Genomic DNA, 230,686 nt, shown 5'->3' on the forward strand with positions numbered 1-230,686 from the left:
GGCGCCTCCACCGGCCGGGGTTCGCGCACCACGGTGCCGCGCCGCCGGCCCCGCCACCAGAGCACGGTGACCGGCGACTTGTCAGGTATCGACTAGGAGGAGAACTTGATTTCGAGTCCGATACCGAGGATCGAGATCAGCCAGATCACCCCGAGGAAGATGGTGATCCGATCCAGGTTCTTCTCGACGACGGTGGATCCCGACAGGCTGGACTGCACACCGCCACCGAACAGGCTCGACAGACCCCCGCCCTTGGCGCGGTGCAGCAGCACCAGCAGCACCAGCAGCACGCTGGTGATGATCAGGAGGATATCGAGGAACATGCGCATGCGGGCCATTGTATGCGGTCGTCAGAGGCATGATCGCATACACCCTGGTGCCGGCCGCGCCTTATCGGCAACGTCCTCGGCACACCTTCGTATCCTGCGATCTCCCGCGAAGAGTGGCACCAGGTTCGACACGGCAGAACCTCAATATTTCACAACCCCGATAATCGAACATATGTTCGACCCCTGCGGTATGCTGGCTCGCGTGACCATACATTCGACCGCGCTGGCGCCGAGCGCTCCAGCAGCAGAATGGCCGGAACTGGCCGATGTCGACTTGCTGCGCACCCTCGTAGAAACCGAACGCCGCCGGAGGCGACTCGACGCTGCCATGCGCGCGGCCGTCGCCGAAGCCGAGCGTCGCGGCCTCGCCGCAGACACCGGCTACCGGGACACCACCGAGCTATTGAGCGATCTGCTGCGAATCAGTACCCACGAAGCACGCCGGCGAATCGAATACGCAGCTCCGCAGCCCCGCTCACGCTCCAGAAAGGTATGGAGGGCACTGGCGGCAGCAAGCTGAGCCGAACCCAGCCGCCTCGACCGCCACCCGGAGCGCCGCGAGGACCGTCGGCCCGTTCACCGCGCAAGCGCCGGATCGATGGCAGCGTCTGCAGTTTTCAGAGCAGCGAGCACCACAGCACATCCGCACAAGCCGCATACCGCGCTGTTCGGAACTGCCAGCGCGGCACCTCGGAAGATCAACTGGCAGCATCCATCTGGGGCCGACCGAACGCACTGATCTGCTGAGTTCAGGATGTGCAAGCAGGCGTGGCTATCACGCTGCTTTGGCGATTTCAGGCCCTGCGCGGCGAATCGAAGTAGTCACGCAGCTTATCGGTGTAGACCCACCGCTGTTCGCCGGCCGCGTATTCCGACAACGGGTCAGAACCATACAGGTTGTCACCGTGATACCGCGGGAAGACATGTACGTGGTAGTGCCAAACATCCTGGCCACCAGCAGGTTCATTGTGCTGACGTGTGGACACTCCGTCGCAACCGTAGACGGCCCGCATCGCGATGGCGATCTCACGGACCACGTCGTGTACGGCGTGCCCGTACTCCGGCGGCAGGTCGTAGAGATTCTCGTGATGAGCGTTCGAAATGACCAGCACATGTCCGTGATTGTTCGGCCACCATCGCGATGCGGTGAACGCGGTGGCGTGGTCGGTGCGCAGCACGATGTCGCGCGGACTGTCGAGCGGAGTCTCACCGCCGATGAGGAGGAAGCAGAACGGACAGTCGTAGCTATTGGGTTCATGATTGTGCACGATTGTCCAAAGTTAGTGCATCACCAGCCTTTCGACGTCACTCCGACGCTAAACGCACTGCCTCGCGGAACATCCTGTTCTGCCGCGACCCGCGCGGTTCGACGCGGCACCGCCATGCGGAAGATCACTGCCCGAGGTGAACTCGGGCCGGTGCAGTGCGCGCTCATGGCTCGATCAATCTGCCGCGGTCGCCGTGCAGCACGGGCGATTCCGGCAAGTTACGCTCGCCGGGTGGTTCGGGATTTCGTGGTGTTGCCCAAGGGTGTGGCTCGGCGGCATGCCGAGGTGGTGGTCTACGTTCGCTCGCAATACTCCTGCCCACCGACCGAGGACAACCATGTGCTGTGCATGACGGGCATGGTCGAGGGCTGGCGCAATGGCGTGAACCGGGCGAACCGTCCCGAGCTGACCGCTCACGCTTTCTTTCATGGCGACATCGTGCAGGTTCGAGTGCCCGATGAGGCCGTCGCGGGGTTCCTGCCGATCATGGAGGAAGTCATCTCGCCGGGTGCCGAACTCTACGACGTGACGTTCGAAGTCTTCGTCCGCTCGAGTTCGCGCCGGACAGTCGATGTGGACATCGGCGGGGAACATTCATTCTCCTCCGTGAGTCTGCGCGAATTGCACTACTGGGTACCGAATTTGCACAAATACGCACGAACCCCTTTCGTGATCGTCACACGACCGAACGACGACACCTCTCTGATCCAGGCCTACCGAGGCGCGGTGTTCCACAACCCCGACGACCCGATCACCTACACCCTCGAGGTCGTCCGAGACTCCGGCGCCCGCCGCTACAACGCAGACCCCAAGCTCGATGACCCCGCCCTGGTCGCCGACCTCATCTGGGACTGGGCAGAGGAACGCTGGGATCGTCTGAATGAATTGCGCTGGAGCAAATCCGATTCGAGCGACCGTACCTCCCTGGTCCAATCCCTAGACGATTGACACTCGATTACCGGTGGGCTCGGTGGGCCATTTCGATGTGACCCTCGTGCCCAATGTACTGCCGCACAATACATCCCATTCCGGCTACCTCCGCGCTGTGCAAACCGGCCCACGCAGGGAATAGCAGCTGTCGCGGATCAGATCTCAGGGTTGCGATCGATACGGTGCGACAGGCGCTCGGTGAATGTTTCCGCCCACGCAGCCGACTCGGAGTCCTCGTCGATGTCCGCCGCGCGCTTCGCTGTTTTCGTCCGGCCGAGTTCGCCTGCCCGCTTGCCGCCACCCGGGCGGGCCTGCACTGCGAAGATCCGAATACACCATGAGGCATAGGCCTCCACCGACATGCCCGCAGCGTCGGCGGCATCGATCAGTGTGCGCCAGTCTTCCTCACCAACCGTCACCACAATCTCTTTGCTCCCCATGGGAAACAACGCTAGACCCTCCACGCCGCCTCGCCTCGCCACCCCGGTGTCGAGTCCGGCTCGACTGGTCCGCGAATGGCCGGCGGGCATTGCGCACAGACCATTCCGCTGCGCCGACCTGCCGACGTCAGCGGCGATCCGGGCTGGCCGAACGCACCATATTACCGATCAGGGGGATTTATCGCCGTGATCGTTGCTGCCTTTGTCGTTGCCCCGGCGCAGGTTTCGCATGTCGAACTGGGCCGCGGGTACGTCTGCTCGGAATATTCCCGAGGCGACCATGGCTACTGTTGCGCGGGTTCAAGCATCTGATCCGGTAACGCCTTGACCAGTAAGGAGCTTTGCCATGTCCGCCGAGCCATTCGAGGTCAGCATCACCGAAGCCGAGATCGCGGACCTGCGTGAACGATTGCGACGGACGCGGTGGCCCGAGCCCGAGCCGGTGGTCGACTGGTCACAGGGTGTGCCGCTGGCGTATGCGCAGGAGCTGTGCCACAGCTGGGCCGAGGACTACGACTTCGGGTTCGCCGCGCGGCTGAACGTGTTCCCGCAGTACCGCGACACGATCGACGGGCTGGGCATCCATTTCCTGCACGTCCGCTCGCCGGAGCCGGACGCGTTCCCGCTCGTGCTCACGCACGGGTGGCCGGGTTCGGTGCTCGAGTTCCTGGAGGTCCTCGGCCCGCTGACCGACCCCCGCGCGCACGGCGGTGACCCGGCGGACGCATTCCACGTGGTCGCGCCGTCGTTGCCCGGATACGGCTGGAGTGACAAGCCGCCGATGACCGGGTGGGGTGTCGCTCGCACCGCGCGCGCCTGGGACACGCTGATGGTCTCGCTGGGTTACGAACGATACGGCGCACAGGGCGGTGACTGGGGTTCGGCGGTGTCCGGCGCGCTGGGTGAGGTGGCGCCCGAGCGGGTCGCCGGCGTGCATTTGAATTTGGGGTCCGTGGCGGCGGGCACGTTCGACGACCCGACGCCCGCGGAGCTGGCGAACCTCCAGGCCGAGAAGGAGTTCCAGCGCACCGGCCGGGGGTACTCGGCAATTCAGGCGACTCGGCCGCAGACGCTCGGCTACGGCCTCACCGACTCCCCGGCGGGGCAGGCCGCCTGGATCGCCGAGAAGTTCTGGGCGTGGACGGACAATGACGGCCATCCCGAGGACGCATTGTCGCGGCAGCAGATCCTCGACGAGATCTCGGTCTACTGGTTCACCGCGTCGGCCACGTCGTCAGCGCGCCTGTACTGGGAGAGCTTCGCCCACTTCCGGGACAAGGTGACCGCGCCCTCCGGGCTGTCGATCTACCCGCGCGACATCACCCGCCCGTCGAGGCGGGAGGCCGAGCTGCGGTTCACTGACCTGCGCTGGTTCGAGGAGTTGCCGCATGGTGGCCACTTCGCCGCGCTCGAGCAGCCGAACTCGCTGGTCGAGCAGGTGCGCGGGTTCTTCCGCCTGTTCCGCTGACTGTCCGTGCCATCCTCTGGGAAGCCCGGCGCGGCAGAAGATCAACGGGCTGAGGGCATCTCGGTCATCGGGAACGGATTGACGCTCACCAGCCTCGGGGGCGATCGGCTCTTCCGTGTCCGCGTCTGTGAACCCGTAGGCGGAGGCGACAACTCGGAAGCTCGTCGCGAGAACCAGGAGCACCCGATTCCTGGACTGGTCACTGATCTCGAGCTGTGCCGACACGCTTGCCATTGTGAAACACCGCAACTCGCGTGGAGATCGAATCAGCGATACGCCCGGCGCGCTGCGGCATTACGCTCACCAGCCGAGAAGTCAACTGTCCGACACGAACGTAGTCAGTGGGTCATTGGACAAGCTCGGCAAGCACTTCGAGAATCAGACTTCGTGCATCGCGCCCGTAGACCGCCGACTTTTTCAGTACTTCGAACATGCGCGCGTACATCTCACATTCCGCCGGTTGTGTGACCTGGATACTCGCGGTGGGTGTTTCGAGCGCAACCAATTCGTTGTCGAAGATCCAGAACCCGGCGGAAGCGACGGCCTCACGTTCGGTCATGAGCGGGATGATGCCGACCGAGATATTGGGAAACGACATCAGCTCCAGGAGGTGCCCGAGCTGCCCTGACTGGATGCGCGCGTCACCGAACCAGGTTCGCAATGCCTGTTCTTCGAGCACAACCACGAACCGTTTCCCGCCACGCTCGAGGATGCGCTGACGTTCCATCCGGACGGCAACAGCCTCGTCCACGTCGTTCGGGGCGCCCAGGAAACGGATCCAAAACGACAGCATCGCAGCCGAATACTCCGCGGTTTGGAACAGACCGGGGATGACATTGTGCTCGTAGATCCGGAACACCCGAGTCTGCTCGTACTGCTGCTGCGTGTGTGCGCCGAGCACGCGCTTCAATCCGGCACGGCTTTGCCGCCGGAACTCGAGATATGCCGAATCAACAGCTCGCAGAGTCGCAATCAGGTCCGCGACCTGATGCTCCGCACCACAGACCCGGCACCACTCACGGATATCCTGATCGGTGGGTGACTGGGTACCGTTCTCGATCTTCGATACCCGCGTGTAGTGCTGCCCGGTCGCGGCGGCCATGTGACGTGCGGTCAGGCCGGCGTCTCGGCGTACATCACGCAGCCGGGACCCGAGTGCTCGTCGCGCTTCCCGCGCGGAACTAGACGGGCTTGTATTCACTGTGCGGAATCGCCAGCGCCCACACCGCCTCGAATGCGTTGCGGCACAGCTGAATATCACCAGGAATGGTCGATGTTGTCTTGCCGGTGCCCAACCCATCTCCAGCGTAGTGCAGGAACACGACCAGCTTGTCGTCGAGGAGGTAGAAGTCGTTGCCCGGCAAAGCAATCGATGACACCAGGCGCCTCGGAATCCACCGGATGTCTTCGCCCGCATCGACCATCGGCCCGGCGATGCTGTAGGACCAGCGCTGATAATCACTCAGCGGTTCGGAAACGACGCGAGCCCGCCGCACCGATCGTCCCGCCGCGGCATGTTCCCGCAATGTTACGCACCAGCCCTGCAACCATTCGAGGTCGTCCGGTTCACCGGCAGCCCACTGAGCCATGTGCGGCAGTTCGGTTGCCGTGCCGTACGCATCCCGAGTCTCCAAGTGGATCGCGGAATGTTCGAAATCGGTTAGCAGCTGGTCGAACTCACTGTCACTTATCTGAGCCACTGTCCCCCTGCTCAAAGAAAGGAACCAATCGGTCGGGGATCTCTACGCACGACTCGCCTTCAGGAATGTTCATCTGTGCGAGCGCTTCCGGATCGGTGACCAACCAGCCCTGGACTACCCATGAGCCTCGATCGGTGCGATACAGCGTCGGTGAACCCGTCGGGTTCGAACCCGGGTCTTTAGCAATGAACTTCAGGAGCATGTCATCCCCCTGGTGCAAAGTTGCGACTAGTTGCACCATCGTCTCCCCTGACCGATGAGACCGTCAAGAGCAGCCCACCTAAGGCATGAATTTCTATGCCTCGCAACAATTCGCAACAACCTTCCATCATCGTGGCACCCCTCCTTAACGTTCCTGACAGGCGCTCGGGACCGGTACACGCCGCCTCGGTAGCGAGTTGCCCGTCATCACGACGGCGAAGGCGGCGAGCACAGCGAGGGGCGACCATGGCATTGTCCGAACCACAGGCGAAAGTTCTTGGCGCACTGGCGAATCCTGATGTTTCTCGAACAATGACAGTGCATCAGCTGGCCGAGGCGACCACCCTCAGTGAGCAATGCGTTCGGCGGGCACTGTTGCGACTCAGTCGCTCCGGGCTGGCTGCCGGCACGAAACAGAGTCCGTCGCGTTGGCGGCGGACCGATCGCGGGCGACTGGCGGTCACCAAATCCGGATACAGCGACTACATCACGAGGGCTGCGGGATGAGCCGGCCGGACGCGATCGGAGACTTGCGCAGCGATCGCTATACCAACGGGCGTATCGGATATCGACACGACGCCACCGGTATTCACCCGATCGGCGAGGACGGGTGGCCTCTGACCGACGGAGAGATTCGGGAGTGCGACGGGGAGGTGTGGGGCGCACCGATGAATTTCGGGTGGATCGGCCGTCGATAACTCTGAACCGCTGCCCGGAACTGATGGAGGAAAACGAATGCGCAAGTTGATCTTGGGGTTCTATGTCTCGCTCGACGGTAAGAGCGCTGATGGGGACAACGGAATCCGCGACGTGATGATGAGCATCGACGACGCGGAGCAGGAGGAGTACTTCGTCAGTCGGCTGTGGGAAGCCGGGGCCTTCCTCATGGGCCGCAACTCCTACGAGATCATGGCCGGATTCTGGCCCGGCTCCGACCATCCGTCGGCGAAGGCGATGAACGAGATCCCCAAGGTCGTGTTCTCTCGCACGCTGAAATCGGCCGACAGCTGGCCCGAGACTCGGATCGCCAGTGGTGACACGGCGGAAGAGATCGCCAAGCTCAAGGCCGAGCCGGGCAAGGATCTCGTCGCCGCCGGCGGCACCGCCTTCATGCACTCGCTGATCAAACTCGGTGTGGTCGACGAGTACCGCCTGTGGGTGCTGCCCGCCGTCACCGGCAAGGGCGCACCCCTGTTCCCGGAGCTGGACCAGGCGCTGAACCTCCGCCTGGTGAAAAGCACCGCGTTTCCCTCCGGAATTCTCGAGCTGGTTTACGCGCCGGCCGACAAAGGCTGAGGCCCTGGGGCTTTGCCGCGGACGAAGAACACCGCGACGACGCCGAAGACGATCAGTAGCAAGGTCGCGAATGCCGCGATCACGGAGGCACTCCCACCGCCGGAGTCGCCGACCGCTTTGTCGAGTCCACCGGTGGACAGGAAGGTGGTCGGGTCGGTGCAGGCGTGCAGCGTGATCGCGGCCCAGATCGTGCCGGTCACCCGCATGGTCAGGTACATGCACATGCCGAAGCCGAAGGTGTAGACGACGGTCGCGGCCACCGTGCTCAGTTCCATTCCGGAGATGAGGTTCACGGTATGCATCAGCGCGAAAACCAGCGAAGAGACCACGGCAACGAACCGTTCGCCATGGCCGGCGTCGCGCAGAATCTGGACCGTCAGTCCTCGGGTGGCCAGCTCCTCCGCCACACCGACACAGAGGCCGAGCACCAGCATCGCCACGATCTGCGCAGCGGTCCAGGAACTCCACTCCGTGCCCGCCACATGCCCGATGATCGCGATCAGCACCAGCGCCGGGCCGATCCACATCCAGCCGCGACCGCGCACGGGCTGCGGTCCGAAGATCGCTGCGAGCTTGCCCAGTCGGGCGGTCACGGTCACCAGGGCAAGGGCGCCGATAGCGATCGGCAGGACGAGCCCGAACCAGATGCTGGGCGCGGTGGCCACCACATTGTCTTTGTCGATCCGGTCGCCGAAGAGCCACGACGTCAGTTGCCCCACCAGCAGGTAGAACACCAGGTACGCCACGATCAGCGCGAGGGCCATCCACACGGAGGGGCGTCTCCACCCCTTCGATTCTTTGCCTGTGCTTATCACCGACTGATCGTAAGCAACACACTCGCAACCTGCCTACAATCGCCGCGGGCCTGCCCGGATCGCTGGACGACCGAGCCGAGGGGTGGGGGTAGCACCACTGCGGGCCTACCTGGTCCCCGGTTGGAGTGCCGGGTAGTGGAACCAGGAGGGTAGTCCTCATGTTCGATATCGCACAGGCACGGCGGGATCTGGCCTACCTGCTTCCCGGCATCCTCGTCGGACTCGCCAGTTTCATCACGCTGATCTGCGGTTTCCTGTTCGGCACCGCGACACTGGTGGTGTGGGTGGGCGTGCCTGTGCTGATCGCCACGCTGGGAGCGGCCCGCATGTTCGCCGCACTCGAGCGACGGCGAGTGGCGGCGGTGCTCGGGCACGAACTGCCTGCGGCCTATTACGCCGTCGGCACCGGGAGCCGATCGCAGCGGATCTGGACGGTGCTGAAGGACCGGCAGTACTGGCGTGATCTCGCACACGGGATCCTCGCCATGCCGGTGTGGCTGTTCACCTGGGGCATCACCGTGATCTGGGTGTGTGCGGCGGTGGTGGGGACGCTGTATCCGCTCTTCGGCTGGCTGACTCCGGACTATCCGGACTCCCAGGGCCTGGCCGACCTGCTGGGCCTGCACGGTCTGGCTCCCAATATCATCGTGAATACGCTTCTGGGACTTGCATTTGCGGCCACGACTCCCCCGGTTCTGCGTGGTCTCGCGATTGTCCAGACGGGTGTGGCCCGCGCACTGCTGACCGATGAGAAGGCCGCACTGCGCGCCAGAACCGAGCAGCTCACCGTGAGCCGCAGCGCCGCGGTGCAGGCGGAGGCGCAGACGCTGCGCCGGGTGGAACGCGATATTCACGACGGACCGCAGCAGCGGCTGGTCCGGCTGACCATGGATCTCGAGGCGGCGCGCCGGCGCATGAACGACAATCCCGATGCCGCAAGGACATTGGTCGATGAAGCGCTCGAGCAGAGCCGCGAGGCCTTGAACGAATTGCGGGCGGTATCGCGCGGTATCGCACCGCCGATCCTGATCGATCGCGGTCTCCCCGCCGCACTCGCCGCCGCCGCGAGCCGCTGCCCGGTCGAGACCACGCTCGAATGCGATCTGCCCGAGGACCGGCGACTGGCCGAATCCGTCGAGAACGCAGCCTATTTCGTCGTCAGCGAAGCCCTGACCAATGTCGCCAAGCACTCTCGGGCCGGCAGCTGTGTGGTGACGGTGACCACCGATGCGACCAGCCTGTGGCTGCGGGTGACCGATGACGGAGTGGGCGGCGCGCATATCGGGAAGGGGCATGGGCTGGCCGGTCTGGCCGACCGGCTCGCCGGTGTGGACGGGCGGCTCGACGTGCACAGTCCGCCGGGTGGTCCGACCGTGCTGACCGCCGAGATACTGCTCCCCCGTTAGGCTCACCGCTCATGCGAGTAGTTCTGGCAGAGGATTCGGTACTGCTGCGAGAGGGTCTGGTGCGGCTGCTCGAGGAAGCGGGCGCGACCGTCCTGGCGGCGGTCGGCGATGGTGAGGCCCTGGTGCGGGCGGTGGTCGAGCACCGGCCCGATATCGCGGTCACCGATGTGCGCATGCCGCCGTCGTTCGGCACCGAGGGGCTGCGCGCGGCACTCGAGGCGCGGCGTCTGGTGCCGGGCACGGCGGTGCTGGTGCTGTCCCAGTACGTCGAGCAGAGCTATGCCTCCGATCTGCTCGCCGAGGCGGGACTCGGCGGTGTCGGCTATCTGCTCAAGGACCGAATCTCCAAGCTGGAGGAGCTGTCCGACGCCTTGCGCCGCGTGACCGAGGGCGGCACCGTGCTCGATCCCGAGGTGGTCGCCGGGCTGTTCGCGCGCAGGCGCAGCGGACCCCTCGACGAACTGACCCCGCGCGAACGGGAGGTGCTCGGGCTGATGGCTGAGGGGCGCACCAATCGGGCGATCAGCAAGCAGTTGGTCATTACCGAGGGAGCGGTGGAGAAGCACATCTCCTCGATCTTCGCCAAGCTGAACCTGCCGCCGTCCGACGATGATCACCGCCGCGTCCTGGCCGTGCTGACCTGGCTGCAGTCGTAACCGCCTGCTACCTCGGCTCGTCCACCGCGATCAGATGACTGATCTCCGGTTCACCGACGGTGTACTGGGCCATGTCCTGCTCATTGCGCTGATCCTGCGCGGTGAGCCGGACCTGATGCTGGTGCATGTGCTCGGCCCAGGACCGCACGACGAACGCCTCCACAAAGCGGTCGGCCACACCCACATCGCGGTAGACCCGCCACTCCATGGCGCCGGTGCGCTGGCGCGAGCGTCCCACCCGGGCCATGGCGGTGAGGAAGCGGTCGACCAATTCGTCCGGGACGGTATAGCTCTGGAGGATCAGCACCGGACCGTCGGCCGGATCGGGTTCGCAGAGGACGTAGGGCTCCGGCCAGAAGGCGGTCGGAGTCAGATCGAATCCGGTCGCATCCTGATTGACCGGCCACCACAGCGTGCTCACCGCGCACACCGCGAGCAGGACGGCCGACAGCAGCAGCGCGAACACCACACCCATCCCGCCGGCGATCGAACCCCACACCAGCGAACCGATCGCCTGCCCGCCCATGAACACCAGCGTGTAGACCGACATCCCGCGCGCCCGCACCCAGGCCGGAAACATCAGCAGCATGGTCGAATTCAGCGTCGACATGGCCAGCGGCCAGCCGATGCCGGCGATCAGCAGGGCGATCAGGACCAGGGGCAATTGCTGGACCAGTGTCGAAACCATGGTCGCGACACCGAACAGCACTGCGGAGAGTGTGAGCATGCGGGTGGCGGTGAGCCGGCGGCGCAGCGCGGCGAAGGAGAGCCCGCCGATCACGGCTCCCACGCCGAGCGCACCGAGCATCAGGCCGTATCCGGAGGACCCCAGCCCCAACCGCTCCCGCGCCACGATCGGCAGCAGCGCCCACAGCGCGCTGGCCGGAATGATGAACAGCACGGCCCGCAGGAGCACCCGGCGAATCGCGGGCCCCGACCGGACGTACCGCATCCCGGCCTGCAGTGCCGCCAGCGGACGCTCGAGCGGCAGTGCCGACTCCCGAATCGGCCGTCGCCACCAGATCAGCACCACGACAATGCCGATGAACGACACGGCATTGAACCCGAACACGAATGTCGGCCCCGCCAGCGAGACGAGCACACCGGCAATCGCGGGCCCGATCGCACGAGCACCGTTGACACTCAACCCATTCAGCGCCGATGCCGCCGGAATCTGTTCACGCGGAACCAGTTCCGGCTGAATCGCCTGCCAGGTCGGCATGGTCAGCGCCTGCCCGCACCCCATCGCGAACAGCAGCGCCAGCAGCACCGCCGGTGTCGTGTGCCCCACCGCCGTCGTCACCGCGAGCAGCAGCGCGATCAATGCCATCGCCGACTGCGCACCGATCAGCAACCGCCGCCGATCGATGAGATCCGCCAGCACCCCGGCCGGAATCACCAGCAAAACCACCGGCAAAGTGGTCGCGGTCTGCACCAGCGACACGAGCAGCGCCGCATGGGGCTGATCAACCAGCAGCCACTGCGCCCCCACCGTCTGCATCCAGGTGCCCAGATTCGACACCAACTGCGCCACCCACAGCGCCCGATACACCTTCGACGCAAACGGCGCCCACGCCGACACAGGCCCAGCCTCGATCCGGACATCACTCACATTCGCACCCTATGCGTGCCCACCCCTTCCACCCACAGGCCACGCGGTAGGTCTTCGCGCCTCAGGCGCCGTCGGATGCGGAGGGTGTGCGCGCCGCGTAGGTGGCCAGGAGGTCTTCGACCAGGGAGAGGATGGCGGTGTCCAGGTCGGGGCGGGGGTAGACGCCGCGGACTACGGCTTCGCCGGAGAAGAGGTGCAGCATCATAAAGAACAGGGGTTCGCGGATGTCGCTGGGGAAGGCGTCGAAGAGGCCGGTCTGGTTGAGGGTGGCGATCATTTCGCGGTAGTAGCGGTCGGCGATGGGGGCGATGCGTTCGCGGAGTTCGGCATCGGAGCGGGCGGCCAGGTAGATCTCGCGGAGGGCGTGGGTGAGGTTGGAGGATTGGGCGGCGCGCAGGAAGCGCAGCGCGGTGTCGAGGGCATTGTCTTGTGCGCCAAGGTGTTCCATGGTGGCGCGGTAGCCGTCGAGTTGGCGGGTGAAGGCCGCCTCGGCGGTGCGGACGATGACGTCGAGGCGGGTGTCGAACTGACGGAACATGGCGCCCGCGGAAAGTCCTGCACGACCGCAGATCTCCTGCACGGTGGCGCGCTGATACCCGACCTCGCCGATGGCGTCGATGGTGGCGTCGACCAGTTTGCTCACCGTGGCGGCCCGGCGCTCCTGTTGGGTGCGGCGCGGGCGCGAAACTTCACTCACGTCGCACCATCCTGCCGTGTCCGGCGGCCCTGACGAACCAGTCGGCCGACGTGACCGTTGACACATTCCATGCCTGCATCATAGGGTCGCGGTGCAACTTAGAAACCAAGCGCTCTCTAACTTTGCAGGGGAATGAGCGCTCCGCCGCCTCGGGCGGCACGGAGGAGTTCGATATGACAGCGGGGACCCGGACGATAACTCAGGCATGCCTGGCGGTGGCGGCGGGATTGACGGTGAGTATCTGCCCGGTGGTAACGAATACGGCTGTGGCGCAACCCGTTTCCGTGGAACCGGCGCTGCCGTTCCCGATTCCGCCCGCACCGCCGTACCTGGACGCCAACTTCTACCAACCGGATCCGGCCCGGGTAGCGGCCGCGCAACCCGGCGAGATTCTGTCGGCCCGGCAGGTGAATCTCGCCAATCTGTGGCTGATTCCGCTGAATGTGAATGCCTGGCAGCTGTCGTACCGCAGCACCAATACCCACGGCGAGGCGATCGCGGCCGTGGCGACCGTCATCGTCCCGCATGCCGCGCCGCCCAGCGGACAGCGCGGTCTGCTCTCCTTCCAGTTCGCCGAAGATTCGCTGTCCCAGAACTGCGCACCCTCCTACACGCTGCAGATGGGTTCGCTGCCCAATCCCCTGAACCCGGTCATCTCCGCGGAATTCGTGGAAGTGCAGGCAATGCTGCAGCGCGGCCACGCGGTGGTGATCCCGGACCATCAGGGCCCCAACGCGGCCTATGCGGTCGGACCGCTGGGCGGGCGCATCACCCTCGACGGCATTCGCGCCGCGGAGAACTTCGAGCCCGCCGGGCTGCCCGGCACGGACACCCGGGTCGCACTGTGGGGCTACTCCGGCGGCGCCATCCCCACCGCACATGCCGCTGAGCTGCAACAGGAGTACGCGCCAGAGCTCAATCTCGTCGGCTCGGCAACAGGTGGCCTGATGGCCGATATCCGCATGGCGGTCGACTACAACAATGGCACCTCCACCTTCGGCGGCGCGGTGCTCGGCGGATTGTTCGGCGTGGCACGGGAATACCCGCAGGTCGCGCAGTTCATCGATCAGCATATGAACCCACTGGGCAAAGCCGTCCGACTGATGCACGAAAACCAGTGCGTGGCACTGCAATTCGCAGGCTTCCCGTTTATCAATATCAAGGGCCTGTTCGACTATCCCGGCGATCCCATGCGCTCACCCGAAATGCAGCCAGTCCTGGACGAACTGAGCCTCGGCCGGCGTGGAACCCCGAGCACTCCCCTCTACATCTATGAGGCCCCGCTAGACGAGGTGATGCCGATCAATGCCGTGAACAATCTCTACGACACCTACTGCACCGATCCGAACGCCCGCGTCTCCTACACCCGGGATCTGCTCAGCGAGCACGGCGTCGCCGCCGTCGCCGGAACCGCGAGCGCCGTGCTGTGGCTCGACGACCGACTCAATGGCGTGCCCGCCGCGAACGGCTGCCATCAGCGCGATGTGCCGACCGAAATCCTGGACCCGGGCGCACTGTCCACCTTCGTCGGCGCCATCGGCGGGACGCTCGCGTCGGCGCTCGGCATGCCGGTGTGATCACCGTACGATCGGCTACATGTCAGCAACTCACAGAGGGTGTGGCGTGCTGCTCGCCGTGACGGTCACGGCCGTCGCCGGGTGCTCCACGCAGCAGACGGCGCCCGCGCCGCAGCCCCAGGTCACGCCCATGGGCCGGTCGTTCGTCTCCACGCAGGTCAAGGGCACGGCCATCCCGGGCGGCGGTCCGCTCACGCTGAAATTCGCGGACGGCCGGGTCAGCGCAGGCGCGGGCTGCAATACCGCCACCGGACCGGTCACCCTCGACGGCAATACGCTCGAGGTCGGCCAGATGGCGACCACGCTGATGGCCTGCCCCGGCGATACCGCCGGGGCGGACGGCTGGGTGGACGGGCTGCTGCGCTCGGCCCCGAGCTGGAAGCTCGCCGGACCCGATCTGACGATCACCGGCAATGGCATCACCGTGACGCTGCAGGACCGCAAGGTCGCCCAGCCCGGCAAACCGCTCACCGAAACCACCTGGATCGTCACCGAGCTGCTGCACACCGATGCGGTGGTGCGCTCCCAAACCCTCGACGAGGTACGCCCGGCGCTCACCATCGCCCCCGACGGCACCCTGACCGGCAGCGCCGGATGCAATCAGATGAACGGCCGCGCCGAGATCGACGGCAGCGATATCAGTTTCCATGTCGCCACCACCAGAATGCTCTGCGACCCGCAGGTCATGGATGTGGAGCGGGACGTGCTGGCCGTCCTCAACGGAAAAGCCACGGCCGCTATCGATTCCGACACTCTGACGCTGCGCAATGCGGGCAGCGGTACGGGTTTGACGCTGCACGCCGAATAGCCCCACAGCACGAAAATCGTTGTCGCCGGACGGTATCCGAGAGATACCGTCCGGCGCTGCGCATCAGCCATACCTGAATGTGGTGAATGTGGAAGCCGCCTGGGTGACAATGACATTTCGGCCCCCGGCCCGATCTGCCGGCGGCGCGACCAGCCGAGGAATTCGAAGGTCCGGAGGAGACGCCTATTTCACATCTACGCTGATAGCCCGGCGTACACGACATTTGGGACAAATGGGGAGAGGTGGGTCGTATCAACGAGCGGGAGGCAGAACTAGACCAGTGGTTTCGGGCGGAAGTCGCCGCCACGAGACCCGGTGCGTCTCGCTCACCACAGGACCCGCTCACCCCCGGCGGCCCCCTGACCGGCGCCCGCTGCCTCGAACTCTTCGAGGATCAGGCGACGGCGCGGCATCTCGATCTGACGGCCCGGCGATTGACCCGAGAAGGGCAGGGCTACTACAGCATCGGATCCTCCGGCCATGAGGGCAATGTGGCGGTGGCCGCGGCGCTGCGCACCACCGATCCGGCGCTGCTGCACTATCGATCGGCTGCCTTCTTCGTCCATCGCGCCCGGCAGGTGCCCGGACTCGATCCGATCCGCGATGTCCTGCTCGGCGTCGTCGCGGCCGCCTCGGATCCGATTTCCGGTGGGCGGCACAAGGTTTTCGGCAGTAAGCCCGCCCATGTGATCCCCCAGACCTCGACCATCGCCTCCCATCTGCCGCGCGCGACGGGGCTGGCCTTCGCGATCGAGCGTGCCGGCCAGCTGCGGGTGGCCTGCGAATGGCCCGCGGATGCGGTGGTGGTGTGCAGCTTCGGCGACGCGTCCGCCAATCACTCCACCGCCGCCGGTGCGATCAATACCGCCGTGCACACCACGCACCTCGGTGTCGGCATGCCGATTCTCTACGTCTGCGAGGACAACCGGCTCGGCATCAGCGTGCCGACCCCGCGCACCTGGATCGAGCAGGCCTACGGCTCCCGGCCCGGGCTGCGCTACTTCGACGCCGACGGCGCGGAACTGCTCGAGACCCTGGAAACCGCACAGGCGGCGGTGGATTGGGTACGCACCCATCGCAAACCGGCCTTCCTGCGACTGCGGACGGTACGCCTGCTCGGGCACGCGGGATCCGATGTGGAGGCGGCCTATCGCCGGCCGGCCGAGCTGGCCACCGATCTGCGCAGCGATCCGGTGACCAGGACCGCGCGCATCCTCGTCGCGGCGGGCGTCGCCACGCCCGGTGAAATCCTCAGGCGCTACAGCGATATCGGCGCGCAGGTCGCCGCGACCGCCGAATCCGTTCTGGGCGAAGCGAAACTCACCTCGGCCGAGGCGGTCATGGCCGCGCTCGCCCCCGCACGCCCGACCGTGGTGCGCACCGATGCGATGCGCACCGCGCCCCCGCCGCCGGATCCGGAGCAACCGTGGTCCGCGTGGACCGATGCCGTCGCCCCGCCGCCGGTGGACACCGGTGATCCGATGACCTTGGCGCAGGCCGTCAATCACACGCTCGGGCAACTGCTGGCCCGCGATACCGACGTGCTCGTCTTCGGCGAGGATGTCGGGCGCAAGGGCGGCGTCTACGGCGTGACCAAGGGGTTGCAGCAGGCCTTCGGTGTGCGCCGCGTTTTCGACACCCTGCTGGACGAGCAGAGCGTGCTCGGCACCGCGCTCGGTGCGGCGCTGGCCGGATTCGTGCCGATCCCGGAGATCCAGTACCTCGCCTATGTGCACAATGCCGAGGACCAGCTGCGCGGTGAGGCGGCCACGCTCTCGTTCTTCTCCAATGGCAGCTACCGCAATCCCATGGTGGTGCGCATCGCCGGCTATGCCTATCAAAAGGGTTTCGGCGGGCACTTCCACAATGACAATTCCATTGCGGCACTGCGGGATATCCCCGGCGTGGTGATCGCGTCCCCGTCCCGCGCCGATGATGCGGCCGCCATGCTGCGCACCTGCGTCTCGGCGGCGCGGATGGACGGGCGGGTGTGCGTCTTCCTCGAACCCATCGCGCTCTATCACACCCGCGATCTGTACCGCCCCGGCGACGGCGGCTGGCTCGCCCCGGTATCCGCCGTGCGACACGCCGACATCGGGCTGGCCCGGGTGCACGGCATCGGCACCCACCTCACCATTGTGAGCTTCGCGAACGGCGTGCCGATGAGTCTGCGGGTGGCGCGGCGGCTGAGCGAACGCGGTATTCACGCCCGGGTCCTGGACCTGCGCTGGCTGGCCCCGCTGCCCGTCGAGGATCTGCTGGACAATGCGCGCGCCACCGGACGGGTGCTCATCGTGGACGAAACCCGCCGCAGCGGAGGGGTTTCCGAGGGAGTCTTCGCGGCGCTGCTCGATGCCGGATTCGACGGCCGCATCGCCCGGGTCACGAGCGAGGACAGCTTCATTCCGCTGGGACCGGCGGCGGGCACGGTGCTGCTGGACGAGGCGCGCATCGAGGCAGCGGCGGACAAACTGCTCGCCGCACCCTGAGGACGGATGGCAACGAGCGGAACAGGCCCGATGAGGGGTGGTCCCCCGTTCCGCTCGTCACCGGCGCCGGTCCGGTCGGCGCCCCTGTGCCGATGAGGGGGCGGCACAAGCTTGATCTACTATCTCCGTACGTAGATAGTAATACCGGAAGATAGCCGGTCAGCGCAATACTCAATATGACCGCGGCGCCCGCACCGACAAAGTAAGGCTCCCCTCAGGTTCGCTTCGTACACTGAGCCGGATCAAACGGGAGGAGTCACATGCGGCCGGGTGGACGGCAGGTAGGGCAATGACCGTCGCCGCATGTCTGTTGCTCTACGGATTCGCGGTCGCCGTACTGGCGCCACGACTGCTGCTGCGAGTCAGCGACGGCAGCGCGGCTCCGCATGTCGCACTGGCAGCCTGGCTGACCTCGATTGCCTCGACCGTGCTGGCGTGGGCCGTGGCGCTGGTGATTCTCATTCTCGACCTGGTGACGCACCAGGTTCGGACGGTGCCACACCGATTCATGGACACCTGCCTCGTACACCTGCACGACGCCGTCGTGGGCGATTACGGCGCACCGATCCAGGTCGGGCTCCTGCTGCTCGCCGGTTTCTCGGCGCTGGCCGCGACCACGGTGGCGGTCCGGCTCGGCAGCTCCCTGCTGCGTTCCCGGCGCATCACCCTCGAACACGGCCGCATGGCCCGCCTGGCGGGGCGGCACCACAGCGGACTCGATGCCGTCATCCTCGAGGTCGACGAGCCTGCGGCGTATTGCGTTGCGGGAAAACCACATACGGTGGTGGTCAGTCGCGGTGTGCTCGACGCACTCGGCGACGAGCATGTGGCCGCGGTACTCAGCCACGAACGCGCCCATCTGACCGGACGCCACCATCTCCTGCTGGCGGTGACCCGCGGTCTCACGGCGGTGATGCCGCGCATCGATCTGTTCGCCGTCGGAGCCGTCGAGATCGCGCGACTGCTCGAAATGATCGCCGATGACGCGGCCGCGCGAATCCACGGCCGTGCCACGGTCTTTCAGGCACTGCTGGCCCTCTCCGGCCTGTCGACCGGTCCCGCCGGGGCCCTCAGGGTGGCGGAGGAAGGACTCGCGACACGTCTACAGCGCCTGTCCGAACCCAGCGCCTCGATCGTGCGGACGCGTGCACGGCTGGCACTGACAGCCGGTGCGGCGGCGGCGATCCTGGTTCCGCTCGCCTCTGTCGTCACGGCCATCATCGCCATCACCATCTGCTCACCACTGGAAAACTGAGCTCTGGATCGCCGCGCCGAATCCGTTCGGCAGCCTATGTTTTCGACATACAGTGCTCACCTTGCGGCCACCTGATCGACACCCTCCGGAAACAATCCACTATCTCCGTACGTACTTAGTTGGTACGCTGAAGAACGAGTACGGGTTTCAGGTGACGGCAGACCAATTCGGAAGGGGCGGCACCGGTCGGTGAATCGACTAGCGAGTCTTACCCCGGGCCAGCTTGCGCAGTGCGGCGCGCAGCCCCTCGGAATCCTCCGGGCTCATCTGCTGCACAAAATGCGCGAGCACCAGATCGGAGCGGCCACCGCTGCCCAGCGCCTCACTCATGAGCCGCGCGCTGTACTCCTCGCGGCTCAGAGTCGGCCAGTAGTGGTAGGCCTTGCCGACCCGCTCGCGTTCGAGCCAGCCCTTGCGGTGCAGATTGTCCATGGTGGACATGACTGTGGTGTAGGCGATTTCGCGTTCGGTGGCAAGACCGTCGAACACCTCGCGGACCGTCGTCTTGTCGCCGTGATCCCAAATCCGTTCGATCACGACCGCTTCCAGGTCGCCGAATCCTCGCGAAGCCATTACTGACGCCTCCTCACCGCACGGCAGGGCCGTTCGCATACGTTCTACGTACGTAGACAGTAGTATGGTGCACCCGCCGTCCGGTCCGCGCAACCGGGACCGGGTCTACTCGGCAATCCGATGTCCGGCCTCGCGCAGTACGTCCGTCGCCTCCTGCAGCCGATGATCGGGCACCAGCACCAGATCCGCGTGATAGGTCGAGGCGACGAATACCGGAATCGACGACTCCGCCAGCGGCCCGACCACTGCGGCGAGCATGCCCGGCTGGTCCAGGCCGTGGCTGTCGCCGTCGCTGTAGAAACCCTTCCACCGCTCACCGTCCACCCAGGCGGGGGCATCACGAAGGACGGTGAGCCCCTCGGGCGCCCGGACCAGCGCGATCCACTCGTCGTCCTCCGGAAAAGTGGAATTGGCCAGATGCTCGACCGCGAACTGCGACGGGACGATGCGCAAACGTTGACTGCGAGTCATCCGGACATCGTATGCCGGTGCGGCGACAGCATCAGCGGGCCAGACCCGCGCGATGCGCATACGCGATGGCCTGTCCGCGATCGCGGACGCCGAGCTTGGCGAAGAGCGAATTGATGTGACTCTTCACCGTGCTGACACCGATGAACAGCTCCTTGGCGATCTCGGTGTTGTTGCGGCCCTGGGACATCAGGCGCAGCACCTCGAGCTCCCGATCGGTGAGGTCCACGGCGGGCGTGGCCGGGGTGTCCAGCACGGCGACCAGGCGACGGCCGACATCGGCGGCCAGGGTGGTGTGCCCGCTGGCGACCGAGCGAATGGCGGCGGCGATCTCGGCGCGGCCCGCATCCTTGGTGAGATAGCCACGGGCGCCGGCCCGTAGCGCACCGGCGATCGAGGCGTCGTCGGCGTAGGTGGTGAGCACCAGAACCGCGGTGTCCGGATGGGAAGCCGTGATGGCCGCCGTGGCGGCCGCCCCGTCCACGCCGGGCATGCGCAGATCCATCAGCACCACACGGGGTTCCAGGCGGCGCACCAGCTCGACCGCCTCCGCACCGTCGCGGGCCTCCCCCACCACCTCGATATCGGGCAGCAGGGACAACACCGTAGTCAGCCCGTCCCGCACCGTGGTCTGATCATCGGCGACCACCACCGTGATCACCGGCGTGGCGCCCGGATTCGCACTGTCCATCGACCCTCCTCCCTACCCGCCTGCACCGTGCCGCCGATCGCGGCGATCCGTTCCCGCATACCCAGCAGTCCGGCTCCCGATCCGGAGTGCCGCAGCGAACCCCCTTGTGCCGAAAGCACATTCGAGATCACGAGCTCCACCTCGGTGGCGCTGCCCTGCGCGGTGAGCGTAACCGGCTGTGCGGGAGCGTGTTTGCGGGCATTGGTCAGCGCCTCCTGCACGACCCTGGAAACGGCCATCTCGACCTGCTCGCTCGCTCTGCCGGTCGCCGCATCGATCTCGACCTGCACCTCGCCACCGGTCGCGCGATGTTCCCCGGCCAGGCGCCGCAATTCGGTGGTGAGATCGGACCCCTCGGCCCGCAGGGCGCCGACCACCCTGCGGGCGTCGGCCAATCCGGACACCGCCAGCGTGTGCGAGGCTTTCACCCGTTCGGCCGCCTGTTCGACCGCACCGGCCTCGAGCAGGGCGTCCGCGGCGTCGAGTTGCATGACCAGCCCGCCGAGGGTGTGCGCGAGTACGTCGTGGATATCGCGGGCGATGCGACCGCGTTCGGCCATGGCGGCCGCGCGATCACGTTCGGCGCGAATCACGCGGTTCTGTTCGACCAGTAATCGATTCTGCTCGGCGGCAATGCGCGTCTGCCGGCGGGCCCAGCCCATCAGTGCCAGGACCACCACCCCGGTCAGCAGGCCCAGCAGCGAACGCGGCCGCTCGCCCGCCACCACCAGACTCGACACGAACATGAGGACCACGGTCAGCGCGGCCAAGCCGTAACCGAACCAGGCCGGCTTACTCAGCAGGGCGGTCGCCCCCAGCACCGTCGCCAGCGCCGTGATCATCGAGCCGTTCGACTGCGCGGCTGTCGCGCCGCCTCCGATAGCCATGGCGCACAGCGAGATTCGCTCGATACTCAGCGCCCTGTTCGAGGCGTCGGCGGGGGCCGTCACCCATCCCGCCCAGCCGATCCACGACAGTACGATGAGCACCGACACCCACAGCGGGTGCCACGACACCGCATCGACGGACCCCAGCACCACGGCAATGAGCCCGACCAGGCGGAACAGCCTGGTCAGGCCCGTGGTGGCTCCGGTGAACGTTGCGACGATCATCGATGTCAGTCTGCCGCAACCATCCGCGAGAGTCCGGCACGACGGGCCAGGACCACGCCGCGACCGGCACGGTTGAGCGCCAGCATGAGAAGAATGGCGCCGACCGAGGCGACCACCCCCGCGCCGACCGACCGCGCGCACACCTCGACCCCGATGCGCACCGCCAGCAGGACCAGCCACAGCGTCGAGCCGAGCCATCCCGTGCGTGCCTGCCACTGACCGTCGATCCAGCGCACCTGGGATACCGAACCCATGGCCAGGCCGACGCCCAGACTCAGCACCGCGGACACCGCCAGCAGCCCGACCGCCGCGCCGCCGAGGGTATTGCTGGCGAGCACCGTCTTCATCTGCAAGACGCCCACCACGCCGAGAATGATCGGGCCACGCCACATCCGCATGGGATCCAGCACCTGCCACTGGGTCTGCCGGTACACGATCCAGCCGACCACCAGCACCACGACGACGCCTTCGACCACCGCATTCTGCAAGTTCATGCCTCTAACAGTCGGCGATCCGGCGGCCCGGCCCCACCACCCGCGGGTGGAATCCGGGTGGATCCCCGGTTGCCCTACACCTCGATTCGGGAACCGATGAGCACCGTGCGTTCGCCGGGGAGGCCGAAGTATTCGTCGGCGGCCGCGGTGATGTGCGAGGTCGCGATGAACAGGCTCTTGCGCCAGGCCGCCATGGTCGGCGCGTCGCCCTTCTTCAGTTCGATCTTGGACAGGAAGTAGGAGGCGTCGTCGACGGAGATCGGGCCCTCGGTCTTCGCCGGATCGAGCGTGCGCAGCGTGCCGGGGATATTCGGCTTCTCCATATATCCGAAAGACGCTGTCACATGGATGATTCCGTCATCGGCGTAGACCAGCTCGTCGATCTGGGTGCGCTCGGAATCGGGAATGCGCGGGACCGGCAGCGTCACGATGGACACGATCACCACGTGTTCGGCCAGCACGCGATTGTGCTCGACAATGGCCCGCATCGCCAGGGGCGCGGTCTCATTGCTGCGGCTGAGGAATACCGCAGTGCCGGGGATCCGGATGACCGGCAATCGATTCTCGTGCAGTGCGTCGATGAACTCGGGCAGCGGGCCTTCCTTCTCCTCCCTTGCGCGAGTGACGATTTCGCGCCCGCGCCGCCAGGTGGTCATGGCGGTGAAGGTGGAGATGCCGATCAGCAGCGGCAGCCAGGCGCCGTGCACCAGCTTGGTCAGATTGGCCGCCAGGAACAGCAGATCGATCACCAGCAGCGGAACCGCGCCCAGGACGACCAGCCACAGCGGGGTGCCCCACCGGGTCCGGGCGATATAGAAGAACAGCAGCGTGGTGATGGTGATGGTGGCGGTCACCGCCATACCGAACGCGAAGGCGAGCGCCGCCGAACTGCGGAAGGCGAAGACCAGGGTGATCACCGAGACCATCAGCACCCAGTTGATCCACGGTACGTAGATCTGCCCGATGGTCGACTCCGAGGTGTGCTCCACTCGCAGTCGCGGCAGATAACCGAGGTGGGCCGCCTGTGCCGCAACCGAATACGCGCCGGTGATCACCGCCTGTGAGGCGATCACCGTGGCGGCCGTCGCGAGCAGCACCATCGGCAGGCGCGCCCAGCCGGGGGCGAGCAGGAAGAACGGGCTGCTCACCGCGGACTGATCACCGAGCAGCAGGGCGCCCTGTCCGAGATAGCTCAGGGTGCACGCGGGCAATACCAGCCCGAGCCAGCCGCGGGTGATCGCCCGGCGGCCGAAATGGCCCATATCGGCATACAGCGCCTCCGCGCCGGTGACCGACAGGACCACCGCCGCCAGGGCGAAGAAGGCAATGCCGAAGTGCCCGAACATGAATCCGAGCGCATAGGTCGGCGACAGCGCCTTCAGGATCTGCGGATGATCGACGATGCCGCCCACACCGCAGGCGCCGATCGCCGTGAACCAGGCGATCATCACCGGCCCGAACAGCTTGCCCACCGCCGCGGTGCCGAGGCGCTGCGCCATGAACAGCACCAGAATGATCACCACGGTCACCGGCACCACGAAGTCCGCCAGCCCGGGCCGCACCACCTTCATGCCCTCCACCGCGGACAGCACCGAGATGGCGGGGGTGATCATGCTGTCGCCGAAGAACAGTGCGGCGCCGAAGATTCCGAGCCCGGCCAGTAGCGCGGCGGTCCGTCCGCTGCCGCCGCCCGTGCGCCGCAGCAGCGTGATCAGCGCCATGATGCCGCCCTCGCCGTCATTGTCGGCGTGCATCACCAGCGTGACGTAGGTCAACGTCACGATCGCCATGACCGACCAGAAGATCAGCGACACCACGCCGTAGACATTGGCGGAATCGAGCGGGATCGGGTGCGGATCGCCGGGATTGAAGACGGTCTGAATGGTGTAGATCGGGCTGGTGCCGATATCGCCGAAGACGACGCCGAGCGCGCCGACGACAACCGCGGTCCGGACCGGCATCCGGCCGACCATCAGATGAGTCGAGGGCACGACCCGGGGTTCCGTGGTGTTCATGGCACACTCCTCCGTCTGCGGCCCCGAACCTATCGCGTCGCCACCCGTCATGCCCGGTAGCGACGCGGCAAGCGACCACAGCGGAGAGAGTATTCAGGCGCTCAGGTGCACCCAGCGGCCTGCCGACGGTATGCCGTTCATATCCACGACAACCACGAGATACCAGCCGGGCGGTGCGAGGGCGGGACCGGACGGCATGGTCAGGCTCAGCGTGCCGGGTGCGGTGACCGTGAACGGCAGATCGATCAGCCGCTGATTGTTATCGCAGGAGTGCGTGCACGAACTGGGATGCATGAGGCTCGCCTCGCGCGGCGTCCCGTTCGTGGTGGCGGTGAGGGTGCCGCCGTAGCCTGCGGTTCCGGTGGCCAGCTCCAGTTCGGGGCGCGGGCCGCGGAAAAGGTAGGGCGGCCAGAACATTTCGATGCGCAGCTCCTCGGTCTTGCGCAGCGGGTTCGAGCCGGCGGTGAGGACCTTGCCGTCGGGCATGAGCAGTGCCACCGAGTGATACAGCCGGGCAACACGTTCCGGTGCGGTGGGAGTGAAGGCGGTCGCGCCGGCGTCGAGGAGCTCGGCGTGCGGCGGCACCATATCGGCCATCTCCTCCATGCCGGAACCGCCCGCCACGAGCACGGTGCGGTCCGGCAGCAGTACCGCGCTCAGATGCATGCGGGCGAATTCCATGGCGGGTCCGGGCTTGTAGACGGGCGTCGCGGCGCGCAGATCCACGATCTGGGTATCCGCCGAAGCGGTACCGGGACCGTGCGGATCGACATTCCCGCCGCCCAGGAGCATGACCCGCTGCGCCTGCGCGGGCGGCAGCAGCACACTGGTGGACTGACTGCGCGACTCCGGATCGACCATGCCGTCGACCTGGGTCAGAGCGCCCGTCTCGGGGTTCCAGATCGAGGGGTGCATGCCGTTGTTGACACCGAATTGACCACCGGTATAGAAGAGCCGCCCGTCCGCGAGCAGGATCAGGTGACCGTAGGTGGGGATCGGCCCCGGAATCGGCAGCTGCGACCAGGTTTCGGTGCCGGGATCGAACAGTTCCGGTGTCTCCGAGAGATATCCGTCCGTGCCCAGACCGGACACCGCGACCACGGCACCGGTCGGCAAGGCCGCCAGGGTCGGGTACCAGCGGCCGAAAGTCATGTCCGGCATCGTGTTCCAGGTGAGCGTGGCCGGATCGAAGAGCAGCGAATCACGCAGGCCGTAGAAGGGGTCGTACTGTGCGGTGCCACCGGCGGCGAGCAGGCGGCCGTCGGGCAGGAAGGCCTGACCCGAGCAGAACATATCGATGGGCGTGACCGGCGCGTCGAGACCCGGATTCGGGTAATGCCATACGCGAGTGCGGAAGTCGTGCGCGTTCTCGCGATCCGGGTCGTTGCCCGAGCCCGCGAAGAACAGCACATCGCCGGTGTGCAGCAGGGCAGAATGCACCGGATTGATCTCGGTGCCGAAATCGAGGATTCGCCAGACACCGGCGGTCGGGGCCTGTGCCAGATCGGTTTGCAGGTCCAGCACGCGCAGATATCCGGCATTGCCGCCGTCCGGATGGTCGATGGTGCACACGACCAGCTGCGGGTCCGACCCGGTGGTGGGCAGCAAAGCTATTGCCGCGCCCTGGTTCTGGGAGAAGCGCCAGTCCGGAACGTGTGACCAGCTGCTCCAGCCGTCCACGCAGTGACCGGTGCCGTCCAGGCCCCAGCCGACGGTGTAGACGCCACCATTGCCATTGTCGGGATGGTCGACCGCGAAGACGATCAGCTCCGGGCGGCCGTCACCGTCGAGATCGGCGACGGTCATGCCCGCGCCCTGGTTCTCCCAGCCCCACCAGTCCGGAATCTCCAGCCACGGAGTCCATTCCGCGACCGCGGCATCGGCGGTGAGGCCCTTGGCCAGGCGGAATCGGCCGGAGTTCTGCCCGGGCGGGTTGTCGACCGTCATCATGACCATGACGTGCTGCCCGTCGATCCGGGTGAGGCAGATATCGGCGCCCTGGTTCTCCCAGCCGTACCAGTCCGGAACCTGTTGCCACGGCGTCCAACCGCCGGTGACCGTGCCATCGGCCGCGAGAGCTCGGCCGACGCGGTAGTAGCCCTGATTCTGGCCGACGGGATTGTCGACCAGGAACACCACCAGATCGAGGCGGCCGTCGCCGGTCAGGTCAGCGAGGGCGATGCCCGCGCCCTGATTCTCCCAGCCCCACCAGTCGGGCACCGAAAGCCAAGGGCCCCAGGCGGAGACCGTGCCATCGTCCCGCAGCGCGGTGCCCACCCGGTAGTTGCCCGTGTTCTGACCGGCCGGGTCGTCCACCATCAGCACGACGACATCCGAGGTTCCGTCACCGCTCAGATCGGCGACGGCGATCCCACAATCCTGATTCTGTTGCGAAAACCAATCCGGTATGGCTACGAAATCCCCTGTCACACCGGCAATCATGGCCCTCCGGACCGGTATCCGCCCGGCGATGTCCGGATTTTCGTACCGAATCGCTCCGGCGGCGTCTGCTACCCGCTACCCTGCGAAACACTTTCATTTCACATATTCGACGGGACCTGCATTCATGCGTAAGACCCTGTGGCTCAATGGCGTAGCGCTCACCGCTGTCGCCCTGCTGAGCGCGGCGGGACCCGCCTCCGCCACCGCTGCCGACAGTATGGGCTCGGATTCGACCTTCAAGGTCGGCATCGATATTCAGCCCGGCGTCTACACCACGACGACCGCGGCGAGCATCTGCGCCTGGGCGCGGTTATCGGCGATCACCGATGACCTCAGTGCGGTCCTGCAGAGTGGCGGCGCGATCAATGGCTATGTCAAGGTCGAGATCAAACCCGGCGATATCGCCTTCTACACCGCTGGCTGCGGCACCTGGACGCTGACAACCACCACCACGATCGGTACCGGCTCCGGCGGCACCGGCTCCCTGGGCAGCGGCTCCGGCGGCTCCGGGTCCAGCACCCTCTCCTCGTAACTCTGCAAGATCACCAGGACATGGTGGCGGCGTTGTGCGAGTGGTCGCCGCCATCAGTTCCTGGTCGCCGTTGTGTTCTGCGGGCCGGGCCGGGAATCCACCCACGGGTGGAGGCGGGTTGCGCCCGGGGTGGTGGTTCGGGCGGTAGTGCGGCGGCATGCTGGGTTCATGGTCGTTAGTGATTTCCTGCAGGCAGCCGCGGGCTGGAGTTTTTCGATCGTCGGACTGGTCTGGATCGGCACCGCGGTGTGGTTCGCGGCGGTACGGCAGACCGATCTGCGGGGGAAGATCTGGCATTTCCTGCGCACGCTGCTGCCCGAACCGTGGATGATCCTCGGTCTGGCGGTGCTGGTCGTGGTGCTGGATCTGCTCCCGCACACCATGTGGGACTCGGTCACCTGGAAGTCGGCGGCGCTGATCGATGTGGGCTCGATACTGGTGATCGCCGGTGCGGCCCTGATGGTGTGGGCGCGACTGGCGCTGGGCACCATGTGGGCGGGGCGGCCGATGATCCAGCGGGATCACGAGCTGCGCACCGGCGGGCCGTATCGGCTGGTGCGCCATCCGATCTACACCGGGATTCTCGGCGCGATCGCCGGTCTCACCCTGGTCGCCGGTTTCGGGTCCGAGACGGTGGTGCTGGTTTTCGTCGCCGCGTGGCTGGGGTGGCGGGTGCATGTCGAGGATCAGATGCTCGTCGCCACCTTCGGTGATCAGTACCGCGAGTATCAGAAGCAGGTGGGCGCGCTGATTCCGCTCCCCCGCACGCTGATTCGGGCGTGACGGCTCAGCAGTCGCAGCAGCTGTCGTCACAGCAGCAGCAACAGCAGTCGTCGGTGCAGTTGCAGCATTCGCAGCAGGCCACGCCCTCGCAGAAGGGGACGCAGAAGCCGCGGCGGCGCTGGGGCGGATAGTAGCCCTGCGGCGGATAGCCGGGAGGCGGGTAATAACCCTGCGGTGGTGGGTAGCCGCCGGGATTGCGGCGGCGCCAGCGACTTTCGACTGTGGACGGCGCACTGTCGACTGTGGGCGCCGCACTGTGGCTGGTGCAGCCCGACTCCGCGCCGAAGGTGCGGTGGACCGAGCGGCGTAGCTCATGGGTCAGCAGGCGATGGATCAGCCGGCCGTCGGCGAATTCCGCTTCCGCCAGTGCTAATTCGATGCCGAGCACGGCATCCGAGCACAGCCGGTACGCCTCCGCGACGTCGGTTCCGGTGGCGGCCAGCGGATTCCACTTACCGTGTTCGAGATCCTCGCCCAGATCCTCGACGGCGTCCACGAGATGCGCTATGCGGCCGAACATCCGGCCGACCTCGGCGAGCGGCTCCGCATTGGACGGGCGGCCCGCCAGCACCGCGGTATGGCCGAAGGCCGCGGCGGTCGCGGTCTCGGTCGGCTCGGTCACCTCGAGCAGCGAGGTGCCCGGACCGGCTGCCGCCTCGATCGCGGTCTGCCGGTCCACGGCTGTCAGCAGCACAGCGGTGTCGAAACCCAGGCCCGCACCGGAGGATTCACCCTGCCGGGCCCACCGCTGCGCGATGCGGCGGGCGGCGGGCCGCATACCGGCCGTGCCGGCGACCCCGTCGTGGTCGTCCGCGTGGTCGCGCACCTTGGCGGCGGCGAGCACCAGGGAGACCGTCGCGGCCAGCCGCACGCAGTCTCCGGTCGCCACATCGGCGCGCCGCATACCGCGCAGTGGACAGGGACCGGCCTCCCGGCGCGTGGGCGGGGTCGGCGATTGCGCCTCCACCAGGGCGGAGACGATCAAGCCGTCGTAATTTGTTGCTATTCGGGCACTCTGCCCGTGATCGTCGCGCAGCGCGAGACACAGTCCGCACAGCTGCGCCAGCCAAGCCCGTCCGAGTTCCTCACCCAGCCGGTGACGGCAGGGCCGAATAATGCCGAACATATAAAGACGGTAAGCCTTTTGCGGGCGGTGGGCCCATGGAATGGGCTGCGGGGTGATGTCAGCCGAACGGCGTCGGCGCGTCGCCGGACAGGAGCAGCTGCGGCACCTGGGTGAAGGCCCACCCATTGCCCGCGCGGGTGAAGACGTACACCATGTCGAAACGCGAACCGGGCCAGGAGGCAGGCGGATTCGGGCTGATCGGGCCCAGGTGCGCGATGATCTCGCCGATATTCTCATGCTCCCAGGAGAGGAGGACCGGGCCGGTCGCGTGTGCGAGTCCGGCGGCCAGCTGTGCCTCCTGGCCCTTCTTGAAACGCTGATCCACCGTCAGGCCGAGCGCCTCCGCCAGCGGGGTCACCGTCTCGACGGGCCGCTTGCTGCCGCCGGATCCCGGGTCGGCGCCGAATATTGTTGCGGGCCTGGACAATCCCGGTCGGAAGGCAGCCGGCTTGCCATCGGCGGTACGGGGATCGAACAGGCCGATCAGCGCACCCGCCCGGGTCCAGCCACGGACGGTCAGCGACTCCGCATCGTGGTCACCGTCGGCCGTGATTCCGTACGGACTCCCGGAACCCTCCGGCTTCTCACCGTGCCGGATGATCATGACGATATCCGCGCCGGGGCCGGTCAAGGGTGCGGGCGTCGTCGGCGCGACCGCCTTGGGGTGCTTGCCCTTTCCGCCGCACGCGTCGAGCACCGGTACCAGCCCGGCCAGTGCTCCCACCGCCAGCATCGACCGCCGATTCATCCGTCGTCCCATCAACATCCTTCCCGAGCACCGCGTCACTGGTCCCGAGTCTGGCAAACGACCCTGAGAATGCGCTGCGCGCAGCACTACCGCGTGGGCAGGACTTGCTCCGACGACGGTGAACGGGTCGATGACGCCAGGAGGCGAGTGGTGCCGCTGCGCGCCTCGCGGGAGTGTGCGCTGCCGGCAGCCCGGATCGGCGTGTCCGGCCCGCGCCCTTCCCAGGACGTGGCTAACGTTGCCCGAATGGCGTCCAGCGGTGGATCGGTCCGGGTGGATAGCGAGTTCGCGACCCTGCGGACTGTGGTCGTGGCGCAGTCGCAGGTGCGCGCGCCGGACGATGTGGCGGCCCTGGGGCATACGCCGCCGGTTCCCGCGAGCGCGCGGGGCGAGATCCGGTCCATAGCCGGGAAGGATTTCGGGGAGGTGTTCCCCCGAGAGCAGGCGGCGTGGGAGGCGGAGCGGGAGAATCTCGCTGCGGTGCTGGGCAGGTACGGGGTTGAAGTATTGCGGCCGCGACTGCTGACGGAGGCGGAGAAGGCGGCCGGCGGCAGCACCGGGTACGCGAACTTCTTTGTGCGCGATCCGTGGTTCACCGTCGGCGAGCATGTCATCGAGGGCGGGTTGCAGTTTCCGCATCGACGGCACGAAGTGTTGACCAGCCGCGAGCTACTGGTGGAGCGGGTAATGCCCAGTGCGGCCGCATATGTGGCGCTGCCGTCCCCCGCGGTGCCCGAGGCCGGCGAAAAGAACGGTGCCGGGCCTTTTTTGGAGGGCGGGGATGTGCTGGTGCTGGGCAAGCACGTGTTCGTGGGCGAATCGGGGATGGCCACCAATCCCGCAGGGCGCGAATGGCTCGCCAAATACCTTCGGCCCCAAGGTTTCACGGTGACGGTGGTGCCGATGCCACCGCACGTCCTGCATCTGGACTGCGCACTCGGCCTGGTCCGCGAAGGATTGCTCATCACCTGCCCGGACCGGCTGCCCGCGGGTCTGCCTGCGCCACTGCGGGATTGGGAACAGATCGAGGTCACCGAGGAGGAGGCCGCCGCCATGGCGACGAACGGCCTGCCCATCGACTCCTCCACCTACCTCACGGATCCCGAGTTCGAGCGGGTCGGCAGTGCGTTGCAGGCGCGTGGAATCACCGTCGAATACCTCGATTTCACGGTGTCACGGAGTTTTGGTGGTGCGTTTCGCTGCTCGACTCAACCGTTGCTTCGGGTGAACTGAGCTGCCGGGGAATCAGTGCGGTGGCCAGTAGTCCCAGCAGGACGAATGTCGCGGCCAGGTAGCCACCCAGAGTGATGCCGTTCGTCATGGCGGTGCGACCGGCCTCGGCAATGGCTTCGGTATGCGGTTGCGCGGCAAAGCCTTCGATCGCCGCACCTGCGGTATCGGTGATGGTGTGCGCGTACTCGCTGGCCTGGACCCGGGATACGCCGCTATCGGTGAGGTGATCGGTGACCTGGGAGCTCAGGGTGGTGAAGAAGACCGTGGTCAGCACGGCGATACCGAGAGCGGAACCCAGTTGGCGGAAGGCGCTTTGAATGCCCGAGGCCTGACCGCTGTCGCTTTCCGGGATATCGGCGAGCACCACATTGGTGACCTGGGCGGTCGCGAATCCCACACCGATGCCGTACACGCACAGGATGAGCGAGAGTGACCACCAGGAACTGCCGGTGGTGGCGAAGAATCCCAGCGCGGCCAGACCGACGACCTCGAGACCCAGTCCGAGCCGGACCATATTCAGCGGTGAGGCCTTACCGGCCATGCCGAAGCTGGCGCCGCTGGCGATGAAGCTGCCGATGGCGACGGGGACCAGGGCCAGGCCGGATTGCACGGCACTGTAGCCGAGGGTGAATTGCAGCCACAGCGGCAGTACGGCGACAATGCCGAATTCGCCGAGGCCGATGATCAGGGTGGCGATATTGCCATTGCGGAACGAAGGCAGGGCGAACAGGCTCAGGTCCATCAGAGCGCCGTCCGGGTGGCCGCCGCGGCGCAGCAGTACCTGCTGCCAGAGGAATCCGGCCAGGAAGGCCGCGCTCAGGATGAGTGCGACCAGAACCGGGGAAGGTCCACTCGCCCAGGTGAATCCGCCGATGCCCAGCGGATGGTTGGTGGCGATCCAGCCGTAGGTGCGGCCCTCCACCAATCCGAAGGCGAGTAGTCCCAGGCCGAGTACCGACAGGAGCGATCCGGGCACATCGATGCGACTGGGCACGCGCGGCGAGGGCGTGATGCAGGCCAGCACGCCGACCACGATCAGCACGGCCAGCGGCACATTGATGCCGAAGGCCCAGCGCCAGGAGACATGCTCGGCGAGCCAGCCGCCGAGCAGCGGGCCGAGTGCGGCGGCCGCGCCGATGGTGGAACCCCAGACCGCGAAGGCTTGACCACGGGCTTTGCCGGTGAAATTGGCATTCAGCAGGGCCAGCGAGGTCGGCAGGATCATGGCGGCGCCGGCGCCCTGCAGGAATCGGGCCAGCACGAGCAGGCCGCCGCCGGGCGCCAGGCCGGCCAGGATGCTGGTCACGCCGAAGACGACCACTCCGGCGACGAAGATTCGGCGCGCCCCGACGATATCGGCAATGCGGCCGACCACCAGCAGCAGTGCCGCGAAAACGATGGCGTAGGACTCCTGAATCCATTGCGCCTCAGTCGAACCCGTGTGCAGGTCCTCGATGATCGACGGGATGATCACATTCACGATCGTGGTGTCGACCACGATCAATGCCACGCCGAGGGCGATGGCGATCAAGCCGAGCCAACGGCGGACGGATGACGCCTCGCTCACTAATTCTCTCCAATATTTCCATGGTGGAACTATTCCATGAGCAAAGTAGATTGAAGGACGCTAGGTTGTCAAACAGAGCAGTCGGCGCCGGGCCGATCCAAGGAAGGCGGACAGAGGCGGATGGACCAGCCCGTATCAGATCCCCGCGCGCAGCAGCAGCGCCTACTGGACGGCCTGCGCGCCTACGGTGCGAACTACCGCGAATTCAGCCGCCGCTTCGCCGCCTGGCTGGGCCTGCACGCCACCGACGCCGAGGCCCTCATCGAAATCCTCACCGCCGAGGAACGCGGCACCACCCTGTCCCCCGCCCGGCTCAGCGAACGAATCGCCCTGTCCAACAGCGCAACCACCGCCCTGCTGAACCGCCTCGAACAGGCCGGTCACATCGTCCGCACCCGCGAACACGACGACCGCCGCATCATCACCCTCCGCAGCAGCTCCCACGTCCAAACCCTCGCCGACGAATTCTTCAGCCCCCTCGGCAAACGCGTGGAAGCCGCCATCGACAAGTACTCCCCCGACCAACTGCGCCAATTCGAAAACTTCGTCACCGACCTGCGCGCAGCCATGAACGCCCAGCTAGCGCAACCCGCCGACCCCCAGCCCTGATCGCGGCGGCCAAGCGAGCTGGGTCCGCACAGCCGCAGTGGCCTTCCAGCCGATATCGACAGGCACCCAGTTATACGTAATTGCCATCCGGCCGAACTTCACTGCTCGGTGCCGGGACCCGCCTCGTTCCCCCCGAGCCGCGCGGTCAACTCCCGTACCTGAGCAACCGCCCTGTCCCGCTCTGCCACCACAGACTCCAGCGCAGCCTGCACATCCCGCAGCCGCTCCGCCAAGCTCGTCACCTCCGCAGCCGCAGCATCACGATCTGCGGCCACAAACCGCAATTCCGCATTGCACCGATCGAAGTAATTCAGAACCTGATCCCGGTCATATCCCTCGCGCACGATCGCAAATGGCAACGAGACAAGCGGATTCCGGTCACTGGACACAGATTCGAAGGTACGCCGCCCGGCGGTGTTGCGCGGAACGATGCGAAAGGGCCGGGCATCCGAGTGGATGTCCGGCCCTTTCGAGGGTGGAGACGGTTACGGCAGGGGGCCGCCGGCGGCGATGGCTGAGAGGGTGGCGAATTCGTCGCCCTTCAGGGAGGCGCCGCCGACGAGGGCGCCGTCGATGTCGGTTTGGCCGACGAGTTCGCCGACGTTCTTGGCGTTGACGGAGCCGCCGTAGAGGACGCGGACGCCTGCTGCCACTTCGGGATTCGCCAGGTCGGCGAGTTCCTTGCGGATGGCGCCGCAGACTTCCTGGGCGTTGTCGGGGGTGGCGACCTTGCCGGTGCCGATGGCCCAGACGGGCTCGTAGGCGATGACGACCTTGGAGATTTCCTCGGCGGTCAGGCCCTTGAGGGAGCCGCGGAGCTGTTCGAGGTTGTAGGCGACGTGGGTCTTGGACTCACGGACGCCGAGACCCTCACCGATGCAGACGATCGGCGTAATGCCGAACTTCAACGCCTGCTTGGCTTTCGCCAGCACGGTGGCGTCGTCCTCCAGGTGGTACTGGCGACGCTCCGAGTGGCCGACCACCACATAGCTGCACCCCAGCTTGGCCAGCATGGAACCGCTGATCTCGCCGGTGTAGGCGCCCTCGTCGTGCGTCGAAACATCCTGCGCGCCATAGGTGAGCAGGAGACGATCGCCCTCGATGAGGGTCTGCACGCTGCGCAGATCGGTGAACGGCGGGATCACCGTGACATCGACCTTCGCGAAGTACTTCTCGGGCAGGGCGAACGCGATCTTCTGCACCAGGGAGATGGCCTCGAGGTGATTGAGGTTCATCTTCCAGTTGCCGGCGATCAAAGGCTTACGTGCCATGTTCAGTCCTCCAAGACGGAGATGCCCGGGAGTTCTTTGCCCTCCAGGTATTCCAGCGACGCGCCGCCACCGGTGGAGATGTGCGAGAACCCGTCGTCCGGCAGACCCAGCGAGCGCACGGCCGCGGCCGAATCGCCGCCGCCGACCACCGTGAACGCGCCCTTGCCGGTGGCGACCACGATCGCCTCGGCAACACCGCGGGTACCGGCGGCGAACTGCTCGAACTCGAACACGCCCATGGGCCCGTTCCAGAACACCGTCTTGGCCTCGGTCAGCAGCGCGCCGAAGCGAGCCGTCGACTCGGGGCCGATGTCCAGACCCATCCAGCCGTCCGGAATCTCGTTGGCGGGCACCACCTTCGACTCGGCATCCGCGGCGAACTTGTCCGCCACCACGATGTCGCGCGGCAGATGGATCACGTCGGCGTACTTGTCGAGCAGATCCTTGCAGGTATCGATCATCTCGGCCTGCAGCAGCGAGCCGCCAACCGAAAGACCCTGCGCCGCAAGGAAGGTGAAGCACATGCCGCCGCCGATGACCAGCGTGTCGACCTTCGGCGCGAGCGCCTCGATGACCGCCAGCTTGTCGGAGACCTTGGAACCGCCCAGCACCACCGCGTACGGCCGCTCGGACTGCTCGGTGAGCTTCTTCAGCACCTCGGTCTCGGCCGCGACGAGCCCACCCGCGTAGTGCGGCAGCAACTTCGCCACATCGAAGACCGACGCCTGCTTGCGGTGCACCACACCGAAACCGTCGGAGACGAACGCGCCGTCATCGCCGACCAGCTCGACCAGCGCGGCGGCCAGCTTGGCCCGCTGCGCATCGTCCTTGCTGGTCTCGCGCGGATCGAAGCGAATGTTCTCCAGCAGCAGCACATCACCGTCGGTGAGGCCCTCGGAACGCGCGAGCGCGTCCTGTCCGACCACATCACCGGCGAGCTGGACATTGCGGCCCAGTTCCTCGGCGAGACGCGCGGCTACGGGAGCGAGCGAAAGCTTCGGGTCCGGTTCGCCTTTGGGGCGACCCAGGTGCGCGGTGACAACCACCTTCGCGCCGGCCTCGGCCAGCGCCTTGATGGTCGGCGCCGACGCGATGATGCGGCCCGGATCGGTAATGGTGCCGTTGTCGAGGGGAACGTTCAGGTCGGAGCGCACAAGTACGCCCCGGCCCTCGACACCCTCGCTCAGGAGATCCTGGAGTGTCTTGATCGTCATCGCGCTTACAGGGACTTACCGACGAGACCGATGAGGTCGGCCAGGCGGTTGGAGTAGCCCCACTCGTTGTCGTACCACGAGGCGACCTTGACCTGGTTGTCGATGACAACGGTCAGCGGGGCGTCGTAGATCGAGGAGTGCGGGTCGGTCACGATGTCGGAAGAGACGATCGGATCGGTGTTGTACTTCAGGATGCCCTTCATCGGGCCGTCCGCGGCGGCCTTCATGGCGGCATTGATCTCATCGACCGACGCGGTCTTGGCCAGATCCACGGTGAGGTCGGTGAGCGAACCCGTCGGAACCGGCACGCGCAGCGCATAACCGTTCAGCTTGCCGAGCAGCTCCGGAAGCACCAGGCCGATGGCCTTGGCGGCACCGGTGCCGGTGGGCACGATGTTCAGCGCGGCGGCGCGGGCACGGCGCAGATCGGCGTGCGGCGCGTCCTGCAGGTTCTGGTCCTGGGTGTACGCGTGGATGGTGGTCATCAGACCACGCTCGATGCCGAAGGAGTCATTGAGCACCTTGGCAATCGGACCCAGGCAGTTCGTGGTGCACGAGGCGTTCGAGATGATGTTCTGCGAGCCGTCGTACTTGTCATCGTTGACACCCATCACAATGGTGATGTCCTCGCCCTTGGCGGGCGCGGAGATGATGACCTTCTTGGCGCCGGCCGCGATGTGGCCCTTCGCCTTGGTCGCATCGGTGAAGATGCCGGTCGACTCGACGACCACGTCGACGCCCAGCTCGCCCCACGGCAGCGCCGCCGGACCCTCGCGCAGCGCCAGCGCCTTGATGCGCTGCTCGCCCACCACGATGAAGTCACCGTCGACCGAGACGTCCTGCGGCAGTCGGCCGAGGATGGAGTCGTACTTCAGCAGGGTCGCCAACGTCTTCGTATCGGTGAGGTCGTTGACCGCGACGATTTCGATGTCGGTGGTGCCGAGCGCCTTCTGCGCTTCGACGGCCCGGAAGAAGTTGCGTCCGATACGACCGAAGCCGTTGATACCTACCCGGACAGTCACGTTATCGCTCCTCAGCTATCAAGCGGATCGTTTCCCTTGTTGTCTCACCCTAAACCCGTAACGGAAACGTCACAGACACACCCCTGCCCCATGTGGGGGCGGAGACGGTCGGTTTGCTTCCAGTTACACCAAGGCACCGCAACCCATGGGGGTTGCGGTGCCTTGGTTCGGGTCACGCCTCTTCGAGCAGCTCCGCGGTGACGGCGGATTCGGTGTCCGGTACGCCCAATTCCTTTGCGCGCCGGTCCGCCATCGAGAGCAGCCGTCGAATGCGGCCTGCCACAGCGTCTTTCGTCATGGGCGGATCGGCCAGCTGGCCGAGCTCCTCCAGTGACGCCTGACGGTGCAGGACGCGCAACTTGCCGGCGGCGGCCAAATGATCGGGCACATCGTCGGCCAGTATCTCCAGTGCGCGCTCCACACGGGCTGCGGCGGCTACCGCGGCCCGGGCCGAGCGACGCAGATTGGCGTCATCGAAATTCGCGAGACGGTTCGCGGTGGCGCGGACCTCGCGGCGCATGCGCCGCTCCTCCCACGTGAGCCTGGTGTCCTGCGCACCCATGCGAGTGAGCAGGGCGCCGATGGCCTCACCATCGCGCACGACCACGCGGTCTGTTCCGCGTACTTCGCGTGCTTTGGCCGAGATGCCCATGCGCCGGGCCGCGCCGACAAGCGCGAGCGCGGCTTCCGGACCGGGGCAACTCACCTCCAGCGCGGAAGACCGGCCCGGTTCGGTGAGCGAGCCGTGCGCGAGAAACGCTCCGCGCCAAGCGGCTTCGGCATCACCGATGCTGCCGCCGACCACCTGTGCGGGCAGACCCCGCACGGGACGACCGCGCACATCGAGCAAACCGGTCTGGCGCGCCAGCGCCTCGCCTTCCTTGGATACCCGTACGACGTACCGGGAGGTTTTCCGGAGCCCGCCGGCGCCTAGGACATGCACATCGGAGCCGTAGCCGTACAGCTCGAAGATCTCCCGACGCAGGCGCCGCGCAATGGAACCCATGTCCACTTCGGCTTCCACGATCACTCGACCACCGACGATGTGCAATCCACCGGCGAACCGCAGTAGCGCGGACAGTTCCGCCTTGCGCGAGCTCACCTGTGAAATGGTGAGCCGGCTCAGCTCGTCCTTCACTTCCGCTGTCATCGCCACGAGACGCGCTCCTTTCCACCCAACCCGGTGCGCACATGTTGGCCCATATGCCGTCCTTCGACTCGAAGACCTGCTGATTCCGGCCGAGGTTGCCGGATCACCTGATCCAGTGCGGCGGCAAGCTTTCCGGGGTGGTGCCGGTCTGTCCCGGCCTCGGCAACATCAGCGAAGGTTACTCGTGCTCGCAGCTGTTCGGCAGCTCTTGCTACATGTTCGCGTTCCCTACCCTCGGGTACGGATCCTGAATCGACCAAAACATGGTCCACCGTGAAATCCGGTGCGTGCTGGGACAATACATGCAGGTGCCGTTCCGCGGAGAATCCGGCCGTTTCGCCCGGTTCCGCAGCGAGGTTGAGCACCAGGACTTTTCGGGCACGGGTGTGCAACAGCGCTTCGTGCAAATCGGGCACGAGCACATGCGGGATGACGCTCGTGAACCAGCTGCCGGGGCCCAGCACCACCACGTCCGCATGCTCGATTGCCGAGGTAGCCTCCGTGCAAGCGGGCGGATCGGACGGAATCAGGCGCACCCGGCGGACCTTGCCCGGGGTGGTCGCGACCGCGACCTGACCGCGGATACAACGGCTCACGCGCGGGTCACCCTCGAGCCCCGCCACATCCGCTTCGATGGTCAGCGCGATGGGCGACATCGGCAGCACCCGGCCGGTGATGCGGAGGATCTTCCCGGCCTCGTCGAGCGCGGCCACCGGGTCGCCCAATTCCTCTGTCAAGCCCGCCAGAATCAGATTGCCGACCGAATGCCCGGCCAGTGCTCCGGTCCCGCCGAAGCGATGCTGCAGGGTGCGCGCCCAGATGCCGTCGGACTCCTCGGCCAGGGCGGCCAGCGCCATGCGCAGGTCGCCGGGCGGCAGCATGCCGAGTTCGGAACGCAGTCGCCCGGAGGAACCGCCGTCATCGGCGACCGTCACCACCGCCGTGATCTTGCGGGTCAGCCGGCGCACCGCCGTCAGCGTCGCGTACAGACCGTGTCCGCCGCCCAGCGCCACGATCGCGGGGTTGGCATGCCGATTCGTTTCGCGCGCAGTCATTCTCGCCCCAAATCCCGATGGACCACGCGGATCACGTCCCCCGATCCGGGGTTCGCGCCGGCACCGAGTAGCTCACCCAGTGCCTCCGCTATTGCCACACTGCGGTGTTTACCGCCCGTGCAGCCCACTGCCACGGTCATGTATCGCTTCCCCTCTTGGCGGTAGCCCTCGGTGGTGAGGTCGATGAGGTGGCGGCCGGTACCCAGATAGTCCTGGGCCCCCGGACGCGACAGCACATACTCACTGACCGCGGCATCCTGTCCGGTCTGTTCGCGGAGTTCCGGGACCCAATGCGGATTGGGCAGGAAACGCAAATCCAACACCATATCGGCGTCCAGTGGTACTCCATACTTAAAACCGAACGATTGGATTGTTAATTGCAAGGCGGTCTTGGCATCTCCGCCATACGCCTCTTCCAGCTTTCGGTGCAGTTGGTGAATCGATAGTGCGGTGGTGTCGATCACGAGATCGGCCGCGGTCTTCACCGAGTCCAGACGGCGGCGTTCCGCGGTGATACCCGCGGTCAGCGTGCCGTCGGCACTCTCGCTCTGCAGCGGATGCCGCCGCCGCGCGAACCCGTATCGACGAATCAGGACATCGTCGGAGGCCTCCAGGAAAAGAATGCGGGTGCGCACGCCCGCGGAGCGCAGTTGTTCGGTGACCGCCGAAAGATTTCCGGTGAAGAAGCGGCTGCGCACATCCATCACCATGGCGAGCTTGCGAATCGGCGGGTCGGCACTGTCCCCGAGTTCGACCATGCGGCCGATCAACTCGGGCGGCAGATTATCGGCGACGTAGTAGCCGAGATCTTCGAGCACCTTGGCAGCGGTACCACGACCCGCCCCGGACAAACCGGTGACGATGACCACCTCGACCTGTTGTGGCTGTCCGAGGTTCTTACTACTGGCTTCGACGCGCGTCATGTCCTACCGGGTTCGTGTCTGGGGTTCCCTCGATCATCCTGCACCGATAACCCAAAACATCGCAGGCGCACGCACGAGGAGAGACACAGCTGTAATTCTGTCGCTCCACCTGCACAGACGGCGTGTCGCGCAACATGCCATCGGCGTGTCGCGCGGGCGCCGAAGTATGACCTACTCCGTGCGCAAGGCGGCCAGCACCGCCTTCGCCGTGGCCACCCCGATGCCCGGGACCTCGGTGATCTGCTCCACCGTAGCCTCCTTCAGCTTCGCGACGGACCCGAAGTGCGTGACCAGAGCGGTCTTGCGGGCCGTGCCCAGCCCGGGAACGGCGTCCAGTGCCGAGGCGGTCATGCGGCGGGAGCGCTTGCTGCGATGGAAGGTGATGGCGAAGCGGTGCGCCTCGTCACGCACGCGCTGCAGCAGGTAGAGCGATTCGCTGGTGCGGGGCATGATCACCGGATCCGGCTCATTGGGCACCCAGACCTCCTCCAGACGCTTGGCCAGGCCGATGACCGCGACATCGGTGATACCGAGTTCGTCGAGGACCTCGGCGGCGGCATTCACCTGCGGTGCGCCGCCGTCGACCACGTAGAGGTTGGGCGGATAGGCGAAGCGGCGCGGTTTGCCCGTCTTCGGGTCTATGCCCGGAAGGCCCGATTCCATTGGGTCCGAACCGGATTCGAGCGCGGCCAGATCAGCGGCCTCGGCCGCGTCCAGATCGCGGCGCAATTTGCCGAAGCGCCGCCGGGTCACCTCGGCAATGCTGGCCACATCATCGGAGCGGCCGTCACCGGCGGCCTCCTTGATGGCGTAGTGCCGGTACTCGGACTTGCGCGCCAGACCGTCCTCGAACACCACCAGCGAGGCCACCACATCGGTGCCCTGCACATGGCTGATATCCACACATTCGATGCGCAGCGGCGCGCTGTCCAGATCGAGCGCGTCCTGAATACCCTGCAGCGCCGCCGAGCGGGCGGTGAGATCGCCTGCGCGCCTTAGCTTGTGCTGTTGCAGCGACTCCTGCGCATTGCGCTGGACAGTCTCGGCGAGGGCCTTCTTGTCACCACGCTGGGGCACCCGCAGCTGCACGGCGGAGCCGCGGATACCGGTCAGCCACTGCTGCACCTGCTCGGCATCGCGGGGCAGCGCCGGCACCAGCACCTCGCGCGGGACTACGGCGCCGGGCTGTTCGTCACCGGCCTGTGCCGCGAGGGTGGACTGCTCACCGTAGAACTGGGTGAGGAACTGCTCGACCAGGACCGGCAGCTCGCCGCCGGAGTCGATCTCGTCGATGGCGTCACCGGATTTGTCGACCACCCAGCCGCGCTGACCGCGCACCCGGCCGTCGCGGACGTGGAAGATCTGCACCGCGACCTCTAATTCGTCGATCGCGAACTCGACCACATCGGCATCGGTACCGGTGCCCAGCACCACCGCCTGCTTCTCCAGCGCCCGGCGCAGCGCCTGGACGTCATCGCGCAGCCGGGCGGCGGTCTCGAATTCGAGTTCCTCGGAGGCGGAATGCATCTTCCGCTCCAGCTCTTTGACCAACCGGTCGGTCTTACCGGAGAGGAAGTCGCAGAAGTCCTCGACAATCTGCCGATGCTCGTCGGCATTCACCCGGCCGACACACGGCGCGGAACATTTGTCGATGTACCCGAGCAGACAGGGGCGGCCGATCTGGTTGTGCCGCTTGAAGACTCCCGCGGAGCAGGTGCGCACCGGGAACACCCGCAGCAGCAGATCCAGCGTCTCGCGAATGGCCCAGGCATGCGCGTACGGCCCGAAGTACCGGACGCCCTTCTTGCGGGCGCCCCGGTAGACGAACACCCGCGGGTACTCCTCATTGAGGCTGACCGCCAGCACCGGATACGACTTGTCGTCGCGGTAGCGCACATTGAAGCGCGGATCGAACTCCTTGATCCAGTTGTACTCGAGCTGCAGCGCCTCCACCTCGGTGGACACCACGGTCCACTCCACGCTGGCCGCCGTGGTCACCATCTGGCGCGTGCGCGGATGCAGCGAGTACACATCCGCGAAATACGAGTTCAGCCTGCTGCGCAGACTTTTCGCCTTACCGACGTAGATGACCCGGCTGTGCACATCACGGAACTTGTACACACCGGGTTCAACGGGAATCGTCCCCGGCGCGGGCCGGTACGTCGCGGGATCTGCCACGCCCACAGGTTAACCAGCCCCTCCGACAGCCCGGCAGCACCGGCTCACTCCGACGGCGCGCGACGGGAATCTCCTTGCGACACGGCCGGGATCGACGGCGCGCCGGGGAGCGCATCCGGGAGGCGCGCGGTGACGAAGGTACCGACAAGATCAACCGACAGAGGGAGCACTGACATGATCCGCCTTCGCCTTCGCCGCCGGTGGCTTGCGATCGGAGCCGCAGTGACCATGGCGGCCGCCGCGCTGGTGGCCGTGTCCATGCCGGCCGCCGCGGAATCGGAGGATGCGTCGACCTTCGTCTCCGGGGACTACCTCGTGCACACATCGACCCCGCTGGTGTGCGCCGGGACCGCCGCCGCGCCGCGGCAGCTGCTCATTGCGTAGACACCGCGAGTCCGTGCCGCGTGTACTCCCACGTCGGAGCGGCGTATGAGGTCACTATGGGGGCCGCACTGTCATCGGACGATCTATCCACGAACAAGGAGAGAGTTGAAGATGAACCGTCCTTACCGCCGATCGCTCGCGGTCGGCTCGGCCCTGGGTCTCGGAGCCGCGGCCCTGGTCACCGTTGCCGCCCCGGCCTCGCAGGCCGAGGAGGCCTGCCGCATCGACCGCACGCTGGATACCGCGACCTACACCTGTCCCGCCGACGGCCACTGGTACGCCGCCGTGGTGCAGTGCCTGGGCACACGGCAGGTCGGCAACGGTCAGCAGGCCCCGACCTACATCGTGGGCGACTCGCCGCGCCCGCTCATGCCCATGACCATCGAGTGCACCGGCGACGGCCGCAAGGGCATTGTGCTCAACGCCTACACCGACGGCCCGTTCTGACGAAGCATCCCGGTTAGACGCGCAGGCGCGAGCTCAGCTCGCGCCTCAGCGCGGGGGCGAGATCGCCGCGCTCCCCCACCTCGAAGGTGTCCAGCGCGAGCCAATCGGCCATTTCCCGCAGCGCCCCAGCAAGTTCCGCCACCACCCGGGCATTGTTGTGGCCGGGTTCGGCGAAGGCGCCGGGCACCCGCAGCACCCCGGAATTGCGATCCGCGCGTAGGTCGACCCGGCCCACCAGCTCACCGTCGAGCAGGAACGGGAAGACGTAATAGCCGTGCACGCGTTTGTGTTCCGGCGTGTAGATCTCGATGCGGTAGTGGAAATCGAAGAGGCGCTCGGTGCGGGAGCGGAAGAAGATCAGCGGATCGAAGGGGCAGAGCAGAGCGGCACCGCTGATGCTGCGCGGGGTGCGCGCCTCGGTATGCAGATAGGCCGGTTTGTCCCAGCCCGCCACGGCGACCTGCGTGAGCTCACCCGCGTCGAGCAGATCCGCGATGGCGGGTTCGGTCTGGCGGCGGTTCAGCCGGTAGTAGTCGCGCAGATCGGTCTCGGTGCCGATGCCGTGCGCTGCCGCGGCCCGGCGGACCAGTTCCCGGACGGCGTCGGCCTCGTCGACCTCGCGGGCGTACACCGCGGGCGGAATGACACGCTCGGACAGGTCGTAATGCCGTTGGAAGCCAACCCGTTTGGGTGCGGAGACCTCCCCCGCCGCGAACAGCGCCTCGCACACCACCTTGGTATCGCTGTAGTTCCAGCCCCAATGATCCTTGGACCGCGGACGATCCAGCTCCAGATGGCGCTCGATCTCCCCGGCGGTGCTCGCGCCGAACTCCTTCAGCACACCCTTGACATCATCGGCCAGCCCCGGATTGCGTTGCGCCACTTGACGCATACCGTTCCAGCGACCGTGCCGGTACTCCACCATGCGCCAGCGCATGAGCGCCCAATCCTGCACCGGAATCAATGCCGCCTCGTGCGCCCAGTACTCGACCAGCTTGCGTGGACGGCGCGCGGTATCGCTCCAGGCCGCCTCGTCCAACAGCGCGGTGTCGTACGCGCCGATCCGGCTGAAGACCGGCGCGTAGTGCGCACGCACCACCGCCGACACCGAATCGAGCTGCAATAGCTTCGTGCTCTCCAGTGCCTTCCACACCGTCCGCCGCGTCGCCGGAGCGCTGGGCCGGGCCGCGGCGAACCCCTGGGCGGCCAGGGCGGTGCGACGCGCCGCAGCGACGGTCAGGGTCGGGATCCCGCTCGGAGAAATCGGCACACTCAGACCATGCCATGTCCGACCGACAGACAAGTTCGATACAGTCGTGTATCGAGTTTCTACAAACCTAGGGAATGGGCATGATCGAGAACCCGGATGTCATCGTCGTCGGCGCCGGTCTGGCCGGTCTCGTCGCCACGCACGAACTGGTCAAGGCGGGTCGCCGGGTGCTGGTGGTGGATCAGGAGAACCGGGCCAACCTGGGCGGGCAGGCGTTCTGGTCGCTGGGCGGCCTGTTCTTCGTGGACAGTCCCGAGCAGCGGCGGCTGGGGGTGAAGGACTCCCTGGAGCTGGCCATGCAGGACTGGCTCGGCTCGGCCGGCTTCGACCGCGAGGACGAGGACCACTGGGGGCGGCAGTGGGCCAAGGCCTATGTCGAATTCGCCGCCGGGGAGAAGCGGCAGTACCTGTACGATCTCGGGCTCCGGGTGACGCCGCTGGTCGGCTGGGCCGAACGCGGCGGTGAGTTCGCCGACGGCCACGGCAATTCGGTACCGCGCTTCCACCTCACCTGGGGCACCGGGCCGGAGGTGGTGCGGGTCTTCCTGGAGCCGGTGCTCGCCGCCGAGAAGCGCGGGCAGGTCGGATTCGCCTTCCGGCACCGCGTCGACGAACTCGTGGTCACCGATGAGGTCGTGACCGGCGTGCGCGGCAGCGTGCTCGAGCCCTCCGAAGCCGAACGCGGCGTGGCCTCGTCCCGGAATATCGTGAGCGAGTTCGAGATTGCCGCCCAGGCGGTCATCGTCACCTCCGGCGGCATCGGCCACAATCACGATCTGATCCGCGCCAACTGGCCGACGGATCGGCTGGGACCCTGCCCCGAGCACATGATTTCGGGTGTGCCCGCCCATGTGGACGGTCGCATGCTCGGCATCACCGAGGCCGCCGGCGGGCGCATCGTGAACCGAGATCGCATGTGGCACTACACCGAAGGCATCCACAACTGGAATCCGGTCTGGCCCGATCACGCCATCCGCATCATTCCGGGGCCGTCCTCACTGTGGTTCGACGCCAATGGAAAGCGCATGCCCGCACCGTGTTTCCCGGGTTTCGACACCAATGCGACGATGAAGCAGATCCTGTCCACCGGCTACGACTACTCGTGGTTCATTCTGGATCAGTCGATCATCGAGAAGGAGTTCGCGCTCTCCGGATCGGAGCAGAACCCCGATATCACCGGCAAGGACCTGAAACTCACGCTCAAGAGCCGGGTCGCCAAGGGCGCACCGGGCCCGGTGGAGGCGTTCAAGAAGCACGGCGTCGACTTCGTGGTCGCCGACACGCTCGCGGATCTTGTCGCGGGCATGAACAAGATCTCCCGCGGGCCGCATCTGGACTTCGCCGATATCGAGCGCCAGGTGGTCGCCCGCGATCGCGATACCGAGCACAAGTTCAGCAAGGACGGCCAGCTCATGGCCATCGGCAATGCGCGGCGCTACCTCGGTGACAAGCTGGGCCGCGTCGCGACCCCGCACAAGATCCTGGATCCTGCGCACGGCCCGCTCATCGCGGTCCGGCTCAATATCCTCACCCGAAAGACCCTGGGCGGCTTGCAGACCAACCTCGACTCGCAGGTGATGCGCCCGGACGGCACCGCCTTCGCGGGCCTGTACGCGGCCGGTGAGGTCGCCGGCTTCGGTGGCGGCGGTGTACACGGCTACAACGCCCTGGAGGGCACATTCCTGGGCGGCTGTATCTTCTCCGGCCGGGCCGCCGGCCGGGCGCTGGGCCGCACCCTGAAGTAGCGAGATCGGTTGCCGCCCAGGCTGTGCGCGGGCGGCAACCGACGCTCAGGCGGCGACAAACCAGTTGTAGCAGTCGCGACGCAGCAGCAGCGCGAGCACGATGCCCGAGGCCATGACGCCGATCAGCACACCGAACGGGCTTACCCCGGTGGGCATTTCAGCCGAGACCAGCGTGAACACACCGAAAAATGCCTGCAGGCTGGCCACTCCCAGCGCGGCCACCCATACCCACGATGCGCGCAGCCCGAAAAGCAGTGCCACGCCGCCGGTCAGCCAGGCGGCGAGGAAATGGCCGGTGCTCCCCAGCACACCGTCCAGGCCGTCCGGAATCGCCAGCAGGCCCTGCATGAACGCGAATCCCGTTGTGGCCAGCGCGGCGTACTGCGTTTCCCGCACCTTCACGGGCAGGGCGATCTCGGAACTATTACGACGAAAATTCCGGATCACACCGATAAATCGGTCGAAAAACGTGACAGGAACACCGTTCCCCGCATGGGCCGGCGAGATTTCCACCTCATCGACCACAGCCGAATGCGAACTCACAGCACTCCTCATCGAGTAACCCCTGGTTGTGCGCCCCCTGCGAACGCACAGAACCAGACGCTAACCAAATGTTTCAGTGCTGGACAATCGAGTTCACGAAGTTATGACTATGGCCACAGCGCATAGCACGCAGCGCAAACAGTGATATCGAACACATAACGGCCGCACACGATTTCCGTGTGCGGCCGCTGTAAGTGCAGGTGAGTCAGTAAATCTCAGTTTACCGCCGAAAGCCGGAAACTACTTGTCGTCCATCGGAATCGGCGGCAGCACCGGGAACTCGCCGGTGTATCCGGCCCGCTCCTCGGCGATGGCCAGTACCCGCGGCTTGGCGAACTTCCACCCGATCATCAAGGCGGGCACGAGGAGTACGAGGCTGCCCACGGTCCAGGTGCCGACCGGATGATCGAAGGCCATGAGCACCAGTACGGCGAACAGGAACACCAGGGTCGCAATGCCCGTATAGGGGGCTCCGAACATCCGGAACGCCGGACGCTCCGCGGTGCCCTGCTTCCACCACCACCACAGCTTCAGCTGGCAGGCCACAATGGTGGCCCACGAGGCCAGGATGCCCAGCGAGGCCACATTCAGCACGATTTCGAAGGCCTCGTCGGGGACGACGTAATTGAGCCCCACACCGCACAGCGCGATGGCACTGGTGAGCAGGATGCCGCCGTAGGGCACACCCGCGCCGGACATGCGTGCGGTGAACTTCGGCGCACTGCCGTTCATCGCCATCGACCGCAGAATGCGGCCGGTCGAGTAGAGACCGGCGTTCAGGCTGGAGAGCGCGGCGGTGAGCACCACGAAGTTCATGATCGAACCCATGTGCGCGACACCGAGTTTGCCGAAGAAGGTGACGAACGGGCTCTCCCCCGACTTGTACGCGGTGTAGGGCAGCAGCAGCGCCAGCAGGATCACCGAACCGCAGTAGAACAGCGCGATACGCACGATCACCGAATTGATGGCGCGCGGCATGATCTTCTCGGGGTTCTCCGTCTCACCCGCGGCGATGCCGACCATTTCGACTGCGGCATAGGCGAACACCACGCCCGAGGTGACCGTGATCAGCGGCAGGATGCCGGTGGGGAACCATCCGCCGGCATCGCTCACCATGCGCAAACCGGTGCTCTGGCCCTCGACCTGGAAGCGACCGGCCAGGAAGACGGTGCCCACCACCAGGAAGGTGACCAGCGCGAGCACCTTGATCATGGCGGCCCAGAATTCCATCTCGCCGAACCACTTCACCGACGCCAGGTTGATGCCCAGCACGATGATCAGCGCGCCCAGGGCCAGAATCCATTGCGCGACAGGCTGGAACGGTCCCCAGTAGTGCAGATACGTTGCGACAGCGGTGGTATCGACAATGCCGGTCATGGACCAGTTCAGGAAGTACATCCACCCCGCGACGAAAGCTGCTTTCTCCCCGAAGAACTCGCGCGCGTAGGAGACGAACGAGCCCGAGGACGGGCGATGCAGGACCAGTTCCCCCAGTGCCCGCAGAATGAAGAAGACGAAGACGCCACAGATCAGATAGACCAGGAACAGCGTCGGTCCCGCGGTGTGCAGGCGTCCGCCCGCACCGAGGAAAAGTCCGGTTCCGATGGCGCCACCGATGGCGATCATCTGCAACTGCCGTGGCTTGAGGGCCTTGTGATAGCCGCTGTCCTCGGCAGTGAGGTTTGTGGCCTGTGTCCGGATCTCGGTCATACGCCGGTTAACCCTCCGCAATCGTGTATTGGGCCGTCCGAGAGTACCTTGCGATCAGCTGCGAGCCACATCGCCGCTCCGAGCTGGGAAAGTTCCTGTTCACCCGACGGAGCATTCCCATTGCGGGGGGTTCAAACCCCGGCCCGGGCCGCGCCCCGGCGTTAAGGTCCGTCCATGAGGCGCATGCGAAGGCATATCTGGAACGGCGCCGGCGCCGCCCTGCTCCTGCTCGGGCTGACCACCGCCTGCGGGTCCGATTCGGGCACAGCGCAGGCGACCTGTGCCACCGCCCCCAACGGCACTCCCCTCAGCGCGGCCACGGGCAGTGGCCCCACCAGCACGAATCTGAGCCTGAACCCCGAGATAGCGACGGGCTATCGCACCGGGATGAAACCCGTACACACCAATACCTTCGCGGTCTCCACCGCCAATCCGGTGGCGACCGAGGCGGCCTGCACGGTCTTGCGCGACGGCGGCACAGCCGCGGACGCGCTCATCGTGGCGCAGACCGTGCTCGGTTTGGTGGAGCCGCAGGCCACCGGAATCGGCGGCGGCGCATTCCTGCTCTACTACGACGCGACGACCAAGCAGATCGATGCCTATGACGGCCGCGAAACCGCGCCGCAGGCCGCTACGCAGGACTATCTGCGCTGGATCAGCGATACCGACCACACCACACCGCAACCCACCGCGCGGGCCAGCGGGCGGTCCATCGGCACGCCGGGCGTGCTGCGACTGCTCGAACTCGAGCACAATGACCACGGCAGGCAACCCTGGCGCGACCTGTTCGCCCCGGCCATTTCCATGGCCGATCAGGGGTTCCGGATCGGGCCGCGCATGGCGAGTCAGATCGCCGACTCCGCTGCCGATCTCGCGCGGGACGAGAACTCGCGCAATTACTTCCTGCGGGCCGATGGGACCGCCAAGCCCGCCGGAACCACGCTGACCAACCCGGCCATCGGCAAGGTCCTCTCGGCAATAGCCACCGATGGCCCCGACGCCTTCTACAAGGGCGCGGTGGCCGCGGATATCGTCGATACCATCGCCACCGGCTCCGGCGGGCGCACGCCGGGATCGACCTCCCTCGCGGATCTTGCTGCGTACCAGGCGAAGAAGCGCACGGTGGTGTGCTCGCCGTATCGCACGCACGAGATCTGCGGTATGCCGAACCCGTCCTCGGGCGGCCTGACGGTCGAGGCCACCATGGGCATACTGTCCAACTTCGACCTGTCCGCAATGAAGCCGACCGACAGCACCGGCGACAGCGATGCCGCCCGCAATGGCGGTAAGCCGACCGCCCCGGCCGTGCACCTCATCTCCGAGGCCGAGCGGCTCGCCTACGCCGATCGCGACAAGTACATCGCCGACTCGGATTTCATTCCGCTGCCGGGCAATTCGCCGCAGGCACTGCTGAACCCGGACTATCTGAAGCAGCGCGCGAAGCTGATCGACCCGAATCACAGCATGGGCACCGCACAGCCCGGCGACTTCGGACCGGTGCCGCTCGGCACCGGCCCGCAGCAACCCGAGCACGGCACCAGCCATATCTCGATCGTCGACAAGTACGGCAATGCCGCATCCATGACGACCACGGTGGAGTCCGCGTTCGGCGCGTTCCACATGGTCGACGGCATCGTGCTGAACAATCAGCTGACCGACTTCTCGGCGGAACCGCTCGACAAAGCCGGTGTTCCCGTGGCCAATCGCATCGATCCGGGTAAGCGGCCGCGCAGCTCGATGGCCCCGACCCTGGTCTTCGATCGCGCCGCCGACGGTTCGCGCGGGCCGCTCACCTATGTCACCGGCTCGCCCGGCGGCGGGGTCATCATTCAGTTCGTGGTGAAAACCCTGGTGGCCCTGCTGGATTGGGGGTTGGATCCACAGCAGGCGGTGTCGATGGTGGACTTCGGGGCGGCCAACTCCCCGGTCACGGGTCTGGGCGGTGAGCATCCGGCGATCGATACCAGCGATCACGGCGATCACGACCCGCTCGTGCAGCAGTTACGCCAGCTGGGTCATCAGGTTTCGGTGGACCCGCAGTCCAGCGGGCTGTCCGCTCTGGTCCGGGATGGAAACGGCTGGACCGGCGGCGCGGATCCGCGCCGCGAGGGCGTTGTACTCGGCGATACGCACTAGAACAGGGATCCGCACCGGAGCCGGAAAACACTGCTGCCCATCACCTCTCAGGTGATGGGCAGCATGTTTTGCCAGCAGCAGTGTGATGCCGGAAGTTCAGGCCGGATTGCCCGCAGTATATTTGGCGCCCAGCTCGCGGAAGCGATCCATGGCGGCGGCCGCACGCAGCTTGTCATTGGTGCGGATGGCCATCATCGGCACGTATTCGTCGTGCACCAATTCCAGTCGCGCCCAGGACTTCTTATCCGCGAACGAAATGCCGCGAATATCCTGCCAGCCGAATTCATTGTCGCCGAGGATGTTCCGTACGACGACACCTTGCTTGCCGACCCGCACTCGGGGCCGCGTGAGCATCAGCACCGAACCCGCGAGCAGCAGGCCGAACAGGATGAGCGCGAGCTGATCGGCCAGCCGGAAATTCACGCCGGTCGAACCCGTCCGCATGAAGATCCCGCCCACGGCGAACGCGAGGAACAGCACCGCCGCAATAATCCGGGAGGTCATGATCGCGTGCTGCGGCCGCACCTCGAGATCCCACTGCGCACCGGATGGCGCGGGGCCGTCGGTCTCCTCGCCTTCGGGAGTCGACTTCGACTGCACCCCGGACACTTCGGTGCCAGACACTTCGGATTCACCGGCCTTCGATTGGGCGGACGCCGCGGACGTATCGGGCGTGCGGCGCGGTTCCTCCGCCCCGCCATCCCGTTTCCAGATCCGGACGACAGGCATGACTAGACGGTCTGACGCAGGTCGCGCAGGGTCAGCGCGGCATCCAGGGCAGCGGCGGACGCCTGCTCCCCCTTGTTCTCCACCGAACCGGGCAGACCCGCGCGGTCCAGGGCCTCCTGCTCGGTATTGACGGTGAGCACGCCATTGGTGACCGGGGTGCCCTCGTCCAGCGACACCCGGGTCAGACCAGCGGTGACCGAATCACACACGTACTCGAAATGCGGTGTGCCACCACGGATCACGACGCCCAGCGCGACCACCGCATCATGCGTGCGGGCCAGCGCCTGCGCCACCACCGGCAGCTCCATGGCGCCCGCCACGCGGACCACGGTGATATCGCCGACCCCGGCCTCGCGCGCCGTCTTCTCCGCGTTCGCCACCAGCGCGTCGCAGATGGTGGTGTGCCAGCGCGACGCGACAATGCCAAGTTTGAGGTCCTTGGCATCGGCGAGCTCGAACGTGGGTACGCCCGTGCCGCTCATCGGTTTCCGCCCTTCTCGTTATCCGTCGGTGCGATTCAGATCGCGGTGTCGCCGAGATCCAGATCGTCCAGGCCGACCAGATCGTGACCCATACGATCGCGCTTGGTGCGCAGGTAGTGCAGGTTGTGCGAATTGGCGCGAACCGGCATCTGCACGCGCTCGGTAATGCTCAGACCGTAGCCCTCGATGCCCGCGCGCTTATCCGGATTATTGGTCAGCAGCCGCATGGAGGTGATGCCCAGATCCACCAGAATCTGTGCGCCGGTGCCGTAGTCGCGGGCATCGGCGGGCTGACCGATGGCGATATTGGCGTCGTAGGTGTCGAGTTGCTGCTCGTCCTGCACCTGGTAGGCCTGCAGCTTGTGCATGAGGCCGATGCCGCGGCCCTCGTGGCCGCGCATGTAAAGCACCACGCCGCGGCCCTCATCGGAGACCAGCTTCAGCGCGGCGTTCAGCTGCGGACCGCAATCGCAGCGCAGTGAGCCGAACACATCACCGGTCAGGCATTCGGAGTGCACGCGCACCAGCACGTCCTCACCCTTGCCGTCGGCGCCGGCGATATCGCCCAGGACCAGCGCGACATGTTCGGAATCGTCGTATTCGCTCTCGTAGCCGATGGCCTTGAAGTCACCGAACGCGGTCGGGATGCGGGCCTCGGCGACACGGCGGACATGCTTTTCGTGCTTGCGCCGCCAGGAGATCATGTCGGCGATGCAGATAAGCGCCAGATCGTGCTCGTCGGCGAAAACGCGCAGCTCCTCGGTGCGCGCCATATCGCCTTCGTTCTTCTGGCTGACGATCTCGCAGATGACGCCGGCGGGGCTGAGCCCGGCCATGCGCGCCAGATCCACGGCGGCCTCGGTGTGCCCGGCGCGGCGCAGCACGCCACCGTCCTTGGCGCGCAACGGGACCACGTGACCCGGCCGGGTCAGATCATCGGACTTGGAGGCGCGATCGGCGAGTACCCGCATGGTGGTGGCGCGATCGGCGGCGGAGATACCGGTGGAAATGTTCTCGCGGGCATCCACGGAGACGGTGTAGGCGGTGCCGTGCTTGTCCTGATTGACCGCGTACATCGGCGGCAGGCCCAGGCGGTCGCAGTCCTCGCCGGTGAGCGGCACACAGATGTAGCCGGAGGTGTAGCGGATCATGAAGGCCACCAGCTCGGGTGTCGCCTTCTCCGCTGCGAAGATGAGGTCGCCCTCGTTCTCCCGGCTCTCGTCGTCGACGACGACAACGGCCTTACCGGCTGCGATGTCGGCGACTGCGCGCTCGATGGTGTCGAACCTGGTCACGTCTGTTGTGCTCCATCTCGAATTAGGTGCCTACCTACAGTAAGCCAGCGTCCAATTTGCGCCGCCTCCGGCGTCGCTGTGGTCATCCGCGCTGGACGAGTCGCTCGACGTACTTGGCGATCACATCCACCTCCAGGTTCACGGTGGTACCGGCGGGCGCGGACCCGAGCGTGGTGAGCGCACGCGTGGTGGGGATCAGCGAGACCTCGAACCAGTCCTTGCTGCCGTCGGCGGCCGCCTCCGCGGCGATGCCGAGGCCGGAGACGGTCAGCGAAATGCCGTCGACGGTGATGGAGCCCTTCTCGACGACGTAGCGGGCGACGCTGTCGGGCAGCGAGATTCGCACCACCTCCCAGTTCTCCGAGGGGGTGCGCGAGAGCACGGTGCCGGTGCCGTCCACGTGGCCCTGCACGATATGGCCGCCGAGCCGGCTGTTCACCGCGGCGGCGCGTTCCAGATTCACCCGGGAACCGACCGCGAGGCCGCCGATGCTGGAGCGGTCGAGCGTCTCGGCCATGACGTCCACAGTGAAGACGTCACCGGCGACCTGCTGGTCCACCACGGTCAGGCAGACGCCGTTCACCGCGATCGAATCACCGTGTCCGGCATCGGAGGTCACCAGCGGGCCGCGAATGGTGAGGCGGGCCGCATCGGCCAGTTGCTCGGTGGCGACGATCTCGCCCAGCTCCTCGACGATGCCTGTGAACATGCCCTGCCTCTCCCTGTCACCTAGGGCCACGTACCGGGCCCTCTGCTTGCGCCAACAGCCCGGACCACCGGCGGTATTCCCGATGGGCGCGGTCCGCCACCAGCCTAACGACGCCGGGTCGTAGACGACATGCGGCCTACTTCACTGGTGGGTTCGGTACCGCCGGACGCCACGAGAGGGTAGAAGCCGACCGGAAGTGGGCGAATTCGCCGAATTGCGCGGGATACCCAATTGAAAATTCGGAATTTCCCAGTTTTGCGAATTGTCCACCCGGGGGCAATCAATCCGCCCTACCCAATTCACGACTCGCTCACACCAGAATCTTGCGCATCGGCGGAAATGGACGCAATATTGTTATGCAGCTGATTCCTACCGTTCAACTTCTCCGCGAGCAGTCCCGCCCCCTCGCGGGTCGGATCCAGGTGGACTACAACACAATTGGGAGTGCAGCGTGACCACGCTTCTCGATACCACGCTCGAAGTTCGCTGCGTGCAGTACCGGCGCGAATTTCATCTGCCGGCATCGATCGATCCGACGTCACGACACATATTACTCGAGATAGGCAGCCGTTACGGAGCCATCACAATGCCCGCCGAACTAGGCGAAAGAGTGCAAAAGCGACTCGCGCAGGCCGATCTGGCCGGGCCGGTCGTGCATCACCCGCGCGCACGGCGCTGGACCTTCATCACCGGTCCGGTCCGGCCGGAGACCCTCGGCGCCTCGGTCGCCGCCGCACTGTTCCGGGCCTATGCCACCGTCGCCTGCGCGGGCGCTCAGGTCGTACTCCCGTCCGCCGATGACGAACGGACGGGATACCGCACCTGGATTCAGCCGCCGGAGACGGTCAGTTCGGTGCCGCCGCTGGAAACCGTGGTCGAGGCGCTACTTCGCCGCTGAGGCTTCCACCGCGATGACCCGCTGCCGCAGTGCTTCCACGGTGGCGGCGGGGTCGGCGGTGCCGTACACGGCGGAACCGGCGACAAAGCAATCGATTCCGGCCTCGGCGGCCTGCTCGATGGTGTTCATATTGATGCCGCCGTCGATCTCCACCACCAGGCGCAGCTCGCCGGCGTCGACCAGGCGGCGCACCGTGCGCGCCTTGTCCAGCACCTCGGCGATGAAGGACTGCCCGCCGAAGCCGGGCTCGACGCTCATGACCAGCAGGGTGTCGAACTCGCGCAGGATCTCCAGATACGGCTCGATCGGAGTGCCGGGCTTGACCGACAGCCCGGCCTTCGCACCCGCCGCGCGGATATCGCGCGCCACGGCGATCGGATTGTCGGTGGCCTCGGCGTGGAAGGTGACGTTGTACGCGCCCGCCTCCGCATAACCCGGCGCCCAGCGCTCCGGATTGTCGATCATGAGGTGGCAGTCCAGCGGAATGTCGGTGGCCCGCAACAGACTTTCCACCACCGGCAGCCCCAGGGTCAGGTTCGGGACGAAGTGGTTGTCCATGACATCCACGTGCACCCAGTCGGCGCCCTCGATGGCCTTCACCTCGTCACCGAGTCGCGCGAAATCGGCGGACAGGATGGACGGCGCGATCATGGGCGCGGGCCGCGCGAAGGGGGAGGAAGGAGTGCACACACGCGGCAGTCTAACGGGACCGCCGCCGTGGATCGACGAGACCGGTGATGCCCGGTCTCGGTACGGTCGCGAGCAACCCACGAGCCGGCGATCGCGGCGAATGCGCTGATTGCCGCGCGGTGGAATGGGTAGCCTAGTGCAGGTGATCAACATTTCGGCGGAGCAAGGGCTGCGGGCCACACCGGTCGAGATCGGTGTTGCCGCCTCCGTCTCCCAGTTGCCCATCGTGCGCGGACTCGCCGAAACCCTGGTGTTGCTCAGCGAATTCACCCTCGACGAAGTCGCCGATATTCGCCTCGCCGTCGACGAGGCGGCCTCCACCGTCATCGCGCTGGCCGCACCCGGTACGACGCTGCAGTGTGTGTTCACCGTGGGCGATACGGATTTGGTGGTGCGGGTCAGTGGTGTGGCCAAGACCGAGGGGATGCCGGATCAGCGCAGCTTCGGCTGGCATGTGCTGCGCACCCTCTCCGATGAGGTGACCGCCGCTCAGGGCGAGTTCGACCCCGCAATCTCCGGATACCCGACGACGGTTGAGTTCCGGCGGGTCCGGGGGAAGGCGTAGTGGCCGACGAGGACATCGTGTTCGTATCTCCTGAAGAAAAGCAGCCCGGCTCACCCGAAAACAGCACTGCCGCCGAGACAACCGAGAACGGCACAGTCGTCGAGACAACCGAGAACGGCACAGTCGTCGAGAACGAGACGGCTGCCGACACCGAGGACACCGCCGACGAAACGGTCGATGCCGAGGAAGCCGAAGAGCTCGCCGAGGAGGTCGCGCGCAGCGGCTCCGGATACGACGATGTGTCGGCACTGTTCGAACAGCTGGCGGCCACCGATCCGAAATCTCCGCGGCGCACCGCGCTGCGCGGTGAGCTGATCAACCGCTGTATCCCGCTGGCGGACCACATCGCTCGCAAATTCTCCGGACGCGGCGAGCCGTTCGACGATCTCACCCAGGTGGCGCGCGTCGGGCTGGTGCACGCGGTGGATCGGTTCGATGTCAGCCGCGGCTCCAACTTCCTGTCGTTCGCGGTGCCGACCATCATGGGTGAGGTCCGCCGGTACTTCCGTGACAACACCTGGGCCATGCGAGTTCCGCGACGGGTCAAGGAAACTCATCTACGCATCGGCGCGGCCATCGACGCGCTCTCGCAGCAGCTGGGCCGCTCCCCCACCGCCAAGGAGATCGCCGCCCAGCTGGGCATCGACGCGGACGAGGTGACCCAGGCCGTCATTGCCGGGAACGCCTACCAGCCCGCCTCGATCGACGCGGTGTCCGTGGGCCGCGATACCGAGGCCTCGCTACTGGACACCCTCGGTGAGGAGGAGTCGCAGTTCGATCGGGTCGAGGAGTACGTGGCGATCCGGCCGCTACTGGCGGGACTACCCGAGCGGGAGCGGCGCATTCTCACCATGCGGTTCTTCGAATCCATGACGCAGACGCAGATCGCTCAGCAGATGGGGATCTCGCAGATGCACGTCTCCCGGATTCTGGCGAAAACCCTTGCCCGCCTGCGGGAGCAGACGACACGCGAATAGTTCCGCCGCCCCGCCCGTTATGGGCTTGCCAGGCACTCGCACCGGTGCGACGATCAACGTCTCTCGGCACGTACCGCAATCGGGCGGGACACATGACGCAGCACCGCGATCAGCATATTGTGAATCAGATCGACCAGCTCGTCAGCGAGCAGCTGGCCGACGGGGAACCGCACACCGGTTACGACTACGGCGATCCGGATTTTCCGCGCTGCCCGCATCCCTGGTGCGATGAGGAGTGGCACGGACTGCCGATCACCACGCGGATGGCCGAAATGCGCTGGCGCGGTGAGGTGGATCCGGGTTACCGGTACCCGGACGATACTTCGGCGGTGCTGTGCCCGGGTTCCGAGGACGCCGGCGATTTCACGCCCGCCGACAAATTCCGGGCGCTGGCGCAGCTGCGGCAGTCGGTCTCGGTATCGCGCACGGTGCGGCGGATTCGGGCGGAGGCGCAGTGGTGGTGCTGTTTCCACATTGCCGATCTGTCGATCAGCTCCGTGGTGGTGCGCGGCGGTGGCTCGCCGCAGCGGTTTCTCCAGATCAATGGTGAGACAGTCGAATTGGTGCCCGATGTCGACGGCACCTGCATGCTCGGGCGCACCGATCGGGGACCGGACGCCGGTGCGCGACCGCAGTGGATGGCCATCCACTGCCGCCAGGTGCCGCGCGCGGGCGTGTGGGTGTCCTGGCGGCCGACACCCTGACAGATGAGGTCCGCACCGATCGGTGCGGACCTCATTCAGTCCTATGCCGCGTAACGCGAGCGCCTATACCGCGTTACGCGAGGGGCTTGCGCAGCGCGGCGACGAACATGGCGTCGGTGCCGTGGCGGTGCGGCCACAGCTGCGCAGCCGGACCGTCACCGAGATCCGGGACGCCGGGCAGCAACTCACGAGAATCGAGCTGCTCTGCACCTGTTCGGCGGACCATATCGGATACCACCGATACCGTCTCCGCCAGATGCGGGGAGCAGGTCGAGTACACGACCACGCCACCCGGACGCACCAAATCCCATGCGGCGGAAAGCAATTCGCGCTGCAATTTCACCAGATCGCCCACATCGGACGGCTGCCGGCGCCAGCGTGCCTCCGGGCGACGGCGCAGCGCGCCCAGGCCCGTGCAGGGGGCATCGACCAGAACGCGGTCGTACCCCGGAGTCAGACCGCTGTCGCGACCGTCGGCGACGTGAATATCGACCGGCATGCCGCGGGTCGACTGGCGGACCAGTTCGGCGCGATGCTCGGCGGGTTCCACCGCATCGATGCGGAAGCCGTCGATATCGGCGATCGCACCCAGCAGGGCGGCCTTACCACCCGGACCGGCGCACAGGTCCAGCCAGCGGCCGCCGTCCGGGCCTTCCAGGGGAGCGCGCGTAAGGGCCAGGGCAACAAGTTGACTGCCCTCGTCCTGCACTCCGGCCAGGCCGTCGCGGACCGGTTCCAGCTTGCCCGGATCACCACTGTCGAGGTAGACGGCGTACGGCGACCAGCGGCCTTCCTCGCCGCCGGTCACCAAAGCCAGCTCCTCCGCGCTCATTTCGCCCGGACGCGCCACCAGATGCACGATCGGACGGGCATCATCGGCCGCGAGCACCTCGCGCAGCTCACCGGCCCGCTCCCCCAGCGCATCCGCGAACGCCTGTGCGATCCACACCGGATGCGCGAACTCGAACGCCATATGCCCCAGCGGATCCTTGGGCGCCAGCGCCTCGACCCACTGCTCGGCCGACTTCTCCGCCACTCGCCGCAGCACCGCATTCACGAAACCGGCCCGCCCGATACCGAATTCGGCCCGCACCAGCGCCACCGAGGTATCCACCGCCGCATGCGCCCCGATTCGAGTCCGCAGCAGCTGATACGCGCCCAACCGCAGCGCATCCAGCAGCGGCCCGTCGATCTCGTCGACCGGACGCCCGGCCCCCGCCGCGATCACCGCATCGAGCAGCCCCAGCGACCGCGCCGACCCATAGGTCAACTCGGTGGCCAGCGCCGCATCCCGCCCACTGATCTTCCGCTCCCGAAGCAGTCCCGGCAGCACAAGATTCGCGTAAGCATCCCGCTCCCGTACCGCCCGCAACACATCCCGCGCAACCACCCGCACCGGATCCAACCCCTGCGCGGCCTCGGCCCCCCGATCCCCGCGATCCCCATGCTTACCGGCAGCAGTAGTCCGCTTCGAGTCACCCTTGGCCGCAACCCGCCCCCGAGTGCCCTTGCCGCGACTGACCACACCGGAGCTCCGGCCCCGATCCGCCTGCGCCCCAGCCGATTCCCGCTCACCGCCCCGGCGATCACTCCCACCCGACTGGACGCCGGCACCACCCGCACTCTGAGTTCCAGCGCCACGGGCAGCGTCGAACTGCTGCTGATTCCCTTGCACCGCAGCTGATTTGCGCTGGCCACCCGCCGCGGACCGTGGGCCACCCTTGCCTGCGGCGCGTGCCTCGCCGCTGCGAGCGGAGTCATTGTGAGCAGGCCCGGAACGGTCTCGATCAGAAGATCGCTGACCGGCAGCGGAAGTGCTCCGATCGGCGTGTGGCGCAGCGGAACCCGTCGGCTCCGTCCGGCGGTGCTGATCACCCTGCGTCGCAGAGCGTTCGCGGTCACCACGACTGTCGCCGGCGGCCCCGCGAACGGCGCTGGTCCGAGGTCCGCGCGCGGCGGCACTGCGGCCCGCGGCAGTGGACGCGCCGCTACCGCCGGTGTGGGCCGGGCGCGATTCGGAGTCGCTGCGGCCACGCTCGCCGGTGGTCTTGCGGGAGTCCGTGTTTGCCGTGCGGGCGGTGTCCGGCTTCGGGCGCCAGTCGCGGCGCGGCAGTTTGGCTGCGGGCTTGGCGTCGCGGCGGTCGCCGGTGGCGGGGCGCCCGGCGCTGGTGCGCGAGTCGCCGCTGTCCGCGCTCTTACGCGGGCGGCCGGAATCGGCGTCGCCGCGGCGGCGGTCGCCGGTGGCGGGACGGGCTCCGGTGTTGGTGCGGGAGCGGTCGTTCGCGGTGCGCGCGGTGTCTTTGCGCGGGCCGCGGGACTGCCCGGTGGCGGGCTTGTCGCGGCGGTCGTCGCCGGTGGCCTCTCCCCGATCGGGGCGGGTCATTCGACCACCGCGCCGGGCTGGAGGCGGGCGCCGCGGGCCCAGTCTAGGGCTGGCATCATGCGTTTTCCTTGGGGTTGCACCTCGATGAGGCGGACGGCTGTGGTGGCGGTGCCGATGAAGACGCCCGACTTGCGGACCTCGATCTCGCGTTCGGGGAGGGTCTCCTCCACCATCTCGATCGGGCCGAGCTTGAGACGTTTACCGTCGACCTCCGTCCACGCGCCCGGATTCGGGGTGACCGCGCGGATTCGGCGAGAAATGGCCAGGGCGGGCTCATCCCAGCGGATGTGGCCCGCTTCCGCCTCCACCTTGGAGGCGTACGACACGCCCTCCAGTGGCTGCGGAACCGCTTGCAGGGCACCGGCTTCCACCCCGTCGAGGGTGGATTCCAGCAGGTGCGCACCGCTTTCGGCAAGGCGCTCGAGCAGGATGCCGGAGGTATCGGTGGCGCGCACAGCCTCGGTGACGGTGCCGAAGACCGGACCGGTATCGAGACCCTTCTCGATAAGGAAGGTGGAGGCGCCGGTGATCTGGTCACCCGCGAGAACGGCCGCCTGCACCGGGGCTGCGCCACGCCAGGCGGGCAGCAGCGAGAAGTGCAGATTGATCCAGCCGTACCGCGGAATCTCGAGCACCCGCTCGGGCAGCAGCGCGCCGTAGGCGACCACCGGACAGCAGTCCGGCGCCAATTCGGTCAGCTGCTCGATGAATTCGGGCTCCGACGGCCGCTTCGGCGTGAACACCGGAATGCCGTGCTCGTCCGCGAGCAGCCCGATGGGTGAACGGGTGACCTTGCGCCCACGCCCGGCGACCGCATCGGGACGGGTCACCACGGCCACCACCTCGTGGTTCGCGGATTCGATGAGCCGGCGCAGCGACGGCACCGCCGGTTCGGGGGTGCCGGCAAAAACCAGGCGCATCAATTGCTCCGTTCCCGGGCGCGACGGCCCCCACCGATTTCCGACGCGGGCAGCACGGTGATCCCCTGGGAGAACCAGGACGATTCACGCAGCGTGCGCATCGCTTCCTTGCGAACCTCGGGCGCCAGCCGCTGCAGGAACAGCACACCGTCCAAGTGGTCGGTCTCATGCTGCACGCACCGGGCCAGCAGACCCTCGGCGCGGAATTCGACCGGGGTTCCGTCCATATCGACACCGCGCGCGATCAGCGTATGCGCGCGCACGACGTCCTCACGCACGCCGGGGATGGACAGGCAGCCTTCGGGCCCGATCTGCGTCTGCTCCCCGACCACCTCGAAAACCGGGTTGATCAAATGTCCCTGGGCATCACCGGTGTCGTAGACGAAGACACGTAATCCGACCCCGATCTGCGGGGCCGCCATACCGACGCCCCCGCTTTCGTACATGGTGTCGACGAGGTCGGTCACCAGCTGGCGCACCTGGGGATCGAACGTCTCGACCTCCGCCGCGCGAGCGCGCAGGATCGGATCGCCGAACAGGCGGACAGGCTGGATGGTCACGGGCAACTCCCGGTGCGAATGAATGCGGTCGTCTCATTTTACGGATAAGACGAAGCCGCCACGCCACGCACCGGGCTGAGGACGCTCACGAATGTGCGGCCAGCACCACATCGCTGATGCCGGTACCCAGCGCGACGGCGGTGCAGGTGGGCTGCACGGCATGCGCGGGATCGAGGACATTGAGCACCATCTGCTGCACATACGGGTCGTAGACCATGTGGAAGTGCCCGGTCAGATCGGTCGAGCACATATCCTGCAGCACCAGATTGGTGGCGCCCTCACCATGTAGCGCGATGTTCGCGAACGGCTGGATCATCTCGTCCACGCGGCTGCCGATTGTCGTATATCGCACACCGGGGACGGTGTCACCGCCGGCATTGAGGTCCTGAATGAACGGCGAGCCGGCCGCCTGCTGGATCGCGGCGAGCGAGGTGGCCTGCTGCACGACCTCGTAGAGCACCGGGGCTCTATCGGCCACCGGCACCAGCCCGTACATGACGCCGCCGTAACTGGGCGAGGCCATGCCGACCCACTGGCCGACCTTGGGCGCACCGCCCAGCTTGTTGATGTAGTAGCGAGTGACGCTGGCGCCCTGCGAGAATCCGACCATATCGACCTGTGCGGCGCCGGTCGCGGCGAGCACCTGATCGACGAAATCGCCGATCTGCGCGGAGCTCGCCCAGACATCCTCGGTGCCGAAGCTGTCCCCGCCGACCTTGCCGCCGTAGTTCACCGCAAAGACGCAGAAACCGGCCTGCGCGAGTACGGGACTCAGGGCCGACCAGTCGGAATAGGCCGAGGAGTCGGTGCCGTGCGCGAGCACGATCGGACGCGGATGGTCGGCAGTCGGCTTGCAGCCGAAGTCATTCGACCCGGCCGGCGCCGCGTCCGGATGTTCTTTGAGATACCGGGCCGCTGCCAGATGTTCGGTCTGCGGCGGCCCGGCTTCGCTGGGCACCTCGATCGGTCGTAGCGCGGGCGCGGCCGCGGCCACCCCGGTTTCCCACGGAGTCGCGCCGACACCCGCGATAATCCCCAGCAACATGACCCCGACCGGTGCGACGCTGCGCAGCAGCGGCTTTCGCATCCGACTCGACCGAATTCCCATACAGGAATGATCTCTTGTGAACAGTCACAATGCACACCAGTTCGAGGTGTTGCGCACCCACTACTTTTCGGGTGTGTCGTCTTCGGCGAGGATCCGGTACAAAGACCGGCGCGCCTCGGTGAGAATCTCCGCGGCCTTGGCCGCCTGCTCGGGCGTGCCGACCGAAGCGACCTGTGCGACCGCACCCATCAGCTGACCGATCAGCCCACGCAGATCGAGCGCCTGATCGCCGACGCCGTCCTTGACGTCCTGCCAGGGATCGCCCAGATCGGCGCGGTTCTCCTCGAGGTACGCGGTGCCGGCCTCGGTGAGCTTGGCGGTCTTACGACCCGCCACCTTCTCGATAATGACCAGACCCTCGTCCTCGAGCTGTGCCAGCGCGGGGTAGATGGAGCCCGGGCTGGGACGCCAGACGTCCTGGCTGCGCTCGCGGATCTGCTGGATCAGCTCGTAGCCGTGCATGGGCCGGTCCTCCAGTAGCAGGAGGATGGCCGCGCGCACATCGCCACGACGCCCGCGTCCACCGCGACCGCGACCACGGCCGAGGGGTCCGGCGCTGAAACCGCCCGGGCCGAAACCACCGGGACCGAAGTCCGGGCCGAAGCCACGACCGTGGCCGTGCCGGTGCGGGCCGCGCTCGCCGCGGGGACCACGTTCACCGAACGGGCCGCCACCACGTCGCATCCGCGGATGTTCGGGGCCCTGCTGCTCTTCCGCTCGCAGTCGCCGCCAGGGCCCGCGGCCCCTGTTGTCAAAGTTCTCCATGTTTTCCATGGTGTGCTCCTAAAGGTTCGTCGTTGTACTTGACGTTATCGACGATATATCGACAAACTATCGATAGCAAGTGTGTCGCGTGACACAAACCTGCCAGTCTGGATCTTTAGGAGGGTACGGAGATCAACCCGCGGTCGAGGAGAATATCGCGCAGGGCGGTCCGGCGATCCGCCGTCGAAATCGGCTCGACCAGGGCGAATTCACAGCCGAGAGCCGTCGAGCCGCCGTCCGCCTCAACACTGTCGCCGATCATCAGAGCGTTCTCGGCTGCCACCCCGAGCGCCGCGAGCGCGGATTCGAAGATGCGCGGATCGGGCTTCATGGCGCCGATTTCGAACGAGAGGGCGAAATCGCCGATATATCGATCCCAGCCGCGGCTGGCGAACGCCGGGCGGATGTCCCAGGCGATATTGCTGACCACGGCCACCGGCACACCGCGTTCGTGCAGCGCCTGGAAAACCTCGCCGGCATCGGGATAGGGCGACCACGCCTGCCAGTCGAGCATGCGCTCGTAGAGCTGTTTCGCCGGCACCTCGGGCACGCCGGAGCGCTCGAGCACCTGAAGATAGGCGATGCGGTGCAGGGCGGGGTCGAGATCCCTTCGGTCCCAGGCATATTGACCCGCCTCGTCGAAATCGACGAACTGCTCCACGGGTGCGGTCATGGCGCGCATGATGGCGGCGACCTCGTGCGCGTCCAGTGGCCTGCCGTCCGCATCGGTCAGATCTATCGCCCAGAGTTCCGAGTCCTCCAATCGGAAAACCGTGCCGGAGAAGTCGAAGAGAACCGCCTCGATCGCCATATCGCCAGACTACACAGCAGATTTACCGCTATTTTTGTGCCGAAAACCACTCCTCAACTTGTCTGAGGAGTTGCTATCGTGGGCGTATGAACGACTTCCCGGTGCTCCAGGTCGATGCGGTCGATGTCGTGCGGGATGGAAACCTTCTCCTGCAAGCGGTTTCGCTCACGGTGCGATCGGGCGAGCACTGGGCGCTGCTGGGGCCGAACGGTGCGGGCAAGACGACTCTGCTGCGCATGCTCGGGGCCTTCGAACATCCCACCCGCGGGACGGTCGAGGTGCTCGGCAAACGACTCGGCCGCGTCGATATGCGCGAATTGCGCACGGCCATCGGGCATGTCGACCCGCGCCATACGCCGCGCAGCCCGCTCACGGTGCACGAGGTCGTACTCACCGGCATCACCAATACCGCCGAGCTGGTGCCGCGCTGGCAACCGTCCGCCGAACAGCTCGCCGAGGCCGAGCGTTTGATCGAACTGCTCGGGCTGTCGCACCGCCACGATGCGCCCTGGCCGATCCTGTCGCAGGGGCAGCGCGGACGCGCGCTCATCGCCCGGGCGCTCATGCCCAATCCGCGCCTGCTGCTGCTCGACGAACCGGCGACCGGCCTGGATCTCGCTGGGCGCGAACAACTTCTGGAACGCCTCGACGCACTGCAGCGCGCACATCCGGACCTGGCCTCGGTGCTGGTGACACACCACCTCGAGGAGCTGCCCCCGGGCACCACGCACGCCATGCTGCTGCGCGACGGGCAGGCGCTGGTGAGCGGAACCGTCGGTGACGTGGTGACCAGCGAACACATCAGCGCCGCTTTCGATCACCCGGTGCGCATCGTGCGCGAGGACGGCCGCTGGAGTGTGCGCGCGGCCCAGCCGGCACACCACTGACCGGCACTCAGACCAGCGAGTCGATCCAGCGCTGTAGTCGCACGCCCTCTGCCGCCATCATGTCCGGATCACGGAAAGTATTGGTGAGCAGCGAGATTCCCTGATACGAGGCCAGCAGGGCGACCGCGAGCTCCCGGGCGTCCGCGCGCCCCATGGCCGCGAACTGCTGCTCGATCCAGGTCAGCAGCTCCCCCATCACCGCCGCCATTTCCCGGTCGAGCCCGTCGGTGCGCTTGTCCAGCTCGGTCGCGAGAGTGCCCGAGGGACAACCGAATCGGGCGGCGAGATCGCGCTGCCCCACCCAGCCCTCGACCAGCGCTTTGAGACGCTCGGCCGGTGCTTCCACCTGCTCGAGGACCGGGAGAATCTCGTGCAGGCTGCGCGCATGCGCACCGATCGCCGCCTGGACCAGCTGATCCTTGGTCTTGAAGTAGTAGTAGACGTTCCCCACGGGAACGTCCGCGACCCGGGCGATATCGGCGATGGTCGTCTTCTCCACGCCCTGCTCGTGGAACACCTTGGCGGCCGCATCGGCCAGGCGCTCCCGCTTCCCCGCTCCGCGAGCCACTGAGTTAGTCATACAACTAACTATAGACAACCGGCCGAAGGATGGTCTACGGTCTTTTTTAGTCAGCCAACTAACTCAGGAGTGAGACAGATGATCGCGGTAACCGGGGCAACGGGCAATGTCGGCAGTGTTGTGGTGCGACTGCTCACCGAAGCGGGCGAGAAGGTGATCGCCGTATCGCGGGGCGAGAAGCCGGTGGATCTGCCGGAGGGTGTCGAGCACCGTCGCGGCGATGTGGGCGATCTCGACAGCCTCGCGGCGGCGGTGACCGGGGCGGATACGCTGTTCCTGCTCATTACCGGCGAGCAGCTGGTGACCGGGCCGGATCCGAAGGAACTGCTCGACACCGTTGCCGCACAGGGCATTCGGCGGGTGGTGTTCCTCTCGTCGCAGGGCGCGGTGACGCGGCCCGAGAGTCCGGCGTACGCCAGGACGATCGCGTTCGAAAAGGCCCTGGCGGCTTCGGATCTGGAGTGGACAGCGGTGCGCCCCGGCGGGTTCGCCAGCAATACCTTCGCCTGGATCGAACCGGTGCGCACCGGCCGGATGATCCCGGCGCCGTTCGGCGATATCGGATTGCCGGTGGTGGCGCCGTTCGATATCGCCGCGGTGGTGGCGGCCGCGCTCCGGGAGGACGGGCACAACGGGCAGGTATACACACTGACCGGCCCGGCGGTCATCACGCCGCGCGAACAGGCCGAGGCGGTGGCCGCGGCATTCGGCGAGCCGCTGCGCTTTGTCGAACTGACATCGGACCAGGCCCGGTCCAACATGCTCCGGTTCATGCCGGAATCCGTTGTGGATCACACACTTCTGATCCTCGGCGAACCGACTCCGGAGGAGCAGACGGTGAGCCCTGATGTCGAACGCGTGCTCGGCCGGCCGGCGACCAGCTACGCCGACTGGGCGAAGTACGTCATCGGCGCTTTCCGCTGAAGCGGGAAATCGGCCATTGCAGATTTAGTACGCTTGAGCTTATCGTCTGTTCATGCGTATTAAATCTGCACCTTTCTCCGAAGGCACCGTACTGATGCCGTGGAATCCCGGGCCGCACCACGAGATCTCCGGGGAGGTCTTCGTCAGCGTGACGGACTTCCTGGCGGAATCGGACGACGAGGCCCGCACTATCTACGAAACCGGATTCGAACTGGGCCGCACCTGGCCGGTCATGCAGGGCGCGGTGGGGCTCTGGCTGTGGGGCAGGCCCGCCGAGCGGCGCGGCGGATCCATCTCGGTGTGGGAGTCGGAGCAGGATATGCGGCGTTTCGTGCGCTGGCCCGTGCACACCGAGATCGTGCGGGCCTGGCGCGGGCGGGTCGGCATCGGCGTCGACTCGTGGCGGGCAGAGCGCTTCGATCCGGACGAAGTTCTCACCCGCGCGGGCGACACCATCGAGCAACCACACCGGAGGGCCGCATAATCTTGTCCGCATGACGACACACCGCCCGGATCTGGCAGCGATGCTCGCGCCGCTCGCCCGTGCACTGATGGCGGCCGAGCAGCCGGTCCTCGACGCGCACGGTCTGAGCATGTGGGCGTATATCGTGCTGCTGCACCTGCACGAGGGACCCGCACGCGGGCAGGGTGTGCTCGCACAGGAGATCGGCGCGGACAAGACCCGCATCATCGCGGTGCTGGACGATCTACAGGAGCGCGGACTGATCGAACGCGATCCGGATCCCGCCGACCGCCGCGCCCGGGTGCTCACTCTGACTCCGGCGGGGCGGCGGCTGCGGGATGCCACTCAGGCCGATATCCAGGCTCGGGAGAACCGGCTGCTGGACAGACTGCCCGCCGCCGATCGGCAGGGATTTCTCAATGCCCTGGCCACGCTGGCCGCCCTGCCGCGCCAGGAGATTACGGGCGACTGATACGACCGGCAGGACTACTGCTGCGGCACAGCGGAATTCACAATGTCGTGAAGAATCACAATGGCCCCGCCGCAGTCGGCCGGTACCGACCCGCTCGATCAGCCGATATCGACGGGGTCGATCTGAACACGCAGCGGCGCATCCGACTTGTGGGTACTGCGCACCGCCAGCGCCGCGCTCAGCGCCCGTGCGAGCGCCGCGCCCGCCGCGCGATCGACCCGCAGGATCATGCGCTCCACTTCCGGGGGATTGTCGCCCGAGGAGAAGGGTTTACGCGCACCGGGGGGCAGCGGCACCGGGCCGAGTACCTCGACCGTATCGGGAAGCTTTGCCTCCGTGAGCAATTCGGCGATCGAATCGGTGGTGCCGTCCACCGCGGCCAGCCGCACCGACGGCGGGAACCGCACCTGCGTGCGCTCATCCAATTCGAATTGCGCGTGCCCCACCGGATCCCACCGCAGCAGCGCCTGCACCGTCGAGATGGCGGGATCGGCCATGACGAGCACCTGACCACCCGTTCGCACCAGCGCCGCCGCGGACATCCACCGCCGCAACGCATCCTCCGCCGCGCGGAGATCGGCCCGGCCCAGCAGGGCCCAGCCGTCCAACAGCAGCGCCACCGCGTATCCACCGGGCACCACCGGCTCGGCCCCGATCGTGGACACCACCACCTGCGGACCCTCGGGCACCGAATCCAGCACCGCCGTGCCACCGGAACCGCGCACCGGAACCCCCGGAAACGCACGCCCCAATTCCTCGGCCGTCCGGACCGCCCCGATCACCACGGCCCGCAATGCACGCGAACCACAAGCGCCACAGCGGAATGCCGCCTCGGTAATGCCGCACCACCGGCACGCCGGACTGTGCGCCATCTCCGCACCGCCACGCGGCACACTCACCCCCATCGCCACACCGCGATCCACGAAAGGGGGACGAGCCGCCCCTGCGACCGTAGGCCGACCGCGCGCCCCGTCAACCCCGGCGCTCTGCCGCGTAGAACCGTCGTACCCTGCTTGCCTCGCTTCCGCACCGTCGTACGCCGCTCGGCCCCGAGCACCCTCCGCTTCCGCGCCATTGTGCGGCGCTCGACCGGGTGCGTTCCCGGGCGTCGTGCCGGCACGCGCCACTCGGCCGGGGGTGCTCCCCGCTGTGGGGTTGGCGCGCGAGGCGTCGGATGTTGTGTCCGGCAATGCCAATGGGCCGTTGCAGTGCCGACAGCGGGCGGGGGTACGGCATTTCGCGCAGGCCAGGGCGGGAATGTAGCCGCGCCTGGGTACCTGGACCAGCACGGGCTCGCCCGCCGCGAGCGCCTTGCGGGCGGCGAGGAAGGCGACGCCGGGAATACGAATGGCTCGTGCGATGGGATCGCGCTCCAGTGCTGCATCGCTGTCGCCCGGGGCACTGATGTGCGGCATCACCTGGCGGAGGACGCCGCGATCGGCGAGAAGGTCGTGGGCCCAACCGGATTCGACGATGGCCTGGACCTCGGCGGTGCGCGCGAAACCACCGGCGACGAAGGCGGCGCCGGTCTCGTGCGCGCGCAGCATCGCCACCTCCCGCGCATGCGGATACGGTGAGCGAGGTTCGGCATAGGTGCCGTCACCGTCATCCCAGATGGCGATGAGACCCAGATCCTGCATAGGGGTGAAGACCGAGGCGCGGGTGCCGACCACGATGCGGGCAGTCCCCCGCAGCGCGGCCAGCCAGCGCCGGTACCGCGCCGACGGACCCAGTCCGGCAGCCAGGGCGACGGCCGAATCTCCCACCAGCTCAGTGCATTCGGCCAGCACCCGATCCAGATCCCGCTGATCGGGCACCATCAGCACCGCGCTGCGACCGCTGCTCACCACCACTGCCGCGAGTTCGGCCAGCCGCCGCGGCCAGTTCTCCCCCGGCAGGGCCTGCCATGCCGCGCGCGGGCCCTGACCCGCCGCAAGCGCACTCAGAAACGACCGGCCGTGCTCGTATCGGTGCCAGTCCGGAAATTCGGACGGGATCGCTTGCAGCGGAACAGCCTCCGCGCCATCCGGATCTCCCGATGAGCCGACCTCGGCGGACAGCGCCGGATCTACACCTTCGCCGGACCCACCCTCCGAAGACTCACCGTCACCGGACTCGCCTTCGCCAGACTCATCATCAACGGACCCACCTTCCGCGTCTTCGGCAGACTCGCCTACCGCAGACTCCCCGTCCGCGGACTCATCTTCGACGGACTCTCCTACCGCGGGCTCGTCTTCCGCGGACTCGCCTACCGCGGACTCGCCTACCGCGGACTCGCCTACCGCGGACTCGCCTACCGCGGACTCGCCTACCGCGGACTCGCCTACTGCGGACTCGGCTTCGACGGAACTGTCATCGCCCGAGTCAGTGACCTGTGCGGGCGCTGCGGCAGAAAGCCCGCCGATCGATGGAGCGTCGACCCGCTCGGATCGAGCACGCGGACCGTACGAATGGTGCGGAGCATCGACAACCGGTCCGTCCGAGACAAAATCGTCCGCGGTCCGTGGATGTGACGCATCCAACGTCGGCGAAACGTCCTCCGGGTCAGGCTCATCGAGCATGACGGGTTCATTGCTCGCCGCCGCCGGCGCCATATCCGATGCGCGTTTTCCGGCGGTCTTGCGCGCCTTGGCGGCCTTGGTGGCCTTCTTGGAGCCGTTCTCGCCCTCGGCTTCGATCTTCGCGTGGCGCGGCGGAATCGCCAGGCGCAGGACGTCTGCCCGGGTGCCCGCATAGCGGGCGGCGACAGCGGTGACCAGCCGCAGGATTTCCGGGGTGAGCACGCGTTCGCTGGACACGACGCGGTCCAGGCGCACGAGTCTGCCTGTGTGGTCGGACTTTTCGAGGCGTTCGAGGATATAGCCGTCGATGAGACGGCCGGAGAATCGCACTCGGACGCGAACGCCCGGCTGGGCGATCTCATCCAGCTCGGGGGGAACGAGGTAGTCGAAATCCCTGTCGAGATGGGCCGGTTCCAGCAGCGGGAGCACCCGCGCGATGGGGCGCCCCGCCGCTGGTCCGGTGTGTGTCAATTACAGCCCGGCGGCGGCGCGCAACTTCTCCGCGCGGTCGGTGCGCTCCCAGGGCAGGTCCACGTCGGTGCGGCCGAAGTGGCCGTACGCGGCGGTGGGTGCGTAGATCGGGCGCAGCAGGTCCAGATCACGAATGATGGCGCCCGGACGCAGGTCGAAGACCTCGGCGATGGCGGCGGAGATCTTCTCCGGGTCGATCTGCTCGGTGCCGAAGGTCTCGACGAACAGACCCACGGGGGCAGCCTTGCCGATGGCGTAGGCGACCTGTACCTCGACCCGCTCGGACAGACCGGCGGCGACGACATTCTTGGCGACCCAGCGCATGGCGTAGGCGGCCGAGCGGTCGACCTTCGACGGATCCTTACCGGAGAAGGCGCCGCCGCCGTGGCGGGCCATGCCGCCGTAGGTGTCGACGATGATCTTGCGACCGGTCAGGCCGGCATCACCCATGGGGCCACCGAGCACGAACTTGCCGGTCGGGTTGACCAGCAGGCGAATATTGGAGGTGTCCAACGGATTCGGCAGCTTCAGCTCGGCGAGCACCGAGTCGACGACCTTCTCGCGGATGTCCGGGGTGAGCAGATTGTCGAGATCGATATCGGCGGCGTGCTGGGTCGAGATGACGACCGTGTCCAGGCGCTTGGGGATATCACCCTCGTACTCGATGGTGACCTGGGTCTTGCCGTCCGGGCGCAGGTACGGCAGCACGCCGGACTTGCGGACCTCGGTCAGGCGACGCGAAAGCTTGTGCGCCAGCGAGATCGGCAGCGGCATGAGCTCGGGGGTCTCGACGGTGGCGTAGCCGAACATCAGACCCTGATCGCCCGCACCCTGGCGTGCGATGGCATCGTCCTCGCCGCCGGTACGAGCCTCGTGCGAGGTGTCCACGCCCTGCGCGATATCCGGCGACTGCGCACCGATGGCGACGTTCACGCCACAGGAGGAGCCGTCGAAACCCTTTGCGGAGGAGTCGTATCCGATCTCCAGGATCTTTTCGCGAACGATGGTCGGGATGTCCACATAGGCGGTGGTGCTGACCTCACCGGCCACGTGCACCTGACCGGTGGTCACCAAAGTCTCCACCGCCACGCGGCTGCGCGGATCGGCCGCGAGCAACGCGTCGAGGATGGAATCGCTGATGGCATCACAGATTTTGTCCGGGTGACCTTCCGTCACGGACTCACTGGTGAATAGGCGGCTGCCAGTCGTGCGCACAGTTGTTCCCTCTCCCTCAACGGGTTTCTCGTATCGGCCTGCGACAGTAGCGCGTCCCCGCTACCGCACAACCCTTTGTCTCAGGTTATTCCAAACCACCGACTGCGGGGGAACGACGTCCCCAGATGGCCAATATTGTGGCTCAGACAGTTGCCCATCCGAGCCAGCGGCCCGCCCTGTCGGTGTGTCGCCCTCGGCCGGGCATGGATCAGCGGTCAGCGCAGCAGCGGACCGAGCGAATCCAGCACCCGGCTCGCCAGCAATGCCTTGGATCCGTGGTCCAGCGCGATCTCGGTGCCGTCGGCGCCGAGTAGCCAGCCGTCGTTGTGGTCGACCTCGAAGGCCTTGCCCTCGCCGACCGCATTGACCACCAATAGGTCACAGCCCTTGCGAACCAGTTTGGCCCGGGCGTGGGTGAGCACATCGGCGTGCTCGTCACCGGTCTCGGCGGCGAAGCCGACGATCGCGGTGCCCGCCAGCAGCCCGTCGCGACGGGACTGCACCAGACCCGCGAGAATATCCGGGGTCTTGGTCAATTCGATCGAATTCGGTTCGTCCGCACCCTTTTTGATCTTCGCGGCGGCGACGTTCACGGGCCGGAAATCGGCCACCGCGGCAGCCATGATGACCGCGTCCGAGCCGATGGCGTGCTTGTCGACGGCCACCTTCAACTGCTCGGCGGTGGTCACATGCACGACCTCGACCGAAGCCGGGGGCTCCAGGCCGATGGTGTTGCCCGCAATGAGCGTCACATGCGCGCCGCGCTGCGCGGCAACCCGGGCAATGGCATAGCCCTGCTTGCCGGAACTGCGATTGCCCAGGAACCGCACCGGATCGAGCGGCTCACGCGTGCCGCCCGCCGAAACGATGATGCGCCGGCCTTCGAGATCCCGCGGCACCGCATCGGTGCGCTCGAGCAGCAGTGAGGCGAAGCTGAAGATCTCCTCCGGCTCCGGCAAACGGCCTGCGCCGGTATCGGATCCGGTGAGCCGCCCGTGCGCCGGCTCCATGACCATGGCGCCGCGGGCGCGCAGTGTCGCCACATTCGCGATCGTCGCGGGGTGCTCCCACATTTCTGTGTGCATCGCGGGCGCGAACAGGATGGGACATCGGGCGGTGAGAAGTGTGGCGGTCAGTAGATCGTCCGCGCGGCCGGCAGCGGCACGCGCCATGAGATCCGCCGTCGCGGGAGCGATGACCATCAGCTCGGCCTCCTGGCCGAGTCGCACATGCGGCACCTCGGGCACATCGGCGAAAACACCGGTGTGCACGGGATGACCGGACAGCGCCTCGAACGTGGCCTTGCCGATGAAGTTCAATGCCGACTCGGTGGGAATTACGCGAACCTCGTGCCCGGTTTCGGTGAACCGGCGCACGAGGGCGCAACTCTTGTATGCGGCGATACCGCCGCCGACACCGACGATGACCCGGGTCACCGCATGCCCCGGGTGAATTCTGTCGTCACTACGCCTCCAGCGCCGTAGTAGAGATGCCTGCTTGTTGCCGCAACGCCGGGGGCTTATTCGCCCTCGGTGTGCTCCAGCAGGTCGGCGTGGATCTCGCGCATGGCCACCGACAACGGCTTTTCCTGCAGACCCGGCTCGACCAGCGGGCCGACATATTCGAGAATGCCGTCACCGAGCTGGTTGTAGTAGTCGTTGATCTGCCGGGCCCGCTTGGCTGCGTAGATGACCAGCGCGTACTTCGACGAGGTCCGCTCCAGCAGTTCATCGATCGGCGGGTTGGTCAGGCCGATCGGAGTGTCGTAGATGGCCGCGGTCTTCATTTCAGTACTCACTAGGAAGGCTCCTGCGGGGTTGTTCGAGAGGTGGAGCCGGCCCACTTCGAAGATGGGCCGGTCGATATACGAGGACTACCTCGAAATTGTGCTAACGAACAAGGATACCAACTGCTCACAGGCACTGGTCACCTCGTCGTTCACTATGACGGTGTCGAACTCGTCACAGGCCGCCAATTCTGTCCTGGCGGTTTGCAGCCTTCGCGCTATGACCTCGGGCGATTCAGTGCCTCGCGAGGTGAGCCGGGATACCAGTTCGTCCCAGCTGGGCGGGGCCAGGAAGACCAACGTGGCCTCCGGCATGGTCTTGCGGATCGAGCGTGCCCCCTCGAGGTCCACCTCGATCAAGACCGAGTGTCCGGTCGCGAGCGCTTCGCGCACAGGTGCGGCCGGGGTTCCCGACCGCTGCAGTCCACCGTGGATATCGGCCCATTCGAGGAGTTCGTCCGTCGCGATCATGACGTCGAATTCTTCGCGGGAGACGAATCGGTAGTCGCGACCGTCGACCTCACCGGGCCGGGGGGCCCGGGTGGTGGCCGACACACTGAATACCAATTCGGGCAGTCGTTCGCGCACGCAGCGCACGACAGTGGACTTACCGACGGCCGAGGGGCCGACCAGGACTACCAGCCGGCCCTTCCGAGTGTGTTCGACCACCCTCGGATTATTCCGCGGTGAAGTCGAACCGGGCCAGCAGCGCCTTACGCTGCCGATCGCCCAGTCCGCGCAGTCGGCGGGTCGGTGCAATTTCCAGTTCGCTCATGATCTCGGCAGCCTTGACCTTGCCAACCTTCGGCAGGGCCTCGAGCAGCGCTGAAACCTTCATCTTGCCGAGAACTTCGTCCTTCTCGGCATCAGCAAGGACCGTCTTCAGATCGGTACCGCCACGCTTCAGGCGCTCCTTGAGCTCCGCCCGAATGCGCCGGGCGGCAGCCGCCTTCTCCAAAGCAGCGGCGCGCTGCTCGTCAGTCAGCTGGGGAAGGGCCACGGTTCCTCCGTCTCGTCGTTCATTGCTTGTACTCCCGCCGTTCGAACCGGCGGTCTCAGCGACCGTACCCACGACGCTTGGCGATTGCGAACCCACCCCCCAGGTCAGCGCGTGATTCCGGGCGCGACCGGGTGGAATGCACATCCGCGTCGGCCCTCGCGCACCGGCTGCCCCGCCCCTGCCGCCGGGATGGCGAATCCCCTTGTCATCAGCGGTTTTTCGGCCTCCGGAAAGGCCCGCGAACCCGGTACCGAATGTCCGATTCAGACCGTGACCGAGCTGTAATCATCCGACCTGGAACTTTCTGGATTTCCTCGGCGTGTCGCACGATTTCGCACCGCGTGTCGCGCATCACCCGACACATTCGAACACCGTTCGAAGACTCGATTCCGCCGCAGGTCCAGCCCCCGCGTGCCGCCCCGATGACATGTCCTGCCCCCTGGCGCGGCCACAGACGGGTTAAACCTCACCGATGCGACTTCCCGGGCGTTTCACCCAACGCGCCGGGCCAGGCGGGCGATCAGGCAAGCGCTCGGTCAGTCGTCGTACTGGCAGAGTTCGATCAACGTGCCCTCCGGGGCGCGCAGATGCGCCACGCGCGTGCCCCATGCGGGCTGGTCGACGGGCACGGTGGCGAGTTCCGCGCCACGCGCCTCGACGATCTTGGCGGCCGCATCGACATCGCTGACCCGCAGCACGACCACCACGGTGTCGACACCGTCCCGTGGCCGATGTTCGACACCGACCGCCGCGTCCATGTAGGCGCGAGTGAACAGAGCCACATCGGCATCACCTGCGACGAAGCAGGCGTAGGGACCGGCTTCGGGTTCCGGTTCGCCCGGCTCATGATGCTTGAGCGGCAGCCCGAGGATGTCGCGGTAGAAGCGATAGCTGTCCGCGAAATCGTCTACCAGCACACGGGTTTGACCGTAGGAGAGCAGGCCCAGGTCGGGACCGGACATGAAGAATCCACCTTTCACTTCGAGTGACTCTCGAAAAACTCTAGTGAAAGGTGGCGAATTCAGCGGGTCGGCCAGACCGCTTTCAAGCGCAGAGCAGCGTCGGAGGCTTGCCGGACGCCTGCTTCGTATGCGGGCACCAACGTCGAGATATCGAAAAGATCCTGGCCGAAGGCCGTGAGGGTGTCGGCGTCGGGAACGATGGACAATGTTGTGGCGCCGCCCAATTGGCTGTCGGACGGGGAATGCGGGAACAGGTGCGCGAGCGGTTCGATGATGACGATCAGATCTGCGCCGGCGGCCAGATCGGCATTGATGGGTGAGCGCAGGCCGCCGTCGATGTAGTGGTGGCCGCGGATCGGGATCGGCGGGAAGACACCGGGAACGGCGGTACTGGAGGCCAGTGCTTCGGGGAGCGAAGCCATTCCGGTGCGGGTCCAGGTCTGGAGCTCGCCGGTGGTGGTGTCGAGGGCCGTGACGATCAAATCTGCGTCGGGCCAGTCGGACACGCCCGCGAGGTCACTGATCCTGGCAATGTGGTCGGCCGGATCACCCACCTGCAACTCCAGCGCGCGGGCGCCGATCCGCTGCACCACCTCGGCCGGAGTGAGTCCGGGGGTCGCGGCGAGCGTCATGATCTCGGTGAAGCCGTTCAGATTCGGCTGCGCCTGTGTCGTATCGGGCGCCGGCCGGGTCTCCGGACTCGGCAGCTCACCGCCCCCTGCCAGCATCGCACCGACCACCGCACCGGCCGAGGTGCCGACAAAGCGATCGGCCAGCGCCAGATCTACGCCCGCCGCCCGCAAACCCGCTGCCAGCCCGACCATCCAGAAGATGCCGACAGCGCCGCCACCTCCGAGTACGAGCGCATGGCGAATTCCATTGGGCGACACCGCGTCAGACATGCCCCCACAGTACCGAAGCTGCCCGGCGCGGCACCGAGATCGACTGCAGGTCGACTCACTGCCGCGGATCGCGGTATGCACACCTGCGCCGTTGTAGCGCGGCTGATCGACTTCGCCGGGCGCCATTGGCTATGGGACCAGGGCAGGAGAGTTCACGCTCCCGCCCCGCGGGCCCGCCACCCGGCACGAGAAGGGTTTCGGCTGAGAACCTGGCGCGGGCAGCGAATTCAGCGGGTCGGCCAGACGGCCTTCAAGCGCGGGGCCGCCTCGGCGGCCTGGCGGTAGCCGGCGTCATAAGCAGGCTCCAGGGCAGCAGAACTGAAGACATCTGGGCCGATCGCGGCGATGGCGGCGGAGTCGGGGACGATGGACAGGGTTGCGGCGCCGCCTAATTCGCTGTCCCTGGGCGCGTGCGGGAACATGTGGGCCAGTGGCTCGATGATCACGATGAGCTCGGCGCCGGCCGCGAGATCGGCATTGATGGGCGAGCCGAGACCGCCGTCGATGTAGTAGCGTCCGTCGACGGTGATGGGTGGGAAGATGCCGGGAACCGCGGTGCTGGAGGCCAGTGCCTCGGGCAGGGTCGCGGCGCCCGCGCGGGTCCAGGCGTGGCGCTCACCGGTGGTGATATCGACGGCGGTGACGATGAAATCGGTCTCGGGCCAGTCGGAGACCGCGGCCAGACCGCCGATCCGGGCGACGTGATCGGCCGGATCGCCCACATTCATTTCCAGCGCACGAGCGCCCGCCAGTTTGCGTGCCTCGTTCGCGGGCAGGCCGGAGTTGAGCAGCAGATTCATGATCTCGCCGAAGCCCGACGGATCTATCGGCGGCCGTGCCGAATCCGGTTCCGGCCTGATGAGCAGGCGCTGCACATCGCCGTGGCCGGTGAGGACGGCGCCGACCACCGAGCCCGCGGAGGTGCCGACCACCCGGTCGGCGAGGGACAGGTCGATGCCCGCCTCCTGCAGCCCCTGGGCCAGGCCCGCCATCCAGCAGATGCCGACGGCGCCGCCACCGCCCAGGACGAGAGCATGGCGAATACCGTTGGGCGACACTGCGTCAGACATGGTCCCCACTGTACCGAAACGGCCCGCCACGGCACCGAGAGAATCGGCGTCGTCGCGGGCCTACCGGTTGATCAGTGCTGCAGGAAGGCGAATTCGTCGGCCAGTTCGGCCACGCGCGCCTGCAGCGCGGTGACGGACGGTCCGGACTTGAGAACCTCGCGGGAAACGTTCGGCAGTACCGCGCCGAGATCGCCCGCGGGGACCAGGTTGCGGATGGAGTCCGCTCCCCCGCCCTGCGCGCCCACACCCGGCATGAGGATGGGGCCGTTGAGGGCGGACAGGTCCGGCGCCTCGGTGAGCGTCGCACCGATGACCACACCGACGGAACCGAATTCCGCGCCCGCATTGGCGGCGGCCGCATCGTCGACCATGCGCTGGGCGATGGTGCGGCCGTCGGGACCGGTGATGCGCTGCAACTCCGCACCTTCCGGATTGGAGGTGGCGGCGAGTACGAACACACCGCGATCGTTCGCCTTCGCCAGCTCCAGCGCCGGTGCGAGGGAACCGAATCCGAGGTACGGCGACACCGTGACGGCATCGGTGCCGAGCGGGCCGTCACCGAGCCAGGCGTGCGCGTAGGCGTCCATCGTCGAGCCGATATCGCCGCGCTTGGCATCGGCGAGCACCAGGGTGCCCGCCGCGCGCAGTGCGGCAATCGCGTTCTCCAGCACCGCGATTCCACCGGAACCGTAGGTTTCGAAGAACGCCACCTGCGGTTTGACCAGGGCCACCCGGCCGGCGAAGGCCTCGACGCACGCGTCGGTGAACTTCGCCAGGCCGTCGGTGTCCTCGGTCAGGCCCCAGGCTCGCAGCAGCGGCGGGTGCGGGTCGATGCCCACACACACCGGTCCGTGCTTGTGCATCGCATCCCGCAGCCGCACACCGAAACTCGTCATCGGATCAGCCCCGGAGGGTGGCGTGGAGCTCCTGCAGGGACCGCACGCCGATGCCGCCGTTGATGGTGGCCTCGATGCCCTGCACTGCCGCGGCCGCACCCTGCACCGTGGTGATGCACGGGATATTCGCGCTCACCGCAGCGGTGCGGATCTCGTAACCGTCCACGCGCGGACCGTTATTGCCGTACGGGGTGTTGAAGACGATATCGACGTCCCCGTCCTTGATCATGTCCACGATGCTGGGCTGATCGGTCTTCTCGTCCGAGTGCTTGCGCACCTGCTCACACGGAATACCGTTGCGCCGCAGCATTTCCGCGGTGCCCTCGGTGGCCAGGATGCGGAATCCGAGATCGTGCAGGCGCTTGACCGGGAACACCATGGCCCGCTTGTCGCGGTTGGCGATCGAGACGAAGGCGGCGCCCTCGGTCGGCAGCGAACCGTAGGAAGCGGTCTGGGACTTGGCGAATGCCGTGCCGAAGTCGGCGTCGATGCCCATGACCTCGCCGGTGGACTTCATTTCCGGCGAGAGCAGCGAATCGATGCCGCTGCCGTCGGGCCGCTTGAAGCGGTGGAACGGCAGGACCGCCTCCTTGACCGCGACCGGGGCGTCCATCGGCACGGTGCCGCCGTCGCCCTCGGCCGGGAGCAGGCCCTCCTTGCGGAGTTCGGCGATGGTGGCGCCCAGCGCGATACGCGCCGCGGCCTTCGCCAGCGGTACCGCGGTGGCCTTGGAGACGAACGGCACGGTGCGGCTGGCGCGCGGATTGGCCTCGAGGACGTAGAGCACATCGTCCTTGAGCGCGTACTGCACATTCAGCAGGCCCTTGACGCCGATACCGTGCGCGAGCGCGGTGGTGGAGCGGCGCACCGCCTCGATATCGCTGCGGCCCAGGGTGATCGGGGGCAGGGCGCACGCCGAGTCACCGGAGTGGATGCCGGCCTCCTCGATGTGCTCCATGACGCCGCCCAGGTAGACCTCGTCGCCGTCGCACAGCGCGTCGACGTCGATTTCGATGGCGTCTTCCAGGAACCGGTCGATGAGCACCGGGCGATCCGGGCTGATATCGGTGGCGCGGGAGATGTAACCCTCGAGGGTCTGCTCGTCGTAGACGATCTCCATACCGCGTCCGCCCAGCACGTAGGACGGGCGCACCAGCACCGGGTAGCCGATCTCGGCGGCGATCTTCTTGGCGGCCGGGAAGGTGGTGGCGGTGCCGTACTTGGGCGCCGGAAGTCCCGCCGCGACAAGGACATCGCCGAATTCGGCGCGGTCCTCGGCCAGGTCGATGGCGGCCGCCGAAGTGCCGACCACGGGCACGCCCGCATCGGTCAGCTTCTGCGCCAGGCCCAGCGGGGTCTGGCCGCCGAGCTGGCAGATGACGCCCACGACGGTGCCGGATTCGCTTTCCGCGTGGTACACCTCGAACACGTCCTCGAACGTCAGGGGCTCGAAGTACAGGCGATCGGCGGTGTCGTAGTCGGTGGAGACGGTCTCCGGATTGCAGTTGACCATGACGGTCTCGTACCCGGCGGCCGACAGCGTCTGCGCGGCATGCACACAGCTGTAGTCGAATTCGATGCCCTGGCCGATGCGGTTCGGACCCGAACCGAGGATGAGCACCTTGCCGCGTTCACGCTGCGGCGCGACCTCGGACTCGGCGGCGGGATCGAGCTCGTAGGCCGAGTAGTGGTACGGCGTCTTGGCCTCGAACTCGGCGGCGCAGGTGTCGACGGTCTTGAACACCGGGCGAATGTGCAGGCGGTGACGCAGTGTGCGCACGCCGTCCTCACCCGCGAGTTCCGGTCGCAGAGCGGAGATCTGGCGATCGGACAGACCGTAGTGCTTGGCGCGGCGCAGCAGCGCCTCGTCGAGCACGGGTGCGTCGATGATCTCCTGGCGCAGCTCCACCAGTGCGGCGACCTCGGCCACGAACCACGGGTCGATGCCCGAGGCCTTGGCGGTGTCCTCGATGCTCGCGCCCAGGCGCAGTGCCCGCTCGACCTGGTAGATGCGCCCCTCGGTGGGGGTCCGCAGATCCTCGAGAATCGCCTCGGTGTCGGTCCACTCGCCGTCCGGCAGCGTCCAGAAGCCGGTGGCCTTGGTCTCGAGCGACCGCAGCACCTTGCCCAGGGCCTCGGAGAAGTTGCGGCCCAGCGACATTGCCTCGCCGACCGACTTCATGGTGGTGGTCAGCGTCGGGTCGGCGCCCGGGAACTTCTCGAAGGCGAAGCGCGGCGCCTTCACCACGACGTAGTCGAGCGTGGGCTCGAAGCAGGCCGGGGTTTCCTTGGTGATGTCGTTGACGATCTCGTCCAGGGTGTAGCCGATGGCCAGCTTGGCGGCGATCTTGGCAATGGGGAAACCCGTTGCCTTGGAAGCCAATGCGGACGAGCGCGACACCCGCGGGTTCATCTCGATGACGATGAGACGCCCGTCGGCCGGGTCCACCGCGAACTGGATATTGCAGCCGCCGGTGTCCACGCCGACCTCGCGCAGAATGTCGATGCCCAGATCGCGCATCTTCTGGTACTCGCGGTCGGTGAGGGTCATGGCCGGGGCGACGGTCATCGAATCACCGGTGTGCACGCCCATGGGGTCCACATTCTCGATCGAGCAGACGATCACCACATTGTCGCGGCGGTCGCGCATGAGCTCGAGCTCGAATTCCTTCCAGCCCAGGATGGATTCCTCGATGAGCACGTTCGCGGTCGGCGAGGCGGCGAGGCCGCCGCCGGCGATGCGATCGAGATCCTCGTGGTTGTAGGCCATACCGGAGCCCAGGCCGCCCATGGTGAAGGACGGGCGCACGACCACCGGGAAGCCCAGTTCCGCAACGGTTTCGCGGACTTCGTCCATGGTGTAGCAGACCTTGGAGCGGGCGCTCTCGCCGCCGACCTTGGCGACGATGTCCTTGAACTTCTGCCGGTCCTCACCGCGCTGGATGGCTTCGAAGTCCGCGCCGATCAGCTCGACGTTGTACTTCTCCAGAATGCCGTTCTCGTGCAGGTCGACAGCGCAATTGAGCGCGGTCTGGCCGCCCAGGGTCGCGAGGATGGCGTCGGGACGCTCCTTGGCGATGACCTTCTCGACGTACTCCCAGGTGATCGGCTCCACGTAGGTGGCGTCCGCGTACTCCGGGTCGGTCATGATGGTCGCCGGGTTCGAGTTCACCAGCGACACTCGCAGCCCCTCGGCCTTGAGCACGCGGCAGGCCTGGGTACCGGAGTAGTCGAACTCGCAAGCCTGGCCGATGACGATCGGGCCCGAGCCGATCACCAGGATGTGATTGAGGTCGGTGCGGCGAGGCATCAGGCTCCTTCCAGCAGCGTGGCAAAGCGATCGAACAGGTAGGCGGCGTCGTGCGGTCCGGCGGCGGCCTCGGGGTGGTACTGCACCGAGAAGGCGCGCCCGCTGACCAGCTGAACACCTTCGACAACACCGTCATTGGCGCAGATGTGGCTGACTTCGGCCTTGCCGAACGGGGTGTCGAAGACCTCGCCGCGCTCGCCCTCGAGGGCGAAGCCGTGGTTCTGCGCGGTGATCGAGATGCGGCCGGTGTGGTGTTCGATGACCGGGATATTGATGCCGCGGTGGCCGAACTTCATCTTGTAGGTATTGCGCCCGAGCGCGCGGCCCAGGATCTGGTTGCCGAAGCAGATGCCGAAGAGCGGCAGATTCTCCTGCAGCACAGCCTGAGTCAGCGCCACGGCGCCGTCGGCGGTGGCCGGGTCGCCGGGACCGTTCGACAGGAACACGCCGTTGGGGCTCAGTTCCTTGATCTGGTCCAGCGTGACATTGGAGGGCACCACGTGCACCCGGATACCGCGCTGGGCGAACATGCGCGGGGTGTTGGACTTGATGCCGAGATCGACCGCCACCACGGTGAAGCGGTGCTCGCCGTCGGGCTCGATGGTGTACATCTCGTCGGTCGAGACCTCACCGGCCAGGTCCGCGCCCAGCATGGAGGGCTGGTTGTTGACCCGCGCGACGAGTTCCTCGTAATCGGCGAGCGCCTCGCCGGAGAAGACGCCGGCCTTCATGGAACCGCGAGTGCGCAAGTGGCGCACCAAGGCTCGGGTGTCGATGCCCGCGATGCCGACGACGTTCTGGTTCTCCAGCTCCTGCTGCAGCGTGCGCTTGGAGCGCCAGTTGGAGGCGCGGCGCGAAGGATCGCGCACGGCGTAACCGGCGACCCAGATCTTGCCGGACTCGTCGTCCTCGTCGTTCCAGCCGGTATTGCCGATCTGCGGGGCCGTGGCCACCACGATCTGCCGGTCGTAGCTGGGGTCGGTGAGGGTCTCCTGGTACCCGGTCATCGCGGTGCAGAACACCGCCTCACCCAAAGTCTGTCCGACGGCGCCGAATGTCGTCCCGCGGAATACGCGGCCGTCCTCGAGCACCATCACTGCGGTATCGCCGCTGCTCATGCCTCGTCTCCCGTCTTCGTCGTCTGTTTCGTAGGTGCCGTCCCGGTCCACGCCGGGTACACCGTTTTGTCGTCTCCCCGGAATCCGGTATCCACCTCGGTTCCGGTCGGCAGCTTCCAGCGAATCACCAGCACACCGCCTTCCGTCATGACCTTGCCCGCATGCCCGCGCTCGGTGCGCACGGCGGTGATGGCCTCCTCCGGAATCCAGACCGTGCCCGCGCCGTCACGTTCGAGCAGGATGCCGCGTTCGAACCGAGTCAGCTCCGCTGTGGCCCGGAAGCCCAGGTCGCCCACCGTGATTCGCTGAATCCAGCTGGGCGCCAGGGTGCTGCCGAGATACATGCCCGTGGTCGGCTCCAGCAGTTGCGCACCGCAGTCGGCGGGCACCACCGGCAGCTCACCGATCGATGCCGCTTGCTTCTTCGCGCGGCCGGTCCAGGCCCGGTACATGCCCCACAGGCACAGCGCGAAAAGTGCGAGCAGCACGACAATCGTCAGCGTTCGCTCCATTACGGTCCTCCTCGGTTCCCCACCCGCCGGTCTCCGCCGGCGAAGACCTCATCGCCACCGCGCGCGGCGCTGGCGACCCCGTCCCGGGAGGTGATCCGGCCGCGCAGGAAGGTGGCGGTCACCTTCGCGGGCAGGGTCATCTCCTCGAACGGAGTGTTCTGAGCGATGCTGGCGAGTTCCTTCGCCCGCACCGTCCATTCGGTATTCGGATCGATCAGCGCCAGATTGGCCGGTTCGCCGACGGCGAGCGGGCGGCCCTGATCATCCAGACCCACAATGCGCGCGGGGTTTTCGCTCATCACCCGCGCGACGCCGCGCCAATCGAGCAGACCTGGGCGAACCATGGTCTGCACGATGATCGACAGCGCGGTTTCCAGGCCCAGCATGCCGGGACGGGCGGCCGCGAATTCGCAGCACTTGTCCTGTTCGGCGTGCGGGGCGTGATCGGTGGCGACACAGTCGATGACACCGTCGGCGAGGGCCTGCCGCAGCGCGGCCACATCGGAGGATTCGCGCAGCGGCGGGTTCACCCGGTTCACCGCGTCGTAGGTCTCCAGCCGCGAATCGTCGAGCAGCAGGTGATGCGGAGTGACCTCGGCGGTGATCGAAATGCCCTGGCTCTTCGCCCATTTCACCAGTTCGACGGTGCCGGCGGTGGAGGCGTGGCAGATGTGCACGCGCGCACCGGCATCGCGGGCCAGCAGGGCGTCGCGAGCCACGATGGACTCCTCGGCGGCGCGCGGCCACCCGGCCAGGCCCAGGCGGGCGGCATTCGGGCCCTCGTGGGCGACCGCGCCCTTGGTCAGGCGCGGCTCCTCCGCGTGCTGGGCGATGAGCACGCCCAGGGAGTTCGAGTATTCCAGCGCACGGCGCATGATCAGCGGGTCGTAGACGCAGTGGCCGTCGTCGGAGAACATGCGCACCGAGGCGAGACCGGCTGCCATGGTGCCCATTTCGGCGAGCTGCTTACCTTCGAGACCGACGGTCACCGCACCCACCGGGTGCACATCCACCAGGCCGACCTCCTGGCCGCGCCGCCACACATGGTCGGTGATGACCGAGGTATCGGCGACCGGGCTGGTGTTCGCCATGGCGAACACGGCCGTGTAACCGCCGAGCGCCGCTGCGGCAGAGCCGGTTTCGATGGTCTCGGTGTCCTCGCGACCCGGTTCCCGCAGATGCGTGTGCAGGTCGATGAAGCCCGGCAAGAGGAATTGCCCGGCGCCGTCGATGATTTCAGCCTCGCCGCCGTCCAGCTCCGCACCGATTTCACGGATCTCGCCGTCGGCCAGCAGGACGTCGACCGGGTCGCCTTCACCGTAAAGAAGAACGTTCTTGATCAGGATGCTCATGCCACCACCTCGTCGGTTCCGACCAGCAGGCGGAAGAGCACCGCCATGCGCATATGGACTCCGTTGTTGACCTGTTGCAGCACAGCCGCTTTGGGGGAATCGGCCACAGCCGAGGCGATTTCCATGCCGCGCAGCATGGGCCCGGGGTGCAGGACCACCGCATGCTCGGCGAGCATGCCGAGGCGGCGTTCGCTCAGGCCGTAGTTGATCGAGTACTCGCGCGCCGACGGGAAGAAGCCGCCGTTCATGCGCTCGGCCTGCACACGCAGCATCATGACCGCGTCCGCGCCCGGCAGTTCCGCGTCCAGGGAGCTCGCCACCCGGACCGGCCAGGCTTCGACGCCGACCGGCAGCAGCGTCTGCGGTGCGACCAGCACCACCTCCGCGCCGAGAATGCTGAGCAGGAAGGCGTTCGAGCGGGCGACCCGGCTGTGCAGAATGTCGCCGACCAGCACCACCCGCTTACCTTCCAGATCGCCGAGGCGCTGACGCAGGGTCAGCGCGTCCAGCAGCGCCTGGGTGGGGTGCTCGTGCGTGCCGTCACCGGCATTGATGATGGCCGGTCCGGGACCGACGAAGCCGCCGCTGGACTCCTGCATCTGGGAGAACCAGCGCGCGATCTGATGCGCCGCACCCGAAGCCGGATGCCGCACGATGAGCGCGTCCGCGCCTGCCGCGTGCAGGGTCAGCGCCGTATCGCGCAGCGATTCGCCCTTGGAGGCCGAGGAGCTCGAGGAGCTGACATTGATGACGTCGGCGCTCATCCACTTGCCCGCGACCTCGAAGGAAACCCGGGTGCGCGTGGAGTTCTCGAAGAACACCGTCATGACGGTGCGGCCGCGCAGGGTCGGCAGCTTCTTCACCTCACGGCCGAGCAGCGCCTGTTCGAACCGCTCGGCATCGTCGAGCAGTCCGGTGGCATTGGCGCGATCCAGATCGGTGACCGAAAGCAGGTGCTTCACTTCTCCCTCTCCTGACGCAGGTGCACACCGTCGCGACCGTCGTGCTCACGCAGCAGCACCGAGATGTCCTCGGTGCGGGAGGTGGGCACGTTCTTGCCGACGTAATCGGCGCGAATGGGCAGTTCGCGGTGGCCGCGGTCGATGAGCACGGCCAGCTGCACCGCGCGGGGGCGGCCCAGATCGCGCAGTCCGTCCAGCGCCGAGCGCACGGTGCGACCGGAGAAGAGCACATCGTCGACGAGGACCACCAGCACGTCTTCGATACCGCCCTCGGGCACCGAGGTGCGCTCGAGCGGGCGATGCGGCTTGCTGCGCAGATCGTCGCGATAGAGGGTGATGTCGAGGGAGCCGACGGCGGGGCGCACGCCGGAGAACTCTTCGATGCGGCTTGCCAGTCGAGTGGCGAGAGTCGTTCCGCGCGTGGGAATCCCGATGAGCACCACGCGGGGCGCGGTCGGGTCGCCGGAATCGAGAGCGGTCTTCTCGATGATCTGGTGCGCCATACGTGCGATGGTCCGGCCGACGTCCGAATCGGAGAGCAATTCGCGTCCGGCTTCCACCTGTGCGGGATCGTGCCGCTGCGAGTATTCGCCAGCGCTCGACTTGGCCGCCCGATCTTCGGGCACAGCCATGCCGACCTCCTTCCCCGCCTCACCGGACGGTCCGTTAAAGGATGTCTTTTCGGGTACGCAGCCTAGCAGCGGTACGGGGTCAGGCCGTCACCGCACCCCTGTGGCAACCGAGTGTTCGCGACCGGTTCGCGCGCTGTCCGGGATACACCTTTCGCGGAGTCGGCGATTTGCCGTGATCACCCCGCTATACGGCGCGCACCAGCAGGTTTCCACGGGCGAATCCTCGCAGGCGGGGCAGGGCAATAGCAATCCCGTAGTTAAGATTCAGACCGATTGGTCTGCGATGAATCCGCCCCCGGCACGTGATGCTGGGAGGAATCTCACATGTCTCGCGCGACGGTCACAAGACCTGGGACAGGAACTGCCGTAGTCGCGGAGTTTCCGCATTGTCGAAAAGCTGATCCGGCACACCCGACTCCACGACCTGCCCGCGATCCATGAAGACCAGGCGATCGGAAACCGAACGGGCGAAGCCCATCTCGTGGGTCACCACGATCATCGTCATCCCGCCGGAGGCCAGGTCGGCCATCAGCGAAAGCACGCCCTTGACGAGTTCCGGGTCCAGCGCGGAGGTGACCTCGTCGAACAGCATCAGCGCCGGCTTCATTGCCAGCGCCCGCGCGATCGCGACACGTTGCTGCTGACCACCGGACAGATTCGCCGGACGCGCATCGGCCCGGCCCGCCAGGCCCACGATCTCCAGCTGCTCCGCGGCCACCGCGCGGGCTTCCTCTTTCGACAGTCCCCGCAGCTTCCGCGGTCCCAGCGCCACATTGTCGGCGATGGTCATATGCGGAAACAGATTGAACTGCTGGAACACCATGCCGATGCGCTGGCGCAAGCGATCCGGATCCTCGCGCAGCACCGACTGCCCGTCGATCAGCACATCGCCGGAATCCGGCTCGTACAACCGATTCAGTACGCGCAGCAGGGTCGACTTACCCGAACCGGAAGGGCCGATGACGGTGGTGGTCTTGCCGGCGTCGACGTGAATGTCGATGCCACGCAGTACATGATTGTGAGCGAGCGTCAGATTCAGGCCGGTCCCGGTGAGGGATGCGCTGCGTGGCCGGTCCGGGGTCTGCGCCGCGTCTTCGGTCGGCTCGCTCATGCGCCGCGACCTTCCGTGATGGCGGCCTCCTCGACCGGTGCGGCGGGGGCTTCGGCCCGCCCGGTCCGAAGGCGCTGATCGATATAGTTCACCAGGTGCGTGAGCGGAACGGTCAGTAGGAGATAGACCAGACCGGCGGCGACCAGTGGCGAGAGATTCCCGGTCTCCGCGTTGAGATCTCGGCCGACCGCGAACAATTCACGTTGCGTCGAGAGCAAGCCGAGGAAGTAGATCAGGGAGGAGTCCTTGATGAGCGCGATGAACTGGTTCATCAGGGCGGGCAGCACCCGGCGCACACCCTGCGGAATCACCACCAGCGTCATCGACTGCCGATAGCCGAAGCCGATCGCCCGCGCGGCTTCCAGCTGCCCGGATTCGACCGACTGGATGCCCGACCGGAAGATCTCACCGATATACGCCGAGGCCAGCAGCGCCAGCGCCACCGCGCCCAGCCAGTAGGGATTGTTCCCGGTGATGCCCTTGAACACGGGGCCGAAGCCGAGCCCGATGATCAGGATCGTCACCACGGCGGGCAAGCCTCGGAAGATATCGGTGTAAACCCTTGCGGGCCAGCGCAACCAGCGCGTGCGGGAGATGCCCGCCACTGCTAGCAGCATCCCGAGGATGGTGCCGAGCACACCCGACACCACCGCCAGGATGAGGGTGTTCGGCAGACCGGTCTTGAACAGCGCCGGAAACGCCTTGCGGTAGAGCGACCAGTCGAGGAACGTGTCCTTCAATTGCGCCAGTGTCGATTTCGGTGCGGCCTGCGCGGTTTTGGCGCTCTGATGTTCGGCGGCGATCTCGGCGAAATCCGGCAGCGTCGGCATGGGTGCGGCCTTCGAACCCGGCTTCCAGCCCGGCGGGAACTGCCGCGGCTCCCATTGGGAGTAGATGCGGGCGTAGGTGCCGTCGGCGATGATCGCATCCAGTCCGGCATTGAGCGCCTCGGTCAACGGCTGATCGCCCTTGCGCACCGCGAAGCCGACATAGTTCTGCAGACTGAAGGTGTTCTGCACGACCGACGCCGGATCGCCGGGCTTGATCGCACCGGCCGCCTGCCCGGACGGCGCCACCCAGGCATCGAGCTGTCCGGATTTCAGATTCGCGTAGGCGGTGGTGAAGTCGGGGAAGGTCACCGGGTCCAGGTGCAGCGTGTTGACCACATACTCGTTCTGCACGGTGCCCTGCACAACACCGATGCGCAGCCCCTTCCGGAGATCCGGAAAGCCTTTGAGGGCACTGCCGGTGGGGACGACGAGCGAGAAATAGCCGAAGTCGTACCCGTTGGTGAAGTCGACGAGTTGTCTGCGCGCATCGGTGGCGGTGATGCTCGCGGCGCCGACGTCGAAGCGCCGATTGGCCACCTGCGCCAGCAGGCCCGCGAACTCGGTTCCCGAAAATTGCACTCGCAGACCGAGTTTCGCCGCGATGGCCTTCAGCAGCTCATTGTCGATGCCGGTGAAGACGCCCTGGGAATTCACGCAGACGCTCGGCGGCGCATCGGAGATCGTGCCGACGCTCAGTGTGCCGGGGTTGATCAACCCGAGTTTGCCGGCATCGATCTGCGAGAGCGGAACCGTGGCCGGGGTCGTGTACAGATCGACACCCGCGGTCGGGCCTGCCGCCAGGTTCGGCGGTGCGGCCGACGCGAAGTTCACTCCGGGCGGGGAACACAGATCGCGGGGCCCCGCGGAATTGCCGCCGGTCGAGCAGGCGGTGGTACACAGGATCAAGACTATCGACAATATCGCGAACACCGCACGCGATCGTGATCCGGCCATTCGAGCCATACCCGAAAACCATAGCGGCACTGCGGCCTTGCCGGTGGATATCCGCGCACCTCGACTCCGGAACCCGAATTCCCCGGCCGCGTGAACGGCGCGAATCCGCACCTGCGCGGCAGGTCTTCATACACCGTAAACCGCTGTGTGCGATGCTCGGTGTGTGAGCAATGAAGCCGACTTCACCGAACCTGCCCGCGTCACCTTCCGCGGCCAGGGCGGTATCGCACTCGCCGCGGACAGCTGGGGACCCCAGGACGGACCGCTCGTGGTGTTCCTACACGGGGGCGGCCAGACCCGGCACTCCTGGAAGGATTCCGGGCTGGCGCTGGCCAAGGCCGGCATGCACGCGGTCCTGCTCGATGCGCGCGGGCACGGTGACAGCGATTGGGCGCCGGACGGCAACTATTCGCGCAATGCCATGGTCGAGGACCTCATCGGCGTCCTCGAGCAGCTCGGCAAGCCCGCGTTTGTGGTCGGCGCCAGCATGGGCGGACTCACCGGTCTCATTGCCAGCGCGCACCCGCAGCGCGATCGCATGACCGGGCTGGTCCTGGTGGATGTGGTGCCGCGGCCCGAACGCGCCGGTGTGGAGCGCGTCATCAATTTCCTGGACAGCAATCGGGAGGGCTTCGCGAGTCTCGAAGAAGCCGCCGATGTGGTGTCCGCCTATCTCCCGCACCGCCGCAAGCCGCGTAATCCCGAAGGGCTGCAGCGCAATCTGCGGCAGCGTGACGACGGCCGCTGGTACTGGCACTGGGATCCGGCCATGCTGTCGGGGCGCGGTGAGGAGATCGATTTCCATACCGATCCGCTGGAGGACGCGGCACGGCAGCTGACCATGCCGGTCCTGCTGGTGCGCGGTGCGCTCTCCGATGTGGTGAGCGAGGAGGGCGTGCGCGCCTTCCGGGAGCTGGTCCCGCACGCGGATTACGCAGAGATCGGTACGGCCGCGCACACCGCCGCCAGTGATGCCAATGACGAGTTCACCGATGCGGTCGTCGATTTTGTGCGCGCACACGTGCGCACCGAATGAGCTGATCGAGAGCCGGTTCACCACTAATTAGCCAATCCAGATTGAACAATCTGGGTTGGCTATCTACAGTGGACGTATGACCGAATCCGCCCTCACCGTCTCCGCATCAGCCGCGCTCGCCGCGCGTGAGCTGCGAGTATTGGTCAGCCGCCTGCGACGGCGGTTCCAGGAGCAGTCCGACAGCCGCGAGCTCACACCGTCACAGCTGTCGGTGCTGAGCCGGCTGAGCCGGGGCGATACGACGGCGAGCGATATCGCCACCGCCGAGCGGGTGCGACCGCAGGCCATCGCGGCGACGCTGAACATTCTCGAGGAGCGCGGGCTGATCGAACGGCGGCCCGATCCGCTCGATCGGCGACGGCAGCTGGTGACCCTCAGCGGTGAAGGCCGCGAATTCTTCGACGGCCGGCGCCGCGCCGGGGAGGAATGGCTGACCACCTCGCTGCAGGACAGGTACACCGAGGCCGAGAGGCAGGTGCTGCTCGACGCCCTGGCGCTGCTGGAAAGACTCGGGCAGGAATGAGTTCGGTACTCACCCGCCGGTTCCGGGCGGAATCCGGCAGCGGGTTCGATCGCAAGCTGCTGGCCCCGATGCTGCTCGGGACGATTCTCAATCCGATCAATTCCTCGATCATCGCGGTATCTCTGGTGCCGATCGGCGTGGCCTTCGGCGCACCCGCGTCGTCCACCGCATGGCTGGTGTCGGCGCTGTATCTGGCCACCGCCATCGGGCAGCCGGTGGTCGGCCGGCTGGTCGATCTGTACGGCCCGCGACGGCTGTATCTCGCCGGTGCAACGCTCACCGGGATCGCCGGGATCATGGGCGTGCTCGCACCCGATCTGCTGGTGCTGGTACTTGCCCGCATCGTGCTCGGGTTCGGCACCTGCGCAGGCTATCCCGCGTCGATGTATCTGATCCGCAGCGAGTCCGAGCGCACCGGCAAGAACAGTCCCGCCGGGGTCCTGACCGCGCTCGCCGTGGCGGGGCAGACCATTGTGGTGATCGGGCCGACCCTGGGCGGGTTGCTGATTCACCTCGGCGGGTGGCGTACCACCTTCGCGATCAATATCCCCCTCGCCATCGCCTGCCTGATCGTGGGCGCACTGCGGATGCCGAAAACCCCTGCGCCGCAGCGCGGCAAGGGTTCCGGACTGGATCTGCCCGGTATCGCATTGTTCGCCGCACTGCTGGTCTCGCTGCTGCTGTTCCTGATGAAACCGCAAGTGGCGTACTGGTATCTGCCGGTGCTGGCGATCGCCGCCGGAGCGGCGCTGATCATCCGCGAATTGCGCACGCCGGAGCCGTTTCTCGATGTGCGGGTGCTGGGCGGCAATGTGCCGCTGCTCGCCACCTACGGGCGTGTCCTGCTGACCAGCATGGTCGGCTACTGCTTCCTGTACGGCTTCACCCAGTGGCTCGAGAGCGGTCGCGGACTGAATGCCACCGGCGCGGGACTCATCCTGCTGCCGCTGTCGATCACCGGTATCGCCGTATCCGCGATCACCGGACGCCGCACCGTGATCCGCGGCAAGCTCATCGTCGGCGGCATCGCCCAAATCCTGGGCTGCACAGCACTTTTCCTGATGCCGGGCGCCGCGGCGATCTGGCTGCTGCTGGGCGTCGCCGTCATCATGGGCATCCCGCAGGGCCTCAACAGCCTGGCCAATCAGAATGCCGTCTACTACCAGGCCGATCCGGAGCGCATCGCCTCCTCGGCCGGACTACTGCGAACGTTCACCTACGCCGGCGCGATGGGCGCCGCCGCCGCGGGCGGCGCCTTCCTCTCCGCCGGCAGCAGCGCGGCGGGGCTGCACCATCTCGCGCTCTTCATGCTCGTCGCCTCCGGATTGTTTCTGGCCCTCACACTGGCGGACCGCTCACTGCGGCTGACGGGCCGACCCGCCCGGGACGCCGCGTCGGCTTGATCATCCACCGAATAGAACGTATGTTCGATCTCATGTCGACGCCATTGCAGGGATCGCTGCTCGATGGATTCGGGGAGCTCGAGGTCGGTGCGCTGGACGGAATTCAGCGCACGGTCTTGAGCAACGGCGCGTGGGTGGATGTCCTGCCCGGCTGGTTGAGCGGGGCGGACCTGCTGTTCGAGCGGCTCGCGGCGGATGTGCCGTGGCGGGCGGATCGCCGGCCCATGTACGACCGGGTGGTGGATGTGCCCCGCCTGCAATGCTTCTACGACGAGGGGCAGCTACTACCGGATCCGGTGCTGAACGACGCGCGCGATGCCCTGAGCCGGCACTACCGGCAGGAGCTGGGCGAGCCGTTCACCTCGGCGGGCCTGTGCTACTACCGCGACGGTATGGACAGCGTTGCGTGGCACGGGGATACGTCCGGCCGGGGAGCCACGCACGACACCATGGTGGCCATCGTGTCGGTCGGCGCCGCGCGAGCGCTCATGCTGCGACCGCGCGGTGGTGGCGAGAGCCTCCGATATCCGCTCGGCCACGGCGACCTCATCGTCATGGGCGGCTCCTGCCAGCGCACCTGGGAACACGCGATTCCGAAGACGCGGCGACCGGTCGGCCCCCGCATCAGCATTCAGTTCCGCACCCGCGGCGTGCGCTAGCAACGACCCACAGCGGCAGGCTCGTTGGCAGCCTGAGCAGCAGGACCGGCCGACGAAGGTTGAACTCGCCGAATCGCTCGCGGACGAGCCGTCGAAGAACCGCTGGCGGTCGAGCCATCGAAGCTACCGAACGGACGAAGCTACCGAACAGGCGCGTGAGCCGACAAAGCTACCGAACCGGTGGGCGTCGGGCGAAGCTACCGAACCGGTGGGCGGCGGGCGAAATCTGGTGCGTGCTCGGGCAAAACGCCGCGGCTGACGAAGAGCGGTGGCAGGTCCCGCACGAGCGGGATGCGGCGGAACAGGCGCAGTGCGAGCGGTGCGCGCTGGGCATTCGACAGATTCCGCCGGCCCTCGACCGCCGGGCCGACGAGCAGCGCATGGATGATGCGCTGCACGGTCTGCGTGAGGACCGTGGGCAGGGCGCGACGGCGCTGCACACGTGCCAGTTCCGCGGCTGTGACGGTACGCGAGAGTAGTTTCGGCGCAAGAATTCTCGCGGCCGCCACCGCGTCCTGTACCGCCAGATTGATGCCGACGCCGCCGACCGGGGACATGGCGTGCGCCGCATCACCCAGGCACAGCAGTCCGTCGGTGTACCAGCGGTCGAGGCGGTCGAGCTGTACGTCGAGCAGCTGCACCTGATCCCAGTCGTGCAGAACGTCAGTCCGGTCCGCGAGCCACGGGACGGCGTCCGCCAGGCTCCGCATGATCACCTCGACCGATTGCTGCTGCCGCAGCGCCGGGTCACCGCCCTTCGCGAGCAGAGTCGCGCACTGCCAGTAATCACCCCGATCGAGCATGATGGCGAAGCGGTTCTGCGTCAGCACCGGAACCGCACCGGCCGGATCGGTGTCATGGCGCGGGATGCGGAACCACCACACATCGAACGGGGTGGCCCACCGATGCGAACCCAGACCCGCCGCGGCGCGCAGGATCGAGCCGCGCCCGTCGCACGCCACCGTGAGATCGGCGCGAATCGTGCCGGTGGCACCGTCTTCGGTGCGATAGCGCACGCCGACTACCCGGCCCGCCTCCCGCACCAGCTCCGTCACCTCGGTGTTCATCCGCAGCCGGAAGGTGGGTTCGATATCGGCGGCCCGCGCCAGCAGATCCAGCAGATCCCACTGCGGAACCATGGCGATGTACCTGTGCCGCCCCGGAATGTTCCCGAAGCTCGCCACGGTCACCATCGCGCCGCCGATCGGCAATTGCACCGAATTCATCCGCCGCTGCGGCAGTTTCGCGAATTCCTCGCCCAGCCCGAGCTCATCGAGCAGGTCGAGGGTGGTGGGATGCACGGTGTCGCCGCGGAAATCGCGCAGGAAGTCACCGTGCTTCTCCAGCACCGTCACCTCGACCCCGGCGCGGGCCAGCAGCAATCCCAGGATCATGCCCGCCGGTCCACCCCCGGCGACGAGACAGGTCGTGCGTTCCATCGGGTACCCCTCCCGAGCGACAACCATCAGCACTCTCGATGGTAGGTCGCAGGCGCACACCGGCCGCCCGCTTACCGCGAACGGCTACCGGTTGCGAAAGAGGATGAAGAAGTACGGATCTCGCATACCGCGCATATCCATGACGCCCAGCAGCGTGTTCTCATCGACCCTGCGGAAGACGTCGATGATCGGCAGGTGGTCGTAGATCATTGCGGCACTGGACTTTCCGCGGAATTCCAGATTGCGCAGCCGGGCGCGCGGGATGCGGGTGCTCAGTAGCGGGCGCAGTACGCCGAGCGAACGGCGCACCGGGCGCAGCGCTGCGACCGGCACTTTTCCGGCCAGGAAGAGCGGCACCCGGCGCGGGTCGACGGGGAACACCTCGCCATCGGGCCCGGCGAACAGCAGCGGTTGCACGGCGTCGGCGTCGTCGAACTGCTTTCCACACCAGCCGGATTCGACCAGTACGCCCTGCCACGGATGCCCGGTGTCGAGTTCGTCCCCGCCCCAGCGGCCGGTGGTGATCTCCTCCACCCGCACCGCCGGCAGCGCGTCGAACAGCGCCCACGCCTGCTCGGGGGTGCAACCACCGTTCCGCAGCGCGGCCAATCGCGCCCCGGCGTCCGATACCGATTCACCGACGACCATCCCAGACCTCCTCGTCGAGTGGATGAAAGATTCCGTGCCACATTATCTCAACACAGGAAATCGGTTCGCGCACATGGGCGTCTTTACCGAAGCCCAGACGGCAGCGACCTTCGACCGGCCGCAGGTGCATCACCAGCCAGTTCTAGTCTTCTCGACAATAAGTTTCCCGAATCGCTGGCGTTCGACGTTTTAGTCGACTAGCCTAAAACGCATGACGACGGTGCGAGACACGGTGCAGGCCATTCGGGCGGCGAAGCGACCCGAGGACCTCTTCGGCAGCGCCACAACCGATTCCGCCGCCCGCAAGGACGCACAGCGCCGGTATCACCGGCTGGCCGCGACCGTTCATCCCGATCGGGTGGCAGCCGGCGAATCCGATATGGCCAAGGCGGCATTCGTGCGACTGGCCGAGCTGTACAAGCAATGGCTGGACCTCGATGACGCGAGCCTGCACGTGACCGGGACGCACGGGACATATCCGGTCGGCAGACCGCTGGCGCGCGGATCGGTCACCGACCTGTATCGCAGCGGCAGCGATCGGGTCGTGAAAATCCCCCGGCGCTCCGCCGCCAACAAACTGCTCGCCGGTGAGCGAAACGCGCTGCGCGACCTCGCGATGACGGCCGAGGAGCACGACTGGCTGCGACCGTACTTTCCCGAACTGGTGGATACCGTCGATCATCTGGACGCGGGCGAAACCCGGACCGTGAACGTACTCAATGCGCTCACCGAGGGATTCGTGACGCTGGAACAGGTGCGCGCCGCCTACCCGGACGGGCTGGATGCGCGCGACTACGCCTGGATGCACCGGCGGCTGCTGCGCTGTCTGTCCGGGGCGGCGCTCGCCGGGTGGGTGCATACGGCCCTCACTCCGGCGAATGTGCTCATTCATCCACGACTGCACGGTGTGGTGCTGGTGGGCTGGTCGTTCGCGACCCGGCCGGGCACACCCGCGGCCGCGACCCTCGGCTCACTCGACTACCCGCCGGAGATCAACGATGCGGTCTCCCCCGCCACCGATGTGTATCTCGCGCATCAGCTGATGCGCACCATGCTCGGCGATCGCGCGCCCGCCGCCATGCGCACCTTCGCCGCCGGCTGTATGCAGCCCGATGCGCGGCTGCGCCCCGACGCCGCCGATCTGCTCGGCGAATTCGACGACCTGCTCGACCGGCTTTACGGACAGCGCCGCTTCCGGCCCTTCGAGCTCACGAAAGGACAGTGATAGCAATGGGTTACGGAAACTGGGACGACAGCGCCTACGACGCCGCCCGCACCTTCCGCGCCGCCCGCGGACTCGACGATTTCGGCTATACCGCCGATATGCGGTCGGTGCCCTGGGACCAGTGGAAGGCGCACAAGTCGCTCGACCCGAAGAATGTGGGGATGCGGGAGTCCCGCGATTCGGCTGATCACGGGAACTCACTGCCCATCGCGGTGCTGTTCGATGTGACCGGGTCGATGGGCGCGGTGCCGCGAATCATGCAGGAGAAGCTCGGCAAACTACACGGGCTGTTGCAGCGCAAGGGCTATGCGGATGATCCGCAGATCATGTTCGGCGGTATCGGCGATGCCGACACCGATCGGGTTCCGCTGCAGGTCGGGCAGTTCGAGTCCGACAATCGGATGGACGAGCAGTTGCGGCTCATCCTGCTGGAGGGCGGCGGTGGCGGGCAGAAGTCCGAAAGTTATGAACTGGCTGCCTATTTCATGGCCCGGCACACCGCCACCGACGCGTGGGACAAGCGCGGACAGAAGGGGTACCTGTTCATCGTCGGCGACGAGCTGAACAAGGATCGCCTGGCCTCGCGACACATTCGGAATGTCATCGGCGACAAGGTATCCCAGGATGTCTCGGTCGAATCGATCTATCGCGAGCTCGCCGATCGCTGGTACGTGCACTACATCCTGCCCAATCAGTCCAGCTACTACGGGGATCCGGAGATCGCCGAGCACTGGCGGGGACTGCTCGGCGAACGCTTCCTGCGCCTGGACGATCCGGCGGCGGTGTGCGAACTCATCGCGCTGACCATCGGCATCGGTGAGGACCGCATCGATCTCGGTGCGGGACTGGCGGATCTGCGGGATATCGGCTCGCTCGACGAGGCGGATGCGGTCGGCAAGGCGCTCGCACCCCTCGGCGCGGCGCGGCGCACCCGCAGTGTCGGCGCCCTGCCCGCCGGCACCGGCGACGACGACGTCGATTTCGGAAACTAGAGGGGAGAGAGCAGTGTTCGGCGATCGCCACCTGATCGTGGTGGACCTCGGGTTCGGCGACGCCGGCAAGGGGGCCACCGTGGACTGGCTCTGCGCACCGGAGACAGGCCTGGACGTGTCCGCCGTGGTGCGGTTCAACGGCGGTGCGCAGGCGGCCCACAATGTGGTCGCCGGCGGACGTCACCACACCTTCCGGCAGTTCGGGTCCGGCACCTTCTCGCGGGTGCCGACCCTGCTGTCGCGGCACATGCTGGTGGAACCCATCGCGCTGGCCGCCGAGGCCCGCGCGCTGGCGCTGCTCGGCATTCCCGATCCGCTCTCGCTGATGTCCGTGGACGAGCGGGCGCTGCTCACCACTCCGATCCACGGGGCCGCCAACCGTTGCCGGGAGGATGCGCGGGGTGCGTCCCGGCACGGTTCGTGCGGTATCGGCATCGGGGAGACGGCGAGCTACGCGCTCGCGCACGATGCGCCGCGGGTGGGTGATTGCCGGCGTCCGGATGTGCTGCGGCGCAAGCTGATCGCACTGGAGGAGCACTATCGGCCGCTCTTGGCGGGCAGTGGGCACCGCTACGACTCGATCGATGATCTCGTCGACGTGTACACCGAATTCGCTCGGGCCGTGGCGATTCTGCCCGGCGATCAGCTGGCCGTCTTCGCCGAGAGCGGACGGCTGGTGTTCGAGGGCGCGCAGGGGACGCTGCTCGACGAATGGCGGGGGCTGCACCCGTACACCACCTGGTCCACGGTGGAACCTCGGCATGCGCGGGCCATGCTCGCCCGGATCGATGCGCCCGGGTACGTCCTGGGCATCACCCGCGGCTACTTCACCCGGCACGGGGCGGGACCGTTCCCGACCGAGGCTGCGGAGCTGCGAATTCCCGAGCGGCACAATGGGACCGGCGCCTATCAGGGCGAATTTCGCACCGGGCACCTGGATCCGATCCTGCTGCGCTACGCGGTCGATGCCTGCGGTGGCATCGACGGACTCGTCGTGAATCATTTGGACGCGGTCGGCGATATCCGCACCGCCACCGGATATCTCACCGCCGACGGCTATGTCGACCGGCTCGACTGCGGCACATGGCAGGACCTCGACCACCAGCAGCGGCTGACGGACCTGCTGAACGGGGCGACACCGGTACTCGCGGACCTGCCCGCCGACGTGCCCGGCTACCTCGAAGCCGAACTGGGCGTGCCCGTGGTGCTGACCGCCCACGGGCCCGATCGCGCCGACCGCCGCGCCCGATCCGGGCAGGTCACACCGTCCGCGCCCGGCCGATCACCCAGCCCGCTGCGGGCCGATCACCCGACCGCTCCCCCGGCTACGGCATGATTGACCACTTGTGGAGCAACAATCCGCAGTATCCATCGATGTGATCGCCCTGCGCTACGGCCGCGACGACGCGACCGTCACCGTGGGCATCGCACCCCGGGAGTGGGAGCCGTTCGCCGGCGCCCTCGCCCTGCCCGGCGTCCTGCTCCACCGCGGCGAACGGCTCGAGGCCGCCGCTCGCCGCGCCGTGCACACCAAACTCGGTGTCCCCGAACAGGCCATCCTGGCGGTGGGCCAGCTCGCCACCTTCGACGAGCCCAATCGCGATCCGCGCGGGCCGACGCTGTCGATCGCCATGTGGTCGGTCATCGCCGACCACGACACCGACAGCGCCGAATGGCTTCCATTCGAACACATTCCGGCACTGGCCTTCGATCACAATCGAATCGTCGACACCGCACGCGGGATCTTCGCCGAAATGCTGTGGAAGCACCTCGAATTCACCCGCCCACTCGTCGGCGAGCAGTTCCCCGCCACCCGCGCAGTCGAACTCACCGCCGCACTCGAGGGCACCCGCCCCGACCCAGGCAACCTCAACCGCACCCTCGCCGCGCTCCCCGGTTTAACCCGCACCGGCGAGCGCGTTCGAGTGAAGGCAACCGGCAGACCAGCAGCCGTCTGGGCATTCGCCGCACAGTAGCTGACTCCCCACCATTCGCCCCCCAGCGGAATGTCGCCGAGAGGGCTCTGACTGTGGCTACACGCCGAGAAGAACCACAGCCAGAGCCCTCTCGCCGATGCTTCAGCTGTCGGGCCTCAGCGCGGGGCGGGGTGGATGCCGGTGGCTGCGGTTCGGCGGCGTTCGGCGCGGTGGGCGAGGGCCTCGAGGAGGCGCTGCCAGGCGGGTGAGGCTTCGGAGATGCGGGCGGAGATCAGGCGGTTGCCCGGGCCGCCGCCGTCTCGTTCGTATTTGATCTCCCAGGCGTCCATCTCGTCGATGAGCCGGTCCAGGCGCGGGTCCTGCGGGTCCCAGTCGACCGATTCATCACAGGCGAGATACAGGCGAATCGTCTCCGGGTCGTCGAAACCGGCGTTCTTGTCCCGGATGCGGTGCGGTAGGGAGGACGGGTCCATGGCCTGCAACAGAATCCACGAGTCGCGCTCGAGTCGCACCCGCTGTTCGCTGACCCCGAGACCGCGCATACGGTCCAGGATGGCGACCACCTCGGCTGGCAGGACGAGCCTTTCGCCACTTGCCAATTCGGTGATTCGGCTCCGATATTCGTTGAGCCGGTCGATCTTTCGCTGCAGTGCCGCGTCGATATCGGTGATCGCCGCGGCGAACTCGGCCGGCTGCGCGTGCAGCAGCGCGTCAATGCGGGCCAGGGGCACACCGGCATCGGCGAGAGTTCTGATCCGGATGAGATCCACCGCCGCCTGCGCGCTGTAGCGCCGGTAGCCGGAGGCATCACGCTCGGGCTCGGGCAGCAGGCCGACGTGGTGGTAGTGGCGGACAGTACGCACGGTCACCCCGGCGGTCGCCGCCAGCTGGCCGATCGTGAGCACCGTCCTCCTCTGGTCTACGTGATGGTGCCGATTCTAGGGGCGTGCGACCCGGTCTACGACGTCGCGGATCGCCTGAACCACCGCATCGGGGCGGTCGAAGCAGAGCCGGTGATGGAAGGTATCGGAGAGAATGCGCTGCTCCCCGCGCGAAACACCATTCACCAGTGCCGCATCCATTCTCATCCTGCCGTCGTGCATCCCGGCCGACGCCCGGGTGGGGTCGCCGCCCACCACGGAAAGAGCAACCACTGGAACGTCAGGAATGTCAGGCCCGGCCCGCAGTTCGGTAGCGAGTGCGGTCAACCCGCGCCGCTCGGCAATGCCTGCGCGCATCCACTCATCGCTCACACAGGCATCCACGAGTGCTCGCCGCACGTGCTCCGGGTAGTCCGCGTACAACTCGGCGTACATCTCACGCAGACCGGAACGCAGCTCATCAAGCGGCCCTTCCGGATCAGGCCCCATCAGCTCGGTCGCGGCCAAACTCGCTGCGGGCGGCATGAAGTCGTCCCAATCACGATGCAGGGCGTCCAACCAGACCAACCCAGCCACATCCCGCGGGTACAGCTGCGCGAACCGATGCGCGAAGAACCCGCCGAGCGAATGGGCAGCGAGAACGTATGGCGCAGCGATGTTCTGAGCGCGCAGCAACTCGTGCAGCTCCGTAGCGACCGCGGCGGCGGTACGCGGCAGCGGGAGCGGGAGCGGATCGCTGTAACCCGAGCCGCCACGGTCGTACACCACAGCAGTCGTGAACCGCGAAACCTGCTGCTGGACACCGAGATAATCCAACCCGACCGCACTGGCCCCCGGCAGGAACACCACCGCCGGTCCCCCACTACCCAGCCGATGCACAAAAACCCGCCGGCCATCGACGTCGTGAAATCCCCCGATCGGCGGCGCAAGCCGCGCAGAAGAAGCGCTGTTGTTCGTCATACGACAACCCTCCAACCCTGACGTGGCGTCAAGGTCAACCCACCTCTCCCGAAACAGCAGCGACCCCCGTGACCGTCCAGCCCGATCGGTGCCCGGATTCCCTCTCCCGCAACCGAAAACGCGCCGACCTGGAATTGGGTGCGGATTCGGCGAAGCTTGCGCCATCAGTCCTGGTAGGCGGTTATTCGGGTTGACGGAGCACGGATTCGACGAGGGCGCGGACTGCGCTGCGAAGGCGGCCGGTTTCGCCCGCGCGGGCCATAGCACGGGCCGCTTCGGAACCTACCGAACTGAAGAGCAGGCGGCCGGCCGCTTCGGCGTCCAGGTCGGGGCGGACTTCGTGGAGTAGTTCGGTGATGTGGCGGTCCCAGGTGCCATGGAATTCGGCGGTGCGGGGGTGCGGGGGGATGGATGCGCTGGTGTACGCGGACATGAGTTCTACGTTGTCGGCCATCATGACGGTCATGGCGTCGAAGAAGGCCAGGAGCCGGGCCGGCGCGGGGGCTCCGGGGCCCAGCGGGGGTGGGCCTTCGGATATGGCGGCCATGAGGGTTTCGGCGGGTTCGGCCACCAGGGCGTAGAGCAGGCCGGAGCGGCTGCCGAAGCGGTGGAAGATGGTGCCCTTGCCGACGCCGGCCGCGGCGGCGACCTTGTCCATGGTGATGGCATCGGCGCCGTGGTCGGCCAGCAGCGTGCGGGTGGCGGCCAGGATCGCAAGGCGATTGCGGGCGGCGTCGGCGCGTTCCCGCGGCTGCTCAGCAGGCATTTCCTCGACTCTCGTTGACAAGTTGACCGACGGTCCATATTGTCGTGACGCATAAGTGGACCGTAAGTCAAGTTATGAGGTATTTCAATGCAGGCAATCCTATTGACCGCGACCGGTGGGCCCGACGTCCTGGTGCCGGGCGAGGTACCGGCGCCGCGTCCGCAAGCCGGCGAGGTGCTCATTCGCACCGAGGCGATTCCGGTGCTGTACCCGGAGACCATGCTGCGGTCGGGGGCCTTTCCGATCCCGCTGGAGAAGCCGTTCGTCTTCGGTACGCAGGCGGTCGGCGTGGTCGTCGAGGTGGGCGCGGAGGCGGATGCGGGATTGGTCGGGCAGCGGGTCATGGTGGCCAGCAACGCCTTCGGCACTTACGCCGAATTCGTCTGCGCACCTGCGGAATCCGCGGTCCCGATTCCGGACGCCGTATCGTCCGTCGACGCTGCCGCGCTCTCTATGAGCGGATCGGTGACCATTCCGCTGCTGGAGACCGCCAAGCTGACCGGCGCCGAGACAGTACTGATCGAGGCGGCCGCAACGGGAATCGGCGGCTATCTCACGCAGCTGGCCAAGGAATACGGCGCGGCACGGGTCATCGCCACCGCGGGCGGGCCGGAAAAAGCCGAGCAGGCCAGAAAATTCGGCGCCGAAGTGGTGATCGACCACCTCGATCCGGACTGGCCGCAGCGACTGCGCGAAACTCTCGGCGGCGCAACGATCGACGTCGTCTTCGACTCCATCGGCGGCGAATCCGCGCTCGCCCTATTGGATCTCATGACCCCGCTGCGCGGCCGGATGCTCAGCTACGGCTTCCTCTCCGGTGCGCCCGCCCAGGTGACATCCATGGATTTGATCATGCGCGGACTGACCCTGGTCGGATGCTCCGGGCCGGATTGGCTGGCCTGGGTCGCGGGATCGCGCGGTGCCGCGCTGGACCGCGCCGCCGACGGCTCGCTCACCCCGCTGGTCGATCGGGTACTTCCGCTGGCGCAGGCGGCGCAGGCCCATCAACTCCTGGAAGATCGAGCAGCCAAGGGCACCATCGTCCTACGCCCCGGGCAATAGCCCCGCCTACGCCCCGTCGAAACCGCGGCGAGCGACGAGCAGCGGCCTCCACCGCACTCCCCGCTCGCCGTACCGACCTGGACAACGCAAAACGGGAGAATCCAGGCAGGAAACGGCCGGGCGGATAGAGTCGGTAATCGACAGCGATGTGGTGAATGACAAGCCCGGAAGCGAGGCTCCATGAGCTCCTCGAACACCGTTCTGATCACCGGCACCTCCTCCGGCATCGGCCTGGCCACCGCGGTGGCCTCGGCGCGGGCGGGCTGGCAGACCATTGCCACCATGCGAGATGTCGGCAGAGCGGGTGCGCTGCTGGACGCCGCGAACGAGGCCGGCGTCGCCGGGCTCATCCGCGTGGAGGCCTTGGACGTCACCGATCCCGGCTCGATCGCGCACTGCGTGCAGCAGGTCGTCGCCGATTACGGCCGGCTCGATGCCGTGATCAACAACGCGGGGGCGGGATACGTCGGCACCATCGAGCAGACCGGGCTGGCTCCGGTGCGAAATGTCATGGAGGTCAACTACTTCGGCGTTGTCGCGGTCACCCATGCCGCCATGCCGCAGCTGCGCGCCTCGGGCGGGCGGCTCATTACCGTCACCAGCGTCGGCGGCGTGATCGGCCAGCCGTTCAACGAGGCATACTGTGCGGCCAAATTCGCGGTCGAGGGCTTCATGGAGTCGCTCGCACCGGTCGCCGCCACCGTCGGCGTGCACGTCACGGTGGTCGAACCCGGCGCGGTGGCAAGCGAATTCGTGGCCAGCCAGCAGATCGACATCGCCGCACTGCTCGCCGCCGCCGGTCCCTACGCCCCCGCCCTGAAGTCCTATATCGAACGCACCCAGGGCGCGTTCCGCAATGCCCAGACCTCGGAGGGCGCAGCCGCGTCGATCATCGAGGCGCTCACGGCGGAGGAGCCACCCTTCCGGGTCCAAACCTCCTCCTGGGCCCGCGGATTCAGCTCCACCAAGCTCGCCGACCTGGACGGTTCCGCAGTTCAGATGGTCACCGCGAGCTGGGTGGCCCAGCCCGTTCACTGACCTCGCCGATCGCGTGGACCGGTCCGAGCACGAGTTGCTCGCGACCGGCCACCGCGAAATGCGCTCAGCCCTGGGGCTTGCCGAGGCAGAAGGTGGTCTGCGGATCGGACAGGGTGATCACATTGTCCGCATCCGCGCTGCACAGGTTCTCGTCCGCCTGCCCGTCGATGCGCTGCAGCACCCGGAAGCTGGCGTCGCTCGAGGCACAATCGGCATACTGGTAGCCGGTCATCGGCGCGTCGTGATAGCAGCTGGCCTGCTTGAAGTTCGGCGCCAGGCACAGGAATGCGGTGGTGGTCGCGTTGAGCGTCTCCTCGTAGGAGGTGTAGTCCGCGGCGCAGTCGGCCTTGGCGTCGAATACCTTGGCCACCTTGTAGACCGCCTTCTCCGAGGCGCAGTCCACCGGTTCGGTCTTGGAATCGATCATCGAACCCTTGATCACATTGATGCAGTCACCCACCTTGGCGCGCGCGGTATCGGATTTGCTCGAATCCTTGACCGCCTGCGTGCCCTTCTCCACCACGGAGCATCCGGCCAGCGCCAGCGCGAATACCGCCAGCACCACCGGTACGAGACGCCACAGCCGCCGCGTGCTCGTCGGATTCACCTGCATCGATGTCACATCCCTTTCAACACTTTTGTCCCGATTTGCCTGGCCCACCCAACCCGGTCGGCGCCGCGCGAGCATCCGGGAAACCACGGGTTCGGCCCGGACCCGTGACTGCACCCCACGCAAGTTAGGCTGCCAGGGGACCGTCCGACCGGGAGGAGCGCGCCATCAAGGCATTCGTCGGACGCGCCCACGAGCTCACCAGCTTGGACGCGGTCTACAGCGCAGCCGACGGTCCCTGGGTATTCCTCGTCGAAGGTCCCGCGGGCATCGGGAAGTCCCGGCTGCTCGGCGAGTTGTCGAAACAGGTCGGCGCGCGTGCGGTCCAGGTGGTGTCGGTGCCCGCCACCGAATTCGAGGAATCGACACCGCTGCAGCTGATCCGCGACATCCTCGAACAATTCCCCGACGCCGATACCGCGGCGCTGGATCGTGATCCGAGCGGCGCCGACGCCCGCGAACTGGCCCGGCTGCTGCGGCGGCGACTCGGCGCCGCACCGGCCATGCTCATCATCGACGACGCCCACTGGGCCGACGCCGCCTCACTTCGAGTGCTGGCCTTACTGATTCGCAGCCGCCCGGACGCATCCACCCGAGTGGTGCTGGCCTACCGCGAGGGGCAGTTTCCGGCGCTGCTGGGACACACCCTGCGGGCCATCGGCAGCGCGACCTTCCACCTGCTCATCCCACCACTGTCCCCTGCCGACGCCGCCGCGCTGCTGCCCGGCATTCCGTCCGGGCGACGGGATCGGCTGCTGACCGCCTCGCACGGCAACCCGCTGTATCTGCTGCTTCTCGCCCGGCTCACCCCCGCCGAATTCGACGCCGCCGTCCACGAGGACGATCCCGCCGCACCGACCGCCGACCATTCCGCGCTGGACCGGACCATCCGCGCCGAACTCGTGCACCTACCCCGGCGGGAACGACTTGTCGCGCAGGCCGCGGCGGTCTGCGGCCCGACCGCCGACGCCGAACTGCTCTGCGCCACAGCCGAACTGAACCGCACCGAATTGACCGCCGGAATCGACGAACTCGCGCGGCGCGGCTGGCTCACCGTCACCGGCGGCACCGTGACCTTCCGGCATCCACTCATCCGCACCGCCGCCTACCGGTTGGCAGGCCACGGCTGGCGAGCCGAGGCCCACGCCCGCGCAGCACGCACGCTGCGCGCCGCCGACGCACCCTTGCTCACGCGCGCAAGGCATCTCGAACACGCACTGTGCGGAGGCGACGAGGAGGCCGTCGCAGATCTACTGCGCGCCGCGGAACAGACCCTGGCCACCGCGCCCGCCACCAGCGCACGCTGGATCGCGGCCGCCCTGCAGGCCGCACCCCACCAGCGCGACAGTGCCGGGCTGCCGGTGCGACTACTGCTGGGCCGCGCGCTGCTGCTGTCGGGTACCGCGGAATCGGCTCGCGCCGTTCTCGAACCTCTTGCCGCACAACCGGGACCGCAGCAGACCGACGCACTGCTGCTGTACGCCCGCTGCGAACGCATTCTCGGCAATGTCGATACGGCCCGAAACCTCTTGGCCACGGCCGCCGATCGGCCCGGCGCCACCGGAAACGGGCCCGTACAGCTGGAATTGGCAATTCTCGAACTCCAGGACAACCGGGATGCCGAGGGTGCGGAACGAGTACGGGCGCTATTCGACTCCGACGCGGTGTCCGACCCCGCCATCCGGGCGGCCGCGCTGACCCTGCGCAGCATGGGCCAGCTCGCCGGTCTGGACATGACGGCGGCAACCACCAGTTACCGTGCCGCCGAACGAGAATTCGCCCAGCTCACCGACGCCCAGGTGCGCGACGGCGTGCACGCGGTATCCGCACTGGGCTGGATGGCGTACTTCCTCGACGACCATCGCACCGGAATCGCCCATATCGAACGGGCCATTCGTATCAGCCGTCGCTTCGGTCAGAGCTTCATCCTGCCCGAACTGCATACGGTGCAGGCGTATTCGCTGGCCAAGCTCGGACGGTTCGAGGAATCGCTCGCCGCCGCCGAGGACGCCGCCGAATCAGCGGAACTGTTCGGCTATCCCGATGTCCCGCCGCTGGCGGGCACGATCAAACTACGTGTCCTGGAGGCGACCTCACCGCGCGCGGAGGTGCTGCGCTGGTGGCGCATTGTCGACGCCATGCCGCGCCCGGTCATGCGCTGGTGGCGAGCCGTCGTCGATGCCGCGCTGAGCGAGACCGCGGCCCGGCTGGGCGCGGGGGACGCGAATATCACAGCACTGCAACCCGATCGAGCGCATCCCACTCAACCGACGGAACTCGCCGCACGAACGCAGGCGGCAATCGCACAGGGCGCCCTCGACACCGCGGCGACACTGGTCGCGCAGGCCGAAGCGGCGGCTCACAAATTGGGGCTGCCAGGACAATCGGCCGCCGCCGCGCAGGCGCGGGCCGAATATGCCTCCGCACGTGGGGATCTGGCGGCGGCGGGAACGGCTGTACAGATCGCGATCGAGGAGTTCGGCCGGGCCGCCATGCCGGTGCAGCGCGGGCAGGCACTCCTGCTGGCGGCCCAACTCGCCGGTCGCGGAGGCGACTTCACCCGCGCCACCGCCGCGATCGCCGCCGCGCGTGCGGATTTCACCGCGGCGGGCGCATTCGAATTGCTCGTCGAAGCGACAGCCGTGCAACGACGCCTGGCGGGGCATCAGACCGTCAGCGGGGCAGGGGAACTGACCGAGCGGGAACGTGAAGTCGCCGATCTCGCGGCCTGCGGTCGTACCAACAAGGAAATCGCCGCGCAGCTGTATCTGAGCCCGCGCACCGTCGAGGACCACCTCAGTCGCATCCTGCGCAAACTGGGTCTCACCAGCCGGGCGGGCATCGCCCACCGACTGGCCGAGCTGGATGCCGCGCCGGCGCGCTAGCCGGAGAGCTCGAAAACCGGCACTCAGCCGGTGATTTCCCACTCGTACACGGTGAGTTCCGATGCGCCGCTGGTGTGAATGGGATCGGTGAACACCAGATCCCGGGCGGCATCGAGGTTTTCGGCGAGGATGACGTAGGCGCCACCGCTGTTATCGGTGAACTTGCCCGTCTCGACCAATTGCCCGCGCGAGCGGACGCCGTCGAGCCACTCCCGATGAGGCTGTGCCACAGCCGGATCGAAGCGCGGGGTGCGCATTGCCAGCACCAAGTACTTGCGCACCCTGCGCCTCTCCCTAATTAATTCTGTTCGTCGTCGGTGCGCGGCGTGGCGCGGGTTGCGGCCGCCGCGGCCCGGACCTGCGGTGCGACCTGCACCACCTGACCGAGCACACCGTTGATGAACGAGGGCGAATCGTCGGTGGAGAGCTCCTTGGCCAGTTCCACCGCTTCATCGACCGCCACCACGGGCGGAACGTCATTGGCGTGGAACAACTCCCACACCGCCACCCGCAGAATGGCACGATCCACGGCGGGCAGCCGGGACAGGGCCCAATCCTGCAGGTAGGACTCGATGGTGCCGTCCACCCGGTCCAGATCGTCGGCAACGCCTTCGACCAGCACACGGGTGTAGGGGTTCACCGGGGCCACCGAATCGTCCCGCACGGAGAGCGAGACGCGTTCGGACAGCAGTTCCGCAGGGTCGATGTCACGGGCTTCTGCCTCGAAGAGCAGATCGACCGCACGTCGGCGCGCCTTGTGTCGCGCACCCAGCTTCTTGAAACTCGCGGACTTCTTGTCCTGGGGCTGATTGGCCACGGTCACCAGTATCCGCGCGTCAGGAGTTGACGCGGCTGATGTAGGAGCCGTCACGGGTATCGACGCGCAGCTTGTCACCCTGATTGATGAACAGCGGCACCTGGATTTCCGCGCCGGTCTCCACGGTGGCGGGCTTGGTGCCCGCGCTGGAGCGGTCGCCCTGCAGACCCGGCTCGGTGTGGGTGACCACGACATCGATGGCGACGGGGAGCTCGACGAAGAGCGCCTCACCCTCGTGCATCGCGATCTGGACCTGCATGTTCTCCAGCAGGAAGCCCGCGTTCTTGCCGAGGGTGCCCTCCTGCAGGTGAATCTGGTCGTACGTCTCGCCATCCATGAAGATGAAGTCCGAGCCGTCGTGGTACAGGTAGGTCATATCGCGACGATCGACCGTCGCGGTCTCCACCTTCACACCGGCGTTGAAGGTCTTGTCGACCACCTTGCCCGAGACCACGTTCTTCAGCTTGGTACGCACGAAGGCGGGACCCTTACCCGGCTTGACATGCTGGAACTCGACAATCTGCTGCAGATTGTTGTCGATCTTCAGCACGAGGCCGTTCTTGAAGTCGCTGGTATCCGCCACTGTCCTCGGATCTCCTGTTCTAGTTCCATTCGCGGCTCGCCGCGCTGGCAGACCGGCGTCATTCGACGACGGTCAGGTCTTTGCTGGTGCGGGTGAGCAGCTCCGGGCCCCCTTGGCGAACCACGAGCGTATCCTCGATCCGGACTCCGCCGCGGCCGGGGAAATACACACCTGGCTCGACGGTCACCGCCACGCCATCGAGAAGTGTACCCGTGCCCGTTTTGGCGATTCCGGGCGCTTCATGGATCTGCAGGCCGACACCGTGTCCGAGGCCGTGCACAAAGAGTTCGCCGTAGCCCGCCGCCTCGATGACGGAGCGGGCGGCAGCGTCGACCGCGCGGGTCGAGACGCCGGGGGCCAGGGCCTCGCGCCCCGCCTGCTGCGCCGCGCTGACCAGGTCGTAGATCTCACGCTGCCAGTCCGAGGGCTGGCCCAGGACGTAGGTGCGCGTCATATCCGAGTGATAGCCGCCGAGCATCGCACCGAAGTCCAGCTTCACGAAATCCCCCGTGGCCAGCACCGCCTCGGTCGGACGATGGTGCGGGACGGCCGAATTCGCGCCGGCGGCCACGATCGTCTCGAAGGCGATGGCATCGGCGCCGTGCTCGAACATCAGCCACTCCAGCTCACGAGCGACCTGGCGTTCGGTGCGACCGGGGCGCAGCCCACCGCGCTCGAGCAGGGTGGCCAGGGCGGTATCCGCGGCGGCGCAGGCGGCGGTGAGGAGGGCGACCTCGTGCGCGTCCTTCACCATGCGCAGCTGCTCCACCAGCCCCGAGACCGCGACCAGTTCGAGTCCGGTGACCAGGCCCTCGAAGCCGCGATGCTGTTCGACGGTGAGCACGTGACTCTCGAAACCGACTCTGCCGGTCTGCCACTCCCCCGCGATCTGCACCACGCGGCGCGCACTGGCCCGGTTGATCTCGGCCCGCAGATCGGGGACCTGCTCGCCGACCTGAGTGATGTAGCGGCCGTCGGTGCAGATGACGGTGCGGTCCTCGGAGCTGTCCCAGGAATCCACCAGCAGTGCGGCATTCGATCCGGTGAAACCGGTCAGATAGCGAATATTGATCAGATCCGTGACCAATAGCGCGTCGACGCGGTTTTCGACCAGCAGGTTCCGCAGGTTGGCCCGGCGCGCCGCGTAATCGGGCCGCCCGCCCGGATCGTGGTCAGCAGACATGCGTCCAAGCTACCGCCGACACGCCGCAACACCGACACCCAACACGTAGATGCCCGAATTGGGCGAAAGCCTGGTTGTTCACATGCCAAGTGGTTCTCCACAATTCGTGATTGCGCCGCCCACGGCGGCGTCCGGGGCGGCAGGCTCGATCTATGCGATTGCTGCCACTGCTCGTCCTCGCCGCCTGGTGCGCGGCACTCAGCTGTATCGATCTGCGCATGCGGCGACTGCCGAATTCGCTGACGCTGCCCGGTGCGGTCGCGGTGCTCTGCTACGGCTCGGCTATCGGTCGTCCGGCGGCCGCGGCGCTCGGTGCGCTCTTGCTCGCCGTGCCCTATCTACTCGTACATCTGTGTGCCCCGGCCGCACTCGGGGCCGGTGATGTGAAACTCGCGCTCGGGCTCGGGGCGGCGACCGCACTGGGCGGCGCGCACGCCTGGGTGTGGGCGGCGCTGGCCGCACCCGCGATCACCGCACTAGCCGGGGTCGGCTTGCTGCTCGCGCAGGCGGTACGACCCCGGGATTCGGCTGGCCCCGACCCGCCGATCGGTACCGTCGCACACGGTCCCGCCATGTGCGCCGCCAGTGTGCTTGCGCTCCTTGCCACGCCGTGACCGCACGGTCGGCCACGCCGTGACCGCCCTGTTTGCCGCACCATGACCCGGGTCACGCCGGACCGCGTGTCCGGGTAACCGTATTCACGTGGAAAGATGTAACCCGTGTTGCGCTGGATAACTGCCGGAGAATCCCATGGCCCTGCTCTCGTCACCATCCTCGAGGGGATGGTGGCCGGTGTCGAGGTGAGCTCTGCCGATGTCGGCGCACAGCTGGCCCGCCGGCGTCTGGGCTACGGCCGTGGCGCCCGGATGAAGTTCGAGGCCGATGTGGTCACCCTGGTCGGCGGCGTGCGCCACGGCCGCACCATGGGCGGGCCGGTCGCCATCGAGGTCGCCAATTCCGAATGGCCCAAGTGGACCCAGGTCATGTCCGCCGATCCGGTGGACGAGGCCGAGCTCGCCGAGCTGGCGCGCAATGCGCCGCTCACCCGGCCCCGGCCCGGGCACGCCGATTACTCGGGCATGCTCAAGTACGGCTTCGACGACGCCCGCAATGTGCTCGAGCGCGCCAGCGCCCGCGAGACCGCCGCGCGCGTCGCGGCCGGGACCGTGGCCAAGAACTTCCTGCGGCAGGCGCTCGGGGTCGAGGTGATCTCGCATGTGGTGTCCATCGGCACCGCGGCCGATACCACCGGCTTCGTGCCGACCGCCGCGGATCTCGACGCGATCGACGAGAGCCCGGTGCGGGCGTTCGACAAAGCGGCCGAGGCCGCCATGATCGTCGAGATCGAGGCCGCCAAGAAGGACGGCGACACCCTCGGTGGTGTGGTCGAGGTCGTGATCGAGGGGCTGCCCGTCGGACTGGGTTCGTTCACCAGCGGTGAGGCGCGGCTGGATTCGCGACTCGCGGGCGCGCTCATGGGAATTCAGGCCATCAAGGGTGTCGAGGTGGGTGACGGTTTCGAGACCGCGCGCCGCCGCGGCAGCCAGGCGCACGACGAGATGAAGCCCGGCCCCGACGGTGTGCTGCGCTCCACCAACCGCGCGGGTGGGCTCGAGGGCGGTATGACCAATGGCGAGCCGCTGCGGGTGCGCGCCGCCATGAAGCCCATTTCCACTGTGCCGCGCGCACTCTCGACGGTCGATATGTCCACCGGTGACGAGGCTGTCGCCATTCACCAGCGCTCCGATGTGTGCGCGGTGCCGGCGGCCGGTGTGGTCGCCGAGGCCATGGTCGCCCTGGTGGTGGCCCAGGCGGTGCTGGAGAAGTTCGGCGGCGACTCGCTGCCGGAAACCGTCGACAACATCAACGGCTACTTGAAGCGAATCAACGCGCGCCCGCACGTTCCCTCGGGCAACGCGCCACAGTGACCGGCGAAACCGATCAGCAGCCGCCGAGCGTGGTGCTGGTCGGTCCGCCCGGTGCGGGTAAGTCGACGATCGGCCGCAAACTCGCACGCGAACTCGGCGTGGACCTCTACGACACCGATGCCGGGATCGAGGAGCAGACCGGGCGCACCATTCCCGAAATCTTCGCCGAGGACGGGGAACCGGAGTTCCGGCGCATCGAGGAACAGGTGGTGCGCGACGCCGTCCTGGCCGGACACGGCATCATCTCCCTCGGCGGCGGCTCGGTGCTCTCGGCCACCACCCGGGAACTCCTCCGCGGCCGCACCGTGGTGTACCTGGAAATCAGTGTGGGCGAAGGACTTCGGCGCACCGGGGCCAGCACCAACCGCCCGCTGCTCAACGGCGCCGATCCGGGCGCCAAATACCGTGAGCTGATGAAGATCCGCCGCCCGCTCTACCGTGAGGTGGCGAGCGTGCGCGTGCGCACCGACGGCCGCAGCCCCGGCCGCGTGGTCAAAATGATCCTCGGCAAACTCGGCCTGGAATCGACTCTGCCGCAAGAGGATACGACCCCCGACCTGCCCCCCGTGCCTCTGGAACCGAACGACTCCAGCCGCTCCCGTTCACGCCGCCGCCGACGCCGCGGCCGTAGCCGCGCCGACAGCGCAGCCCCCACCCAGCCGAATCCCTCAGCACCCGAGGCAGTCCCCTCCGCCTCCGCACAGCCGAACCCCGCCGATCCGGACTCCGAGACCGGTCCCGACGACGCCACGACCAAACCCGCCCGCCGCAGCCGCCGGTCTCGCCGCCACAGCCGCCGCCCGGCGGGTCCCGCCACCGGCGCCACGACGGCCGATGCCACGGACGGCAGCGGCGCCGCGGCGATCGCGGAGGGCGGCGCCTCGGGAGCGGGCGAACCGCGGCCGGATTCCGGCTCCGCCACAAGAGGTTCCGCGGGCTCGGATGCCAACCCCGCCGCAGCAGCCCAGCCAACCGACTCCGACGCTTCCCCACGGGCCTCGACGCGTGGCGGTCGTCGCAGGGCTGCCGCCAATCGGCGATCCGCAGCCCGAAGCGCAGCGGCGGAGGGAACGCAAGCCACGACCGGGGGCGCTATTGCGAATCCGGCTGCTGAACAACAGGATTCGGGGACGCAGAGTGCGCCGGGGGCCGGGCGGTCGCGGCGGGCTCGGGCCCGCCGGGCGCGGGCGCGGGCTCAGACCGGACCCGAATACGGACCAGAACAATCCGCACGAGAAGAATCGGAGCAGCCCCTATGAGCGAGCCGACCCGCATCGAGGTCCGCACCGCCGACCCGTACCCGGTGATTATCGGGCGTGGTCTGCTGGGCGACCTGGTGGACGAGGTGACCCGCAGTTCCGCCGTGCGCACCGTCGCGATCTTCCATCAGCCGCCGCTGGCCGAGACCGCGGAGGTGGTGCGGAAGGCGCTGGCGGACAAGGGTATCGACGCGCACCGCATCGAGATTCCAGATGCCGAGGACGGTAAGGATCTGGCCGTCGCGGGCTTCTGCTGGGAGGTGCTCGGCCGCATCGGTCTCACCCGCAAGGATGTGATCATCAGCCTCGGCGGTGGCGCGGCGACCGACCTGTCCGGCTTCGTCGCCGCCACCTGGATGCGCGGTGTGAATATCGTGCACGTGCCGACCACCCTGCTGGCCATGGTGGATGCGGCCGTCGGCGGTAAGACCGGCATCAATACCGAGGCGGGCAAGAACCTCGTCGGTTCCTTCCACGAGCCGGCCGCGGTACTGGTCGACCTCGCCACGCTGGAAACGGTGCCGCGCAATGAGATCGTGGCGGGCATGGCCGAGATCATCAAGGCCGGTTTCATTGCCGACCCGGTCATTCTGGAGCTGATCGAACGCGATCCGCAGGCCGCGCTCGACCCGACCGGCGAGGTGCTGCCCGAGCTCATCCGCCGCGCCGTGCAGGTCAAGGCCGATGTGGTCGCCGCCGACCTCAAGGAATCGGATCTGCGCGAGATCCTCAACTACGGCCACACCCTCGGCCATGCCATCGAGCGCCGCGAGCGCTACCGCTGGCGTCACGGCGCGGCCGTCTCGGTCGGCCTGGTCTTCGCCGCCGAACTCGGCCGCCTCGCGGGTCGTCTCGACGATGCCACCGCCGAACGCCACCGCAGCGTGCTGGCCAGCGTCGGCCTGCCCACCAGCTACGACGCCGACGCGCTCCCCCAGCTGCTGGACACCATGCAGACCGATAAGAAGACCCGCTCCGGCGTGCTGCGCTTCGTGGTCCTGGACGGTCTGGCCAAGCCGGGCCGGCTGGAAGGCCCCGACCCGTCGCTGCTGGCCGCGGCCTACTCGGCGGTCGCCCGCGAGGGCAGCACCGGCGGCGGCGCGATCCTGCTGTAGTCGCAGCCGTCGTCCCGGCATGCTTTCGGCCGGGATCCACACTGACGACGCCCCAACGGGTTTCGGTGGATTCCGGCCGAAAGCGCGCCGGAATGACGGGGCCCGAATGACAACGCGCTGCTGCGGAATTCCGCAGCAGCGCGCATGTGTCGGGGTCCGGGCGTGTCAGACGCTCGCGTGCTCCTTGTTCAAGGAGACGGAGTCGTCCGCAGCGGTGCCCGAGCTCTTCTTGTGCTCACGGCCGACCAGGTAGCGGCCGATGGCCACACCGATCATGGCCGGGATGAAGATCAGCAGGATGATGAAGGACGCGCCCGAGGTCATCTCGAAGAGCAGCCCGTTGGAACCGAGATCGAACTTCGGCACGAAGCCCAGGATCCAGGCGACGAGGCCGCTGCCCAGTCCACCGGCCAGGCCCGCCTTCAGCCAGCGCATGGTGAGATCCGCGCCGTCCTCCGGTTCGACGTTCTTCCGCCGATCGGCGCGCCCGTCGAGAACGCCCCAGGCGACCACCGCGACCACCATGACCAACAGGCACAACATTCGCATCCACGCACCATTGGTCGGCCAGTACACCATCGCGAAGCCGAGCAGGGTACGCAGCACAACGGTCAGCGCTCCCAGTACAACGGCGCGCAACACCCACGCATTCATGATGATCACCTTAACCTGCGAACCGGCTCGTTCGAACTGAAACTCGTTCTAGAACTGTATCCCGTTCGTCCCGACACGGCCCCGACGGGCACCCGCGCCCCCGCAACACCTTCCGACACGCTGCTACAAAGGCACGGTGAGCACTGACGAAAGCTCCGCGAGCATCGAGGCCGTCGCCCTGCTGCAGGATCCGATCCGCAGGCGGCTCTACGAGCATGTCGCCGCGGCGGACCACGATGTGAGCCGGGACGAGGCCGCGGCGGCGGCCGAGATCAAGCGGCCGCTCGCCGCTTTTCATCTCGACAAACTCGCCGAGGCCGGCTTGCTCGACGCGGTGTTCCGGCGGCCCGAGGGTAAGACCGGCCCGGGCTCGGGACGTCCGGCGAAGTTCTACCGGCGCGCGGATGCCGAGTTCGCGATCAGCCTGCCGGCCCGCGACTATCGCACGCTCGCAACGGTTCTGGCCGAGGTGATCGAACATGTCGGACTCGAGGATGCCGTCGCGACGGCCGCCGCCCAGCACGGGCCGGCGGTGGCGGGCGGGGATCTGATGGCGGCGCTGCGCGAGCGCGGTTATGAGCCGTACCTCGACGGTGCGGTGATTCGCCTGCGCAACTGCCCTTTTCACCGGCTGGCCGTCGACTTCCCGCCACTGGTCTGCGGAATGAATCTCGCACTGCTCGAGGGCCCGGCCACCGAAGCCGGATGGACGGCCCGCATGGATCCGGCGCCGGGCAGGTGCTGCGTAAGCCTTTCTAAAACAAACAATGATTAGTTATAGTCGAGATATGCATCTCGCTCAGCTCAATATCGGGCGGCTCGTCGCACCCGAAGGCGACCCGCAGGTCGCGGAGTTCTACGCCGAACTCGACCGGATCAATGCCGTCGCCGAGGCCTCCCCCGGGTTCGTCTGGCGCCTGGTGGACGGCGAGTCGAACAATGCGACCTCGCTGCGGCCCTATGCGACCGACCCGGACATGCTCATCAATATCAGCACGTGGGAGTCGCGTCAGGCGCTCTTCGACTACGTGTATCGCAGTACGCACATGGAATTCCTGCGCCGCCGCCGCGAATGGTTCGTCCCGCTGGGCAAAACGGCCACCGTGCTGTGGTGGGTCCCGATCGGCCACACGCCGTCCATCGAGGAGTCCATCCAGCGGCTCGAGCACCTCGAAGCGCACGGCCCTACACCGCATGCGTTCACATTTCGCAGTGCGTTCGAGCCGCAGCCGGCCGGATAACGTCAATCCCGCAGTGCCGCAGCCATTTCGGCGCGAGGGGCGGGCTTGCCCGTGAACTGCTCGACCTGGTTGTATGCCTGGTTCAGCAGCATGTCGAGGCCGCTGATCACGGTGTGCCCCGCCCGGGTGACCGCCTCCGCGAGCGGAGTGGGCCACGGGTTGTAGATGGCGTCGAGCACTATCGGAGCCTGAGCCACCGCATCCGCGACGGCGGCGGCCGCGGACGCCGGGACGGTGCTCACCACGACATCGACATCCGAGCACACGAAACCCAGCGTGTCCGGGTCGAATCCGATCACCTCGGCCGACAGGCCCAGTCGCTCGGCCAGTTCCAGGGTGTCGGCAGCCCGGCCCGCATCACGGGCGACGATGGTGACCGTATGCGCGCCGAGTTCGGCCAGGGCCAGCAGCGCCGGGCGCGCGGTGCCGCCCGCCCCGAGCACCACGGCCTTCGAAATCTCTTCGACGCCCGCGCCTTCCAGCGCACCGCGCACCCCGTCCACATCGGTGCAGTCGGCGCGCCACCCGGTATCGGTGCGCACCAGCGTATTCGCCGACCCGACGAGCTCGGCCCGCTCGGTGCGCTCATCCGCGTAGGCGAGGGCGGCGACCTTGCCGGGCATGGTCACCGACAGCCCGACCCATTCCGGGCCGAGGCCGTCGACAAAGCCGGGCAGCTCGTCGCCGGTGCACTCGACCCGCTCATAGGTCCAGTCCAGGCCCAGCGCGCGGTAGGCCGCCAGATGCAGCTGCGGCGAGCGGGAATGCGCGATCGGGCTGCCCAGGACGGCCGCCCGGCGATTACCGTCCACTGTCGAGAATTCCACTCTGCCTGGCCTTTTCAATATTGCGCAGATGCTCGTTGTAGTTGTCGGTGAACAGGGTGGTGCCCTGCTTGTCGACGGTCACGAAGTACAGCCAGGTGCCGGGGGTCGGATTCTCCATGGCGCGCAGGGCATCCAGCGACGGCGCGGAGATGGGGCTGACCGGCAGGCCCGACATGGCGTACGTATTCCACGGCGTCTTGCGATTGCGGTCGGCGTCGGTGGTGGCGACCTCGGTGCTCGGCAGCGTGTAGTTGACGGTGGAGTCGAACTGCAGCGGCTGCTCGGCCTTGAGCCGGTTCAGGATGACGCGCGCGACCTTGGACATGTCCTGCGGCAGGGCTTCCCGCTCCACCAGCGACGCGCCGATCAGCGTGTCATAGGGCGAGAGACCGTTGGCGGCATTGGACTGCAGCAGACCGGTCGATTCGTAGCTGGCGGCGCTCGCGATCACCAGCTGCTTGAGAATCTGGTCGGGCGCGGCGCTGGGATCGAAATCCCAGGTGCCCGCGGCAATCAGGCCCTCCAGCTGGCGCGAGCGATCGGGCACCGCGCGCACCCGGTCCAGGGCCCAGGCGGGCACACCCAGCGCCGCCGGATCGGTATTGGTGCCCGCGGCCTCGAGCTGGTCGTAGGTCACGCATTTCGCGGTGCTGCCGTCACCGACACAGCTGGCGTCGGCGATCTTGCGGTAGATGCCGTCCTTGCGCGCATTGGTGGTCACATCGGTGGAGTCGTGCAGCTGCCGGCCCTCGGAGATCACCACATTGCCGACCCGGGAGCTGGGGGTCACCAGGGCGACCACGGCCTCCGACGCCTTGCTGTGCCCGGGTATGGCGTAGTAGCCGGGCTGCACCGCATTCATATTGTCATTGCGCACGGCCGCCTCGTAGAAGGCGGCGCTACTGGCGACAACACCCTTGGTGTGCATGGTTTCGGCGATCTGGGTGGCGGTATCGCCGGGCTTGACCTGCACCACCGCCAGCGGTCCCTGCGAACCGGAGGCGAAGTCCTCGGCCGGGGAGAAGCGGTTCATGAACTTCCACGACGCGAAACCGGCTGCGCCGACGAACAATACGGCGAGCACCGCGCCGATGACCCACATATTGCGACGGCGGCGCTTGCGTTCGGCGGCCTTGCGGGAGGCGACCCGGGAGCGCTTGGGGCGCTGCCCGCCCGAGCGCCCGCCGCCGCGTCCACCACTGCGCCCGGCCGATGCCCGGGACCCGCGTGGTTTCGCGGGGCGTCCGCGATCGGGCCGCTGCGGCGCCGGGCGGCGCGGCGGCTCGGGCTCGAGCAGGGGCTCCTCGTCCTCATCCTCGTAGCGCGGGATGATGGTGGTGTCGTCTTCGTAATCGTCGGCTTCCGACCATTCCAGATCGTCACGACGGTAGCGGTGTTCAGCGCTCTGCCGGTAGCGTTCCTCGGCTCGCGTCCAGCGGTCGGTCATGCAAGATCACCATCACCGCGCGGCTTCAATGCTGCACTCCGTTCGTCCAACCAACCCTGCAGGATCGACACGGCGGCCGCCTGATCGATGACCTGCCGCTGCCCGCGCGCGCGAACTCCACTGTCCCGCAACGCGCGTGCAGCAGACACCGTAGTCAAACGTTCGTCGGAAAGTCGCACCGGGATCGGCGCGACCAGGGTCCGCAAACGCCCCGCGAAGGTGGCCGCCAGCTTAGCCGACGAGCCGCTCTCCCCGCGCAAGGTGCGCGGCAGGCCGACGATCACTTCGACGGCCTCGTACTCCCGCACAATCTCGGCAATTCGCGCGAGATCGGGCGAGAGGGTGCCGGGCGCGACCTTTTTCGCCTTCGGCACCGTCTCCACCGGGGTGGCGAGAATACCGTCCGGGTCACTGGAGGCGACACCGATGCGGACGGTGCCGACATCGAGGCTGATACGCCGGCCGCGTCCCGGATCGTCCGCGAGGGTGGGCCGGTCCACGGGATACCCCGCGCTTTCGGCAGGGGTCCGGGCGTCGCCGCCCGGGCTGTCCGAGGGTTCGGAATGCGACATCAGCCGGCGAGCTCGGCCACCTGCGCCCGCACGGCCGCCAATCCGGCCTCGATACCGGACGGATCCGAGCCCGCGCCCTGCGCCATCTCCGCCTTACCGCCACCGCGGCCATTGATCTTGGGCCCGAAGCCGGCGACCAGGTCACCGGCCTTGATGCCGAGATCCTGCGCGGCCTTGGTCACCGCGACCACAAATGGCACCTTGCCCTCGTCATTGCCCAGCAGCACCACGATCGCGGGCTCGGAACCGAAGCGGCCCTTGATGTCCACGACCAGGGTGCGCAGATCACCGGCACCGACGCCCTTGGGCGCGGCGGCGGCCACCAGCAGCACCTTGCCGATGCGCTGCGCCTGCTCCACGAAGGTGCCCGCCTGAGACAGCACGGCCGCGACCTTGGTGCGCTCGAGCTCCTTCTCGGCAACCTTCAAGCGCTCCACCAGCTGCTCGACCCGCCCCGGGACCTCTTCCGAGGGCACCTTCAGCGAGGACGCCACACCGGCCAGCAGCGCGCGCTCCTTGGCGAGGTACTTGTAGGAGTCCAGGCCCACAAAGGCTTCCACGCGTCGCACACCCGAACCGACCGACGATTCACCCAGCAGGGTGATCGGCCCGATCTGCGAGGAGTGCTGCACATGGGTGCCACCGCACAGTTCCATGGAGAACGGTCCGCCGATCTCCACCACGCGCACCTCGTCGCCGTAGTTCTCGCCGAACAGCGCCATGGCGCCCATCTTCTTCGCCGACGGCAGATCGGTGACGAAGGTGTTCACCGTGAAGTCGTCAGCCACGGCATCATTGGAGATGGCCTCGATATCGGCCTTCTGCCCCTCCGACAGCGCGCCCTGCCAATTGAAGTCGAAACGCAGGTAGCCCGGCTTGTTGAGCGAACCGGCCTGAACGGCGTTGGGGCCCAGCACCTGTCGCAGCGCGGCATGCACCATATGCGTGCCGGAGTGACCCTGGGTCGCACCGCGCCGCCACGAGGGATCGACGGCGGCGAGCACGGTATCGCCCTCGGCGAGCTGACCGGCCTCGATCGTGGTCTTGTGCACCCACACCTTCTTGGCGATCTTCTGCACATCGTTGATGCGCGCCTTCATCGCATGCGAGGAGCTCAGGCTGCCGCGATCGGCGATCTGACCACCGGACTCGGCGTAGAGCGGCGAGCGGTTCAGAATGACCTCGACGTCCTGCCCGATCTCCGCGACCGGCACCCGCACGCCATCCTTGATGATCGCGAGAACCGTTGCCTCGGTGGACAGTTCATCGAAACCGGTGAACTCGGTGGCGCCGCGATCGACGAATTCCTTGTAGATCGTCAGATCCGCGTGCGCGTGCTTGCGGGACTGCGCGTCCTCCTTGGCGAGTTTGCGCTGCTCGGCCATGAGGGAGCGGAAACCCTCCTCATCCACCGAAAGCCCGGCCTCGGAAGCCATTTCCAGGGTCAGATCGATCGGGAAGCCGAAGGTGTCGTGCAGCAGGAACGCCTCGGTGCCGCTGATCGTCTTGCCGCCCTGGGCCTGCACCTCGCTGACGGCGTCGTCGAACAGCTTGGAACCGGTGGTGAGCGTGCGCAGGAACGCGCTCTCCTCGCCGACTGCGACGGTCTCGATGCGCTTGAAGTCGGTGGCCAGCTCCGGGTACGAGGGGGCCATGAGGTCGCTGACGACCTTCATGAACTCGCCCATGACCGGCTGGTCCGCGCCCAGCAGGCGGGCCGAGCGGACGATGCGCCGCAGCAGCCGGCGCAGCACATAGCCGCGGCCGTCATTGCCCGGGTTCACGCCGTCGGCAATGAGCATGGCGCCGGTGCGGGCGTGATCGGCGATGACGCGGAAGCGCACATCGTCGGCGTGCTCGACACCGTAGTTGCGGCCGGTCAGCTCCTCGGCCTTGGTGATGATCGGGCGCAGCAGGTCGGTCTCGTAGACATTGTCGACACCCTGCAGCAGGAATGCGACACGCTCGACGCCCATGCCGGTGTCGATGTTCTGCTTGGGCAGCGGGCCCAGGATCTCGAAGTCGTCCTTGCTCCGGCCCTCGCCACGCTCGTTCTGCATGAACACGAGGTTCCAGATTTCGAGGTAGCGATCCTCGTCGGCCTCCGGGCCGCCCTCGATACCGAATTCGGGGCCGCGGTCGAAATAGATCTCCGAGCACGGGCCGCACGGGCCGGGGATGCCCATGGACCAGTAGTTGTCGGCCATACCGCGGCGCTGGATGCGCTCGGACGGCATACCGAGCTCGAGCCAGATCTGCTCGGCCTCGTCATCATCGAGGTAGACGGTGGCCCACAGCTTTTCGGGGTCGAAGCCGTAGCCGCCGTCCTCGACGCTGTCGGTCAGCAGCGACCAGGCGAAGGCGATGGCCTCACGCTTGAAGTAGTCGCCGAAGCTGAAATTGCCGGCCATCTGGAAGAAGGTGTTGTGGCGGGTGGTGACGCCGACATTCTCGATATCGCCGGTGCGCACGCACTTCTGCACGCTGGTAGCTCGCGCCCAGGGCGGCGTCTGCTGACCGAGGAAATACGGGACGAACTGGACCATGCCTGCATTGACGAACAGCAGGTTGGGGTCGGCCAGGATCAGCGAGGCACTGGGAACCTCGGTGTGTCCGGCACGGACGAAATGCTCCAGGAAGCGTCGGCGAATCTCGTGGGTCTGCACAGATATCAAGCCTACCGGTCCCGGTCCAGCGGGTTTCCGCCGACCACCGGGCGATAGATACCATCGCGATGGTGACTGTGATCCCGGACCCATCGACCCCGTTCCCGCTGCCGCACACGGACCGGACGGTCTACCTGAAACCGCACATCACCTCGGCCAGTATCGAGGTCGGCGACTACAGCTATTTCGACGATCCCGTCGCGGCGACGGAGTTCGAGGCCAATAACGTCCTCTACGCCTTCGGCCCGGAAAAGCTGATCATCGGCAAGTTCTGCGCCCTGGCCACCGGCACCCGCTTCATTATGGCCGGCGCCAATCACGCCACCGCGGGCGTCTCGACGTTCCCGTTCACCATCTTCGGCGGGACCTGGGCCGAGCAGACCATGGACATCATCACGTCGATCCCGAGCAAGGGCGACACCGTGGTCGGCAATGACGTGTGGTTCGGCTACAACTCGCTGATCATGCCCGGCGTGCGCATCGGTGACGGCGCGATCATCGCCACCGGCTCGGTGGTCACGGCCGATGTGCCGCCGTACACGATCGTCGGCGGCAATCCGGCCAAGCCGGTCAAGCAGCGCTTCGACGATGCCGAGGTGGACCTGCTGCTGCGCGCGGCCTGGTGGAACTGGCCCATCGAACTGGTCACCGAGCACGTCCGCGTCATCATGGCCGGCACCCCGAAGGAGATCGGGCAGATCGCCCGCGAAAACGGGCTCCTCGCAAACTGAATCGAGACCGCCCGGTCGCGACGTGACTTCCGTCGATAACCGGACATGCGGGGTGGCGAGTTCTAGGCTCGCGGTGTCGGCTCAGTGGGCCGCGAGCCGGCACCTTCCGCCCCGAGAGGAGTCGGCCATGCCGAACATGAGCTCGTACGCACCGGGCGTGCCCAATTGGGTAGACCTGGCCACCACCGATATCGACGCAGCCAAGAATTTCTACGGCACCCTGTTCGGCTGGCAGGCCAATGTCTCGCCGGATCCGCAGTACGGCGGCTACACCATGTTCACCCTCCCCGGCGCTGCGGGCGGCGAGGTGGCCGCCGCCATGACGATCATGAATCCGGGACAGCCGCCCGCCTGGACCGCCTACGTCAATGTCCTGGACGCCGATGCCACGGCCAAAGCCGTACAAGCCGCCGGCGGTCAGCTGTTCATGGAACCCATGGATGTGCCCGAGCAGGGCCGGATGGTCGTCTTCGCCGATACCCAGGGCGCGGTCATCGCCGGCTGGCAACCGTACGGATTCGCGGGCGCGGGCGTGGTCAACGAACCGAACAGCTGGTGCTGGAGCGAGCTCAACTGCCGGAATATCGAGCCCGCCAAGGCTTTCTACGCCGAGGTCTTCGGCTGGGAGAGCTCGACCGCCGCATTCGGCAGCACCACCTACACCGAGTTCAAGGTCGGCGGAAGCTCCATCGCGGGCATGATGCAGATGGACGACAACTGGCCGCCGGATGTGCCCGCGCACTGGCTGAACTACTTCGCGGTGAGCGACGCCGACGCCATCGCGGCAAAGACCGCCGAGCTCGGTGGCACCGTCGCCGTACCTCCGACCGATATGACCATCGGCCGCTTCGCCATCCTCAGCGATCCCCAGGGCGCCCACTTCGCCATCATCCGCCTCGCCGGCTGAACGACCCGGCGGCCACTACCGGCCGCGGACGATGCGGCGGAGTTTGGTGACTCGGGGGCCTACTTCGCGTTCGTAGCCGTGGTCGGTGGGGTTGTAGTAGTCCGTACCGACCAGTTCGTCGGGCGGATACTGTTGTGCGAGAACGCCATCCGGGTGGTCGTGGGGGTACTTGTAGCCTTGGGCACTGCCCAGGGCCGCGGCTCCGGGGTAGTGGCCGTCACGCAGATGCGGCGGCACCGCACCGGCTTTGCCTGCGCGGATGTCGGACATGGCTGCGCCGATGCCCTTGACGACCGCACCGGATTTGGGGGCGGTCGCGATGTGGATGGTGGCGTGGGCGAGGGCCAGTTGAGCCTCCGGCATACCGACCAGTTGGACTACCTGGGCTGCTGCCACGGCGGTCTGCAGGGCGGTGGGGTCGGCCATGCCGACCTCTTCACTGGCCTGAATCATCAAGCGGCGGGCGATGAATCGCGGATCTTCGCCGGCGCTGATCATGCGGGCGAGGTAGTGCAGGGCGGCGTCGACATCGGAACCGCGCAGGGATTTGATGAAGGCGCTGATGACGTCGTAGTGCTGGTCACCGGCGCGGTCGTAGCGGACCGCCACCTTGTCGACGCTGGCCTCGACCAACTCGACGCCCACGGTGCCGTCGAGCGAGGATTCGGCGGACGCCTCCAGGGCCGTGAGCGAGCGCCGCGCATCACCGCCCGCAATGCGCACGATGTGATCGAGCGCGGCATCGGTCACCGTGTATTCGCCCGCGAGACCGCGCGGATCTTCGATGGCACGGGTGAGCACGGTGCGAATATCGTCCTCGGACAAGGACGTCAGCTGCAGTACCAGCGAGCGGGACAGCAGCGGGGATACCACCGAGAAGGACGGGTTCTCGGTGGTCGCGCCGACCAGCAGCACAATGCGGTTCTCGACCGCGGCCAGCAGCGCGTCCTGCTGGGTCTTCGAAAAGCGGTGCACCTCATCGATGAAGAGGACGGTCTGCTCCCCCACGGTGAGCCGGCGGCGCGCGAGATCGATGACCGCGCGCACCTCCTTCACACCGGCGGACAGCGCCGAGAGCGCCTCGAAGCGGCGGCCGGTGGATTGCGAGATGAGCGAGGCGAGCGTCGTCTTACCGGTTCCCGGCGGCCCGTAGAGCAGCACCGAAGCCGCACCGGAACCCTCGATGAGCCGGCGCAGCGGCGAGCCGGGGCCGAGCAGATGCTCCTGGCCCACCACCTCGTCCAGATTTCTCGGGCGCATGCGCACGGCCAGCGGCGCGAATCCCTCGCGGCCTGCCGGCGGCAACGCCTCGAACTCGTCGGACACGTCCTCCATCCCTGGCGCTTCGAACAATCCGTCACTCACCACGCGACCGTACCGCCCGCCCACGACAGGAACGGTGAAGGCCGGGGTCCACGTGGGATCCCGGCCTTCACCGTCGAATCGAATCTATTCTTCCCAGTGCTCTTCGAGCGTCGCCGAGACGTGCTCGGCGAAGTCACCGAGCGAATCGTCGCCCGTGCAGCGGGCGTCCTCGGCGAGTGCGGCCCAGCGGTTGATCAGCGCCGCCGACCGCGGAATCGACAGTCCGTGCTCACGAGCCGCCGCGATGCGGGTGTGGTCCGCGGGCAGGAACCAGTAGGTGGAGAGCCAGACCCAGATCAGCCGCGCCTCGAGAATGCGCTCGGCGAGCACATCATCGTCGGCGAGAGCCGGCCAGACCGCGACCACTTCCGAGCGCCAGGCCTCGACCATCTGCCGGGCACGTTCCCGGGAGAGTTCGAAGTCGCAGAGACAGCCGGGGAAAGAGACCAGGGCGTAGGCGATATCGAGGGTGGCATCACGGAATCCACCCCACTCGTAGTCCAGGAAACGCGCACCCTCGTCATTGAGGATGACATTGTCCGGACACAGATCGGACGGGCTGAAGGCGCGATAGCGCCCGGCGGAGAACAAGCGGTTACCACGAACGATGCGCTCGGCGATCTCGCCGGGGACCTCTATGCCGAGCTCGTGCTGCAGCATGACGGGGACATCGGAGACCGAGGATTCGGCCTGCTGGGCAATGCCGTCCACCCGATGCACCACGTCGACGCGGCGTAGCAGGGCGACAAAATCGGCCTCGCGGCCGACGGTGGCAGCGTGCATGCGACCCAATGCCTGCGCGAATGCCATGAGCGAATTGCGCCCGGCCGGCTCGGCTCCGGCCTGCAGTACGGCCGTGAGCGAGGTGTTCTCCCCGAGGTCGCTGAGGATGAGCAGCCGATCGGGCAGGCTGTAGCCGAGTAGGTAGGCCCCGGGTCTGTGGTCGCGCCCGAGCGCCGTGGTGAATTGGTAGGAAACCGCCTCACGCAGGAATGCGGAGTCGATGCTGGCCACACCGGGCGCCATACCCCCGGTGCGTCGTTCCTGCGCGCTGCCGCGTACCTGCTTCACTATGAGAGTGCGCGGAAGTGAGAAAGCGTTCTCCGCTACACGCACGCGTAGCACCGTCGTTCTACCACTGCCGCTGAGTTCAATTGGATCGCTCAGCTTTACCGCAGCACCCATTCGCTTTGTGAGCAACTGTTGTGCCGCGTACACGACTTCGGCGGCGCGTTCGGCCAATAGTGCGGTCATCGGTTCCCAAGTTACTCGCACCAGGTCACTTTCAGCGAGCGGTTGCGCAACCTTTCGCGCGTCGTCCGGCGTGTCTGGGTACCGGGTTTGCCCACACGGCGCTGGTTGCTTGACACAACCAGGACCGTCGAGTTGTCTCATGTTCAACTGCTGTGTGTCACACCGTAAACCGGGAAATGTGAAAGGCTCGCGACCATGACCGGCACGCCGCCCTCCGCACCGAACGCACCCTCCGGCGACAATCCGGGCGAGGAGGGCGGCGGGCAGTACACGGCCCGGCCCGGAGCCCATCAAAACCCCGAGCCGCCACCGCATTCCGGTGCGCCCGAACAGGGTCCGGGACACGGTCGCCACGAGTTGCCCGGGCTCGCCGGATACCCGCAATTCAGCGGGCCGGGCGCCGCGCAGTACGGCAGCGAGGCCGTGGAACCACCGCCTCCGCTGCCCCCGCAGTCGGGCGCGCCGGGATCGCAGCCGGGCTACGCCCAGTCCGGCGGTATACCGCAGCAGGGCGGGTACGCACCACAGCCCGGCGGGTACACACCACAGCAGGGTTCACCTCAGCAGGGCGGTTACGTACCCGGCCAGGGCGGACCTCAACAGGGCGGTTACTCACCCCAGGGCGGACCCCAGCAGGGCGGTTACACACCTCAGCAAGGTGGTTACGCACCGCAACAGGGTGCGCAGCAAGGCGATTACGGCCAGCCCCCGAGTGGTTACGGACAGCAGCCCGGTGCGGTGCCACCCGGCGGACAGCAGTCTTCGGAGCCGCAGTCCTCGACCTACGAGCATCCCCCGATCAGTCTCAATGTGGGTCGCGCCATCTCCTACGGCTGGGATCGCTTCCGCGCCAATCCGGTTCCGTGGATCGGCATGGTGCTGGTCGGATTGATCGCCTGGCTGGTGGTCACCCTGCTGGTGAATATCGTTGACGTGCAATCGCTCACGGGCGTGCTGCTGCTGTTCATCGTGGCGGCCCTGGTGATGTGGCTGCTGCAGGCGGCGATGATCCGCGGTGCGCTCTACGAAACCGACGGCACCCCACCGGATTTCTCGGGCTTCTTCGGATTCGTCAATGCCGGCAGTGTGCTGATCACGGCGCTCATCGTCTTCGTGGCCTGCCTGATCGCCTCGATGCTGTGCGTGTTCCCGGTGGTCATCGTCGGCGTGCTGTGCATGTTCGCACTGCATTTCGTGATCGATCAGGAGATGGATCCGCTGACCGCCATCAAATCCAGTGCCCAACTGGTGATCTCGAATGCCCTGCAGGTGATCCTGCTGGCCCTGGCCGTACTGGTGATCACCTTCGTCGGCGCGCTGCTGTGCGGTCTGGGCCTGCTGGTCGCCGGCCCGGTCACCGCCATCGCGATCACCTACGCCTATCGCACACTCACCGGCCGCCTGGTCGTGCAGTACTAGGTACAGACAGAAAAGCACCGGCCGGTATCGAGATACCGGCCGGTGCTTTGTGTTCGGACCGAGACTACTTGTCCTTCACCGGGTTACCGTCGGCGTCCAGCTTCACGTCCAGTCCCGCGTCGCGGCGCTGCACGGGCGTGATCGGGGTGGGCGCGTCGGTGAGCGGATCCACGCCGCCGCCCGACTTCGGGAAGGCGATGACATCGCGAATGGAATCCACACCGGCCAGCAGCGCGGTGATGCGGTCCCAGCCGAAGGCGATGCCGCCGTGCGGGGGCGCGCCGTAGGAGAAGGCGTCGAGCAGGAAGCCGAACTTGTCCTGCGCCTCCTCCTCGCTGATGCCCATCACCTTGAACACCCGCTCCTGCACGTCGCGGCGATGGATACGGATGGACCCGCCGCCGATCTCATTGCCGTTGCAGACGATGTCGTAGGCGTAGGCCAGCGCCGAACCGGGATCGGTGTCGAAGGTGGCGAGCGAATCGGGCTTGGGCGAGGTGAACGCGTGGTGCACCGCGGTCCAGGCCGAATGGCCGAGCGCCACATCGCCACTCGCGGTGGCGTCGGCGGCGGGCTCGAACATGGGGGCGTCGACGATCCAGACGAAGGCCCACTCGTTCTCGTCGATGAGCTCGCACTTGCGGGCGATCTCACCGCGCGCGGCACCGAGCAGCGCGCGGCTGGACTTGGCATCACCGGCACCGAAGAACACGCAGTCGCCGGGGTTGGCGCCGACAAACTTGGCCAGACCCTCGCGCTCGGCGTCGGTCAGGTTCTTGGCGACCGGACCACCGAGGGTGCCGTCCTCCTGAATGAGGATGTAGGCCAGACCCTTGGCGCCGCGCTGCTTGGCCCACTCCTGCCAGGCATCGAGCTGACGCCGCGGCTGCGACGCACCGCCCGGCATGACGACCGCACCGACGTACGGCGCCTGGAACACCCGGAACGGGGTGTCCTTGAAATACTCCGCCATCTCGGTGATCTCGATGCCGAAGCGCAGATCGGGCTTGTCGGAACCGTAGCGGCGCATGGCTTCCGCGTAGGTCATGTGCGGAATCGGCGTGCTGATCTCGTGGCCGATGAGCTTCCACAGCGCGACCAGGATGTCCTCGGCCAGGAGGATGACGTCCTCCTGGGTCACGAAGCTCATCTCGATATCGAGCTGGGTGAACTCGGGCTGGCGGTCGGCGCGGAAGTCCTCATCGCGGTAGCAGCGCGCGATCTGGTAGTACCGCTCGATGCCCGCGACCATGAGCAGCTGCTTGAACAGCTGCGGGGACTGCGGCAGCGCGTAGAACTTGCCGGGCTGCAGGCGGGCCGGAACCAGGAAGTCGCGCGCGCCCTCCGGGGTGGACCGGGTCATGGTCGGGGTCTCGACCTCGACGAAGGCGTGGTTGCCGAGCACCTCGCGGGCGGCGGCGCTGACCTTGGACCGCAGCCGCAGCGCATGCGCCGGGCCTTCGCGGCGCAGATCCAGGTAGCGGTACTTGAGACGGGCCTCTTCGCCGGGCTCGTCATCGAGCTGGAACGGCAGCGGCGCGGCCTCGTTGAGCACCTCGAGTTCGGTGACGTTCACCTCGATGGCGCCGGTCGGCAGATTCGGGTTCTCGCTGCCGGCCGGTCGATTCTCGACCACACCGGTGACCTTCACGCAGAACTCGTTGCGCAGCTTATGGGCCTGTTCGGCGGGGACGCCTTCACGGAAGACGGCCTGCGACACGCCCGAAGCATCACGCAGATCGATGAAGATCACGCCACCGTGGTCTCGCCGTCGGGCCACCCATCCGGTGAGGGTGACAGTCTGACCGGCGTGCTCGCTTCGCAGCGAACCAGCCAAGTGGGTGCGCAGCACTGGATTCCTTTCGACGGGCTCGAAGCACCGGCGGGGTGGGCCGGGTGCGCTCCCATCGTAGTGAGACACGTATTCCGAGAGGAAACCGATATCCGTGCGGCCGTGCCAAGCTATTGGTCATGACCTTCAACGAGGGCCTGCAGATCGACCCGAACCGGGTCTCGGGCGGCAGCGGCGGACCGGGTATGGGCGGCGGAATAGCCCTCGGGGGCGGCGCCCTGGGCATCGTGGTGCTCATTGCCACACTGCTGCTCGGGGGCGATCCCGGCAGTGTCCTCGGACAGTTCACCGGAGCCCAGAGTCAATCGCAGGGAGCGGCGCAGACGCCGGACCACTGCAAGACCGGTGCGGACGCGAACAAGTACGCGGACTGCCGCGTGATCGCGACGGTTCAGAGTCTGGACACGGTCTGGGGCACCGAACTGGCCAAGCAGACCAATAAGCAGTACACCGAACCGAAGGTGCGACTGTTCTCCGGCGCGGTGAACACCGGCTGCGGGCAGGCGTCCTCGGCGGTCGGCCCGTTCTACTGCCCCGCCGACCAGACCGCCTACTTCGATGTCAGCTTCTTCCAGGAGCTGAAGGATCGCTTCGGCGCGAGCGGCGGCCCGCTGGCGCAGGAGTACGTGGTGGCGCACGAGTTCGGGCACCACATTCAGAACCTGCTCGGCGATATCGGCCGCGCGCAACGTGATCCGCGCGGCCCGGAGTCCGGCGCGGTCCGCACCGAACTGCAGGCCGACTGCTACGCGGGGGTGTGGGCGTACTACGCCGATAAGCTACCCATGCCCGGCACCAACCAGACGTTCCTGAATCCGTTGACGGACAATGATATCCGTGACGGTCTCTCGGCAGCCTCGGCTGTCGGTGACGACCGCATCCAGAAGGCGTCGACCGGCAAGGTCAACCCCGAAGCCTGGACCCACGGCTCCTCCGACGAGCGGCAGAAGTGGTTCCTCTCCGGCTACAAGACCGGACAGGTCAAGATGTGCGACACCTACTCCGCCCGCGACCTCGGCAACCCGCCCGGCATCCGCTGATCGATCCTCGTCATCCCGGCATGTTTGCGGCCGGGATCCACACCCGAAGCACCCCAACACGTTTCGGCCCGCCTCCGCCGTGACACATCGGCCCTGCTCTTGACATGCTGTCGGTGACCGATGCCCGCACAGGGCAGAATCACGGACGGCGGGCGTACGCCCCGCGCGGGAGCTCGGAGGGGTGCTGATGCAAAGACTCGGCGAGACACGCGGATTCGGTCGAACAGCGTTCGGCACAGGACTGCGCGGCATGGTGACCGCGCTGGCGACAGCCGTATTACTCACCGGCACCATAGGTTTCGCGCAGGCCGACGATCCCGCTCCCCCACCACCGGCCGAACCCGCTGTCGCCGCGCCGCCGCTCACCAGCGCGCCCGCGCCCGGCCCGGCCCCGGCGGCCCCCTCGTCCGCACCGCCCGTTGCGCCCGTCACGCCGGTGGCCCCGGACCAGCCCGCGCCCGTGACCACTACGCCCAGCGCCGAACCGGCTCCGCCGGCGCCGGTTTCGCCCGCACCGTCTACCGCGCCCAACACCCAGAAGCCCTGGTCCACGGTGTTCCTGCTGACATCCATGCCGAACAGCTGGGAGAACATCGGCAATCCGCAACCGGCGCTGGAGATCTGGGCCGATGGCCGGGCGATCGAGCGGCGCAACGGCCAGGAGATCTATGGCAAGGTGGCGGCGGAGGTGACGACGGCCGCCGCGGCCGAGGTCCGGTCGCTGGCGCTGGCGGATATGGGTACGGCGACGCTGACCGATCAGGGTGCGGCGATCATCGATTTCATGCCGGCGCCGCCTGACCAGGATGTGCATCTGGTTGTCTACAGCCCGGGTGCCCTCGACGGGCTCACCGATGATCAGAAGGCGTGCCGCCAGCGCTTCACCGAGGTATTCCAGTGCCTGCTGAACGCCTTCGTCGTGTCAACATGACCGTGACCGCGCCACAAAAGCTCTGTACGCCGTCCAGATTCGGCGACCACTGCACTTCAGCTACAACGAGTACCACTGCTGCTACCCGAGATTCTCAGCCAAGCACTACGCCGGTTCGTGCAGAGCTGAACCAACACTGCAAGCGGCCTCGTTACGGGATAGCCCGAATACACTCCGCACCCGAATCGCACGTCTTGGTTGGGCGAAATAGTCTGGTGCACAGCAACAATGGCGAATACGATGGGCGGACGAGCACGCTGAAGTCGCATCTGGGGGAGCATTGACTGTCAAGGACGTCAAGGTCGAGTTGGGCTGGGGTCCAATAAAACTAGCAGGCACGTGGGTGCCCGACGCCGCTGAGCGCGCCGCGGCCTGGGAACTATATGTGGAATTGGTCACTCGGGTAGCCGTCGCCCCGTTGGCACCCGGCGAGGGAACCCTCAAAGAAGCATTGACATCTCTCCATCAACTATTCGCGGTCACGCGAGACATTCTTCGACGCCACGGACCTGCAGTAGCACGTAAGCCTCGGCGTGGCCGCTATAGATTCGGCTATCTGGCGGTCTGGATTCTCAACGCTGCGGTCCGACCAGTCCTGGCGTACTGGCATCCACAACTGCAACGTTGGGAAGATTCATGCCCCTCAGGCAGGTCGATTTCGGAGCACGAACTGGCCTGGCCCAAGGCACCCGAGCTGCGCGCAGAGCTTGAGAGCCTTCGAATCCTTCTGCTCGCGTACGCCCGGCTGCTTGCGGAGGCTTCCGAAGCACCTGCCCTTATCGACGCAACCGACGATATCTTCACTGCCCGACGTCAATAGCTATCAACCGGAATTCAACCGCACCAGTTAAATACTATATATTATCGTTTCTACGCCGGCCAGAGAGTCCGATGCCCCTTAAAACACGGTTAAACGGCTACTTCTATACTTTGATCGGACCAAAACGGACTCGCCCTGAAATTGGATATGGGCTATTCCTCTCCTATAGTGGTCAGCGAGATCGCGGAATCTTGCCATCCCTCCAACGAGCTATCGAGAAGCAGCCACGACCATGGTACAAGCCTCCCCTTCTACGGGTATTTCTCGACAAAAGCAGCATTCCTATCGGACCGCATCTATGGAGCAAAATCGAGTCCGGACTCTCTCGCTCAAATTGGCTCGTCGTGATCGCTTCACCCGAAGCCGCAGAATCAAAATGGGTGGACCGGGAAATAGCCTGGTGGCTCACAAATAGATCCTCTGATACTTTGCTTCTAGTACTAAGTTCAGGAGATCTAGTATGGGATGATGACCACGAGGACTGGAATCATTCGGTTTCAACTGCCCTGCCTCCGAGGCTACTGGGGGCATTCGAACACCAACCTGTATGGAAGGCGATAAAGTGGCATAAATCAAGTAACAGATCAATTGATCCCGATATCGACGGTGCCGCGCTGAGCATTTTATCAGTCATCCGCGGAATATCGGAAGATGATCTCCACTCCGAGAGCCTAAGAGAAACACAACGAAATCTCCGGTGGGCCCAGCTCACCGGACTGGTGTTGACGATACTAGTCATATTGGCAACCATTGTGGCCCGAGTCGCGGTGGTCCAAAAGGATCGCGCTGACAAGCAGGCAATGATCGCCGCAGCGCGGCTCGTGACCACCATCGCGGACAACAAAATGGATACCGATGTCCGTTCCGCCCTACTACTGGCGGTAGCAGCGTACAAGATCGATCCTTCAGACACGAATCTATCGACACTTCTTCGAGCGAACATTGCCAGTCCCAGTATCGTGCGATACCTCACAACAAGTTCACCCGTAACAGCCTTGGAAACCAGCGCAGATGGTTCAACCGTGGCAGCGGGAACAGCGGATGGTCAGGTTCTTCTATGGTCGCCGTCAAACCCCGAACTAACCCGGGTATTCAAATTGACATCATCGATTGCAAGCCTAGCTATAGACAGGTCCGGTGAAACAGTCCTCGCAACGGACGGCACCCAAGTAGCACTGTGGCAGAAAGCCTCCGGTACGCACCCTATAAAAATCGAAGGAGAAAATTCACCCGACTTAGTTGCCATATCGCCTTCAGGGAAATTGGCAGCCATACACAGCATAGCGCAAAATACAAGACTTATAAGCAATGCATTTGTAGGGGTCCTCGACCTTCAGTCAGGAGAAATAGACGAATCCCATCCTGATAATTGGAACGCAACAACAATGTCATTTATCTCCGATTCAGAATTAGCCCTGTTCACCGGGCAACGGGACACGCGAATAATTTCTTTAACCCACAACTGGGAGTTCGCTGAGTTCAGACACGGTGGATGCGGAGCATCACATCCAGTCGGGGATCCCTCGGTAAACGGAAGATATGTTGCATGTGGCCCATTGAAGGGTGAACCGATCCTAATTTTTCCATCCGACGGATCGGACGCTAATTCATTTCTCAATGCATATATTCCACAAGCCAGCACAGCGATACCCGCCACCCTTAGCCTGAGCGGCCATACCGTGGCAGTACCAGGACAGGACGGAGCCCTCTATGTCGCAGGCACATCCTCCGTCAAGGACAACACCCCCCCAGCGACACGCCTGACAGGCGCGACAGTGACGTCCGAAAAGCTTCTGAGATTCATGGGAGATTCGGAAAATAGACTTGTTTCTGCGCATCAAGATCAGATCACTTTCTGGGATATGCAGCAAACAGATAGAATTACCAGAACTTTGACCATTCCTTCTGTAATGGGGTGCAATGCCTGCCAGCCCAACATTTTCGTCTCGCCGAATTCCCAAGCCGCTATAGTATCAACGTCAGTCAATTACAATGATAGCGATGCAGATGCAACTCTGCTTCAGAATCTGGCACCAGACAATTCTCCACCATCGACGATTATCGCACCCTTCAGGGGAATTCCGATATGGCTTGACGAGAAGGGGAAATCTAGCCTTATCATCGTGGGCGAAAGCTATCCATGGGGAAGCGGGACCGAATGGGAAGAAGATTTGTCGATCCCTAAAAATGTAACTCTTTCACCTCCGGTCAGGAGTGCCGAACGAATCGTCGCCGCGTCCTCCGCACCCGGATCGAAAGTCATCATCAAGGTGGACAGCGAGGGAAATATCGCGCTGGAAGATACAAACGGAAGGGATCTAAAGTCCATCCCCAGCCCGGTCGCATCGACCGATGTGAATGGATCAATTTCACATGCCGCAATTAGCCATGACGGATCTCTGGTTGCCATCGCAAAGCGCGACGATACCGACAGCAAAGACAAAGTCACGATATTCGATCTTCACAGTCTGCGAACTGTCGGAACAGTTGACGGGCAAGACCTGACAGATATTGTGTACTCCGACTCAGAGTTGGTTATCGAACGCCGTGAAGCGATCGAGTACTGGAGCCTAGATGGACACTCGCTTCACCGCACAAACCGAGGTGAGAATCCCGCCGGCCTTCCATGGATAATTGCAATGGACCAAAAAGGATCCATGGTAGCAGAGGACACTACCAACGAGTATACCACGTTGATAAAAGATGGGCTCACTCTCGCTATTATTCCGCCGACAAGGGTCGACTGGTACGCCCATACAGGAATTGCCTTGTCCGCCGATGGAAAAATGTTCCTGAGAACGACAACCGGCTCAGACGGTGGGCCGGATGGAATACTTGAGGTACGTGACATATCTGCGGATGCACTCATCCGCTCCGCATGCCACTCTTCCGGATCAGACCTTTCTTCCGAAGAATGGCGCACCATTGTAGGTATCGCCCGTCCCAAGAATGCATATTGCATATAGTTGCAGAGGCTCACGTCGACGACAATACAATATGCGCGCATAAGAATCGGTCGAATCTCCGGACGTCTAATCCCCAGAGTGCTCGATTACGGTACCGAAAACTCTTACAGCCGGTCAGAAGTCGGCAGGCCCTTCAGGTATCAGAGCTTGCCGGATGCCTTTCTCGCTCTGGGCTGGCGCCGCAGCGCGAAAGGTCAGCCGACCGTCCAGGTTTCGCGGCCGGTGAGCAGCTGTTGCAGCGAATTCTCGTGTACCGGTTTGTGCTGCACCGCGGTCGCGAGCTGGGCGCGGACGCCGTCGTCGTAGGTGGATCGATTCACGCTGCGGAAGACGCCGGTCACCACGTGCGACAGGTCCTGATCCGAGAGCCGCGAGAGGGCGTAGGCGTATTCGGGATTGTCGGTGTAGGCATCGTGGACCACGATGTCGGCCTCGGCGACGGAGTCGGTGGGCGCGACGCGCAGCCCGAAACCATCTCGCACCACCGCGAATTCGCTCTCGGCCCCGAAGCGGATGGGCTCACCGTGCCGCAGCCGGATGAGATGCGATTCGGCATTGTCGCGGCGCAGGGCATCGAAGGAGCCGTCATTGAAGATCGGGCAGTCCTGCAGGATCTCCACGAACGAGGTCCCGCGATGCGCGGCGGCGGCGCGCAGCACCTCGTTGAGACCGGTACGGTCGGAGTCCAAAGCCCGTGCGGCGAAGGTGGCTTCGGCGCCGAGCGCGATCGAGAGCGTATTGAACGGGTGGTCCACCGACCCCATCGGCGTCGACTTGGTGACCTTCCCGGTCTCCGAGGTCGGCGAGTACTGCCCCTTGGTGAGTCCGTAGATCCGGTTGTTGAACAACAGGATCGTCATATTCACATTGCGCCGCAGCGCGTGAATGAGGTGGTTACCGCCGATGGACAGCGCATCACCGTCACCGGTCACCACCCACACCGACAGATCCGGCCGGGTCACGGCCAGTCCGGTGGCGATCGCGGGCGCACGACCGTGGATCGAGTGAATCCCGTACGCCTCCAGGTAATACGGGAACCGGCTGGAGCAGCCGATGCCGGAGACGAACATCAGGTTCTCGCGCTTGAGCCCCAGATCGGCGAGGAATCCGCGCACCGTGGCGAGAATGACGTAGTCACCACACCCGGGGCACCAGCGCACCTCCTGATCGGTGGTGTACTCCTTGGCCTTCTGCGGCCCGTCTGCGCGTGGCACACCCGACAGCCCGGTAAGCCCGAGATCGGCGCCGACAAGCGGGTTTTCAAGGATGGTCATCACTTACCCCCAGTTGTGCGGTAGGTCGCCCGCGCCCGGGCGGTGAAGGCCTTGTTCTGCTCCATCTCGGTGATGGAGCCGTCCAGAGCCGCGTCGATGACGCCGACGAGTTCCTGGGCGGAGAAGGCCAGACCGGCGATCTTGGTCCACGGCTGCACATCCACCAGGTAGCGGGCGCGCAGCAGCATGGCCAGCTGACCGCCGTTCATCTCCGGCGCGACCACGGTGCGATAGCGCTTCAGCACCGCACCGAGGTTGGCGGGGAACGGATTCAGATGCCGCAGATGCGCCTGCGCCACCGGTACGCCGCGGCGGCGGGCCCGCCGGCACGCCTCGCCGATCGGCCCGTAGGAGCTGCCCCAGCCCAGCAGCAGCAGTTCGGCCTTGCCGTCCGGATCGTCGACCTCGAGGTCGGGCACGGCGATGCCGTCGATCTTGGCCTGCCGCAGCCGGACCATGAGTTCGTGATTGGCCGGTTCGTAGGAGATATTGCCACTGCCGTCGGCCTTTTCGAGGCCGCCGATGCGATGTGCGCGACCGACAGTGCCGGGCACGGCGAGCGGCCGGGCCAGGGTCTCCGGATCGCGTGCGTAGGGCTCGAACGAATCATCTTCCGCACCAGCGGGTTCGAAGCCGGGATCGATGGGCGGCAACTCGGAGACCTGCGGAATCGACCACGGCTCGGACCCATTGGCAATCGCGCCGTCGGAGAGCACCAGCACCGGGGTGCGGTAGGTGAGCGCGATGCGCGCCGCCTCGACCGTGGTGTCGAAACAGTCCGCGGGCGAGCGCGGGGCCAGCACTGCCACCGGCGATTCACCATTGCGCCCGAACAGCGCCTGCAGCAGATCGGCCTGCTCCGTTTTGGTCGGCAGGCCGGTCGAGGGCCCACCGCGCTGCACATCGATGATGAGCAGCGGCAATTCGGTCATGACCGCGAGCCCGATGGTCTCGCTCTTGAGTGCGAGCCCGGGCCCGGAGGTGCTGGTGACGCCGAGCGCCCCGCCGAGCGAAGCGCCCAGTGCCGCACCGATTCCGGCGATCTCGTCCTCGGCCTGGAAGGTGGTGACGCCGAAGTTCTTGTGCTTGCTCAGTTCGTGCAGGATGTCCGAGGCCGGGGTGATCGGGTAGGTGCCCAGGAAGACCGGTATTCCGGCGAGTTGCCCAGCGGTGACGAGGCCGTAGGCGAGCGCGGTATTGCCGGTGATCTGCCGGTAGGTGCCGGCGGGCAGCGTCGCGGGCGCAATCTCGTAGGTGGTGGCGAAGGATTCGGTCGTCTCGCCATAATTCCAGCCTGCCCGAAATGCGAGGATATTCGCTTCGGCGACATCCGGTGTGGACGCGAATTTCTCCCGCATGAATGTTTCGGTGCCGCCCAGCGGCCGCCCGTACATCCAGGACAGCAATCCCAGCGCGAACATATTCTTCGCGCGCTGCCCGTCCTTTTTACCCACACCGGTCGGTTCGGTGGCGGCCAGCGTCAGTGAAGTCATGGGCACCCGGTGCACCACAAAATCGGACAAACTCTCATCGCCGAGCGGATCGGCGGCGTACCCGACCTTGGCGAGATTGCGTTTGGTGAATTCGTCGGTATTGAGGATGAGAGTCGCTCCCCGCGCCAGATCCTCCAGATTCGCCTTCAGCGCTGCGGGGTTCATCGCCACCAGTACATCGGGCTGGTCACCGGCAGTGAGGATGTCGTAGTCGGCGATCTGGATCTGGAACGAGGAGACACCCGGCAGCGTGCCCTGTGGTGCGCGGATCTCGGCGGGGAAGTTGGGCTGGGTGGCGAGGTCATTGCCGAATGCGGCGGCCTCGTGCGTGAATCGGTCACCGGTGAGTTGCATACCGTCACCGGAGTCACCCGCGAAGCGAATTACAACCTTTTCCAATTTCTCTGCGGCGCCACCGTTTCCGGATGTTGCCACCGAATCATCACGCTGCGAAACCATGCGCCTGCATCACTTCCTCGTCCGTGAGAGGTACCAACGCCAAACTACTCCGCTCTATTCGCGGCACGCCCGCGAAGTGAGCAGTGAGATATGCGGAGATTGCAGAGATCGGAGAGATTCGCAGCGAGCGTCAGGCGAACAGTGCCAGCTGCGGGTCGGGCGTCTGCGACAGCACGGCAGGCGCCTCGGGCTCGGCCTGCTGTGCGCGATTCAAACCATGTTTTTCCAGTAGCGGATCGATCCGGCCGCGTAGCCACGCGGAGTACTCCGGAGTCACCGAGGTTCCGCGACCATACAGCGTGCGATAGCGCCGCAGCAGCGCCGGGTGCTGTTCGGCGAGCCAGGTCAGGAACCAGCCACGGGTGCTGCCGCGCAGGTGCATCGGGAAGGCGACGGCACTCGCCGCGCCGGCGTCGGCGATGGCCTGGAAGATCTCTTCGAGGTGGGCGCGGCTGTCGGTGAGATACGGAATGATCGGCGCCACCATGACATTCACGTCGAATCCGGCATCGGTGCACGCGCGCACCAGCTCCAGCCGCGCCCGCGGCGACGGCGTGCCCGGCTCCAGACTGCGATGCAGTTCCGGATCCAGAATGGCGATGGAGACAGCAAGATGCACCGGCACCTGCCGCGCTGCCTGAGTCAGCAGCGGCAGATCCCGGCGCATGAGAGTGCCTTTGGTGAGAATGGAGAACCCGGTGCCCGATTCGGTGAGCGCGCCGATGATGCCCGGCATGAGCCGGTAGCGACCCTCGGCGCGCTGATACGGGTCCGTATTCGTGCCCAGCGCAACGGTTTCCCGATGCCAGGAGCGTTTGTGCACCTCGCGGCGCAACACGGCGGCGACATTGGTCTTGACCACGATCTGATTGTCGAAGTCGTCACCGGCATCCAGATCCAGATACTCGTGCGTGCCGCGCGCGAAGCAGTAGCGGCACGCATGCGAGCATCCGCGCATCGGGTTGATGGTCCAGCCGAAGGGCAGGGCGCCGCCGTCGGGCACCTTGTTCAGAGCGCTCTTGCAGAGCACCTCGTGGAACGTGATGCCCTCGAACTCCGGAGTCTGTACGCTCCGTACGAATCCCGCGCGTTCGAGTCCGGGCAGCGCGCCGTCATCGGCCTCGAGGGTCTGGCTTTGCCACCGCACCCCCCAAGTCGAACACTTGTTCTACCAGGTGTCAAGCGATCTTCTGCGTGTCGACCTTGACGGTCTGCCCGTTGTAGAAGGCGATCAGGTCGCGCACGGTCTCCGCGGCGGGCCGCGGCCGGTAGCCGAGTTCGGCTGTGGCCTTGGCGTGTTCGACGATCGGCGCCGCCAGCAGCGCGCCCATGGAAGCCTTCGAGATGCGGTCGCTGCCGAGCGCCTTCGCGACCGGTTCCATGACCGGCATCAGCGAGTTGATGAACTTGGCGGGAATGGCGAAGGCGGGCTTCATCCGGCCGTTGATCTCGGCCGCGAGCCGGGTGGCGTGCAGCATATTCGTGAAGTGGCCGCCGAGCAGGTAGTTCTCGCCGGTCTTGCCGCGCTCACCGGCCAGAATCAGGCCGCTGGCGACATCGCGCACGTCGACGAGGTCGAAGCCGCCGCTGATCATGACGGGCACCCGCCCGCGCGCGGCGTCCCACAGGGTGACATTGATACGGGAGCCGGTGTTGTCGACCGGACCGTACACACCGGTCGGGTTGCACACCACGGCATCCAGGCCCTTGTCGATGACCTTGCGCAGCTCGATCTCGCCCTGCCACTTGGACCGGTCGTAGACGGGCAGCTCGGGATCGATGGAGCGCGGCGAACGCTCGTTGATGTGACCGCCACAGGTGTACTGGTTGAACGCGTGAATCGAGCTGGTGTGCACCATGCGGCGCGCACCGACCGCGAGCGCGGCCTCGGCGACGGTGCGTACGCCCTCGGTATTGATCCGCCACGCCACATCGTTCTTGTGCGCGAGGGTGATGAGTGCGACCAGGTGGTACACGACCTCGGCGCCTTCGAGCGTGCTGCGCATCGAGGCGGGATCGAGCACATCGCCACTGACCCAGGTGACACCGGGGGTGTCCGTGGTGGGCCGGACGCGATCGATGGCAGTCACCTCGTGACCGCGATCCGTAAGCTGGCGAAGCAAGTTGGTGCCAAGGAACCCGGCAGCGCCGGTGACTGCGACCTTCATGAGTTGAAGAATATAGAACTTGTTCTAATTTGCAAGAACGGTCATGCCGCGAACCGGGAGCGCTTCCACCTGCGGCGTGGGGGCATACGGCACGCCGGAGTGGACGCTGAGTGCGTTATATTCGCAACCGCATGTTCACGACGATTGGGGGGCACTGATGGCCGATCTCTCGGTCGATACCGAAGCGGTACGCACCTTCGCCGCGACACAGGACGGCGTGGCCGGCGATATCGCCGCCACCGGCGGGCTGGACACCGCCTCCCACGTCGCCGCCATGACGCCCGTCTTCGGGCTCATCGGGGCGGATTTCCTGGCCAGTTTCGCGGTCGCCGAACTATTGCACGACAGGGACATCAACGCGCTCTCGGCGCGCTTCTCACACCTCGGGCAGGCCGCCTTCGGCTCGGCCGCCACCTTCGACGCCACCGACGGTTCCTTCGCGGACGGGCTGGGCGCGGTCGCGGGTCAGATCGGTAGCCAGGCATGAGGCCGCTCGATTCCGGGGTGATCAGCGCGCCCGCGCAGCCGATCGCCGCCGGACCGGATATGGCGCGCGCGGTACCTTCCGGCACCTTGCTCGATCTGCCGCTGGGCCAGCTCCCAGCCGATATTCCAGGGTTCGAGGCACCGGAATTCGCCTTGTCCCGCAAGGAATTCGAGCAGCATGGCACACCGCTGTCCGGTGGTTTGCCGGGCGGTGCGCACGGTGGCGACACCCGTGCGGCCTCGGTGCTGGAGGGCGCCCTGTCCCCCGCCCTCGATTCCGCGCACGGCGTGCTGTCGGGCGCACAGCGGACGCTGGCCGATGCCCAGGGTGTGCTCGGCAATGCTCAAGCCGCGCTGAGCAATGCGCCTGCCGCGCTCCATGCCGCGCAGGCCGCGTTCGCCCAGGGCTCGATCGCTCCGGTGCTGCCGCCGCTGTCCGCGGATCCGGTCGGCGATCTCATGAAGGGTTTGCCGGTTCCGGCCGTTCCGGGTCTCGACGCACTGTTCAAACCATTCCTGGATCTGATCAACAGTTTCGGCACCGGGGTGCTGGGCACCTTGAATCCCGCTTCGCTGCTAAGTCAGGGCTCGAAGTTCATCGAGAGCGCGGTCCAGGTCGGCGGTGGTGCGCTCAAGACGGTCGAGGGGCTCTGGCAGGGTCAGGCGTCGAGCACTGCGCAGGCAGCGGGCCAGCAGGCGCAGAACCACGGCCAGGAGACCAGCCAGCGCGGATTCGATCTCTCGGCGATCACCCAGCAGGCCGCAGCGGTGGTACAGCGCGGCAATATCCAGCTCACCGCCATCGCCCAGTCCTTCGCCGCCCAGGCGACCGCACTCGCCCCGGTGGCTCTGACGCCCCCGGGCCAGACCGCCCTGATCGCCGCTGCCACCGAACACCTCGGCTCCGCGATCACGGTAGTGAACGTCACCCACGGCGAATTGTCCGGCTACACAGCGCAACTCAATGGCATCATCGGCCAATTGGCCGGTCAGAACGGCGCACCCAACCCCGCCGAGGTCGCCCAGTCTCTCGCGCAGAATGTCGGCCAGCCGATTCTGGAGCAGGCCAAATCGCTCCTGGAAGGCGTGGCGAACCAGTCGTCCACCGACCCCGCGAAATTCGACCCGGCCGCCGACCTCGACACCAAGGCCGCCGGTCTCGGTGAAGGCGGCGGAGGCGGCGCAGGCGCGGGTGGCGGCGCAGGCACTGGCGGCGGTGGCGGCCTGGGCGGCGGCCTCCCGTCGGTGCCCGGCGGCCCCGGCTCCTCGGTCCCCGGCGGCCGAATTTCCGCACCGGCCAACCCCTTCGGCTCGGGCGCGCCCGGTATGGGAGGAGTCGGCGGGCCCGGCAGCCCCGGCTTCATGGGCTCCCCCGGCGGCGCGGGCGCCAAGGGCGGCGGCAGCGATCAGCAGCACTCCCGCACCGTCCAGCCCTACCAAAACGTCTCCGGCGAAAGCGAACTCACCAGCAACCTCGGCGCCTCCGGCCCCGGCGTCATCGGCCAGGCCGACGAGATCTCTGGCGACTTCGACAGCGATAACGCGTGATTCGATCCCCAAGCCGGGCGATGAACAAGCACTGACCGTGCAGTAGCGGAAAACTGTGGGCCGCCACCCGCTTCAGGCCCACCGGGAACGACCTTCTACCTGGCACTCGCGCCCAGGGTGACGGGCGGCGGCATGCCACTACCCGGGTTTTCACACGGCCCGGTGACTCCGGTAAGGGGTGATGCCGCGGCCATCGGAGTAGCTGCTCCGAGACCGCGGCATCGTTGGTGCCGAGCCGATCCGCAGTACACCCCGCGGGCTCAACCACCGTTCGTGGCGCCGGATCGCGTCCGGCGTGGGGATCAGACTGCCGTCGGACGGACCTGTGCGTCAATTCCGCCGTCGATGACGAACTGGGCGCCGTGGATGAAACCGGCGTTCGCGCCGAGCAGGTACTGGATCAGGGAGGCGATTTCCTGCGGAGTTCCGTTGCGGCCGATGGGGGCAACGAAGTTGCGGATGGCGTCGCCGTAGCGGGGGTCGTCGAGGCCGGCCTGCAGCAGCGGGGTTTCCACGCTACCGGGGGCGACGGTATTGAGGCGGACGCGGGCGGCGCCCCATTCGACGGCGCGCTGGCGGACGGCGACGGTGACGGCGTTCTTGGACGCCGAGTATGCGAACGAACCGGCGTAATCACCCGCCTGCGCGAAGGATTCGGCCTCGGTGCCCAGGTTGATCGGGTTGTCGGCCCACGCGAGGTGGGTGGAGGCGACGGAGGAAACCACCACTGCCGCAGGCGATTCGCCCTTCTGCAGCGCCGGGAACAGCGCGTCGAGGAAGGCGATGGTGGCGCGGTAGTTGATCTCGACCACGAAGTTCGGATCGGGGACCTGCGGTCCGACGCCGGCGCAGAGCACCAGCCCGTCCAGCACGCCGCCGGAACGTTCCAGCACCGTCTCGACAGCGGCCGCGCGGGCGACCGGATCGGTGAGATCGGCGGTGACGTCGGCATTGCGCAGGTCGATGCCGATGATGTCGTGTCCCGCCGCGGCGAGCGCGGCGGCGGTGGCCGCTCCGATGCCCGAGCCGGATCCGGTGATGGCAATGGTCATGTCTGCGATTAGAACAAGGTTCAGATTGCTGGGGCAACCCCTCGAGCCAGCGATCTCAGCTACCGAGACCCCGCAAGCCCGCTCGGCGAACGTCGCGCTACAACAGATGCTGCACCTCAGCGACTTCGAGACTGATACGCCGGTTTCACTCGGATCCATCGCCAATGCGCCCGTCGCGGGCTAACATCACGACAAGAACTAGAATCTGTTCTAGTTTTGGCAGACTTGCTCACCGTCGAGAGGACGACCCGATGCGCTACACCTACGCGGAGGCGATGACCAACCCGGATTACTACATCCCCTTGGCCCAAGCGGCCGAGGCGGCCGGGTTCCACAGCATCACCATCGCGGACAGCATCGCCTATCCCGCGGAGTCGGACTCGAAGTATCCGTACACCCCGGACGGGAACCGTGAGTTCCTGGAGGACAAGCCCTTCATCGAGACCTTCGTTCTGTCGGCGGCCATCGCCGCGGCCACCACCACGCTGCGCCTGACCCCGTTCGTGCTGAAGCTGCCGATCCGCCCGCCGGTGCTGGTCGCCAAGCAGGCCAGTTCGCTTGCGCGCCTGAGCAATAACCGTTTCGCACTGGGCGTGGGCATCAGCCCGTGGCCGGAGGACTTCGACATCATGGGCGTGCCGTTCGAGCGCCGCGGCAAGCGCCTGGACGAGTGCATCGAGATCGTGAAGGGCCTGTCCACCGGCGAGTACTTCGAGTACCACGGCGAGTTCTACGATATCCAGAAGATCAAGATGACCCCCGCGCCCACCAAGCCGCTGCCGATCCTGGTCGGCGGGCACAGTGACGCCGCCCTGCGCCGCGCGGTGCGGCTGACCGACGGCTGGATGCACGCCGGCGGCAATGCCGAGGATCTCGACAAGTACCTGGCGCGCATCAACGAATTGCGCAGTGAGCGTGACAATCCCGGCGAATTCGAGATTCACGCCGTGTCCTATGACGCCTACACCCCGGACGGTGTGAAGCGCGTCGAGGAGAAGGGCATCACCGATGTGATCGTGGGCTTCCGCAACTCCTACGCCAAGGAGCACGATACGGAGTCCCTCGAGGACAAGATCAAGAAGATCAACTGGTACGGCGAGAACGTCATCGCCAAGGTCAGCTGACCTCCCTGTCGAAGACCCCGCTCAGGAGCGTTTGGCGAAGCCGAGCTCGATGACCGCATCGCGCTCGGCCGCCAGCTCCTCGACACTGAGATCGATTCGGCTGCGCGAGAATTCGTCGATCTGCAGCCCCTGCACGATGCTGTACTCCCCTGCGGCGCAGGTGACCGGGAACGAGCTGATCAGCCCCTCCGGCACGCCGTAGGACCCGTCCGACGGCACCGCCATCGAGACCCATTCGCCCGGCGCGGTGCCCAGCGCCCAGTCGTGGATGTGGTCGATGGCGGCACTGGCCGCACTCGCCGCCGAGGAGGCCCCGCGCGCCTTGATGATCGCGGTGCCACGCTGCTGCACGGTGGGAATGAAATCGTGCTCCACCCACGGCTGATCATCGATCAGCTCGAGCGCGGGGCGGCCGCCGACGGTGGCATGACTCAGATCCGGGTACTGGGTCGCCGAGTGGTTGCCCCAGATGGCGACGCGGTGGATATCGGCCGCTGCCGCACCGGTTCGCTTGGCCACCTGCGCAATCGCCCGATTGTGGTCGAGGCGGGTGAGCGCGGTGAACCGCTCGGCGGGCACATCAGGCGCGTTGTTCATGGCGATGAAGGCATTGGTATTGGCCGGATTCCCGACCACCAGCACCTTGATATCCGCGGCGGCATTGGCATTGATGGCCGCGCCCTGATCGGTGAAGATCGGGCCGTTGGCGGCCAGCAGATCCGAGCGCTCCATATTCGCGGTACGCGGCCGGGCGCCGACCAGCAGCGCGATATTCGCGCCGTCGAATCCGACCCACGGATCATCGGAGATGTCGATGCCGGACAGCAGCGGGAAGGCGCCGTCCTCGAGTTCCATGGCCACACCCTCGAGCGAGGACACCGCGGCGGGAATCTCAAGCAGTCGCAACCGCACCGGGGTCTCGGGGCCGAGCAGCGCGCCGGAGGCGATGCGGAACAGCAACCCGTAGGCGATCTGTCCGGCGGCGCCGGTCACGGTGACGGTCACAGGTGTCGCCCGGGCGGCAGTGCTCACGACAAACTCCTAGCGGTAGTCGGAATAACCACTTCGACCCTAACCGCGCTCACGCCCGCCGGTACCTGCCGGTGAGGCCCTTCGTGAGGAAGTAGACACTCCGCCGGAAGCAATAGCACCGGACGGCACTGCACCCCGAAGCACTCGCTGCGCATTCGGGTGACGCTCGTCGTATGCTGCCCGAAAGGCGGGCCGGGTGTCCCGATGTGCCTGCGAGTCACGAGGATTGGGGACATCGATGTCACCGGATTACCGCCGGCCGGACGATTTGTGGTCACAGGACACCGAGGTGTTCGAGGTCATTCCGGATGACTACGAGCCGGGCCAGGGCGCGCCGCACGCCGGTTCCGGTGCATCGCGGACGAGCCGGTACCCGATCATCGGGCTGATAGCCGCTCTGACCTGCGGAGTGCTAGTGCTCGGAGCAATCCTGCTGCACGGAAAGTTCGCACCGAACAACTCCGGTGCGTCGGCCGCGCCGGTCCGCGTCACCCCGGTGGCGGCCGCCCCGACGACGGTGGCCCGAACGACCACGGCGGCGCGGACGACCACCGACGATCCGACCACCACGTCCTCCACCACCACGACCCCGACCACCACGAGCGTCGCGGATGTCGCCGTTCATCAGCAGTGCACGACACCCGGGCAGACCATTACCAAGGACAGCGGGGTCATTTTGACCTGCGATACCGCCGGGGACGGTGGTTATGTGTGGCTGCAGGAGAGCACTCCCGTCGTCGGATCGCTGTGCAATACCAATGAAGCGGGGACGTTCCGGGCCGCGAGCGACGGCTCGACGCTGCTGTGCGCTCCCGGTGGTGACGGGCGGCTCTACCAGTGGAGACGTCCGGGCGCCTTGCCCGCCGTCAGTCCCGCGCCCGGCGCGAGATGCAGTGCTCAGCGGGACCACTACGCCAGGTCCGCCAGCGGTACGGCGATGTGGTGCCAGCCGGACGGCCACAATTCCGCCAGCGCTACCGGGACGTGGCAGCCGGTGTCATGACCGCCGGTCCGCACTCGGGGACTAGCGAGCCAGCTGGGCGATATCCGCATCGGTGAGCACCACGGCGGAGACCTCGTCACGATCGCGGACCATGCGCACCGCCCGATAGAGCGGCCGCTCCTCGGCGACGGCGTCGCGCGCCTCGGCGCGTGATTGCAGCACCAGTATTTCCGAGACCGCCAGCGCGGCGGCCAGCGGGCAGTTGGCGAGAGCGTCGGCGAGCTTGCGCAGCCCGAGAGTGTGCAGTTCCCGGCCGTCGCCGGAATCGGTGTACATGGCCAGCGGCACAATCCGGATGTCACGGTCGGCGGTGGCGCGCAAGACGATTCGGCTGAGCCGGCCCGGGCGCACGAGTATCTCGACCCCGACGGCGTCCGCGAGATCGAGCCGCCGCTCACCCATCCACGTACGGGACCGAATCACGGTGCCGGACAATCTGATCCGGCGCCGCTGCACCGTAATGGCGTACAGCGCCGTCGGCGCGCCCAGCACCACACCGGTGGCGACGGCCAGCGGCCAGGTCACCATGAGCGCCAGCAGCAATCCCACCCCGACCCCGATCCCGATGGCGGAGAGGGCAAGTCGGCGCAACGAGGGCGCCAGCAGTTCCGGCGCGATGAGATCGAGCCCGATTTCGGCATCGGGCCCGGCGTTCGATTGTTCAGTCACGGTTGCGCATTCGTCCGGTCGGAGGGTGCGCCGGTCGCCACGAAGCACCGCTCCCGCACACCGCCGGGACGCTACCAGCACTTCCCGCCTCCCCGAACCTTTTGGACCCTTCCCGCCTCCCCGAACCTTTTGGCCAGACTTAGGATTCGATGCAGTCGCGTTGGCGACCGGCGGTCAGGCGGTGGTTCGGTCAGCCCGTACCCAGGGAGTTACCCCGACCGGAACTAGATCGGTTGTCGCCTGGAGCGACGGAACTAGGGCGATGGACTCGAAGCCACCGATTTCGCACGAGCCAGAAGGGTCCGGACGGCCGATCGGCACCGGCGTCCTGCGCACGATTTCCCCTGCCGCGCACGGAATCTCCGGACATTTGGTGCGCGGCGAGCTATTTGCGCCGGCAACCGCGACCTGGACAGCGGATTCGCTGCCGGGCCGCGGTTGGGTTCGTCAGGGCTGTTTGCCCGTGAGGGCGGCGGTCAGTTGGGCGACTGCTTCGTTCAGTGGGATTTGGCGTTGTTCGCCGGTGCTGAGGTCCTTCAGGCCGATTTCGCCGTCGGTGACCTCCCGGTCGCCCAGCACCAATGCGAAACGCGCACCGGACTTGTCGGCGGCCTTCATGGCCGACTTCATACCGCGACCGCCGTAGGCGAGATCGGTGCGAATGCCGGCGGCGCGCAGCTGTCCAGCGAGGGCCACCAGATGCTGCTTGGCGATATCGCCGAGCGGCACCCCGAAGACGTCGATGCGCGAGCCGTCGGTGGCGGACTTGCCCTCGGCGGCGAGCGCCAGCACGGTGCGGTCCACGCCGATGCCGAAGCCGATGCCCGAGAGCGCCTGCCCGCCGAGCTCGGCCATCAGCCCGTCGTAGCGGCCGCCGCCGCCGATGCCGGACTGCGCGCCCAGACCGTCGTGCACGAATTCGAAGGTGGTCTTCGTGTAGTAGTCCAGGCCGCGCACCATGCGCGGGTTGACCACGTACGGCACGCCGAGCGCGTCGAGGTAGCCGAGCACCAGGTCGAAGTGCGCCTTGGCCGATTCGGACAGGTGATCGATCATGAGCGGCGCGCCGGCCGTCATTTCCTTGACCTCGGGCCGCTTGTCGTCGAGCACACGCAGCGGGTTGATCTCGGCGCGGCGGCGGGTCTCCTCATCGAGCGGCAGCTTGAAGAGGAACTCCTGCAACAGTTCCCGGTACTGCGGGCGGCAGGTCTCGTCGCCGAGCGAGGTGAGCTCCAGCCGGAAACCGTCCAGGCCCAGCGATCGGAACCCGGTATCGGCGATCGCGATGACCTCGGCGTCCAGCGCCGGATCGTCCACGCCGATGGCTTCCACGCCGACCTGCTGCAGCTGCCGGTACCGGCCCTTCTGCGGCCGTTCGTAGCGGAAGAACGGACCCGCGTAGGCGAGCTTGACCGGCAGCGCCCCCCGGTCGAGACCGTGCTGAATGACCGCGCGCATGACGCCGGCGGTGCCTTCGGGTCGCAGCGTGAAGCTCTCACCATTGCGGTCGGCGAAGGTCCACATCTCCTTGCTGACCACGTCGGTCGACTCGCCGACACCCCGCGTGAACAGGGCGGTGTCTTCGAAGATCGGCAGCTCGATGTGCCCGTACCCGGCCAGTCGCGCGGTATGAATCAATCCGTCGCGCACGGCGACGAACTCCGCTGAGGTGGGCGGCAGGTAATCGGGGACCCCCTTCGGGGCACGGAAGCTGCTGGTCTCGGTCACGAGGTTCAGTTTTCCCCATCGTGCTCTCCCAAGTCCAACCGGTTAGTGTGCACCGGTTATAAGGGGTCGTCTCAGGAAGTGATGGCACACTCTTATGCCGGAAGCAACCGATACGGAGGGACTAGCTAGTGCCGAGCAATGAACAGCGACGCGCTGCAGCGAAACGGAAGCTGGAGCGTCAGGTCGCAAACCGGACCCAGCGGGCGCGCAAGCGCAAGCAACTGACCATCGCCGCCTCAGCGCTGGGCGTCGTGGTCGCGGTCGCGGCAGGTGTCGGCATCTACTTCCTGACGCGGGGTGATGACAGCACCAGCACCACCGCCGCCTCCGAAACCCCGGACGCCTCGCTGGCGTCGGCGGCGCCGCCCGCGGCGAAGGCCAAGCCCGCGACGGTGACCTGCGATTACCGTGTGGCACAGCAGCAGCCGTCGGATCGCCCGGTGACTAAGCCCGGCACCGACAATATCTCCACGGCCGGCACCCCGAAGGCCGATCTGCAGACCAGCCAGGGCCCGATCGGCATCGCCCTGAACCCGGGCGAATCCCCTTGCACCGTCAACTCTTTCGAGAGTCTGGCCAAGCAGAAGTTCTTCGACAACACCACGTGCCACCGGATGACCACCGGTAAGGGCCTGCAGGTGCTGCAGTGCGGCGATCCGACCGCCAGCGGTAAGGGCGGCCCCGGTTACGCGTTCGACAACGAGTACCCGACCGATCAGTACGACCCGAACGATCAGGCCGCTCAGACGCCGGTGAACTACAAGCGCGGCGTGATCGCCATGGCCAACGCCGGACCGGACCAGACCGGCCACGGCACCAATGGCAGCCAGTTCTTCCTGGTCTACGGCGACTCGCAGCTGCCGCCGCAGTACACCATCTTCGGCACCATCGACGACGCCGGACTGGCCACGCTCGACAAGGTCGCCAAGGCCGGTGTCACCGGCGGTGGCCAGGACGGCAAGCCCGCCACCGACGTAACCATCCAGTCGGTCCGAATCGACTGACCAACACGACATTTCGGGCCCGGCATCGCGATGATGCCGGGCCCGTTCAGTTTCCGGCGAAACGCCCGAGATTCGGCCACCGAACCTCCTGTGTAAGGCTTTCCTAACCAAAGAAAATCCTGAGTTTCCCGCACGCTGCCGGAATTGTGCGATATATGCTGTATCGCGACGCGCGCGTGCGGCGGTATCTGAGTTTTCGCTGGTAATCTCGTAGAACGGAGTACGAAGCGGCGTAGTAAGGCCTACCGGGCCAACCCCATCGGGCCGAACCCCCCAGCGCCACTCTCGCTCCCGGTGTCACGTTTGCAGGCGGGACTCAGCTATCCGAATCACCGTTCGTGTGGCGAGGATCGTGACGAAGCACCACAATCATCCATAGTGATCACTGCAGCATCGGGGAGCAGGCAATGGCCGAGGAACTCGACGACATCGGCCGCGAAACCGCGGCGATGATGAGGCAAATGTTGCAGCTCGCGACGCTTGTCGCGCTGCGCACCCGGGAACGTGGCCAGAAGGAAGCGGAAGCCCGCGTCAAGGTCACCGAAGCCCGGCAGAAGGAAGGCCGTGAACGTCAGCTGCGCGAAGCCGCTGATGCGAAGGCCAAGGATCCGCGCAATGTCGAACTTGCGCGCATGATCGAAAAACCGCCGCTGGACAAGGGCGTATCACTCGAGAAGGATCGTTTCGCCGCACAGGCAGAGGCCGGCCGCATGGCCGCGACCCAGGCCGCCGCCGCGAACAAATCCCTCACGCGATACGACTCCGTCGAGCGCCGAACCGCTCTGGCCCAACATCTTTCCCGCATGGGTATCGCGCCCGAGCTGGCCGCGGTGCGCATGCTGATGGAGGTCGGGCAGGCACAGTCGGCGCAGGAAGCCGTGCGGGCCAAGGACCAGGAGGCCGCGGTGGCACAGCGCCGGGCCCGTGAGATGGAAGCCCGTGGGCGCGAACGCGTCCGCTCCTGACTGTCAGACCCCCTCGACGCGAAGCGGCGGATCGCCCGAAAAACGATCCGCCACAACGCGATCCGACGCGCTCCGGCTCACATGTGGAAATCACCCATGTTCGGATCGCTGAACAGCCCCTGCTGCGGTGATTTCAGCGGTAGCGGCGTCAGCATGTCCTTGTGCCCATTGCGCACGCTGCAGTACTTGAACGGCCCCTTCGGGTCGAACAGCTTCGCCATATGCGGATCGGCGTGATCCAGGAACCACACGCTCAGACCGGTTTTGCCGTCCTTGCGGAAGTGCTCCCACGCCCGCCACATGGCATCGAGCCGCGCGACCGCCTCCGCGTGCTTCCACCATTCCGGGCACCACACGGTGTCGCTGATATCGGTGACCTGCCGCCGGTACACCAGGCTCAGATAGTTCTCCACGAACTCGACCACGCTCGCGTAGACCATGGGTGTTTCCTGCTGTTCGTTCACAGCGGCCGGACCTCCTCAATCTGCCCGGCGTCGTACGCCGGCTCGGCCTTGATAAGCGAGGGTCCGCCGATCAGATCAGCGATCTCGGTCTTGCGACGCGGTGACGGATCGTGGTGCGTAATGGATTTCTGCACCTCGTCGGAGTATTCGCCCTCCCACCACGGCACGGTGCGCACCAGCACCGCGGGTGCGCCGGAGGAGAAGACGATGGCACGGCCGCGCGGCAGGGTGGCCAGACCGTGCACATTGAAGGTGCGCGAGGAGCCGAGCGACCGCGAATAGCTCTTGCCGCCAGAGGATTCCGAGACCGACGAGGAAATGCTGTCGTAATCGCCGATGGCCTCGGAGCGCTCCTGCAGGAACTTGGTGTCGTCCACGCCGCTGCCGAGCACCTTGACATTGGCGGCGGCCCACAGCGCCTCCATACCGTCCACACCCCAGCAGCGGGCGCCCTGCGCCCAGGACTGCAGCACCGTCATGACCACGATGCCGCGCGAGCCGAAGTGGCTGTACTGCTTCGGAAGATCCTTCCAGCGCACCACATTCGCGGCCTCGTCGAGCACCGCGAGCAGCGGGATCTCCAGCCGGCCGCCGTGCGAGCGGGACGCCTCGCGCATGGCGATATCGATGACCGCCTCGGTGAGCGCGCTGACCAGCGGCGCCGCCGAACCGCGACCCTCCAGCGAGAGGCAGTACAGGGTGCCGTTGTCCCGAATGAAGGCCAGCTCGTCGAACTGCTGTCCACCGAATTCCCGGGAGATCCAGCGGTGCACATTGGACATGCGCAGACAGCCGACCATCTTCTTGGCGGTACCGAAAACACCACTGCGCGTGCGATCGTCGACGTTGTACTGCTGCGCGAGACCGGAGGCGACGAAGTGGAAGCGCCCGGAGCGGCGCAGCAGTTCGATCGGTTCGGTATCGAGCGGGTTGGTGACCCAGTCCCAGATCTGCGTGATCGGCCGTTCGTCCACCGCCGCCGCCAGGAACAGTCCGCCGAGCAGGTCCTCGGCTTCCTGATCGAAATAGCTGTCGGTGGAGGTGGTGACCGAGCCGGACATATCGGAGGCGTCGGCGAAGTGCCCGGCCAGTCGCGCGGCCCGCACCTCACAGCCGGGATTGTGCGCATCGACCCAGGCCAGCGGATCCCAGAACCAGTTGTGCGCCCGGTCATCGGAATTCATCGGATCGCCCGCGATGTCCTGCGGATCGAAGATGAAGATCGGGCTGCCCTTGCTGTCGCGCACATCGCGGGTGGCGTCCACGACATCGCGCTTGTTCGAGGTGACCACCACCGGCCCGATGGCCGCCAGGATCGCCGGGATCACGCGGGAGGTCGTCTTGCCCTGCCGCGGACCCCAGATATCGATGTGCAGATCCTCGTAGGAGCCGTACAGCATGCAGTTGTCGGCAACCGACATGCCGATGGGCACACCGGGAATATCGTTGCGGCCCAGGCGCATACCGAGCTGATCGGCCTTGGCGCGCACCCCGGCCTCGGTGAGCGCGCTGATGGCGCCGCCGTTGCCCATGTGCTCGGCCTTGTCGTCCACCGGTAGTCGCCCGACGGCCTTGCGCGTCTTGTGCCGCTTCTTCATGAAGACGTATGCGAGCGCCGCCACGATCACCAGCACCACGATGACGGTGGCGAACACCGGCCAGTGCAGAGTGCCCTTGCCCAGCGCGATGGCGAGAGCGATCGGATTGATCGGAATATTCTGTCTGGGAGAAGACAGCAGGTTACCCAGTTGCAATGACAGCCACAGCGTTCCGAGGATCGCGCCCGCCGCGTAGATCAATTGCAGGGTGGTGTCCGGCCCGGGATCGGCCGGGTCCTTCACCGGTTTCTTCGCCATCTCTAGCCTCCTGGATGACCTGTATCTCGTTGCTGCTCAGTGGAATTCATCGAGCAGCCAGCTGCTGCCGTTGCGTACTACGGTGGCGACGACCGTTATCGGCGGCCTCGGCTCGCGCCGGGAGTCCGGATAGACGACCGTCTGCTCTATACCGATCTTGTACTGCTGCCGATTCGGATCCGCGCCCGGCGGAGCCGTCTCACCCGAGGCGAATACGAATGCCTCGACGTGTGCTCCGGCCTTGCCCCAATCGGCCCACTGCAGCGTCGCCTTCGGCGTCTCGGCGCTCGTGGGTGGTGTGTCCAGTGTACGGATCAGCGTGGGACCCAGCCATTTCCGCGCCCGCATCAGCGCGGCCGATTGCGACTCGGTAGCCGGATACCAGGTGAATATCTCCCGCAGCGCTGCGACCGCTACCCCGTCGGGGGTGGTGGGGTCGGGTGTCGGAGCGCTCTGCAGTAGACGCGTGGTGGACGTGGGCGGCTGCAGCGGACTCGGACCCGAGCTGCTTCCGCCGCCACTGCCGCACGCGGACACCAGCATTGCGACGCCTAGCACCAGCATCACCACCCGGTTCGCGTGTTGGCCATTCCCGAGGACGGACCGCACCGACCTCCAGGCTAGTCGCTGCGATCGGCCGCCGGGCAATACCGGCGGGTTTGCCGAGTCGGCGTGTCCGCACTCGCGACACGCGGTCAGATGCCCGGTACGGCACGCGGTCATATGCCCCGCTTGGCATCGTGCAGGGTCTCCACCAGGCTGCGATTCATTTCCGCGGCGGCGGCCAGCTGCTGTTGCAGCAGTGCCACCTTGCGCCGCAGCGCGATCGCGTCCATGCGTTCCAGACCCGGGCTCTCCGCGGCGCGGACCCAGTTGCGCACCGAATTGGTGTGCACGCCGATCTGTTCGGCGACCGCCCGGCAAGCCTCGGACTCGGACCGCAATTTGCCGGTGAGCGCGATGACCGATTCGACCGCGGCCTGTCTGACCTCGGGCGAGACTCTGCGATAAGACCGATGCGGCATCATGCGGCACTCCCGTCGTCGGTGCCGCGGCGGGCGGTGGATTCGGTGAATTCGCTGAAACGCTGATTGGTGTCGTGGATTCCGCTCTCCTTCTCGGAGGGCGTGAACTCCATCTGGAACGGGATGCCGGGACGGCGGTCCTCACCGATCTTGAGCAGGAACTTGCCGGTACCCGGTGCGGGCGGCCGGTGCTGGCCCGGTTTGAGCGCCTCGCCGGTGAGGGCCTGCGGCGCAGACCAACTGGTCACCATGTCCTCCTCGGCGGAGGTGAACGGGACCGTGGAATCGAGGCGGGCGATCTCCTCGGCCGGCAGTGCGCCGAAGATCTTGGCGCGGGCGCGTTCCAGGAAGCCGAGCGCCTTGGAGATGGCGGCCTCCGAGCCGAGGGACTGCAGATCCTTGATGGTGTGGCTGATCATGATGAGCGAGGTGGCGATACCGCGCTGCAGACGGGTCAGCTCGTCCACCCGGTCGACCATGAAGTCGCCCAGGCCGAGCACCTGCCACAGCTCGTCCATGACCACCTGGAAGTAGCGCTGCGGGCCCAGATCCGCATCGGCGAGCACGTGCGCGGCCTCCACCGAGGCGAAACCGTCTGCCCAGCAGGCCAGCATGACGGCGGCCTTGAGCTTCTTGTCCCCGCTGGGGATGTGCGAGACGTCGATGCAGACCGCGGTGGCGGTGGTATCGATGGGAGTTGTGGTCTGCCCGTTGAAGACCGCGCCGAACGGGCCCTGGGTGAGCGCGCGCAATGATCGGCGCAGGCCCTTGATGGCGTTCTGGTATTCCTCGGCATTATCGGCGCCGGCGTCGAGTTGCATTTCCTCACCGCCCGTGATGATCACGGTGAGCAGGTCCTCGATGATGGGCGGCTGATCGGGGGTGAATTTGCTGCCCGTCCGGTACAGGATGGTCAGCGCGGTCGAGATGAGCGTTTCCTCGTAATCGCGTACGCGCGCACCGCGAACCAGCTCCACCAGACCGGCGACCAGGGTGGTCTGGCGGGCGCGCAGCTCCTGCATCACCTGGATCTGCAGTTCGGGCAGGTGATCGAGCTTCGGCACGATGGAGCCGAGTACACCGGCGGCGAGCGGATTGAGCTTGCCGTGGCCGTAACCCAGATCGATGACCTGGCCGTCGACCAGCTCCACCAGCTTGCGGTAGTCGGGCTTGACGTCGGCCAGGATGAGCGGGGTGATGCCCTGTGCCACACCGCCGAGCACAATGCGGCGCACCAGCGAGGATTTGCCGAAACCATTGAGGCCCAGCACGAAAAGGCTCGGCGCGGTGATGAAACTGCCGCGCATGAACCAGTTCATCGGGTCGAAGCAGACCGGCGCACCGGTGTGCAGATGGGAGCCCAGCGGGGTGCCGATGAGGGGCGCACCCGCGCCGACCGACCACGGCCACAGGCCCGCGACCTGCGCGGTGGTGGCGCGGTATTCGACCGGGCGGCCGATCACGTTCATCCGCCCGCCGCCCGCGCCGATATAGCCGCGGTCGGTCAGTTGCGCTGTGGTGCGGTCGAATTCGTCGACACTGCCGTACTCCATACGCTCCGCGCGGGCCGCGAAATTGCGCCGGCGCAGATCATCGGTATGCAGGCGGAAGGTGGCCCAGGCGGCGCGCAGGCCGTTCTGTTCGCGTGCCACCACCTCCAGCTTCGCGCGCGCGGCATCATCGAGCAGCTTGGGACCGGACTGCTTCTTCTTGGCCGCGGCCCGGCGCTTCGCGGCAGCGGATTTGGCGGCCTTGGACTGAGCCGCCTTATCGCTCTTGGTTTTCCGCGCGGCGGTGCGCTTCTGCTCCTCGGTGGCGGGCCGCTCCGGGCGGGTGCGCGCCTGCCGGCCGCGCTCCGGGCGATCGGCCGATTCACCCTCGGGGCGCGGTCGCCGGGGACGCGCGGGCGTCCCGGTGCGTCCGCCCAGATGCACACGATCGGCATCGGTGGGCCTGGGACGGCCCTCGGCGCCACTGGGGCGCTGCGCTTCCCGGGCTTCACCGCGTGCCGCATCCGGCGTCCGCGGCGTCTCCGGTCCGTCGGGGCGCCGCGGATCTCCCTCGGGGCGGCGCGGATCGCGGCCGGCGGCGCGCTCCCTGCCGTCGGCGCGCGGCGCATGTCTGCCGTCGGCACGCTCGCGTCCCTCGGTACGGGGCGCATGCCTGCCTTCGCCGTGCTGACCCTCACGTTCCGCGCCCGGCGCCCGGCGACGTTCCCGGCCCGGCGCGTCAGGGCCGCGTTCGCGCCCATGACCTTCGAGATCGGCGGTACGGCGGCCTTCGCGTTCGGAGCCGTGCTCACCACGCCGCTCACCCTCGGCGGCGCGGCGGCCTTCCGGTTCACCCGCCTGCCGTATCCGGCGCTCGCGCGCGGCCGGTTCCCCGACTCGCGCTGTGTCACTCCCCGGCGGCACCTCACCCGGGACGACCTCCGGACCGCGCGGACGCCGCGGCCTGGCCTCGGCGCCCGCCTCCGGCCGCTCCGCCACTCGATCCCGCACCGGCCCAGGCGATTCCAGCGCAGGCGGAACTACATCGGCTACGGCATCGACGCCGCGAGTACCTTCCCCATCCATGCGCTCCCCCTCGACTCGATCCGAATCACGCGGGCGCGCACCTTCGGTCACCACACGGCGCGCACGTTCCCGCACCGACTGTTCCGAGCCGCTGAGACCTTCTGCAATAACCGCCGAATCCCCCGCCACCGCAGCAGCTTCCGCTCCCACCGTGGCTGACGGCGCGCCCTCACCCGCACGCCTGGATCCCTCGCCGGCCGCCGCCCTCCGGGCCACCCGATCGACATCGGCAGTGCCGGCGCTGCCCGGGACGCCGATATCCGAGCCCGGAGCCCCTGTGCGCGGCGCCTTTTCGGACGTCGCGGCCCGAGAATCCGAACCCGCCAGGTCCGCCCGCGGTTCACGGCCGGAAGTCGCTGCTGCCGACCGCCGTTCACGGTCCACGCCAGCGCGGTCATCCCGATCCGGGGACTGCGTCAGAGCCTGCGTTTCCCTGCCGGGAGTCGCTGCTGCCGACCGTCGCTCACGGTCCACGCCAGCACGACCGTCCCGTTCCGGGGACTGCGTCAGAGCCTGCGTTTCCCTGCCGGGGGTCGCTGCTGCCGACCGTCGCTCACGGTCCACGCCAGCGCGATCGTCCCGTTCCGGGGACTGCGTCAGAGCCTGCGTTTCCCTGCCGGGAGTCGCTGCTGCCGGCCGTCGCTCACGGTCCGTGGCGGCGCGAGTATCCCGATCCGGGGACTGTGGGTCACGGCCCGAAATGTCTGCGGTGGACCGTGATTCACGCTTCGGCGGGGCCGCCGGGGCGTGGTCGGAACGCACCGGAGTCGCCTCGGACGTCTGGGGTGCGGAGGCGCGGAGGGCATCGTAGGAGGAGCGCTCGCGGTCCGGAGGGTCCAGTTCCAGGGGCGCGGCAGGGATCTGAGCAACCGAATCGGCGTCCTGCGGTTCTGGGGGCGGGCCGAGTTGGATGGGCGCGTCGGCGTCCGGGAGGGGGTCGCGGCGGAGCAGGCGGCGGTCGGGCAGGGTGCCGCGGCGCGGGCGGTGCTCGTCGCGGGCCACCCGGCTCGCCGGATAGGCCTGCTCCGGATCGCCGAGCGTGCGCTCGGGCTCATCCGGGACCGCCTCGCGACGGGCAGCACGACGGGCGGGAACGGCATCGCGTTCCCGCACCGGTGGTTCGAAGTCACGTGCCATGAACGGTCACCCCGCAAGTGCTTTCGGAATCGTCGCGTGTTCCGGCAGGATCACCCCGCAGCCGAGCGAGGCTGCGAAGGCGGCCGCCTGGTAGCGGTAGCACCGCCGGATTTTCAGCCGCGCCTGTGTGGACAGGTCGCGGGTGATGGCTTCGATGCGCGGCAGATCGCCGCGCAGGGGTTCGGTAATGGTCACCAATGCCCCGAAGCGGGTCACACCGTGACCCCTGGCCTGTTCTTCTCGGGCCTGCTGGGTGGCGCCGACCCGGATGGATGCGGCGGCCGAGACGACACCGCGCTCGCTCTGCTGAGCGACGAGCGCGTTCTTGAAGTCGTCATCGACGATCTGGGCGGCATCGCCGGCCGAATGCGGCCGGAAGACGATGGCGATACGTTTGCGCGGCACTTCGGGATTGGGCGCGAGCAGCCGCTGCAGCACACGCTCGTCGACCGCGCCCTCGGGAGCGGTGTCCATCTCCCAGGTGACCGAGCGACCGCCGTCGTGAATGAAGTGGTCCCAGCGCTCTTCGTGCGAGACCGGCCCGGCATCGGCCCAATCCAGGCCGTGCCCACCGGGTTCGCCCGAGGCGACCTCGAGGTCGGCCTGCGAGGCCGGATCGTAACTGCGCCGAATGTAGGAGATGACCTCATCGGCCGACATGGGCTGGCAGCGCACGCCCGCCTCCGACAGCGCCGCGCAGATGCCCGGCAGCCGGCGGCCGATCTCGACCGCCTCCTCCGCCGGGTTCTTCCGGCGTTCGGCGGTGGTGGCCTTGAAGGTGATGGCCACGCGCGGCAGCAATTGCACCCGCTCCTGCGGCAACTCGGTCGCCAATTCGTACATGACCTGCTGCGCCAGCTCCGGCGCCTCGGGCCGGGTGATGGCCGAAACCTCGGTGAGCAAACGGTTTCCGGTCTCGGGCACGGTATCGATCACCGGTACCACGGCCACGATGTCCGAGGTCTGCCCGAGCGAGGCCAGGAAGGTGCCCCAGGCCGACACCCAGCGATCGATCACCGGCTGGTCGACGGCCTCGTGGCCCTGCGGCCAGGCCCGCAGCACGACTGTGTACTGGCCGAACTGGGGTAGGTGGATCATGCCGAAGCTGTAACCGCCGGCGTCGATGCCCTCGTACAGGCGCGACGGAGCCATCAGGCCCGGCAGCCGGGTCACACCGCCCGGAATCCGGGAGAATCGGCCACCGCGGTAGACGTGTTCGCCTTTGCCGCGGCCCCGCAACCAATGGAACATCATCAATCCGTTCTCGTAGCCGGAGCGGCCCCCCGTCCGCCACACCAGTGGAGTCATCACGATCAGGCCGAGTCCGGCGACGAACAGCGCCGGTTTCGGGCCGGCGATCATCGCCGTCAGCAGACCGGTGATCACGACCGCGAACCCGACCACGGTCTCACCCCAGCGCAGGCCGAAAAGTCCTGCGCTGCGCGGCTTCTGCCACAGTCCGTACGAGCGACGCTCGTAGGTGTCGGTCATGGTCATCGCGGAATGGTGCTCCTGCCGAGATCGGGGGAACGGTTGGCCCAGCGGTCGCCGGCCAGATCACCCGCGGTCGCATCGGCCCGATTCAGGCCCGCGGTCGCCGCACGCACCTGAGCGACTCGATTCGCTGCTGCCCGTGTCGCGCCTGACGGTACTGCGGCCGATCCACCGGAAGCCGCAGGACTCGCGGCAGCACCACCGCCGCCACCGCCGCCCGGCGCCGGGGACGGACGCGGACCTCCGCCGCCTCCCCCGCCACCGCCGCCGCCCCGACCGGCGATACCGCCCGGTGGTCGCGGACCGCGGCCCGGACCGACAAATCCGGCGGAGCCCGGTCCGGCCATGGCACGCGCACCGACGGCCCGGCTGCCGACCGCACCGATGGCGGCCACGCCGACCAGGGTGCCGGTGGTCGCGGTCAGACCGGAACCACCGCTACCCACGATCGCCACGGCCGGGGTGGCCAGGCGCATGAGGGCGGGCAGGACGAACGCGGCACTGCACAGCAGCACGATCGCGACCAGCATGCGCTGGGCCTGATCGGAGTCCGGCAGCGTTGCGGCGGTGGACAGATCATCCACGTGCCCGGCGGTGGTGAACGCGATCATGTAGACGATCGCGGCCACCGGTTTGTACAGCATGAAGGCGATGATCCAGCTGATCAGCTTCGGATAGGACTGCCTGCCGGTCGAGGTGCCCGAGGCCGCCGCCGCCAGGGGCAGCACGCCCGCCGCGACCACCAGCAGACCCTGGCGCACGATCGCCAGAATGATCTGCGCGAGCGCGCCCAGCAGGCCCACGATCGCGATGATCAGCACCAGACCGGGCGAGAAGGCTTGCAGCTTCGAGGTTTTCACCATCAGCTCGGCAATGTTCTTGGCCTGGCCGTCGGTGGCGTCGTTGATCACCCACTCGGAGAACTTGTCCGAGGCCTGGGTGCCCGCGACGATGACCGCGCCCAGCATCCAGGAGCTGAACACCACGCGGGCGAACATTCTGAACGATTCCGCCGCCTCACTGACCGCGGCGCCGCGTCTGGCTTCGGCGAGTTTCATGCCGGACAGGATCACCGAAACCATGAGCAGCAGAATCTGTAGCTGATAGGTGTAGTCGTTGATCTTGGTGAATAGTGCGCCGGAATCACTGATCCGATCGTTGGGCACCTTCATCCAGAAGGTCAGCGCCAGGATCAGCGCCTCGCCCAGACCGTTCATCAGCGAGTCCACCACCTTGCCGAAGGTGGAATCCCACGCCTTGTCGCGCACGGCCGCGGCCGCGTCGGTCGGGTGGGTGGCGACATTGCCGGCCTTACAGGCGGCCGAGGCCGCGTCACCGAGGCTCACCCCGGGGATACCGAGACCGTCGAGCGAATCGTGTAAGTCGTTGCACGCCTGGTCGAACCCGTAGGTCTGTCCGTACGCCACCGTCGGCGTAGCGATCATGACGGTGAACACGACCGCGAAGATCGTGAGAATGCGCCTCACCATATGGTCCACCCCTCGAAGGGTCGCAGGGCCACTTCATTCACCATTCGTTCCGTTACCACCGGGTCCACCCCGCAAGGGAATCCACGTACTCGGTCTGCGAGGTCTTGGAGGTCGACGGCTTGAGCCGCCAATCCCCGGCATCCCACACCATGATCAGCCGTACGGCCGCCCACAGCTGTCTGTTGTCGACGACCGGCCCGCGCGCCGCGAGCCGCACGATCGCCATATCGTCGGCATAGTTCTCGACCTGGAAGGCGTCGGACGCCACCAGGTACCGGGTTACCTTCTCCGGCTGCTGTTTCGGCAGCCGCTGATCCGCCAGGGCCTGGTCGTAGGCGGTCACCTGCTGCGCCGAAACCCGCACCTGCCGCACATAGAGCTCACGATCGGCGGGGCGGGCATTGAGCCGGTAGGTGATCTGCGCGGCGGCCAGCACCGCTCCCTGCGGTGTGTGCGAATAGCCCACCGCCAGACCGTCTTCCAAACGCGACGGGCCATCGGAGGTGGAGAACGGCACCGAGGCGCCGTAGACCCGCTGCCAGCCGTCCGGATCGACGGTGCCCGCCGGGGCGGCGGTCAGCCAGTCCTGATCCGAAGGCTTGTGCTGTTTGCGCACATCCTGCGGAAGCGGCTGCCCGGCAACGTTGTTGGGAATATCGACACGGCGGCCGAACAGATCCACCTCGGGCGCCGCGAAACCTGTCGCGCCCGCATCGGAGACCGCCGGAGCCGTAACGTCGGGTTTGGTAGCGGAGGGGCTGTTGTCACGCCCGATGTAGACCACGACGCCCACGACGATGATCAGGATCACCACGGCTGCCGAGGCAATGACGCCGAACGAGATGCGGTCGCGCTCGGGCGACTCCTTCTCGTTCATGACGACGCCTCCGAAGTATGTATGTCACTTGACATTTCAGTGCTGGACAATGTGTGCGGACCGAACCCTCTATGCAGGCAGCAGGGCGAGAGCGATAGCGCTGGCCGAACTCGCCATGATGGCGCCCAACAGGCTCATCACCACCCCGTGCGTCGCTTCGTTGGCGGCCAGATCGCCGCGGAAGTGGTACCACAGCTTGCCGGCGGACAGGATCATCCAGGCCAGGCAGAACAGCAGCACGCACCACAGCAGCCAGTCGATCAGCTGCATCATCGGCCGAAGGACATCGGCCGGCATCTGCTTGTATGCCAGCACGGCAACTGTGGCGGACACTAGGTGATCACAGCGTTCATGATCGTGCCCGCACTGGTCGCGATGATTCCACCGATCATGGCTCCCGCCACCATCTTCGGCGACTCCAAACCGCCTCCTGACCACTTCTCCCAGGCGAATCTGCCGCCCGCGTAGGTGATTCCCATGATTCCCGACAACAGGACGAACCAGGTGAAGTAACGAACCAGCTTCAGCAATTTGTCCGACGCGGGCGGAGCCTCGGGGGTCGGATTGCCGACCTGGGCGAGGACCTGCGTGTACGCGTCGTGTACGACGAGGATCATGCTCATTGTCTGTCCTTTTCCAAATACGAACCGCTAGTGACAATCTCCCCTTGGATGAGGGAACCTCTTCGGGCACAACGCATTCCAACAGTCACAATGATCACTCGTCCGCTTCCGGGGCGTCCGGGCGGGGGGCGTCGAGCGCGTCCTGCGCCGCCGCCACGATGTCCGAGCCCAGCTCCCAGATGTCGGAGGTAATCTCCTGCAGCGCATCGGTTTTCCGCTTGCGCTGATTCGGCACCGGATCGGCGGGCGACCAGACCGGCAGCTGATCGGGCTCGACCAGCGTCCACTCCTCGTGCCACGGCACCTGCCACACCTGACCGGCCAGCGAACCGACCACATCGCGATAGCGGCGGATCTCCACCGGAATACGGCCCGGCCGCGCCGCCACCGTCACCAGGCCCAGCACCTCACACGGCCCGGCCAGGCCGGCGTGATGCTGGCGCAGCAGATCGTGGGCGCGGGTCAGGCCGGAGATGGTCTCGCGGGCGACCAGCACCACGAACGGGGATTCGCGATCGAAGACTCCGGGCCAGCGGCGATACGAATCCGCCGCCGGCGCAAGCAGATGCGCGAGAGTGCTGGCCCCGGCGCCGCCGTGCACACCGAGCAGCCACACCAGTGGCGCGCGGCCGCCGCCGGGTACGGGACGGTCCCAAATCGGTGCGCGGCGGGCTTCCGGGGGTGGCACCACACCTGCCGCCATTGCGGTTTCGGGGGAGGGTCGACGTTCCTTCATGGCTGCGGTCATGATGCCACCCCGGCAAGCAGGCGGCGATATGCCCGGCGTGTCTCGTTAGCCAGATCTCCGTGCCGCACAAGCTCTCCGCGGGCGAGGTGGGGGTCGTAGGGCACTTCGCGAATATCACCGACCCAGCCGTCGAGATGTTCCCGCAAATGGTCAGCGACTCGAGAATCACCACCCGGCAACTGATGTGAGACAACAATCGTGGTATCTCCGACGATTCCGTCACCCTGCCCCTCGCCGGGGCCGCCGAACTGATCGTCGAGCCACTCCAGCGTCACCCGCAACCGGTTGGCGGCATCGGCGCGGGCCGGAATCGACAGCACCAGAGCGATATCCCCGTCTTCGAGCAGCGGGCGCAGGTGCCGGCTGGCGATGGGGCTGCCGCCGTCGTAGACCGGCGCATAACCGGACTCGTCGATCGCGCGCGCCACCGTGAGATAGGTGGCGCGGCGGCGTAGCGGGGCCGGATCGCGCCACAACAGGCCGATGCCCGAGGTCGCCCGCGAGAGGCATTCCTTGAGCGGTGCGGCCTCGTCGTCACCGCGGCCGTAGAGCCACGCCTGCAGACTGATCGGGCTCAAATGCTCGTCAGCGCCCCGCAATGCGAGATCGCTGCCCGCGAAAGTGGCGTCCACGGCTACCGTTTGCGCACCGGCGGCGCCGATCTCGCCCGCGATGCCCAGAGCCGTCGTGGTGGCGCCCGCGCCACCGCAGCCACCCACCACCAGAATCGGGCGCTGCGCCGGACCGGCCTCGCCGGAATCGCCGCGGCGCTTACGCAAGCGCACTACCGGAGCCTTGGAACGCGCGGCACGGCCTGACGATTCGCCCTCTTCGGGCACCTCGTCGAGCCAGCGGCTCCAGTCCTGATCCATCGTTCTCAGCTCTCCCTCTTATCCAGCCGGAATGCCTGCGGCGGGGATATGGTCGCCGATCGCCACGGTCGCCGTCATTTCGTTGTACGCCGCCGGGAGGTCACTCGGACCGGAACGGGGGTCCGTTCCGAGTGTGCCGATGGATTGCGAAGTGCCACTGTGTGAGTTGAGCACATAGAGAGCAACTCCTCCGGCAGCAGCCAGCAACAGGATGGCAACAATCAGGAAAGCGAGCGCGAAAGCCCGTCGGCGCCTGTATCGATCGGGCGAGACGGGCACCGCGCGTGTCTTGGCGGCGGCGTCCGTGTCCACGGCGTCCAACAGTGCCGAGGCCACATCCGGTCGCGACCCATCATCCTCGCCATCGCCCGGAAATTCCACGACGGTGGAACCGCGATAACGCAGTTTCGGTGTGTAGGAAGCGGACTCGTGATCGGTCATCCAATCGGACCAGGCGCCGCTGAAGTGCGTGCGGCGCAAGACCGATTCCGGAACCGGGGGGAAATCGAGATCGGGCTCATCGTCCCGGATGTAGTGCGGAAAACGGGCCGGGCCGTCATCGCTCGTGAGCGGCTCACCGAAAGCCGTCTCGCCGTGCGCATCTGCGGACCCGGGCGCCGCGCCTACCGCGCCCTGCGGGGCGGGCTCCAGTGCGGGATACCAGCGCGAGAGTTTTTTGTACGACTTCAACATTGCTCGGTTATCCGTGGAGCCAGGCGCGTCGTGCTGCATCGTCGGACCCTCTCGGCGGTCGGTCGTGACGGACGGTCGGTGTCGCAGGACGGCCCGCCGTCACCGCGCCGCCGGTTGCGTCGCAGTCAAGACGGTCCCGATCAGAAATTATTTCGCATGTGCAGGATTCCAGCGACTCGACGCGCCGGAAGGCACTCCTTGTATTCCCCGCGCGTACGCGATAGCAGGCCCGTCAGCGGCCTGTGCACACCACGCCGGGGACCCGCTCTCACGTACCGCCACACAAGAATCTACATTCACAAGACAAGCTATTTGGAGGTTTTGTGAAGACAGCAGACATCGCCGCGATCGTTACCGGCGGCGCGTCCGGACTCGGCCTGGCCACTGTGCGCGAACTGCACTCGGCCGGAGTGAAGGTCGTGATCATCGACCTGCCCTCGTCCGACGGCAAGGCTGTGGCCGAGGAACTCGGTGAGCGCGTGGTGTTCTCGCCCGGCGACGTGACCAGCGAAGAGGATGTCACCGCCGCGCTGGACGCCGCCGAGGCACTCGGTACGCTGCGAATTGCCGTGAACTGCGCGGGAATCGGCAATGCCATCAAGACGGTCGGCAAGCAGGGCGCGTTCCCGCTGGACTCGTTCAAGAAGGTGGTGAACATCAACCTGATCGGTACGTTCAACGTCATCCGCCTGGCCGCCGAACGCATCTCGGCGACCGAGGAGGCCGACGGCGAACGTGGCGTCATCGTGAACACCGCCTCGGTGGCCGCGTACGACGGCCAGATCGGTCAAGCCGCCTACGCAGCCTCCAAGGGCGGCATTGTGGGCTTGACGCTTCCGGTCGCGCGCGATCTGGCGTCGTACAAGATTCGCGTCATGACGATCGCGCCGGGCCTGTTCCACACGCCCATTTTCGCCAATGTGCCCGAAACGATGATCGCCGCGCTCGGCGCGCAGGTGCCGCATCCGGCGCGCCTGGGCGACCCGGCCGAATACGCCGCACTGGTGCGCCACATCGTGGAGAACCCGATGCTGAACGGTGAGACCATTCGTCTCGACGGCGCGATCCGCATGGCGCCGCGCTAAAGAGCCGCCTGTGACAAAGGCAACAGCCGAAACCGGCCGAGAGTTGTTCGCTCTCGGCCGGTTTCGGCGAGTTGCAGTCAGGAATGCTTGCGGCACTGCCGCTTCGGCGGCTCAGGCCCCGAGGGAGAGGATGAGCTTGCCCGTCGAGGTGCGGCTCTCCATCAGGCGATGGGCCTCGGCGACCTCGCCGAGCGGGAATTCGGCGGTGATCGGCAGATCCACCTGACCACTGGTGACCAATTCGAAGGCGCGCGAAGCGATTTCGCGCAGCGCCTGCGGCTCGTTCGCGGTCAGGCTGAGGATCGAGAATCCGGCGACGGAGCGACCGCGCGGGTAGAGCTGCGGCGAGCCGACCTGCCAGGCGGGTTCCCCGCCCGCATTGCCGAACGAGACCAGGCGGCCGAACAGCGCCAGTGCGTCCAGCCCGCGCTGCAGGGTCTGCCCGCCCACCGGATCCAGCACCAGATCGACGCCGCGACCGCCGGTGGCGGCGCGGACCTCGTCGTCGAAGGTGTCGCTCAGGAACGCATCGTCGTAGCCGAGCTTGCGGGCGTAATCCGCCTTGGCCGCACTGGAAACCACGCCGTACACCGCACCGGCTCCGGCCAGCTTGGCCACCTGCCCGGCCACCGTGCCGACACCGCCGGCGGCGGCCTGCACCAGCACGGTCTCCCCCGGCTGCAACCGGCCGACCGTGTGTACGAGCGCATAGGCGGTCGGCAGCACCGTGGGAAGAGTGGCGGCAGTGCGCAAATCAACGCCCTCCGGCACCGGGAACACGGTCGCGGCCTTGGCGACGGCCACCTCCGCGTACGCGCCGCCCTCGGTGATGGCGGCGACCGGCTGACCGGCGGTCAGGCCCTCGACCCCCGCGCCGACGGCCCGCACGTGACCGGACAGCTCCAGCCCGGGCACGAACGGCAGGCCCGCCACCCGATAGCCGATGGACCTGGCCTGCAAGTCCGCGAAATTCACTCCGACATAGGCGACATCGATGGTCACCTCGCCCGCACCCGGCTCCGGCAGCTCGAGCTCCACCAGCCGCAAGACCTCCGGCCCGCCGAACTCATCGAAACGCACACCGCGCATACCGCGACCTCCACATCCTGAAAACAGCAACGTGGAAGCATAACGACGGCAGCCGTTCTGCATTCCCGGCTCTGGGCCTAGGCTGTCCGGCATGACGCCGCTGCAGCGCTATATCGCAGAGGAAATCGCCACCGACCACGTCGAGGGCCTGCTCAGTCGCCGTGAGGCGCTGCGCCGGCTGGGCATGCTCGGGCTGGGCGCACCGGCCGCTGTCACGCTGCTGGCCGCCTGCGCCGACAAGGCCGGCGATTCCCCCACTCCCCCAACCACATCGACGTCGGCAGCAGCAGTGCCGACCACACCTCCCGGATCGAGCACCGCACTACCGACCAGCCCGATCACCTTCCCCGGGCCGGACGGCCGCACCCTGCAGGCCGCCTGGGCGGCCGCGGCGCAACCGCGCGGCGGAGTGCTGGTCATCCACGAAAACCGCGGGCTCACCGACCACATTCGTTCCATCGCAGGCCGTTTCGCGGGAATCGGATACAACGCGCTGGCGGTCGACCTGCTCTCGGAGGAGGGCGGCACCACCAGCTTCAGCGAGGAGGCGGCGGCCACCGCGGCCCTGGGCAAACTTCCGCAGGAACGCTTCATCGCCGATCTGCAGGCGGGTGTCGCCGAACTCGCGCAGCGCACACCGGGAAAGAAGCTGGGCGCCACCGGTTTCTGCTTCGGCGGCGGTCTCACCTGGCTGCTCCTGACCACCGGCACCCCGCAGTTGGCGGCCGCCACCCCGTTCTACGGTCCCTTCCCCGATGGCGGCGAGATCGCCACCAAAGCCGCGGTCCTGGCCATCTACGGCGCCCTCGACAGCCGAGTCGACGCCTCCCGCCCCGCCGCGGAAGCGGCCTTGAACAAGATCGGCGCCGAGCACGACTTCTTCGTGGCGCCCAATGCCGACCACGCCTTCTTCAATGACACCGGACCGCGCTACGCCCCCGCCGCGGCCGCCGAAGCCTGGCAGCGCGTGACCGACTGGTACGCCCGCTACCTGATCTGAGCGAGACATCCCGGCACAAAACCGCCCGCGTGATCCGATCGGATCACGCGGGCGTTGTGCGCAGGCAGCTCAGCCGAAGTGGCAGACGTAATGCACCGGCTCGATGACCTCGATCTGGAACGAGCTGTCCCCCGGCACCGAGAACGTCTCGCCGCCGCGGTAGACCACGGTCTCCTCCGCACCGGCGAGCGTCACCTTGCACTCACCCTCCAGCAACTCCATGATCTCCGGCGCGCCGGTGGTGAACGTCAGCGTGGCCGGGAGAATGACGCCGACCGACTTGCTGGTGCCATCCGCCAACACAATGTTGTGGCTGACGCACTTGCCGTCGAAGTAGACATTCGCCTTCTTCGTGACACTGACATTCTCGAACGCGGTCATGAACTCTCCTGGTAGGTGGCGTGGAAGAGGTCAGCCTACTAGAGCGCGGCAGGGGTGCTGACCAGGCCGATACCCAACCGGTCACCGGCTCAGAGCGCCCGCGACACCGCCTGCTGCCGGCGCAGTGCCGCGTCGAGGGCGAGGGTGTCCTCCAGCACGAGGTCGTCGGTCAGGCGACCCCACCGCAGGGTGAGCCATTGGATCGCGGTGTTGCCGTACGGCGTTCCGTCGGCCAGCGTGGCGCTGACGCGCAATTGCGCCGCGACGGTGGTACGCCAGGGCCACCCGTTCGCGACCACGTCCACGAGTTCCAGCCGGACCCCGGGCAGTTCCCGCTCGAACCGGTCGAACCACTCCCGAAACGCCTGCCGCCCACGCACATCCGCACCCAGCGGCGTATCGCCGAGGAACCGGAACCGAACATCCGGCGCAGTCATCGCCACCGCCGCATCGAAATCACCCGCGCCGACGCGCCGCCACGTTCTCCGAACCAGGGCCCGCACAATTGCGTGATACATATAATGACGTTAACCTGCTGGCTTGCTTCTAGCAAGGGACTGATATGGCAAGAACGGACTTCAGCCGCATCGCATGCTCGATCGCCCGATCAGCCGCGATCGTCGGTGACGGCTGGGCACTGCTAGTAGTACGGGACATCACCCTGGGGCTGCACCGGTTCGACGAAATCCAGCGCGACCTCGGCGTGGCCACCAATGTGCTGAGCGACCGATTGCAACGGCTGACCGCATGCGGACTCCTGGAAAAGCACCGCTACGAACAACATCCGGACCGCTACGAATACCTGCTCACCGAAAAAGGCCGAGACCTCGTCCCCGCCCTGCTGGCCCTGATGGCGTGGGGCGACCGCTGGGAGGCCGGGCCGGACGGGCCGCCCCTGCTAATGCACCACCACGACTGCGATCACACCACGGAAGCCACGGTGACCTGCCGCCGATGCGGGCACGAATTGACCGCGGATACCGTGGACTACCGGCCCGGTCCCGGCGGTCGGACCGCTCCGGGAACCGCATTGATCGCCGGCCTGCTCTAACGGCGCTGCAGACACCAGACTTCCAGGTCACCACCGGATCGGTACTTGAAGGACATGCCGTCCCTGCCGTAGCACCTGTCGCCGAAGTCGACGGCCGCCGGCGCGGAGTCGGCATTCGGACCGGATCCGGTGAGCACGAGTTCGTCGAGAATCTTCCAGGTCGCCTCACCCGCGGCACAGGGCACCGCCTTGCGCGGCGGGTTCGCGCTGTCGGTCTGCCGCAGGCAGTGACCCGGTGAAATCGTCAGACCGTCAGTGAGATTCAGTGATTCGTCGGCGAACCTGGAGAACCAGACACTATTGCGGTAGAGCAGCACTGTCGCGAGGCAGCCCACCACGACCGCCGCGGCGATACCGATCGAGATGCGACCCCATCGCCGACGCCCGGCCGACCGCGGCGGTGCATCCAATTCGATCGGCGCCACCTCCTGATCAGGCTCGGCGGCAACGGTTTCCAGAATCCGCGGCGGAGCGCTCGCCAGGGCGACGGTGGCCCGAGGTGTTCGATCCGGCTTGCGGTGGAGCAGGTCCCGGGCGGCGCGAACGGACGGCCGCCGGGCGGGATCCTTCGCCAGCAGCGCGGTGATCATCGGCTCGAGCCGACCGGCCGCGGGTACAGCCGGAACCGGTTCGAACAGCAGCGCGCTCAGCGTGGCCGTCACATTGTCCCGGTGATAGAGCGAGGTGCCGGTCACCGCGTAGTACAGTGTCGCGCCGAGCGAGAAGAGATCACTCGACGGTGCCGTCACCCGCTCGCCGGTCCGCTCAGGCGCCAAATACTCCATTGAACCGATCAGCACCCCCGTCTTCGTGACCAGCGTGTCGGATTCGTGCACCGCAATACCGAAGTCGGTCAACAGGATCTTGCCGTTCGCGGCCAGCATGACATTCGAGGGCTTCACATCCCGATGCACGATGCCGGCATGGTGCGCGGCCTCCAGCGCATTCAGCATGGCCTCGGCGACCCACGCGGTCTCCTCGACCGTCAACGGTCCCGCCGATTGCACCCGCTGTTCCAACGACTGCCCGTTGACGATCTGCATGACCGTCCACGGAATGCCGCTTTCGATCACCACGTCGTAGACGCCGACGATATTCGGATGATCGCGCAGGCGGGCCGCATTGCGCGCTTCGTGTTTCGCGCGTAACAGCAGTTCCTGATGCTCCTGGTCGGGCAGAATCCGGGCAAAGGTCACTTCCTTCAGTGCCACTTCGACATTGAGCGCCTCATCGTGCGCCCGCCAAACCCGCCCGAAGCCGCCTGAGCCCAGCACCTCGACGAGGCGGTATCGGCCACATACCGAATGGGCTGGTTCGAACATTCCAGCCATAGAGACCCCCGATCACCCACACCCCCTCGCCGTGGTGTGCACGATGATCGTAGGCTGCTCACCCGATTGTGGCGTTGTCAGCAGCAGATCCGCTGCCACCGACTTCTACAGCGCCGCAAGCACTCCGGCAGAATCTGCGCGATCTAGGGGGTCCAGACGTATGGGGTTGTGGTGGTGATGGCGGTGAAGCCCCAGCGTTGGAGGATGGGGCGGCTGTTTTCGGTGGCGTCGACGTGGAGGTAGCGGATGCCTCGGGCTGTGGCGATGCGGGCGCGGTGGGCTACCAGGGCTCGGTAGATGCCGCGGCGGCGCCAGGCGGGGAGGGTGGCGCCGCCCCAGAGGCCTGCGAATTCGGTTTCGGGTTCGATTTCCAGGCGGGCTGCGGAGACCATTCGGCCGGCGGCTTCCGCGACCACTACGACGGTCCGGGCCGGATCACTGCGCAGTTGGTCGATCAGGGCGGTGGCCAGCCAGGTGCGGTCCTCTTGCCATATCTCCGAGGACAATTCGGCGAGGCGGTGCAGATCGGCATCGGTGTGGACCTCCCGGAGGGTGATGCCGTCGGGGGCTGGGGCATCCAGGATGGGCAGGTCGGAGGCGACGCCTATCAGGACAGTCTCGCGCTCCTCGGCGACGAAACCTGCGGACAGGAGTCGCTGTGGGATGTCGCCGGGCAGGTCGTGGGCGCGGGTCTTCCATTCGACGGCCTCGCCTCGGGCTGCGAAGAAGCGCCGCTGCCGGGCGATCACGGCGTCCAGGGCCCGGCCGCAGAGTCCGAGATCCCTTGGGCCGCTGATGAAACCGCGCTGCGCGAGTCCGGCCACCCGATAGACGGGCCCGTCCCGCTCGACCCGGGCGCCGGGTGGCAGATTCCTGATCTCCGCTGCTCGCAGCTGGTCGTCGTAGGCAGCAAGAAGCGATGCGATGTCGGCCACCGGGCCACGCTAGTGCGCACCCATCGCGGACGCAGCTGATTTTCGACCGCGCAGACAACTGCGCGGCGTCCTCCGGTAGGGAGAACGCCGCGCAGTGAGAACAGGTCAGGCGGCCGAGGTCACCCGATAGACGTCGTAGACGCCTTCCACGTTTCGGACCACGTTCAGGAGGTGGCCGAGGTGTTTCGGGTCGCCCATCTCGAAGGTGAACTTCGAAATGGCCACGCGGTCACCGGAAGTGGTGACTGCGGCGGAGAGGATATTGACCTTCTCGTCGGCCAGGACCTTGGTGACGTCCGAGAGCAGGCGGGTGCGGTCCAGGGCCTCGATCTGGATGGCTACCAGGAAGACCGAGGACGGGGACGGCGCCCATTTGACGTCGATGATCCGTTCCGGTTGCGCACGAAGGGAATCCGCGTTGGTGCAATCGGTGCGGTGCACGCTGACCGCGCCGCCGCGGGTCACGAAGCCCATGATCTCGTCGCCGGGCACCGGGGTGCAGCACTTGGCGAGCTTGGACACGGTGCCGGGCGCGCCCGGAATCTCCACACCCGCATCGCCGGTGAGCCGCTGCCGCGACGGCACCGTGGAGGGGGTGGAACGTTCGGCGAGCTCGTTCTCGACATCGCTGACCCCGCCGAGCTGCGCCATGAGCCGCTGCACGACGTGATGCGCCGACACCTGGTTCTCACCGACCGCGGTGTAGAGGGCCGAGATATCGGTGTAGTGCAGCTCGGCCGCGAGCGAGGTCATGGCATTGGCGCTCATGAGCCGCTGCAGCGGCAGCCCGGACCGGCGGACCTCCTTGGAGATCTGGTCCTTACCCGCCTCGAGGGCCTCCTCGCGGCGCTCCTTGGCGAACCACTGCCGGATCTTGGCCTTGGCGCGCGGGGACACGACGAAGTTCGCCCAGTCGCGGGAGGGTCCGGCATTCTGCGCCTTCGAGGTGAAGATCTCGATGACCTCACCGTTCTCCAGCTGCCGTTCCAGCGCGACCAGCCGCCCGTTGACGCGCGCACCGATGCAGCGGTGGCCGACCTCGGTGTGCACGGCATAGGCGAAGTCCACCGGGGTGGACTTCTGCGGAAGCGTGATGACCTCACCCTTGGGGGTGAAGACGAATATCTCCGGCGACTTCAGGTCGAAGCGCAGCGACTCCAGGAATTCGGCCGGATCCGCCGCCTCCCGCTGCCAGTCCAGCAGCTGCCGCATCCACGCCATATCGTCGACCTCGGTCGAGTCACTGGAGTGCTTGCCCTTGGTCTCCTTGTACCGCCAGTGCGCGGCAATGCCGAACTCGGCCGTGCGGTGCATGTCCTGGGTGCGGATCTGCACCTCCAGCGGCTTGCCGTCCGGACCGACCACGGTGGTGTGCAACGACTGGTAGACGCCGTAGCGCGGTTGCGCGATGTAGTCCTTGAAGCGCCCGGCCATGGGCTGCCACAGCGAATGCACCACGCCCACAGCGGCATAGCAGTCCCGCACCTCATCACAGAGGATGCGAATACCCACCAGGTCATGGATGTCGTCGAAGTCCTTACCCTTGACGATCATCTTCTGATAGATGGACCAGTAGTGCTTGGGGCGACCCTCGACGATCGCATTGATGCCGTTCCCGGTCAGGCTGCTCACGATCTCGGACCGCACCTTGGCCAGATACGTGTCACGTGAGGGCGCGCGGTCGGCGACCAGGCGCACGATCTCGTCGTACTTCTTGGGGTGCAGGATCGCGAAGGCGAGGTCCTCCAGCTCCCATTTGACCGTGGCCATACCGAGCCGGTGCGCCAGCGGGGCGATCACCTCGAGGGTTTCGCGCGCCTTCTTGGCCTGCTTCTCCGGCGGCAGGAAGCGCATGGTGCGCATATTGTGCAGCCGGTCGGCGACCTTGATCACCAGCACGCGCGGGTCCCGCGCCATGGCGATGATCATCTTGCGGATGGTCTCGGCCTCGGCGGCAGCGCCCAGATTGACCTTGTCCAGCTTGGTGACACCGTCGACCAGGTGCGCGACCTCGGTGCCGAACTCCTCGGTCAGATCCTCCAGCGCGTAGCCGGTGTCCTCGACCGTATCGTGCAGCAGCGCCGCCACCAGCGTGGTGGTGTCCATACCGAGCTCGGCCAGAATATTCGCGACAGCCAGCGGATGCGTGATGTACGGATCGCCGGACTTGCGGAACTGGTGCTGATGCTTCTCGTCGGCGACGTCGAAAGCCCGTTGCAGCAGAGCGAGATTCGCCTTCGGGTACAGCTCGCGATGCACGGTGGCCAAAGGCTCGAGCACCGGCTTGACGGCAGCGATGCCACGCTGCCCGGTCATGCGGCGAGCTAGGCGGGCACGGACGCGACGGGATGCGGAGGTGGGGACAGCGGCCGAGGCGGGACGCACGGGAGCGCCGGGCTGCGGAGCAGCGGCTGCGCCGTTCTCCTCCGATTGCCCGGCGTTCGCCTGCTCCAAATTCTGTGTCATGCCACCACCTCTCCCGGCCTCGATCGGAACACCGTATCGGACCGTCCAACCACGCAGACCACCTACTTTAGTCCTGGAAACGTTTCGAGACCGGAACGCCGAACGCCGCCCACCCGGACCTGGCCGGAGAGATCGACCCTACTCTCTCCCGCACCGTCTTCGACGCGGCATTGCGTCCGGATTGCTCCGATCTCGAAACGGCATCCCTCAGCTGACCTGGACATCCGCCAGGCCCTCCGCGGAGAGCTCCACGCGGCGCGTCACGCCGATCTCCGCGAGGAAGCGCGGATCGTGACTGACCACGATGAGCGCACCCTGGAATGCCGCCAGCGCCTCGGCGAGGTGGCGCAGGCTCGGCAGGTCCAGATTATTGGTCGGCTCATCGAGCAGCAGCAGTCGCGGCGCGGGCTCGGCCAGCAGGATCATGGCCAGGGCCGCCCGCAGACGCTCACCGCCGGACAGCGCGCCGGCGGGGATATCAGCATCGGACCCGCGGAACAGGAAGCGGGCCAGCTGGGCGCGAATCTGTTCCACCGAGGCGTGCGGTGCGGTGGCGGCGACATTCTCGAACACCGACAGTTCCTCATCGAAGACATCGAGGCGCTGCGGTAGCAACCGCCACGGCACCCTCGGCGATTCCGCGCAGATACGTTGCAGCAGAGTCGTTTTGCCGACACCATTGCGGCCGGTGAGGGCAATGCGCTCCGGGCCGGTGACCTTCAGCGTCACGGTCGGGCCGCAGGCCAGCACCACCTCGTCGAGCTCGATCACGTCCTGCCCCGGATAGAGCCGGGTGCCAGGCAGTTCGATGCGGATCTCCCGGTCGTCACGCAATTTCTCCTGCGCTTCGGTGAGCTGATCCTTCGCCTCCTCCAATTTGCCGATATGGGTATTGCGCAGTTTCCCGGCCGAGACCTGGGCCTCGCGCTTGCGGTTGCCCATGACGATCTTGGGTTCGCGCTTCTGCTCGAACATCTTCTGGCCGTAGCGCAGCCGGCGGTCGAGCTTGATGCGGGTCTCGGTCAATTCGCGCGCCTGCTTGCGCACATCACCGCGAGCATCCCGAATCGCGGCGCGCGCGGCTTCCTGCTCCGCCTCGACCATGCGCTCGTACTCACTGAAATTGCCGCCGAACACCCGGATTTCGCCCTGCCGCAGCTCGGCCACGGAGTCGACGCGCTCCAGCAGTTCGCGATCATGGCTGACGGTGAGCACGGTGCCGGAGAACTGGCCGACCACCTCGTAGAGCCGCTCGCGCGCCCGCTGATCGAGATTATTGGTCGGTTCGTCCAGCAGCAGCACGTCGGGTTCGCGCAGCAGTTCGGCCACGAGGCCGAGCAATACCGTCTCCCCACCGGAGAGTGTGTCCAAGCGCCGATCCAAATGCGCGATATCGCCTGCGACATAGTGCAATCCGAGCCTGCCCAGCAGCGCCACCGCACGCTCCTCGATATCCCATGCGGCACCCACGGTGTCGAAGTCGGTCTCGAGTCCCGCTCCGGTTTCGATGCGGTGCAAGGCTTTCCGGATATCGGCGATACCGAGCACCTCATCCACCCGCTGGCCGGTGGCCAGTCCGAGATCCTGCCGCAGATAGCCGAGCAGTCCGGGCACCGTGACCGAACCCCGCTGGGGGTGCAGCTCACCGGTGATCAGGCGGAAAAGAGTGGATTTACCAGCACCATTGCTGCCGACCAGGCCGATATGACCGGGTCCGAGCAGCGCGTCGAGACCGTCGAAGACAGGGGTGCCATCCGGCCACGCGAAGGTCAGATCGGACAGCGAAATAACGGGATATGACATACGGACTCCCAGCGGTAATCGCGAAAATGCGGCGCGCAAGAACTGCGGGCCACGCGGCGGCTACCTTCAGGAAATCAACGCAATGTCTCCGATCGGACGGGGCTGGGAACGGCTCCCACCGTATCCAAGGTCAACGAGGCCGTGCAAGTACATATTTCGTGACCCGACTCTCAGCGCCGGCGATCACCGGGCTTGGGCACTCTCCACCTGATTCTGCTTCCACCTGCCGAGCGCCCTGCGGAGCAGCCGAACGTACGGGGACCAGCGCGCGGGCCGCACCGGCGGATGACCGACCGCAACGGCCATGCGGTCCAGCAGGTCCTCGATCATCGCGTCGTGCGACCAGCGAATGATCAGACTCCACTGCAACCGGCCGCGCAGGTCACGCGGGGTCGCGATGACGGCATGCCGGAGTACGCAGGCATTCGAGCCGCTCTTCAGCACGTCGAAAGCGTGTGTGCCCACGAACGGCGATTCGGGTCCGAACGTGAATTCCACCCGCCGACCGGGTTGGTAGTTGGTGCAGGTGTATCGGTTACGGCCGTGGCCGCCGTCCGCACCGTCTGCCAGCGGACGATCCAGCACCAGCGCCGGCCAGTCCGGGGCCGGCCAGACGGGGTTTCCGGGTTCGGCCACGCGGTCGAGCAGTGCGCCCGCGACGTCGGCGGGCACCGGCAGGGTGCGCAGGTGGACATTGCAAATCATCAGATCCCCCATATTCATACGACGGCCGCAGGACGTCCCACGGCCTCACTGCCCGACGCGGCGGGCCTTCATGCCGTTCTGCAACGGCACTTCGGCGACCACACCGCCGGGTTCGGCGTGCAGCATGCGGCCGTCGCCGGTGTAGACACCGACGGTGGCGGGGCCGCGGATTCCGAAATTGCCGAAGACCAGGTCACCGGCCTGCGCCTTGATCAGCGGGATCTCTACGCCCTGCTCCCACTGCTGTTCGGCGGTGCCGGGCAGGGTGATGGCGCCGCCGCTCGCGGCGAAGACCGAGGCCGCGGTGAAACCGGGCTCGTCGAAACCGCCGTTGGACGGGCCCTGGGTGCCGCCGCCGCCGAAAACGTACCGGGTACCCAGCCATTGCTCACCGGCGGAGACGACCTGCGGGCCGAGGGCCGCGGAGGAATTGGGCTGGAATCGGCCCTCGCTACCCATACTGCGGAAATTCGCTTCGGCCGCAAGGATATTCGTCACGTAGGGACGGGTTTCGGTGAAGTGCGCGGCCACCTGATTGGGCATGCCGCCCGAGGCCAGCACCGCGCCTTCGCCCGCGTTGTAGGCGGCGAGGGACAGGGCGGCCACATCGCCGGTCACCTTGCCCTCGTTCTCCCAGCCCTGAATCTTCTGCGCGAGGGCGCACATATAGCGGCCCTGGCCGATGATGGCGTCACCGTCGTCCCAGAGGCTGGCGGTGCCGTTCCCGTCGGCGTCGATCACATACGGCTGTCCGTCGGGGGCCAGCGAGGCCGCCGTACCCGGCAGGAACTGCGCCAAGCCTTCCGCGCCGGCGGGCGAGGTGAGCCCGCGGTGGAAGCCGGATTCCTGCTGACCCTGCGCGGCCAGCAGTGAGGCGCTGATCTGCGGGCACAGCGATCCGGCACGCCGATACCAGATCTCGAGCTCGGGCGGGACCTTACCGGGAGCGAGATTGCCACCGGCAGTACCGAATCCGTTCTCACAGGTGGGTGTCGTACCGGCGGTGGGCAGTGCCGAACCGGCCAGCCACGGCATGGGGTCGACCTGTTTGCCACCGGTCAGCCGACCGCCGGGCACCACCTCGAAATGCAGATGGGGGCCGGTGGATTCACCATTCGAGCCGACATCGGCGATGTGCTGGCCCATGGTGACGATATCGCCGGTGTGGACGTGGATACCGGACTCGTACATATGCCCGTACACCGTGGAGTAGCGCTTACCGCTCTCGTCGATCGAGTCGATGACCACCCAGTCACCGAAACCCGAAGCCGGACCGGACGCGACGACCAAACCATCGGAGGCGGCGTAGATCGGGGTGCCGGCCGCCCCGGCCATATCGACGCCCATATGGGTGCCGCCGCGCGCGCCGAAGACATCGGAGATGGTGAAAGTGCCTGCCGCCATGGGGTATTGGCGCCGCCCCACACCGGTCAGCTTGCCCGCCTCATTGACCGCGCCCGGCATCGAGGCCAGCGAAACCTCCGGCGGCGCACTGACCGTCGAGGTGGCGACGACGGATTTGATGGTCACCTGAACCCGATCCATGTGATTGCGCACCGGATCGCCGCGATCCTCCATGGGCGTCCACTGGGTGCCGTTGGCCGCATCGGGAGTCCAGCTGCGCTGCTTCCACATCACGTAGTCGATGTGGAAGTTGGCCGCGCTCTGCTGCAGGAAGGCGACAATGGCATCACCCTTGGCCTGATCGTTGCCGACGATGAATTCGACGGCCCGGCCTTCCCGATGGTCCGGATAGGCGTCATCGGCCACCACCCCGCGCATATCCATCATGCCGAAACGTGCGACCACACAGCGCAGTGCGCGCAGCGCGCCGTCCTGCAAACCGGCCTCGGCGGCCGCTCCGGTGGCCGGGCAATTGGGTTCGGTGAGCGCCTGCGTGGTCGAAGGGACCACCGGTGTGCCCGCGCCGCAGGTCTCTTCGCTCGAGGGCAGAATAATGACCAGGAGCAGCAGCAGAACCATCCCGGCGAGGCCGACGGCGCCGACGATGAGGGCCTTGGCCTTCACCCTGGAATACTCACGGCCGCCGCAGAGGTCACGGAAACATCATGCCATGGCGTACACACGCTTTCGTGGAGCAAACACAGCCGGAGCACGACACTGTTTCGACACGCGCTGACGCCGTTTCGAGCGGCACACATCGGGCATTCCTCCCCAATGCCGTACGTCACGCGCAATGAGGCCACCGCCGCCCGAATCATCGGCGGGGTCGGAGCACTGTTCGCCCTCATCGAGGGCGTGTATATCTTGCTGCTGGTACTGGGGGCCGATCAGGCAAATCGGTTCTTCGTCTTCATCAAGTCATGGGCCGAGCCGCTGGCACTGTTCTTCCCGGGACTGTTCCACACCGGCAACGGCACGATCGACATCATCCTGAATTATGGTCTGGCGGCTATCTTCTGGCTCGTTGTCACCGGTTTCATCGCCCGCATGGTGGCCCGCTAGAGGTCGGCGGCGGCGAGGTCGAAGGCGGTGAGCGCCGCGGCGAACAGCGGCGCGTGCTCGGACCGGCCCGGGTCGTAGCCGGTCAGGGTGGCAATGCGGTTCAATCGGTAGTTCAGCGTATTACGGTGCACCACCAGGGACTCCGCGGCCGCGACCCGATTGTGGTCGTGCGTGAGATAGGCGCGCAGGGCCTGCATGAGATGCGGGTGCGCGGTCAGAGGATCGAGCAGGCCGAGTAGCCAGGCGCGGGCCGGACCCGGCCGCGCGAACTGGTACTGCAGCGCCAGATCCGCCATGCGATACACACCGGTCGGCCGGCCCAATCCGATGGCCAGGCGTGCGATCTCACCGGCCTCCTCGGCACGGGCTGGAATATCGGAAACCAGTGCGGCGGTGGCTGTTCCGGCGATCACCCGCACACCCGCGGCGGCGGCGATACCCGCGATCGCGGCATCCAGGCGCGCACCCGGTTCGGTCGCGGGCACCAGCGCCCAGCCGCCGGACCGATCCAGCACCGTCAGGGCTTGCGGGGACAGCGCGTCGATCTCGCCGTGAATGACCCGCATGGCGGGCCGGATTCCGTCCGTGGCGGGACCTTCGGAGGTGCGCAGCGCGAGTACGTGATAGCGGCCGAGCGTGATACCGAAGCGCTCGGCCAGCAGTTCCGCGGGCTTGCCCTGCAGGAGCGCCTGCGCCAGTGCGCGTTTCACCTCCCGCTGCTCCCAGTGCAGATCCTGGCGCTCGCGCAGATAGGACGCGGCGACGCCGGGCACCACCGCGCCCAGATAGCCGAGCAGCTGCGGCACGGCAGCGATCAGCGCATCCCGCTGCTCCGGTGTGCGCGCCCCGGCCGCCATGAAATTCCAGGCCGCCACCGCGCCCCGGTGGTACACCGCCAGCACCGCATCGAGCGGAATGCCCTCGCGCGCACGGCGTACCGCCGCCTCGATCATCTCGTCGAGGTCGGCCGCGCCCGGTTCCCGCTCCTCGCTCAGCAGGCGCACGAACAGGCGCAGATTGTCCTCGGAGCGCCGGATCAGGTCCTGTTCGACCCGCTCGGTGGGCAGCTGCTCATAGTCGGGCACCGCCCGCACCACGGCGGTCATCATCTCCCGCGCCACCTCTGGCAGGTGGGCGGTCAGGAATTCTGTGAACGGTGCTGCCGACTCCCCCGGTGCAGTACTCATCTCGATATTGTGAGCGCGAACGAATCCGCCTGCACGGCAAACGGACACAGCAGGGCAATCCGGATAGCAGGCTGCTCACATCCTGTCATCCGAACAAACTGCACGCCCGCATAGTTTTCCGCGACCGACCGGTTCGCCCGTACCGTTTCGAGCAACGCAGACAGGGCATTACCGCTCCATGCCCTATATGTACGACACTTACCGCGAGAGCGCCGCCGCCCGATTGATCGGCGGCCTCGGCGCTCTCTTCGCCATCATCCTGGTCGTCTATATTCTGCTGCTGGACTTCGGCGCGGATCAGACCAACCGGTTCTTCACCTTCATCAAGTCGGTGGCCGAACCACTCGCCCTGTTCTTCCCCGGCCTGTTCCACACCGGAACGCCCCATCTGGACATTGCCGTGAACTACGGTCTCGCCGCGCTCTTCTGGCTGGTCGTCACCGGGATCATCGCCCGCATCGTCGCCTGACCGGCGACGGCGCGGGCGCGGATCAGAGCTTGACGATCGAGGTCAGCGGGTAGTCGCCCTGCTTCGATCGGCCGCCGAGGAAGCCCAGTTCCAGCACCACGGCCGTGGCGATGACCTCGGCACCGGCCGCCTGGAACAGCGCCGCCGCGGCGGCGAGCGTGCCGCCGGTGGCGAGGACATCGTCGAGCAGCAGCACCCGGCGGCCCTTCAACTCGATGCCGTCGGCCGGGATTTCCAGTGCGGCCGAACCGTATTCGAGCGTGTACTCCCGGCTGATGACCGGCGGCGGCAGCTTGCCCGCCTTGCGCACCGCCACCACGCCCGTGCCCAGCACCGCGGCGACACCCGCGCCCAGCAGGAAGCCGCGCGCGTCGATGCCCGCCACCAGATCCGCGTCCGGTGCGCAGGCGGCGAAGCAGTCGAGCACCGTGCGGAAGCCCTCGGCATCGGCGAATACCGGCGTCAGGTCGGCGAAACGCACTCCGGGAGTCGGGAAGTCGTCGTGCCAGCGGGTCAGCCGCTGTACGGCTTCGGCCGCTCGGGCAGTGCGCTCACCGACGGTCTCGTCGGTGTCCACCATTCCATGCTTGCTCATCTACACCCGCTCCTCTTCACCACGCCACCGCGGTCTTTACCGCTCCAGCACCCAGCGATCCATATTCCAGCCCGCACCAGCCTTGGTGGGGCTGGCGACGCCGTTCCGCATGCCGTCACCGAACGCGATGGTGCGCGGGGTGGCGAACAGGGGAATCGACGGCATCTCGTTCCACAGCAGGTTTTCCTGCTCGTTCAGCAGGTTCAGCACGGTGGTCGAGTTGTCCTCCGCCGCAAGCTGATCCGCGATGGCATCGTAGCGACCGTTGCCGTACCTATTGAAATTCAGGCCCTGACCTGTGTGCAACGCCGCAATCGCGTCGGTGGCCGACAGCGATCCGGAAGGCCCCGGCATGGCCGCCGCACCACCCAGAATCGCATCCACCTTGCCGTCGGTGAGCTGCTGCGCCGAGAAGTCCGGCGTGCCGGCGTCGACCACGGTGATGCCCGCGCCCTTGCAGGAGTCGGCGATCATGGCGACGGTCTGCGCGCGCCGATCGTCCGGGCGCAGATAGCCGATGCGCACGGTCTGATTCTGCAGTCCGGCCCCGCCCGCGGCCTGGGTGGCCGCGGCGACATCGGCGTTCTTGTACTTGTCGGCGGCACCGGAGATCGCCCCGTAGTACAGCGAATCCTGCGGCACGGTACGGGAATTCAGCGGACCGGAGCCGAGGCCCGAATCCACCTTGAAACCCGGGTGGCCGAGCTTGTCGAACAGCGCCTGCCGCGGTACGCACAGGGCGAAGGCGCGCCGCGCCGCGGCATTGCCGAAGACGCCACCGGTGCTCAGCACCAGCTGCTCCACGCCGCGACCGGGGTAGTTCTCGCCCGAGAACCCGCTCGGAGTGCCGTCACCGAGCGCGCCCGTGCCCACATCGAGCACCCCGACGGCCTTGGCCGAGACCTTGGCCTTGAGATCGGTGTTCTTGTCCCACACCACAATGCGCGGTGTCTTGGCCGGATTACCCCACCAGTGCTCGTTCTTCACCAGCACCAGACCGTCCTTGTCATCGAAGGATTCGATCCGGTACGGGCCGGAGGACGGCAGCACCGTGACGTTCAGCTTGCCGGGGGTGAGCTTCCAGCCGTTGTTCCAGAAATCGGCAATGCGCTCGGCGGTCGCCTGATCACCCGATTGCAGGGGCGCCACCACATTCGGCGCCTGCACCGCCGTGGCCACGACATGCGCGGGCATCAGCTCGGAGGCATTGAACAGCGTCTTCCAGGCCGAATAGTGCCGGCCCGGCCGGAACACCACGGTGGCGTCCTTGGATCCGGGCGTGCAGTCCACCCGCTCGATATCGGCGTACCCGGCGGTACTCGCGGCATCGAACATCGGAATCGGGCCGCCCGGGCCGGCTTTGGTGAACCGGCCGCTGCGCGCGGCCCACGCCATCACCAGATCGTCACAGGACGTGGGCGTGCCGTCGGAGTACTTACCGTCCGGATTCAACCGGTACTGGATGGTCTGGGCATCGCCCGGGACCTCCTTGGCGGTACCGGTATCGGTGTCCGCCACCGGCTGCCCGTCCGGACCGGTATAGAAGAACCCGGTCAGGACGCGCGAGAACACCGCCGCCGCACCACTTTCGGCGCCAAGCGTGCTGCCGCCGTTGTAACTGGCGACCACGGTGTCCACGCCGTACCCGATGGACGGGACCTGATTCTTCCCGGCGCAGCCTGTCACCATGCCCGCGGCGACAGCACCCGCGAGCACGACCACAGCACCGCGGCGAGCCGCGAAATAACTACGGCGGCGGGCCCTCTTGTTGACCACCGACGGCAACCCCCTGCGCATGGTCAGTGCCTCTTCTTGGTTCGTTTCCCGCTCGGCCGAGTTCCAGGTCGCGGTCCCTCACCACCGCGCGGACGCGATGCGGAGGCTTCCCGCCCGGCACCGACGGTGACGGGACGGCTGGCCGCATCCGCGCGCTGCGCGGCCGCATCGGTCGCCCGTCCGGTCAGCGCACCGCTGCGGCGCGCGAGCACCTTCTTGGTGTGCGCGGCCACCGGGCCGAAGCGCTCCTTGATGGTCACCAGCAGCGGCACCGCGAAGAAGATCGACGAGTACGCACCGACGATCATGCCGACCAGCTGCACCAGCGCCAGATCCTTGAGCGTGCCCACGCCCAGCAGCCAGACCGCGATCACCAGCATGCCGATGATCGGCAGGATGCCGATGACGGTGGTGTTGATCGATCGCATGAGCGTCTGGTTGGCGGCGAGGTTCGCCTTCTCCGCGTAGGTGTGCTTGGTCAGGTTCAGCACGCCGTCGGTGTTCTCCTCGACCTTGTCGAAGACGACGACATTGTCGTAGAGCACATAACCGAGAATCGTCAGCAGGCCGATGACCGCCGCGGGCGTCACCTCGAAACCGACGAGCGAGTAGATGCCCGCTGTCACAACGAGGTTGAAGAACAGCGAGCCGATGGCCGCGATCGACATATCGCGTTCGAAGCGAATCGCGATGTAGATCATCGTCAGCAATACGAAGACGCCCAGCGCCAGCAAGGCCTTGTGGGTGACCTGGCCACCCCAGGTCTCACTGATCTCCGCCGTACTGATGGCGTTCATATTCGGCTGGCCGTTGGAATCCTTCGGCTTGAACGCGGTGAACAGCGCGTTCTGCAGCGTGTCGGTCTGCTCCCGGGACAGCGTGTCGGAGCGGATCTGAATGGTCGCCGCCGAACCCGAACCGACCTTCTGGACGGTCACGGCGTCATGGCCGAGGGCCTGGTTGTAGACCTTCTCCACCTGTGAGGTGGTGACACCGTCCGCGGGCAGCTGGATCCGGGAACCACCGGCGAAGTCGATGCCCAGGGTGAAACCGCGAATCGCGATGCTCAGGATGGCGATCAGCAGTAGCACCGCCGCCACACCGTAGAACAGCTTGCGCCGGCCGACGATCTCGAATCCGCCGGTGCCGGTGTAGAGCCGTTCGAACAGGCTGTGTTTCTTGGTGCTCTTGTCCGACTCGTAGTCGAGTTCGGAATCGGTATCGATTACGGAGCTGGTATCGCGCATGATCACGCCTCCTTCACCAGAACGCCGGACGCCACCTTGCGTTCACGGGCGAGTTCGGTCACCGCACCGAGACCGTTGACCGACGGCTTCGCCCAGAAGGCCGAGCGCGACGCCAGCATCAACAGCGGCGAGGTGACCAGGTACAGCACGATGATGTCGAGCACCGTGGTCAGACCCAGGGTGAAGGCGAAGCCCTTCACCTGGCCGGCGGCCAGCAGGTACAGCACCGCGGAGGCGATGAGGCTGACCGTCTTACCCGACAGGTTGGTGCGCTGCGCGCGCTTCCAGCCGCGCGGCACGGCGGATCGGAAGCTCCGGCCACCGCGCATCTGGTCCTTGATGCGTTCGAAGAACACCACGAACGAGTCGGCCGTCAAACCGATACCGATGATCAGACCAGCGATACCCGCCAGGTCCAGGGTGAATCCGATGCCCCGGCCCAGCAGCACGATCAGCAGATAGACAGCCACACCTGCCGCGACCAGTGAGAACCCGGCCAGGAAGCCGAGCATTCGGTAGTAGAGCAGGCAGTACAGCAGCACTGCGATCAGGCCGACGGCGCCGGCGATCAGGCCCGCGTGCAGGGACGACAAACCCAGTGTGGCCGAGACGGTTTCGGCCTCGGAGGTCGCGAAGGACAGCGGCAGCGACCCGTACTTGAGGGTATTGCCGAGCTCCTGCGCGGTGGACTTGTTGATGCCTGTACCGGAGATGGAGGTGCTACCGCCGTACTGGCCACCCTGCTGCACGACCGGCGCGCTGACGACCTTCGTATCGAGCACGAACGCCAGCTGCTTGTTGTAGAACTCGGTGGTCAGCTTGCCCCAGGTGTCGGCGCCGCCGGACTTGAAGTCCACATTGACGACCCACTTGGATTCCTTCTGCTCGAAGACTCCGGAGGCGTCCTTGATCTCCTGGCCGTCGAGACGGCTCTTGTCCAGCAGATAGACCTGGCTGCCGTCGGTGCCACAGGCGACCAGCGGCAGGTTCGGATCGTCGTTGCCCTGCAACGGATCCGGCTTGGTGCAGTCCATGGTCAGCATGGCTTCCTGCTGAACCGTCTGATCGGTGCTCTGCCGCAGGGCTTTTGCGGCGGCGATCTCCTGCTGGGTCTGCTGCGGTGACGCGGGCGTCGGCGCCGGCACGGGAGCCGAGGGGGTGGTCGGCGCCTGCGCCGGGAACACCCGGTTCTGCGCGGCCGGGGCCTCGGAGGTGGTCGGCGGCGTCTGCGAATCGCTCGGCGCCACGGTTTCCGCCGGCGGTGCGGCGGGCTGCTGCTGCCCGGCGGCCGGCGACTGCGGCGCGCCGGGCTGCTGCGCTGCGCCGGGCTGCTGGCCCACCGGCTTGCCGTCCTTCACCTGCGGGGCGATGGACTGGATCACGGGGCGGATGTACATCTTGGCGGTGGTGGCGAGGGCCTTGGCCTGCGCGCCGTTCTCACCCGGGACCGTGATCACCAGGTTGTCGCCATCGATCAGGACCTCGGAACCGGAGACACCCAGGCCGTTGACACGCTGCTCGATGATGCTCTGCGCCTGGCGCAGACTGTCCTGGCTCGGTTTCCCGCCGTCCGGGGTACGCGGCGTCAGGGTGACACGGGTGCCACCCTGTAGATCGATGCCGAGTTTGGGGCTGGCGGATTTGTCACCGGTGAAGAACACCAGGCCGAACATCACGGCCACCAGTGCGGCGTAGACGCCGAGCAGACGCAATGGATGCGCCGTTCCCTGGGAAGGTGGCACTGTACTTATCTCCTAGGCGGATTCGAGGTGGAACGAGCGGGCACACCGCAGCGCCGTCCGGCCACCGGATCGCGGAGGCCGACGGCGCGCGGGAATCTCAGTCCTTGGACAGCCGGGGGGCTTCGTCGGCGTTCTCGGTGGCAGCATCGGACGTGGCCCCGAGGGCGTTGCCGGACTGCGCCTCCAGAGCATGGTCGGACTCGGCTTCCGGAGCGGTGTCGGCCGACCCTTCGGTCGTGGCGTCGGCATCCTCATTGCGGATCTCGCGAATGCTGGCACGCAGCCAGGTGGTGACGACGTCCTCGGCGATCTCGAGATCCACGGAGGTGTCATCGGCCTCGACCACGGTGCCGAACAGGCCCGACGTGGTGACGACGCGGTCGCCGACCTTCAGGGTGTCCTGCATTTCGATCACCTTGGCCTGTTCCCGCTTCTGGCGGCGGACGCCCAGGAACATCGGGATGAGCAAGGCAACCAGCAGCAGCGGCAGCAGAAGGTCCATCGTCGAAGTCAGCCCTTAATTTGAGTGGTCGAGTGGTCGTTTCCCAGACAGTCTGCCAGCTGAAGCTGAGATAGGCCGCGCCGACCTGTACTGGATTCGCCCAGGGCGAAGGACACAGCAAGATCGGTCAAGCGCCGCGGCGGGCGGTCCGGCCAGACTGATCGGGTGCACATCGGACGGGATCGGCTCCGCGAACTGCTGGACGCGGTACTGGCAGAGGACAATTCGACGCTCGGCGATATGGCGGCAGGCGCCTATGCCTCGCCGTTCCACTTCTCCCGGCAGTTCGCCCGCGGCACCGGCGAATCCCCGGTGGCGTTGCGGCGGCGAGTGCTGCTGGAACGGGCGGCCTGGGAGCTGAGCCGGGGCGTGCGTGTCACAGACGTGGCATTCGCGGCCGGATACGAATCGGTGGAGGGGTTCAGCCGGGCATACAGCCGCGCCTACGGACATCCGCCGAGCAGCACCGGCCGCGAACGGGCAGCGAGATGGCTACCGGCGGTGAACGGCGTCCACTTCCATCCGCCCATGTCGCTGTGGGTGCAGAGCGAACCGAAAGGACGGGCCGATATGGATCCGACCGCGATCATGCTGCATCAGGATCTGGACGACACCCGGGAGCTGTTGACTCTCGCGGCCGGACTGAGTGCGGACCGATACCGCCACGTACGTGCACCGGGATTCACGGTGATCCCGTGGTCCGGCGCCGAGGAGTCACTCGCCGCGGTGCTGTTGCAGCTGGTGTGGACGAAACAGGTGTGGCTGGCGGCGGTCGAGGGCGCGGACAGTCCCGAGCAGCCGAGTGACGATCCGGTGGAGCTGCTCGCCTGCTTCGAGGAGATCGGTCCCCGGTGGCTGGCGACGGTGCGCGAGATCGATCGGCGCGGGGGCTGGAACGACACCCTCATCGACGCGCTCTGCGATCCGCCGGAGAGTTTTGTGCTCGGCAGCGTGATCGCGCACGTACTCACCTATTCCGCACACCGCCGACTGCTGGCACGGCAGTGGCTCGGGGCCGAATTACCGGATACCGCAAGAGAACTCGGCCACGGAGATCCCATCACGTGGCTACGACAGAGAGGCTGAGATGTCCTTCACCACCTATTACACCGCCAGCAGTCTCGACGGATTCATCGCCGACGCCGAGCATTCCCTGAGCTGGCTGCTCTCGCGCAAGAACGATAGCGATGGACCGATGGGTTACAACGGATTCATCGCCGAGATCGGCGCATTGGTCATGGGCGCCAATACTTATCAGTGGCTGCTCGACAACGAACCCGATACCTGGCCGTACGACATGCCGGCATGGGTGATCACCCATCGGGAGTTCCCGCCGCAGCCGGGCCGCGATATCCGCTTCACCAATGAATCCGTACCCGCCGTACACGCGCAGATGGCAGCGGCGGCCGGGGACAAGAAGCTGTGGGTGGCAGGCGGCGGCGATCTGGCGGGGCAGTTCGCCGATCACGGACTGCTCGACGAGATCGTGGTGTCCTTCGCACCCGTCACGCTGGGTTCGGGTGCACCGCTGCTGCCGCGGCGGCTCGAGCTCACGCCCATCGAGGTGGCATTGAACGGCGAACTCGCCTGCGCCCGTTATGCGGTCGTGCGCGACTGACAACGCGGCTCCGCGCCCGGCGGTGATCGCCGGGCGCGGAGTGCTCGGCTCAGGCCGACTGCGTGCCGTAGGTGTAATCGTCGAGCGGGAAGGTCACCGCTTCGCGATGCGCGTTCAGTGTGCTGGTGGGACGCAGCAGTGCCGCCTCACCGTGCTGGTTGTAGTAGTAGCTGCGCGCGGTGGAGCACTGGCCGCTGTAGAACACCGAGGAATCCAGCTTGTCGGTGACCCGGTCCAGGAATCCGGTGTTGGCCTGCTCGGTGACCTCGAAGACCTGCTCGCCACGACGGTTCATCTCACCGAAGAGCCGGCCCATATGCTTCATCTGGGCCTCGATGGTGGTGAAGTAGGACAGGCCGCTGTAGGAGTACGGGCTGTTGAGGCTGACGAAGTTCGGGAACTTCGGCACGGTGATGCCCTCATAGGCCTGGAAGCGGTTGTCGCGCCAGAACTTTCCGAGGTTGACGCCCTCGCGGCCGATGATCTCGATGGCCGGGAAGTTCACATCCCACAGGTTGAAGCCGGTGGCCAGGATCAGGGTGTCGATCTCGGTCTTGTTGCCGTCGGCGGTGACGATGCCGTCGGGCTCGATGTGGTCGATGGAGTTGGTCTCCAGGCGCACATGCGGTTCGTTGAAGGTCTTGAAGTACAGGTTCGAGAAGGTGGGGCGCTTGCAGCCGAAATCGTAATCCGGCGTGAGCTTCTTCCGAGTTTCCTTGTCCTTCACCGAGGTCCGCAGATGCGCCTTGGCCAGCGCGGCGGCGGCCTTGTTCAACGGCTTGGCCTGCTTGAAGTGCAGCACGCCGACGACCATGAGGGCCTCCAGCGCGGTGGTATTGGCCAGCCGGGCGGCCTTCTGCGTCAAAGGAACCCGCGCGAAGAGCGACTGCACCGACTTGGAGATGGCGACGTCGACCTTGGGCACCACCCAGATGGGGGTGCGCTGGAAGACGGTGAGCGCCTCGACCTTCTTGGCGACCTCCGGAATCAGCTGCACGGCAGTGGCTCCGGTGCCGATGATGGCGGCCTTGCGATCGGTGAGATCGAAGTCGTTCTCCCACCGGGTGGTGTGGATGATCTTGCCCTGGAAGGTGTCGATCCCCGGGAACGGCGGCGTGTACGGCTGCGACAGGAAGCCGGTGGCGGTCAGCAGGTAACGGCCGGTGAGGGATTCGCCGTTCTCGATGGCGACGACCCAGTGCTGCTGCTCCTCGTCCCAGCGCGCTCCCCCGACCACGGTGTCGAAGCGCATGCGTCGGCGCAGGTCGTACTTGTCGGCCACGTGCTCGGCGTACTTCTTGAGCTCGGCGCCCGGCGCGAACAGGCGCGACCAATTCGGGTTCGGCTCGAATGAATAGGAGTAGGTGACCGAGGCGATGTCCACGGCCAGGCCCGGATAGTGATTGACGTGCCAGGTGCCGCCGAGGTCGTCCTCGCGCTCCAGGATCACGAAATTGCTCAGACCGAGCCGATCCAATTCGATGCCCGCGCCCATGCCGCCGAAACCCGCACCGACCACGATGGCGTCGTACTGAGGTGCCACGCCGAACCTCCCTGAAAGCTGCGGCTCGCAAGAGCCCTGTGACTCAGTTGTCACGGAATGACATCTCATTCCGTTTGTGAACACCGTATCATCGGCCTGGTGACGAAGCCATCCTCCCGAGTCGAACGGCGTAAGGCCGAGCTCCGCCAGGAGATCATCGATACCGCGTTCGCATGCTTCGCCGAGCGGGGCTATCACGCCACCGGCATTGCCGATATCGCCAATGAGCTGGGCATCGGGCACGGGACCTTCTACCGGTACTTCGCCAATAAGCGCGACATCATCGATCACGTCATCGATGATCTGGCCGCCCGCATCGTGGAGGCGCTGGGCACCGAGAACGCACCCGACGCGGCCGAGAGCCTGGAGGCGTACCGGGGTCAGCTCGAGCGGATCGGGGTGGCGCTCAACAGCATCTTCCTCGAGGATCGCCGGGTGGCGCAGCTGCTGCTGTTCCAGGCCACGGGCATCGACGCCGAACTGACCATGCGGTTGTACGGATTGCTCGATACCGCGGACGCATTGACCACCGCCTATCTGGAACACGGTGTGGAACAGGGGTATCTGCGCGCCGATCTGGACACCGTCAATACCGCCAAGGCCGTCACCGGCATGCTGCTGGCGGCGATTCTGCACGGGCTGCGCAATCCCGATCTCGACCAGGCCGCGATCGACGGTCTCACCCAGGCCATTCGGCGGCTGCTCATCGACGGTGTGCGCAAGGACTGAATCCGCCACGCGCACACGGACTCACCCGACAAAGCGGATCCACCAGGGGCGGCGACGATTCGGACATGAGCACATTGGCACAATGACCGACGTGACCCCCGAGGACGTTCGCCGCAGGCACTTCGGCACAGCACCGTTCGGGCACCACGGCTACCATCCGGCCCAGGTGGATGCCTTCCGAACACGTATCGCCGACACCATGATCGGTCACGATCACCTCAGCACCGCCGATATCCGGCTGGTCGAATTCGACGACGCTCCGCGCGGGCATCGCGGCTATGACATCCAGCAGGTGGACGAATTCCTGGATCAGGCCTGTCTGGAATTGGAGTTCGTGCGCCGCGGCTGCCATCGGGTGCCGACGGGTCGCGACCGGGATCGCCTCACCGTCGATGATGTACTGCGCGTCCAGTTCTCCGCTCCCCCATTCGGCCTGACCGGTTATGCGGCCGAGGAGGTGGGCGCCTTCCTCGATCGCCTGGCGGCCACCCTCGCTCACGACGGGCCCAACGGTCTCACCGCGGAAGATGTGCGCGGCACGGCTTTTCACACCGCGCCCGGCGGTACGGCCGCCTACCACCGCGAGGAGGTCGACGCCTTCCTCGATCTGGTGGCGCATCAGCTGGAGAAGACTTCGCGCTGAATCCGGGGAGCATTTATCGTTGGCGCGACCATCAATCTCGGAGTAGCGTTGGTCTCACCAACGTTTCTTGGAGGTTCCCATGACCCAGAATTCCGCGCCGCGGCCAAGCCTCGGCCGCGCACTCGGCGAAACCGCGCACCGCATCAAAAAGCTGCACGACCGCGCCCTGGCCGACCAGCACACGGATTTCCCGACCTGGATGCTGTTCACGCTGCTGAGTGAACAGGGTCCCGTTCTGCCCCTCGCCGTGGTGGTGGCCGAGCTGGATCAGCGCATGGATCTGCCTCGGCCACAGGTCATCAGCCTGCTGGAGCGCATCGCGCCGACCGGCGACATCGTGTTCGACACGGCCGCCGCGACAGTGGAGCTCACGGCCGCGGGCGCGGCGCACTTCAAGCAGATGTACACCCACGCAAGGCAATTGACCGATGCCGCGCTCGCCGATATCGATCCGGACCTGGCCGAGGCCGCGATCACCATGCTGCTGCGGGCGGGTGAGCGCGCGAGCGCACTGCTCGACGCCTAGCGCTCGGCGCGGATCGCGGAAGGGGCGCTCATGTCCCTCTTCCGCGTTCCGCGCGTATAGATTTCATCAAGGTACGGCGGGGAGTGTGGCCGGCACGTCAACTCATCGATCCAGCTGGAGGCGCACCGTGCGCGGCATCAATCCCGAATGGGACCGGCGGCGGGATACGCTGCGAACGAATCTGTGGTTCGTGCCCACCATCGAAGTGCTGGGCGCGGTATTGATATTCGTCCTCACCTACGGCCTGGACCGGGCGACGTTCCGCGGTGAGTTCGGGATTCCGTCCTGGGTGATCGGCGGTACGCCCGATGCCGCGCGGCAGGTGCTCACCGCGATCGCGGCCGCCATCATCACGGTGGTCGGCGTGGTTTTCTCGATCACGATCGTCGCGCTGACGCTGGCCTCGACACAGTTCGGTCCGCGCATGCTGCGCAACTTCATTCGCGATCGCGGTACACAGCTGACGCTCGGCACCTTCGTGGCGACCTTCGTTTATACGGTCGCGACGCTGGTGGTGGTCGGGCCGGAGTTCGTACCGCACATCAGCACCACGGTGGCCATCGCCTCGCTGGTGCTCGATCTGGTGGTGCTGATCTACTTCATCAATCACATCGCGCAGGAGATCCAGCTGCCCAGGGTGATCGCCGGGATCGCGCGCGATGTCTCTCTCGCGACGGCGGCGTATACCGAGGGCATCGCCTCCAACACGGGGATCGAGACCGGGCCCTCGTCCGCCGAATTGCTGGCGCTGATGGGCGAATCCGGTGGTCCGGTGCGCACGGCCACCAGTGGATATCTGCAGTACATCCGCTATGAGAAGCTGGTTCAGATTGCCGAGAAGGCCGATGCGGTCATCCATTTGCCTTATCGCCCAGGGCATTTCCTCACCGAGGGACAGGTCATGGCAATGGTGTGGCCGGCCTCGGCGGCCGAGGTGGTGGCGGTCAAGCTCGATCGGGGTCATGTGGCCGGGCCGACACGCACTCTCACCCAGGACATTTCCTTCGGCATCGACCAGCTGGTCGAGATCGCGCTGCGCGCCCTGTCACTCGCGGTGAACGACACCTTCACCGTCATGACATGCATCGACTGGCTCGGTGACTGCCTGTCCCGGCTCGCGGTCTCCTGGGATCCCCTGCCGGTGCGGCGATCCCGTGACGGGCAGATCCGGGTGATCGCCGAGCAGGTCAGTTATGAACGCCTGGTGCAGCGTTCCTTCGAGAAGATTCGGCAGGCGGGAATCGGCATGCCCGCCATTATGATTCGCCAGCTCGACGCGCTCACCCAGATCATGGATCGGACGAGCGCGCCGGAGCGGCAGCGGGTACTGATGGATCAGGCGGAGATGATCGAACGGTCGGTGGCCGATTCGGTGCCGGAGCAATCCGATCGCGACGATATTCTGCGCCGCTGCCAGGCCTTGCGCGAGCTCATGACCGCCTGAGCGCTCAGCCCTGGGTCTTCAATCCCTTTGTGGGGTCGATGAATTCATTGGTGACCAGATCCTTGGCGGCGAGACCGTCGGGGACCTGCTGACCCTGGCTGTGCAGGATCGGGGTGACCGCCGCGATGACACGGTCGATGCGGGCGGTGTCGAAGTTGCCGAGGGTATTGCCGGGGCCATTGGCGATGATCTTGTCCGCCAACTGGACCTTGACCGAGTCGGTATTGGCCGCCGCGGTCATGGGCGGGCCGTCGGGGATGGCCTGCGAAATGTGCAGCAGGGCCTGGTTGGTGGGTTCGGGGTTGGCGGCGTAGTCGATCTGGGCCTGCTGCAGCATGGGGACGAGCTTCTGCAGGCAGGGGCGGAGCTTGTCGAGTTCCCCGGTGCGCACCGACCACTGATGCGGGTAGATCTCATAGCCGGACTGGGACACCAGCAGGCTGCCGGTGGGCTTCTGCCAGCCCTTCACATCGTGTTCCCAGCGGTAGGGCTCATTGGAGACGTAGCCCTGCTGCATGACTCGGCCCTTCTCTGCGACGAAGCGGCTGGGGGTGCCGTCGTAGGAGGCGTCGAGCTGCTCCTTCTTCACATCGCCGTTGGCTACGAGGTAGTCCATATAGGGCTTGCCCTCGGAGTACAGGATCGGCGCACCGCTGGCGGCCACGTCCTTCCACGAATTGATGTGGTAGGTCGCGGGATCCCACATGATGACCTGCGGATTGGTCTGCAGTGAGGCGAAGACGCCGGTGAGCGGGAGTTTGGCCTCGGCCCGGATCTGCTCGTCGGTGGGCACCAGGCCCAGGGTGATGCTGGTGTCCTGGTACATCTGGGCCGGCACCGGCTGACCACCGAGGAACGGACCGCCCAGGCGCACTTCGACATTCACGCCGGTATCACCGAGCGGGCCGACGTACGCGCCCTTCTTCGCGTCGACGGTGCCATTGGGACCGACGAGTTGATAGGCGGCGGCGCGCTCGGGGGTGGCGTACCAATCCGTCTGGATCACCACGGTGGCCGGGCATACCCCGGCGAGGACGCCTTGACCGGTCGGCTTGGGCGAGGAGGAGCTACCGCCGCAGGCCGCGAGCACAAGGCTGAGGCTGCCCGCGAGCGCGGCAGTGGCGAGGAGACGTTTCTTCACGAGCATTCCTAGGTTTGTCACAGAGGGGTGGAAATCAGGCGCGCTTACCGTGGGCGCGATCGACGCGGGCGGCGAGAAAATCGAAGGCCCAGAACAGGATCAGGCCGACGAGAGAGGACAGCAGCAGGGCGGTGAGCAGTTCTTCAGTGGCCAGGCGCTGCCGGTAGACATCGATCATGCGGCCGATGCCGGGATCACCCTGGCGGAAGAAGAAGTCGGCGACGATGGAGCCGATGATGGCCATACCGGCGGAGATCTTGAAGCCGGTGATCATGGCCGGAAGCGCCGCGGGCAGTTGCAGTTTCAGCAGCCGCTGCCACCGGTTCGCGCCGTGCAGGGTGAACAGGTCATGTTCGGCGGGCTGCACCGACTTCAGGCCGAACAGGGTATTGGTGATGACCGGGAACAGCGACACCATGACGCAGACGATGACCCGGCTGCTGAATTCGTAACCGAACCAGAAGCCGAAGAGCGGAACCACCGCCAGCACCGGAATCGTCTGCAGGATCACCGCATACGGGTAGAGGGAGTACTCGGCCCAGCGGGCCTGACTCATGAGCACCGCGAAGGCGACGCCCAGCACAATGGCGATGGCGAGGCCGGTGAGCGCGATCTGCACGGTGGCGCCCAGCGCCGTGAGGATCTCGGTGCGGGTCGCGGCATTCAGCAGGCCCTTGGACAACACCGATTCCGGCGGGGGCAGCAGGAATCGGGAGTCCGCGGCGAGCACGAAGTGACTGACCACGGTCCAGGCGGAGATGACGAGGACGAAGACGGTCACCGGGGCGATGATGCGAATGGGGGCGATCGCGAAGGGCCATCGAAGTTTTCGGCGATCGCCCGGCTCCGGAGTGCGCAGTCCCGCGTCGGCGACAGGCACGGGAGCTGCGGTCGCGCCGCTCAGGGGCGCGGCCTCGGCGGAGTTGTCGCCCGCCATGACCGCGGCGACAAGCGTTGCGGCGGTGGCGGAGCGGGCGGTGGCGGCGGTCATGCGGCCCTCCCGGTCGGTGTGATGTCGGTGCGTTCGGCGTCGTGCAGCGCCGCCGAGACGGTGGCGGCGATGGCCCCGAATTCGGGGGTGTAGCGCAGTTCCGGGGTGCGCGGGAAGTCCAGGGGCACCGGGATGTCCGCGGCGACCCGGCCGGGGCGACCGGTCAGCACCACCACCCGGGTGGACATGAACACCGCCTCGGCCACGGAGTGGGTGACGAACACGCCGGTGAAGCCCGAACGGCGGTACAGGCCGCTCACCTCTTCGTTCAGTCGCTGCCGGGTGATCTCGTCGAGGGCGCCGAAGGGTTCGTCGAAGAGGAACAGCTCCGGCGCCACGGTGAGTGCGCGGGCGATCGAGGTGCGCATGCGCATACCGCCGGAAAGCTGTGCGGGCTTGTGGTTCTCGAAGCCCGACAAGCCCACCCGCTCGATGGCGTCCCGGGCCGCGGCGCGGCGGGTGGCCTTGTCCACGCCCGAGAGTTCGGCGGGGAGTTCGACATTGCGCAGTACCGAGCGCCACGGCAGCAGGGTCGCCTCCTGGAAGACGTATCCCAGCTTGCTGGTGGCCGCCGCGACGGCGCCCGCGGTGGGCTTGTCGAATCCGGCGGCCAGGCGCAGCAGGGTCGATTTACCGCAGCCGGAGGGTCCGACCAGGGAGACGAATTCGCCTGGGCGAATGTCGATATCGATGCCGTCGAGCGCGTGTGTGCCGTTCTCGAAGACCAGCGAGACGTTCTGGAACGCCAGCGCCGGGGCGGTGGCGGCCGGGCGGGTGTATACGTTGCCGTCATCGGCGGCATCCGTCGCACCGGCCCGGCCCGGACCGGTAATGGCTTGTGAAGCGGTGGTGCTCATGCTTCACAGTTCTATCGGTGGCTCATTGCCGTTCGCGGTCTACATGATTACGCCGCTGTTTCGTATACGATCAGTTCTCGACGAGAACGCCATGGCGCGCCACCACCCGGCCACGCTTGAGCACCAGTGTGCGCGGCGCCACGGAAACCACAGCGGCGGCGGGCGTTTCGGCGCTGACGGTGAAGAGGTCGGCGGCCGCGCCCGCGGTCAGTCCGTAGTCGGTGAGACCGAGAACCTGTGCACCGCCGTAGGTTCCGGCGGCGAGCGCCAGTTCGATCTCCGGATCCGATACCAGGCGGTCACGGAAGGCGACGGTCATGATGCGGCGCAGCATGTCGCCGTCGCCGTACGGGGTCCACAGATCGCGAATGCCGTCGTTGCCGAGCGCCAGGGTCGCGCCCACCTCGTGCAGGAGCCGGACCGGTACCACCGGGGCGTCCCCGACCGCGCAGGTGACCATCGAAACTCCGGCCTCGGCAAGGCCTTCCGCAATGCGCCGCTGTTCGCCCGGGGCCAGCTCCCCCATGGCGTAGGCATGACTGATGGTGACGCGACCAGCCAGCCCGGTGGCCCGGGTGCGCTCGATGATCAGGTCGTACTGCCAGGCGCCCAGCGCGGCGCGGTCGTGCAGATGGATATCGATACGCGCGCCGTACTTCTCGGCAAGGCCGAAGATCAGATCGAGCTGGCCGTTGGCATTGCGGTCGTATCCGGCCGGGTCCAGGCCGCCGATCACCTCGACTCCGTCGGCCAGGGCGGCCTCCAGGAGTTTGTCGGTGCCGGGGCGGGTCAGCAGGCCACCCTGCGGGAAGGCGACCAGCTGGACGTCCACTCGATCCGAATACCGCGCGGCCGCGGCGCGCACGGCGTCCACCCCGCGCAATCCGACCTCCGGGTCGATATCGATATGACTGCGCACGTGGGCGGTGCCACCGGAGATCATGGCTCCCAGCAGATTCGCCGCGTAATCGGCACTGGGCAGGCCGAGTTCATCGCGGCGGCCTTCCCCGTTCGCGATGCGGCCCTGCAGGGTCAGGCCACCGCTATTGGGCACCCAGGGGCCGCCGTACATGGTCTTGTCGAGATGGCAGTGGGAGTCGACCAGGCCGGGCAGGACCAGCGCGCCCGCCAGATCGATGGTCTCCGTGGCGGTTCCGGTCAGATTCGGGCCGATCGCGGTGATCCGGCCGTCGCTGATCGCGATATCGGCGGTTTCCAGGAGCCGGCCGGGGGTCCAGGGGCGGCCGCCGCGGAGCAGTAGGTCGTGCATCGATGTACCTCTTTCGAAGGGGTGGGAGTGCCTCAGGCCAGCAGCATGGCGGTGCCCGCGCCGACGCCGAAGACGATGACGAGGGCGCGGAAGGCGCCCGGCTGCAGGCGGTCCGCGAGTTTCGCGCCCGCCACGCCGCCGAGCAGGCAGGCGGGTGCGAGCACCAGCACGGCCAGCCAGTGCACGGGGCCGAACAGTGCGACGGCGATCATGGCGGTGGTCGACACCGTCAGGGTGAGCAGGCTTTTCAGGCCGTTCAGCTGTGTGATCGAGGCGTCGATGCCGAGGGCCAGCGCCGTCAGCAGGACGATGCCCATACCGCCGTTGAAGTACGCGCCGTAGACGCCGCCGAGGAATACCCCGGCGAACAGCAGCAGCTGGGAATCGCCCTCGCCCCGGCGCGCGGCCAGCAGTTTGGACAGGAACGGCTGCGCCGCGAACAGGGCGGTGGCCGCGAGAATCAGATACGGAACCAGCGCGGCGAAGACCCTGGGCGGGGCCGCCAGCAGTGCGATGACCCCGCCGCCGGCGCCGACGGCACCGGTCAGTATCAGTCGCGGGACCAGTGCGCGGTGTTCGTCGAGCCGTTTGCGCAGTGCCGCCGCGCCGCCCAGGTAACCCGGCCAGACCGAGACCGAATTGGTGACGGTGGCCGCGACCGGCGGCAGGCCGGTGGCCAGCAGTGCGGGAAATGAGAGCAGGCTGCCGCCGCCGGCGATGGCATTGCAGACACCCGCCCCGAAACCGGCGACGAGCAGTAGAACCAGATGCGCGGGATCCATGAAATCCTTCCGGACAGATATGCAGCGCATCGTATACAAACTGCCTCATACCGGCGAGCCGAAAAACGCGGCGGGGCAATGCAGGTCACACAGTGTCGGCACAGCCCGCGGTCGCGCAGGCGGGCAACCGCTTTCATGCAGTACATTGGCGGCAATCGATCCGGCGCCAGCACGATGGATCGTATGCAAATGCCCGTTTCTCGTTTCGTCTGTGAGGCCGCAGTGCCGTTTGTGAGGCCATAGTGAGCAGCACCGTCCGGCGCATGACGCCGCAGCAGCTGTGCCGCGCGATTCGCGACGACATCATCAGTGGGGTGTTCGCCCCGGGCCAGCGGCTCACCGAGGAGTCGCTCGCCGAGAGCTACGGTGTCTCGCGAGTGCCGGTGCGGGAAGCGTTGCGCACCCTGGAGGCAGAGGGTTTCGCCTCGTCACGGCCCTATGCCGGAGTCTTCGTCGCGGAACTGACCGAGGAGGAGGCGGCGGATCTGCTGGAGATCCGCGCCCGCCTGGAACCGCTGTGCGCCTCGCGCGCGGCCGTGCGCCGCACGCCCGAACAGCTCGGGCGGCTCAAGGAACTCACGGTGCTGGGTCAGGATGCCGTGCACGCCGGTCGCCTGGAAGAGCTGACCCGCCTCAACAGCCGCTTCCACGAGGTGCTCGCCGAGGCGTCCGGCAGCACCCTGCTCGAACAGCTGATCACCCAGCTGAGCTGGAAGATCGCCTGGGTCTACGCCGTCGAGCTGCCGCGCCGGGCCAGCGACTCCTGGCATGAGCACGAGGAGATCTGCGCCGCGCTGGAGGCCGGGGATCCGGACCGCGCCGCGCAGGTGGTCGCCGACCATATCGCGCATGCGGCGTACGCCTATCGGCTGCGCCAGCTGCCCTAGCCCGCCGGAAGTCCTTGCCCGGCAAGGCGGCTCGTAACCTCAGCGCAGCAATTCTCGCCCTCGGACGAAACACGCCGGTCGTATACAAACGGTGACACTTTCGTTCAGGAGGCACCCATGGCGGATCTTGTGCTGCGTAATGCCCGCATCGACGATGACATCGATCCGGTGGATATCGTCATTGCCGACGGTCGCATCACCGATATCGGCCGCAGCCTGCCCGAACAGGGCCGTGACGAAATCGAGTGCGCCGGGCGCGTGGTCATTCCCGGGCTCGTCGAATCCCATGTGCACCTGGACAAGGCGCTGCTGGACGCCGAAAAGCCGAACCCCGACGGCACGCTGGCCGGAGCCATCGCGGTCACCGCCGAACTCAAGCGCGGGTTCACCGTGGACTCCGTTCGCGATCGTGCCCGACGTGTTCTGGATATGGCAATCACCCACGGCACCACGGTGATTCGCGCACATCCCGATGTCGATCCGATTGTCGGACTGCGCGGTGTGCAGGCGCTGCTCGAACTGCGCGAGGAATACCGCGACCGCATCGACCTGCAGATCGTGGCGTTTCCGCAGGAGGGCATCCTGCAAGCCCCCGGCACCCTCGATCTGCTCCGCGAGAGCCTCCGCCGCGGCGCCGATGTCATCGGCGGCTGCGCCTACAACGAACCCACCGTCGCCGAATGCCGCCGCCACATCGACCTGGTCTTCGACCTCGCCGCCGAATTCGATGTCCCCGTGGACATCCACGCCGATTTCGCCGACGATGCCACCGATCCGCGCTTCGCCATGGCCGACTACATCGCCGATGTCACCGACCGCACCGGCATGTCCGGCCGAGTCACCCTGGGCCACATGACCTCCCTGTCCGGCCAGGATCCCTCCCGCCGCCGCCATACCCTCACCCGCCTGGCCGCCGCCGGTGTCGCGGTGGTCCCCCTCCCCGCCACCGATATGCACCTCGGCGGCCGCACCGACACCACCAATATCCGCCGCGGCATCGCCCCCCTCCGCGAACTCTGGGCAGCAGGCATCACCACCGCATACTCCTCCAACAACATTCGCAATGCCTTCACCCCCTACGGCAACGCCGACCTCCTCGACATCGGCCTGTTCCTAGCCCAGACCTGCCACCTCTCCGGCCCCGCAGACCTGACCCGAGTCCTCGCCATGGCCACCACCGAGGCCGCCCGCGTCATCGGCATCGCCCACAACTACGGCCTACGCCCCGGCGCCCCAGCCGACCTCGTTGTGCTCTCCACCCACCGCGTAGCCGACGCCCTACTGGACCGCCCCGACCGCAACTACGTCCTCAAGGCGGGCCGAATAGTCGCCCGTACCAGTCGAATTCAGGAGAGAATCTTCACGCATTAGTCGTACCCGAGTCACCATGGGCACAGTTTTTACGGCTGGCCCTCACTCGTCGAGGCGGTCGGCAATGTGTCCATCCGGGCGCACCCACAGCGCGGTGGTCTCGGATAGGCCGCACTCCCGCCGAAGCTGTTCGGGCAGTTGATCTCCCGATAGACGGGTAGGGCCGGGACCGACCAGATCGAGGGTGGAACGGCCGTCGGCCAGCCAGGCGTGCGGTAGCCAATCAGCCAATCCGCCTGCACCACAGTCTTTTCGCCGGTGCCTGTATCGAGCAGCGTCGCGACGACAATATCCGCTTTCTGCCGACAGGACACCAGTCGCACGCCCCGGCGCACCGCTACTTCATAGACACCGGCCGCCGCCAACCCCAGAGGTACTGCACCCCCGATGCGCCACCCGCACCCGCGTAACCACTCACCGCCAGCGCAAATCCCGAAAATTCCTCCCGCCCAGCCCAACACAACGAAACCAAGCCCGCCGAGAGGGCTCTGGTGGTGGACAACTGCGGCGTGTCGCCACCATGAGAGCCCGCTCGGCGTCACAGGGGTGTGGGTGGCGAGATGTGTGGGGCTCGGGGCGGGATTTCGGAGGGTGCCGGGGCTGGTGGGTTTCGGTCGGCGGTGGTTGGTCAGCGTGGTTGAGGGAGGTGGGATAGGGCGATGAGGTGGGCCTGGCGGATGAGGGTGTGGTCGGTGTGGGGGGCGCCTAGGAGGCAGAGGCCTACGGGGAGGGTGTCGAGGGGGTGGGTGGGGAAGGTTACTGCGGGGAGGCCTGCGAGGGAGGCCAGGCAGGTCAGGTGGAGGGTGCGGGTGCGGCCTGCCTCCAAGGTGATGGCGGGGGCTGTGCGCGGGGGTGGGAGGGTTGCGGTGGTGGGGAGTAGGAGGGTTCGGCCGGTCAGGGCGGTTCGGAGGTGGGCGGCTGCGGCGGTCAGCACTGCGCGGGCGCGGTCGGCGGCGGGGTCGGAGATGGTGGCGGCGTAGGCGAAGCGTTGGGCCACTTCGGGTTCCAGGGCGCCGGGGTGGGCGGTGATCCAGGGGCCGTGGGTGGTCCAGGCTTCGTGTGCCTGGACGGTGCGGAAGGCGGTGAACCAGGCGTCGAGGTCGGCGTCGAGGTCCAGTTCGGCGGCGCCCAGGGCGTTGGCGGCGGTGAGTGCGCGGCTCGCGAGGTCTCCGTCGGCGACCACGCACAGCGCCGGATCAACGACGAGTTGCGGGGGATCCGCGACGAGGCGCGCGGGATCGGCGACGAGGTGCTGCGAGGTCGGGTTGGGGTTTGGCAGCAGGCAATCAGCCACAGCAGCAAGTGTTTCCGGGTCACGAGCCATCCAGCCGACGGTGTCGAAGGAAGGGGCCAGTGGGAGGAGACCCTCGGTGGAGATGCGGCCGTGGGTGGTGCGAATTCCCCAGAGGCCCTGATAGGCGGCAGGCACTCGGATGGAGCCCGCGGTGTCGGTGCCGAGGCCGAGGGTGGCCTCGCCGCGGGCCACGGCCACGGCGGAACCGCTGGAGGAACCACCCGGAATACGTTCGGGAGCTGCCGGATTCACCGGCATCCCGTACCGGCCGTTGGATCCGGTGATGCTGTAGGCGAATTCGTCGGTGTGCGCAATCCCGGTGAGATCGGCGCCGGCAGCCAGCAACTGCGAAACCGCGGCGGCGTGATCGGGCTGCGGCTCGCCGAGATAGTCGGGTACGCCTGCGCCGAGCGCGAATCCGGCTACGGCGTAGAGGTCCTTCACCGCTACGCCGTGACCGGACAGCGGGCCCGGCGCGGTGGCCGCTACCAGGGGCGCGCCCAGTACGCGCCAGACACCGTCACCACTCCCCCGTGGGTCCGCCTCCACTACGCACGCCCCAGAATGCGGCGCGCTAGGTCGGTGGTGGCATGGTGCGCGAAGTCGGCCACCCGGATCTCGCCGTGTACGCCACGCACCTGGTCCACGGCCTGCGAGATATTGAAATCCGTTGCGGCACTGAGATAGAGGTAGGCCTGCTGCGGGTCGGCATCGAACAGCGACACCACCATTTCGACGGCATTGCGAACGCAGACCTCGAGCGCCCGGTTCAGATCGGGATCCAGGCCGGTGGGTATGACAAACCCGTGGGCGGCCGCGAACGGGCCGATGGACCGGCCGAGTCCGGCCGTCACCTCGGCGCCCGGGACCAGATCGACGGTGAGGCGGGCGCGCAGCGGCGCTTCCAGCGCGGTGAGCGCGACCTCGCCATTGCCCTGCGCAAAATGCGGGTCGCCGATATAGAACAGCGCGTCCTCGACCTGCACTGGCAGGAACAGCGTCGCACCGGGCGTGAGACGCCGGATATCGATATTGCCGCCGTGCTGACCGGGCGGCACCGAGGAGATATGCGAATCGGTATCGGTGGCCACACCGATGAGCCCCAGGAACGGATTGATCGGGAACTCCGCCCGATGGGGCCGGTCGGGGTGAATCGGCATGCCACCGAACCACTCTCCGTCGCGCGATGCCACGCTGCAGAACTGACCGTAGTCGCCGTCGAAGCCGAGACGGTGCGCGAGCACACCGCGATTGTGCCGGGTGGACACGACGCCGTAGGGCGCACGCATGGCCAGATCGTCGATGCGAATGGCGAGCAGGTCTCCGGGCTGCGCACCGGTCACAGCGATCGGACCGGTGACGATATGCGGCCCGGCGAGGGAGTCACGCTTGCGGGCGGCGGCGACGTCGACCGTGTCGGTGAGGATATGACCGGCCTCGACGCCGTGCCTGCCGAAGTAGGCGACCGGGTCCGAACCCTGATCCTCGAGAATGCCCTCATGGCTGATGGTGTCGATGACCACCGTCTGCCCGGGGTCGACGGTGGCGATGGGCTTGTCGCCGATACAGGGGATGCGCCCCCACAACACCTTCGGCGGCTCGGCGGGGATGTAGCGGTCCGCACCGCCGATCCCCTCACCCTGCTGCAGCACCGGAAACGCGGGAACGAACTCCTGCACGATCGACGTCACGCCCATACCTTCCATACCCGACCGCAATTGGTCGGACCATCCGATATGCCGACCATAAGACAGGCGAACGACCGGGGGCGTACTTCGAAACCTAACGTAACCAACGGTTTACAGGCGCGAAATGGCAAGCATACGAACGGATTTAGAGTTGAGACGGTGACCACTTCGATACCACCGCTGAGCCGCCGCTCCCGCAGTGTGAGCGCGGAGGTCGCGGCGCACCTGGAGGGCCTGATCATCAGCGGTGAGCTGTGCGCGGGCGATAAACTCCCGCCCGAACGCGAACTCGCCGCCAGTATGAACATCTCCCGATCGTCCCTCCGGCAGGCCATGTTCGAACTGGAATCGAAAAAGCTCATCGAGCGCCGCCAGGGACGCGGCAGCACCGTCACCGAGATGGCACGCGGGGCAGCGCAATTGGCCGGCAGTCTCGCCGAGGCCGATATCGAACTCGGCTACGCCAGCGAGCTCCGGGATCTCGTCGAACCACGCATCGCCCATTTGGCCGCACTGCGCGCCGTGGAATCGAATCTGCTCTCGCTGGAGACCGTGCTCGGGCAGAGCCACGAAACCCTCTCCGCCACCGAATCACTGCGCCTGGACATCGAATTCCACACCCTGCTGGCGCACGCCGCGCAGAACCCGCTCCTGGTCACCCTGTGCACCATGACCACCGACTGGACCCGTCGCACCCGAACCCTCTCGCACCGCACCAAACTCGGCCGCCGCATCTCCCTGCGCGGCCACCACCTCATCTACGACGCCGTCGCCCGCCGCGACGGAATGGCCGCCGCCGCAGCTATGGAGCTGCATCTGCGCGAGGTACGCGACCTCAGCATCCCCCCGGCCCGGCGATAAGCGCTATAGCGCCGGTCTCCTCCGCGGCCGCGGCCGGTCGGTGTGGCCGCCACGCATGAGGCGGAATCGCCCCACTCGTACCATGGGCAACTCGTTGCCGAAACCTGGCACACCAGTGCATCGGGGCATGATGCGCAGCAGCTCCTGGTATCAGCGGTAGATCGAAACCGCCGCTTCGGTGCGAGTCGATGAGCACGGAAGACGATGACAATGACTGCGGGAACTCAGGATTCGGTGAGGGCGACGGCGCGGAAGGTGCGGCGGTAGGCGAGTGGGGCTACGCCGATGGCCTCGTGCAGGTGCTGGCGCAGGGAGGTTCCGGTGGCGAAACCTACTTCGGCGGCAATGCGATCCACGGGGAGCTCGGTGGTTTCGAGGAGTTCGCGGGCGCGGAATACGCGCTGTTGGATGAGCCAGCGGCCGGGGCTCATGCCGACCTCGTCGCGGAAGCGGCGGGCGAAGGTGCGGCCGCTCATGCGTGCGTGGCCCGCGAGATCCGCCATGGTGAGCGGTTCTTGCAGGTTCTCCAGCGCCCACCGGCGGGCCGAGGCGGTGCCCGGGGAGGCGAGCGGGGGCATGGGTTGTTCGATGAACTGGGCTTGACCGCCCTCCCGCCAGGGCGGCACCACGCACCGGCGGGCGACCATATTGGCGACCTCGCTGCCGTGATCGCGGCGAATGATGTGCAGGCACAGGTCCACTCCGGCGGAGGCGCCCGCGGAGGTGAGGACATTGCCGTCGTCGACATACAGGACGTTCGGGTCCACGCGGACGCGCGGGAACCGGCGCTGGAAGTCGTCGCTGAAGTTCCAGTGTGTGGTCGCGGGGCGATCGTCGAGCAGGCCGGCAGCGGCCACCACGATCGCGCCGGTGCAGATGGAAACGATCCGGGCCTGCGGTGGAATTCGGGCGAGGGCATCCGAAACCTGCTGTGACAAGCCGTCCTTCAGGATCGACAGCACATCGCACGGCGGTATGACCACGGTGTCGGCAGTCTCCAGAATGCTCGTGTCGTGGGCGACGGCAATATCGAAATCGGAATTGCTGCGCACCGGCCGGCCGTCGACCGAACAGGTCAGCACCTCATAGCGCCCGTCGGCGGTGCCGAACACGCGATAGGGGATGCCGAGCTCGAACGGATACACCCCGTCCAAGGCCAGCACAGCAACCCGGCGTGGCTCGATTGCCGATATCTGCATGGCACGATCCTATCGAATATTGGCGATCGTGCCATTTTCCGGGGCGGCCGACAGCGGCAAGCTGGGTGATATGAGCGAGAACAGCACCAGCATTCCCGAGACCATGCGCGCCATCAGCCAGGACGTTCTGGGCGGACCGGAGGTGCTGCACGAGGTACGACGCCCGGTTCCGCAGCCCGGACCCAGTGAAATCCTGGTGCGGGTGCACGCCACCGCGCTCAATCCCACCGACTGGGGTCACCGCCGCCGGACCGGGCTGTTCCTTCCGGAACCGCCGTTTGTGCTCGGCTGGGATGTCTCCGGCGAGGTGGTGGCGATCGGGGTCGGCGTCACCCTGTTCCAGCCGGGCGACGAGGTCTTCGGCATGCTCCCCTATCCGCACGGACACGGTGCCGCCGCCGAATACGTCACCGGACCCACCCGCGCATTCGCCCGGAAACCCGCTGGTCTCAGTCACATCGAGGCCGCCGCCATTCCACTGGCCGCGCTCACCGCCCGGCAGGCGCTGGTGGATACCGCCGATCTGCAAGCGGGACAGCGTGTCCTGATCCACGCGGCCGCCGGCGGCGTCGGCCACTTCGCCGTGCAGATCGCCAAGGCTCGCGGCGCGTACGTGATCGGGACCGCCAGTTCCGCCAATCACGACTTCCTGCGCAGTCTCGGTGCGGACGAGGTGGTCGACTATCGCACCACCGATGTGGCGGAGGCCGTTCGGAATGTCGATGTCATTCTCGATCCGATCGATGCCGCTCACGCCATCGCATCGCTGAAGTCCCTGAACCCCAATGGAATCCTGGTGTCCATTCGCGCTCTCGGCGCCGATGCGCTGATCACGGCAGCCCAGCAGCGCGGAGTACGCGCTGCCGTGCTGCTGGTCGAAGCCGACCACGCCGGCATGACCGCCCTGGCGGATCTCGCCACTTCGGGTGCCCTGCGCCCCACGATCGCCGGTGTCTTCCCGCTCGCCGATGCCGCCAAGGCACACGCCCTCGGCGAAACCGGGCGCACCGCAGGCAAACTCGTCCTCACCGTCGACTGAGTTCGCGTTGGGCAGTTGATCACCAGGAACTGGTGGCGGCATCGGCCGAGAACAGGCCGCCACCATGTCCTGGTGATCATGAAAGCTACGCGGAGTCGAACAGGCCCGGATGGGATTCGCGGGCGCGGACTTCGATCGAACCGAAGACCAGGTCCGGGGGTGGCACCAGGCCCAGGTGTTCCCACGCCGCGGCGGTGGCGACACGGCCGCGCGGAGTGCGAGCGACCAAACCCGCACGGACGAGGAAGGGTTCGCAGACCTCCTCGACAGTGGCGGACTCCTCCCCCACCGCGACGGCCAGGGTCGAGACGCCTACCGGGCCGCCATTGAAGCTGCGAATGAGAGCGGTGAGCACAGCGCGGTCGAGGCGGTCGAGACCGAGCACGTCCACGTCGTACACCGCGAGTGCGGCCTGCGCGAGCTGCCGGGTCACGATGCCGTCGAACTTCACCTCGGCGTAGTCGCGCACGCGGCGCAGCAGGCGGTTGGCAATACGCGGCGTGCCACGGGAGCGGCCAGCGATCTCGGCCGCGGCATCGGCCTCCAGCTGCACGCCGAGAATGCGCGCCGACCGGACCAGAATCTGTTGCAGCTCTGCGGGTTCGTAGAAATCCATATGGCCGGTGAAGCCGAAGCGGTCGCGCAGCGGGCCGGTCAGCGCACCGGAGCGGGTGGTCGCACCGACCAGGGTGAAGGGTGCAATATCCAGGGGAATCGAAGTGGCGCCCGGACCCTTGCCGACCACCACATCTACCCGGAAATCCTCCATGGCCAGGTACAGCATTTCCTCGGCGGGCCGGGCAATGCGGTGGATCTCGTCGATGAACAGCACATCGCCCTCGACCAGATTGCTGAGCATGGCGGCCAGATCACCGGCGCGCTCCAGCGCGGGGCCGGAGGTCAGGCGCAGGGCGGAACCGAGTTCGCCCGCGATGATCATGGCCATACTCGTCTTACCGAGTCCGGGCGGACCGGAGAGCAGCACGTGATCGGGGGTGCCGCCGCGCTGTTTCGCACCCCGCAGCACCAGCGCCAGCTGTTCGCGCACGCGCGGCTGGCCGATGAAATCGTCCAGGGATTTCGGGCGCAGGCTGGCCTCGATCTCCCCGTCGGAGGTGAGATAGCTTGCGCTGACCGCGGATTCGTCGGAATCGACCGAATCGGCGTCGAAGTCGGGTTCGTCGATCATGATCGCCTATCGGTTCTTGCCCAGCAGCCCCAGCGCCGCCCGCAGGGCCTGCGAGGTACCCAGGTCGGGATCATGAACCAGGACCGCCTCCACCGCGGGTTCGGCCTGCTTCACCGGGAAGCCGAGGCCGATCAGCGCCTCCACCACCTGCTCGCGCACGGGGGTGATGACGACCGTGGGGCCGGATCCGGGCGGACCGGACTGCACCGGAACAAGATCCACCTTGTCGCGCAATTCCACGACCATGCGCTCGGCGCCGCGCTTGCCGATACCGGGCACGCGGGTCAGGGCGGCAACATTGGATTCCGCGAGCGCCTTGCGCAGCGCTTCGGGCTCGAGCACCGCGAGGACCGCCATGGCGATCTTGGGCCCGACGCCGGACACGGTCAGCAGGAGCCCGAACAGCTCACGAGACTCGGTGTCGGAGAACCCGAACAGCGTCATGGAATCCTCGCGCACGATCATGGTCGTGTAGAGGCGCGCATCCTCGCCGCGAGTGAGCGTGGATAGTGTGACGGGGGTGGCATTGAGCCGATACCCGACGCCGGCGGCCTCCAGGACCACATGGTCGAGCCCGATCTCGAGCACCTCACCGCGTACCGACGCGATCACCCGGACACCGCCTTCCGTTGCTGGGCAAGCTTTTCCTCGTACATGCGCCGCTGTGCGGCCGCCATGGCCTCTGCCTTCGCCATGCGATCGATCATCGGCGCGCGCCAGCAGTGGCAGATGGCCAGTGCGAGCGCATCGGCGGCGTCGGCAGGTTTCGGCGCGACCGCCAGCCCGAGGATACGGGTCACCATGGCGGTTACTTGCGCCTTGTCCGCCGAGCCGTTTCCGGTGACGGCGGCCTTCACCTGACTGGGGGTGTGGAAGTGCACCGGGATGCCGCGGCGTGCGGCCGCGAGTGCGATGACGCCGCCCGCCTGCGCGGTGCCCATGGCGGTGCGGACATTGTTCTGTGAGAACACCCGCTCGATGGCGACGGCCTCGGGCTTGTACTTGTCCATCCACAGCTCGGCGGCATCGGCGACACCCATGAGCCGCTGCGCCAGATCCATCTCCGGCGGCGTGCGCACCACATCGACCTGAATGGCCTTGACCGACCGCCCCAAACCGCCCTCGACCATGCTGAGCCCGCACCGGGTAAGCCCGGGGTCGACGCCCATCACCCGCACGAAAACCCCTCTCACCGCAGACGAACAACTGTTCGAGAGTCTAACGGAACGGCGCGGATTCCCCGCCCACCGACACGAGCGCGCCGCTCACGGACAGGACGGCTGCACACCGAGCAGTGTCGGATCCGTCGCCCGCTTCGCCCACTCCTGTGCCGGGTTCGCCACCAATCGCCGAGTGCGTAGGTCCATCAGCCCGCTCACATGAGCCACGGTCGCCGAAAGTTCCCCATCAGCGCGAATCAGGTCGTGCTCAACGCGATACGTCTTCCCTTCGCCCCACACCCACGAGCAGGACACCTCCACCGCATCGCCCGCCCGCAACTCCCGGTGATACTTGATCACCGTCTCCAGATTCACCGGCCCCAACCCGCCTGCCAGCAGCTCCGCCACCGAAATCCCCGCCGCCTGAACACATTCGAACCGCGAGTGATCTGCAAACTGCTGATAGGCGGCACCCGTCACATGCAACTGCGGATCCAGATCGGACACCCTGACCTCGATCCGAATCCGGAACGGCTCATACGTATTCGTCACGGACCCACCCTTGCAGACCCCACCGACAAGAATGCGCTACTCGGCCAGGGCAGCGAGGTTGGGAAAGCCGGTGAGCTGCCAGCCGCCATCGATGATCAATGAGGTGCCGGTGATGTAGGACGCGTCGTCGCCGGCCAGGAACAGACAGGGACCGGCGATCTGGTCCGGGGTCGCGGGGGCACGCAGCGGGATGCGGTCGAGGAACATATCCAGCGCCGGCTGGTATCCGATGATCGGCGCGCCCATCGGTGTGTCGACCAGACCGGGTAGGACGCAGTTGACGCGAATACCGTACGGGGCCAGCTCTAGTGCGGCGTTCTTGCTGAACATCTCCACACCGGCCTTGCCCGTGGCGTACGGGCTGGCGCCGGGGACCGGGATGCGGGCATCCAGGGACGAGACATTGACGATCGCGCCGCCACCGGCCTCGCGCATGCGACGGGCCTCGTGTTTGGTGCACAGGAAAACGCTCTTCTGCACCAGGTCGATGGTGAAATCCCAGTCCTGCTCGGCCATTTCGGTCACCGCGCCGATCAGCGAGCCGCCCGCGACATTGAAGGCCAGGTCCAGACCGCCGAACTGGTCAACTGCCGTGGAAACGGCGGCCGCCACCTCCGATTCGATCGTCACATTCGAAGTCGCGGCCACGAACCGGTCACCGAATCGCTCGGCCAAGGCTTTCAACCCGGTCTCATTGATATCGACGCCGACAACCCGCGCCCCCTCGGCGATCAGTCGCGTCGCGATCGCAGCGCCGATACCGGAGGCCGCGCCGGTGACCAGGGCGGTTTTCGCAGCGAATCTGTTATTTGCCATCAGCACAACCACTTTCACGATGTTGAGCCCACCGTAGCAGTCGACTGACACAGAGTCTTGTAAATGACAAACCGTCTACCGACGACCTGAAACCACGCCCCGCTCAGACCCCCTGCGCGCAAAACGCCTGGTACGCCTCATCACTGAACAATACGAACCGCACCTCCCGCACCCCGGTCTCCGCCGCACGCACAGTCTCGACCGCAAGCCGAGCCCCATCCTCCATCGGCCACCGAAAGATCCCCGTGGAGATCGCCGGAAACGCCACCGTCCGCGCCCCCAATTCATCTGCCACCCGCAACGATTCCCGATAACAAGACACCAGCAACTCGAACCGATCCTCCTCCCCCGACCACACCGGCCCCACCGTATGAATCACCCACCGAGCAGGCAACCGCCCCGCCGTAGTAGCCACCGCCTGCCCCGTCCCCAACCCCCGCCCATAATGCGAGGCCCGCAACGCCCGGCAAGCAGCAAGAATCTCCGGCCCACCCTTCCGATGAATAGCCCCATCCACACCCCCACCCCCGAGCAACGACGAATTCGCCGCATTCACCACCGCATCCACATCCTGCTCAGTGATATCCCCTCGAACCGCCACCAATTCGACCATGCCGCAATTCTTTCATCGTGGCCGTTACGCCGGGCGCGGCGCTGCAAGCCGCGTGTGCCCGGACCGGCGCGATGGGGCAACGGTCCGGCGCACATCGGGTCAGTGGGTCAGCCGGCGGAGCCGGTGTGGGGGGCCAGTTTTTGGTCGTTGTCGACTGTGGCGGTTTGGTAGTCGATGGTGACCGGGTAGGTGTTGTTCCAGGTGCCGGGGTCTTGGACCTGGTTGGACTGGAAGGTGCCGTCGGGGTTCATGGTCGTTTCTGTGTGCCAGGAGCCGGGCTCGTAGTCGCTCGGGCACGAGATGGGGATTTGGTCGGTGGTGCGGCGGCCCGCGTAGCCCGAGAAGTCGTGGGCGCCACCGCCGAACGAGCAGGTGACGCGGCCGGTGACGTAGTAGATGTCGTCGGTGTCGTTGCGGCAGGTGTAGTCGCTGCAGGACAGGCCGGGGGCGAGATCTTTCGCGGCGGCCTGCGGGGCGAGGACCGCTACCGCGGCGGAGGTCAGGGCGGTAATGCCGAGGGCGACGGTCAACCGTTGCGGCATGAGTGTGTCTTCTCCTTTATCGGCCCCGACCTGAAATCCACTGTACCGATACGAAAATCGCAGGCCGCCCCCAAAAAATAGGGGCGGCCTGCGATTGCCGGGAGGGTGCGAACTCAGTCGTCGAGTTCGGCGAGGACCTCATCGGAGATGTCCACATTGGTGTAGACGTTCTGGACGTCGTCACTGTCTTCGAGCGCGTCGATCAGCTTGAAGACCTTGCGGGCGGTGTCGGCGTCGACCGAGACCGACATCGACGGCTGGAAGCCCGAGTCGGCGGAGTCGTAGTCGAAACCGGCCGCCTGCAGCGCGGTACGCACCGCGATCAGATCGCCGGGTTCGGAGATGACCTCGAAGGACTCGCCCAGATCGTTGACCTCTTCGGCGCCGGCATCGAGCACCGCCATGAGCACGTCGTCCTCGGAGTGATTGTGCTTCTCCAGGGTGACCAGGCCCTTGCGGTGGAACAGGTACGACACCGAACCCGGATCGGCCATATTGCCGCCGTTGCGGGTCATCGCAAGACGCACTTCACCGGCAGCGCGATTGCGATTATCGGTGAGGCACTCGATCAGCACGGCAACACCATTGGGGCCGTAGCCCTCATACATGATGGTCTGCCAGTCGGCGCCGCCGGCTTCTTCGCCACCGCCGCGTTTGCGAGCGCGCTCGATATTGTCGTTGGGCACCGACGACTTCTTCGCCTTCTGAATGGCGTCGTACAGCGTCGGGTTGCCGTCCGGGTCACTTCCACCGGTGCGGGCCGCCACCTCGATGTTCTTGATCAACTTGGCGAAGAGCTTGCCGCGCTTCGCGTCGATCCCGGCCTTCTTGTGCTTGGTGGTGGCCCATTTGGAGTGGCCGCTCATTCCCTACTTCCTCTTTTCAGGGGGCAGGAGCCCACAGATGGACAGCGCCCCAGTCTACTGATCTTGTGCAGCCGGGTCACACCCCGATGCGCGGGCGCACCACGGTGTCGACGAACAGCCGGTGCACCCGCAGGTCTCCGGTCACCTCCGGGTGGAAGGACGTGGCCAGCACATTGCCCTGCCGCACCGCGACGATGGTGCCCGCGGCGGGTCCGGAGGGCACGCGCGCCAGCACCTCGACATTGTCGCCCGCGCGCTCCACCCATGGGGCACGAATGAAAACCGCGCGTACCGGACCGTCGTCGAGACCGCGGAATTCCAGATCGGTTTCGAAGGAATCGACCTGCCGGCCGAAGGCATTGCGCCGCACCGTCATATCGATGCCGTTGAGCGTATGCATGTCCGGACGAGTGTCGAGCACCTCGGAGGCCAGCAGGATCATGCCCGCGCAGGACCCGAAGGCGGGCAGGCCGTCACGCAGTCGCTTGCGCAGCGGCTCGAGCAGGTCGAAGACCTCCAGCAGTTTGCTGATGGTGGTGGATTCGCCTCCCGGGAGCACCAATCCGTCGACGGCATCGAGTTCGGATTCGCGGCGCACGGCCACCGGCTCGGCGCCGCACGCTGCCAGCGCGTGCATATGCTCGCGCACGTCGCCCTGCAGGGCCAGCACGCCAATCGTCGGAGTCACGCCGTCGAGCATACGTTCGGGTGCTGATGTGGCCCTGCTCACCCAGGGTGTGAAGGTTTCGTTAGGACGGGTGTCCAGGTGTCGCCGGAGGTGAACACTCCGCGATGTGACTGATGTGTTACGAGAAACCACACCCGGCCCGCGCGGTGGGGTAGACGCTCCGCCGCCGAAGCACGGGCTGACTGTTTCGACCGGGTTGGCCGGGCTTTCGCTGGACGCCATGGCGTCGGTCGCCTACGGTCCCGAGGCGATCGTGCTGGTGCTGGCGGCCGCGGGCTCGGCCGGTCTGGGCTACACGCTGCCGGTGACCCTGGCCATCGTGGTGCTGCTGACCGTTCTCATCGCGTCCTACCGTCAGGTCATCGCGGCCTTCCCCAACGGCGGCGGCGCGTATGCGGTCGCCAAGGCGCGGCTCGGGCGGCGCACGAGTCTGGTCGCGGCGGCCTCGCTGATCGTCGACTACGTGCTGAATGTGGCCGTTTCCATCGCGGCCGGTGTGGCCGCACTGACCTCCGCGTTCCCGGAGCTGCTGCCGTACACGATGTGGGTCTGCCTGGCGGTGCTGGTGGGCATCACGGTGCTGAACCTGTACGGCATTCGGGAGAGCGCGCGGGCGTTCATGGCCCCGACCGCGGTCTTCGTCATCGGCATCTTCGCGGTGATCATCGCCGGATTGCTGCGCTCGGATCCGGCGAGCGTCTCGAGCGGCGCGGCCGTGGCGACCGATGCCAAGACCATCGGAATCCTGTTGCTGCTCAAGGCATTCTCCAGCGGATGCGCGGCGCTCACCGGCGTCGAGGCCATTGCGAATGCGGTGCCGAGCTTCCAGCAGCCCAAGGTGAAGCGGGCCCAGCGCGCCGAAGTCGCACTCGGCATCCTGCTCGGCCTCATGCTGATCGGCCTGGCCACCCTGATCGGCAAGTTCTCGATCCATCCGATCGACGGCACCACCGTGCTCTCACAGCTGACCGAAGCCGCACTCGGTCACGGAATCGCCTACTACGTCGTGCAATTCGCGACCGTACTGCTGCTGGCCCTGGCCGCCAACACCTCCTACGGCGGGTTGCCGACGCTCACCAAAATCCTCGCCGACGACAACTGCCTGCCGCATCGCTTCGCGGTGACCTCCCCGCGCCAGGTGTACCGATTCGGCGTACTGGCACTGGGCATTTCGTCCGCGGTGCTGCTGGTGGCGTCCGAGGGCAATATGAACGCGCTGGTGCCGCTGTTCGCCATCGGCGTCTTCGTCGGCTTCACCATCGCCCAGGTCGGTATGGTCCGGCACTGGCTCGCCACGCGCAGCGACGGCTGGTTATGGCGTACTGCGCTCAATGGTTTCGGCGCCGTGCTCACCTTCGTCGCCGCGATCGTGACCACCTCCATGAAGTTCACCGAGGGCGCGTGGCTGATCGTCCTGGTGCTACCGCTGCTGGTGCTGGTCATGGAGAAGATTCGCAAGATCTACGAGCGAATCGACGGCTGCCGCGGCGCGGACTGCGTCCCGGAAACACCCCGCCCGACCGAAACCGCCATCGTGGTCCCGGTCTCCGAGGTATCCGAGCTGAGCCGCGAAGCCCTCTCCGCCGCAATGTCATTGGGCCGCGATGTGATCGCCGTGCACGTCTGCATGCACGACGAGAACATCACCGTCTTCACCAAGGAGTGGGAGGCCTGGCATCCGGATGTCCGCCTGGTACTGCTCGAAGACGGCGACGCCACCGTCGGCGGACCGGTAGCCCGCTACGTCCGCGACCATTTCGACGGGCGCCGCAAAGTCGTGGTGATCGCCGAAGTCGAACCGCCCGCAGGCTGGAACCATGTACTGCCCAGCCACCGCAGCGACGAACTGGAGCGGGTCCTGCGCAAAATGCCCGACACCGTCGTCTGCCACCTGCGCGTGCAAACAGCCTGACCGACGAAGCGGCCCAGTCCTTCCGAAGGACCGGGCCGCCCCACGTTCCGGTACTAGGCCGAGCCGCAACCCGCCGGAGTCGTCGCCGGCGATTCCCAGCACAGCGGGTTGAAGCTGCCCGTCGATGCCACCGGGCTCAACAGTGCGGCAATCGCTGAAAGAAAGTTCATGGTGCGTATCCATTCCATCCGCCGGCGACAGTCCGCCGGTGACATCGCACAGTAGGCAGCAACATCAACATTGTCATGCCCATAGTTCCAGCGGGACCGCGTCGAGGGAATTCACGGACTCTGCTGCGGTGCAGACTCGACCATCTCGACAGCCTGATCCTGCACCGAATCACTTGGCCGGAGCCCGATTTCGACCCCTCCCCCGGAATTCGCGCCCTATTGTCAGGACTATTGAGCGACCACTGAGGCCGTGCACGCGTCATGGTGAGCGCGTTCGATCGTCGGCCACACCGGCCTGAGCGGTCAAAGATCGCACCTGGACAGCAAATTTTGCCGCCTGGCAGCGGTCTGTGACCGATTAGGCCGGACGCACACAGCGTCTCGGATGCATCCGAAAACGCCCGATCCCTCCGCGGCGGTTTCACACTCGAGTTCGGGCACCACATGACAGTGCGGCATGCCGTCGGAGCGGCCGCCCGTCCGAGACCTCTTGGCGCGCAGGGATCAATGGCGCGCCCGACGGTCAGTTCGTGCCCGAGGGGTAGGACTCCGTTTTCTTGTCGCGGAAGGTGCGGATCAGTCCCTCCTGGACTACGACGGCGACGAGTTCGCCCTGGCGGTTCCAGATGCGGCCTGCGGTGAGGGCGCGGCCGAAGCCGGCGGAGGGGGATTGCTGGTCGTAGAGGAGCCAGTCGTCGGCGCGGAAGGGGCGAAGGAACCACATGGCGTGGTCCAGGGAGGCGTTTTGGGTGGGCTCGTCGGGGTGCGGGACCTTCGAGGAGCCCAGGAGAGTCATATCGCTCATGTAGGCGAGGGTGCAGACGTGGAAGAGGGGGTCGTTGGGGAGGGGGTGGCGGTAGCGGAACCAGACCTGCTGCTGGGCGGCCAGGCCCTCGCGGCGGTCCACCGACTCCTGCGGGACCGTGCGGATGTCCCAGTGCTCCCATTCCCGCATGGCCCAGAGCCGTTCGGGGCTCATGGAGATAGCGGCATCGGGCAGGTCGTCCGGTGCGGGCACGGTCGGCATCTCGTCCTGGTGCTCGGGGCCTTCGTCACCGATGTGGAAGGACGCCGACATGGTGAAGATGGCGTCGCCGTTCTGCACGCCGGTCACGCGGCGGGTGCAGAAGGAACGGCCGTCGCGAATCCGATCCACCAGGAAGACAGTCGGTTCCAGGGGATTGCCGGGCCGCAGGAAGTAGCCGTGCAGCGAATGCACCTGGTAGGCGGGATCCACCGTCCGGGTCGCCGCGACCAGCGCCTGTCCGGCAACCTGACCGCCGAACGTGCGTGGCAGCTGCGTCTTGGTGGACGCGCCACGGAAGATGTCACGCTCGAGCCGCTCGATTTCGAGGGCCTCTTCGATCGTTGCCATGCACCGTTCCCTTCCGGATTGTCCGGTCAGGCTAACAACCGGGCACTACCGGGACCTGCGCGACCGGCCGAACACCGCACGCCGAAGTCCGGCAAATACTTACGATTTGCTTACGGGCACCGGTGGCAACATGAGCAGAGGGGGTTGACCCCATCAAGATCCAGCGCTTGCACGGGGGGCCAGTCAGTGTTGACACTTGCCGAGGCCGATACGGCCTTGGCCCGGCTCGATGCCGATCGCTCCGATATCTCTGCCAATCTGGTGGAGTTGGAGGGTCATCCGGGGGTTCGTTTTCTCGATGAGGTGCCACTGGCCGGCGCCAGTGCGCAGCGATGGGCGGCGGCGCGGGGCCGACTGGGCGTGGTGTGGTCGCAATTCACGCTGTTCGAGGGTGTGGTGGCGCGGGTGCACGAGGTGCGGGCGCGGCGGCTGCGGCCGGGTCCGGCCGAATTGAGCGATCTGACGGCGCTGCTGTGCGGGCCTTCGGTCGTGCTTGCGCCGCAGCCGATTCCGTTCGGCGAACGGCAGCTGACCGGGCCCGCGGTGGTCGGACGGGCGCTCACGCTGGCACAACTGGTGGGTGAGATGACGGCCGGCTACTCCGAGGTCGCGCGGATGGCCGCGGCCGCCGACACCGTGGCCTCGTCATTTCTGCCAGGGGTCGACCGGGCCGATGCCGGAGTGCGCGAGATCCGGCAGACGGCCGCAGACCTGGAACTCGCCGCGATCGACCATCCCCTGCTGACACATATCGCGACAGTCGAACAGCGGTTGAACACCGAACGGGCACTTGCCATGTCGGATCCGCTGACGGTCGCCGAACGGCACCCGGATCCCGCCGATCCGGTGGCCCTCAGCCGCGAAATAGCGGAACTGCGAGCGAAACTGGCGGAATTGCGGGCACGCCGTGAGAGCGTCGCGCAGCGGATCTCGGCCCTGGCCGAGGCAGTGGAAGCGACCGCGGTGCTGTACGACACCGCGCGGACCGCCGTGACCACCACTTCCGCGAAGATCCTCGGCGCCACTCCCCCGGCGCTGGAACCTCTTGCCCCGCTGCGAGATCGGCTGACTCTGCTGCAAACAGGCCGCACAACGCACTGGACCCGGCTCAATGACGAGGTGGTGGCGCTGACCCGCGACGTGGAGCGGGCACGCACCGCCGCCGATACCGCACGCGATCACGCGGTGGCGCTACTGGATCGACGGGACGAACTGCGCGGGCGACTGGACGCGTACCGCGCCAAGGGCGCACGCCTGCGCCTGAGCGAGGACACCACCGTCGACGCGCGATATCGCCGTTCCTACGAGCTACTGCATTGCACACCTTGCGATCTCGCTGCCGCGACCCGGGCGCTCACGGAATACCAGCGGTCCATCACCGAACGGACAACCACAGCATGACCTCATGTACCCGCCCCGGCTGCGGCGGCGCCATCGCGGATGGTTTCTGCGATGAGTGCGGAATGGCGCCTGCACCGCAACTCGTTTCGGCAGTGAACGGCGTCGCGATCACACCGTCCCTCGCCACGCCCGCCCACTCCCTGCGTACCCCCGGCCCCTCGACCCCGTTCACCTCGTCCTCGGGCAGGCAGAGCCGCCGCGGCTCGAGCCGATCCTCCTCGCGATCCAGTCGCTCCAACCGCACCGCCCGCTCGGCGCGCGGCCGCCTGGGCGCGGGCCTGGTCTCGATTCCGCAAGTGCCGTACCGGGATCCGTCGACGGCGGTGCTGTCCGATCCCCAGGTCCCCGAGCGGGAGCGCTTCTGCAGCAGCTGCGGCACACCGGTCGGCCGGGGCCGTGACACCACCCCCGGGCGCCCGGAGGGCTTCTGCCGCCAGTGCGGGTCCGCCTACTCCTTCACCCCCAAACTCACTGCCGGAGAACTCGTTTCGGGCCAGTACGAGGTACTGGGCTGCCTCGCGCACGGCGGCCTGGGCTGGGTCTACCTGGCTCGCGACCGCAATGTGAGCGACCGCTGGGTGGTGCTCAAGGGCCTGCTCGACACCGGCGACGCCGATGCCATGGCCGCCGCGGTGGCCGAGCGGCAGTTCCTGGCCACGGTGGAACACCCGAACATCGTGAAGATCTTCAATTTCGTGCGGCATCCCGATCCCCGGACCGGGGAGCAGGTCGGCTACATCGTCATGGAGTACGTCGGCGGGGCCTCGCTCAAGGAGTTGCGGTCCCAGCGCGATGCCGTCGGCAATCTGGCGCCGCTGCCGCTGGCGCAGGGTCTGGCCTACATTCTCGAGATCCTGCCCGCGCTCGGGCATCTGCACTCCCTCGGACTGCTGTACTGCGATTTCAAGCCCGACAATATGATTCAGACCGAAGAGCAGCTCAAGCTCATCGACCTGGGCGCGGTGCGGCGCATGGACGACGAGGAGAGCGCCGGCTTCAAAACCGACGGTTACTGCGCACCGGAGCTGGAAACCGAAGGCGCGTCGATCGAATCGGATCTGTTCACGGTCGCGCGCACCCTCGCCTTGCTGACCTTCAATTTCGATTACCGCTCGGCCTACCGCTACACCCTGCCGCCCGCCGCCGAGGTGCCGCTGCTGGCCGCGTACCCGTCCTTTCATCGGCTGCTGATCCGCGCCACCGCACCCGATGCCAATGATCGTTTCGCCTCCGCCGCGGAGATGATCGAACAGGTCACCGGGGTGCTGCGCGAGGTGGTCGCGGCGCAGGACGGGGTGCCCCGACCGGCATCATCGACCGTATTCAGCGGGGAGCGACGGACTTTCGGCACGGAGCCGGACCAATGGCCGACCCTCCCGGCGCCGGCGGTGATCGCGGCGGCGCTGCCGATTCCGCTCGTGGATCCGACCGATCCGGCTGCCGGGTTCCTCGCCACCAATGCCGGCGGTGACCCGACAATGGTGGTGGCCGCCCTGGAGGCCGCATCGGTCTCCTCCCCCGAAATGACCCTCGCCCTGGTGCGGGCCCGCATCGACGCCGGTGATCCGGCCGCCGCCCGGACGGAACTGGATGTGCTGGAGGCGTCCGAAGACGCCGACTGGCGGATCACCTGGTATCGAGGTCTGGCCGCCTTGGCTGCCGGTGAAACATCTTCGGCACGTGCCTTTTTCGATACCGTCTACGACCTTCTACCCGGCGAGGCAGCAGTCAAGCTGGCGTTCGCGGCGGCGGCCGAATGCGACGGCGACGCCACCACGGCGGCCGCGCTCTACGAACGGGTGTGGCGCACCGACAATGCCTATGCCAGCGCCGCCTTCGGTCTAGCGCGAACCCGCCTGCGGGACCGTGATATCGACGGGGCCATAGCGGCCGCGGAGTCGGTACCAGCGAGCTCGAGTCACCATGTGGCCGCGCAGCTTGCGGCCTTCGGCGCACAACTCGAGGGTGGCGCCCTGCAGCGGGCGCACAAATACCTGGCGGCGGCGGGTGACCGGCTCACCGGGCTCCCCCTCGATCCGGAGCACAAGGCTTGGAAGAGCATTGCCGTCCTCGACGCCGCGCGGGAACTGGCTGTGGGACAACCCATTCCACACAGCCTCACGGTGCTCGGCTGCCGATTCACCGATACCGAGCTGCGGCGCGCCCTCGAGGCGCAGTACCGGACCCTGGCCCGGCTGTCGCCGGACGGCACCGCCCGGCGCGATCTGGTGAACCGGGCCAATGCCGTTCGTCCCGTCAGCTGGGTGTGAGCGATGCGGTCGATGACGACCACGAAGGATGATGAATTGAGCGACGCCTGCCCGGTATGCGGCATCACGTTCGAGATCGGCGACCGGTTCTGTGAGGACTGCGGCTACGCGCTCACCGGAGAAGTCACCGTACTCGCGGCGGATCGCCGCGAAGTCGATCTCGGCAGCTGTGCGGCGGTGACCGATCGCGGAAAACGCCACGCGCACAACGAGGATGCGATGGCACTGCGCCTGCTCACCGAGTCGCAGACCCGGGTCTTGGTGGTGTCCGACGGCGTCTCCTCCTCCGATCGTGCCGACGAGGCCGCCGAACGCGCCGCCACCACCACCGCCGACCGGCTCACCGAGGAGCTGCGGGACGGCACCCATCCGGCCATCGCGATGGTCACCGCCATGGCGCAGGCCGCGGCGGCGGTCGCGGCGCTCGGCGATTCGGGTGACCGCAGCCCCGCGTGCACGCTGGTGTCTGCGGTGCTCACCGCCGAGGCCATCACCCTCGGCTGGGTCGGCGACAGTCGCGCCTACTGGCTCGACGCCGGCGATTCGGCACGCTGCCTGACCGACGACGATTCGGTCGCCGCCGGGCTCATCGCACACGGCGTCGATGCCGAGACCGCCATGGCGAGCCCCGAGGCGCATACGCTGACCGCCTGGCTCGGCGCCGACGCGGACGCCCTGGAACCGCATGTGCGCAGCTTCGTCCCGGACGGTCCGGGCCTGCTGCTGCTCTGCAGCGACGGGCTCTGGAACTACTTCCCGGCCGCCGACACCCTCTCCGATCTGGCCGCTCCGGCCGCCCGGACCGCACCGCTGACCACGGCACACAACCTGGCCGATCTGGCGCTGGCCGCCGGTGGCGGCGACAACATCACCGTCGCCGTGGCACCGTTTCCGTCGAACCCGAGGAACTGCTGATCATGAACGCCCCCATCGGCTTCCGCATCGATACCTTTCAGAACGAATTCCTGCCGGCCGGCGGAACCCGGGTGAATGCCGTGGTCACGGTGACAGCCACCGCGGGTGGCCCCGCCACGGTCGTGGACGGCGCGGCGGAAGTCATCATCGTCGACTGCTCCGGATCCATGGATCACACCTACGGCAAGCTCAGCGCCGCCAAAAACGCTACCGCCGCGGCGATTTCGGCGGTGCGGGACGGTGTGGCCTTCGCCGTTGTCGCCGGGACCGATACCGCCCGCATGGTGTATCCGGTGACACCGGCGCTCATCGAGGCCAATGCCAATCACAAGCAGAATGCCATCAAAGCCGTCCAGGGCTTGCGCGCCGGTGGCGGCACCGCCATCGGCACCTGGTTGCAGCTGGCGCGCAAGCTGTTCGGCGACCGGGCCGGACTGCGGCACGCCATTCTCCTCACCGACGGCCGCGACGAACACGAGTCCGCGAGCCAGCTCGATGCCGAGATCCGTTCGAGTACAGGAATTTTCGCCTGCGACTGCCGCGGTGTCGGCACCGATTGGGAGATCGCCGAATTGCGCAAGATCTCCACCGCACTGCTCGGCACGGTCGATATCGTCGCCGATCCGGCGGATCTGGCGGCCGACTTCCAGGCCATGACCGCCGCGGCCATGGGCAAGGAGGTCGCCGATGTGGCGCTGCGCCTGTGGACGCCGCGCGGGGCGACGGTGAAGTTCGTCAAGCAGGTGGCCCCCGAACTGGCCGATCTGACCGGTCGCCGCACCGAATCCGGCACGCAGACAGGCGATTACCCGACCGGTTCCTGGGGCGGCGCGGAGAGCCGCGACTATCACATCTGCATCGAGGTCGCCCCGGGCGGCGTGGGGGACGTCATGCTGGCGGGCCGGGTGAGCCTGGTGCGCACCAATGCCGCCGGGACCGAGGTGCTGGGGCAGGGTCTGGTCAAGGCCGTCTGGACCGATGATGTGGTGCAGTCCAGCAAGATCAGTCCCGAGGTGGCGCACTACACCGGCCAGGCCGAACTCGCCGGGGCCATTCAGGAGGGGCTCACGGCGCGGCGGCTCGGCGATCTGGACACTGCCACACAGCGATTGGGGCGAGCGGTGCAGCTGGCCGCCGAATCGGGGCATGAGGACACCGCGAAACTCCTTGCCGGAGTGGTCGATGTGCTCGACGCCCGGACCGGGACCGTGCGGCTGAAGTCGGCGGTGCGCAAGGCGGACGAGATGACCTTGGATACGCGGTCCACCAAGACCTCCCGTGTGCACAAGCGTTAGGGGCCGACCATGCTGACCTGTCCCGCCGGACACGACTCGGCGGCAACGGATTTCTGTGATGTGTGCGGGCTGCAGCTCGGTGCGCCCGAAGCCGCGATGCATACCGCCGAACGCACCACGCCCACCGCCGAACCGCTGGGTGAACCATGTCCGCAGTGCGGTGAACCGCGCTCCGGGCGGTTCTGCGAAGGGTGCAGTTACGACTTCGTCGCCGGATTCCCGGTTGCCACCGTCGCACCCCTCGTCACCATCGCACCCGTTGCTGCGCCCGCGACGCCACCACCTGCACCCGCACCGGACGAATCCGTCTGGACTGCAACCATTTCGGCCGACCGCGACTATTTCGACACGATGCGCAGCGAGGACGACGACATCGAGTTCCCCGCGCACTACCCCGAGCGCGCATTCGTCCTGCGCGGCACTCAGGTCCGGGTGGGCCGCCGCCGCGCATCCGGCGGCTCGGGCCCCGAAATCGACCTCACCGGGCGGCCCCAGGATCCCGGCATCTCCCATGTGCACGTGCTCCTCCTGGCACGGACCGAGAACACCTGGGCCCTCATCGATCTCGGTTCCACCAATGGCACGCGCGTCAATGACGGAATCGATCCGATCGAACAGGGCACGCCGATCGCCCTCACGTCCGGCGATCGCATTCACATCGGCGCGTGGACGACGCTCACCCTCACCTCCTCGAAGCAGAACCGGGACAACGCATCATGACCACGGTCACCACCCGCCCGGCGCGCCCGGCTCTCGACAGCGCCCGCCGACTGCTGCCGGCGCGCGCCGATACTCCGGGCTGGATTCGCTGGCTGGCGGTTCTCGCGGTATTGCTCACCGCGGGCACCGCACTGGTGATAGCGACCGGCGCGAGTTCCACCCGGCATGGCATCGACGTGATCGGTCACCGCACCGCACCCACCGTGGCCGCCACCGAGGATCTGTATTTCGCGCTGGCCGATATGGATGCGCAATTGGCGAATGTGCTTCTCGCAGGGGATGATTCCGCCCTCACCAAGGTACGTGACACCGCTCTCGCCGGTATGGAGCAGCGGCGTACGCAGGTCGACGCCGATCTGCAGCAGGCCATGACCATCGCCACCAATGACGATGCGGCCGCGCAGATTCGCGAACTGCTCGATCTGTTCGGCAAGTATCAGGGGCAGGCCGCCGACACTCTGCAATTGGCCGACCTCGACCACGGCGCGGCCGGGAAGCCTTCGGCGCGCACGCTGGACGCCTATCGCGCGGCCACCGGAATGGTTCCCGATCTGATGGCGCGGGCGCAGAAACTCGCCGACACCAATAGCGGGGTGCTGGAGAGCGCGTACAGCGACAGCGAGCACACCACGGCGGTGGCACGACTGCGGATCGCGGTGCTCGGCATTCTCGTCCTGGGCACACTGCTGGGCCTGCAGGTCCTGCTGCGCGTGACGCTGCGCCGCCGCATCAACCCCGCGCTGGTCCTGACCACGGTGCTCGCCGCCGCACTCGTGATCGGTGGATTCACCGCGAATTCCACTGCCGCGCAACAGCTCACCACCGCCAAGAAGGATGCGTTCGACTCCCTGCTGGCGCTGCGCCAGGCGCGCGCCCTGTCCTACGACGCCAATGCCGACGAGAGCCGCTTCCTGCTCGACCCGGAGCGCGCAGGCGCCTATCAGGATGCGTTCTACCGCAAGTCGCAGCGCCTGGCCGGGGTCGCCGCGAACACTCTGGACGATTACGTGCCCGCGCTCGACAAGGCGCTCAGCACGAACAGCGCGGGCTTGGAGACGGCGCTGGCCGCGGACTCGTTCCTCGGAAAAGAGCTGCGCAACATTACTTTCAGCGGTGAGCGCACGGCCGCTCAGAACACCTTGACCGCCTACCAGAGCTATCAGCACGACGATCGCACCCTGCGCGCGCAGGACCGCACCGATCTGCGGGCCGCCATCAGCCTCGACACCGGGCCGTCCAACGACCATTTCGCCGCCTACGATCAGGCGCTCGTCGCGACCATCGATATCAATCAGCGCGCATTCGACAGCGCCATCGCCGAGAGCGAATCCGCGCTGGCGGGCTGGAACAACTGGCTTCCCCTCGGCGGTGCGGTGCTGATCAGCGTCCTCGTGCTGGTCGGCGTCCGCCCGCGCCTCGCCGAGTACCGCTGACCCCATCGCGTCGGTGTCCGCCCGCGCCACACCGGGAACCGCTGACCCCTCCGCACCTGCCCCAGCCCGTCGATCATGATGGACGGGTGCCCCGGTTCACCGCCATCTCCCCCGACGCCCTGGCCGAGCTGGTCGCCGACCGCGCGATCAGCCTGCCCGGGCATGCGGTGATCGCTGTCGACGGCGCGGACGCCGCCGACCCGGTGACCTTCGCCCGCACCGTCGCCGACCTCCTGCGCGCCGGCGGCCGCCCCGCCGAGGTCGTCGCCCTGCACGATTTCGTCCGCCCCGCCTCGGTCCGCTTGGAGTACGACCGCTCGGGCGAATACACCTACCGCACCGCCTGGTTCGACTATGCCGCCCTGGATCGTGAAGTCCTGCAAGCCCTCCGGCAGCACGGCCGCTGGCTCCCCGCCCTCTGGAACGAACACACCGACCGCTCCGCCCGAGCCCGCATCCAGACCGCCGCCCTCGGCACCCTGCTCCTCATCGCGGGCCCCATGCTGCTCGGCCGCAACCTCGACTTCGATCTCACCCTCAGCCTGCACATGTCCGAGGCCGCTCTCCGCCGCCGCACCAGCCCCGACGCCGCCTTCACCATCGAAGCGCTCCGCGCGCACGAATCCGAAGACCCCGACATCCTGATCGCCTGGGACCACCCCGACCGCCCAGCCGTCCGCGACTCCACCGCACAGGGCCCTCACCGGGACCGATAGCGCCCACCCCGAAACAGGCGTATGCAGGCACTATGGGCCAGCATCCACAGCGAACACCGTTCTACGGCGTCCTGATGCTGCTCACAGTCATGATCAGCGGCCTCTGGGTCCGCGACCTCCCCTGGCTGGCCCTCCAGGTAATCGCCTGGATCGTCCTGTTCGTCATCGGCGTCGCAGGCTTCCTGATGACCTTCCGCGACTACTCCTGACACGCATGCGGCGGAACAGTGCGTTCAGTTCGCGCGGCCACTTCGAGTCGGCGGCGTGAGGACTGATCAAGGGTCGTTTCGCTGGGTTACTACCTCGGGTGGGCTGTTCGGGCCTCAGCGATGAGTGCCTGCGCCGAGCGGGCGGCCTGCTCCTCGGTGGCTTCCGGTGTATCGCGGCCGGGACGAACAAATCCCTGATCGGTCAGCAGCGCCAATCCGTGGGCGGCGGCGGCGATACGGACGAGAAGGTCGAACGCGGCGTTCTCGTCGGGAGCAATGGTGCGCGCGATCGGCATCAGCATGTCGAATAGCGCTGTGCCCGAATCCATCAGCTCGGGGTAGCGACTCTTGTCCAAGCCTGCGGTGAAAGCGAGCTCGAACAGGGTGCGCTCTTGCGCGGCGAAACGTACATACGCCACCGCGAAGGCGGCGAGCTGCTCGCCGGGCTCGGAACCGGTCGCGATGGCGGCCTCGTAGCGGCGATGCTGTTCGCGGAAGCTGTGCGCAGCCAGTGCCGCGAGAAGTGCCTCCCGGTCGGCGAAATGCTTGTACGGCGCGCCCACGCTGACACCGGCGCGGCGGCACACCTCGGCGAGGGCGAACCCGTGCACACCCCGTTCTGCGACGAGGTCCAGAGCGGTCTCCTCCAGTACTCGCCGGAGATCGCCGTGATGCTTCCCACTGGGCCTTCGCTCGATGCTCACCCCATTGAGGTTAACATCATTTACCATTGGTAAATGGCATTTACTATCGGTTCAGGAGGCATCATGCGGACATCGATCGACTATCTCGCCGAATCCGAGGTGGTCAACCTCGTAACGCGCACAAAGGACGGCCGCGAGATCACCACACCGGTCGGGGCGGTGGTGGTCGGCGGCGTCGGCTACGTCCGTAGCCAGCGCCGCGCCGAGGCGAAATGGTACAAGCGAGCCCTGCGCACACCGGAAGGTGCGCTGCTGGAAGGAAATACGCGCTACCGGGTGACGTTCGAGCACATCACCGACCCCGCGGTGATCCGGCACGTGGACCGGGCGATCTACGCCAAATACGGTGGCCCGCTGCGAAACCTCGCGTTGCGCCCGATGCTGTGGTGGACCAGGCGCTACGTCATCGGCGTGCACACCACGGACCGCTCGGCAGCAGCCCAGCCCTGATCGGCACCCAGAAAACGGCTGCGGAGTGGCTCGGCGTCTCGGCCCGAAGGGTTCCGGGCGGATTCCGAACGCTCTCCACGCCGGGACTTTGCCACGACCAGTCGGTCGCGGTAATGCGTTGTAGAGGGGTGGAGGTGTTCGGCTGGGTGGACCGCCGCACGTCTACTTGCCGGCGAGCTCGGCTACGACTGGAGCGAGGGTTTCTGCGAAGTCGGCGCCGAATACGAAGTAGGAGAAGCCGGTTTCCTCGCGGCGGCGGTGGATTTCTTCGATGGCGGCGGCGGGGTCGTCCGGGAGCATCGCGAACGAGTCTGGGGGGAGGGCGGCGGGGTTGGTGTCGGGGGACGCCATGAAGGGTGCGACCGTGTCGCCGATGATCGGGACGTGCAGGGCGAGTTCGACGTCTCCGAGGGCACGGACCTCGTGGGCCAGGCGGGTGACGTCGGCGCGGGTCTCGTGGGGTTGCAGGGCGAAGTTGACGGTGTCGGCGAGTTCGGCCGCCATTGCGCGGGCCTTGGGTCCGCGCACTGCCATCACCACGGGTGTGCGGAGGTCGGGGCCGTCGAGGTCTCGCAGCGTCGTGATGGTCTCGCGGACCTGGGTCAGCCGTTCGCCCGGAGGGACGACCGGTAGTCCCCGTTCGCGCAGTTCGTCCTCGATTCCGGGTCTGCCGGTGCCGATTCCGAACTCGAAACGACCGTCGGTCAGTAGCGAGAGCGAGTGCGCTTCCCACGCCGTCATCCACGCCGGGCGGAACGGGGAGGCATACACCCAGACGCCCACACGCAGGTCGGGTGCCAGGGCTGCGGCGGTCGCCAGCATGGGGGCGGGCGCCGGTTGCGCCTGCGGGAAGTCGGGCACGAGCAGCGTCGAGTAGCCGCTGTCTGCGATGCGGCGCACGCGATCTCGCCATGTCGGCACGTCGGTTCCAAGGGGGGCAACAACACCGAATCTGAAGGGCTTCGTCATGCCTGGACTCCTGTCTGTCGGTATATCCAGTGGTATCGACGACGGATCCAGCCGAAATTCATCGGTGCGTCCGAGACTATTGAACCAATCAGGCCGGGGTGACGATCTGGATGAGGTTTCCGCAGGTGTCGGCGAATACGGCGGTGGTCACCGGGCCTGCCGCGATCGGTTCCTGTGTGAAGGTGACTCCGCGATCAACCAGCCGGTCGTACTCGGCCCGCACATCTGCGACCTGGAATGACGCGGCCGGGATGCCGTCGGCGAGCAGGCCGGTCTTGTACGGCTTCACCGCGGGGTGGCCATCGGGCTCCAGCAGGAGTTCCGCGCCTTCGGGGTCTTCCGGTGAGACGACCGTCAACCACCGGGCTTCGCCCAGCGGGATGTCGTGCTTCGTGGTGAAACCCAGTACCCCGGTGTAGAAGTCGAGGGCTTTCTGCTGGTCATCGACGAAAACGCTGGTGATGTAGATCCTCACGATGCCGTCCCTTCCTGGCTACCGGCCACCACCGGACACGGTGGCCGAAGTGTGGTCTCGAGGCGGTGGAACTGTACCGCTTCACCTGGGCGCCCCCGCGTCGATAGCCTGACGGGAGGGCAGGACACCCCGACGGGAGCGCGTTGGTGCGGAATGGATCGGAAAGCGGTGGTAGCGGGTTCAACTACGGACCGGTGGGCTTGACGTGTCCGGGGGATGTCGACTGGGCTGGGGGCGGTTCCGGGTATCGCGGGTACGAGAGGACAGTTGTCGTCGGACATGGGGAGGTCGACTGGCGGCGAGCTTCCGAGGCGGTGATGAGCTGGGAGATCAAGCGGCGCAGCGGGTTTCGGGTAGATCCGCAATCAGCGGGTGAATTGCGCGTGACGGCCGGGGCAGAGTATCGGATCACTGCCGCGTTCGGGCCGTTCGCCATTCACGAGCCGGTGCGCGTTGTTGCCGTGGTGGACACCTTGATCCGCCGCGGGTTCGCCTACGGCACACTGCCGGGTCATCCGGTCTCGGGGGAAGAGGCGTTCATCGTCCACCGCAGCCCCGACGGGACGGTCGCACTCACCATTCGCTCGCTGACCCGGCCCTCCCCCACCGGTATCTGGCGGGCACTGTTCCCATTGCTTCTTGTTGCCCAGCGCCGCTACCGACACCGCTACCTCCGCGCCCTCATACCGCTGTAATCGGGCGAAATTGCTTCCGCACCAAGCTGTTCAGAACTCGCGATGGTGCGGTTTGAACGTCTCGGTAGGGAAGTCGTCAGGATCGAACTTCTGGTGCACGACATCCCTCTCGCTGGGCCAGAACCTGCTCGCGTACTGACCGCGGATGCGACTGAGATCGGGCTCGTCGATGTCAGTGATGCCGACCTGGAACAGCATGAGCATGGTGACCATGCTGACGCCGACGATGAGCGGGGTCAGCAGCTGGTTCGCCTGCGCCCCGGCCGGCGCCTGCATGTGCTCGGCGACATGGGCGTGCATGGCGAACATGCCGGTGTAATGCATGCCGCACACCGCGATTCCCATGATCAGCGCCGCACCGATGGTGGCGAGTATGCCGTGCACATGCAGCGCGAACCAGAGCGCCGCCGTCGCCGCGACAATGGCGATCACCAGCGACAGCAGCACCACCCATGGGTCGTACCGCACTGTCGCATCGGTTTTCATGGCGTACATACCGGCGTAGTGCATCCCCGCGACCCCGAGCCCGGTAATCGCCCCGCCGATGATCAACGCGAACAATTCCCCGCCGTGCCGGTGCACCACGATCGAAAGCCCCAGCCACACAACGCCCATCGCGATGAGGGCGCTGAACACGGTAATCGGCACGTTGTACCGAATCGTCGTGTCCTGCACCGAAAAGCCCAGCATCGCAATGAAATGCATGACCCAGATGCCGGTGCCGCCCAGCGCGATCGCCCCGGTCGCGACCCACCCATTGCCGCCACGCCCCGCCTGACCGCGCGCCCGCACCATGCAGCGCAGCGCCAGCAACGAGCCGAGGACGGACATGAGATAGGCGAGCACGGGGGTCAACCAACCATAGGTGAACTGGTCGATTTCCAGCATGCGGACTCCTTGCCAGAAGGCTTCGCGCCGACATTCAGATCGGCAACTGTGGCGAAGAGTATCGATAAATCAGCAGGTAGTAAATTTGCCGCAGTACAATCCTAGAAAAGTAGCCAGGGTTTGCTGGAGCACAAGTGCGCAGGCAAACGGCGGTGCGACCGCGCCCACGTCACCCCGGAGGCTCGCGTATTCGTCCCTTGACGGCGAGCGGTCACAGCAACTTCCCCGGAACACTGCTCTGATCTTCGACTTCGCCCCCGAGTCCTCCACGTGAAAAACGCCGCCGGAGAGCCCTTTTCAGGCTCTCCGGCGGCGCAAGTCTGCGGTATACCGCGAGACGATTACCAGCCGCGCTCGGCGAGGCGGTGCGGCTCGGGGATCTCTTCGACATTGATGCCGACCATGGCCTCACCCAGGCCACGCGAAACCTTCGCCAGCACATCCGGATCGTCGAAGAAGGTGGTGGCCTTCACGATGGCGGCGGCGCGCTGCGCCGGGTTGCCGGACTTGAAGATGCCGGAGCCGACGAAGACGCCCTCGGCGCCCAGCTGCATCATCATGGCGGCGTCGGCCGGGGTGGCAATGCCACCGGCGGTGAAGAGCACAACCGGCAGCTTGCCGGTCTCGGCGACCTCGCGGACCAGCTCGTACGGGGCCTGCAGCTCCTTGGCGGCGACGAACAGCTCGTCCTCGGCCAGGGTGCTCAGGCGGCGCAGCTCGCCGCGGATCTTGCGCATGTGGGTGGTGGCATTGGAGACGTCGCCGGTGCCGGCCTCACCCTTGGAGCGGATCATGGCCGCGCCCTCGGTGATACGACGCAGGGCCTCACCCAGGTTGGTGGCACCACAGACGAAGGGCGCGGTGAAGTTCCACTTGTCGATGTGGTTGGCGTAATCGGCGGGGGTCAGCACCTCGGACTCGTCGATGTAGTCGACGCCGAGGGACTGCAGGATCTGCGCCTCCACGAAGTGGCCGATGCGGGCCTTGGCCATGACCGGGATGGAGACGGCGGCGATGATGCCGTCGATCATGTCCGGATCGGACATGCGGGAAACGCCACCCTGGGCGCGAATGTCGGCGGGGACACGCTCGAGGGCCATGACGGCGACGGCGCCGGCATCTTCGGCGATCTTGGCCTGCTCCGCATTGACAACATCCATGATCACACCGCCCTTCAGCATCTCGGCCATGCCGCGCTTCACGCGGGCGGTGCCGATGGCGGGTGTGGTGTCGGGCGTGGTCACGGCAAACTCCTGTGTCATGTGGGCCAATCGATCGCTCGGACTCGAACCCCCTGAGTCTACGAGCACCGATCAGGCCACTTGATAGCCAGTCGGACACCACTGGACTGCACGCCCGTCCGGGCCGGTAAGCCAGATCACACCCGGCGGCTATCTCGCCGCAACGGGAGACAGCCGCAGCACCGTGCTCATCCGGCGGGTCAGCGCAGCTGGGCCCACGAATTCGAGTCGGCCGGCCCGCATGGCGTGCAGCA

Annotated in this window: 219 protein-coding genes and 1 pseudogene (1 of these 220 running past the window's edge); 81 read left to right on the top strand and 139 right to left on the bottom strand. The window is 66.8% G+C overall.

The window, feature by feature from the left end:
* Positions 1-92: 92 nt before the first annotated feature.
* The gene (gene secG / locus ABZX86_RS04880; protein ID WP_297626023.1) at positions 93-329 is read right to left on the bottom strand and encodes a preprotein translocase subunit SecG; all 237 of its coding nucleotides are present in this window, start codon (positions 327-329) and stop codon (positions 93-95) included.
* A gap of 202 nt (positions 330-531) precedes the next feature.
* On the opposite strand from secG, the gene ABZX86_RS04885 reads away from it, so the two are divergent.
* Entirely contained in the window at positions 532-849 is a 318-nt protein-coding gene (locus tag ABZX86_RS04885) for a DUF222 domain-containing protein (protein WP_355120125.1), read from the top strand.
* 274 nt (positions 850-1,123) lie between these two features.
* On the opposite strand, the gene ABZX86_RS04890 is transcribed toward ABZX86_RS04885, so the two are convergent.
* Complete coding sequence (locus ABZX86_RS04890; protein WP_355120127.1) at positions 1,124-1,597, bottom strand: HIT domain-containing protein; 474 nt, start codon at positions 1,595-1,597, stop codon at positions 1,124-1,126.
* 231 nt (positions 1,598-1,828) lie between these two features.
* Between ABZX86_RS04890 and ABZX86_RS04895 the strand changes: the two genes are divergently transcribed.
* The gene (locus ABZX86_RS04895; RefSeq protein ID WP_355120129.1) at positions 1,829-2,545 is read left to right on the top strand and encodes a hypothetical protein; all 717 of its coding nucleotides are present in this window, start codon (positions 1,829-1,831) and stop codon (positions 2,543-2,545) included.
* Between the two features lie 137 nt (positions 2,546-2,682).
* On the opposite strand, the gene ABZX86_RS04900 is transcribed toward ABZX86_RS04895, so the two are convergent.
* Positions 2,683-2,967, bottom strand: a complete 285-nt coding sequence (locus ABZX86_RS04900) for a hypothetical protein (protein ID WP_355120131.1) — start codon at positions 2,965-2,967, stop codon at positions 2,683-2,685.
* Between the two features lie 346 nt (positions 2,968-3,313).
* Between ABZX86_RS04900 and ABZX86_RS04905 the strand changes: the two genes are divergently transcribed.
* A complete protein-coding gene (locus tag ABZX86_RS04905) occupies positions 3,314-4,435 on the top strand; it encodes an epoxide hydrolase (protein WP_355120133.1) in 1,122 nt (373 codons plus the stop codon).
* A gap of 346 nt (positions 4,436-4,781) precedes the next feature.
* Here the strand turns inward: ABZX86_RS04905 and ABZX86_RS04910 are convergent, their stop codons facing one another.
* The gene (locus tag ABZX86_RS04910) at positions 4,782-5,735 is read right to left on the bottom strand and encodes a helix-turn-helix transcriptional regulator (protein ID WP_355121258.1); all 954 of its coding nucleotides are present in this window, start codon (positions 5,733-5,735) and stop codon (positions 4,782-4,784) included.
* Positions 5,617-6,150 (bottom strand): DUF6879 family protein, encoded by a 534-nt coding sequence (locus tag ABZX86_RS04915; RefSeq protein WP_355120135.1) that lies wholly within the window; start codon positions 6,148-6,150, stop codon positions 5,617-5,619. Before ABZX86_RS04915 ends, ABZX86_RS04910 begins: the two co-directional genes overlap by 119 nt.
* 921 nt (positions 6,151-7,071) lie before the next feature.
* Between ABZX86_RS04915 and ABZX86_RS04920 the strand changes: the two genes are divergently transcribed.
* Positions 7,072-7,632: a dihydrofolate reductase family protein gene (locus tag ABZX86_RS04920; RefSeq protein WP_355120137.1), complete on the top strand. Its 561-nt coding sequence runs from the start codon at positions 7,072-7,074 to the stop codon at positions 7,630-7,632.
* Here the strand turns inward: ABZX86_RS04920 and ABZX86_RS04925 are convergent.
* Positions 7,608-8,396, bottom strand: coding sequence for a CPBP family intramembrane glutamic endopeptidase (locus ABZX86_RS04925; RefSeq protein ID WP_355120139.1), 789 nt, complete (start codon positions 8,394-8,396; stop codon positions 7,608-7,610). The two genes, ABZX86_RS04920 and ABZX86_RS04925, sit on opposite strands and share 25 nt — an antisense overlap.
* 209 nt (positions 8,397-8,605) lie before the next feature.
* On the opposite strand from ABZX86_RS04925, the gene ABZX86_RS04930 reads away from it, so the two are divergent.
* Both ABZX86_RS04930 and ABZX86_RS04935 read left to right on the top strand, forming a co-directional pair.
* Positions 8,606-9,853, top strand: coding sequence for a sensor domain-containing protein (locus ABZX86_RS04930; RefSeq protein WP_355120141.1), 1,248 nt, complete (start codon positions 8,606-8,608; stop codon positions 9,851-9,853).
* A gap of 11 nt (positions 9,854-9,864) precedes the next feature.
* Positions 9,865-10,509, top strand: coding sequence for a response regulator transcription factor (locus ABZX86_RS04935; protein ID WP_355120143.1), 645 nt, complete (start codon positions 9,865-9,867; stop codon positions 10,507-10,509).
* Positions 10,510-10,516: 7 nt separating this feature from the next.
* On the opposite strand, the gene ABZX86_RS04940 is transcribed toward ABZX86_RS04935, so the two are convergent.
* Entirely contained in the window at positions 10,517-12,121 is a 1,605-nt protein-coding gene (locus tag ABZX86_RS04940; protein WP_355120145.1) for an MFS transporter, read from the bottom strand.
* Positions 12,122-12,182: 61 nt separating this feature from the next.
* A complete protein-coding gene (locus tag ABZX86_RS04945; protein WP_355120147.1) occupies positions 12,183-12,818 on the bottom strand; it encodes a TetR/AcrR family transcriptional regulator in 636 nt (211 codons plus the stop codon).
* 173 nt (positions 12,819-12,991) lie between these two features.
* Here ABZX86_RS04945 and ABZX86_RS04950 point away from each other — a divergent pair, with 173 nt between their 5' ends.
* The 4 genes from ABZX86_RS04950 to ABZX86_RS04965 all read left to right on the top strand — a co-directional run bounded on the left by ABZX86_RS04950 (position 12,992) and on the right by ABZX86_RS04965 (position 18,947).
* Positions 12,992-14,395, top strand: a complete 1,404-nt coding sequence (locus ABZX86_RS04950) for a lipase family protein (RefSeq protein WP_355120149.1) — start codon at positions 12,992-12,994, stop codon at positions 14,393-14,395.
* 19 nt (positions 14,396-14,414) lie between these two features.
* A complete protein-coding gene (locus ABZX86_RS04955) occupies positions 14,415-15,203 on the top strand; it encodes an META domain-containing protein (RefSeq protein WP_355120151.1) in 789 nt (262 codons plus the stop codon).
* 359 nt (positions 15,204-15,562) lie between these two features.
* Positions 15,563-17,692 (top strand): thiamine pyrophosphate-dependent enzyme, encoded by a 2,130-nt coding sequence (locus tag ABZX86_RS04960; protein WP_355121260.1) that lies wholly within the window; start codon positions 15,563-15,565, stop codon positions 17,690-17,692.
* Between the two features lie 289 nt (positions 17,693-17,981).
* Positions 17,982-18,947 carry a M56 family metallopeptidase gene (locus tag ABZX86_RS04965; protein ID WP_355120153.1) on the top strand — a complete coding sequence of 322 codons (966 nt, stop codon included), beginning with the start codon at positions 17,982-17,984 and terminating at the stop codon, positions 18,945-18,947.
* Positions 18,948-19,145: 198 nt separating this feature from the next.
* Here the strand turns inward: ABZX86_RS04965 and ABZX86_RS04970 are convergent, their stop codons facing one another.
* From ABZX86_RS04970 to ABZX86_RS05000, 7 genes are all read right to left on the bottom strand, one after another.
* Positions 19,146-19,520, bottom strand: a complete 375-nt coding sequence (locus ABZX86_RS04970; protein ID WP_355120155.1) for a BlaI/MecI/CopY family transcriptional regulator — start codon at positions 19,518-19,520, stop codon at positions 19,146-19,148.
* A 105-nt stretch (positions 19,521-19,625) separates the two neighbouring features.
* Complete coding sequence (locus tag ABZX86_RS04975; RefSeq protein WP_355120157.1) at positions 19,626-19,991, bottom strand: ACT domain-containing protein; 366 nt, start codon at positions 19,989-19,991, stop codon at positions 19,626-19,628.
* 31 nt (positions 19,992-20,022) lie between these two features.
* Complete coding sequence (locus tag ABZX86_RS04980) at positions 20,023-20,679, bottom strand: response regulator transcription factor (protein WP_355120159.1); 657 nt, start codon at positions 20,677-20,679, stop codon at positions 20,023-20,025.
* Positions 20,646-21,791, bottom strand: coding sequence for a histidine kinase (locus tag ABZX86_RS04985; protein WP_355120160.1), 1,146 nt, complete (start codon positions 21,789-21,791; stop codon positions 20,646-20,648). The genes ABZX86_RS04980 and ABZX86_RS04985 overlap by 34 nt, the downstream gene beginning before the upstream one ends.
* Before the next feature lie 5 nt (positions 21,792-21,796).
* Positions 21,797-22,285 carry a hypothetical protein gene (locus ABZX86_RS04990; protein WP_355120162.1) on the bottom strand — a complete coding sequence of 163 codons (489 nt, stop codon included), beginning with the start codon at positions 22,283-22,285 and terminating at the stop codon, positions 21,797-21,799.
* A 74-nt stretch (positions 22,286-22,359) separates the two neighbouring features.
* The gene (locus ABZX86_RS04995) at positions 22,360-24,258 is read right to left on the bottom strand and encodes a KUP/HAK/KT family potassium transporter (RefSeq protein WP_355121262.1); all 1,899 of its coding nucleotides are present in this window, start codon (positions 24,256-24,258) and stop codon (positions 22,360-22,362) included.
* Positions 24,259-24,393: 135 nt separating this feature from the next.
* Positions 24,394-26,730 carry a galactose oxidase-like domain-containing protein gene (locus tag ABZX86_RS05000; protein ID WP_355120164.1) on the bottom strand — a complete coding sequence of 779 codons (2,337 nt, stop codon included), beginning with the start codon at positions 26,728-26,730 and terminating at the stop codon, positions 24,394-24,396.
* Positions 26,731-26,866: 136 nt separating this feature from the next.
* On the opposite strand from ABZX86_RS05000, the gene ABZX86_RS05005 reads away from it, so the two are divergent.
* Positions 26,867-27,274, top strand: a complete 408-nt coding sequence (locus ABZX86_RS05005) for a hypothetical protein (protein WP_355120166.1) — start codon at positions 26,867-26,869, stop codon at positions 27,272-27,274.
* A 168-nt stretch (positions 27,275-27,442) separates the two neighbouring features.
* On the top strand, positions 27,443-28,057 hold the full coding sequence (locus ABZX86_RS05010) for an isoprenylcysteine carboxylmethyltransferase family protein (RefSeq protein ID WP_355120168.1): 615 nt from the start codon (positions 27,443-27,445) through the stop codon (positions 28,055-28,057).
* A 4-nt stretch (positions 28,058-28,061) separates the two neighbouring features.
* On the opposite strand, the gene ABZX86_RS05015 is transcribed toward ABZX86_RS05010, so the two are convergent.
* A complete protein-coding gene (locus ABZX86_RS05015) occupies positions 28,062-29,183 on the bottom strand; it encodes a DUF5685 family protein (protein ID WP_355120170.1) in 1,122 nt (373 codons plus the stop codon).
* A gap of 58 nt (positions 29,184-29,241) precedes the next feature.
* Complete coding sequence (locus tag ABZX86_RS05020; RefSeq protein WP_355120172.1) at positions 29,242-29,943, bottom strand: hypothetical protein; 702 nt, start codon at positions 29,941-29,943, stop codon at positions 29,242-29,244.
* 234 nt (positions 29,944-30,177) lie between these two features.
* Here ABZX86_RS05020 and ABZX86_RS05025 point away from each other — a divergent pair, with 234 nt between their 5' ends.
* On the top strand, positions 30,178-31,164 hold the full coding sequence (locus tag ABZX86_RS05025; RefSeq protein WP_355120174.1) for an amidinotransferase: 987 nt from the start codon (positions 30,178-30,180) through the stop codon (positions 31,162-31,164).
* Here ABZX86_RS05025 and ABZX86_RS05030 read toward each other — a convergent pair.
* Entirely contained in the window at positions 31,097-32,731 is a 1,635-nt protein-coding gene (locus ABZX86_RS05030; protein ID WP_355120176.1) for an MFS transporter, read from the bottom strand. The two genes, ABZX86_RS05025 and ABZX86_RS05030, sit on opposite strands and share 68 nt — an antisense overlap.
* A 120-nt stretch (positions 32,732-32,851) precedes the next feature.
* On the opposite strand from ABZX86_RS05030, the gene ABZX86_RS05035 reads away from it, so the two are divergent.
* The gene (locus ABZX86_RS05035; protein WP_355120178.1) at positions 32,852-33,340 is read left to right on the top strand and encodes a MarR family transcriptional regulator; all 489 of its coding nucleotides are present in this window, start codon (positions 32,852-32,854) and stop codon (positions 33,338-33,340) included.
* Between the two features lie 98 nt (positions 33,341-33,438).
* Here ABZX86_RS05035 and ABZX86_RS05040 read toward each other — a convergent pair whose 3' ends face one another.
* The 8 genes from ABZX86_RS05040 to uvrC form a co-directional block, all read right to left on the bottom strand.
* Positions 33,439-33,729 (bottom strand): hypothetical protein, encoded by a 291-nt coding sequence (locus ABZX86_RS05040; RefSeq protein WP_355120180.1) that lies wholly within the window; start codon positions 33,727-33,729, stop codon positions 33,439-33,441.
* 96 nt (positions 33,730-33,825) lie between these two features.
* Positions 33,826-34,611, bottom strand: coding sequence for a triose-phosphate isomerase (gene tpiA, locus ABZX86_RS05045; protein ID WP_355120182.1), 786 nt, complete (start codon positions 34,609-34,611; stop codon positions 33,826-33,828).
* Positions 34,612-34,613: 2 nt separating this feature from the next.
* Positions 34,614-35,825: a phosphoglycerate kinase gene (locus ABZX86_RS05050; RefSeq protein WP_355120184.1), complete on the bottom strand. Its 1,212-nt coding sequence runs from the start codon at positions 35,823-35,825 to the stop codon at positions 34,614-34,616.
* A gap of 5 nt (positions 35,826-35,830) precedes the next feature.
* On the bottom strand, positions 35,831-36,847 hold the full coding sequence (gap, locus tag ABZX86_RS05055; RefSeq protein ID WP_355120186.1) for a type I glyceraldehyde-3-phosphate dehydrogenase: 1,017 nt from the start codon (positions 36,845-36,847) through the stop codon (positions 35,831-35,833).
* A 172-nt stretch (positions 36,848-37,019) separates the two neighbouring features.
* The gene (whiA, locus tag ABZX86_RS05060; RefSeq protein WP_067564519.1) at positions 37,020-38,003 is read right to left on the bottom strand and encodes a DNA-binding protein WhiA; all 984 of its coding nucleotides are present in this window, start codon (positions 38,001-38,003) and stop codon (positions 37,020-37,022) included.
* Entirely contained in the window at positions 37,994-39,052 is a 1,059-nt protein-coding gene (gene yvcK, locus ABZX86_RS05065; protein WP_327145707.1) for a uridine diphosphate-N-acetylglucosamine-binding protein YvcK, read from the bottom strand. Before yvcK ends, whiA begins: the two co-directional genes overlap by 10 nt.
* A complete protein-coding gene (gene rapZ, locus ABZX86_RS05070; protein WP_327145706.1) occupies positions 39,049-39,975 on the bottom strand; it encodes an RNase adapter RapZ in 927 nt (308 codons plus the stop codon). Before rapZ ends, yvcK begins: the two co-directional genes overlap by 4 nt.
* Positions 39,976-40,146: 171 nt before the next feature.
* Positions 40,147-42,153, bottom strand: a complete 2,007-nt coding sequence (uvrC, locus tag ABZX86_RS05075; RefSeq protein WP_355120189.1) for an excinuclease ABC subunit UvrC — start codon at positions 42,151-42,153, stop codon at positions 40,147-40,149.
* 174 nt (positions 42,154-42,327) lie between these two features.
* On the opposite strand from uvrC, the gene ABZX86_RS05080 reads away from it, so the two are divergent.
* Positions 42,328-42,537, top strand: coding sequence for a hypothetical protein (locus tag ABZX86_RS05080; protein ID WP_355120191.1), 210 nt, complete (start codon positions 42,328-42,330; stop codon positions 42,535-42,537).
* A 111-nt stretch (positions 42,538-42,648) separates the two neighbouring features.
* Complete coding sequence (locus ABZX86_RS05085; RefSeq protein ID WP_355120193.1) at positions 42,649-42,984, top strand: hypothetical protein; 336 nt, start codon at positions 42,649-42,651, stop codon at positions 42,982-42,984.
* 13 nt (positions 42,985-42,997) lie between these two features.
* Here the strand turns inward: ABZX86_RS05085 and ABZX86_RS05090 are convergent, their stop codons facing one another.
* Positions 42,998-44,233, bottom strand: a complete 1,236-nt coding sequence (locus ABZX86_RS05090) for a crosslink repair DNA glycosylase YcaQ family protein (protein WP_355121264.1) — start codon at positions 44,231-44,233, stop codon at positions 42,998-43,000.
* Positions 44,234-44,334: 101 nt separating this feature from the next.
* Here ABZX86_RS05090 and ABZX86_RS05095 point away from each other — a divergent pair, with 101 nt between their 5' ends.
* Positions 44,335-45,999: an FAD-binding dehydrogenase gene (locus tag ABZX86_RS05095; RefSeq protein ID WP_355120195.1), complete on the top strand. Its 1,665-nt coding sequence runs from the start codon at positions 44,335-44,337 to the stop codon at positions 45,997-45,999.
* A gap of 45 nt (positions 46,000-46,044) precedes the next feature.
* Here the strand turns inward: ABZX86_RS05095 and ABZX86_RS05100 are convergent, their stop codons facing one another.
* Together ABZX86_RS05100 and ABZX86_RS05105 are read right to left on the bottom strand one after the other, a co-directional pair.
* Positions 46,045-46,542, bottom strand: coding sequence for a hypothetical protein (locus ABZX86_RS05100; RefSeq protein ID WP_355120196.1), 498 nt, complete (start codon positions 46,540-46,542; stop codon positions 46,045-46,047).
* A 240-nt stretch (positions 46,543-46,782) separates the two neighbouring features.
* The gene (locus ABZX86_RS05105; protein ID WP_355120198.1) at positions 46,783-48,252 is read right to left on the bottom strand and encodes an amino acid permease; all 1,470 of its coding nucleotides are present in this window, start codon (positions 48,250-48,252) and stop codon (positions 46,783-46,785) included.
* Positions 48,253-48,426: 174 nt separating this feature from the next.
* Here ABZX86_RS05105 and ABZX86_RS05110 point away from each other — a divergent pair, with 174 nt between their 5' ends.
* On the top strand, positions 48,427-50,388 hold the full coding sequence (locus tag ABZX86_RS05110) for a gamma-glutamyltransferase family protein (RefSeq protein WP_355120200.1): 1,962 nt from the start codon (positions 48,427-48,429) through the stop codon (positions 50,386-50,388).
* Between the two features lie 96 nt (positions 50,389-50,484).
* Here ABZX86_RS05110 and ABZX86_RS05115 read toward each other — a convergent pair whose 3' ends face one another.
* The 4 genes from ABZX86_RS05115 to ABZX86_RS05130 all read right to left on the bottom strand — a co-directional run bounded on the left by ABZX86_RS05115 (position 50,485) and on the right by ABZX86_RS05130 (position 53,603).
* Positions 50,485-51,117, bottom strand: a complete 633-nt coding sequence (locus ABZX86_RS05115) for a PH domain-containing protein (RefSeq protein WP_355120202.1) — start codon at positions 51,115-51,117, stop codon at positions 50,485-50,487.
* Between the two features lie 2 nt (positions 51,118-51,119).
* The gene (ribH, locus tag ABZX86_RS05120; RefSeq protein WP_327145697.1) at positions 51,120-51,599 is read right to left on the bottom strand and encodes a 6,7-dimethyl-8-ribityllumazine synthase; all 480 of its coding nucleotides are present in this window, start codon (positions 51,597-51,599) and stop codon (positions 51,120-51,122) included.
* A 35-nt stretch (positions 51,600-51,634) separates the two neighbouring features.
* The gene (locus ABZX86_RS05125) at positions 51,635-52,894 is read right to left on the bottom strand and encodes a bifunctional 3,4-dihydroxy-2-butanone-4-phosphate synthase/GTP cyclohydrolase II (protein WP_355120204.1); all 1,260 of its coding nucleotides are present in this window, start codon (positions 52,892-52,894) and stop codon (positions 51,635-51,637) included.
* Between the two features lie 82 nt (positions 52,895-52,976).
* Positions 52,977-53,603, bottom strand: a complete 627-nt coding sequence (locus ABZX86_RS05130) for a riboflavin synthase (protein ID WP_355120206.1) — start codon at positions 53,601-53,603, stop codon at positions 52,977-52,979.
* Positions 53,604-54,213: 610 nt separating this feature from the next.
* Here ABZX86_RS05130 and ABZX86_RS05135 point away from each other — a divergent pair.
* A complete protein-coding gene (locus tag ABZX86_RS05135; RefSeq protein WP_355120208.1) occupies positions 54,214-54,501 on the top strand; it encodes a hypothetical protein in 288 nt (95 codons plus the stop codon).
* Here the strand turns inward: ABZX86_RS05135 and rpe are convergent.
* On the bottom strand, positions 54,487-55,152 hold the full coding sequence (gene rpe, locus ABZX86_RS05140; RefSeq protein WP_355121266.1) for a ribulose-phosphate 3-epimerase: 666 nt from the start codon (positions 55,150-55,152) through the stop codon (positions 54,487-54,489). The genes ABZX86_RS05135 and rpe overlap by 15 nt on opposite strands.
* A gap of 181 nt (positions 55,153-55,333) precedes the next feature.
* Between rpe and ABZX86_RS05145 the strand changes: the two genes are divergently transcribed.
* From ABZX86_RS05145 to ABZX86_RS05155, 3 genes are all read left to right on the top strand, one after another.
* Positions 55,334-55,756 (top strand): anti-sigma factor, encoded by a 423-nt coding sequence (locus tag ABZX86_RS05145; RefSeq protein ID WP_355120210.1) that lies wholly within the window; start codon positions 55,334-55,336, stop codon positions 55,754-55,756.
* Entirely contained in the window at positions 55,756-56,733 is a 978-nt protein-coding gene (locus tag ABZX86_RS05150) for a SigB/SigF/SigG family RNA polymerase sigma factor (RefSeq protein WP_355120212.1), read from the top strand. The genes ABZX86_RS05145 and ABZX86_RS05150 overlap by 1 nt, the downstream gene beginning before the upstream one ends.
* Before the next feature lie 92 nt (positions 56,734-56,825).
* Positions 56,826-57,437, top strand: coding sequence for a hypothetical protein (locus tag ABZX86_RS05155; protein ID WP_355120214.1), 612 nt, complete (start codon positions 56,826-56,828; stop codon positions 57,435-57,437).
* 73 nt (positions 57,438-57,510) lie between these two features.
* On the opposite strand, the gene ABZX86_RS05160 is transcribed toward ABZX86_RS05155, so the two are convergent.
* From ABZX86_RS05160 to ABZX86_RS05185, 6 genes are all read right to left on the bottom strand, one after another.
* Positions 57,511-58,962: an RsmB/NOP family class I SAM-dependent RNA methyltransferase gene (locus ABZX86_RS05160; RefSeq protein ID WP_355121268.1), complete on the bottom strand. Its 1,452-nt coding sequence runs from the start codon at positions 58,960-58,962 to the stop codon at positions 57,511-57,513.
* 854 nt (positions 58,963-59,816) lie between these two features.
* A complete protein-coding gene (fmt, locus tag ABZX86_RS05165) occupies positions 59,817-60,740 on the bottom strand; it encodes a methionyl-tRNA formyltransferase (RefSeq protein WP_355120216.1) in 924 nt (307 codons plus the stop codon).
* Positions 60,740-61,300: a peptide deformylase gene (gene def / locus ABZX86_RS05170; RefSeq protein WP_355120218.1), complete on the bottom strand. Its 561-nt coding sequence runs from the start codon at positions 61,298-61,300 to the stop codon at positions 60,740-60,742. Before def ends, fmt begins: the two co-directional genes overlap by 1 nt.
* Positions 61,301-61,385: 85 nt before the next feature.
* Complete coding sequence (locus tag ABZX86_RS05175; protein WP_355121270.1) at positions 61,386-62,345, bottom strand: alpha/beta fold hydrolase; 960 nt, start codon at positions 62,343-62,345, stop codon at positions 61,386-61,388.
* A 123-nt stretch (positions 62,346-62,468) separates the two neighbouring features.
* The gene (locus ABZX86_RS05180) at positions 62,469-63,092 is read right to left on the bottom strand and encodes a PadR family transcriptional regulator (RefSeq protein ID WP_355121272.1); all 624 of its coding nucleotides are present in this window, start codon (positions 63,090-63,092) and stop codon (positions 62,469-62,471) included.
* A gap of 196 nt (positions 63,093-63,288) precedes the next feature.
* The gene (locus ABZX86_RS05185; protein WP_355120220.1) at positions 63,289-63,984 is read right to left on the bottom strand and encodes an HAD-IA family hydrolase; all 696 of its coding nucleotides are present in this window, start codon (positions 63,982-63,984) and stop codon (positions 63,289-63,291) included.
* Positions 63,985-64,070: 86 nt separating this feature from the next.
* Between ABZX86_RS05185 and ABZX86_RS05190 the strand changes: the two genes are divergently transcribed.
* Complete coding sequence (locus ABZX86_RS05190) at positions 64,071-64,871, top strand: ATP-binding cassette domain-containing protein (protein WP_355120224.1); 801 nt, start codon at positions 64,071-64,073, stop codon at positions 64,869-64,871.
* 7 nt (positions 64,872-64,878) lie between these two features.
* On the opposite strand, the gene ABZX86_RS05195 is transcribed toward ABZX86_RS05190, so the two are convergent.
* Positions 64,879-65,451, bottom strand: a complete 573-nt coding sequence (locus ABZX86_RS05195) for a TetR/AcrR family transcriptional regulator (RefSeq protein WP_355120226.1) — start codon at positions 65,449-65,451, stop codon at positions 64,879-64,881.
* Positions 65,452-65,529: 78 nt separating this feature from the next.
* Between ABZX86_RS05195 and ABZX86_RS05200 the strand changes: the two genes are divergently transcribed.
* From ABZX86_RS05200 to ABZX86_RS05210, 3 genes are read left to right on the top strand one after another with little or no spacing between them, the layout of a single operon-like run.
* Entirely contained in the window at positions 65,530-66,375 is an 846-nt protein-coding gene (locus ABZX86_RS05200; protein ID WP_355120228.1) for an NAD(P)H-binding protein, read from the top strand.
* Between the two features lie 52 nt (positions 66,376-66,427).
* The gene (locus ABZX86_RS05205; RefSeq protein ID WP_355120230.1) at positions 66,428-66,859 is read left to right on the top strand and encodes a hypothetical protein; all 432 of its coding nucleotides are present in this window, start codon (positions 66,428-66,430) and stop codon (positions 66,857-66,859) included.
* A 10-nt stretch (positions 66,860-66,869) separates the two neighbouring features.
* Positions 66,870-67,310, top strand: coding sequence for a MarR family winged helix-turn-helix transcriptional regulator (locus ABZX86_RS05210; RefSeq protein WP_355120232.1), 441 nt, complete (start codon positions 66,870-66,872; stop codon positions 67,308-67,310).
* A gap of 98 nt (positions 67,311-67,408) precedes the next feature.
* Here the strand turns inward: ABZX86_RS05210 and ABZX86_RS05215 are convergent, their stop codons facing one another.
* From ABZX86_RS05215 to ABZX86_RS05300, 18 genes are all read right to left on the bottom strand, one after another.
* Positions 67,409-70,342, bottom strand: coding sequence for a primosomal protein N' (locus ABZX86_RS05215; protein ID WP_355120233.1), 2,934 nt, complete (start codon positions 70,340-70,342; stop codon positions 67,409-67,411).
* Entirely contained in the window at positions 70,343-71,557 is a 1,215-nt protein-coding gene (gene metK, locus ABZX86_RS05220) for a methionine adenosyltransferase (protein ID WP_355120235.1), read from the bottom strand. It abuts the gene before it with no gap.
* Between the two features lie 215 nt (positions 71,558-71,772).
* A complete protein-coding gene (coaBC, locus tag ABZX86_RS05225) occupies positions 71,773-72,993 on the bottom strand; it encodes a bifunctional phosphopantothenoylcysteine decarboxylase/phosphopantothenate--cysteine ligase CoaBC (RefSeq protein WP_355120237.1) in 1,221 nt (406 codons plus the stop codon).
* Between the two features lie 83 nt (positions 72,994-73,076).
* Positions 73,077-73,343 carry a DNA-directed RNA polymerase subunit omega gene (gene rpoZ / locus ABZX86_RS05230; RefSeq protein ID WP_297624082.1) on the bottom strand — a complete coding sequence of 89 codons (267 nt, stop codon included), beginning with the start codon at positions 73,341-73,343 and terminating at the stop codon, positions 73,077-73,079.
* Positions 73,344-73,430: 87 nt separating this feature from the next.
* Positions 73,431-74,012 carry a guanylate kinase gene (gene gmk, locus ABZX86_RS05235; RefSeq protein WP_355120239.1) on the bottom strand — a complete coding sequence of 194 codons (582 nt, stop codon included), beginning with the start codon at positions 74,010-74,012 and terminating at the stop codon, positions 73,431-73,433.
* A gap of 7 nt (positions 74,013-74,019) precedes the next feature.
* Positions 74,020-74,343 carry an integration host factor, actinobacterial type gene (gene mihF, locus ABZX86_RS05240; RefSeq protein WP_297624062.1) on the bottom strand — a complete coding sequence of 108 codons (324 nt, stop codon included), beginning with the start codon at positions 74,341-74,343 and terminating at the stop codon, positions 74,020-74,022.
* Between the two features lie 536 nt (positions 74,344-74,879).
* Positions 74,880-75,305 (bottom strand): VOC family protein, encoded by a 426-nt coding sequence (locus tag ABZX86_RS05245; protein WP_355120241.1) that lies wholly within the window; start codon positions 75,303-75,305, stop codon positions 74,880-74,882.
* Between the two features lie 59 nt (positions 75,306-75,364).
* Entirely contained in the window at positions 75,365-76,207 is an 843-nt protein-coding gene (locus tag ABZX86_RS05250) for a patatin-like phospholipase family protein (RefSeq protein WP_355120243.1), read from the bottom strand.
* A 227-nt stretch (positions 76,208-76,434) separates the two neighbouring features.
* Positions 76,435-77,277, bottom strand: coding sequence for a patatin-like phospholipase family protein (locus ABZX86_RS05255; protein WP_355120245.1), 843 nt, complete (start codon positions 77,275-77,277; stop codon positions 76,435-76,437).
* 71 nt (positions 77,278-77,348) lie between these two features.
* Positions 77,349-78,173 (bottom strand): orotidine-5'-phosphate decarboxylase, encoded by an 825-nt coding sequence (pyrF, locus tag ABZX86_RS05260; RefSeq protein WP_355120247.1) that lies wholly within the window; start codon positions 78,171-78,173, stop codon positions 77,349-77,351.
* A 4-nt stretch (positions 78,174-78,177) separates the two neighbouring features.
* On the bottom strand, positions 78,178-81,483 hold the full coding sequence (carB, locus tag ABZX86_RS05265) for a carbamoyl-phosphate synthase large subunit (RefSeq protein ID WP_355120249.1): 3,306 nt from the start codon (positions 81,481-81,483) through the stop codon (positions 78,178-78,180).
* Entirely contained in the window at positions 81,483-82,601 is a 1,119-nt protein-coding gene (carA, locus tag ABZX86_RS05270; RefSeq protein ID WP_355120251.1) for a glutamine-hydrolyzing carbamoyl-phosphate synthase small subunit, read from the bottom strand. The genes carB and carA overlap by 1 nt, the downstream gene beginning before the upstream one ends.
* Positions 82,598-83,113, bottom strand: coding sequence for a transporter (locus ABZX86_RS05275; protein ID WP_355120253.1), 516 nt, complete (start codon positions 83,111-83,113; stop codon positions 82,598-82,600). The genes carA and ABZX86_RS05275 overlap by 4 nt, the downstream gene beginning before the upstream one ends.
* Positions 83,113-84,465 (bottom strand): dihydroorotase, encoded by a 1,353-nt coding sequence (locus ABZX86_RS05280; RefSeq protein WP_355120255.1) that lies wholly within the window; start codon positions 84,463-84,465, stop codon positions 83,113-83,115. Before ABZX86_RS05280 ends, ABZX86_RS05275 begins: the two co-directional genes overlap by 1 nt.
* Complete coding sequence (locus ABZX86_RS05285; protein ID WP_355120257.1) at positions 84,462-85,427, bottom strand: aspartate carbamoyltransferase catalytic subunit; 966 nt, start codon at positions 85,425-85,427, stop codon at positions 84,462-84,464. The genes ABZX86_RS05280 and ABZX86_RS05285 overlap by 4 nt, the downstream gene beginning before the upstream one ends.
* Entirely contained in the window at positions 85,424-86,059 is a 636-nt protein-coding gene (pyrR, locus tag ABZX86_RS05290; protein ID WP_297628930.1) for a bifunctional pyr operon transcriptional regulator/uracil phosphoribosyltransferase PyrR, read from the bottom strand. Before pyrR ends, ABZX86_RS05285 begins: the two co-directional genes overlap by 4 nt.
* Positions 86,060-86,399: 340 nt before the next feature.
* The gene (locus ABZX86_RS05295) at positions 86,400-87,170 is read right to left on the bottom strand and encodes an amino acid ABC transporter ATP-binding protein (RefSeq protein WP_355120259.1); all 771 of its coding nucleotides are present in this window, start codon (positions 87,168-87,170) and stop codon (positions 86,400-86,402) included.
* On the bottom strand, positions 87,167-88,963 hold the full coding sequence (locus tag ABZX86_RS05300) for an ABC transporter substrate-binding protein/permease (RefSeq protein WP_355120261.1): 1,797 nt from the start codon (positions 88,961-88,963) through the stop codon (positions 87,167-87,169). The genes ABZX86_RS05295 and ABZX86_RS05300 overlap by 4 nt, the downstream gene beginning before the upstream one ends.
* 154 nt (positions 88,964-89,117) lie before the next feature.
* On the opposite strand from ABZX86_RS05300, the gene ABZX86_RS05305 reads away from it, so the two are divergent.
* The 4 genes from ABZX86_RS05305 to ABZX86_RS05320 all read left to right on the top strand — a co-directional run bounded on the left by ABZX86_RS05305 (position 89,118) and on the right by ABZX86_RS05320 (position 92,575).
* On the top strand, positions 89,118-89,990 hold the full coding sequence (locus ABZX86_RS05305) for an alpha/beta hydrolase (protein ID WP_355120263.1): 873 nt from the start codon (positions 89,118-89,120) through the stop codon (positions 89,988-89,990).
* A gap of 76 nt (positions 89,991-90,066) precedes the next feature.
* The gene (locus ABZX86_RS05310; protein WP_355120265.1) at positions 90,067-90,513 is read left to right on the top strand and encodes a MarR family transcriptional regulator; all 447 of its coding nucleotides are present in this window, start codon (positions 90,067-90,069) and stop codon (positions 90,511-90,513) included.
* On the top strand, positions 90,510-91,916 hold the full coding sequence (locus ABZX86_RS05315) for an MFS transporter (RefSeq protein ID WP_355120267.1): 1,407 nt from the start codon (positions 90,510-90,512) through the stop codon (positions 91,914-91,916). Before ABZX86_RS05310 ends, ABZX86_RS05315 begins: the two co-directional genes overlap by 4 nt.
* Positions 91,917-91,948: 32 nt before the next feature.
* Positions 91,949-92,575 (top strand): alpha-ketoglutarate-dependent dioxygenase AlkB, encoded by a 627-nt coding sequence (locus ABZX86_RS05320; protein WP_355120269.1) that lies wholly within the window; start codon positions 91,949-91,951, stop codon positions 92,573-92,575.
* A 197-nt stretch (positions 92,576-92,772) separates the two neighbouring features.
* On the opposite strand, the gene ABZX86_RS05325 is transcribed toward ABZX86_RS05320, so the two are convergent.
* Both ABZX86_RS05325 and ABZX86_RS05330 read right to left on the bottom strand, forming a co-directional pair.
* Complete coding sequence (locus ABZX86_RS05325; RefSeq protein ID WP_355120271.1) at positions 92,773-94,014, bottom strand: FAD-dependent oxidoreductase; 1,242 nt, start codon at positions 94,012-94,014, stop codon at positions 92,773-92,775.
* Between the two features lie 84 nt (positions 94,015-94,098).
* Positions 94,099-94,662 carry a DUF4334 domain-containing protein gene (locus ABZX86_RS05330; RefSeq protein ID WP_355120273.1) on the bottom strand — a complete coding sequence of 188 codons (564 nt, stop codon included), beginning with the start codon at positions 94,660-94,662 and terminating at the stop codon, positions 94,099-94,101.
* A 211-nt stretch (positions 94,663-94,873) separates the two neighbouring features.
* On the opposite strand from ABZX86_RS05330, the gene ABZX86_RS05335 reads away from it, so the two are divergent.
* From ABZX86_RS05335 to ABZX86_RS05350, 4 genes are read left to right on the top strand one after another with little or no spacing between them, the layout of a single operon-like run.
* Positions 94,874-95,887: a hypothetical protein gene (locus ABZX86_RS05335; protein ID WP_355120275.1), complete on the top strand. Its 1,014-nt coding sequence runs from the start codon at positions 94,874-94,876 to the stop codon at positions 95,885-95,887.
* A 5-nt stretch (positions 95,888-95,892) separates the two neighbouring features.
* On the top strand, positions 95,893-96,879 hold the full coding sequence (locus tag ABZX86_RS05340) for a hypothetical protein (protein ID WP_355120277.1): 987 nt from the start codon (positions 95,893-95,895) through the stop codon (positions 96,877-96,879).
* A gap of 13 nt (positions 96,880-96,892) precedes the next feature.
* Entirely contained in the window at positions 96,893-98,215 is a 1,323-nt protein-coding gene (locus tag ABZX86_RS05345; RefSeq protein WP_355120279.1) for an adenylosuccinate synthetase, read from the top strand.
* A gap of 10 nt (positions 98,216-98,225) precedes the next feature.
* The gene (locus ABZX86_RS05350; protein ID WP_355120281.1) at positions 98,226-98,855 is read left to right on the top strand and encodes an NUDIX hydrolase; all 630 of its coding nucleotides are present in this window, start codon (positions 98,226-98,228) and stop codon (positions 98,853-98,855) included.
* A gap of 116 nt (positions 98,856-98,971) precedes the next feature.
* Here ABZX86_RS05350 and ABZX86_RS05355 read toward each other — a convergent pair whose 3' ends face one another.
* The 3 genes from ABZX86_RS05355 to ABZX86_RS05365 form a co-directional block, all read right to left on the bottom strand.
* On the bottom strand, positions 98,972-99,721 hold the full coding sequence (locus ABZX86_RS05355; RefSeq protein WP_355120283.1) for a MerR family transcriptional regulator: 750 nt from the start codon (positions 99,719-99,721) through the stop codon (positions 98,972-98,974).
* A 33-nt stretch (positions 99,722-99,754) separates the two neighbouring features.
* A complete protein-coding gene (locus ABZX86_RS05360) occupies positions 99,755-100,657 on the bottom strand; it encodes an alpha/beta hydrolase (protein WP_355120285.1) in 903 nt (300 codons plus the stop codon).
* A 181-nt stretch (positions 100,658-100,838) separates the two neighbouring features.
* Entirely contained in the window at positions 100,839-101,423 is a 585-nt protein-coding gene (locus ABZX86_RS05365) for a helix-turn-helix domain-containing protein (protein ID WP_355120287.1), read from the bottom strand.
* A gap of 87 nt (positions 101,424-101,510) precedes the next feature.
* Between ABZX86_RS05365 and ABZX86_RS05370 the strand changes: the two genes are divergently transcribed.
* Entirely contained in the window at positions 101,511-102,485 is a 975-nt protein-coding gene (locus tag ABZX86_RS05370) for a zinc-binding dehydrogenase (RefSeq protein ID WP_355120290.1), read from the top strand.
* A 180-nt stretch (positions 102,486-102,665) separates the two neighbouring features.
* Entirely contained in the window at positions 102,666-103,523 is an 858-nt protein-coding gene (locus ABZX86_RS05375; protein ID WP_355120292.1) for an SDR family oxidoreductase, read from the top strand.
* Positions 103,524-103,587: 64 nt separating this feature from the next.
* Here ABZX86_RS05375 and ABZX86_RS05380 read toward each other — a convergent pair whose 3' ends face one another.
* Entirely contained in the window at positions 103,588-104,136 is a 549-nt protein-coding gene (locus tag ABZX86_RS05380; RefSeq protein WP_355120294.1) for a hypothetical protein, read from the bottom strand.
* A 164-nt stretch (positions 104,137-104,300) separates the two neighbouring features.
* Here ABZX86_RS05380 and ABZX86_RS05385 point away from each other — a divergent pair, with 164 nt between their 5' ends.
* Positions 104,301-107,018 carry an AAA family ATPase gene (locus ABZX86_RS05385; protein ID WP_355121274.1) on the top strand — a complete coding sequence of 906 codons (2,718 nt, stop codon included), beginning with the start codon at positions 104,301-104,303 and terminating at the stop codon, positions 107,016-107,018.
* Positions 107,019-107,041: 23 nt separating this feature from the next.
* Here the strand turns inward: ABZX86_RS05385 and ABZX86_RS05390 are convergent, their stop codons facing one another.
* From ABZX86_RS05390 to ABZX86_RS05405, 4 genes are read right to left on the bottom strand one after another with little or no spacing between them, the layout of a single operon-like run.
* Positions 107,042-107,299 carry a YciI family protein gene (locus ABZX86_RS05390; RefSeq protein ID WP_355120296.1) on the bottom strand — a complete coding sequence of 86 codons (258 nt, stop codon included), beginning with the start codon at positions 107,297-107,299 and terminating at the stop codon, positions 107,042-107,044.
* A 17-nt stretch (positions 107,300-107,316) separates the two neighbouring features.
* Positions 107,317-107,835: a transcription antitermination factor NusB gene (gene nusB, locus ABZX86_RS05395; RefSeq protein ID WP_297628906.1), complete on the bottom strand. Its 519-nt coding sequence runs from the start codon at positions 107,833-107,835 to the stop codon at positions 107,317-107,319.
* 19 nt (positions 107,836-107,854) lie between these two features.
* Positions 107,855-108,418: an elongation factor P gene (efp, locus tag ABZX86_RS05400; protein WP_327145649.1), complete on the bottom strand. Its 564-nt coding sequence runs from the start codon at positions 108,416-108,418 to the stop codon at positions 107,855-107,857.
* Positions 108,419-108,476: 58 nt separating this feature from the next.
* On the bottom strand, positions 108,477-109,601 hold the full coding sequence (locus ABZX86_RS05405; RefSeq protein ID WP_355120299.1) for an aminopeptidase P family protein: 1,125 nt from the start codon (positions 109,599-109,601) through the stop codon (positions 108,477-108,479).
* A gap of 152 nt (positions 109,602-109,753) precedes the next feature.
* Between ABZX86_RS05405 and ABZX86_RS05410 the strand changes: the two genes are divergently transcribed.
* The 4 genes and pseudogenes from ABZX86_RS05410 (at position 109,754) to aroB (ending at position 113,903) form a co-directional block, all read left to right on the top strand.
* Positions 109,754-110,215, top strand: a complete 462-nt coding sequence (locus tag ABZX86_RS05410; RefSeq protein ID WP_355120301.1) for an A24 family peptidase — start codon at positions 109,754-109,756, stop codon at positions 110,213-110,215.
* A 105-nt stretch (positions 110,216-110,320) separates the two neighbouring features.
* Entirely contained in the window at positions 110,321-111,529 is a 1,209-nt protein-coding gene (gene aroC, locus ABZX86_RS05415; RefSeq protein WP_355120303.1) for a chorismate synthase, read from the top strand.
* Between the two features lie 29 nt (positions 111,530-111,558).
* Positions 111,559-112,044 (top strand): annotated as a pseudogene (locus ABZX86_RS05420) (shikimate kinase); the annotation flags it as partial.
* Positions 112,045-112,784: 740 nt separating this feature from the next.
* Positions 112,785-113,903, top strand: coding sequence for a 3-dehydroquinate synthase (aroB, locus tag ABZX86_RS05425; protein WP_355120305.1), 1,119 nt, complete (start codon positions 112,785-112,787; stop codon positions 113,901-113,903).
* A gap of 165 nt (positions 113,904-114,068) precedes the next feature.
* Here the strand turns inward: aroB and ABZX86_RS05430 are convergent, their stop codons facing one another.
* Complete coding sequence (locus tag ABZX86_RS05430; protein ID WP_355120307.1) at positions 114,069-114,557, bottom strand: B-4DMT family transporter; 489 nt, start codon at positions 114,555-114,557, stop codon at positions 114,069-114,071.
* Between the two features lie 136 nt (positions 114,558-114,693).
* Between ABZX86_RS05430 and ABZX86_RS05435 the strand changes: the two genes are divergently transcribed.
* Together ABZX86_RS05435 and ABZX86_RS05440 are read left to right on the top strand one after the other, a co-directional pair.
* Positions 114,694-115,332, top strand: a complete 639-nt coding sequence (locus ABZX86_RS05435) for a transcriptional regulator (protein ID WP_355120309.1) — start codon at positions 114,694-114,696, stop codon at positions 115,330-115,332.
* Positions 115,333-115,345: 13 nt separating this feature from the next.
* Positions 115,346-115,798, top strand: a complete 453-nt coding sequence (locus ABZX86_RS05440) for a DUF3291 domain-containing protein (protein WP_355120311.1) — start codon at positions 115,346-115,348, stop codon at positions 115,796-115,798.
* A gap of 2 nt (positions 115,799-115,800) precedes the next feature.
* Here ABZX86_RS05440 and ABZX86_RS05445 read toward each other — a convergent pair whose 3' ends face one another.
* The 4 genes from ABZX86_RS05445 to alaS all read right to left on the bottom strand — a co-directional run bounded on the left by ABZX86_RS05445 (position 115,801) and on the right by alaS (position 121,310).
* A complete protein-coding gene (locus ABZX86_RS05445; RefSeq protein ID WP_355120313.1) occupies positions 115,801-116,625 on the bottom strand; it encodes a shikimate dehydrogenase in 825 nt (274 codons plus the stop codon).
* The gene (locus ABZX86_RS05450) at positions 116,600-118,072 is read right to left on the bottom strand and encodes an endolytic transglycosylase MltG (RefSeq protein WP_355120315.1); all 1,473 of its coding nucleotides are present in this window, start codon (positions 118,070-118,072) and stop codon (positions 116,600-116,602) included. Before ABZX86_RS05450 ends, ABZX86_RS05445 begins: the two co-directional genes overlap by 26 nt.
* The gene (gene ruvX, locus ABZX86_RS05455; protein ID WP_355120317.1) at positions 118,069-118,572 is read right to left on the bottom strand and encodes a Holliday junction resolvase RuvX; all 504 of its coding nucleotides are present in this window, start codon (positions 118,570-118,572) and stop codon (positions 118,069-118,071) included. The genes ABZX86_RS05450 and ruvX overlap by 4 nt, the downstream gene beginning before the upstream one ends.
* Before the next feature lie 71 nt (positions 118,573-118,643).
* Positions 118,644-121,310, bottom strand: a complete 2,667-nt coding sequence (gene alaS / locus ABZX86_RS05460) for an alanine--tRNA ligase (RefSeq protein ID WP_355120319.1) — start codon at positions 121,308-121,310, stop codon at positions 118,644-118,646.
* Between the two features lie 71 nt (positions 121,311-121,381).
* Between alaS and ABZX86_RS05465 the strand changes: the two genes are divergently transcribed.
* Both ABZX86_RS05465 and ABZX86_RS05470 read left to right on the top strand, forming a co-directional pair.
* A complete protein-coding gene (locus ABZX86_RS05465) occupies positions 121,382-122,041 on the top strand; it encodes a CatB-related O-acetyltransferase (protein WP_355120321.1) in 660 nt (219 codons plus the stop codon).
* 127 nt (positions 122,042-122,168) lie between these two features.
* Positions 122,169-122,948: a VOC family protein gene (locus ABZX86_RS05470; RefSeq protein ID WP_355120323.1), complete on the top strand. Its 780-nt coding sequence runs from the start codon at positions 122,169-122,171 to the stop codon at positions 122,946-122,948.
* Between the two features lie 15 nt (positions 122,949-122,963).
* Here ABZX86_RS05470 and ABZX86_RS05475 read toward each other — a convergent pair whose 3' ends face one another.
* A complete protein-coding gene (locus tag ABZX86_RS05475; protein WP_355121276.1) occupies positions 122,964-124,283 on the bottom strand; it encodes a replication-associated recombination protein A in 1,320 nt (439 codons plus the stop codon).
* A 114-nt stretch (positions 124,284-124,397) separates the two neighbouring features.
* Entirely contained in the window at positions 124,398-125,567 is a 1,170-nt protein-coding gene (locus ABZX86_RS05480; RefSeq protein ID WP_327145635.1) for a kinase, read from the bottom strand.
* A gap of 195 nt (positions 125,568-125,762) precedes the next feature.
* Here ABZX86_RS05480 and ABZX86_RS05485 point away from each other — a divergent pair, with 195 nt between their 5' ends.
* Positions 125,763-126,986 carry a hypothetical protein gene (locus ABZX86_RS05485; protein ID WP_355120325.1) on the top strand — a complete coding sequence of 408 codons (1,224 nt, stop codon included), beginning with the start codon at positions 125,763-125,765 and terminating at the stop codon, positions 126,984-126,986.
* A 64-nt stretch (positions 126,987-127,050) separates the two neighbouring features.
* Here ABZX86_RS05485 and aspS read toward each other — a convergent pair whose 3' ends face one another.
* Complete coding sequence (gene aspS, locus ABZX86_RS05490) at positions 127,051-128,838, bottom strand: aspartate--tRNA ligase (protein WP_355120327.1); 1,788 nt, start codon at positions 128,836-128,838, stop codon at positions 127,051-127,053.
* A gap of 119 nt (positions 128,839-128,957) precedes the next feature.
* Here aspS and ABZX86_RS05495 point away from each other — a divergent pair, with 119 nt between their 5' ends.
* From ABZX86_RS05495 to ABZX86_RS05505, 3 genes are all read left to right on the top strand, one after another.
* Positions 128,958-129,878, top strand: a complete 921-nt coding sequence (locus tag ABZX86_RS05495; protein ID WP_355120329.1) for a neutral zinc metallopeptidase — start codon at positions 128,958-128,960, stop codon at positions 129,876-129,878.
* Between the two features lie 250 nt (positions 129,879-130,128).
* A complete protein-coding gene (locus ABZX86_RS05500; RefSeq protein WP_355120331.1) occupies positions 130,129-130,809 on the top strand; it encodes a hypothetical protein in 681 nt (226 codons plus the stop codon).
* An 891-nt stretch (positions 130,810-131,700) separates the two neighbouring features.
* Positions 131,701-134,595, top strand: coding sequence for a toll/interleukin-1 receptor domain-containing protein (locus ABZX86_RS05505; protein WP_355120333.1), 2,895 nt, complete (start codon positions 131,701-131,703; stop codon positions 134,593-134,595).
* 194 nt (positions 134,596-134,789) lie between these two features.
* Here the strand turns inward: ABZX86_RS05505 and ABZX86_RS05510 are convergent, their stop codons facing one another.
* The 4 genes from ABZX86_RS05510 to ABZX86_RS05525 all read right to left on the bottom strand — a co-directional run bounded on the left by ABZX86_RS05510 (position 134,790) and on the right by ABZX86_RS05525 (position 139,989).
* Positions 134,790-135,869, bottom strand: coding sequence for a 2-oxoacid:ferredoxin oxidoreductase subunit beta (locus tag ABZX86_RS05510; RefSeq protein WP_355120335.1), 1,080 nt, complete (start codon positions 135,867-135,869; stop codon positions 134,790-134,792).
* On the bottom strand, positions 135,869-137,821 hold the full coding sequence (locus tag ABZX86_RS05515) for a 2-oxoacid:acceptor oxidoreductase subunit alpha (RefSeq protein ID WP_355120337.1): 1,953 nt from the start codon (positions 137,819-137,821) through the stop codon (positions 135,869-135,871). Before ABZX86_RS05515 ends, ABZX86_RS05510 begins: the two co-directional genes overlap by 1 nt.
* A gap of 130 nt (positions 137,822-137,951) precedes the next feature.
* Positions 137,952-138,968 carry an Rv2578c family radical SAM protein gene (locus ABZX86_RS05520; RefSeq protein ID WP_355120339.1) on the bottom strand — a complete coding sequence of 339 codons (1,017 nt, stop codon included), beginning with the start codon at positions 138,966-138,968 and terminating at the stop codon, positions 137,952-137,954.
* Positions 138,969-138,999: 31 nt separating this feature from the next.
* Positions 139,000-139,989 carry an NAD-dependent epimerase/dehydratase family protein gene (locus ABZX86_RS05525; RefSeq protein ID WP_355120341.1) on the bottom strand — a complete coding sequence of 330 codons (990 nt, stop codon included), beginning with the start codon at positions 139,987-139,989 and terminating at the stop codon, positions 139,000-139,002.
* A 157-nt stretch (positions 139,990-140,146) separates the two neighbouring features.
* On the opposite strand from ABZX86_RS05525, the gene ABZX86_RS05530 reads away from it, so the two are divergent.
* Positions 140,147-140,476: a type VII secretion target gene (locus tag ABZX86_RS05530; protein WP_355120343.1), complete on the top strand. Its 330-nt coding sequence runs from the start codon at positions 140,147-140,149 to the stop codon at positions 140,474-140,476.
* Positions 140,473-142,023, top strand: coding sequence for a hypothetical protein (locus tag ABZX86_RS05535; protein WP_355120345.1), 1,551 nt, complete (start codon positions 140,473-140,475; stop codon positions 142,021-142,023). The genes ABZX86_RS05530 and ABZX86_RS05535 overlap by 4 nt, the downstream gene beginning before the upstream one ends.
* Before the next feature lie 302 nt (positions 142,024-142,325).
* Here ABZX86_RS05535 and ABZX86_RS05540 read toward each other — a convergent pair whose 3' ends face one another.
* Positions 142,326-143,075 (bottom strand): SDR family oxidoreductase, encoded by a 750-nt coding sequence (locus ABZX86_RS05540; protein ID WP_355120347.1) that lies wholly within the window; start codon positions 143,073-143,075, stop codon positions 142,326-142,328.
* A gap of 251 nt (positions 143,076-143,326) precedes the next feature.
* On the opposite strand from ABZX86_RS05540, the gene ABZX86_RS05545 reads away from it, so the two are divergent.
* Positions 143,327-144,199, top strand: coding sequence for a TIGR03619 family F420-dependent LLM class oxidoreductase (locus ABZX86_RS05545; RefSeq protein WP_355120349.1), 873 nt, complete (start codon positions 143,327-143,329; stop codon positions 144,197-144,199).
* A gap of 21 nt (positions 144,200-144,220) precedes the next feature.
* On the opposite strand, the gene ABZX86_RS05550 is transcribed toward ABZX86_RS05545, so the two are convergent.
* Positions 144,221-145,231, bottom strand: a complete 1,011-nt coding sequence (locus ABZX86_RS05550) for a malate dehydrogenase (protein WP_355120351.1) — start codon at positions 145,229-145,231, stop codon at positions 144,221-144,223.
* Positions 145,232-145,469: 238 nt separating this feature from the next.
* On the opposite strand from ABZX86_RS05550, the gene ABZX86_RS05555 reads away from it, so the two are divergent.
* Positions 145,470-146,234 carry a hypothetical protein gene (locus ABZX86_RS05555; protein ID WP_355120353.1) on the top strand — a complete coding sequence of 255 codons (765 nt, stop codon included), beginning with the start codon at positions 145,470-145,472 and terminating at the stop codon, positions 146,232-146,234.
* Between the two features lie 21 nt (positions 146,235-146,255).
* Here ABZX86_RS05555 and ABZX86_RS05560 read toward each other — a convergent pair whose 3' ends face one another.
* Both ABZX86_RS05560 and hisS read right to left on the bottom strand, forming a co-directional pair.
* Positions 146,256-146,903, bottom strand: a complete 648-nt coding sequence (locus tag ABZX86_RS05560; protein ID WP_355120355.1) for a hypothetical protein — start codon at positions 146,901-146,903, stop codon at positions 146,256-146,258.
* Positions 146,904-147,350: 447 nt separating this feature from the next.
* Positions 147,351-148,631, bottom strand: coding sequence for a histidine--tRNA ligase (gene hisS / locus ABZX86_RS05565; RefSeq protein WP_355120357.1), 1,281 nt, complete (start codon positions 148,629-148,631; stop codon positions 147,351-147,353).
* A gap of 128 nt (positions 148,632-148,759) precedes the next feature.
* Between hisS and ABZX86_RS05570 the strand changes: the two genes are divergently transcribed.
* Both ABZX86_RS05570 and ABZX86_RS05575 read left to right on the top strand, forming a co-directional pair.
* Positions 148,760-149,635, top strand: a complete 876-nt coding sequence (locus ABZX86_RS05570) for a peptidylprolyl isomerase (protein WP_355120359.1) — start codon at positions 148,760-148,762, stop codon at positions 149,633-149,635.
* A 407-nt stretch (positions 149,636-150,042) separates the two neighbouring features.
* Positions 150,043-150,600: a hypothetical protein gene (locus ABZX86_RS05575; RefSeq protein ID WP_327145618.1), complete on the top strand. Its 558-nt coding sequence runs from the start codon at positions 150,043-150,045 to the stop codon at positions 150,598-150,600.
* A gap of 77 nt (positions 150,601-150,677) precedes the next feature.
* Here ABZX86_RS05575 and ABZX86_RS05580 read toward each other — a convergent pair whose 3' ends face one another.
* The 13 genes from ABZX86_RS05580 to ABZX86_RS05640 form a co-directional block, all read right to left on the bottom strand.
* A complete protein-coding gene (locus tag ABZX86_RS05580) occupies positions 150,678-151,064 on the bottom strand; it encodes a DUF4913 domain-containing protein (protein WP_327145617.1) in 387 nt (128 codons plus the stop codon).
* A complete protein-coding gene (locus tag ABZX86_RS05585; protein ID WP_355120362.1) occupies positions 151,061-152,920 on the bottom strand; it encodes a TraM recognition domain-containing protein in 1,860 nt (619 codons plus the stop codon). The genes ABZX86_RS05580 and ABZX86_RS05585 overlap by 4 nt, the downstream gene beginning before the upstream one ends.
* Positions 152,921-152,956: 36 nt before the next feature.
* The gene (locus ABZX86_RS05590) at positions 152,957-153,463 is read right to left on the bottom strand and encodes a hypothetical protein (protein WP_355120364.1); all 507 of its coding nucleotides are present in this window, start codon (positions 153,461-153,463) and stop codon (positions 152,957-152,959) included.
* Between the two features lie 176 nt (positions 153,464-153,639).
* Positions 153,640-153,948: a transposase gene (locus ABZX86_RS05595; protein ID WP_327145615.1), complete on the bottom strand. Its 309-nt coding sequence runs from the start codon at positions 153,946-153,948 to the stop codon at positions 153,640-153,642.
* Complete coding sequence (locus ABZX86_RS05600) at positions 153,945-157,658, bottom strand: hypothetical protein (protein WP_355120366.1); 3,714 nt, start codon at positions 157,656-157,658, stop codon at positions 153,945-153,947. The genes ABZX86_RS05595 and ABZX86_RS05600 overlap by 4 nt, the downstream gene beginning before the upstream one ends.
* Before the next feature lie 6 nt (positions 157,659-157,664).
* Positions 157,665-159,155: an SCO6880 family protein gene (locus ABZX86_RS05605; RefSeq protein ID WP_327145613.1), complete on the bottom strand. Its 1,491-nt coding sequence runs from the start codon at positions 159,153-159,155 to the stop codon at positions 157,665-157,667.
* Complete coding sequence (locus tag ABZX86_RS05610) at positions 159,152-160,642, bottom strand: hypothetical protein (RefSeq protein ID WP_355120368.1); 1,491 nt, start codon at positions 160,640-160,642, stop codon at positions 159,152-159,154. Before ABZX86_RS05610 ends, ABZX86_RS05605 begins: the two co-directional genes overlap by 4 nt.
* Positions 160,643-160,694: 52 nt before the next feature.
* Positions 160,695-161,519: a hypothetical protein gene (locus ABZX86_RS05615; RefSeq protein ID WP_355120370.1), complete on the bottom strand. Its 825-nt coding sequence runs from the start codon at positions 161,517-161,519 to the stop codon at positions 160,695-160,697.
* 69 nt (positions 161,520-161,588) lie between these two features.
* Positions 161,589-161,852 carry a hypothetical protein gene (locus tag ABZX86_RS05620; protein WP_355120372.1) on the bottom strand — a complete coding sequence of 88 codons (264 nt, stop codon included), beginning with the start codon at positions 161,850-161,852 and terminating at the stop codon, positions 161,589-161,591.
* Positions 161,852-162,142: a hypothetical protein gene (locus ABZX86_RS05625; RefSeq protein ID WP_297614170.1), complete on the bottom strand. Its 291-nt coding sequence runs from the start codon at positions 162,140-162,142 to the stop codon at positions 161,852-161,854. Before ABZX86_RS05625 ends, ABZX86_RS05620 begins: the two co-directional genes overlap by 1 nt.
* Before the next feature lie 94 nt (positions 162,143-162,236).
* Complete coding sequence (locus ABZX86_RS05630; RefSeq protein WP_327145609.1) at positions 162,237-162,890, bottom strand: DUF6668 family protein; 654 nt, start codon at positions 162,888-162,890, stop codon at positions 162,237-162,239.
* Positions 162,887-163,762: a hypothetical protein gene (locus ABZX86_RS05635; RefSeq protein WP_355120374.1), complete on the bottom strand. Its 876-nt coding sequence runs from the start codon at positions 163,760-163,762 to the stop codon at positions 162,887-162,889. The genes ABZX86_RS05630 and ABZX86_RS05635 overlap by 4 nt, the downstream gene beginning before the upstream one ends.
* Positions 163,763-163,780: 18 nt before the next feature.
* Positions 163,781-164,455: a hypothetical protein gene (locus ABZX86_RS05640; RefSeq protein ID WP_355120376.1), complete on the bottom strand. Its 675-nt coding sequence runs from the start codon at positions 164,453-164,455 to the stop codon at positions 163,781-163,783.
* Positions 164,456-164,778: 323 nt separating this feature from the next.
* On the opposite strand from ABZX86_RS05640, the gene ABZX86_RS05645 reads away from it, so the two are divergent.
* Positions 164,779-165,540 (top strand): 3-hydroxyacyl-CoA dehydrogenase, encoded by a 762-nt coding sequence (locus tag ABZX86_RS05645; protein WP_355120378.1) that lies wholly within the window; start codon positions 164,779-164,781, stop codon positions 165,538-165,540.
* 111 nt (positions 165,541-165,651) lie between these two features.
* On the opposite strand, the gene ABZX86_RS05650 is transcribed toward ABZX86_RS05645, so the two are convergent.
* Positions 165,652-166,629 (bottom strand): zinc-binding dehydrogenase, encoded by a 978-nt coding sequence (locus ABZX86_RS05650; RefSeq protein ID WP_355120380.1) that lies wholly within the window; start codon positions 166,627-166,629, stop codon positions 165,652-165,654.
* 91 nt (positions 166,630-166,720) lie between these two features.
* Here ABZX86_RS05650 and ABZX86_RS05655 point away from each other — a divergent pair, with 91 nt between their 5' ends.
* Entirely contained in the window at positions 166,721-167,629 is a 909-nt protein-coding gene (locus tag ABZX86_RS05655; RefSeq protein WP_355120382.1) for a dienelactone hydrolase family protein, read from the top strand.
* A 69-nt stretch (positions 167,630-167,698) separates the two neighbouring features.
* Here the strand turns inward: ABZX86_RS05655 and ABZX86_RS05660 are convergent, their stop codons facing one another.
* Together ABZX86_RS05660 and ABZX86_RS05665 are read right to left on the bottom strand one after the other, a co-directional pair.
* Positions 167,699-168,010 (bottom strand): pyrimidine/purine nucleoside phosphorylase, encoded by a 312-nt coding sequence (locus ABZX86_RS05660; RefSeq protein ID WP_355120384.1) that lies wholly within the window; start codon positions 168,008-168,010, stop codon positions 167,699-167,701.
* 89 nt (positions 168,011-168,099) lie between these two features.
* Positions 168,100-168,528: a nuclear transport factor 2 family protein gene (locus tag ABZX86_RS05665; protein WP_355120386.1), complete on the bottom strand. Its 429-nt coding sequence runs from the start codon at positions 168,526-168,528 to the stop codon at positions 168,100-168,102.
* A 44-nt stretch (positions 168,529-168,572) separates the two neighbouring features.
* Here ABZX86_RS05665 and ABZX86_RS05670 point away from each other — a divergent pair, with 44 nt between their 5' ends.
* A complete protein-coding gene (locus ABZX86_RS05670; RefSeq protein WP_355120388.1) occupies positions 168,573-169,061 on the top strand; it encodes a helix-turn-helix domain-containing protein in 489 nt (162 codons plus the stop codon).
* Here ABZX86_RS05670 and ABZX86_RS05675 read toward each other — a convergent pair.
* The 6 genes from ABZX86_RS05675 to ABZX86_RS05700 form a co-directional block, all read right to left on the bottom strand.
* On the bottom strand, positions 169,058-170,383 hold the full coding sequence (locus ABZX86_RS05675; RefSeq protein WP_355120389.1) for a serine/threonine-protein kinase: 1,326 nt from the start codon (positions 170,381-170,383) through the stop codon (positions 169,058-169,060). The genes ABZX86_RS05670 and ABZX86_RS05675 overlap by 4 nt on opposite strands.
* Before the next feature lie 152 nt (positions 170,384-170,535).
* Entirely contained in the window at positions 170,536-171,327 is a 792-nt protein-coding gene (locus ABZX86_RS05680; protein ID WP_355120391.1) for a GNAT family N-acetyltransferase, read from the bottom strand.
* A gap of 105 nt (positions 171,328-171,432) precedes the next feature.
* Entirely contained in the window at positions 171,433-173,793 is a 2,361-nt protein-coding gene (locus tag ABZX86_RS05685) for a RelA/SpoT family protein (RefSeq protein ID WP_327145599.1), read from the bottom strand.
* A 207-nt stretch (positions 173,794-174,000) separates the two neighbouring features.
* Complete coding sequence (locus ABZX86_RS05690; protein WP_355120393.1) at positions 174,001-175,596, bottom strand: ABC-F family ATP-binding cassette domain-containing protein; 1,596 nt, start codon at positions 175,594-175,596, stop codon at positions 174,001-174,003.
* A gap of 183 nt (positions 175,597-175,779) precedes the next feature.
* Positions 175,780-176,301 (bottom strand): SRPBCC family protein, encoded by a 522-nt coding sequence (locus ABZX86_RS05695; RefSeq protein ID WP_355120394.1) that lies wholly within the window; start codon positions 176,299-176,301, stop codon positions 175,780-175,782.
* A gap of 45 nt (positions 176,302-176,346) precedes the next feature.
* Positions 176,347-178,329 (bottom strand): peptidoglycan DD-metalloendopeptidase family protein, encoded by a 1,983-nt coding sequence (locus ABZX86_RS05700; RefSeq protein WP_355120396.1) that lies wholly within the window; start codon positions 178,327-178,329, stop codon positions 176,347-176,349.
* Positions 178,330-178,479: 150 nt separating this feature from the next.
* Here ABZX86_RS05700 and ABZX86_RS05705 point away from each other — a divergent pair, with 150 nt between their 5' ends.
* Positions 178,480-178,767 carry a hypothetical protein gene (locus ABZX86_RS05705; RefSeq protein WP_327145595.1) on the top strand — a complete coding sequence of 96 codons (288 nt, stop codon included), beginning with the start codon at positions 178,480-178,482 and terminating at the stop codon, positions 178,765-178,767.
* Here ABZX86_RS05705 and ABZX86_RS05710 read toward each other — a convergent pair.
* Entirely contained in the window at positions 178,764-179,954 is a 1,191-nt protein-coding gene (locus tag ABZX86_RS05710; protein ID WP_355120398.1) for a helix-turn-helix domain-containing protein, read from the bottom strand. The genes ABZX86_RS05705 and ABZX86_RS05710 overlap by 4 nt on opposite strands.
* A 187-nt stretch (positions 179,955-180,141) precedes the next feature.
* Between ABZX86_RS05710 and ABZX86_RS05715 the strand changes: the two genes are divergently transcribed.
* Positions 180,142-180,423: a hypothetical protein gene (locus ABZX86_RS05715; RefSeq protein ID WP_355120400.1), complete on the top strand. Its 282-nt coding sequence runs from the start codon at positions 180,142-180,144 to the stop codon at positions 180,421-180,423.
* Positions 180,424-180,445: 22 nt separating this feature from the next.
* Here ABZX86_RS05715 and ABZX86_RS05720 read toward each other — a convergent pair whose 3' ends face one another.
* The 5 genes from ABZX86_RS05720 to yajC form a co-directional block, all read right to left on the bottom strand.
* Complete coding sequence (locus tag ABZX86_RS05720) at positions 180,446-181,018, bottom strand: adenine phosphoribosyltransferase (RefSeq protein ID WP_355120402.1); 573 nt, start codon at positions 181,016-181,018, stop codon at positions 180,446-180,448.
* 36 nt (positions 181,019-181,054) lie between these two features.
* The gene (locus tag ABZX86_RS05725) at positions 181,055-182,707 is read right to left on the bottom strand and encodes an ABC transporter substrate-binding protein (protein ID WP_355121277.1); all 1,653 of its coding nucleotides are present in this window, start codon (positions 182,705-182,707) and stop codon (positions 181,055-181,057) included.
* A 110-nt stretch (positions 182,708-182,817) separates the two neighbouring features.
* Positions 182,818-184,041, bottom strand: a complete 1,224-nt coding sequence (gene secF, locus ABZX86_RS05730; protein ID WP_355120404.1) for a protein translocase subunit SecF — start codon at positions 184,039-184,041, stop codon at positions 182,818-182,820.
* Between the two features lie 2 nt (positions 184,042-184,043).
* A complete protein-coding gene (gene secD, locus ABZX86_RS05735; protein WP_327145590.1) occupies positions 184,044-185,783 on the bottom strand; it encodes a protein translocase subunit SecD in 1,740 nt (579 codons plus the stop codon).
* Between the two features lie 97 nt (positions 185,784-185,880).
* On the bottom strand, positions 185,881-186,285 hold the full coding sequence (yajC, locus tag ABZX86_RS05740; RefSeq protein WP_355120406.1) for a preprotein translocase subunit YajC: 405 nt from the start codon (positions 186,283-186,285) through the stop codon (positions 185,881-185,883).
* Between the two features lie 165 nt (positions 186,286-186,450).
* Between yajC and ABZX86_RS05745 the strand changes: the two genes are divergently transcribed.
* A complete protein-coding gene (locus tag ABZX86_RS05745) occupies positions 186,451-187,371 on the top strand; it encodes a helix-turn-helix domain-containing protein (protein WP_355120408.1) in 921 nt (306 codons plus the stop codon).
* Between the two features lies 1 nt (position 187,372).
* A complete protein-coding gene (locus ABZX86_RS05750; protein WP_355120410.1) occupies positions 187,373-187,903 on the top strand; it encodes a dihydrofolate reductase family protein in 531 nt (176 codons plus the stop codon).
* A 49-nt stretch (positions 187,904-187,952) separates the two neighbouring features.
* Here the strand turns inward: ABZX86_RS05750 and ABZX86_RS05755 are convergent, their stop codons facing one another.
* Positions 187,953-189,446: an NAD(P)/FAD-dependent oxidoreductase gene (locus tag ABZX86_RS05755; RefSeq protein WP_355120412.1), complete on the bottom strand. Its 1,494-nt coding sequence runs from the start codon at positions 189,444-189,446 to the stop codon at positions 187,953-187,955.
* Positions 189,447-189,542: 96 nt separating this feature from the next.
* Between ABZX86_RS05755 and ABZX86_RS05760 the strand changes: the two genes are divergently transcribed.
* From ABZX86_RS05760 to ABZX86_RS05775, 4 genes are all read left to right on the top strand, one after another.
* The gene (locus ABZX86_RS05760) at positions 189,543-190,175 is read left to right on the top strand and encodes a TetR/AcrR family transcriptional regulator (protein WP_355121279.1); all 633 of its coding nucleotides are present in this window, start codon (positions 189,543-189,545) and stop codon (positions 190,173-190,175) included.
* Positions 190,176-190,257: 82 nt separating this feature from the next.
* Positions 190,258-190,818 (top strand): DivIVA domain-containing protein, encoded by a 561-nt coding sequence (locus ABZX86_RS05765; RefSeq protein WP_355120414.1) that lies wholly within the window; start codon positions 190,258-190,260, stop codon positions 190,816-190,818.
* A 79-nt stretch (positions 190,819-190,897) separates the two neighbouring features.
* On the top strand, positions 190,898-191,344 hold the full coding sequence (locus ABZX86_RS05770; RefSeq protein WP_355120416.1) for a hypothetical protein: 447 nt from the start codon (positions 190,898-190,900) through the stop codon (positions 191,342-191,344).
* A 127-nt stretch (positions 191,345-191,471) separates the two neighbouring features.
* Complete coding sequence (locus ABZX86_RS05775) at positions 191,472-192,788, top strand: DUF2254 domain-containing protein (protein WP_355120418.1); 1,317 nt, start codon at positions 191,472-191,474, stop codon at positions 192,786-192,788.
* 4 nt (positions 192,789-192,792) lie between these two features.
* Here the strand turns inward: ABZX86_RS05775 and ABZX86_RS05780 are convergent, their stop codons facing one another.
* From ABZX86_RS05780 to ABZX86_RS05800, 5 genes are all read right to left on the bottom strand, one after another.
* Positions 192,793-193,929 (bottom strand): ABC transporter substrate-binding protein, encoded by a 1,137-nt coding sequence (locus ABZX86_RS05780; protein WP_355120420.1) that lies wholly within the window; start codon positions 193,927-193,929, stop codon positions 192,793-192,795.
* A gap of 34 nt (positions 193,930-193,963) precedes the next feature.
* The gene (locus tag ABZX86_RS05785; RefSeq protein WP_355120422.1) at positions 193,964-194,920 is read right to left on the bottom strand and encodes an ABC transporter permease; all 957 of its coding nucleotides are present in this window, start codon (positions 194,918-194,920) and stop codon (positions 193,964-193,966) included.
* Complete coding sequence (locus ABZX86_RS05790) at positions 194,917-195,777, bottom strand: ABC transporter ATP-binding protein (RefSeq protein WP_355120424.1); 861 nt, start codon at positions 195,775-195,777, stop codon at positions 194,917-194,919. The genes ABZX86_RS05785 and ABZX86_RS05790 overlap by 4 nt, the downstream gene beginning before the upstream one ends.
* Positions 195,778-195,847: 70 nt before the next feature.
* Entirely contained in the window at positions 195,848-197,047 is a 1,200-nt protein-coding gene (locus ABZX86_RS05795) for an amidohydrolase (RefSeq protein ID WP_355120426.1), read from the bottom strand.
* A gap of 32 nt (positions 197,048-197,079) precedes the next feature.
* A complete protein-coding gene (locus ABZX86_RS05800) occupies positions 197,080-197,829 on the bottom strand; it encodes a sulfite exporter TauE/SafE family protein (RefSeq protein WP_355120428.1) in 750 nt (249 codons plus the stop codon).
* A gap of 242 nt (positions 197,830-198,071) precedes the next feature.
* Between ABZX86_RS05800 and ABZX86_RS05805 the strand changes: the two genes are divergently transcribed.
* On the top strand, positions 198,072-198,716 hold the full coding sequence (locus tag ABZX86_RS05805) for a GntR family transcriptional regulator (RefSeq protein ID WP_327145577.1): 645 nt from the start codon (positions 198,072-198,074) through the stop codon (positions 198,714-198,716).
* A 117-nt stretch (positions 198,717-198,833) separates the two neighbouring features.
* Positions 198,834-200,087 carry an amidohydrolase family protein gene (locus ABZX86_RS05810; RefSeq protein ID WP_355120430.1) on the top strand — a complete coding sequence of 418 codons (1,254 nt, stop codon included), beginning with the start codon at positions 198,834-198,836 and terminating at the stop codon, positions 200,085-200,087.
* A 42-nt stretch (positions 200,088-200,129) separates the two neighbouring features.
* On the opposite strand, the gene ABZX86_RS05815 is transcribed toward ABZX86_RS05810, so the two are convergent.
* The 3 genes from ABZX86_RS05815 to ABZX86_RS05825 all read right to left on the bottom strand — a co-directional run bounded on the left by ABZX86_RS05815 (position 200,130) and on the right by ABZX86_RS05825 (position 203,072).
* Positions 200,130-200,318, bottom strand: coding sequence for a hypothetical protein (locus ABZX86_RS05815; protein ID WP_355120432.1), 189 nt, complete (start codon positions 200,316-200,318; stop codon positions 200,130-200,132).
* Positions 200,319-200,715: 397 nt separating this feature from the next.
* Positions 200,716-201,930, bottom strand: coding sequence for an amidase family protein (locus ABZX86_RS05820; RefSeq protein ID WP_355120434.1), 1,215 nt, complete (start codon positions 201,928-201,930; stop codon positions 200,716-200,718).
* Positions 201,930-203,072 (bottom strand): acetamidase/formamidase family protein, encoded by a 1,143-nt coding sequence (locus ABZX86_RS05825; protein ID WP_355120436.1) that lies wholly within the window; start codon positions 203,070-203,072, stop codon positions 201,930-201,932. Before ABZX86_RS05825 ends, ABZX86_RS05820 begins: the two co-directional genes overlap by 1 nt.
* Before the next feature lie 156 nt (positions 203,073-203,228).
* Between ABZX86_RS05825 and ABZX86_RS05830 the strand changes: the two genes are divergently transcribed.
* Positions 203,229-203,930 (top strand): GntR family transcriptional regulator, encoded by a 702-nt coding sequence (locus ABZX86_RS05830; RefSeq protein ID WP_355120438.1) that lies wholly within the window; start codon positions 203,229-203,231, stop codon positions 203,928-203,930.
* A 224-nt stretch (positions 203,931-204,154) separates the two neighbouring features.
* Here the strand turns inward: ABZX86_RS05830 and ABZX86_RS05835 are convergent, their stop codons facing one another.
* Entirely contained in the window at positions 204,155-205,129 is a 975-nt protein-coding gene (locus ABZX86_RS05835; protein ID WP_355120440.1) for a helix-turn-helix domain-containing protein, read from the bottom strand.
* A gap of 28 nt (positions 205,130-205,157) precedes the next feature.
* Between ABZX86_RS05835 and ABZX86_RS05840 the strand changes: the two genes are divergently transcribed.
* On the top strand, positions 205,158-206,168 hold the full coding sequence (locus tag ABZX86_RS05840; protein WP_355120442.1) for an NADP-dependent oxidoreductase: 1,011 nt from the start codon (positions 205,158-205,160) through the stop codon (positions 206,166-206,168).
* Between the two features lie 85 nt (positions 206,169-206,253).
* Here ABZX86_RS05840 and ruvB read toward each other — a convergent pair whose 3' ends face one another.
* From ruvB to pdxT, 9 genes are all read right to left on the bottom strand, one after another.
* A complete protein-coding gene (ruvB, locus tag ABZX86_RS05845; protein WP_355120444.1) occupies positions 206,254-207,357 on the bottom strand; it encodes a Holliday junction branch migration DNA helicase RuvB in 1,104 nt (367 codons plus the stop codon).
* A 6-nt stretch (positions 207,358-207,363) separates the two neighbouring features.
* Positions 207,364-207,969 (bottom strand): Holliday junction branch migration protein RuvA, encoded by a 606-nt coding sequence (ruvA, locus tag ABZX86_RS05850; protein ID WP_355120446.1) that lies wholly within the window; start codon positions 207,967-207,969, stop codon positions 207,364-207,366.
* Positions 207,966-208,535, bottom strand: a complete 570-nt coding sequence (gene ruvC / locus ABZX86_RS05855; protein WP_327145566.1) for a crossover junction endodeoxyribonuclease RuvC — start codon at positions 208,533-208,535, stop codon at positions 207,966-207,968. Before ruvC ends, ruvA begins: the two co-directional genes overlap by 4 nt.
* Positions 208,536-208,622: 87 nt before the next feature.
* The gene (locus ABZX86_RS05860) at positions 208,623-209,069 is read right to left on the bottom strand and encodes an acyl-CoA thioesterase (RefSeq protein WP_355120448.1); all 447 of its coding nucleotides are present in this window, start codon (positions 209,067-209,069) and stop codon (positions 208,623-208,625) included.
* Between the two features lie 36 nt (positions 209,070-209,105).
* A complete protein-coding gene (locus tag ABZX86_RS05865) occupies positions 209,106-209,885 on the bottom strand; it encodes an SDR family NAD(P)-dependent oxidoreductase (RefSeq protein ID WP_355120450.1) in 780 nt (259 codons plus the stop codon).
* Positions 209,886-209,988: 103 nt separating this feature from the next.
* Positions 209,989-210,498 carry an O-acetyl-ADP-ribose deacetylase gene (locus tag ABZX86_RS05870; RefSeq protein WP_355120452.1) on the bottom strand — a complete coding sequence of 170 codons (510 nt, stop codon included), beginning with the start codon at positions 210,496-210,498 and terminating at the stop codon, positions 209,989-209,991.
* 107 nt (positions 210,499-210,605) lie between these two features.
* Positions 210,606-211,040: a hypothetical protein gene (locus ABZX86_RS05875; protein WP_355120454.1), complete on the bottom strand. Its 435-nt coding sequence runs from the start codon at positions 211,038-211,040 to the stop codon at positions 210,606-210,608.
* Positions 211,041-211,153: 113 nt separating this feature from the next.
* Positions 211,154-211,906 carry a YebC/PmpR family DNA-binding transcriptional regulator gene (locus ABZX86_RS05880; RefSeq protein ID WP_327145560.1) on the bottom strand — a complete coding sequence of 251 codons (753 nt, stop codon included), beginning with the start codon at positions 211,904-211,906 and terminating at the stop codon, positions 211,154-211,156.
* A gap of 76 nt (positions 211,907-211,982) precedes the next feature.
* Positions 211,983-212,606: a pyridoxal 5'-phosphate synthase glutaminase subunit PdxT gene (pdxT, locus tag ABZX86_RS05885; protein WP_355121281.1), complete on the bottom strand. Its 624-nt coding sequence runs from the start codon at positions 212,604-212,606 to the stop codon at positions 211,983-211,985.
* A 208-nt stretch (positions 212,607-212,814) separates the two neighbouring features.
* Between pdxT and ABZX86_RS05890 the strand changes: the two genes are divergently transcribed.
* Complete coding sequence (locus tag ABZX86_RS05890) at positions 212,815-214,506, top strand: APC family permease (protein ID WP_355121283.1); 1,692 nt, start codon at positions 212,815-212,817, stop codon at positions 214,504-214,506.
* 693 nt (positions 214,507-215,199) lie between these two features.
* Here ABZX86_RS05890 and ABZX86_RS05895 read toward each other — a convergent pair.
* Positions 215,200-216,051, bottom strand: a complete 852-nt coding sequence (locus ABZX86_RS05895) for an acyl-CoA thioesterase II (protein WP_355120456.1) — start codon at positions 216,049-216,051, stop codon at positions 215,200-215,202.
* Between the two features lie 186 nt (positions 216,052-216,237).
* Here ABZX86_RS05895 and ABZX86_RS05900 point away from each other — a divergent pair, with 186 nt between their 5' ends.
* The 8 genes from ABZX86_RS05900 to ABZX86_RS05935 all read left to right on the top strand — a co-directional run bounded on the left by ABZX86_RS05900 (position 216,238) and on the right by ABZX86_RS05935 (position 225,010).
* Positions 216,238-217,452, top strand: a complete 1,215-nt coding sequence (locus ABZX86_RS05900) for a hypothetical protein (protein ID WP_355120458.1) — start codon at positions 216,238-216,240, stop codon at positions 217,450-217,452.
* A gap of 62 nt (positions 217,453-217,514) precedes the next feature.
* Complete coding sequence (locus ABZX86_RS05905) at positions 217,515-219,722, top strand: tetratricopeptide repeat protein (protein WP_355120460.1); 2,208 nt, start codon at positions 217,515-217,517, stop codon at positions 219,720-219,722.
* 12 nt (positions 219,723-219,734) lie between these two features.
* A complete protein-coding gene (locus ABZX86_RS05910; protein ID WP_355120462.1) occupies positions 219,735-220,637 on the top strand; it encodes a protein phosphatase 2C domain-containing protein in 903 nt (300 codons plus the stop codon).
* 2 nt (positions 220,638-220,639) lie between these two features.
* Positions 220,640-221,932: a VWA domain-containing protein gene (locus tag ABZX86_RS05915; protein ID WP_355120464.1), complete on the top strand. Its 1,293-nt coding sequence runs from the start codon at positions 220,640-220,642 to the stop codon at positions 221,930-221,932.
* 9 nt (positions 221,933-221,941) lie between these two features.
* A complete protein-coding gene (locus ABZX86_RS05920) occupies positions 221,942-222,652 on the top strand; it encodes an FHA domain-containing protein (protein ID WP_355120466.1) in 711 nt (236 codons plus the stop codon).
* Positions 222,649-224,085 (top strand): hypothetical protein, encoded by a 1,437-nt coding sequence (locus ABZX86_RS05925; RefSeq protein WP_355120468.1) that lies wholly within the window; start codon positions 222,649-222,651, stop codon positions 224,083-224,085. The genes ABZX86_RS05920 and ABZX86_RS05925 overlap by 4 nt, the downstream gene beginning before the upstream one ends.
* Before the next feature lie 86 nt (positions 224,086-224,171).
* Positions 224,172-224,801, top strand: coding sequence for a hypothetical protein (locus ABZX86_RS05930; protein WP_355120470.1), 630 nt, complete (start codon positions 224,172-224,174; stop codon positions 224,799-224,801).
* Between the two features lie 32 nt (positions 224,802-224,833).
* Positions 224,834-225,010 carry a hypothetical protein gene (locus tag ABZX86_RS05935; RefSeq protein ID WP_355120472.1) on the top strand — a complete coding sequence of 59 codons (177 nt, stop codon included), beginning with the start codon at positions 224,834-224,836 and terminating at the stop codon, positions 225,008-225,010.
* 89 nt (positions 225,011-225,099) lie between these two features.
* Here ABZX86_RS05935 and ABZX86_RS05940 read toward each other — a convergent pair whose 3' ends face one another.
* Positions 225,100-225,714: a TetR/AcrR family transcriptional regulator gene (locus tag ABZX86_RS05940; RefSeq protein WP_355120474.1), complete on the bottom strand. Its 615-nt coding sequence runs from the start codon at positions 225,712-225,714 to the stop codon at positions 225,100-225,102.
* Positions 225,715-225,777: 63 nt separating this feature from the next.
* Here ABZX86_RS05940 and ABZX86_RS05945 point away from each other — a divergent pair, with 63 nt between their 5' ends.
* Entirely contained in the window at positions 225,778-226,164 is a 387-nt protein-coding gene (locus tag ABZX86_RS05945; RefSeq protein WP_355120476.1) for a DUF2255 family protein, read from the top strand.
* A 162-nt stretch (positions 226,165-226,326) separates the two neighbouring features.
* Here ABZX86_RS05945 and ABZX86_RS05950 read toward each other — a convergent pair whose 3' ends face one another.
* Together ABZX86_RS05950 and ABZX86_RS05955 are read right to left on the bottom strand one after the other, a co-directional pair.
* Positions 226,327-227,133 (bottom strand): LLM class flavin-dependent oxidoreductase, encoded by an 807-nt coding sequence (locus tag ABZX86_RS05950; protein WP_355120478.1) that lies wholly within the window; start codon positions 227,131-227,133, stop codon positions 226,327-226,329.
* Positions 227,134-227,221: 88 nt separating this feature from the next.
* Positions 227,222-227,608 carry a VOC family protein gene (locus ABZX86_RS05955; RefSeq protein ID WP_355120480.1) on the bottom strand — a complete coding sequence of 129 codons (387 nt, stop codon included), beginning with the start codon at positions 227,606-227,608 and terminating at the stop codon, positions 227,222-227,224.
* A 194-nt stretch (positions 227,609-227,802) separates the two neighbouring features.
* On the opposite strand from ABZX86_RS05955, the gene ABZX86_RS05960 reads away from it, so the two are divergent.
* Positions 227,803-228,303, top strand: coding sequence for a DUF1990 domain-containing protein (locus tag ABZX86_RS05960; RefSeq protein WP_355121285.1), 501 nt, complete (start codon positions 227,803-227,805; stop codon positions 228,301-228,303).
* Positions 228,304-228,333: 30 nt separating this feature from the next.
* On the opposite strand, the gene ABZX86_RS05965 is transcribed toward ABZX86_RS05960, so the two are convergent.
* The 3 genes from ABZX86_RS05965 to ABZX86_RS05975 all read right to left on the bottom strand — a co-directional run.
* Positions 228,334-229,191, bottom strand: a complete 858-nt coding sequence (locus tag ABZX86_RS05965) for an MHYT domain-containing protein (protein WP_355120482.1) — start codon at positions 229,189-229,191, stop codon at positions 228,334-228,336.
* 341 nt (positions 229,192-229,532) lie between these two features.
* Positions 229,533-230,453, bottom strand: coding sequence for a pyridoxal 5'-phosphate synthase lyase subunit PdxS (pdxS, locus tag ABZX86_RS05970; RefSeq protein WP_297621788.1), 921 nt, complete (start codon positions 230,451-230,453; stop codon positions 229,533-229,535).
* 129 nt (positions 230,454-230,582) lie between these two features.
* Positions 230,583-230,686, bottom strand: partial view of a winged helix-turn-helix transcriptional regulator gene (locus ABZX86_RS05975; RefSeq protein WP_355120484.1) — the 3' portion only. 556 nt of this gene lie beyond the right edge of the window; the window shows 104 of its 660 coding nt (coding positions 557-660); its start codon lies off the right edge, out of view; it ends in the stop codon at positions 230,583-230,585.

Origin of the sequence: Nocardia sp. NPDC006630 (assembly GCF_040611495.1) — a bacterium.
In the GTDB taxonomy this organism is placed as follows: Bacteria; Actinomycetota; Actinomycetes; order Mycobacteriales; family Mycobacteriaceae; genus Nocardia.

Excerpts from the sequence above, each read along its gene's own strand:
- secG (WP_297626023.1), bottom strand. The coding sequence starts at position 329 with ATGCGCATGTTCCTCGATATCCTCCTGATCATCACCAGCGTGCTGCTG.
- ABZX86_RS04900 (WP_355120131.1), bottom strand. The coding sequence starts at position 2,967 with ATGGGGAGCAAAGAGATTGTGGTGACGGTTGGTGAGGAAGACTGGCGC.
- ABZX86_RS04905 (WP_355120133.1), top strand. The coding sequence starts at position 3,314 with ATGTCCGCCGAGCCATTCGAGGTCAGCATCACCGAAGCCGAGATCGCG.
- ABZX86_RS04910 (WP_355121258.1), bottom strand. The coding sequence starts at position 5,735 with ATGGGTTGGGCACCGGCAAGACAACATCGACCATTCCTGGTGATATTC.
- ABZX86_RS04920 (WP_355120137.1), top strand. The coding sequence starts at position 7,072 with ATGCGCAAGTTGATCTTGGGGTTCTATGTCTCGCTCGACGGTAAGAGC.
- ABZX86_RS04925 (WP_355120139.1), bottom strand. The coding sequence starts at position 8,396 with ATGGCCCTCGCGCTGATCGTGGCGTACCTGGTGTTCTACCTGCTGGTG.
- ABZX86_RS04930 (WP_355120141.1), top strand. The coding sequence starts at position 8,606 with ATGTTCGATATCGCACAGGCACGGCGGGATCTGGCCTACCTGCTTCCC.
- ABZX86_RS04935 (WP_355120143.1), top strand. The coding sequence starts at position 9,865 with ATGCGAGTAGTTCTGGCAGAGGATTCGGTACTGCTGCGAGAGGGTCTG.
- ABZX86_RS04950 (WP_355120149.1), top strand. The coding sequence starts at position 12,992 with ATGACAGCGGGGACCCGGACGATAACTCAGGCATGCCTGGCGGTGGCG.
- ABZX86_RS04955 (WP_355120151.1), top strand. The coding sequence starts at position 14,415 with ATGTCAGCAACTCACAGAGGGTGTGGCGTGCTGCTCGCCGTGACGGTC.
- ABZX86_RS04965 (WP_355120153.1), top strand. The coding sequence starts at position 17,982 with ATGACCGTCGCCGCATGTCTGTTGCTCTACGGATTCGCGGTCGCCGTA.
- ABZX86_RS04970 (WP_355120155.1), bottom strand. The coding sequence starts at position 19,520 with ATGGCTTCGCGAGGATTCGGCGACCTGGAAGCGGTCGTGATCGAACGG.
- ABZX86_RS04975 (WP_355120157.1), bottom strand. The coding sequence starts at position 19,991 with ATGACTCGCAGTCAACGTTTGCGCATCGTCCCGTCGCAGTTCGCGGTC.
- ABZX86_RS04980 (WP_355120159.1), bottom strand. The coding sequence starts at position 20,679 with ATGGACAGTGCGAATCCGGGCGCCACGCCGGTGATCACGGTGGTGGTC.
- ABZX86_RS04985 (WP_355120160.1), bottom strand. The coding sequence starts at position 21,791 with ATGATCGTCGCAACGTTCACCGGAGCCACCACGGGCCTGACCAGGCTG.
- ABZX86_RS04990 (WP_355120162.1), bottom strand. The coding sequence starts at position 22,285 with ATGAACTTGCAGAATGCGGTGGTCGAAGGCGTCGTCGTGGTGCTGGTG.
- ABZX86_RS04995 (WP_355121262.1), bottom strand. The coding sequence starts at position 24,258 with ATGGTCGGCCGGATGCCGGTCCGGACCGCGGTTGTCGTCGGCGCGCTC.
- ABZX86_RS05005 (WP_355120166.1), top strand. The coding sequence starts at position 26,867 with ATGCGTAAGACCCTGTGGCTCAATGGCGTAGCGCTCACCGCTGTCGCC.
- ABZX86_RS05010 (WP_355120168.1), top strand. The coding sequence starts at position 27,443 with ATGGTCGTTAGTGATTTCCTGCAGGCAGCCGCGGGCTGGAGTTTTTCG.
- ABZX86_RS05015 (WP_355120170.1), bottom strand. The coding sequence starts at position 29,183 with ATGTTCGGCATTATTCGGCCCTGCCGTCACCGGCTGGGTGAGGAACTC.
- ABZX86_RS05020 (WP_355120172.1), bottom strand. The coding sequence starts at position 29,943 with ATGGGACGACGGATGAATCGGCGGTCGATGCTGGCGGTGGGAGCACTG.
- ABZX86_RS05025 (WP_355120174.1), top strand. The coding sequence starts at position 30,178 with ATGGCGTCCAGCGGTGGATCGGTCCGGGTGGATAGCGAGTTCGCGACC.
- ABZX86_RS05035 (WP_355120178.1), top strand. The coding sequence starts at position 32,852 with ATGGACCAGCCCGTATCAGATCCCCGCGCGCAGCAGCAGCGCCTACTG.
- tpiA (WP_355120182.1), bottom strand. The coding sequence starts at position 34,611 with ATGGCACGTAAGCCTTTGATCGCCGGCAACTGGAAGATGAACCTCAAT.
- ABZX86_RS05050 (WP_355120184.1), bottom strand. The coding sequence starts at position 35,825 with ATGACGATCAAGACACTCCAGGATCTCCTGAGCGAGGGTGTCGAGGGC.
- yvcK (WP_327145707.1), bottom strand. The coding sequence starts at position 39,052 with ATGACTGCGCGCGAAACGAATCGGCATGCCAACCCCGCGATCGTGGCG.
- rapZ (WP_327145706.1), bottom strand. The coding sequence starts at position 39,975 with ATGACGCGCGTCGAAGCCAGTAGTAAGAACCTCGGACAGCCACAACAG.
- ABZX86_RS05080 (WP_355120191.1), top strand. The coding sequence starts at position 42,328 with ATGATCCGCCTTCGCCTTCGCCGCCGGTGGCTTGCGATCGGAGCCGCA.
- ABZX86_RS05085 (WP_355120193.1), top strand. The coding sequence starts at position 42,649 with ATGAACCGTCCTTACCGCCGATCGCTCGCGGTCGGCTCGGCCCTGGGT.
- ABZX86_RS05095 (WP_355120195.1), top strand. The coding sequence starts at position 44,335 with ATGATCGAGAACCCGGATGTCATCGTCGTCGGCGCCGGTCTGGCCGGT.
- ABZX86_RS05105 (WP_355120198.1), bottom strand. The coding sequence starts at position 48,252 with ATGACCGAGATCCGGACACAGGCCACAAACCTCACTGCCGAGGACAGC.
- ABZX86_RS05110 (WP_355120200.1), top strand. The coding sequence starts at position 48,427 with ATGAGGCGCATGCGAAGGCATATCTGGAACGGCGCCGGCGCCGCCCTG.
- ABZX86_RS05115 (WP_355120202.1), bottom strand. The coding sequence starts at position 51,117 with ATGCCTGTCGTCCGGATCTGGAAACGGGATGGCGGGGCGGAGGAACCG.
- ribH (WP_327145697.1), bottom strand. The coding sequence starts at position 51,599 with ATGAGCGGCACGGGCGTACCCACGTTCGAGCTCGCCGATGCCAAGGAC.
- ABZX86_RS05130 (WP_355120206.1), bottom strand. The coding sequence starts at position 53,603 with ATGTTCACAGGCATCGTCGAGGAGCTGGGCGAGATCGTCGCCACCGAG.
- rpe (WP_355121266.1), bottom strand. The coding sequence starts at position 55,152 with ATGATCGCGCCGTCCATCCTGTCCGCCGATTTCGCGCGACTCGGTGAC.
- ABZX86_RS05155 (WP_355120214.1), top strand. The coding sequence starts at position 56,826 with ATGACGCAGCACCGCGATCAGCATATTGTGAATCAGATCGACCAGCTC.
- fmt (WP_355120216.1), bottom strand. The coding sequence starts at position 60,740 with ATGCGCCTGGTTTTTGCCGGCACCCCCGAACCGGCGGTGCCGTCGCTG.
- ABZX86_RS05175 (WP_355121270.1), bottom strand. The coding sequence starts at position 62,345 with ATGTTGCTGGGGATTATCGCGGGTGTCGGCGCGACTCCGTGGGAAACC.
- ABZX86_RS05180 (WP_355121272.1), bottom strand. The coding sequence starts at position 63,092 with ATGCGACGTGGTGGCGGCCCGTTCGGTGAACGTGGTCCCCGCGGCGAG.
- ABZX86_RS05185 (WP_355120220.1), bottom strand. The coding sequence starts at position 63,984 with ATGGCGATCGAGGCGGTTCTCTTCGACTTCTCCGGCACGGTTTTCCGA.
- ABZX86_RS05190 (WP_355120224.1), top strand. The coding sequence starts at position 64,071 with ATGAACGACTTCCCGGTGCTCCAGGTCGATGCGGTCGATGTCGTGCGG.
- ABZX86_RS05195 (WP_355120226.1), bottom strand. The coding sequence starts at position 65,451 with ATGACTAACTCAGTGGCTCGCGGAGCGGGGAAGCGGGAGCGCCTGGCC.
- ABZX86_RS05200 (WP_355120228.1), top strand. The coding sequence starts at position 65,530 with ATGATCGCGGTAACCGGGGCAACGGGCAATGTCGGCAGTGTTGTGGTG.
- ABZX86_RS05205 (WP_355120230.1), top strand. The coding sequence starts at position 66,428 with ATGCGTATTAAATCTGCACCTTTCTCCGAAGGCACCGTACTGATGCCG.
- ABZX86_RS05210 (WP_355120232.1), top strand. The coding sequence starts at position 66,870 with ATGACGACACACCGCCCGGATCTGGCAGCGATGCTCGCGCCGCTCGCC.
- rpoZ (WP_297624082.1), bottom strand. The coding sequence starts at position 73,343 with ATGAAGACCGCGGCCATCTACGACACTCCGATCGGCCTGACCAACCCG.
- ABZX86_RS05245 (WP_355120241.1), bottom strand. The coding sequence starts at position 75,305 with ATGTCCGGTCCCGACCTGGGCCTGCTCTCCTACGGTCAAACCCGTGTG.
- ABZX86_RS05250 (WP_355120243.1), bottom strand. The coding sequence starts at position 76,207 with ATGTCTGACGCGGTGTCGCCCAATGGAATTCGCCATGCGCTCGTACTC.
- ABZX86_RS05255 (WP_355120245.1), bottom strand. The coding sequence starts at position 77,277 with ATGTCTGACGCAGTGTCGCCCAACGGTATTCGCCATGCTCTCGTCCTG.
- pyrF (WP_355120247.1), bottom strand. The coding sequence starts at position 78,173 with ATGACGAGTTTCGGTGTGCGGCTGCGGGATGCGATGCACAAGCACGGA.
- carB (WP_355120249.1), bottom strand. The coding sequence starts at position 81,483 with ATGCCTCGCCGCACCGACCTCAATCACATCCTGGTGATCGGCTCGGGC.
- carA (WP_355120251.1), bottom strand. The coding sequence starts at position 82,601 with ATGAGCAGCGGCGATACCGCAGTGATGGTGCTCGAGGACGGCCGCGTA.
- ABZX86_RS05275 (WP_355120253.1), bottom strand. The coding sequence starts at position 83,113 with ATGGAGCGAACGCTGACGATTGTCGTGCTGCTCGCACTTTTCGCGCTG.
- ABZX86_RS05280 (WP_355120255.1), bottom strand. The coding sequence starts at position 84,465 with ATGAGCATCCTGATCAAGAACGTTCTTCTTTACGGTGAAGGCGACCCG.
- pyrR (WP_297628930.1), bottom strand. The coding sequence starts at position 86,059 with ATGGCTGTGCCCGAAGATCGGGCGGCCAAGTCGAGCGCTGGCGAATAC.
- ABZX86_RS05295 (WP_355120259.1), bottom strand. The coding sequence starts at position 87,170 with ATGAGCGAGCCGACCGAAGACGCGGCGCAGACCCCGGACCGGCCACGC.
- ABZX86_RS05300 (WP_355120261.1), bottom strand. The coding sequence starts at position 88,963 with ATGGCTCGAATGGCCGGATCACGATCGCGTGCGGTGTTCGCGATATTG.
- ABZX86_RS05310 (WP_355120265.1), top strand. The coding sequence starts at position 90,067 with ATGACCGAATCCGCCCTCACCGTCTCCGCATCAGCCGCGCTCGCCGCG.
- ABZX86_RS05315 (WP_355120267.1), top strand. The coding sequence starts at position 90,510 with ATGAGTTCGGTACTCACCCGCCGGTTCCGGGCGGAATCCGGCAGCGGG.
- ABZX86_RS05320 (WP_355120269.1), top strand. The coding sequence starts at position 91,949 with ATGTCGACGCCATTGCAGGGATCGCTGCTCGATGGATTCGGGGAGCTC.
- ABZX86_RS05325 (WP_355120271.1), bottom strand. The coding sequence starts at position 94,014 with ATGGAACGCACGACCTGTCTCGTCGCCGGGGGTGGACCGGCGGGCATG.
- ABZX86_RS05330 (WP_355120273.1), bottom strand. The coding sequence starts at position 94,662 with ATGGTCGTCGGTGAATCGGTATCGGACGCCGGGGCGCGATTGGCCGCG.
- ABZX86_RS05335 (WP_355120275.1), top strand. The coding sequence starts at position 94,874 with ATGACGACGGTGCGAGACACGGTGCAGGCCATTCGGGCGGCGAAGCGA.
- ABZX86_RS05340 (WP_355120277.1), top strand. The coding sequence starts at position 95,893 with ATGGGTTACGGAAACTGGGACGACAGCGCCTACGACGCCGCCCGCACC.
- ABZX86_RS05360 (WP_355120285.1), bottom strand. The coding sequence starts at position 100,657 with ATGACGAACAACAGCGCTTCTTCTGCGCGGCTTGCGCCGCCGATCGGG.
- ABZX86_RS05365 (WP_355120287.1), bottom strand. The coding sequence starts at position 101,423 with ATGCCTGCTGAGCAGCCGCGGGAACGCGCCGACGCCGCCCGCAATCGC.
- ABZX86_RS05370 (WP_355120290.1), top strand. The coding sequence starts at position 101,511 with ATGCAGGCAATCCTATTGACCGCGACCGGTGGGCCCGACGTCCTGGTG.
- ABZX86_RS05375 (WP_355120292.1), top strand. The coding sequence starts at position 102,666 with ATGAGCTCCTCGAACACCGTTCTGATCACCGGCACCTCCTCCGGCATC.
- ABZX86_RS05380 (WP_355120294.1), bottom strand. The coding sequence starts at position 104,136 with ATGCAGGTGAATCCGACGAGCACGCGGCGGCTGTGGCGTCTCGTACCG.
- ABZX86_RS05405 (WP_355120299.1), bottom strand. The coding sequence starts at position 109,601 with ATGTCTGCTGACCACGATCCGGGCGGGCGGCCCGATTACGCGGCGCGC.
- ABZX86_RS05410 (WP_355120301.1), top strand. The coding sequence starts at position 109,754 with ATGCGATTGCTGCCACTGCTCGTCCTCGCCGCCTGGTGCGCGGCACTC.
- aroB (WP_355120305.1), top strand. The coding sequence starts at position 112,785 with ATGAGCGAGCCGACCCGCATCGAGGTCCGCACCGCCGACCCGTACCCG.
- ABZX86_RS05430 (WP_355120307.1), bottom strand. The coding sequence starts at position 114,557 with ATGAATGCGTGGGTGTTGCGCGCCGTTGTACTGGGAGCGCTGACCGTT.
- ABZX86_RS05440 (WP_355120311.1), top strand. The coding sequence starts at position 115,346 with ATGCATCTCGCTCAGCTCAATATCGGGCGGCTCGTCGCACCCGAAGGC.
- ABZX86_RS05450 (WP_355120315.1), bottom strand. The coding sequence starts at position 118,072 with ATGACCGACCGCTGGACGCGAGCCGAGGAACGCTACCGGCAGAGCGCT.
- ABZX86_RS05470 (WP_355120323.1), top strand. The coding sequence starts at position 122,169 with ATGCCGAACATGAGCTCGTACGCACCGGGCGTGCCCAATTGGGTAGAC.
- ABZX86_RS05475 (WP_355121276.1), bottom strand. The coding sequence starts at position 124,283 with ATGGAGGACGTGTCCGACGAGTTCGAGGCGTTGCCGCCGGCAGGCCGC.
- ABZX86_RS05480 (WP_327145635.1), bottom strand. The coding sequence starts at position 125,567 with ATGACCGCACTATTGGCCGAACGCGCCGCCGAAGTCGTGTACGCGGCA.
- ABZX86_RS05485 (WP_355120325.1), top strand. The coding sequence starts at position 125,763 with ATGACCGGCACGCCGCCCTCCGCACCGAACGCACCCTCCGGCGACAAT.
- ABZX86_RS05495 (WP_355120329.1), top strand. The coding sequence starts at position 128,958 with ATGACCTTCAACGAGGGCCTGCAGATCGACCCGAACCGGGTCTCGGGC.
- ABZX86_RS05500 (WP_355120331.1), top strand. The coding sequence starts at position 130,129 with ATGGTGACCGCGCTGGCGACAGCCGTATTACTCACCGGCACCATAGGT.
- ABZX86_RS05505 (WP_355120333.1), top strand. The coding sequence starts at position 131,701 with ATGCCCCTTAAAACACGGTTAAACGGCTACTTCTATACTTTGATCGGA.
- ABZX86_RS05510 (WP_355120335.1), bottom strand. The coding sequence starts at position 135,869 with ATGACCATCCTTGAAAACCCGCTTGTCGGCGCCGATCTCGGGCTTACC.
- ABZX86_RS05515 (WP_355120337.1), bottom strand. The coding sequence starts at position 137,821 with ATGGTTTCGCAGCGTGATGATTCGGTGGCAACATCCGGAAACGGTGGC.
- ABZX86_RS05525 (WP_355120341.1), bottom strand. The coding sequence starts at position 139,989 with ATGAAGGTCGCAGTCACCGGCGCTGCCGGGTTCCTTGGCACCAACTTG.
- ABZX86_RS05530 (WP_355120343.1), top strand. The coding sequence starts at position 140,147 with ATGGCCGATCTCTCGGTCGATACCGAAGCGGTACGCACCTTCGCCGCG.
- ABZX86_RS05535 (WP_355120345.1), top strand. The coding sequence starts at position 140,473 with ATGAGGCCGCTCGATTCCGGGGTGATCAGCGCGCCCGCGCAGCCGATC.
- ABZX86_RS05540 (WP_355120347.1), bottom strand. The coding sequence starts at position 143,075 with ATGACCATTGCCATCACCGGATCCGGCTCGGGCATCGGAGCGGCCACC.
- ABZX86_RS05545 (WP_355120349.1), top strand. The coding sequence starts at position 143,327 with ATGCGCTACACCTACGCGGAGGCGATGACCAACCCGGATTACTACATC.
- ABZX86_RS05555 (WP_355120353.1), top strand. The coding sequence starts at position 145,470 with ATGTCACCGGATTACCGCCGGCCGGACGATTTGTGGTCACAGGACACC.
- ABZX86_RS05575 (WP_327145618.1), top strand. The coding sequence starts at position 150,043 with ATGGCCGAGGAACTCGACGACATCGGCCGCGAAACCGCGGCGATGATG.
- ABZX86_RS05585 (WP_355120362.1), bottom strand. The coding sequence starts at position 152,920 with ATGGCGAAGAAACCGGTGAAGGACCCGGCCGATCCCGGGCCGGACACC.
- ABZX86_RS05590 (WP_355120364.1), bottom strand. The coding sequence starts at position 153,463 with ATGCTGGTGTCCGCGTGCGGCAGTGGCGGCGGAAGCAGCTCGGGTCCG.
- ABZX86_RS05595 (WP_327145615.1), bottom strand. The coding sequence starts at position 153,948 with ATGATGCCGCATCGGTCTTATCGCAGAGTCTCGCCCGAGGTCAGACAG.
- ABZX86_RS05600 (WP_355120366.1), bottom strand. The coding sequence starts at position 157,658 with ATGGCACGTGACTTCGAACCACCGGTGCGGGAACGCGATGCCGTTCCC.
- ABZX86_RS05605 (WP_327145613.1), bottom strand. The coding sequence starts at position 159,155 with ATGACCATGACCGACACCTACGAGCGTCGCTCGTACGGACTGTGGCAG.
- ABZX86_RS05610 (WP_355120368.1), bottom strand. The coding sequence starts at position 160,642 with ATGGTGAGGCGCATTCTCACGATCTTCGCGGTCGTGTTCACCGTCATG.
- ABZX86_RS05615 (WP_355120370.1), bottom strand. The coding sequence starts at position 161,519 with ATGAACGAGAAGGAGTCGCCCGAGCGCGACCGCATCTCGTTCGGCGTC.
- ABZX86_RS05625 (WP_297614170.1), bottom strand. The coding sequence starts at position 162,142 with ATGAGCATGATCCTCGTCGTACACGACGCGTACACGCAGGTCCTCGCC.
- ABZX86_RS05630 (WP_327145609.1), bottom strand. The coding sequence starts at position 162,890 with ATGACCGCAGCCATGAAGGAACGTCGACCCTCCCCCGAAACCGCAATG.
- ABZX86_RS05635 (WP_355120374.1), bottom strand. The coding sequence starts at position 163,762 with ATGGATCAGGACTGGAGCCGCTGGCTCGACGAGGTGCCCGAAGAGGGC.
- ABZX86_RS05640 (WP_355120376.1), bottom strand. The coding sequence starts at position 164,455 with ATGTTGAAGTCGTACAAAAAACTCTCGCGCTGGTATCCCGCACTGGAG.
- ABZX86_RS05650 (WP_355120380.1), bottom strand. The coding sequence starts at position 166,629 with ATGCGCGGTGTGCGTTTCGATGAGTTCGGCGGGCCGGAGGTCTTGCGG.
- ABZX86_RS05655 (WP_355120382.1), top strand. The coding sequence starts at position 166,721 with ATGACGCCGCTGCAGCGCTATATCGCAGAGGAAATCGCCACCGACCAC.
- ABZX86_RS05660 (WP_355120384.1), bottom strand. The coding sequence starts at position 168,010 with ATGACCGCGTTCGAGAATGTCAGTGTCACGAAGAAGGCGAATGTCTAC.
- ABZX86_RS05665 (WP_355120386.1), bottom strand. The coding sequence starts at position 168,528 with ATGTATCACGCAATTGTGCGGGCCCTGGTTCGGAGAACGTGGCGGCGC.
- ABZX86_RS05670 (WP_355120388.1), top strand. The coding sequence starts at position 168,573 with ATGGCAAGAACGGACTTCAGCCGCATCGCATGCTCGATCGCCCGATCA.
- ABZX86_RS05675 (WP_355120389.1), bottom strand. The coding sequence starts at position 170,383 with ATGTTCGAACCAGCCCATTCGGTATGTGGCCGATACCGCCTCGTCGAG.
- ABZX86_RS05685 (WP_327145599.1), bottom strand. The coding sequence starts at position 173,793 with ATGACACAGAATTTGGAGCAGGCGAACGCCGGGCAATCGGAGGAGAAC.
- ABZX86_RS05690 (WP_355120393.1), bottom strand. The coding sequence starts at position 175,596 with ATGTCATATCCCGTTATTTCGCTGTCCGATCTGACCTTCGCGTGGCCG.
- ABZX86_RS05695 (WP_355120394.1), bottom strand. The coding sequence starts at position 176,301 with ATGATTTGCAATGTCCACCTGCGCACCCTGCCGGTGCCCGCCGACGTC.
- ABZX86_RS05705 (WP_327145595.1), top strand. The coding sequence starts at position 178,480 with ATGCCGTACGTCACGCGCAATGAGGCCACCGCCGCCCGAATCATCGGC.
- ABZX86_RS05710 (WP_355120398.1), bottom strand. The coding sequence starts at position 179,954 with ATGAGTACTGCACCGGGGGAGTCGGCAGCACCGTTCACAGAATTCCTG.
- ABZX86_RS05715 (WP_355120400.1), top strand. The coding sequence starts at position 180,142 with ATGTACGACACTTACCGCGAGAGCGCCGCCGCCCGATTGATCGGCGGC.
- ABZX86_RS05720 (WP_355120402.1), bottom strand. The coding sequence starts at position 181,018 with ATGAGCAAGCATGGAATGGTGGACACCGACGAGACCGTCGGTGAGCGC.
- ABZX86_RS05725 (WP_355121277.1), bottom strand. The coding sequence starts at position 182,707 with ATGGTGACAGGCTGCGCCGGGAAGAATCAGGTCCCGTCCATCGGGTAC.
- secF (WP_355120404.1), bottom strand. The coding sequence starts at position 184,041 with ATGCGCGATACCAGCTCCGTAATCGATACCGATTCCGAACTCGACTAC.
- yajC (WP_355120406.1), bottom strand. The coding sequence starts at position 186,285 with ATGGACCTTCTGCTGCCGCTGCTGCTGGTTGCCTTGCTCATCCCGATG.
- ABZX86_RS05750 (WP_355120410.1), top strand. The coding sequence starts at position 187,373 with ATGTCCTTCACCACCTATTACACCGCCAGCAGTCTCGACGGATTCATC.
- ABZX86_RS05765 (WP_355120414.1), top strand. The coding sequence starts at position 190,258 with ATGACCGACGTGACCCCCGAGGACGTTCGCCGCAGGCACTTCGGCACA.
- ABZX86_RS05770 (WP_355120416.1), top strand. The coding sequence starts at position 190,898 with ATGACCCAGAATTCCGCGCCGCGGCCAAGCCTCGGCCGCGCACTCGGC.
- ABZX86_RS05785 (WP_355120422.1), bottom strand. The coding sequence starts at position 194,920 with ATGACCGCCGCCACCGCCCGCTCCGCCACCGCCGCAACGCTTGTCGCC.
- ABZX86_RS05790 (WP_355120424.1), bottom strand. The coding sequence starts at position 195,777 with ATGAGCACCACCGCTTCACAAGCCATTACCGGTCCGGGCCGGGCCGGT.
- ABZX86_RS05795 (WP_355120426.1), bottom strand. The coding sequence starts at position 197,047 with ATGCACGACCTACTGCTCCGCGGCGGCCGCCCCTGGACCCCCGGCCGG.
- ABZX86_RS05800 (WP_355120428.1), bottom strand. The coding sequence starts at position 197,829 with ATGGATCCCGCGCATCTGGTTCTACTGCTCGTCGCCGGTTTCGGGGCG.
- ABZX86_RS05810 (WP_355120430.1), top strand. The coding sequence starts at position 198,834 with ATGGCGGATCTTGTGCTGCGTAATGCCCGCATCGACGATGACATCGAT.
- ABZX86_RS05835 (WP_355120440.1), bottom strand. The coding sequence starts at position 205,129 with ATGCAGATATCGGCAATCGAGCCACGCCGGGTTGCTGTGCTGGCCTTG.
- ruvB (WP_355120444.1), bottom strand. The coding sequence starts at position 207,357 with ATGATCGACGAACCCGACTTCGACGCCGATTCGGTCGATTCCGACGAA.
- ABZX86_RS05865 (WP_355120450.1), bottom strand. The coding sequence starts at position 209,885 with ATGGCAAATAACAGATTCGCTGCGAAAACCGCCCTGGTCACCGGCGCG.
- ABZX86_RS05870 (WP_355120452.1), bottom strand. The coding sequence starts at position 210,498 with ATGGTCGAATTGGTGGCGGTTCGAGGGGATATCACTGAGCAGGATGTG.
- ABZX86_RS05875 (WP_355120454.1), bottom strand. The coding sequence starts at position 211,040 with ATGCCGCAACGGTTGACCGTCGCCCTCGGCATTACCGCCCTGACCTCC.
- ABZX86_RS05880 (WP_327145560.1), bottom strand. The coding sequence starts at position 211,906 with ATGAGCGGCCACTCCAAATGGGCCACCACCAAGCACAAGAAGGCCGGG.
- pdxT (WP_355121281.1), bottom strand. The coding sequence starts at position 212,606 with ATGCTCGACGGCGTGACTCCGACGATTGGCGTGCTGGCCCTGCAGGGC.
- ABZX86_RS05890 (WP_355121283.1), top strand. The coding sequence starts at position 212,815 with ATGGCGTCGGTCGCCTACGGTCCCGAGGCGATCGTGCTGGTGCTGGCG.
- ABZX86_RS05895 (WP_355120456.1), bottom strand. The coding sequence starts at position 216,051 with ATGGCAACGATCGAAGAGGCCCTCGAAATCGAGCGGCTCGAGCGTGAC.
- ABZX86_RS05905 (WP_355120460.1), top strand. The coding sequence starts at position 217,515 with ATGGCGCCTGCACCGCAACTCGTTTCGGCAGTGAACGGCGTCGCGATC.
- ABZX86_RS05910 (WP_355120462.1), top strand. The coding sequence starts at position 219,735 with ATGACGACCACGAAGGATGATGAATTGAGCGACGCCTGCCCGGTATGC.
- ABZX86_RS05915 (WP_355120464.1), top strand. The coding sequence starts at position 220,640 with ATGAACGCCCCCATCGGCTTCCGCATCGATACCTTTCAGAACGAATTC.
- ABZX86_RS05920 (WP_355120466.1), top strand. The coding sequence starts at position 221,942 with ATGCTGACCTGTCCCGCCGGACACGACTCGGCGGCAACGGATTTCTGT.
- ABZX86_RS05925 (WP_355120468.1), top strand. The coding sequence starts at position 222,649 with ATGACCACGGTCACCACCCGCCCGGCGCGCCCGGCTCTCGACAGCGCC.
- ABZX86_RS05935 (WP_355120472.1), top strand. The coding sequence starts at position 224,834 with ATGGGCCAGCATCCACAGCGAACACCGTTCTACGGCGTCCTGATGCTG.
- ABZX86_RS05945 (WP_355120476.1), top strand. The coding sequence starts at position 225,778 with ATGCGGACATCGATCGACTATCTCGCCGAATCCGAGGTGGTCAACCTC.
- ABZX86_RS05950 (WP_355120478.1), bottom strand. The coding sequence starts at position 227,133 with ATGACGAAGCCCTTCAGATTCGGTGTTGTTGCCCCCCTTGGAACCGAC.
- ABZX86_RS05965 (WP_355120482.1), bottom strand. The coding sequence starts at position 229,191 with ATGCTGGAAATCGACCAGTTCACCTATGGTTGGTTGACCCCCGTGCTC.
- pdxS (WP_297621788.1), bottom strand. The coding sequence starts at position 230,453 with ATGACACAGGAGTTTGCCGTGACCACGCCCGACACCACACCCGCCATC.